The sequence below is a fragment of the Paenibacillus sp. FSL E2-8871 genome, from assembly GCF_038000345.1.
Taxonomy (GTDB): domain Bacteria; phylum Bacillota; class Bacilli; order Paenibacillales; family Paenibacillaceae; genus Paenibacillus_AQ.
Genome location: NZ_JBBOBV010000001.1, coordinates 5,709,053 through 5,939,738, shown reverse-complemented (window position 1 = coordinate 5,939,738; position 230,686 = coordinate 5,709,053). Strand labels below are relative to the sequence as shown.

202 protein-coding genes, 2 riboswitches and 1 other annotated feature (2 of these 205 cut by a window edge) are annotated in these 230,686 nt (G+C 43.6%); of the genes, 61 read left to right on the top strand and 141 right to left on the bottom strand.

All coding sequences use genetic code 11. The features are described from left to right. A protein-coding gene (locus NYE25_RS26650) for a methyl-accepting chemotaxis protein (protein ID WP_341147266.1) crosses the window boundary here: on the top strand, positions 1-551 show its end. Its footprint begins 907 nt before the window's first position; 551 of the gene's 1,458 nt are visible here — the last part of the coding sequence; the start codon falls outside the window, past its left edge; its stop codon occupies positions 549-551. 92 nt (positions 552-643) lie between these two features. Here the strand turns inward: NYE25_RS26650 and NYE25_RS26645 are convergent, their stop codons facing one another. The 11 genes from NYE25_RS26645 to NYE25_RS26595 form a co-directional block, all read right to left on the bottom strand. Beyond that, complete coding sequence (locus NYE25_RS26645; protein ID WP_341147265.1) at positions 644-2,872, bottom strand: Tex family protein; 2,229 nt, start codon at positions 2,870-2,872, stop codon at positions 644-646. A 118-nt stretch (positions 2,873-2,990) separates the two neighbouring features. Next, complete coding sequence (locus NYE25_RS26640) at positions 2,991-4,190, bottom strand: MFS transporter (RefSeq protein WP_076284029.1); 1,200 nt, start codon at positions 4,188-4,190, stop codon at positions 2,991-2,993. A 172-nt stretch (positions 4,191-4,362) separates the two neighbouring features. Beyond that, positions 4,363-4,971 (bottom strand): TetR/AcrR family transcriptional regulator, encoded by a 609-nt coding sequence (locus tag NYE25_RS26635; protein ID WP_052404177.1) that lies wholly within the window; start codon positions 4,969-4,971, stop codon positions 4,363-4,365. Between the two features lie 156 nt (positions 4,972-5,127). Continuing rightward, a complete protein-coding gene (locus tag NYE25_RS26630) occupies positions 5,128-5,478 on the bottom strand; it encodes a type II toxin-antitoxin system PemK/MazF family toxin (protein ID WP_042124727.1) in 351 nt (116 codons plus the stop codon). Between the two features lie 3 nt (positions 5,479-5,481). Beyond that, entirely contained in the window at positions 5,482-5,763 is a 282-nt protein-coding gene (locus NYE25_RS26625) for a CopG family ribbon-helix-helix protein (protein ID WP_025698676.1), read from the bottom strand. A 214-nt stretch (positions 5,764-5,977) separates the two neighbouring features. Beyond that, entirely contained in the window at positions 5,978-7,159 is a 1,182-nt protein-coding gene (alr, locus tag NYE25_RS26620; protein ID WP_076284028.1) for an alanine racemase, read from the bottom strand. A gap of 216 nt (positions 7,160-7,375) precedes the next feature. After that, entirely contained in the window at positions 7,376-8,461 is a 1,086-nt protein-coding gene (locus NYE25_RS26615) for a LolA family protein (protein WP_094872533.1), read from the bottom strand. Between the two features lie 234 nt (positions 8,462-8,695). Next, positions 8,696-8,869 (bottom strand): aspartyl-phosphate phosphatase Spo0E family protein, encoded by a 174-nt coding sequence (locus NYE25_RS26610; RefSeq protein WP_076284026.1) that lies wholly within the window; start codon positions 8,867-8,869, stop codon positions 8,696-8,698. Between the two features lie 122 nt (positions 8,870-8,991). Next, complete coding sequence (locus tag NYE25_RS26605) at positions 8,992-10,392, bottom strand: helix-turn-helix domain-containing protein (RefSeq protein ID WP_076284025.1); 1,401 nt, start codon at positions 10,390-10,392, stop codon at positions 8,992-8,994. A 256-nt stretch (positions 10,393-10,648) separates the two neighbouring features. Then, positions 10,649-11,407: a DUF3600 domain-containing protein gene (locus NYE25_RS26600; protein WP_076284024.1), complete on the bottom strand. Its 759-nt coding sequence runs from the start codon at positions 11,405-11,407 to the stop codon at positions 10,649-10,651. Continuing rightward, complete coding sequence (locus NYE25_RS26595) at positions 11,394-11,981, bottom strand: sigma-70 family RNA polymerase sigma factor (RefSeq protein WP_341147264.1); 588 nt, start codon at positions 11,979-11,981, stop codon at positions 11,394-11,396. Before NYE25_RS26595 ends, NYE25_RS26600 begins: the two co-directional genes overlap by 14 nt. Positions 11,982-12,310: 329 nt before the next feature. Between NYE25_RS26595 and NYE25_RS26590 the strand changes: the two genes are divergently transcribed. The 4 genes from NYE25_RS26590 to NYE25_RS26575 all read left to right on the top strand — a co-directional run bounded on the left by NYE25_RS26590 (position 12,311) and on the right by NYE25_RS26575 (position 15,532). Then, entirely contained in the window at positions 12,311-12,730 is a 420-nt protein-coding gene (locus tag NYE25_RS26590; protein WP_076284020.1) for a MarR family winged helix-turn-helix transcriptional regulator, read from the top strand. A 138-nt stretch (positions 12,731-12,868) separates the two neighbouring features. Beyond that, a complete protein-coding gene (locus tag NYE25_RS26585) occupies positions 12,869-13,516 on the top strand; it encodes a hypothetical protein (RefSeq protein WP_341147263.1) in 648 nt (215 codons plus the stop codon). Positions 13,517-13,619: 103 nt separating this feature from the next. Beyond that, positions 13,620-14,753, top strand: coding sequence for a copper amine oxidase N-terminal domain-containing protein (locus NYE25_RS26580; RefSeq protein ID WP_341049873.1), 1,134 nt, complete (start codon positions 13,620-13,622; stop codon positions 14,751-14,753). Beyond that, entirely contained in the window at positions 14,750-15,532 is a 783-nt protein-coding gene (locus NYE25_RS26575) for a TatD family hydrolase (protein ID WP_341147262.1), read from the top strand. The genes NYE25_RS26580 and NYE25_RS26575 overlap by 4 nt, the downstream gene beginning before the upstream one ends. Before the next feature lie 76 nt (positions 15,533-15,608). Here the strand turns inward: NYE25_RS26575 and NYE25_RS26570 are convergent, their stop codons facing one another. From NYE25_RS26570 to NYE25_RS26555, 4 genes are all read right to left on the bottom strand, one after another. Beyond that, on the bottom strand, positions 15,609-16,175 hold the full coding sequence (locus NYE25_RS26570; protein WP_341147261.1) for a histidine phosphatase family protein: 567 nt from the start codon (positions 16,173-16,175) through the stop codon (positions 15,609-15,611). 402 nt (positions 16,176-16,577) lie between these two features. Beyond that, a complete protein-coding gene (locus NYE25_RS26565) occupies positions 16,578-17,876 on the bottom strand; it encodes an MFS transporter (protein WP_341147260.1) in 1,299 nt (432 codons plus the stop codon). A gap of 81 nt (positions 17,877-17,957) precedes the next feature. After that, the gene (locus NYE25_RS26560; RefSeq protein ID WP_341147259.1) at positions 17,958-19,109 is read right to left on the bottom strand and encodes a winged helix-turn-helix domain-containing protein; all 1,152 of its coding nucleotides are present in this window, start codon (positions 19,107-19,109) and stop codon (positions 17,958-17,960) included. A 145-nt stretch (positions 19,110-19,254) separates the two neighbouring features. Further along, on the bottom strand, positions 19,255-19,932 hold the full coding sequence (locus tag NYE25_RS26555; protein ID WP_341049881.1) for a YjgB family protein: 678 nt from the start codon (positions 19,930-19,932) through the stop codon (positions 19,255-19,257). A 316-nt stretch (positions 19,933-20,248) separates the two neighbouring features. Between NYE25_RS26555 and NYE25_RS26550 the strand changes: the two genes are divergently transcribed. From NYE25_RS26550 to NYE25_RS26540, 3 genes are read left to right on the top strand one after another with little or no spacing between them, the layout of a single operon-like run. Further along, positions 20,249-20,743, top strand: coding sequence for a sigma-70 family RNA polymerase sigma factor (locus NYE25_RS26550; protein WP_445667184.1), 495 nt, complete (start codon positions 20,249-20,251; stop codon positions 20,741-20,743). Further along, positions 20,740-21,096, top strand: coding sequence for a hypothetical protein (locus tag NYE25_RS26545; protein ID WP_339245522.1), 357 nt, complete (start codon positions 20,740-20,742; stop codon positions 21,094-21,096). Before NYE25_RS26550 ends, NYE25_RS26545 begins: the two co-directional genes overlap by 4 nt. Continuing rightward, positions 21,086-23,389 (top strand): hypothetical protein, encoded by a 2,304-nt coding sequence (locus NYE25_RS26540; RefSeq protein ID WP_341147257.1) that lies wholly within the window; start codon positions 21,086-21,088, stop codon positions 23,387-23,389. Before NYE25_RS26545 ends, NYE25_RS26540 begins: the two co-directional genes overlap by 11 nt. 86 nt (positions 23,390-23,475) lie before the next feature. Here the strand turns inward: NYE25_RS26540 and NYE25_RS26535 are convergent, their stop codons facing one another. The 12 genes from NYE25_RS26535 to NYE25_RS26480 form a co-directional block, all read right to left on the bottom strand. Then, positions 23,476-24,285 carry an SDR family NAD(P)-dependent oxidoreductase gene (locus tag NYE25_RS26535; RefSeq protein ID WP_341147256.1) on the bottom strand — a complete coding sequence of 270 codons (810 nt, stop codon included), beginning with the start codon at positions 24,283-24,285 and terminating at the stop codon, positions 23,476-23,478. Positions 24,286-24,331: 46 nt separating this feature from the next. Next, positions 24,332-24,766 (bottom strand): MarR family winged helix-turn-helix transcriptional regulator, encoded by a 435-nt coding sequence (locus tag NYE25_RS26530; protein WP_042185446.1) that lies wholly within the window; start codon positions 24,764-24,766, stop codon positions 24,332-24,334. A gap of 130 nt (positions 24,767-24,896) precedes the next feature. Beyond that, on the bottom strand, positions 24,897-25,436 hold the full coding sequence (locus NYE25_RS26525) for an RDD family protein (protein WP_341147255.1): 540 nt from the start codon (positions 25,434-25,436) through the stop codon (positions 24,897-24,899). A 183-nt stretch (positions 25,437-25,619) separates the two neighbouring features. Continuing rightward, a complete protein-coding gene (locus tag NYE25_RS26520; protein WP_341147254.1) occupies positions 25,620-25,919 on the bottom strand; it encodes a hypothetical protein in 300 nt (99 codons plus the stop codon). A 153-nt stretch (positions 25,920-26,072) separates the two neighbouring features. Beyond that, on the bottom strand, positions 26,073-27,923 hold the full coding sequence (gene abc-f / locus NYE25_RS26515; protein ID WP_341147253.1) for a ribosomal protection-like ABC-F family protein: 1,851 nt from the start codon (positions 27,921-27,923) through the stop codon (positions 26,073-26,075). A 380-nt stretch (positions 27,924-28,303) separates the two neighbouring features. Next, positions 28,304-29,221, bottom strand: coding sequence for a L,D-transpeptidase family protein (locus NYE25_RS26510; protein ID WP_341147252.1), 918 nt, complete (start codon positions 29,219-29,221; stop codon positions 28,304-28,306). A 214-nt stretch (positions 29,222-29,435) separates the two neighbouring features. Next, positions 29,436-29,570: a VOC family protein gene (locus NYE25_RS26505; RefSeq protein ID WP_341127329.1), complete on the bottom strand. Its 135-nt coding sequence runs from the start codon at positions 29,568-29,570 to the stop codon at positions 29,436-29,438. Between the two features lie 149 nt (positions 29,571-29,719). Continuing rightward, entirely contained in the window at positions 29,720-30,418 is a 699-nt protein-coding gene (locus tag NYE25_RS26500; protein WP_341147251.1) for a copper homeostasis protein CutC, read from the bottom strand. 153 nt (positions 30,419-30,571) lie between these two features. Further along, a complete protein-coding gene (locus tag NYE25_RS26495; protein ID WP_341147250.1) occupies positions 30,572-31,540 on the bottom strand; it encodes a sugar phosphate isomerase/epimerase family protein in 969 nt (322 codons plus the stop codon). Further along, a complete protein-coding gene (locus tag NYE25_RS26490) occupies positions 31,541-32,272 on the bottom strand; it encodes a ThuA domain-containing protein (RefSeq protein ID WP_076284004.1) in 732 nt (243 codons plus the stop codon). It lies immediately after the preceding gene. 145 nt (positions 32,273-32,417) lie between these two features. Further along, positions 32,418-33,497, bottom strand: a complete 1,080-nt coding sequence (locus NYE25_RS26485) for a Gfo/Idh/MocA family protein (protein ID WP_042185435.1) — start codon at positions 33,495-33,497, stop codon at positions 32,418-32,420. Between the two features lie 7 nt (positions 33,498-33,504). After that, positions 33,505-34,458 carry an AraC family transcriptional regulator gene (locus NYE25_RS26480; protein ID WP_042185433.1) on the bottom strand — a complete coding sequence of 318 codons (954 nt, stop codon included), beginning with the start codon at positions 34,456-34,458 and terminating at the stop codon, positions 33,505-33,507. A gap of 392 nt (positions 34,459-34,850) precedes the next feature. On the opposite strand from NYE25_RS26480, the gene NYE25_RS26475 reads away from it, so the two are divergent. The 5 genes from NYE25_RS26475 to NYE25_RS26455 all read left to right on the top strand — a co-directional run bounded on the left by NYE25_RS26475 (position 34,851) and on the right by NYE25_RS26455 (position 40,763). Further along, positions 34,851-35,855 (top strand): LacI family DNA-binding transcriptional regulator, encoded by a 1,005-nt coding sequence (locus tag NYE25_RS26475; protein ID WP_076284001.1) that lies wholly within the window; start codon positions 34,851-34,853, stop codon positions 35,853-35,855. A 155-nt stretch (positions 35,856-36,010) separates the two neighbouring features. Further along, positions 36,011-37,270 (top strand): ABC transporter substrate-binding protein, encoded by a 1,260-nt coding sequence (locus tag NYE25_RS26470; RefSeq protein WP_076284000.1) that lies wholly within the window; start codon positions 36,011-36,013, stop codon positions 37,268-37,270. A gap of 82 nt (positions 37,271-37,352) precedes the next feature. Next, positions 37,353-38,219 (top strand): carbohydrate ABC transporter permease, encoded by an 867-nt coding sequence (locus NYE25_RS26465; RefSeq protein WP_042185429.1) that lies wholly within the window; start codon positions 37,353-37,355, stop codon positions 38,217-38,219. Next, complete coding sequence (locus tag NYE25_RS26460) at positions 38,216-39,037, top strand: carbohydrate ABC transporter permease (RefSeq protein ID WP_179085741.1); 822 nt, start codon at positions 38,216-38,218, stop codon at positions 39,035-39,037. The genes NYE25_RS26465 and NYE25_RS26460 overlap by 4 nt, the downstream gene beginning before the upstream one ends. Positions 39,038-39,074: 37 nt before the next feature. Further along, positions 39,075-40,763 carry a glycoside hydrolase family 13 protein gene (locus NYE25_RS26455; protein WP_341147249.1) on the top strand — a complete coding sequence of 563 codons (1,689 nt, stop codon included), beginning with the start codon at positions 39,075-39,077 and terminating at the stop codon, positions 40,761-40,763. A 113-nt stretch (positions 40,764-40,876) separates the two neighbouring features. Here the strand turns inward: NYE25_RS26455 and NYE25_RS26450 are convergent, their stop codons facing one another. The 3 genes from NYE25_RS26450 to NYE25_RS26440 all read right to left on the bottom strand — a co-directional run bounded on the left by NYE25_RS26450 (position 40,877) and on the right by NYE25_RS26440 (position 43,554). Then, positions 40,877-41,422 (bottom strand): GNAT family N-acetyltransferase, encoded by a 546-nt coding sequence (locus tag NYE25_RS26450; RefSeq protein ID WP_341147248.1) that lies wholly within the window; start codon positions 41,420-41,422, stop codon positions 40,877-40,879. 83 nt (positions 41,423-41,505) lie between these two features. Then, entirely contained in the window at positions 41,506-42,042 is a 537-nt protein-coding gene (locus NYE25_RS26445) for an NAD(+) diphosphatase (RefSeq protein ID WP_341147247.1), read from the bottom strand. Between the two features lie 36 nt (positions 42,043-42,078). Continuing rightward, positions 42,079-43,554 (bottom strand): amidase family protein, encoded by a 1,476-nt coding sequence (locus NYE25_RS26440; RefSeq protein ID WP_341147246.1) that lies wholly within the window; start codon positions 43,552-43,554, stop codon positions 42,079-42,081. Between the two features lie 269 nt (positions 43,555-43,823). On the opposite strand from NYE25_RS26440, the gene NYE25_RS26435 reads away from it, so the two are divergent. The 7 genes from NYE25_RS26435 (at position 43,824) to NYE25_RS26405 (ending at position 51,104) form a co-directional block, all read left to right on the top strand. Continuing rightward, the gene (locus NYE25_RS26435; protein WP_341049904.1) at positions 43,824-44,669 is read left to right on the top strand and encodes an STM4015 family protein; all 846 of its coding nucleotides are present in this window, start codon (positions 43,824-43,826) and stop codon (positions 44,667-44,669) included. Further along, positions 44,629-45,966, top strand: a complete 1,338-nt coding sequence (locus NYE25_RS26430; RefSeq protein ID WP_341147245.1) for an STM4014 family protein — start codon at positions 44,629-44,631, stop codon at positions 45,964-45,966. The genes NYE25_RS26435 and NYE25_RS26430 overlap by 41 nt, the downstream gene beginning before the upstream one ends. Continuing rightward, entirely contained in the window at positions 45,966-46,748 is a 783-nt protein-coding gene (locus NYE25_RS26425) for an STM4013/SEN3800 family hydrolase (protein ID WP_339801025.1), read from the top strand. The genes NYE25_RS26430 and NYE25_RS26425 overlap by 1 nt, the downstream gene beginning before the upstream one ends. 22 nt (positions 46,749-46,770) lie before the next feature. Then, positions 46,771-48,120, top strand: coding sequence for an STM4012 family radical SAM protein (locus tag NYE25_RS26420; protein ID WP_341147244.1), 1,350 nt, complete (start codon positions 46,771-46,773; stop codon positions 48,118-48,120). Then, the gene (locus NYE25_RS26415; protein ID WP_341147243.1) at positions 48,117-48,983 is read left to right on the top strand and encodes an STM4011 family radical SAM protein; all 867 of its coding nucleotides are present in this window, start codon (positions 48,117-48,119) and stop codon (positions 48,981-48,983) included. The genes NYE25_RS26420 and NYE25_RS26415 overlap by 4 nt, the downstream gene beginning before the upstream one ends. A gap of 157 nt (positions 48,984-49,140) precedes the next feature. After that, positions 49,141-49,869, top strand: a complete 729-nt coding sequence (locus tag NYE25_RS26410; RefSeq protein WP_076301059.1) for a glycerophosphodiester phosphodiesterase — start codon at positions 49,141-49,143, stop codon at positions 49,867-49,869. Between the two features lie 17 nt (positions 49,870-49,886). Next, on the top strand, positions 49,887-51,104 hold the full coding sequence (locus NYE25_RS26405; RefSeq protein ID WP_341147242.1) for an SLC45 family MFS transporter: 1,218 nt from the start codon (positions 49,887-49,889) through the stop codon (positions 51,102-51,104). A gap of 100 nt (positions 51,105-51,204) precedes the next feature. On the opposite strand, the gene NYE25_RS26400 is transcribed toward NYE25_RS26405, so the two are convergent. Continuing rightward, a complete protein-coding gene (locus NYE25_RS26400) occupies positions 51,205-52,023 on the bottom strand; it encodes a GGDEF domain-containing protein (protein ID WP_081382828.1) in 819 nt (272 codons plus the stop codon). A 76-nt stretch (positions 52,024-52,099) separates the two neighbouring features. Further along, complete coding sequence (locus NYE25_RS26395; protein WP_042185403.1) at positions 52,100-52,678, bottom strand: histidine phosphatase family protein; 579 nt, start codon at positions 52,676-52,678, stop codon at positions 52,100-52,102. Positions 52,679-52,853: 175 nt separating this feature from the next. On the opposite strand from NYE25_RS26395, the gene NYE25_RS26390 reads away from it, so the two are divergent. The 11 genes from NYE25_RS26390 (at position 52,854) to NYE25_RS26340 (ending at position 64,205) form a co-directional block, all read left to right on the top strand. Beyond that, the gene (locus tag NYE25_RS26390; RefSeq protein WP_076283988.1) at positions 52,854-54,011 is read left to right on the top strand and encodes a phosphodiester glycosidase family protein; all 1,158 of its coding nucleotides are present in this window, start codon (positions 52,854-52,856) and stop codon (positions 54,009-54,011) included. Positions 54,012-54,390: 379 nt separating this feature from the next. Beyond that, positions 54,391-55,089 (top strand): response regulator transcription factor, encoded by a 699-nt coding sequence (locus tag NYE25_RS26385; RefSeq protein ID WP_341049914.1) that lies wholly within the window; start codon positions 54,391-54,393, stop codon positions 55,087-55,089. Next, a complete protein-coding gene (locus NYE25_RS26380; protein ID WP_341049915.1) occupies positions 55,086-56,084 on the top strand; it encodes a sensor histidine kinase in 999 nt (332 codons plus the stop codon). Before NYE25_RS26385 ends, NYE25_RS26380 begins: the two co-directional genes overlap by 4 nt. Positions 56,085-56,304: 220 nt before the next feature. Beyond that, positions 56,305-57,075 carry an ABC transporter ATP-binding protein gene (locus tag NYE25_RS26375; protein ID WP_341049917.1) on the top strand — a complete coding sequence of 257 codons (771 nt, stop codon included), beginning with the start codon at positions 56,305-56,307 and terminating at the stop codon, positions 57,073-57,075. Then, a complete protein-coding gene (locus NYE25_RS26370) occupies positions 57,050-58,996 on the top strand; it encodes an ABC transporter permease (protein ID WP_341049919.1) in 1,947 nt (648 codons plus the stop codon). The genes NYE25_RS26375 and NYE25_RS26370 overlap by 26 nt, the downstream gene beginning before the upstream one ends. Next, the gene (locus NYE25_RS26365; protein WP_341147241.1) at positions 58,993-59,958 is read left to right on the top strand and encodes a DUF418 domain-containing protein; all 966 of its coding nucleotides are present in this window, start codon (positions 58,993-58,995) and stop codon (positions 59,956-59,958) included. The genes NYE25_RS26370 and NYE25_RS26365 overlap by 4 nt, the downstream gene beginning before the upstream one ends. Before the next feature lie 86 nt (positions 59,959-60,044). After that, a complete protein-coding gene (locus tag NYE25_RS26360) occupies positions 60,045-61,001 on the top strand; it encodes a helix-turn-helix transcriptional regulator (protein ID WP_341147240.1) in 957 nt (318 codons plus the stop codon). 101 nt (positions 61,002-61,102) lie between these two features. Further along, entirely contained in the window at positions 61,103-61,561 is a 459-nt protein-coding gene (locus tag NYE25_RS26355; RefSeq protein WP_341147239.1) for an SRPBCC domain-containing protein, read from the top strand. Between the two features lie 274 nt (positions 61,562-61,835). Then, complete coding sequence (locus NYE25_RS26350) at positions 61,836-62,090, top strand: FeoA family protein (protein WP_042185387.1); 255 nt, start codon at positions 61,836-61,838, stop codon at positions 62,088-62,090. Further along, complete coding sequence (locus NYE25_RS26345) at positions 62,087-62,818, top strand: FeoB small GTPase domain-containing protein (RefSeq protein ID WP_339800991.1); 732 nt, start codon at positions 62,087-62,089, stop codon at positions 62,816-62,818. The genes NYE25_RS26350 and NYE25_RS26345 overlap by 4 nt, the downstream gene beginning before the upstream one ends. After that, positions 62,796-64,205, top strand: coding sequence for a nucleoside recognition domain-containing protein (locus tag NYE25_RS26340; protein ID WP_341061280.1), 1,410 nt, complete (start codon positions 62,796-62,798; stop codon positions 64,203-64,205). Before NYE25_RS26345 ends, NYE25_RS26340 begins: the two co-directional genes overlap by 23 nt. Positions 64,206-64,737: 532 nt before the next feature. Here NYE25_RS26340 and NYE25_RS26335 read toward each other — a convergent pair. Both NYE25_RS26335 and NYE25_RS26330 read right to left on the bottom strand, forming a co-directional pair. Continuing rightward, positions 64,738-65,421, bottom strand: coding sequence for a hypothetical protein (locus NYE25_RS26335; RefSeq protein ID WP_149646552.1), 684 nt, complete (start codon positions 65,419-65,421; stop codon positions 64,738-64,740). A 133-nt stretch (positions 65,422-65,554) separates the two neighbouring features. After that, positions 65,555-66,964 (bottom strand): aminotransferase-like domain-containing protein, encoded by a 1,410-nt coding sequence (locus NYE25_RS26330; protein WP_341147238.1) that lies wholly within the window; start codon positions 66,962-66,964, stop codon positions 65,555-65,557. 161 nt (positions 66,965-67,125) lie between these two features. Here NYE25_RS26330 and NYE25_RS26325 point away from each other — a divergent pair, with 161 nt between their 5' ends. The 4 genes from NYE25_RS26325 (at position 67,126) to glpX (ending at position 70,713) form a co-directional block, all read left to right on the top strand. Further along, positions 67,126-68,058: a DMT family transporter gene (locus NYE25_RS26325; protein ID WP_341147237.1), complete on the top strand. Its 933-nt coding sequence runs from the start codon at positions 67,126-67,128 to the stop codon at positions 68,056-68,058. Between the two features lie 141 nt (positions 68,059-68,199). Then, positions 68,200-68,856, top strand: a complete 657-nt coding sequence (locus tag NYE25_RS26320) for a helix-turn-helix transcriptional regulator (RefSeq protein WP_149646549.1) — start codon at positions 68,200-68,202, stop codon at positions 68,854-68,856. 12 nt (positions 68,857-68,868) lie between these two features. Then, complete coding sequence (locus tag NYE25_RS26315; protein ID WP_445253183.1) at positions 68,869-69,675, top strand: pyruvate, water dikinase regulatory protein; 807 nt, start codon at positions 68,869-68,871, stop codon at positions 69,673-69,675. Positions 69,676-69,717: 42 nt separating this feature from the next. Beyond that, a complete protein-coding gene (glpX, locus tag NYE25_RS26310; protein WP_341147236.1) occupies positions 69,718-70,713 on the top strand; it encodes a class II fructose-bisphosphatase in 996 nt (331 codons plus the stop codon). 86 nt (positions 70,714-70,799) lie between these two features. Here glpX and NYE25_RS26305 read toward each other — a convergent pair whose 3' ends face one another. Continuing rightward, the gene (locus NYE25_RS26305; RefSeq protein WP_341147235.1) at positions 70,800-71,468 is read right to left on the bottom strand and encodes a general stress protein; all 669 of its coding nucleotides are present in this window, start codon (positions 71,466-71,468) and stop codon (positions 70,800-70,802) included. A 202-nt stretch (positions 71,469-71,670) separates the two neighbouring features. Here NYE25_RS26305 and NYE25_RS26300 point away from each other — a divergent pair, with 202 nt between their 5' ends. Continuing rightward, positions 71,671-72,519, top strand: a complete 849-nt coding sequence (locus NYE25_RS26300) for an AraC family transcriptional regulator (protein WP_149646546.1) — start codon at positions 71,671-71,673, stop codon at positions 72,517-72,519. A 94-nt stretch (positions 72,520-72,613) separates the two neighbouring features. Further along, positions 72,614-73,603: an aldo/keto reductase gene (locus NYE25_RS26295; RefSeq protein ID WP_371915722.1), complete on the top strand. Its 990-nt coding sequence runs from the start codon at positions 72,614-72,616 to the stop codon at positions 73,601-73,603. Between the two features lie 90 nt (positions 73,604-73,693). On the opposite strand, the gene NYE25_RS26290 is transcribed toward NYE25_RS26295, so the two are convergent. From NYE25_RS26290 to NYE25_RS26260, 7 genes are all read right to left on the bottom strand, one after another. Beyond that, entirely contained in the window at positions 73,694-76,249 is a 2,556-nt protein-coding gene (locus NYE25_RS26290) for an S-layer homology domain-containing protein (RefSeq protein WP_341147234.1), read from the bottom strand. A gap of 147 nt (positions 76,250-76,396) precedes the next feature. Beyond that, the gene (locus NYE25_RS26285; RefSeq protein WP_341147233.1) at positions 76,397-77,854 is read right to left on the bottom strand and encodes an O-antigen ligase family protein; all 1,458 of its coding nucleotides are present in this window, start codon (positions 77,852-77,854) and stop codon (positions 76,397-76,399) included. A gap of 46 nt (positions 77,855-77,900) precedes the next feature. Then, positions 77,901-78,632 carry a ZIP family metal transporter gene (locus NYE25_RS26280; RefSeq protein WP_341147232.1) on the bottom strand — a complete coding sequence of 244 codons (732 nt, stop codon included), beginning with the start codon at positions 78,630-78,632 and terminating at the stop codon, positions 77,901-77,903. A gap of 170 nt (positions 78,633-78,802) precedes the next feature. Next, positions 78,803-79,606: a phosphonate ABC transporter, permease protein PhnE gene (gene phnE / locus NYE25_RS26275; protein ID WP_341147231.1), complete on the bottom strand. Its 804-nt coding sequence runs from the start codon at positions 79,604-79,606 to the stop codon at positions 78,803-78,805. Beyond that, the gene (gene phnE, locus NYE25_RS26270; RefSeq protein ID WP_042185358.1) at positions 79,603-80,394 is read right to left on the bottom strand and encodes a phosphonate ABC transporter, permease protein PhnE; all 792 of its coding nucleotides are present in this window, start codon (positions 80,392-80,394) and stop codon (positions 79,603-79,605) included. The genes phnE (NYE25_RS26275) and phnE (NYE25_RS26270) overlap by 4 nt, the downstream gene beginning before the upstream one ends. Before the next feature lies 1 nt (position 80,395). Beyond that, positions 80,396-81,178, bottom strand: coding sequence for a phosphonate ABC transporter ATP-binding protein (gene phnC / locus NYE25_RS26265; RefSeq protein WP_076283974.1), 783 nt, complete (start codon positions 81,176-81,178; stop codon positions 80,396-80,398). Between the two features lie 130 nt (positions 81,179-81,308). Next, positions 81,309-82,286: a phosphate/phosphite/phosphonate ABC transporter substrate-binding protein gene (locus NYE25_RS26260; RefSeq protein ID WP_076283973.1), complete on the bottom strand. Its 978-nt coding sequence runs from the start codon at positions 82,284-82,286 to the stop codon at positions 81,309-81,311. A 172-nt stretch (positions 82,287-82,458) separates the two neighbouring features. On the opposite strand from NYE25_RS26260, the gene NYE25_RS26255 reads away from it, so the two are divergent. After that, a complete protein-coding gene (locus tag NYE25_RS26255) occupies positions 82,459-84,039 on the top strand; it encodes a bifunctional metallophosphatase/5'-nucleotidase (RefSeq protein WP_341147230.1) in 1,581 nt (526 codons plus the stop codon). On the opposite strand, the gene NYE25_RS26250 is transcribed toward NYE25_RS26255, so the two are convergent. From NYE25_RS26250 to NYE25_RS26240, 3 genes are all read right to left on the bottom strand, one after another. Then, positions 84,036-85,805, bottom strand: coding sequence for a M3 family oligoendopeptidase (locus NYE25_RS26250; protein WP_341147229.1), 1,770 nt, complete (start codon positions 85,803-85,805; stop codon positions 84,036-84,038). The two genes, NYE25_RS26255 and NYE25_RS26250, sit on opposite strands and share 4 nt — an antisense overlap. Positions 85,806-86,192: 387 nt before the next feature. Further along, positions 86,193-87,404 (bottom strand): MFS transporter, encoded by a 1,212-nt coding sequence (locus NYE25_RS26245; RefSeq protein WP_341147228.1) that lies wholly within the window; start codon positions 87,402-87,404, stop codon positions 86,193-86,195. 11 nt (positions 87,405-87,415) lie between these two features. Continuing rightward, on the bottom strand, positions 87,416-87,868 hold the full coding sequence (locus tag NYE25_RS26240; protein ID WP_042185346.1) for a MarR family winged helix-turn-helix transcriptional regulator: 453 nt from the start codon (positions 87,866-87,868) through the stop codon (positions 87,416-87,418). A 280-nt stretch (positions 87,869-88,148) separates the two neighbouring features. On the opposite strand from NYE25_RS26240, the gene NYE25_RS26235 reads away from it, so the two are divergent. Continuing rightward, positions 88,149-88,688: an NADPH-dependent FMN reductase gene (locus tag NYE25_RS26235; RefSeq protein ID WP_042124617.1), complete on the top strand. Its 540-nt coding sequence runs from the start codon at positions 88,149-88,151 to the stop codon at positions 88,686-88,688. Between the two features lie 197 nt (positions 88,689-88,885). Here NYE25_RS26235 and NYE25_RS26230 read toward each other — a convergent pair whose 3' ends face one another. From NYE25_RS26230 to NYE25_RS26190, 9 genes are all read right to left on the bottom strand, one after another. Beyond that, entirely contained in the window at positions 88,886-89,854 is a 969-nt protein-coding gene (locus NYE25_RS26230) for an alpha/beta hydrolase (RefSeq protein ID WP_076283969.1), read from the bottom strand. Between the two features lie 39 nt (positions 89,855-89,893). Continuing rightward, positions 89,894-90,946 carry an LLM class flavin-dependent oxidoreductase gene (locus tag NYE25_RS26225; protein ID WP_341147227.1) on the bottom strand — a complete coding sequence of 351 codons (1,053 nt, stop codon included), beginning with the start codon at positions 90,944-90,946 and terminating at the stop codon, positions 89,894-89,896. 70 nt (positions 90,947-91,016) lie between these two features. Then, positions 91,017-91,886, bottom strand: a complete 870-nt coding sequence (locus NYE25_RS26220) for an NAD(P)-dependent oxidoreductase (protein WP_076283967.1) — start codon at positions 91,884-91,886, stop codon at positions 91,017-91,019. Between the two features lie 69 nt (positions 91,887-91,955). Beyond that, positions 91,956-92,531, bottom strand: a complete 576-nt coding sequence (locus tag NYE25_RS26215) for a TetR/AcrR family transcriptional regulator (protein ID WP_341147226.1) — start codon at positions 92,529-92,531, stop codon at positions 91,956-91,958. A 165-nt stretch (positions 92,532-92,696) separates the two neighbouring features. Beyond that, positions 92,697-93,302: a flavin reductase family protein gene (locus NYE25_RS26210; RefSeq protein WP_341049961.1), complete on the bottom strand. Its 606-nt coding sequence runs from the start codon at positions 93,300-93,302 to the stop codon at positions 92,697-92,699. Between the two features lie 17 nt (positions 93,303-93,319). Further along, a complete protein-coding gene (locus NYE25_RS26205; protein WP_341049962.1) occupies positions 93,320-94,297 on the bottom strand; it encodes a ring-cleaving dioxygenase in 978 nt (325 codons plus the stop codon). A gap of 276 nt (positions 94,298-94,573) precedes the next feature. After that, positions 94,574-96,292 carry a methyl-accepting chemotaxis protein gene (locus tag NYE25_RS26200; RefSeq protein ID WP_341147225.1) on the bottom strand — a complete coding sequence of 573 codons (1,719 nt, stop codon included), beginning with the start codon at positions 96,290-96,292 and terminating at the stop codon, positions 94,574-94,576. Between the two features lie 12 nt (positions 96,293-96,304). Then, positions 96,305-98,539 carry a bifunctional diguanylate cyclase/phosphodiesterase gene (locus NYE25_RS26195; RefSeq protein WP_341147224.1) on the bottom strand — a complete coding sequence of 745 codons (2,235 nt, stop codon included), beginning with the start codon at positions 98,537-98,539 and terminating at the stop codon, positions 96,305-96,307. A 122-nt stretch (positions 98,540-98,661) separates the two neighbouring features. Further along, a riboswitch (cyclic di-GMP riboswitch) is annotated at positions 98,662-98,748 on the bottom strand. Between the two features lie 232 nt (positions 98,749-98,980). Further along, positions 98,981-100,222, bottom strand: coding sequence for a Zn-dependent hydrolase (locus NYE25_RS26190; protein ID WP_341147223.1), 1,242 nt, complete (start codon positions 100,220-100,222; stop codon positions 98,981-98,983). Positions 100,223-100,343: 121 nt separating this feature from the next. Here NYE25_RS26190 and NYE25_RS26185 point away from each other — a divergent pair, with 121 nt between their 5' ends. Continuing rightward, positions 100,344-101,216: an alpha/beta hydrolase gene (locus NYE25_RS26185; protein WP_341147222.1), complete on the top strand. Its 873-nt coding sequence runs from the start codon at positions 100,344-100,346 to the stop codon at positions 101,214-101,216. 65 nt (positions 101,217-101,281) lie between these two features. Here NYE25_RS26185 and NYE25_RS26180 read toward each other — a convergent pair whose 3' ends face one another. From NYE25_RS26180 to NYE25_RS26150, 7 genes are all read right to left on the bottom strand, one after another. After that, positions 101,282-101,734: a nucleoside deaminase gene (locus tag NYE25_RS26180; RefSeq protein WP_042124600.1), complete on the bottom strand. Its 453-nt coding sequence runs from the start codon at positions 101,732-101,734 to the stop codon at positions 101,282-101,284. A gap of 14 nt (positions 101,735-101,748) precedes the next feature. Further along, complete coding sequence (locus NYE25_RS26175) at positions 101,749-103,203, bottom strand: cytosine permease (RefSeq protein ID WP_042185326.1); 1,455 nt, start codon at positions 103,201-103,203, stop codon at positions 101,749-101,751. Between the two features lie 24 nt (positions 103,204-103,227). Next, complete coding sequence (gene arcC / locus NYE25_RS26170) at positions 103,228-104,178, bottom strand: carbamate kinase (RefSeq protein ID WP_076283959.1); 951 nt, start codon at positions 104,176-104,178, stop codon at positions 103,228-103,230. Between the two features lie 31 nt (positions 104,179-104,209). Further along, positions 104,210-105,370 carry an ankyrin repeat domain-containing protein gene (locus tag NYE25_RS26165; RefSeq protein WP_341147221.1) on the bottom strand — a complete coding sequence of 387 codons (1,161 nt, stop codon included), beginning with the start codon at positions 105,368-105,370 and terminating at the stop codon, positions 104,210-104,212. Positions 105,371-105,455: 85 nt separating this feature from the next. Beyond that, positions 105,456-106,883: a YlbE family protein gene (locus NYE25_RS26160; protein WP_234531227.1), complete on the bottom strand. Its 1,428-nt coding sequence runs from the start codon at positions 106,881-106,883 to the stop codon at positions 105,456-105,458. A 2-nt stretch (positions 106,884-106,885) separates the two neighbouring features. Then, complete coding sequence (gene fdrA, locus NYE25_RS26155) at positions 106,886-108,433, bottom strand: acyl-CoA synthetase FdrA (protein ID WP_076283956.1); 1,548 nt, start codon at positions 108,431-108,433, stop codon at positions 106,886-106,888. Positions 108,434-108,448: 15 nt separating this feature from the next. Next, positions 108,449-109,315 (bottom strand): DUF2877 domain-containing protein, encoded by an 867-nt coding sequence (locus NYE25_RS26150; RefSeq protein ID WP_341147220.1) that lies wholly within the window; start codon positions 109,313-109,315, stop codon positions 108,449-108,451. Between the two features lie 265 nt (positions 109,316-109,580). Between NYE25_RS26150 and NYE25_RS26145 the strand changes: the two genes are divergently transcribed. Continuing rightward, entirely contained in the window at positions 109,581-111,275 is a 1,695-nt protein-coding gene (locus tag NYE25_RS26145) for a PucR family transcriptional regulator (protein ID WP_341147219.1), read from the top strand. Positions 111,276-111,338: 63 nt separating this feature from the next. On the opposite strand, the gene NYE25_RS26140 is transcribed toward NYE25_RS26145, so the two are convergent. The 6 genes from NYE25_RS26140 to NYE25_RS26115 form a co-directional block, all read right to left on the bottom strand. After that, positions 111,339-112,538: a CynX/NimT family MFS transporter gene (locus NYE25_RS26140; protein WP_341147218.1), complete on the bottom strand. Its 1,200-nt coding sequence runs from the start codon at positions 112,536-112,538 to the stop codon at positions 111,339-111,341. 246 nt (positions 112,539-112,784) lie between these two features. Then, a complete protein-coding gene (gene gnpA, locus NYE25_RS26135) occupies positions 112,785-114,953 on the bottom strand; it encodes a 1,3-beta-galactosyl-N-acetylhexosamine phosphorylase (protein WP_076117996.1) in 2,169 nt (722 codons plus the stop codon). Positions 114,954-114,970: 17 nt separating this feature from the next. Continuing rightward, positions 114,971-115,138 carry a DUF6903 family protein gene (locus NYE25_RS26130; RefSeq protein WP_170880250.1) on the bottom strand — a complete coding sequence of 56 codons (168 nt, stop codon included), beginning with the start codon at positions 115,136-115,138 and terminating at the stop codon, positions 114,971-114,973. Between the two features lie 9 nt (positions 115,139-115,147). Further along, positions 115,148-116,041 (bottom strand): carbohydrate ABC transporter permease, encoded by an 894-nt coding sequence (locus NYE25_RS26125; protein ID WP_341147217.1) that lies wholly within the window; start codon positions 116,039-116,041, stop codon positions 115,148-115,150. A 12-nt stretch (positions 116,042-116,053) separates the two neighbouring features. Beyond that, positions 116,054-116,947, bottom strand: a complete 894-nt coding sequence (locus NYE25_RS26120; protein ID WP_076283951.1) for a carbohydrate ABC transporter permease — start codon at positions 116,945-116,947, stop codon at positions 116,054-116,056. A gap of 95 nt (positions 116,948-117,042) precedes the next feature. Then, positions 117,043-118,410 (bottom strand): carbohydrate ABC transporter substrate-binding protein, encoded by a 1,368-nt coding sequence (locus tag NYE25_RS26115; RefSeq protein WP_076283950.1) that lies wholly within the window; start codon positions 118,408-118,410, stop codon positions 117,043-117,045. 237 nt (positions 118,411-118,647) lie between these two features. Between NYE25_RS26115 and NYE25_RS26110 the strand changes: the two genes are divergently transcribed. Next, on the top strand, positions 118,648-119,490 hold the full coding sequence (locus tag NYE25_RS26110) for an AraC family transcriptional regulator (RefSeq protein ID WP_076283949.1): 843 nt from the start codon (positions 118,648-118,650) through the stop codon (positions 119,488-119,490). Between the two features lie 113 nt (positions 119,491-119,603). On the opposite strand, the gene NYE25_RS26105 is transcribed toward NYE25_RS26110, so the two are convergent. After that, positions 119,604-120,380 (bottom strand): DeoR/GlpR family DNA-binding transcription regulator, encoded by a 777-nt coding sequence (locus NYE25_RS26105; RefSeq protein WP_042185310.1) that lies wholly within the window; start codon positions 120,378-120,380, stop codon positions 119,604-119,606. Positions 120,381-120,435: 55 nt separating this feature from the next. Beyond that, positions 120,436-121,101: a deoxyribose-phosphate aldolase gene (gene deoC / locus NYE25_RS26100; protein ID WP_076283948.1), complete on the bottom strand. Its 666-nt coding sequence runs from the start codon at positions 121,099-121,101 to the stop codon at positions 120,436-120,438. A 563-nt stretch (positions 121,102-121,664) separates the two neighbouring features. Here deoC and NYE25_RS26095 point away from each other — a divergent pair. Continuing rightward, positions 121,665-122,054 (top strand): hypothetical protein, encoded by a 390-nt coding sequence (locus tag NYE25_RS26095; protein WP_341049997.1) that lies wholly within the window; start codon positions 121,665-121,667, stop codon positions 122,052-122,054. 122 nt (positions 122,055-122,176) lie between these two features. On the opposite strand, the gene NYE25_RS26090 is transcribed toward NYE25_RS26095, so the two are convergent. The 5 genes from NYE25_RS26090 to NYE25_RS26070 form a co-directional block, all read right to left on the bottom strand. Then, a complete protein-coding gene (locus tag NYE25_RS26090) occupies positions 122,177-123,385 on the bottom strand; it encodes an MFS transporter (RefSeq protein WP_076283946.1) in 1,209 nt (402 codons plus the stop codon). A gap of 188 nt (positions 123,386-123,573) precedes the next feature. Then, complete coding sequence (locus tag NYE25_RS26085; RefSeq protein WP_341147216.1) at positions 123,574-125,124, bottom strand: hydantoinase/oxoprolinase family protein; 1,551 nt, start codon at positions 125,122-125,124, stop codon at positions 123,574-123,576. Further along, complete coding sequence (locus tag NYE25_RS26080) at positions 125,117-126,220, bottom strand: DUF917 domain-containing protein (protein WP_341050001.1); 1,104 nt, start codon at positions 126,218-126,220, stop codon at positions 125,117-125,119. The genes NYE25_RS26085 and NYE25_RS26080 overlap by 8 nt, the downstream gene beginning before the upstream one ends. Further along, a complete protein-coding gene (locus NYE25_RS26075) occupies positions 126,217-127,485 on the bottom strand; it encodes a cytosine permease (protein WP_076283943.1) in 1,269 nt (422 codons plus the stop codon). The genes NYE25_RS26080 and NYE25_RS26075 overlap by 4 nt, the downstream gene beginning before the upstream one ends. Before the next feature lie 123 nt (positions 127,486-127,608). After that, positions 127,609-129,195 carry a PucR family transcriptional regulator gene (locus NYE25_RS26070; RefSeq protein ID WP_341147215.1) on the bottom strand — a complete coding sequence of 529 codons (1,587 nt, stop codon included), beginning with the start codon at positions 129,193-129,195 and terminating at the stop codon, positions 127,609-127,611. Between the two features lie 222 nt (positions 129,196-129,417). On the opposite strand from NYE25_RS26070, the gene NYE25_RS26065 reads away from it, so the two are divergent. Further along, a complete protein-coding gene (locus NYE25_RS26065; protein WP_341147214.1) occupies positions 129,418-130,395 on the top strand; it encodes a tRNA dihydrouridine synthase in 978 nt (325 codons plus the stop codon). 151 nt (positions 130,396-130,546) lie between these two features. Here the strand turns inward: NYE25_RS26065 and NYE25_RS26060 are convergent, their stop codons facing one another. The 5 genes from NYE25_RS26060 to NYE25_RS26040 form a co-directional block, all read right to left on the bottom strand. Continuing rightward, the gene (locus tag NYE25_RS26060; protein WP_341147213.1) at positions 130,547-131,410 is read right to left on the bottom strand and encodes a DMT family transporter; all 864 of its coding nucleotides are present in this window, start codon (positions 131,408-131,410) and stop codon (positions 130,547-130,549) included. Between the two features lie 31 nt (positions 131,411-131,441). Beyond that, complete coding sequence (locus NYE25_RS26055) at positions 131,442-132,254, bottom strand: MBL fold metallo-hydrolase (protein ID WP_341147212.1); 813 nt, start codon at positions 132,252-132,254, stop codon at positions 131,442-131,444. A 75-nt stretch (positions 132,255-132,329) separates the two neighbouring features. Then, on the bottom strand, positions 132,330-133,928 hold the full coding sequence (locus NYE25_RS26050; RefSeq protein ID WP_341147211.1) for an extracellular solute-binding protein: 1,599 nt from the start codon (positions 133,926-133,928) through the stop codon (positions 132,330-132,332). Between the two features lie 72 nt (positions 133,929-134,000). Further along, the gene (locus tag NYE25_RS26045) at positions 134,001-134,855 is read right to left on the bottom strand and encodes a carbohydrate ABC transporter permease (protein WP_341053336.1); all 855 of its coding nucleotides are present in this window, start codon (positions 134,853-134,855) and stop codon (positions 134,001-134,003) included. Positions 134,856-134,911: 56 nt separating this feature from the next. Continuing rightward, on the bottom strand, positions 134,912-135,835 hold the full coding sequence (locus NYE25_RS26040; RefSeq protein WP_341147210.1) for an ABC transporter permease: 924 nt from the start codon (positions 135,833-135,835) through the stop codon (positions 134,912-134,914). 248 nt (positions 135,836-136,083) lie between these two features. Between NYE25_RS26040 and NYE25_RS26035 the strand changes: the two genes are divergently transcribed. Together NYE25_RS26035 and NYE25_RS26030 are read left to right on the top strand one after the other, a co-directional pair. Further along, positions 136,084-138,336, top strand: a complete 2,253-nt coding sequence (locus NYE25_RS26035) for an AraC family transcriptional regulator (RefSeq protein WP_341147209.1) — start codon at positions 136,084-136,086, stop codon at positions 138,334-138,336. A gap of 70 nt (positions 138,337-138,406) precedes the next feature. Then, positions 138,407-139,390, top strand: a complete 984-nt coding sequence (locus tag NYE25_RS26030; RefSeq protein WP_341147208.1) for a tRNA dihydrouridine synthase — start codon at positions 138,407-138,409, stop codon at positions 139,388-139,390. Positions 139,391-139,459: 69 nt separating this feature from the next. Here NYE25_RS26030 and NYE25_RS26025 read toward each other — a convergent pair whose 3' ends face one another. From NYE25_RS26025 to NYE25_RS25975, 11 genes are all read right to left on the bottom strand, one after another. Then, positions 139,460-140,845, bottom strand: a complete 1,386-nt coding sequence (locus NYE25_RS26025) for a family 4 glycosyl hydrolase (protein ID WP_341147207.1) — start codon at positions 140,843-140,845, stop codon at positions 139,460-139,462. A gap of 5 nt (positions 140,846-140,850) precedes the next feature. After that, entirely contained in the window at positions 140,851-141,762 is a 912-nt protein-coding gene (locus NYE25_RS26020) for an ROK family protein (protein ID WP_341147206.1), read from the bottom strand. 14 nt (positions 141,763-141,776) lie between these two features. Further along, on the bottom strand, positions 141,777-142,499 hold the full coding sequence (locus NYE25_RS26015; RefSeq protein ID WP_341050013.1) for a 6-phosphogluconolactonase: 723 nt from the start codon (positions 142,497-142,499) through the stop codon (positions 141,777-141,779). A 20-nt stretch (positions 142,500-142,519) separates the two neighbouring features. After that, positions 142,520-143,650 (bottom strand): ROK family protein, encoded by a 1,131-nt coding sequence (locus tag NYE25_RS26010; protein WP_341147205.1) that lies wholly within the window; start codon positions 143,648-143,650, stop codon positions 142,520-142,522. A 276-nt stretch (positions 143,651-143,926) separates the two neighbouring features. Further along, positions 143,927-145,555 carry a chaperonin GroEL gene (gene groL, locus NYE25_RS26005; protein ID WP_042185277.1) on the bottom strand — a complete coding sequence of 543 codons (1,629 nt, stop codon included), beginning with the start codon at positions 145,553-145,555 and terminating at the stop codon, positions 143,927-143,929. Positions 145,556-145,633: 78 nt separating this feature from the next. Then, entirely contained in the window at positions 145,634-145,915 is a 282-nt protein-coding gene (gene groES, locus NYE25_RS26000; RefSeq protein ID WP_036676506.1) for a co-chaperone GroES, read from the bottom strand. A 438-nt stretch (positions 145,916-146,353) separates the two neighbouring features. Beyond that, positions 146,354-147,121, bottom strand: a complete 768-nt coding sequence (tatC, locus tag NYE25_RS25995) for a twin-arginine translocase subunit TatC (protein WP_042193366.1) — start codon at positions 147,119-147,121, stop codon at positions 146,354-146,356. Positions 147,122-147,271: 150 nt separating this feature from the next. Beyond that, the gene (locus NYE25_RS25990; protein WP_042185275.1) at positions 147,272-147,514 is read right to left on the bottom strand and encodes a twin-arginine translocase TatA/TatE family subunit; all 243 of its coding nucleotides are present in this window, start codon (positions 147,512-147,514) and stop codon (positions 147,272-147,274) included. Positions 147,515-147,651: 137 nt separating this feature from the next. Then, positions 147,652-148,137, bottom strand: coding sequence for a MogA/MoaB family molybdenum cofactor biosynthesis protein (locus NYE25_RS25985; RefSeq protein WP_020429419.1), 486 nt, complete (start codon positions 148,135-148,137; stop codon positions 147,652-147,654). A gap of 79 nt (positions 148,138-148,216) precedes the next feature. After that, complete coding sequence (gene moaC / locus NYE25_RS25980; protein WP_042185273.1) at positions 148,217-148,690, bottom strand: cyclic pyranopterin monophosphate synthase MoaC; 474 nt, start codon at positions 148,688-148,690, stop codon at positions 148,217-148,219. Positions 148,691-148,693: 3 nt separating this feature from the next. After that, a complete protein-coding gene (locus NYE25_RS25975; protein ID WP_341147204.1) occupies positions 148,694-149,329 on the bottom strand; it encodes a 5-formyltetrahydrofolate cyclo-ligase in 636 nt (211 codons plus the stop codon). A gap of 244 nt (positions 149,330-149,573) precedes the next feature. On the opposite strand from NYE25_RS25975, the gene abc-f (NYE25_RS25970) reads away from it, so the two are divergent. After that, positions 149,574-151,514, top strand: a complete 1,941-nt coding sequence (gene abc-f / locus NYE25_RS25970; protein ID WP_341147203.1) for a ribosomal protection-like ABC-F family protein — start codon at positions 149,574-149,576, stop codon at positions 151,512-151,514. Positions 151,515-151,920: 406 nt separating this feature from the next. On the opposite strand, the gene NYE25_RS25965 is transcribed toward abc-f (NYE25_RS25970), so the two are convergent. The 7 genes from NYE25_RS25965 to NYE25_RS25935 all read right to left on the bottom strand — a co-directional run bounded on the left by NYE25_RS25965 (position 151,921) and on the right by NYE25_RS25935 (position 157,856). Beyond that, positions 151,921-153,456, bottom strand: coding sequence for a 2-isopropylmalate synthase (locus NYE25_RS25965; RefSeq protein WP_341147202.1), 1,536 nt, complete (start codon positions 153,454-153,456; stop codon positions 151,921-151,923). A 239-nt stretch (positions 153,457-153,695) separates the two neighbouring features. After that, positions 153,696-153,977, bottom strand: a binding site (T-box leader). Positions 153,978-154,365: 388 nt separating this feature from the next. Then, entirely contained in the window at positions 154,366-155,415 is a 1,050-nt protein-coding gene (tsaD, locus tag NYE25_RS25960) for a tRNA (adenosine(37)-N6)-threonylcarbamoyltransferase complex transferase subunit TsaD (RefSeq protein ID WP_341050018.1), read from the bottom strand. Further along, entirely contained in the window at positions 155,412-155,936 is a 525-nt protein-coding gene (rimI, locus tag NYE25_RS25955; protein WP_042185263.1) for a ribosomal protein S18-alanine N-acetyltransferase, read from the bottom strand. Before rimI ends, tsaD begins: the two co-directional genes overlap by 4 nt. Then, the gene (tsaB, locus tag NYE25_RS25950) at positions 155,933-156,769 is read right to left on the bottom strand and encodes a tRNA (adenosine(37)-N6)-threonylcarbamoyltransferase complex dimerization subunit type 1 TsaB (RefSeq protein ID WP_341050020.1); all 837 of its coding nucleotides are present in this window, start codon (positions 156,767-156,769) and stop codon (positions 155,933-155,935) included. Before tsaB ends, rimI begins: the two co-directional genes overlap by 4 nt. Positions 156,770-156,774: 5 nt before the next feature. Beyond that, the gene (gene tsaE / locus NYE25_RS25945; RefSeq protein WP_042185258.1) at positions 156,775-157,257 is read right to left on the bottom strand and encodes a tRNA (adenosine(37)-N6)-threonylcarbamoyltransferase complex ATPase subunit type 1 TsaE; all 483 of its coding nucleotides are present in this window, start codon (positions 157,255-157,257) and stop codon (positions 156,775-156,777) included. A gap of 211 nt (positions 157,258-157,468) precedes the next feature. After that, the gene (locus tag NYE25_RS25940) at positions 157,469-157,654 is read right to left on the bottom strand and encodes an H-type small acid-soluble spore protein (protein WP_042193364.1); all 186 of its coding nucleotides are present in this window, start codon (positions 157,652-157,654) and stop codon (positions 157,469-157,471) included. A gap of 31 nt (positions 157,655-157,685) precedes the next feature. Next, positions 157,686-157,856: a hypothetical protein gene (locus NYE25_RS25935; protein ID WP_156113056.1), complete on the bottom strand. Its 171-nt coding sequence runs from the start codon at positions 157,854-157,856 to the stop codon at positions 157,686-157,688. A 139-nt stretch (positions 157,857-157,995) separates the two neighbouring features. On the opposite strand from NYE25_RS25935, the gene ku reads away from it, so the two are divergent. Beyond that, a complete protein-coding gene (ku, locus tag NYE25_RS25930) occupies positions 157,996-158,964 on the top strand; it encodes a non-homologous end joining protein Ku (protein WP_341147201.1) in 969 nt (322 codons plus the stop codon). A 12-nt stretch (positions 158,965-158,976) separates the two neighbouring features. Then, the gene (locus tag NYE25_RS25925; RefSeq protein ID WP_341147200.1) at positions 158,977-159,924 is read left to right on the top strand and encodes an ATP-dependent DNA ligase; all 948 of its coding nucleotides are present in this window, start codon (positions 158,977-158,979) and stop codon (positions 159,922-159,924) included. 47 nt (positions 159,925-159,971) lie between these two features. On the opposite strand, the gene NYE25_RS25920 is transcribed toward NYE25_RS25925, so the two are convergent. The 4 genes from NYE25_RS25920 to NYE25_RS25905 form a co-directional block, all read right to left on the bottom strand. Next, the gene (locus NYE25_RS25920) at positions 159,972-160,781 is read right to left on the bottom strand and encodes a hypothetical protein (RefSeq protein WP_341147199.1); all 810 of its coding nucleotides are present in this window, start codon (positions 160,779-160,781) and stop codon (positions 159,972-159,974) included. Positions 160,782-160,806: 25 nt separating this feature from the next. Then, entirely contained in the window at positions 160,807-161,622 is an 816-nt protein-coding gene (locus tag NYE25_RS25915) for a hypothetical protein (protein ID WP_341147198.1), read from the bottom strand. A 599-nt stretch (positions 161,623-162,221) separates the two neighbouring features. Further along, a complete protein-coding gene (locus NYE25_RS25910) occupies positions 162,222-163,406 on the bottom strand; it encodes a hypothetical protein (RefSeq protein WP_341147197.1) in 1,185 nt (394 codons plus the stop codon). Then, the gene (locus NYE25_RS25905) at positions 163,370-163,948 is read right to left on the bottom strand and encodes an RNA polymerase sigma factor (protein ID WP_445667154.1); all 579 of its coding nucleotides are present in this window, start codon (positions 163,946-163,948) and stop codon (positions 163,370-163,372) included. The genes NYE25_RS25910 and NYE25_RS25905 overlap by 37 nt, the downstream gene beginning before the upstream one ends. A 146-nt stretch (positions 163,949-164,094) precedes the next feature. Between NYE25_RS25905 and ligD the strand changes: the two genes are divergently transcribed. Further along, on the top strand, positions 164,095-164,979 hold the full coding sequence (gene ligD / locus NYE25_RS25900; RefSeq protein ID WP_149646489.1) for a non-homologous end-joining DNA ligase: 885 nt from the start codon (positions 164,095-164,097) through the stop codon (positions 164,977-164,979). Positions 164,980-165,216: 237 nt separating this feature from the next. On the opposite strand, the gene NYE25_RS25895 is transcribed toward ligD, so the two are convergent. After that, positions 165,217-166,056, bottom strand: a complete 840-nt coding sequence (locus NYE25_RS25895) for a YitT family protein (RefSeq protein ID WP_231573468.1) — start codon at positions 166,054-166,056, stop codon at positions 165,217-165,219. 240 nt (positions 166,057-166,296) lie between these two features. Further along, complete coding sequence (gene cls / locus NYE25_RS25890; RefSeq protein ID WP_341147196.1) at positions 166,297-167,727, bottom strand: cardiolipin synthase; 1,431 nt, start codon at positions 167,725-167,727, stop codon at positions 166,297-166,299. Positions 167,728-167,935: 208 nt separating this feature from the next. Here cls and NYE25_RS25885 point away from each other — a divergent pair, with 208 nt between their 5' ends. Together NYE25_RS25885 and NYE25_RS25880 are read left to right on the top strand one after the other, a co-directional pair. Beyond that, positions 167,936-169,054 carry a peptidoglycan DD-metalloendopeptidase family protein gene (locus NYE25_RS25885; RefSeq protein WP_341050032.1) on the top strand — a complete coding sequence of 373 codons (1,119 nt, stop codon included), beginning with the start codon at positions 167,936-167,938 and terminating at the stop codon, positions 169,052-169,054. A gap of 40 nt (positions 169,055-169,094) precedes the next feature. Then, the gene (locus NYE25_RS25880; protein ID WP_341050035.1) at positions 169,095-169,544 is read left to right on the top strand and encodes a bactofilin family protein; all 450 of its coding nucleotides are present in this window, start codon (positions 169,095-169,097) and stop codon (positions 169,542-169,544) included. A gap of 8 nt (positions 169,545-169,552) precedes the next feature. Here the strand turns inward: NYE25_RS25880 and NYE25_RS25875 are convergent, their stop codons facing one another. The 5 genes from NYE25_RS25875 to NYE25_RS25855 all read right to left on the bottom strand — a co-directional run bounded on the left by NYE25_RS25875 (position 169,553) and on the right by NYE25_RS25855 (position 179,552). Further along, positions 169,553-170,341: an ABC transporter permease gene (locus NYE25_RS25875; protein ID WP_042185240.1), complete on the bottom strand. Its 789-nt coding sequence runs from the start codon at positions 170,339-170,341 to the stop codon at positions 169,553-169,555. After that, complete coding sequence (locus NYE25_RS25870) at positions 170,334-171,245, bottom strand: ABC transporter ATP-binding protein (RefSeq protein WP_339804174.1); 912 nt, start codon at positions 171,243-171,245, stop codon at positions 170,334-170,336. Before NYE25_RS25870 ends, NYE25_RS25875 begins: the two co-directional genes overlap by 8 nt. Positions 171,246-171,459: 214 nt before the next feature. Continuing rightward, positions 171,460-176,055 (bottom strand): glutamate synthase large subunit, encoded by a 4,596-nt coding sequence (gltB, locus tag NYE25_RS25865; RefSeq protein WP_341147195.1) that lies wholly within the window; start codon positions 176,053-176,055, stop codon positions 171,460-171,462. A 363-nt stretch (positions 176,056-176,418) separates the two neighbouring features. Then, the gene (locus NYE25_RS25860) at positions 176,419-178,773 is read right to left on the bottom strand and encodes a YhgE/Pip domain-containing protein (protein WP_341147194.1); all 2,355 of its coding nucleotides are present in this window, start codon (positions 178,771-178,773) and stop codon (positions 176,419-176,421) included. 203 nt (positions 178,774-178,976) lie between these two features. Beyond that, a complete protein-coding gene (locus tag NYE25_RS25855; protein ID WP_179085738.1) occupies positions 178,977-179,552 on the bottom strand; it encodes a TetR/AcrR family transcriptional regulator in 576 nt (191 codons plus the stop codon). 267 nt (positions 179,553-179,819) lie between these two features. Here NYE25_RS25855 and NYE25_RS25850 point away from each other — a divergent pair, with 267 nt between their 5' ends. Next, positions 179,820-181,007, top strand: a complete 1,188-nt coding sequence (locus NYE25_RS25850) for an MGDG synthase family glycosyltransferase (protein WP_076299152.1) — start codon at positions 179,820-179,822, stop codon at positions 181,005-181,007. 69 nt (positions 181,008-181,076) lie between these two features. On the opposite strand, the gene NYE25_RS25845 is transcribed toward NYE25_RS25850, so the two are convergent. The 3 genes from NYE25_RS25845 to thpR form a co-directional block, all read right to left on the bottom strand. Continuing rightward, positions 181,077-181,760: a metal-dependent hydrolase gene (locus NYE25_RS25845; RefSeq protein ID WP_341147193.1), complete on the bottom strand. Its 684-nt coding sequence runs from the start codon at positions 181,758-181,760 to the stop codon at positions 181,077-181,079. Positions 181,761-181,834: 74 nt separating this feature from the next. After that, positions 181,835-182,725, bottom strand: a complete 891-nt coding sequence (locus NYE25_RS25840) for a cell wall hydrolase (RefSeq protein WP_076283914.1) — start codon at positions 182,723-182,725, stop codon at positions 181,835-181,837. A 77-nt stretch (positions 182,726-182,802) separates the two neighbouring features. Then, complete coding sequence (gene thpR / locus NYE25_RS25835) at positions 182,803-183,405, bottom strand: RNA 2',3'-cyclic phosphodiesterase (protein ID WP_339269029.1); 603 nt, start codon at positions 183,403-183,405, stop codon at positions 182,803-182,805. An 88-nt stretch (positions 183,406-183,493) separates the two neighbouring features. On the opposite strand from thpR, the gene NYE25_RS25830 reads away from it, so the two are divergent. Then, positions 183,494-184,450: a D-2-hydroxyacid dehydrogenase gene (locus NYE25_RS25830; RefSeq protein ID WP_341147192.1), complete on the top strand. Its 957-nt coding sequence runs from the start codon at positions 183,494-183,496 to the stop codon at positions 184,448-184,450. Between the two features lie 78 nt (positions 184,451-184,528). Continuing rightward, positions 184,529-184,924: a GrpB family protein gene (locus NYE25_RS25825; RefSeq protein WP_341147785.1), complete on the top strand. Its 396-nt coding sequence runs from the start codon at positions 184,529-184,531 to the stop codon at positions 184,922-184,924. 96 nt (positions 184,925-185,020) lie between these two features. On the opposite strand, the gene NYE25_RS25820 is transcribed toward NYE25_RS25825, so the two are convergent. Next, positions 185,021-189,817, bottom strand: a complete 4,797-nt coding sequence (locus NYE25_RS25820) for a glycosyl hydrolase (protein ID WP_341147191.1) — start codon at positions 189,815-189,817, stop codon at positions 185,021-185,023. A 318-nt stretch (positions 189,818-190,135) separates the two neighbouring features. Further along, positions 190,136-191,545 carry a deoxyguanosinetriphosphate triphosphohydrolase family protein gene (locus tag NYE25_RS25815; RefSeq protein ID WP_076283910.1) on the bottom strand — a complete coding sequence of 470 codons (1,410 nt, stop codon included), beginning with the start codon at positions 191,543-191,545 and terminating at the stop codon, positions 190,136-190,138. Between the two features lie 458 nt (positions 191,546-192,003). On the opposite strand from NYE25_RS25815, the gene NYE25_RS25810 reads away from it, so the two are divergent. Continuing rightward, complete coding sequence (locus NYE25_RS25810) at positions 192,004-192,753, top strand: polysaccharide deacetylase family protein (protein WP_052404165.1); 750 nt, start codon at positions 192,004-192,006, stop codon at positions 192,751-192,753. A 66-nt stretch (positions 192,754-192,819) separates the two neighbouring features. Beyond that, positions 192,820-193,791 carry a helix-turn-helix transcriptional regulator gene (locus NYE25_RS25805; protein WP_341147190.1) on the top strand — a complete coding sequence of 324 codons (972 nt, stop codon included), beginning with the start codon at positions 192,820-192,822 and terminating at the stop codon, positions 193,789-193,791. Between the two features lie 175 nt (positions 193,792-193,966). On the opposite strand, the gene modB is transcribed toward NYE25_RS25805, so the two are convergent. From modB to NYE25_RS25780, 5 genes are all read right to left on the bottom strand, one after another. Next, on the bottom strand, positions 193,967-194,629 hold the full coding sequence (gene modB / locus NYE25_RS25800) for a molybdate ABC transporter permease subunit (protein ID WP_341147189.1): 663 nt from the start codon (positions 194,627-194,629) through the stop codon (positions 193,967-193,969). Positions 194,630-194,664: 35 nt separating this feature from the next. After that, positions 194,665-195,459 carry a molybdate ABC transporter substrate-binding protein gene (gene modA / locus NYE25_RS25795; RefSeq protein ID WP_445667153.1) on the bottom strand — a complete coding sequence of 265 codons (795 nt, stop codon included), beginning with the start codon at positions 195,457-195,459 and terminating at the stop codon, positions 194,665-194,667. A gap of 231 nt (positions 195,460-195,690) precedes the next feature. Further along, positions 195,691-196,656, bottom strand: coding sequence for a helix-turn-helix transcriptional regulator (locus NYE25_RS25790; protein WP_341147187.1), 966 nt, complete (start codon positions 196,654-196,656; stop codon positions 195,691-195,693). A gap of 199 nt (positions 196,657-196,855) precedes the next feature. Further along, complete coding sequence (locus NYE25_RS25785) at positions 196,856-197,542, bottom strand: hypothetical protein (protein WP_076299145.1); 687 nt, start codon at positions 197,540-197,542, stop codon at positions 196,856-196,858. A 191-nt stretch (positions 197,543-197,733) separates the two neighbouring features. After that, complete coding sequence (locus NYE25_RS25780; protein ID WP_076283905.1) at positions 197,734-198,420, bottom strand: M50 family metallopeptidase; 687 nt, start codon at positions 198,418-198,420, stop codon at positions 197,734-197,736. Positions 198,421-198,647: 227 nt separating this feature from the next. Between NYE25_RS25780 and NYE25_RS25775 the strand changes: the two genes are divergently transcribed. Further along, on the top strand, positions 198,648-199,115 hold the full coding sequence (locus NYE25_RS25775; protein WP_042185202.1) for a hypothetical protein: 468 nt from the start codon (positions 198,648-198,650) through the stop codon (positions 199,113-199,115). 49 nt (positions 199,116-199,164) lie between these two features. Next, the gene (locus NYE25_RS25770; RefSeq protein WP_042185200.1) at positions 199,165-199,869 is read left to right on the top strand and encodes an AIM24 family protein; all 705 of its coding nucleotides are present in this window, start codon (positions 199,165-199,167) and stop codon (positions 199,867-199,869) included. 80 nt (positions 199,870-199,949) lie between these two features. On the opposite strand, the gene NYE25_RS25765 is transcribed toward NYE25_RS25770, so the two are convergent. Both NYE25_RS25765 and NYE25_RS25760 read right to left on the bottom strand, forming a co-directional pair. Beyond that, complete coding sequence (locus NYE25_RS25765) at positions 199,950-200,405, bottom strand: Dps family protein (RefSeq protein WP_042185198.1); 456 nt, start codon at positions 200,403-200,405, stop codon at positions 199,950-199,952. Positions 200,406-200,590: 185 nt separating this feature from the next. Continuing rightward, entirely contained in the window at positions 200,591-202,069 is a 1,479-nt protein-coding gene (locus tag NYE25_RS25760; RefSeq protein ID WP_076299144.1) for a potassium/proton antiporter, read from the bottom strand. Positions 202,070-202,263: 194 nt separating this feature from the next. Between NYE25_RS25760 and NYE25_RS25755 the strand changes: the two genes are divergently transcribed. Further along, positions 202,264-203,310: a GNAT family N-acetyltransferase gene (locus NYE25_RS25755; protein ID WP_341147186.1), complete on the top strand. Its 1,047-nt coding sequence runs from the start codon at positions 202,264-202,266 to the stop codon at positions 203,308-203,310. Positions 203,311-203,743: 433 nt separating this feature from the next. On the opposite strand, the gene NYE25_RS25750 is transcribed toward NYE25_RS25755, so the two are convergent. The 21 genes from NYE25_RS25750 to NYE25_RS25650 form a co-directional block, all read right to left on the bottom strand. Continuing rightward, the gene (locus tag NYE25_RS25750) at positions 203,744-206,449 is read right to left on the bottom strand and encodes a discoidin domain-containing protein (protein WP_341147185.1); all 2,706 of its coding nucleotides are present in this window, start codon (positions 206,447-206,449) and stop codon (positions 203,744-203,746) included. A 51-nt stretch (positions 206,450-206,500) separates the two neighbouring features. Next, a complete protein-coding gene (locus NYE25_RS25745; protein WP_341147184.1) occupies positions 206,501-208,021 on the bottom strand; it encodes a glycosyl hydrolase in 1,521 nt (506 codons plus the stop codon). Positions 208,022-208,174: 153 nt separating this feature from the next. Continuing rightward, positions 208,175-209,725 carry a glycosyl hydrolase gene (locus tag NYE25_RS25740; protein WP_341147183.1) on the bottom strand — a complete coding sequence of 517 codons (1,551 nt, stop codon included), beginning with the start codon at positions 209,723-209,725 and terminating at the stop codon, positions 208,175-208,177. A 12-nt stretch (positions 209,726-209,737) separates the two neighbouring features. Next, positions 209,738-209,817: riboswitch (cyclic di-GMP riboswitch) on the bottom strand. A gap of 136 nt (positions 209,818-209,953) precedes the next feature. Further along, a complete protein-coding gene (locus NYE25_RS25735; RefSeq protein WP_341050069.1) occupies positions 209,954-211,327 on the bottom strand; it encodes a sugar phosphate nucleotidyltransferase in 1,374 nt (457 codons plus the stop codon). Between the two features lie 710 nt (positions 211,328-212,037). Continuing rightward, on the bottom strand, positions 212,038-213,378 hold the full coding sequence (locus NYE25_RS25730; protein WP_339800777.1) for a UDP-glucose dehydrogenase family protein: 1,341 nt from the start codon (positions 213,376-213,378) through the stop codon (positions 212,038-212,040). A 4-nt stretch (positions 213,379-213,382) separates the two neighbouring features. Continuing rightward, positions 213,383-214,483: a glycosyltransferase gene (locus NYE25_RS25725; RefSeq protein WP_036676592.1), complete on the bottom strand. Its 1,101-nt coding sequence runs from the start codon at positions 214,481-214,483 to the stop codon at positions 213,383-213,385. A 61-nt stretch (positions 214,484-214,544) separates the two neighbouring features. Beyond that, positions 214,545-215,684 carry a glycosyltransferase family 4 protein gene (locus tag NYE25_RS25720; RefSeq protein ID WP_341147182.1) on the bottom strand — a complete coding sequence of 380 codons (1,140 nt, stop codon included), beginning with the start codon at positions 215,682-215,684 and terminating at the stop codon, positions 214,545-214,547. Beyond that, a complete protein-coding gene (locus NYE25_RS25715) occupies positions 215,684-216,871 on the bottom strand; it encodes a glycosyltransferase family 4 protein (protein WP_042185181.1) in 1,188 nt (395 codons plus the stop codon). The genes NYE25_RS25720 and NYE25_RS25715 overlap by 1 nt, the downstream gene beginning before the upstream one ends. Further along, positions 216,858-217,715, bottom strand: coding sequence for a glycosyltransferase family 2 protein (locus NYE25_RS25710; RefSeq protein WP_076283899.1), 858 nt, complete (start codon positions 217,713-217,715; stop codon positions 216,858-216,860). The genes NYE25_RS25715 and NYE25_RS25710 overlap by 14 nt, the downstream gene beginning before the upstream one ends. 26 nt (positions 217,716-217,741) lie before the next feature. Next, positions 217,742-219,127 carry an oligosaccharide flippase family protein gene (locus tag NYE25_RS25705; protein ID WP_341147181.1) on the bottom strand — a complete coding sequence of 462 codons (1,386 nt, stop codon included), beginning with the start codon at positions 219,125-219,127 and terminating at the stop codon, positions 217,742-217,744. Beyond that, positions 219,093-220,571 (bottom strand): O-antigen ligase family protein, encoded by a 1,479-nt coding sequence (locus NYE25_RS25700; RefSeq protein WP_341147180.1) that lies wholly within the window; start codon positions 220,569-220,571, stop codon positions 219,093-219,095. The genes NYE25_RS25705 and NYE25_RS25700 overlap by 35 nt, the downstream gene beginning before the upstream one ends. After that, positions 220,568-221,341, bottom strand: a complete 774-nt coding sequence (locus NYE25_RS25695) for a WecB/TagA/CpsF family glycosyltransferase (RefSeq protein WP_042124436.1) — start codon at positions 221,339-221,341, stop codon at positions 220,568-220,570. The genes NYE25_RS25700 and NYE25_RS25695 overlap by 4 nt, the downstream gene beginning before the upstream one ends. After that, entirely contained in the window at positions 221,338-222,684 is a 1,347-nt protein-coding gene (locus NYE25_RS25690; protein WP_149646462.1) for an O-antigen ligase family protein, read from the bottom strand. The genes NYE25_RS25695 and NYE25_RS25690 overlap by 4 nt, the downstream gene beginning before the upstream one ends. A gap of 9 nt (positions 222,685-222,693) precedes the next feature. Then, positions 222,694-223,629: a glycosyltransferase gene (locus NYE25_RS25685; protein WP_042185173.1), complete on the bottom strand. Its 936-nt coding sequence runs from the start codon at positions 223,627-223,629 to the stop codon at positions 222,694-222,696. 25 nt (positions 223,630-223,654) lie between these two features. Then, positions 223,655-224,347, bottom strand: coding sequence for a sugar transferase (locus NYE25_RS25680; protein WP_042124430.1), 693 nt, complete (start codon positions 224,345-224,347; stop codon positions 223,655-223,657). Positions 224,348-224,377: 30 nt separating this feature from the next. After that, entirely contained in the window at positions 224,378-225,268 is an 891-nt protein-coding gene (gene galU / locus NYE25_RS25675) for a UTP--glucose-1-phosphate uridylyltransferase GalU (RefSeq protein WP_042185171.1), read from the bottom strand. A gap of 83 nt (positions 225,269-225,351) precedes the next feature. Then, the gene (locus tag NYE25_RS25670; RefSeq protein WP_042185169.1) at positions 225,352-225,993 is read right to left on the bottom strand and encodes a CpsD/CapB family tyrosine-protein kinase; all 642 of its coding nucleotides are present in this window, start codon (positions 225,991-225,993) and stop codon (positions 225,352-225,354) included. Further along, positions 225,977-226,717, bottom strand: a complete 741-nt coding sequence (locus tag NYE25_RS25665; RefSeq protein WP_076283895.1) for a YveK family protein — start codon at positions 226,715-226,717, stop codon at positions 225,977-225,979. Before NYE25_RS25665 ends, NYE25_RS25670 begins: the two co-directional genes overlap by 17 nt. A gap of 265 nt (positions 226,718-226,982) precedes the next feature. Further along, on the bottom strand, positions 226,983-227,618 hold the full coding sequence (locus NYE25_RS25660; protein WP_042185164.1) for a response regulator: 636 nt from the start codon (positions 227,616-227,618) through the stop codon (positions 226,983-226,985). Between the two features lie 25 nt (positions 227,619-227,643). Continuing rightward, positions 227,644-229,290, bottom strand: a complete 1,647-nt coding sequence (locus tag NYE25_RS25655) for a sensor histidine kinase (RefSeq protein ID WP_341147179.1) — start codon at positions 229,288-229,290, stop codon at positions 227,644-227,646. A 317-nt stretch (positions 229,291-229,607) separates the two neighbouring features. Continuing rightward, a complete protein-coding gene (locus tag NYE25_RS25650; protein WP_341147178.1) occupies positions 229,608-230,462 on the bottom strand; it encodes an AraC family transcriptional regulator in 855 nt (284 codons plus the stop codon). Between the two features lie 84 nt (positions 230,463-230,546). On the opposite strand from NYE25_RS25650, the gene NYE25_RS25645 reads away from it, so the two are divergent. Next, positions 230,547-230,686: the beginning of a family 20 glycosylhydrolase gene (locus NYE25_RS25645; protein ID WP_341147177.1), read on the top strand. The gene runs 1,771 nt beyond the window's last position; 140 of the gene's 1,911 nt are visible here — the first part of the coding sequence; it begins with the start codon at positions 230,547-230,549; its stop codon lies beyond the right edge, outside the window.

Sequence of the window (230,686 nt, the reverse complement as noted above, 5' to 3'; positions counted from 1 at the left end):
TTGAATCGATTGTTTCCAGCATCGTAGGAATTGCTGAGCAGACGAATCTTTTGTCCTTGAATGCATCTATTGAAGCCGCACACGCTGGAGAACATGGCAAAGGCTTCGCAGTCGTATCCAATGAAATCCGAAAATTAGCACAGAGCTCCAACAATGCATCCGCAGACATTACTCAGATTCTCAGAAGCATTCAAAATAATATTGCTCAGGTTGGCGATATGGTTTCTAACGGGTTGCTAGTTGTAGAATCAGGAAGAAATTCCGCTGATGATATTGCTCGATTGTTCAAGGGCATTCGGAATAATACACACCAGGTGCTTGAACAAGCAGAAGACCTGAAGGATAGGAACGATCACATCCGGCACGCATCCACCCTTGTACTGGGCGAAGTTAATTCAGTGGCTGCAATTACCGAAGAGAATACCGCAGCTATTGAACAAGTCCTCGCTAGCGCTGAGGTCCAGCAACAACATATTTCTGAAACGGTGATCAGCATCAGCAATCTGAATGAGTTAGCTATTAAGTTAGACAATTTAACGAGATCTTCATAGATACAGCTGTTTGTTTCAATACCATTCAGTCAAAAGAAAAAGCCATCTACTCCTCACGAAGTAGATGGCTTTATTTGTTCATTTAGTTCACTTTAGCTAAGACTTCCTGCCTCAACACGCGGCGGACGCATGGTCAGGCTGACCCGGCCCTTCTTCAGGTCAACACCCATCACCCAGACGGTGACATTATCTCCTACGGAGACAACATCCATCGGGTGCTTCACAAAGCTGCCGCTGAGCTGGGATATATGCACCAGCCCATCGTTCTTGATCCCGATATCGACGAATGCGCCGAAATCGATCACGTTGCGGACGGTTCCCTGCATTTCCATGCCAGGAACCAGATCCTCGATCTTCAGCACGTCGGTGCGGAAGATCGGCAACGGCAGCTCCTCGCGCGGATCGCGGCCCGGACGCTGCAAGCTCTCCAGGATGTCGCGAAGCGTAGGCACGCCGACATCCAGCTTCACAGCCAGCTCCTCGGCATTTTGTGCCTCCAGCTGTGAAGCCACTTCTTTGCTGCCAAGCTTATTTACATCTAGGCTTAGCTCGCGGAACAAGCGATCCACCACCGGATATGACTCGGGGTGAATGGGTGTGCGATCCAAGGTGTTGTCTCCACCTGGAATCCGCAGGAAGCCGATACATTGCTCATAGGACTTCGCACCCAGACGAGGGACCTTTTGCAGCTGCTTCCGAGCCGTAAACTTACCGTTCTCTTCACGATATTTAACGATATTTTTAGCAATCGTACCGTTAACGCCAGCCACATAAGAGAGCAAGGCAGGAGATGCCGTATTTACATCCACGCCCACATGGTTAACCGCCGATTCTACGACAGCCTTAAGACTCTCTTCCAGATGCTTCTGGGAGACGTCATGCTGATACTGCCCGACGCCGATGGCTTTCGGATCGATCTTCACCAGCTCCGCCAGCGGGTCCTGCACACGGCGGGCGATAGAAGCTGCACTACGCTCTGCTACATCCAGATCCGGGAACTCCTCCTGCGCCAGCTTGGAAGCAGAATAGACACTCGCACCAGCCTCATTAACGATCAGGTAAGCCAGCTCTGGATCGCCAATTTCGGCGATCACTTCTGCCGTAAATTGCTCGGTCTCACGAGAGCCTGTCCCATTTCCGATCACAATGAGCTGAATGCCATATTTAGCGATTAGTTCTTTAAACTTAGCAGCAGCTTCAATTTTCTTGTTGTTCGGCGGCGTAGGATAGGTCACGGCTACTTCAAGCAGCTTACCAGTATCGTCTACGACGGCCAGCTTACAGCCGGTACGGTAGGCAGGGTCAACACCCAGCACACAGCGTCCCTTAACGGGCGGCTGCAGCAGCAAGCTGCGTAGATTACCAGAGAAGATCGAGATCGCTTGATTCTCGCCCCGCTCGGTCATCTCCCCACGAACCTCACGCTCCACAGAAGGAGCAATCAGACGTTTGTAGGCATCCTCAGTCACTGCCTCCAGCAGTTCCTTCACTGGGGATGGGCCTTTAATGATTTTCCGCGCAATGTAAGCATGAATTTTGTCAGTGACAACCTCAATGCCTACCTTCAGTATATTCTCCCGCTCACCGCGATTAATGGCGAGAATTCGGTGAGGTGGCATTTTGTGTACAGGCTCACGGTAGCTATAGTAGTTCTCGTATACGGATTCCTGCTCTGCATCCTTAGCTTCAGACACAAGGATACCCTGACTTGCCGTATATTGCCGAACCCAAGAGCGGATCGCAGGATCATCTGCAATGTTCTCGGCGATGATATCCAGTGCACCTTGAAGCGCTTGATCTGCGGTCTCCACTCCTTTTTCAGCATCTATATATTTCGTAGCCTCAGTTTGTGGGTCACCTTGTCTTTGCTGCTCCATCATCCAGTTTGCAAGCGGCTCTAAGCCTTTTTCCTTCGCAACACTAGCACGAGTCTTACGCTTCTGACGGAAAGGACGATACAAGTCCTCCACTTCCTGCAGCTTGACCGCATTGGTGATTTGTTCATGAAGTTCCTTGGTCAGCTTGCCCTGCTCTTCAATATTGCGGATAACGTCTTTCTTACGTTCGCCCAAATTGCGAAGATAAGCCAGGCGCTCTTCAATATCACGCAGCGCATTCTCGTCCAGCTCACCCGTCATTTCTTTCCGGTATCTGGCGATGAACGGAATCGTATTCCCCTCATCCAGCAGTCCAACCGTTGTACGCACCTGCTTCAGGCTAATGTTCAATTCCTTGGCAATCGCTACAGTAATCAATTCCTGCTCCCGCTGTGCGGCCGCCTCATCCGTAATGACTCCCGTATTGCTGTTATCTACCGTCATTAGTATCCCTCTTCCCGTACACAATCTGCTTATACAATTCTTGTTCTCATAACTAAAATAGTATCACAGATCGGCTCTGTTCCAAAGTCCAGCCTAGAGAGGAGGCAGATTGGGTGGTTTACGCGCGTTGTCCCATTCCCCTTTTTCCAGAACTAAGTGACAACATAAAACATAATGCTAGAACAAACGCCGCTGCCACATATGGAAAGTTAATACTTAGATCAAAAAGATACCCTGCAACGATAGGCCCTGCGATATTTCCAAGACTCGTATAAGCAGAGTTCATTCCTGCTACGAAGCCTTGCTGCGTTTCCCCCGCCATTTTGGATAACTGGGTGCCTACCGCTGGTCGAAGAATATCCATAGCCAAGAATACGACAAAGGTAATCGCACAAATCGCCCAGAAGCCACTTACAAACAGCGTCAACAGAATAAACATTGCAGCAGTTATAAGGCAAGTGGAGATTACCTTATTCTCGCCGAATTTATTCAGAATCCAGCCAAACGCGGATACCTGCACCACAGCACCGGCGATTGAGCCAAAGGTAATCACAAAAGCAATATCTTTAGGGGTAAAGCCAAATTTATGGTCTACAAACAATCCGAACACCGTTTCATAGTTAGCCAATCCAAAAGCCATAACAAATACAATAATTAAACCGAAAAAGTAAGGTTCACGATAAGAACGCATCAATTGCGTGAAGAAGCTCTCCTGATTATTTTTAGATAGCTTCGCTTCCATCCGTTTCTCTACAGACAGAGACTCAGGCAAGATTAAAACTGTGATTAGAGCTGCGATCCCAGCCGCACCAGCCGCACAGAAAAAGGGTACCCGCATGCCAAGCTCAGCAAGATAACCGCCAATCCCTGGACCGATAATAAATCCGGTAGTAATGGCTGCGTTAATAAGCCCCATGCCTTTCGCTCTCTCTTCAAAAGAGGTCGTGTCCGCTACATAAGCCATAACTGCTGGCATAATTAACGCAGCGCCTACACCACCGAGCAGTCTTGAAACAAACAAGAGCCAGGACACATTCGCCAGACCAAAGAGCAGCTCTGAAAAAGCAAACACGATCAGACCCGCAACGATCACTTTTTTTCGGCCAATTCTGTCGGATAACCTGCCGGCGAATGGCGATACTAATAATTGGGCAAGGGAGAATGAAGCCACTAACAGCCCAACGGTACTTCCTGTGATCCCAAGTTCATTCATGTAAGTAGGCATGATAGGGACTACAAGTCCGATCCCTGTAAAAGCAAGAAAAATATTAAGCATAACAAGTAGCATAGCGCCCCTGTTTCTAAGTAGTAATGACATTGTGTTAACCTCCGTAGTTTCTAAAGCCAAGTCTTCAAATAGTTTCCCTGTAGAGACCGACCATCCGGTCTAAATTATAGCAAAAAAAAAGTCCTTCCAATTCCGGTGCCTTTAAGAAGCTTCAGCCTTCTCGATTCCTGAATGTAAAGCTCCTTTCAAGCCCCATTATATCTTATCCCGTATATATCCCTTGTAATAACAATCGTACTGATTCCCGGTAATATTTTTTGATATCATCCGGAGTCTTTTCAGGAATAGAACATTCAGCAGCTCTTCCGATCCCTTCGAGCATACCATTTACAATAATCACATAATCCTCTAAATCACCCTTAATAAAATACCCCGTGTCCATGCCTTCCTTCAGAAGATCACGACACGCATGCGAGGCAGCCTCATATAAATGAGCAAGCCGCTTAGTGATATCCTCCGGATGAACTCTGCTTCTTGAGAATTCCTCAAGCGCCCGAATCAACGGATTCTGAAAATCATTTGCATAGTGCTCGGCTAAAGCATATAAACGCTCCTGAACACCAACAATTTCATTCTTCTTATCTTCCCACGCCTGTAACCACTGCGCGGTATCCTCTTCTACCACATATAGAAAAAGTTCATCCTTGCTCGGAAAATGATGATATAAGCTGCCCTTACTAACATTCGAGGCTACGCAAACTTCATTCATGGTTACAGCTGCATACCCCTTCTGAACAAAGAGCTGTGTGGCTTTAAGTACAATTCGTTTCTTTGTTTCTTCTCCGTCTGAACGTCCTCTGATTCTAAGCACCTCCTAAACCGACCGTACGGTCTAATACTATCAGATCATTTTGTAAAAGTGAACCCCTAATCCTTTTTTACCATGAGTTCGTAAAAATGCACATCAAAAGACGCCCGGATTCGTACCCGAGCGCCTATCTCATGGATTATCTATAACCCTGGGTGATTAAAAATCAATCAGTCCGAGGCTGATTTGCAGCGAATCATCCACCTTCTTCATAGTCTCATCATCAAGGTGGGTGATCTTGTCAGTTAAGCGTTGTTTGTCAATCGTCCTAACCTGCTCCAGCAGTATAACAGAGTCTCTGTCAAAGCCATGAGCTGCTGCGTCAATTTCCACATGCGTAGGTAATTTAGCCTTCTGGATTTGGGCCGTGATTGCGGCCACAATTACCGTCGGGCTAAAGCGATTGCCAATATCATTCTGGATTACCAGTACTGGCCTTACTCCGCCTTGCTCAGAACCTACAACCGGCGAAAGATCAGCAAAAAAAACATCGCCACGTTTAACGATCAATGTCTACACCCCGCTTACTAAGCGGCCAAGAGTGCTGTCTGCATCTTCCTCCGCGAGGAACGCCTCGCATGCCATGGTCAAGTTGATCTTAGCCATTTCCATGTAGCCGCGCTGCATGGACTCCCGGATAGAACGTTTCCTCCGTTCGCTCAAATACAGCTTCATGGCCTGCCTAATCAATTCACTCCGGTTGGAATTCTCCAATTGAACAATTCCGTCCACTTCCTGCAAGAGATGATCGGGCAAGCTGATCATGATTCTTTTGGTGTTCTGCAAATTGGCCACCTTCTCTTCCACCCCCACAAACCTTCTGCCCTTGTGTTCCAGTGTTGCAATATACAAGGAATTTTATACAAGGAATATATGCCGCCAGTATATCAAGTATGCTGCATCCCATTATAAACTAGAAATGGCGGTTCGTATAGGCTTTTAGTCATATCTCCTAAAACGATACAATTCCTTCTATTTTCTCCCTTGAATAACATCACTGTCAAGAACTTTAAGATTGTAACAGAGCATTTACTAATTTAGGAAGTGTGCCTTCACGGATATAAACGCGCGGCACCCGATGAGCCAGCATGCAAATTACCTCGTAGTGAATCGTTCCAAGATGGAGAGCCAACTCGTCTGCCGTGACCATCACGTCAGCTTGACGGCCGATGAGTACAACTTCTTCGCCTGCTTTAATTTGTTCCGCTTCTTCAGCGAAAGATTTGAGTGATACCATACACTGATCCATGCAGATTGTTCCGACGACAGGAACGCGGCGTCCACGTATTAACACCTCCGCTTTGCCAGTTAGCATGCGGGAATATCCATCTGCGTACCCCACAGGTAACGTTGCGATAATCTCCTCGCTGTCTGTGAAGTACCGAGTGCCGTAGCTGACGCCCCAATGAGAAGGCAGGCTCTTCACATATACAACCTGCGTCTTCAGCGTCATTACCGGATGTAGTTCTACCAGCTGACGGTTTACCTCAGTTGAGGGATAAAATCCGTACAAGCTGATGCCTACCCGCACCATGTTGCTGGATAAATAAGGTGAATCAATGGCCGTAGCGCTATTGCCCGTATGTATGATCGGGATCTGAATGTTCTGCTCCCGCAGCGTTTCCGCCACGCTCATGAACCGTCGATGCTGTTCCAGTGTATAGCTTTTGTCTAGTTCGTCTGCCTTGGCAAAATGGGTAAACATACCCTCCAGCTCCGCCTGCGCAACAGACTGCACTTCAGAGATAAATGCGGGTGCGTCATCTGGTAAAAGACCCAGTCGCCCCATCCCGCTATCAATCTTGATATGCACCTTCAGCCGATGTTCCGGATCTATAGGAAGCTGTCTAACAGCCTCTAATACTTCCGGTGTGAACAGTGTTACAGTTACATGGTTCTCCCAGGCAATGGCTATTCCTTCAGGAGAAGTGTAGCCAAGCACCAGTATAGGAATCAGTATTCCCGCCTGACGCAGCTCCAATGCTTCATCCAAAAAAGCCACACTAACATAATCTGCTCCGAGTCTTTCCAGTTCCCGTGTCACTTCCACTGCTCCATGGCCGTACGCATTTCCTTTGACGCATCCCATAAACTTTGTCTCTGCCGGCAAGTAGCGGCGAAAGGCTTCGTAATTGGCACGCAATTCATCCAGATTAATTTCGGCTACTGTCGGTCGATAGCTTGCTTGCACTTCAAAGTCACCTTCTTACGTTGTAGTAAAACGTCATAGCTGTAATGATCATTGTCTTAGTACTCATGGTAATGCTACAGAAGGTGGCTGTCAATGTGAGCTCAGTTATCTTTTCGCTTCAGTTCAAAGCGGCTGGAGCGCTGGCAAATATAGAAAGGCGGATACTACGTTGTAGAGGAAAGAATCCCACAAAACGCAGTATCCGCCTACTTTATATTATTTACCCGATTGTGCCTCCATAGAAGCGGCAATTTGCATCATTTCGTTAACAGGAAGATTAGCACTTGTAATTCGATATTCTATACCCTCAGACATCCAAGTCAAAGTCTGCTGCTCATCACCACTCAGAAGTCCTGCGGTAAAACCAAGATCTATCAGCGTTCCAGGAGCCAATGCTACTGCACGGTCCAATGGACGGGCTTCCATAATGGTGTATTGATAAACCCCATCATACCGGATGAGAACAGCATGATCCTTGTTCCCCTCCATTTTATGAGAGTCCTTCAACTCGACACCTGCCGGTACGTACCCCGGTTCGATGATACCAAAGTCACCCAGCTCAGCAGCGACAGGTTGCCCCTCTTGCTCCTGACCCTCAGGAACTACAACCGGATTTCCATTTTCGTCAACCTGAGCTACTGTACTTTCTGAAGCAGCACCTGTAGTCATATTCTTTTGCATATCAAAGGAATCCTTAGTGAAATCTGTATCGAATTTAAAGGTGTCAAACTTCACGTCTACAACTACCTTGGCTTCAGAATCAGAGACTTGAACCTGTTTAGGCTCATAAGTCTTTTTATCCAGCCAAATCTTCTGCCGCACAAGGGCATTGCTCTGATAATTCGCAGCTACCTCAAACACATAGTTATCTCCATCTTCCACAAATTGACGATTGTTATCCGAGACGATGCCCCGAACTAGTGTCTGATACAAATAAACCTGACCTTGATTGTCCGGCCAATCACTCTGGAAGCGGAAGCTCTTATTCATACTTGGTGTAAGTACGAACACTCCCTCATCATTACGAAGCACGATCTGCGTAATATCCTTCTGTACATTCGCCAAGCTGATCCGGTAATAAGAAGGGTTCTTGTACCATACCTCTACCTTATACTCCTGCGGCTGCTCGCCGGTGAATAGGGTCATAATGCCTGAAGCTTGGTACGTTCCCTGCTTACTCTCCAACTTGTCGGCCACATTGTTCAAATCCTTGACCACGGAAGCGGCATCCTTCTTCCCGCACCCCGTCATCACCAGGGCCACGCTCATAATGATCGCGAGTACCCATATTGTCCGGCGCATGACATCATCCCCTTAACCTGTTTTGAATGCATTGATTAGTACATGTCTATGAGGGACTTGGCCGCAATATGCAGACGGGCATGACAAGCTGGGAGTTAGATTTATTTTTTAGGAACATACAAACAAAAAAAGCCCACGCATAGCGCTGGCTTTATGTTTTATACAGAAATGTAATAACATTATGTAGGTCTTATCTTTTGAATAGAGAGAAAATTATACGATCAGTTTCTTGTTTCAACTCTCATTATCACTATGTATTGCTTTATTGTACTGATTGATTAATTCATCCAACCTCATCGACTGTCTGATCACATTTGGATGTAACAATCCACCGTATTCCCTTTCCATTAAATAAAGTTTGGCTCTAGCACCCTCTATTCTCTTTTGGATAATTTCTGGATTATTCATTACACTACCTCCTCAAATTAATATACTAGAGGTATATGTCAAATTCTATATTTTACAAATAAGTGCAGTACTATAAAGAAATGATTCTAATAAATACTAGAAGGAAGGTAATAATTACGTTACTATGCACTGCTAACAACAAAGCCATTTTTCTTTTCGTTGATTCGCTGCACCTTACTAATTAGGTTTCGGTATTCTTTTTGCGTTTCTAAAGATACCGTATGACGAAGCTCTTCGAACATTCCAACACATTTTATAATACATGATTCGCTATTGATTTTTACTGAATATTCTAAACTTTCCATTATATACTTTATACTAATCTCATATTTATTTCTTCTTATATAATAAAACGCTATCTCAGCCATCAAGTTGGTATACCTATCTTCGAAGATTTGTTGATTATAGGATCTAATCTCTAGCTGATGACGGTCTTTACAATCTGATATTTTTCCCTCAAACTGCAGAAGAATATCATCCACGTTAAATTGGTAATAATTAGCTGCTTGAAGGATTTTGAACAGACCTGAGAGGATCTCTTCCTCCCTTTGTTCAAGGTATGCCACATATTCCGGCAGCACCGTTATATCCCCTTTTAAAATTCGCAGCAAGTTAATATTAGCCCGTGCCCACTCCATACTTTGATTCATAAGCTGCAAAGCTTCTTCCGTGTCTTCCCGAATCCAGTTCATATCCATATACATGTTAACATAATGTAAAGCCCTATCATAATCTCCTAGCTCTCTATAAACTACTGAACGTAACATGTAAGAGTATTGAATATATGAGAATAGTGGTATTTCAGGTTCCTTTTGAAGCCTGCTTTTTCTGGCACGATCGTATTTAGCATGATATTGAATTGTTGCTTTATTCCCCATTTCCTTAGCCATTGCCATTACCTTGTCCCAATGTCGTAAAGCACTATATGTATTCGCCAAATCTTTCAGCGCATCAAGCTGGTCCACCTCATCAAGCCGGTTAACAAATCCTTCAAATTGCACAGCTGCTCGCAAATTAGCATCCCGATCTTCACCCAAAGCGATCGTGAATAGCCTGTATTGGCAAAGGGCCAGCCGCTCTGAATGTTGATACTTCTCACTCTCAGCCACACTCTGATATAACATCGCTGCTGCTTTGTGCTTCCCTAGCGTAAAAAAATCTTCTGCAGTATCAAATAACGAAGGCGTATAAGATAAGCTATCCATCATGATCCCAACTACCCGTGCAATACATTCCAGCTTATCCAGCTCTGCACAGCGATATAGAAATGGCCGAAGACGTCTCCAATTCGGATTGGAGTGAACAAAACACTCATCCACATACAAATCATAGTAGCAGCCTTCTTCTAATCCCATACCTTCTGTAATCCGATCTAATTGTTGCATGGCTATCGGGCGATTCCCATTGATGATATTACTGATCGTGCCTGAATTTACCTTAGACACCTCTGCGAACTGATTGATCGTTATCCCCTGCTTCTTGAGATAGTCTGCCAGTTCTGCACGAATGGTCATCTGCTTCATGATCAAAGCCACCTTCCGCCAACATAATTCATAGATAAGCAAATAGCATTTTAATAAATATATGTCTAATTATTCCAGTGGTCAAATACTTTTTTTCTATTCCTTTTCATTATGCAATTATTCGGTGATCAATGTATAGACTTTAGATTAGTAAAAGATAAAAACCACCAGAATACAAGGTGTAATAGACCTTTTCTGATGGTTTTTCTTATGATATTGCTATCGATAGTTATTCAATACATGCATTTAAATTCAACTAAGAGCTAGGTTTAATCATCATATCCAGCTTTTTAATATAAGGGTCTAGCATTTCAATTAACTTCTCTTGGTTTTGAATCTCTTCTTTCGAAAGCCGATCCATATGAACACTGCCATCTGCATCAAATACCTTAGCATCATAGCTTTGTAAGTCTATGATTAATCGTTCGATCTCCTCAAACTCTTTTTTAGTAAGCCTCTGTTCAGCTTTTTCAAGCAAGCCATTCCAGAAAGCATCACGATCTACGGATTGCACTGATTTCTTTGATGTTTTCGCTTCATTTATTTGTTCGAAATATGGTTCAAGCTTAGCCTGTAACTCTTTATATGCCTTCTGGTCCTTCACACCTAACTGTTCTAGGTGAAAGACGCCTTCAGCATCGGCCATTTGCAGATTATAAGATCCCAATTCCTCTAGTAAGGACATCAGCTTTGTGAATTCCTCTTCGTCAAAGCTTTGCTTCGCGTTTTGCAGTTTGGCTTCAAGCCTGTCATATTGTTGCTGGGTTACTCCTATCGTAGCAGCAGTTGCTGGGGATCCATACATGTTGTCTGCCAAATAATGATATCCGGCATAAGCTCCAGTAGGAATTAATAGTGCAGCCGCCATAATACTTGCCACGAGCCATTTCTTCATACGTCTTCCCCCTTGTTTGGCCACGGCCCTATTTAATATTTGCTCCTTCAGTTCCGGTGGGGCACTTATATTTCTCGCCTCTTCCTGCAGAACTGTCCGTAACTCTTCATTGAAATTCATGCAGGTCCTCCACCTTTCCCTTAAAAAGAGTATGATTGTCTGGCTTCTGACGAAGCTTCTGCAGTGCAGCGTGAATACGGGATTTCACGGTTCCGAGCGGAATACCCAGTATCGCAGCACTTTCTTCCTGTGAATATTCGTTTAAATAATGCAGAATAATCACCTGCTTCAGCTTAAATGGAAGACGATCTACACTTGCTAGCAGGCGGCGGTTAGATAACCTGTCCACAACATCACTCGTGAAATCATGCTCCAGCATTCGATCTGTTTGTTCTATTTTTTTCACCATTCGGAGATGCGTCCATCTCTTTCTTCGATAGGCATGAATTTGCCGCATGACCACTCCCATCAGCCAAGGCTTAAAGGGGCGGTTTACGTCAAATTGTTCAAGAGAACGGTGCACCTGAATGTAAATCTCCTGAACGATATCATCCACATCGGAGGTTTCGCGAACGAGGAAATGAACGGTCTGATACACATCCCGGATCGTTGCTTCATATAGCTCACCATACGCTTCACGACTGCCGGCTAGCGTAAGCGCAATGAGCTGAGAATATTCATTTGGATGTTTCATCCCTCTCAATCCCTCCTTCGGTCTTACACTATATATTGGTAAATCAAAGAGATATCGTTCGATTTATTTTAACGAATTAAACCCAGCCTTTTGAGCTGCATCAGGTTCAAGTGGTTTGACCGCCGTTATGGACCAAGCACCACGCGCTCTGGCATCACTCAAACTCTCCTTTCCAGCAAAATTTTACTTAGCTAAGTAAATTCGACTGTTAATACGCAATAATTCCAATTCCATTACAAGATACTATAAAGAAGAGAGAACCCCTTAACTTGACAAGCTTATTATAGCTTCTATATATTTTAGGAACTAAAGTAAATTGGAGCGTGGCTATGAGCACAGAGCAAGATAAACAATATGCTATCCATAAGGTTATGGAATCTATGGCAAATGTGCAGCAGAAATCCCAGTTCTTCATTGATATGATCACCAAGCAGGAGACCCTGACTCACAATCAGATCCTTCTGCTGTTCCAGCTCAGGCTTATAGGTAGCTTGAACATTACTGACATCTCCGAACGATTCATTATTACACCAGGAGCCGCTTCCTCGATGTGCGATAAGTTGGAAGATGCCGGTCTTATCGAACGTGTGCGGACGAAGGAGGATCGCAGAGTCGTCAACATTGTCCTTACAGAACAAGGGCATCAGCGGATTCTCCATATCTTTGAAGCCTTTCCTACCTCGGATTTGGATAAAATTTCAGGAACCTTAGAACAAATAAATGTGCTAATGGATAAAATGATGAACTAAAAGCTTTTGGGTTAAATATGCTGCCTGTCAGGAAACTGACGGCAGTTTTTTTATGCCCAAAATACTATATTGACTATATATTATAATGATTATATATTTTAATTATTAAAATATTTTTTTGAAAGGCGGCCCCTGTAAATGTCCAATGCTAATGATCTTTTTGAACGCCAGGAAATGATCGGTCCACCGCTGAAAGTAAGAGGTTCACTGACCCTCAAAGAAGATGTTCGTGCGGATACCATCGATGTTGTCGGCCATTTAAGTGCACAGAAGAATGTTACTACCGCTAAGTTAAAAGTATCTGGTGATTGTTCGATTGGAGGTCATTGTAGAGCCGAACAGGTTATTAATCTGGGAGGACTACGTGTTCAACACATCCAGGCAGACAGACTGCAATCGTCTGGATACTTTTCTGCAGCACAAGATGCTGCACTCGAAACCTTTTATGCCGAAGGTGCTGTGAAGATTCATAGGTTAACTGCTGAATCATCCATTGAGCTACGTTTAGGAAACAGAAGCACAATCGATGTCATAAAATCTAGCGGGACCATTACTGTTAAGCCATCTTTGAAGCTAATGAATGCGCTAATCCCCTACTTCCGGAAGCTTACCTGCAAAACGATTGAAGGGACTAGCATCATGTTATATCGAACGACAGCAGATCTCGTCTGCGGTGAAGATATTATCATCGGACCGGGTTGTTCTATTGGGGAGATCCGCTATACCAAAAGTCTAACGGTAGACCCTAAATCACAAGTTGCTCGGACCGTATTTTTAAATAAATAGCAAACGTAACAACCTTGTCTCTGCTTTGTTTACAGAAAGTGACCTACTACGCGCTGATTTAATCTATACTTAAGAGGACTGGACTTAATCCTCGGAGGTAATTATGAATAAAATCATCGTAATCGGAGCTATCACGCTCTTTTTAGCCGGATGCGGAGCATCGGCATCTATAGATATGGATACAACAATGGCAATTAACCAAACACAAACTACTGAAGCACCACTGAAGCTAATCGTTGATGGAGAAACCGTTCTTCCTTCTCTCCCACCTTTTTTCTCAGGTGATAAGGTCTATGTACCTGCAAAAGTACTCATGGAGTACTACTCATCTGAACAACAATGGGATAATGCTACGAAAACCTTAACCATCTCTGATGGAAGCAGTAAATATGTTTTGAAGCCAGGTAATGAGTATATGCAAGGTGACGGTTATCAAAATGAGCTGGGGGGACCTGCAATTCTACGAAATGGTATTTTTTATATTCCGGCAGACTCTCTAAACTCTCTCTCTGGTGCCACTGCGCAGCTGAATGCCTCGCAAAATGAAGTTTCCATTACATCAGGGGATGTTAGTACTACCGTAAGAACACCCAGCGAACCTCTCGCGATTGCTACAGAAAATGACCAAGTTAAGCTGTATACTGCCCTCAAAAATGGCGGTACCTACGAAGGATTTGTTGTAGAGGTGAACGGTAACAAGCATACGTTTAATTGGGAAGCACCAAGATTGTTAGGTTACACTCCTGAGATTCATTATGCCGATATAGATCAGGATGGGCAGGAAGAAGTTGTTGTCATACTGTGGCTAGGAACAGGTACGGGCATATCTATGCAGGAGCTTCACGTCATAAAGCCTGACCAGTGGAAAGAAATGAATATACCATCCGCGGATAAAGCTGTCTCAGCATTTGTTACCTCAAAAATCTCCAATGAAAAAGGCGATGCCTTAATTCAAATTCAGGTAAAAGGTTCCACTCCATCTATAGTTACTATGCGTTATCCGGATCGTGGCGAGGATAGCAATCTTGGCGAAAAAGCCGGGATTGGTGCTGTGACTTACTACATGGTAGAAGAAGGCAAGCTGAAAGCTGAAACCAATGTTTATATTGGATTTTTAGAGAGTATTGGCACATTAACCTTTTCCTACAAATCAGGGAATGATGGAATGGAACCTGAATCCATTCGTTTTGAGCCTCATGAGGAGTATGCCTCTTATGTGTTGGGTAAGCAGCTATGATTGATGCCCATGTACATTTAGAGCAATATGAGCCTGAGGTTTCGGAACAAATGTTGAGTGAGATTGCTAACTTGGGAATCGAAGCCCTGATTGCTGTCTCCATGAATTTAGACTCTTGCGTTCGCACTCAAAAGCTTGCCGCTACCTATCCCGGAGTGGTACGCCCAGCTTATGGTTTTCATCCAGAGCAACCCATACCGCAGAACGCTGAGTTATCCACTTTGCTGGAATGGATTGAGCGTCAAGACCGGGAGGATTTTATCGCTGTAGGTGAAATTGGACTGCCTTATTATTCGCGTGCTGAAGCACTGGAGCGCGGCGAAGCTTTTGATATGGAGCCTTACATTCAGCTTCTTGATCAGTTGCTTGAGCTTGCCGCCCGTATAGATAAACCAGTGGTCCTGCACACCGTCTATGAGGATTCGTTGATTGCCTGTGATCTATTAGAGAAACATGGTATAAAGCGTGCCCACTTCCACTGGTTCAAGGGACCCGAAGAAGCCATTGCCCGTATGATTAAGAATGGATACTATATCTCTTTCACCCCTGACATCCTTTATGAGACGGAGATTCAGGAGCTTGCCCGCCGCTATCCCCCAGAGCTTGTCATGGCGGAGACCGATGGTCCTTGGCCATTTGAAGGACCTTTTGCGGGTAGAGTCACGCATCCATCTATGATTCGAGATGTTGCTGCCGCTTGGGGAGCGCTACATGGCTACACTTCCAGCCAAGCAGAAGAGATACTAACTGCGAATACTAAGCGATTTTATAGCTTGTAAATAAACAAAAGGATGGTTCCTAGCGAATGCCAGGCCATCCTTATGAATAATCACAGCATTATCCCAATTTAGGAGTTCACAACCTTTCCACACCCACTAACGTTCCGCCTGTGAATTCCATTCTATAAATATCCGGCTTTGTGGTTTGTAGTAGAAAATCCAGATCATATTTAGCGTCAAAATAATTCATCATAAGCGTCATGACTGCACCGTGAGTGCCAATCGCAATCTTTTGCCCACTGTGTTGTTTCAGTATATCTTGCAGTACGCTAACTGATCGCTTCTGACACGCATAAATGGACTCTCCACCAACCGGAACAAAATTTGGATCAGCAAACATTGTTTCCAGTAATGGATATAGCTCCTGGTCAGGCATGATCATATTTCCATCCGAAAAATGGATTTCCCGAAGATCTTCAACACTTTCAATCTCTGCCCCTAACTCCTGCGCCAAGCCAGAAACCGTATGTATAGCCCGAAGATATGGACTTGAATAAAAGACTTCAATTCCTTCAAGACGTAATTTCTCCGTTATCTTACGGGCATCCGCCTCCCCCTTCGCTGTTAATCCACGTGTTCTCTCAGTTCCTCCGGGCAGTTTGGGTGACTCTCCATGCCTTACCATATAAATAAAAGTTGCCATTCTTTTCCCTCCTCTACCTCTACAATTTCTCGTGTTCTATCCGAACTCCTTCATAAAAAAATCCCTTACGGGCAAGAATCGATCCTAGCGAGCTAGGAAATCTCTTAATTGCACTCTATACAACTATTAAGCGTAAAAAGAGGTCTGCTGAGCAAATAAGTGTAGTTTCTGCAACTAAAAACCATCATTTCTACCCCAAAAGAGAAAAAATCAATTTATAGCTGCACTAAATACAACTAAAGTTCGCTTTGAACGATGGAACAGCATTTAATTGCAGATTCTGCAACTAAATGCTAGGTAAGCCCGCTAGGTAGTCTGTGCTACTCAAGCTTTCTAGTCTGGCTAGTTTGCCTGACCTTCACTCCCACTTTCGCAAGCTTATTTATGAATAAATCTGTAGCCTCAAGTTTCCACCACTTTAACCTTCCCCGGTTGCTCCGTTGAGCTATCACTTTTCTCTTTCTGCACAGGCCACAGCACGCGGCCAAATACTATCCCAAGCACACCTATCAAAGCGATTACGATACCAAAGTTTAAAAAGATTCGACTAGGCCCAGCAGCCTGAACCAGCATTCCACCGAGGAGTGGAGCGCCAATCATAACTCCGCTAAGAATGGTACTCTGAATACCGAACACACGCCCTGTCATGTGCGGGGGAGTTTCTTTTTGTAAACAATAATTGAAGGTAATCATAAACATTCCGTTTCCGAGACCCAGTACGAATCCTAGCAGCAATACAGGAAGGCTAGTAACGCCTGGCTGAAGCAGGCCAAGCCCTCCGACCGATACACCAATAAGTGCATAACCCGTACCTAGCTTCCAGCCGTAGCCTGTTCCCCGGTTCATTTTGTTCATGACCATGATCATCAATATTGCACCCACGCCAGTTGCCGCGACAAGCCAGCCCAGCATAGATTCCTCAGCAGGTGCGATAATTCTGAATAGACTTGTAAACTGAAAATCGATCATCTGAATAGCTAACGCACCAACTAAACCAAAGAGCATGCTGTTTAGCAGCAGTCTGCTGCGCAGCATAAAGCTCCAGCCTTCCTTCCACATCGTGCGGAGAGAAACATGCTCCTCTGGATCCCCCTTGCTCTCTGAGCTGACTTGTCCTGCTTCACTATTTTTAACAGTAAGTAGGAGCAAGTAAGAACAGCCTCTGAGACAAGCATTGATCAAAATACACCACTGTGGCGTCAACACAGACAATGCAAAACCACCCAGCAATGGCCCAGCGATTTTGGAACCCTGATTTACGATTCCATTAAGTGAAGTGGCTTGAAGCAGCTGATCCTCTCTAACCATACTGCGGGTCATCGACTGCTGGGCAGGCACATTTAACGTCGAGATAGCAGCACGCAACATCAGTAAAGGGAGTAGCCACACCATATTGGGAGCGAAAAGAACTAGTACTGTTAACAATGCCGTTAGTAGGTCACACATCCGCATTAGCTTTAGCTTATTTAGTCGGTCAGCGGCTACCCCCGCCACGGAGCCGAGCAGAATCCCAGGTAAAGCTATGGAGACTGGAATCAAAGCCAGCATTAACGGACTAGCCTGCCAGCGGTACCCTACGAGTACTTGAATCGCCAGTGCATCGAACCAATCCCCAAAAGTGGCTGTCGCATATGCGCTGTACACACGCATATACACTTTGTTTTTTAGCAGACTCGTTCCTGCTTGTGATGAAGCATTCATCGGACATTCCTCCAAGTTACGATTAAGAACAAGAACATATGAATCATGATCTTAATGTAACGGAGAATTGTCAGAGAATTATCAGAGAGCTGTCACGATATTCATAAGCACGTTTTCCAAGGATTGCTCCAAACGATGGAATCCCCGCTCTTCCTTCTCACGTTCAAATAAATCTGCATATTTCTGATGCAAAGCTGACTGGGGAGCAAACTCGTTACAATAGTGAACAATTCGGTATAACGCATATATCCGCATCGGCACGAATCCTGACATCTCTAGCACCTGAAGCGCCTCATCCAATAACTGCTCTGCTTCACGCCAAGACTTGCGCCGTAGACACCACAAGCCTCTTGCAACTTTATAACTGCCGATCTCACGCAAAAAAGGTTTCTCCTGCAAAAGCACTTCAATGTCTTTTGCCATCCGCTCCAATTCCTGATCTTTTGTCCCCATCCACAAGTGTACGAGCATTTCGGAAATGGCCGTTACAGGAATGAAGTTCTCATACCCAGGCTCTTTAATCACTTCATGCGTTAGCTTTAATCGTTCTATTGCTTTTTCCGGTTGCCCGGCAAATGTGTACAAGTCCAGAATATTAAGGATCTCCATTTCACGATGCTGGGGCGGCAAAAGAATCTTTTTCTCAAGGACTAGCTCACAGAACGCTAATTTCTTCTTCGGATCACCCAAAAATATATAACAGATCATCAAAGAATAGAAACGCTCTTCTATCTCAACTTCCTCTGTGTTCAGAAGCCATTCCAAATCTCCCTGCACAAAATGAATATAGATCGAATAGAACGGATCCATTTCATAACCCAAAACATCCTGTTGTCGCGCTAAAGTTAACATGGATCGTCCTTGGCCGTATTGATGATATTTTACGAATACCTCCCGCATCGTCTCTTGCATCTTTGCGTCATATGTAGTCGGATTGGTCATAGTTACTGAGGGTTCCCGCATCGTTAGACTATAGCCAAATCCACGAACAGTCTTAATATCCAAGCCTTGTAGCTTGCTTAGCTTTTTACGAAGGCGATAAATATGATCATCTACCGTTCGCTCTACTGGGTATTCTAGGGGCCATACCTTATCCAGCAGTTGTTCTCGACTGAACGTACGCCCTCTATTTTTGTACAAGAACTGAAAAAGCGTAAATTCTTTAGGGAATAATTCGATCGTTATCCCATCTCCGGTCACTTTATATTCACTTTCGATTAATTCCAGCTGCATGATAGAACCTCTCTTTCCCCCGAATCCGCTCATTGGTTACATTATATCAGCCCATCCAAGGCGTACTCCAGATTAAAAATAAACATACAAAAAGAGCAATCCACAGATTTCTCTGCATGATTGCTCCTTGCACCCATTGCTGGTCTTATCCAGCCATATTATTAGTGGAATCCTGTTCACTAAAAACAGAGATGTGACCTACCTTACCCGTCGAGTTTGGAATAATGAATTTCAACTGGAATTGATCATTGGCTTGATAAGTGTAGATCTTATCCTCACCGTTTACTTTGGTATCATCCGGCTTGCCCAGTGTGGACTCGATCTGTTTCAGTGTTAGCTCTTGCAGTGCAGCATCACTGGAACGAACATCGAAGATTAGGCTCCCTTTATTGAATCCGAATACGACATGTTCATCAGTGTAGGTAGCATAAATACCTTTTCCCGCTGACTCTTGTTGATCAGGTTTACCCCAATCGGCTTCTACCTCATCAATTAGTCCGGTATGAGCAGCATATTCAACACCGGGCACCTTACCCTTTTTAGCAAGCTCAAGTAATTCTTGAAGTTGTTTGTCGCTATTCTGCGGATTCGCATTGGCTGTATCTTTATTAGTCTCCGTAGGGGAAGTGGTCGCTGCTGGTGCGGTTTCCGAAGGAGTGGCTGATGGGCTAACTTCTGGTTCTGCGGTTGCTGTTACCGTTTCAGTTGGCGCCGTAGTTGGGGAAGCAGAATTAGCTTGCTCATTGTTCGAGCTGCATCCAGCTAATCCAATCATTCCTGTGAGCAAAATAGAAGCTGCTAAAAATTTAATCTGTACTGACATGATGTCATCTCCTTAGTAGGTTAGCTCAAAACCAGCTTGCAAAAAAATGAAACTGAAAATATAGACGATACTGAAATGAAAAAGTTTCATCAGCCAAGGAGGGCTTGGCTTGGTCTAAATATCATTTACCCAAATCAGCTGAACATCAATAAATTACGGGACATCATCTCGGGAGATACTCCCCCTTAGTAAAAATATTCCACACAAACGCAACCTTAATCCTCCAAGCCGCATCTTATTAGTAAAGGGAGGGGAGCTTCATCTGAATATTATAGAGAGAATCAAAGCAAAGGATGAGTCAGCTCTCCGCCTATTGATGGACGATTACGGCGATATGCTGCTCCGAACCGCTTGCTTACTGCTCAAAGATCGACAGAGTGCCGAAGAGGCGGGACAAGATACTTTTATTCAAGCCTATGCCAAAATGAATCAGTTGCAGGATCCGGAACGGTTAAAGGCTTGGCTCATTCGCATCGTAGTCAACCGCTGCCGCATGAAGCAACGGACTTGGAGCTGGCGTAATATTTTCCCCTCGGGTGGGTCAGAGCTACAAGCCAGCGATGATGCGGGCTTCACTGCCGGGGCAGAAGATCTTTTCATGGTGGAATGGCATAATGTTAGACTCGCCGAGTTCATCAGGAATCTCGATTATGTATACCGTGAATGTCTGACGTTATATTACTTTCATGAGATGAGCATCCGTGAAATTTCCGAGCAATTGAATACACCGGAGAATACGATTAAATCCCGGTTAGTTAGAGGACGGACACTCTTAAAAAAGATGTTGGAAAAGGAGGGACATTTCTTATGAATACGGGGAACACGGAGAATACGAAACGCGAAGCTATCAAGCAACAGCTAGATGAAGAACTACAACCCATACACTTCGAAGGACATGAACGCGTCCTCAAGATGACCCACCCTCCAACCTTTGGAGCTCGTCTCTTGGCTTTCTGGAATAAAGAAATCGAGATCCCTGTGAAACCTATAGGCGCGATTGGTGCCATTATTCTAGTCGTATCATTGACTCTGCATCAACCAGAGGTTAAACATCAACCACAACAAAACGTCCAGCAACATCCGAACCGTGAACTTATTGAGGCTGGAGGCAATACGTACTGGAAGGATATCTATGATCAGGCGGTGAAGAGACATGCGAATTAAGATCAAAGTCAAACATCTAGTTTCATTCGTGCTACTCCCTGCCTCCCTGCTCATTCTTCTATTTAACTTTCTGCCCTCCTCAAAGGCACAAATGGAGGAAAGCCCAGCTATTCAATCTAACCTGGCACGTACAGAACTTCTGAAAAAGCTAGAGTCTACAACTGGCAGTAAACGTATGGAGCTTATTCAAACCAATATCATTGATAAGGAGCACGGCTACGATCCCTATAGATACGACGTAAATATTGGCCCCTCTATGAGTCAGTGGAATCATGATGAACCGAGTATTTCCGGCTTGCTGTCAGAGGATAAAATCGCGTTGCTAGAGGAATACATCCTTGATGGGCCAGCGAATAATACACGTATATTTGCGGTTAAGCTGCTTGCCTACGAATATGATGCTCTTGGTCGTAGGGACGACGGAGATCAAGCGCTAAACACCGCCGCGAAACAGTTAGACAGTAATTCTAGCGTGGCAAAAGAACTGGCGCTGCTTCAAGCAGAACGTGCCCTGAATCGTGGGGATACAACAGCCGCTGAATCTATTCTTGAACAAACCACATTTCCATACGAGAATCAGAAAGATTTAGAAGCGCAAAAAGCATGGCTTACCGGGCGCCTGCTCTTCACGAAAGGCAAAGCGCAGGAAGCCCTTGCCGTAGTAACCAATGGCTTGGAGAGCTACAAAAAATACTGGCAGGATATTCATAAACAAATGAGTCTTGTCATTAGTAACTCTGATAAAGACAGCGAAGCAGCGGGCTCATCATCAAGTTCAGCACCAACGATTGGCACTTCAGAAGCCGAAATGCAGCTTGAAGCGCTAATATCTGCCATTCAGTCAGCTGTAGATATGGGAAGTACCTCAACAGCTGTCGTATCTGGAACCCTAACCCGAAGCGATGGGACACCAATCTCGCGCGCAGGTATTTTTCTCCGTGCTGAAAGCGAGGTTAATCACAGCATCACAGCTGCTGAACCGTACCGAATCGTTACCGACGATGAAGGGCGTTTCGAATTCCACGGTGTGATTCCGGGCTTCTATCAATTGCAGCTTGGACTTAGCTATGATCAGATCGACGGATGGACTTGGCCTGTACAGTATGACGATTGGATTGAAGTTAAACCGGATGATAGGTTGAATGAGAGCATTGTTCTACAACCTCTGCTTGAGCTTCAGTCTCCTATTAATCAGGAGACGATAACGGGTCAGTCTGTAGATTTCCACTGGAAGGCTGTTGAAGGTGCGGCTTACTATCGTTTAAGCGGTGGGGTCTCAATGGTGGGGAGCTCCTTCAGTTCGCAGATTCGGGACCATATCACGGACAATCAAGTCTCTATTCCAGTAGATGAACTCTATTACAATAGTGGTTTCTCCTACGGCAGTGGCGGAGAGGGCTTTGAATCGATTGATCCTCTATCTTTTCTCGTGTTCATGAATCCTGAAGCACGCTTTTCTTGGAATATCGAAGCATTTGATGCGGATGGACATCTGCTTACCCGCAGTAATGGCTACAGATTGAACGAAGACACCGTTGGTAATCTGCCCTTCTTCTATCTCAAGGAACGAGAATTAACCACAGCCGATAGACTATTGCTAAATAAGAAACCTGATCAAGCCATAGAAATTTACCAAAAGAATGTTGCAGATGATCCAGAGGATGCTCATGCCCTGCACATGCTTGTGAAGCTGATGCTCGCTAAATCCTCCCTGACGAAGGATGACTCATTAGAAGATCAGGCAATTCCGCTACTCCAAAAGCTCATACAGTTGCATCCTTATTCTAATTATGCCTTCACGTTGTCACAGTACTATTTTGACCATGCGGACTGGAAATCATATAACGAGTATTATTCCCGCTACATTGAGCTGAGTCAAACTAAGGGGGATGACTATGACCGCTCGATAAATGCTACAGCTCTCATGCATCAAGGCAAGCTAGAAGAAGCACGCGAACAATTCGCTATGGCTCTAGAGCATGATGGCAGCCATCGTTTTATTGGCAGCTATTTGGCGGCAGAATTATACGTTGGTGAGTCGCTCTCTTCTGTAATGACACTAGCTGAACATTACCCCGAACACAGCTTCGGTCATAATGGGTATCGTTGGCCGCAAATGCTTAAACAGCTCATAGCTGAACGAACGAAACAGCCTAACAACTTTGACCAAGAGCTGAAGGAAAAACTCGGATGGTATGTAAATGGTCAGACGGATGTGCTGAAGCAATGGATTGATAGCACAAAATCCTCAGCACTGAAAACCTTTATACAGGCTGTTTTAGCGGTAAGCTAACTTAGCCTAACTCACTTATACAAACAAAAATCCGGTCCCTCTCGATTAACACGAGCATGGACCGGATTTTTTAATTACGCATGATTCTATTTACCTTTAGCTTCCATCATGTAATTCTGGAAGTCCGTAATGCTCGGGTTGGACATATAGTGACCACCCTCTACTTCAATCGTTTGACCAGTAATGAATTTAGATTCATCCGATGCCAGGAACAACACTGTGTTTCCGATATCATCCGCTTCTCCATGGTAAGGCAGAGCGTTGAACTTCTGGAAAATATCCAGCACAGCTGGCGGCATATTTCTTGCAGCCGCAGGTGTTAAGATCAGGCCCGGAGCCACTCCATTGCAACGAATCTTATCTTTACCATATTGTGTGGCGATGTAACGAGTTAGGTTCACAACAGCTGCCTTAGAGGAGCCATAAGCCGTGCGCAATGAATCTCCAGCAAATGCTGACATGGAAGCTGTGTTAATGATCGAGCCCCCGCCCGCTTTAATCATATGTGGAATGGTAAACCGGCTGCCTAACAGAACACTTTTGGTGTTCACATTCATCAAGCGATCCCATTCTTCCAAATCTATGTTGACGACATCTAGGTCTTTTTGCAGATTAGTTAGACCTACATTGTTAAATAAGACTGTAATCGTGCCATACTGAGCGACTGTGAAATCAACAGCTTCCTTGATCGAATCCGCTTGGGATGCATCCAGGAAAAGACCTTTCGCCTCTCCACCTTCACTTTTAATCTTAGCTGCTGCTTCTTTGGCAGCCTCTACATTAAAATCGGCGATGACAACTTTGGCTCCTTCTCTAGCCATTAAAGTAGCGGCTGATAAGCCAATACCTGAAGCGCCTCCAGTTACTAATGCAACCTTACCTTGAACTCTTCCCATATTCATACCCCTTTATAATGTGATTAAGATTCTTAGATGACTTCATTTATGTTTCAGAGCTATCAAAGCTCGTTAACAACTTTTCATAGATTTTCAAGAATTGCTGCAGTTCTTCTTCATCGAGCTTCTGAAACATTTCAGCTCGGAGCTCCTGCCCTTTTAGCTGTGCTTCCTTCAGTACATCTCTGCCTTTGTCCGTGATAGACAGCAGTACATTTCGGCGATCATCCTCGTTATATTTGCGCTCGGCCATTTCCTGCTTAATTAAGCGATTGGCAATATTCGTCATCGCCCCCGGCGTATAACCTAGCTTCTTAGCCAAAGTAGTTTGCTTCTGGGGACCCTTTTTATTCAATTCTCCCAAGACGAGAACAGGAGATATCCCAATATTGTGGTCAAAAGCATTCATCCATCGAACAATAATTTCATTCGTGAATAATTCAACTGCATGTATGAGTCTAAAAATATCTGGGTTTTCCAAGACATCCTCCTTAGATATTCATAATTATTAGCTGCTTCGAGATATATTTTAACACTAAAATATTTAATAGTAAATTATTTAACAGTAAAATACTAAATATTAAAAAAAAGAATGCTTATAAAAGCATCCTTTAGATTGCGGATTTATCAACAACATAAGTACCAGCCATCATATCGTGAAGCGCCCGTTTACGGGGAGTAAATGCGACAAATAGATAATCCACAAGCATGATGAGGCCAAGTATTTTACTGAGGTCAGTAGCTAAAGGTGCCCATAAGTTAAGAGTGGTGGAAATCACAGTGAGATCGTAGAGGCTTACGCCAACAATCATTGAAAAAATCGTACTAATGATTCGGAAAATATTTCGAATTAGAGCTTCCTTCAACGTTGGGATATTCCCTTGCTGATTGACAATTTTCATCTTTAAAACCAGCTTCCCAGGCGTTCCGCCAAATCTAACGATCATAAAAATATCAAACACGACGAAGAAAATATACTCAAGGATGATGGGAATCTCCGAATGCAAGGATACAGCTAGTGAATTGAATATCCAGTATACAATAACCGCAGGTATCAGAATGATAAGGAGATCAAGAATAGTAGCGAGAACTCTTTTCCAAAAGCCTATGAAATCCTCCTGTTCCAAACGTTCAACTTTATAATTATCCATTTTAGGGCCTCACTCTCTATGCTTACTTTATTCATTCATCCTGATTATCCGCTCTTCAATAGTGGTTTCCAGTTCCTTATTATTCTTTAAAATCACCCGTCTATCAGAAAAATTATTCGTTAATTCAATTATTCTATGTATCGCTTCCTGATCATATCCCTGATGATTCTAATCCACATAGGCTTAGCCGAGCCCGATCGGCAGGATGATAAGTCCTAGCGATACAACCATTGTGATTCTCGTAGTGAAGATCGTTAGCTTTTGATTTTTCTGCGATTTGCACCAACCTTTAAACTGAAAATGATTCCGATACAGCATAAAAAATATCAATAAATTCCCGAGCGCCATACTCCAGTTATACACAGGCTGACCAAATATAGATTGATATATAAATCTCTCTACCCCGCCTAAAATAAACAAGGTCAACATAAGCAATACACACATTCGAAGTAATTCCAATATAAAAGAACCTAGTTTTGTCATTTCTAGAGCCTCCCCTTCAAAATTTTCTGTATGCAAAACATCCATATTCATCCAATTATACACTTTGACTGTGATGACTCCTAACGAAATATTCGAAAAAACAACCCAGCCCAAGATACCTTCTATCCTGAGCTAGGTTGTGTCGGTTCTTCCCTATGAGTGTATAGTTTTTTCCTTACCCTCTATTTCCTGAATCTGTGCCCTCAGATTAACGATTTCCGCCATTAACGCTTCATTCTCCTCCTCTGTATCCCTAGTTCCGCTCTGGATCAGTTGATTCAGACGCAGCTGCAGAAGAACGAGGTCGTCCTCATGGGCCTGTTCTTTACGGGTAAGCACTCGACTCCTGTCTTTCGAGGTGTATTCATCATAGGAACCTTGAAAAAACTTCGGTGCCTGCGTCGGTGCTAGTATTACCAAACGATTAGCTACTTTAGTGTGAAGGTACCGGTCATGTGAGACCATCACAATTCCTCCCGGATATACCCTTAGCGCTTCTTCTACTCGTTCCCTAGTGTCAATGTCCAGATAATTGGTGGGTTCATCCAGTACTAATAGGTTAGCTTTTCCAAAGTACAATTTAAGGAAAGCTACACGACATTTCTCCCCCAGACTTAAATCACCAATTCGTTTAAAGACATCCTCCCGCGAAAATAAAAAGCAGCCCAGAATCGTTCGTGCCTCCGTTTGGGTCATACCTGGCAGTTCAAGCAAACTATCCAGAATGGTGGACGACACCGCTAGATTATCGAGCTCTTGCGCAAAATAACCAACCTTTGTACGCGGATGCAGCCGCACTTCACCTTTGCTAGGTTGATGAATACCAGCAATCAGCTTCAGCAAAGAAGACTTACCGACACCATTAGGACCCAGAATAGCGAGACGATCGCCTCGACTCAATGTCAAACTGAAATTTTTCAGTACAGGCGCACTACCCTTATATGCAAAATCAATCTCGCGGAGTGACAGCAAAGTGTCCGCCATAAACGCTTCACTTTCCAGCTTCATCTTCAGCTTACTTGTCTCGCGTGGTAATTCCACACGGTTCTTATTTAAGCGTTCGAGTGCAGCTTCCTTCGCATGAAGACGAGATACGTTCTTCTTTGATTTCGCACGCAGGAAATCATGCTGTCCGGCAGCACGGTGTGCCTGTTGGAACCATTCGGAATACCTTCTGATGCTCTCCAGCAGCTTCTCCTTTTCCTGTTCCTGCTTCTTATATTGTCCCTCTAGCGTTCGCGCCTCTACCACCTTCTGCTCCCGATACTGCGTATATCCACCCGAATACCGGCGACACCCCTCTGGACTAAGCTCCAGCAACGCCGTCGCCGTTCGATCGATGAACGTACGATCATGCGAAACATAAAGCACAGTTCCGGGATAGGTATGGACCCATTGTTCCAACCACTCCATCGTTTCTCCATCTAAGTGATTCGTCGGCTCATCTAGAATCAACAGCTTCGGCTGCTGAGCTAACAATGCGGCCAATTGAACGCGTGTCTTTTGCCCACCGCTTAGCGATGGATACGGCACATTCCAAACCGAACGCTCAAGTTTGAGCTGCTTCAAGCATTTTTCCGCTTTTGCCTCCCAGTCATAACCACCAAGCTGCAAGTATTGATCGTACACTTCGGCGTATTCAGCCAATCCCGCTTCACTCTCGTCGTTCTGCTCCTGCAACCTCTGACTGAGAATTTCAAGCCTGCGCTTCAATTGGGGGAGCTCTGGCGATCCGGCGATTACGTAATCCAAGGCGGTCACTTCTTCGGATACTTCTAGCTGCTGATCCAGCACACCCCATTCCTCACGTGGCAAACCATGATAGATACTTCCCTCCTCAAAGAGGAGGCGACCGATCAGCCCCTTAAGTAATGTGGTTTTGCCGATTCCATTACGACCGAACAAGAGCACACGCTCTCCTTCTGATATCTCAAAGGACACCTTCTCGAATAACAGGGTCCCGTTCCATTCTTTACGTATATTTTTTGCTTTTATTAGGGTCATATTTCATTCCTCCGATTATATTGCAAATAAAAAACCGCAGCCAGCGGTCTGCGGTCAAATAGCGTATGATGGGGGGGGAAATATGCCATAACATGAATAGACTACGGCCGTGATCACCTGCTGTGTGCAGAGTAAACCAAACAATAGATCTATTCATATAAAAGCAACGTAAGGTTCCCGACCGACACACGTATCCCTGACCGTTATCACCCTGAACGGGTGATCCGTGACTTGTGCATATGCACTTCACAAGCTCTATGGTCTTCTTCTAGGAAACGTGTTAGTTATTCATTAGTCGGTGGTCCTCCGTCATTGTCCGAATTGGTTTGAATGAATATAGTATATACCCATTTAAGCCAGAATTAAAAGTTCAAGAATAGTTATAAAATAATCTTTACCGACTGAGACTGTGAACTCCATTGCACCTGAATACCAAATAATTCGGGCAAGATGCTCAGCGGAATCATCAATCGACCATTTTCATTACGGGACGCTGGTATCGTAAGCGTCTTTCCATTTACAACAGCCTGATCGGATAAAGGCTGATGTGCCACCGTACGATTTCCTATCGTAATTAGCAGTGCACCTGTTCCAGCTTTGCTCTGTAAAGTTCCACCTAACAAGGCTACAGATTCTCTCAGCGGAACAAATACACGGGAGTTATCCATTAAAAAAGGATCTTTTAGCTTTGTCGTGACTCCATCCAGCTCAAAAGCTCCAGCAAACATCTTACTTCCTACGGAATACCCATTTTTAGTCGCAATACTCTCCATAGCCAGTGTGCTTGTTGTAATAATGACCCTTGTATTTTTAGCTATTTTTGGGTACAGCCAGTGGATGTCATCATTATGCATTCGAATACATCCGGCGCTGACATACTTTCCTATGGAGGACTCATTATTATTGCCGTGAATCGCATATGTGGTACCATAAGTTCCGTTCACTTCTAGCCCTAGCCAGCGGTCGCCAAGTGGATTGGCCGGATCACCCCCGGGTATTTTTTCTTTGTAATAGGGTCTGTTCTTTACTTTAACTACCATTTTGAAGCTGCCTTCGGGCGTCAGTTCCTTCGACTTCCCCGTTGCGACTGGAAAGATCTTTACCAGTTTACCATCACTGAAATACGCGAGTTTGTTTGTTTTTTTGTTCACGATAATCAGATCTGATCCAGCAGCAGCTTCCGCCTTTCCCATACCTGTAAAACATGCAGCGAACAGAAGCCCAAACACAAGTATCAGCTTCACATACCGCTGTAATGAAGATTGAAACTGGCCACCCGAAAAAACGAAAAATCCCAATTTTCTCCACCTCCATATATAAAGACGAAATCATTTCAATTTTGTTGCATGCCAACCTGTACCTATTCTTTTCAACTCGTCCCCCACATTTGACGCAGAGATTGCAATACTGTAACCAAGTGAACGCACATTAAAAAAGCCGACCTTTGGATAACCAAAGATCAGCTCTATATTTTATATGCTCAGTATTTCATGATTAGACAACTAATGTTTCTTACCTGAACCAAATGCAATCACGTACCGCCCACCAATCATTCACTTCACAGCTTAACGCTGTAGCGTAAAATTCCTTGGAACGCTCCAGATTGGATACTAACCTTACTTGAACCGAGAACTGTACCTTACTCACTGTAGATCATCCTCCGATTGTCATATTTGGCTTGATCAACATTTGTAAATTTCATATTCCGATTTTATAATATCATCCAATATGAGGAAATTAAATCGAAATCAACGGACAAGCCTATCGGAGAATGAAATCAATAAGTACCGGTGAGGTTACTGCTCTTTTCTTTGATCCAAAAAGTTTCGAACAACCTGCAAGCGAAGAGGATCTATCGGCTTTAGCGCATCTCCATCTTCTCTAACGGCTGAACCGAAATGCACTCGGCGCACACCCGTTTGTTTTATAAAATCACTTAACCAATCTGCCGTTAACCCACTGCCAGCAAGAATAGATATAGATTGCTTTGAGGTAAGCTGCTCCAGCGCAGCAAGACGTTCCGCACCTTTAGGGGCTGTATTCTCGGCTCCTGATGTTAGAATGTCAGTAATTTGAGGATAACGCATCAATATTTCTAACGCCTCAAATTGATCCCTCACTTCATCAAAAGCACGATGGAATGTCACCTCCAAACCTTTTGCAGTACGAAGTAACCTTTGAAGTGACTCTTCGTCAATTGTTCCATCAGGGCGTAACATGCCCATTACGACAGATACCCCGCCGATAGATACGATATGCTGAATATCCTGCTCCATGGTTTCTATATCATCCTTATCATAATAAAAGGATCTGGCATGGGGTCTAACCATTACCCTGACCGGGATAGAGACAGCATTGCGCACTTTTTCAATAAGTCCCAGACTGGGCGTCAATCCCCCTTCACTGATCCCAGTGATCAATTCAATTCGATCAGCTCCATAACGCTCGGCCAGTACTGCATCACTTAATGTTGTAGCAATAACTTCTAGTAACATTGTTGTCTCTCCTTCATTCATCTTAGAACCTTGCTTTCTGCTATTTTCTTCATCCGCACATTATCCTAACCCACATCCATATAAACACGCAAAAAAAGATCTTGATCCTCTACAAATACTAGAGAATCAAGACCTTTCGTTCTTAAACTATCCTTACGCCCACCACATACCTTGTGGTTGATCGCGAATAAGAATGGATTGCAAATTGGTTACTGCACGATGGAAGCCTTCGTCTACCGTCATAAGAGGGTCTTCATGCTCAATGCTGACCACATAATCATAACCGTAAGTACGCAGCGCACTCATGATATCCGACCATTCAGATATGCTGTGTCCACAGCCAACGGAGCGGAAGGTCCATGCGCGGGTCTGTACATCGCCGTAAGGCTGCATATCCGTCAGGCCATACATATTAATATTGTCCTGATCCAGGTACGTGTCCTTGGCATGGAAATGATGGATCGCACCAGCTTTACCAAGAATCTTGATCGCGCCTACAGGATCGATGCCTTGCCACCACAGATGGCTCGGGTCTAGATTCGCGCCGATCGCATCACAGGTTGCTTCTCTAAGCTTCAGAATCGTGTAAGGAGTATGGCAGAGGAATCCGCCATGAAGCTCGATACCGATCTTAACGCCATGCTCCTCAGCCAACTTACCAATTTCCTTCCAGTAAGGGATCAGTTTATGCTCCCACTGCCAGGTTTTGATATCGCTGTACACGGTAGGCCAGGGTGTAACTGGCCAGTTCGGTGCTTTTGCATCGTCGCTGTCTCCCGCGGTTCCCGAGAAAGTGTTCACTACCTTAACGCCCATTAGCGAAGCTAGCTTGATCGACTTACGCAGAATTTCGTCGCCTTCACGAGCTTCTTCTTTATCCGGCGAAATCGGGTTATTATGGCAACTGAATGCACTGATCATAATGCCACGTTTCGTGAACTTCTCCAGATATTCCTTACGTGCTGATTCGCTAGCAAGCAGCTCATCTGTTGGACAGTGGGCATTTCCGGGATTGCCTCCTGAACCGATCTCTACCGCATTCAAACCAGCAGCAGCGATTTTATCAAGCATCTCTTCGAGAGTCAAACTTCCAAATACAGGATCAAATACGCCTAATTTCATTTATAATACCACCTTTTCTTTGATTGGCTCCAAAGCTTCAGAATGTCCGTAAACTGGATAATCACGCTTCGTTGGTGCACACCAGTTCACACCATTGATGATCACTCGTTGGATTTCTTTGTTGTAATAGGTTGGATAAGATTCATGACCGGGTTGGAAATAAAAGATCTTCCCGTTCCCACGACGATAGGTCGATCCGCTTGGGAACACATTGCCGCCTTCAAACCAGCCGACAAAAATTAGACTCTCTGGTGCTGGCACATCAAAATGTGCTCCGTACATTTCCTCTTGCTCCAAATCGATATATTCACCAATGCCCTCAGCAATCGGGTGACTTGGGTCCATGACCCAAAGACGCTCCTTCTCCCCTGCTTCACGCCACTTTAGATCACAGCTGGTGCCCATTAACTTCATGAATATTTTGGACATATGACCCGAATGAAGAACCACTAGCCCCATGCCTTGAAGCACTCTTTGGTGAACACGATTTACAATCTCATCACTAACTTCTTGATGGGCAACATGTCCCCACCAAATCAGTACATCTGTGTTATCCAGCACATCTTGTGTCAGTCCATGCTCCGGTTCATCCAGCGTAGCTGTCTGAGCGTCCAGTCCAGCTTCCTGAAGGAAGCTTGCCAATTGTCCGTGAATCCCTTGCGGATAGACCTTGAGAATTCTCTCTTCCTGCCGTTCATGGCGGAATTCATTCCATACCGTTACTCTGGTCACTTTGGACACACTCCTAGTTCATAGTTATCTATGTCGTTAAACTTGACTGTTTATTCAAGAAGAAACGCTGTTGTCATCCTTAGAAAATGACAAACGTTTCTCGTAGAAAAGTAAGGATTAAGTATAACGTGGAACTTATACTTTCTTACTTTTCAAAAAATACAGGCATGCCAGTTTCAGAGGATTTATAAATAGCCTCCAAGATGCGGGTAACAACGAGCGCCTGCTCTGGCTTCACTACAGGCTCGGTGTCATTGACGATGCTTTCGATCCACTGAGTAGCCTCGGTCAATGCAGGATCATCTCCCGCGCCATCATAAAAGTCAACGCCGCCGGCTTCCAAGCTGATATGCTTCTCGAATGTTTTGCCGTATTCTTCTCCGTTAATGCGCAGACCGTTCTCCATGTCCGCTCCACCTTCAGTACCGCAAAGCACAGTCTTAGCTTCACCAACATCAAGGGTATTCAGCGCCCAGCTTGCTTCGAGAACGATGCTAGCTCCATTCTCCATAGTAATGAATCCAATGGCGGAATCCTCAACTGTAAATTTCTCTGGATCCCACGGGCCCCAAGCGTTCGCGGCGTTTTTACGACCGGACAGCTTATGATAAGCGTTACCGACAACATATTTTGGTTTGTAGTTATCCATCATCCATAGAGTCAAATCGAGGGCATGAGTACCAATATCAATCAATGGACCTCCGCCTTGCGCTTCCTCGTCCAGAAACACGCCCCACGTTGGAACGGCACGACGACGGATCGCCTTAGCTTTAGCATAATAAATCTCTCCAAGACCATCATTCTCGCATACCGTATGCAGATAAGCTGAATCTGGTCTGAAACGGTTTTGGTAACCGATGGTCAGCTTCTTCCCAGTTCGTTTTGAAGCATCGATCATTGCTTGCGCTTCTGCTGTGGTCTTAGCCATCGGCTTTTCACACATTACATGCTTGCCTGCCTCCATTGCCGCAATGGAAATCTCTGCATGGGAAATGTTTGGTGTACATACATGAATTACATCTATACTTGCATCTTTAAGAAGCTCTTTATAATCTGTGTAAACCACGGAGCCCTCATCCCCAAACTCCGCTTTTGCCTTCTCAGCACGCTCTGGAACGATATCGCAAAAAGCAACCATTCGAGCACCTTCCACTTTTGATAACGCTGGCATATGTTTGCCGTTTGCAATGCCTCCGCAGCCGATAATTCCTACTGTTAATGTCATTTTTATTCTAACCTCCACTTGTTCCTGTTTTGATATCTCTATCATACAAAGCCCGGGGGCGTCTTTCTTCCTGCATTCTTGCTGTATTATTCCCGAATATTGTCTTATGGTATTTTAGGGGGGATATCCCCGTGGCATCTTTGAAAAAATGATGGAATGTCTTCACGCTGCCAAACCCGGCGGCTTCCGCCACCGCAGACATCGGCAAATCTTCATTGATTAAGATCCATTTAGCTTTGTTAAGCCGATATTCGTTTAAGAAAGCTATAAAGGTCATACCAGTATTCTTCTTGAATAGCTTGGTAAAATAATACGGACTAAAGCCCATATAGCTAGCTACCTCATTCAGCGTAATGGCTTCCTGGTAATGCTGCTCTACATAAATAAAAATCCGCTCTAATCTTTCCAGCGTTTCTCTAGACTGGTTCAGCGTATCTTCCGAGAACTTAGGCTGTTTATTGAGTGCACTCTTCGGCACTTCCCGTAAAATAACGGTCAATAGTTCAAACAATCTAGCTTTGATTAAGTAAGCGTACCCATCTCTTCGCTGCACGTCTTCCTCATAAATACTCTCAATCAGCCCTTTGATCTTCACGGCGGTTGCTTCGGGCCATTTTGAACTAGAATGCTCCATAAGCGTAAAAACCTCACGAAGCGAATAATCACTTCCGCTCAAAGCTGCGACTTCCTGAAACAGGTTAAGATCGAATTGAATTACTACCCGTTCGCTTTCAGGTGAGGCGAGAAAATAATGGACATCCCCACCGTTGATAAATTGAACCTCACCCTGCTCCATGTGAATAGGGGTATCATTTATTCCCAGATTTAGACTTCCTTTAGTTACATATATAATTTCAATTTCTTTATGCCAATGCGGATAGCACAGCGTATCTCCTCCACATAGTAAACTTCTAAAAGGAAAATGCTTATCCACATCTGGAATTTCGAGATAAATATTCATAAGCGCAGCTCCTTATCCGGTTAAACACTAAACCAACGATAAACATGTCAATCCGATTTCACGTAAGCGTTTACTGTCTAAATGTTAGTCCTCTAATATTCTTTTGTCAATTCTGGGTCTCTGTATTGTTAATATCCTGCTCCAACTACATTTCTCCCTCTTATACACCACTTTAACAGAGATTTTCTGGTAATTTAATCGGTCTCATTCTATTAAAAAATAATTACCTTTCATGGTTCTTATCATTCACATATTTTTTAAGTGGAGTTGACAAGCATACCTGTCAGGATTTATATTCAGGGTAAGCGTTTACGTAATACTTTTTAATGAATTTGATTTTCGAAGCGTAAACGTTTAATCTAAGGCTAACCGTAATCTAAGGAGTCGTATGAATGAACCCAACAATTAAAGATGTTGCACAAAAAGCGAACGTTTCCATTGCAACAGTCTCTCGCGTGCTAAACAATTTAAGTGGGTACTCCGACAAGACGAAACAAAAGGTAAATGAAGCTATCAAAGAACTCGGCTATCAACCTAACGCGATTGCTCGTGGCCTAATCAATAAGCGTACGCAGACGATTGGTGTAATGTTTCCAAGTGTTTCTGGAGCGTTCTCCTCCGATCTGCTTAAAGGCATTGAGGAATTGGCCAATGATCGCAATTATAGTGTAATGGTCTGTAATACCGACCAGGATGGTAAACGAACGTTAAAGTACTTACAACTCTTAAGGGAGAAGCAGGTCGATGGCATTATTTACTCTAGTGAGGTCTTGAAGAAAGAGTATTACGATGTGCTAGAAACCATGAAGATCCCAGTTGTGTTGGTTTCTTCCCAAACGGAATTTGCCAGTGTACCTTACGTGAAAGTAGACGATTACCAGGCTGCTTATGATGCTACCCTCTACTTAATTTCCAAAGGTCATAGCAAAATAGCCATGATCAGCGGAAATCCAAGCGATGCTATCGCTGGTGCACCCAGAGCCGAGGGATATCGTAAAGCGCTTGAAGCGAGTGGGATTCCTTTCGACAGCCGCTATCTCACCTTTGGAGACTTTCTGTATGAAAGCGGGAGCATTGCAATGGAAGCTCTCTTGGAGCAAGCCCCTGATGTCACTGCCGTCTTTGCCGCTAGTGATGAAATGGCGATTGGTGCTCTTTCCACGGTCATCAAATATGGTTTAAGTGTTCCCGACGATATATCCATTATGGGTTATGACGATCTTGGAATGGCGAAAATGATTATTCCTCCGTTAACTACAGTGCGTCAACCACTGTACGATATTGGTAAGATCGCCGTGGAGAAGCTTATTCAGATGATTGAAACAGGCGAGACTGTAGATAGCAAAATTGTCGATCACTTAATCGTGGAAAGACAAACGGTAAGATCACTTACCTGAGTCTTTTTACCCCTTTTACGTAAACGTTTACTCTCTCTATTGGTGATGCATATCTGCCGCCTATAAGTAGCAGAATATCAATTAGTTTTCATTTACGTACATGTTTAATCTCTTACATGTTCATAATACCAACAAATTATTAGGAGGATTTAATCATGAAAAAAACAATCAAACCCGTAGTGGTTAGCGTACTGGCTATGTCCGTACTTAGTGCCTGTGGTAGCAATGCGGCTGACAACAGCGCAAATAGTGGTGGAAATGCCTCCTCCGGTGAAAAGGTAAAAGTCGAGTTTTTCCAAAATAAAACCGAAGCCAAAGCCACCTTCGACAAGCTGGTTGCGAAATTCAATGAAGCCAATCCAAATATTGTTGTCACACAGGTTAACCCGCCAGATGCTGAAACCGTATTGAAAACTCGTGCAGCGAAGAAAGATATTCCTGACGTGGTAGGGATCGGAGCAACTGACACCTACAAGACGTTATCTGGCAGCGGTCTTTTTGAAGATTTCACAGGTGATCCACTCGCTGAGAATATCCAGCCAGCATATCTCCAAATGCTAAAAGACCTGACGGGTTCGGACGAACTGAATGGTCTCCCATTCTCTTCAAACGCAAGTGGTGTTATTTACAATAAAGCGATGTTCGCTGAAGCCGGTGTTACTGTTCCAACAACTTGGGATGAGTTCATGGCTGTCGCTCAAAAGTTCAAAGACAGCGGTAAAAATGCTTTTTACCTGACACTGAAGGATTCATGGACAACACTTACGCCGTTCAACTCCCTCTCCACGATCATTAAAGGGAATGATTTCTTCAAGGAGCGTGCAGCAGGCACTGTAACCTTCGCAGACAGCTTTAACGAGGTTGCTGAAAAGCTGCTTAAGCTGACGGAATACGGACAAAAAGATATTTTTGGTAAAGGTTACAATGACGGAAACACAGCATTCGCTAAAGGTGAATCCGCAATGTACCTGCAAGGCGTATGGGCGATCCCAGAAATCGTGAAAGCCAATCCATCCATTGAACTTGGCGTATTCCCATTCCCAGCAACAAATGATGCTGCCGATAACAAAGTCATTTCTGGCGTAGATACGTTGCTGACGATTTCCAAGAACACTAAACATAAAGAAGAAGCAAAGAAATTCGTAGACTTCCTGCTTCAACCTGAGAATGTTAGCCTATACATCAATGAGCAAAAAGCATTCCCAGCTGTAAAAGGTGTAACACAAGATGATCCAACGATGGATGGCTTCAAAGAAGCGTTTACCGCTGGCAACTTGGCTGACTTTGCTGACCACTACATCCCAAGTGCGATGAAAGTGGATACCATCAACCAATCCTTCTTGCAAAAGAAAGACATTAAAGCTTACCTAGAACAGCTTGATAAGGAATGGGATAAAGTAGCTAACCGGAAATAAACTGATCAGACAAACATGAACCGCGAAAGAGAACGGGGCTTCCCCTCTTCTCTTTCGCTTTTACAATGAGGAGGATTACATGATGGCCAAACGCCGAGTCGCCTTTTATCTGATGACTATACCGGCATTACTTCTTTTCTTTGCCTTCCATACCTTTCCTGCAATCCAGGGTATATATTATTCGTTCACGAACTGGGACGGCTTTAGTGACAGCTTTGATTACGTAGGATTTAAGAACTTCATTAACATTTTTCAAGATGAAAATGTGTTGAATTCATATGTGTTCACTTTTAAATATGCCATTCTAACCACTATTCTTATCAATATCATCAGCTTGTTGATTGCGCTTGGACTTAACGCCAAAATTAAAGCTAAAAACTTTTTCCGTGGCGTATACTTCTTGCCGAATATCCTCAGCGTATTGATTGTTGGTTTTATTTTTAACTACTTGTTCGCTAATGTATTCCCTATTTGGGGTGCGAAAATCGGCAGCGAATTCCTATCACAGAACATTCTCGGTAACTCCGACTGGGCTTGGATCGGTATCGTCATTGTAGCCGTTTGGCAGGGGATTGCTTATAACACGATTCTCTATCTTGCGGGTCTTCAAACCATTCCTCATGATCTTTACGAAGCTTCCAATCTGGACGGCGCTAGCCGCTGGAGAGAATTCTGGAGCATTACGTTTCCAATGCTTGCTTCCTTCTTCACCATCAATATGGTGCTCGCGATGAAGGGCGGTCTAATGGTATTCGACCAAATCGTTGCCTTGACAGGCGGGGGTCCAGGTCGTTCAACGCAATCCATTGCCCACTTAATCTACACAGGCGGCTTCCAAGGCGGAGAATTTGCCTATCAATCGGCGAACGCCGTGATTTATTTTATCGTGATTGTCGTTATCTCCGCCCTTCAGCTTAAATTTCTGCAGAAACGGGAGATGGACTTATGATCAAAAAATCAACCAACTGGCCTGTAACGATTCTTATCGCCCTAGGCTCAATACTGATCCTGTTTCCGCTGTACATGACCATTGCCATCGCACTCAAGAATCCCGAGGAAATGGCTCAATCTATCTTCTCGCTGCCAACTGGCCTGCATTTTGAGAACTTCTCCAATGCAATTAAAGCAACGAATTTCTTCAATGCATTAGGAAATAGTACTGTGATTACCATTACAACAGTCGTGTTCATATTGCTTACCAACTCCATGGTAGCCTATGCTATTGCACGTAATATGAAGCGAAGATTTTTCAAAGTGCTGTACTTCTATTTTATCAGCGCAATGTTTATCCCTTTCCAGATTATCATGCTGCCTGTGGTCAAAGTGACTACGGATCTGCACATGAACAACATTGTAGGGATTATTATTCTATACGTCGTTTATGGTCTGGCCTTTAACGTGTTTGTTTACACCGGTTATATCCGTTCCATTCCGTATGAACTAGAAGAAGCGGCTACAGTAGACGGTGCATCGACCTTCGGAACGTTCTGGAAGATTATTTTTCCGCTTCTTGCTCCTGTTAGTGCAACGATCGGTATCCTGTCTTGTCTATCCACTTGGAATGACTTTATGCTACCGCTGGTTCTGCTCGGCGATCAGGATTCCTACACACTTCCGCTGGTACAATATGTATTCCAGGGGCAGTTCAGTACAGATTTCAACTTAGCTTTCGCTTCATATTTGCTCGCATTAACCCCGATGCTCATCGTCTATTTGTTCGCACAAAAATGGATTATCAGCGGACTTACATCAGGATCCATTAAATAAAATAGTAAGATCTATATAGAGATAGGAGATTACAACCTTGGATAAAAAATGGTGGAAAGAAAGCGTAGTGTATCAAATTTACCCCCGCAGCTTTAAAGACAGTAACGGGGATGGTATTGGTGATCTGCAAGGGATTATCTCGAAACTTGATTATTTAAATCATCTTGGTGTCGACGTGGTGTGGCTGTGCCCAGTGTACCAGTCGCCTAATGACGATAACGGTTATGATATCAGTAATTATCAAAGTATTATGGATGATTTCGGAACGCTCTCCGATTGGGAGGAACTGCTTGCTGGTCTTCACAGCCGTGGCATGAAGTTGATTATGGACCTTGTGGTCAACCATTCCTCAGATGAGCATGCTTGGTTCGTAGAGTCCCGCAAATCGCAGGATAATCCTTATCGTGATTATTATATCTGGCGTCCGGGTAAAGACGGACAGCCGCCGAACGACTGGGGCTCCTTCTTCAGTGGATCAGCTTGGGAATACGATGAGAAATCGGAGGAATATTACCTCCATCTATTCTCCCGTAAACAACCCGATCTAAATTGGGATAATCCAAAGCTCCGCAAGGAAATCTACGATATGATGACCTGGTGGCTGGATAAAGGAATTGACGGATTCCGCATGGATGTAATCAACCTGATCTCCAAGGTACCGGAATTACCTAGCGTTTCTGGGGAAAGTAACGGAGAACAGCCTACGTACCACTTCGGTGGAGACTATTTCGTTAACGGTCCACGCGTACATGAGTATATGCAGGAAATGAACCGTGAGGTGCTATCTAAGTACGATATCATGACAGTGGGCGAAGCAGTTAATGTTACTCCAGAAGAAGCTTCACTGTATGTTTCCGAGGATCGTAACGAGCTGAATATGGTATTCCATTTCGAGCTCATGGACGTCGATTCCGGTCCTGGAGGTAAATGGAATGTACAACCTTGGAAGCTGGCGGACATTAAGTCCATTATTTCCAAGTGGCAAGTCGCACTCGACGGTAAGGGTTGGAACAGCTTGTATATGAACAACCATGATCAGCCGCGTATGCTATCCCGCTTTGGAGATGATAAGCTGTTCCCGAAAGAGTCTGGCAAAATGCTAGCAACACTGCTTCATACGCTCCAAGGTACACCTTACATCTATCAAGGTGAAGAAATCGGCATGACAAATGTACAATTTGCTTCCATCGATGACTACAAGGATATTGAAATTGTAAATATGTATAAGGAATACTTGGCTGCCGGACACTCGGAAGAAAAAATCATGAATTCCATTTACATCAAAGGTCGGGACAATGGCCGTACGCCGATGCAATGGAACTCGGAACCGCAGGCAGGCTTCACTACCGGCAATCCGTGGTTGGCTGTGAACCCTAACTATAAAGATATCAACGTAGAGAAGGCACTGGCTGATCCCGATTCTATTTTCCACTACTATAAGAAGCTAATTGAACTGCGTAAGCAGCATGAGATTATCGTATACGGAAACTATACAATCTTGGCCGAGGAGAATGAGCAGGTATATGCTTATCTACGTACTCTTGGAGAAGAACAGCTACTGGTTGTATTGAATTTCTTCGGAGAGCCTGCAACCTTCGAACTTCCTTCTACTGTGAAATTCCAAGCGAAGGAATTGCTTATTGCCAACTACGAAGTAAATCCAGAAGAAGAACTAAACACAATTCAGCTTCGTCCTTATGAAGCTCGTGTATATAAGCTTAAATAATAAAATCCATCCGATCTGTCAGCAAAGGTCAATGGTAGAACTATAAAAAGGAGCCCTTCGGCTCCTTTTTGTTTTATATGCTTGTAAAAACTTTAAAATTCACTTTATGTAGCTTAATCCTCAGAGTTAATAATTCCATAATGAATAAGGTCATCATATTTATTTTCTTTATAGATATGTTGCATGAATATGCCTTCCTCCACCATTCCACATTTTTGCATTACCTTCCCAGAGCCGGGATTTGAAGCAAAGTGTCTTGCAAATACTTTATGATAATGCTTTTCTGAAAAAGCAAACGCAATGATCGCTTTTGCTGCTTCAGTCGCGTATCCTTTCCCCCAATATTCCTCACCGATCCAATATCCAACTTCACCATTTCTATTTGTTTGATTATTTGTCAGACCTATAGCTCCATAAAGCTCGTTTGTACTTTTATCAGTAATCGCAAACTCATAATACATATTATTGATAAAATTCTCTTCATGAGCTTCAATCCATGATATTGCACATTCGATAGTGTAAGGATAAGGTAGAGTCAACGTACTTTTGTAGATATTATAATTATTGCAGAGGTCAGAGACACGTTTTGCATCAGATAATTCAAAGGGTCTCAGTATCAATCTTTCGGTCGTCATTGTTCTTTTCTCTTGATTAAACATTGTTTTACCTCCGCTCAAGTATCTCCTGCACCATCGGCATCGCCAAACTCATAATTCTCAGCTGAAAGCTATATACTATCATCTTACACTCTTCCTCCTACCGACACTGGATTTACCTGTACCTGATGATCTGCATGCAATTTTTCAATAATCGCCAACAGGAAGGTTTCGGCTAGACTATTCTTTTTAATGACTCTAGCGGCCTCTTCCAGAGTAAACCATTCTGCATGATCGACCTCAGCACTCACCTGACTTAAGTCCTCTGAATCTGCAACACCTATGAAGTTCAACATTAACGTATTAGAAGGTGCGAAATACAAGCTGCGCATATATTCATAAGCTACAATATCAATTCCTACCTCTTCTTTCACCTCACGAATAAGTGTGGTTTCCGCATCTTCACCTTTATTCACGTACCCTGCAAGCAATATATAATCTGGTCGGTTATACTGCTGAATCAATAGAATCTTATTCATATCCCGATTTAATACTGCTGTACTGATCGCCGTGCTAAAAATAGGGAATCTGAACGTTTCACATGCATTACAATAAGGTACCTGCCCTTCCCCATCGCTTTCTTTCATTACTAACGCCGTTCCACATTCAAGACAATATTTCAAGCTGATCTCTTCCTTCTATAATAAAGTAGTCAATACCTAATCCAGTTGCGGTGGAACACGATGCTGCGTAGCTTGTTCAAACCCATAGGCTATGGATAGGAGCGTAGGCTCACTATAGGCTTTTCCGGAAAAAACTACACCAAAGGGCCCCCGAGTAGGATCACCGTCAGCATCAATAATGCCCTGTTCTACATACCCTGCCGGAACGGTAATTAACGGATACCCCAAGCGTGCCGCAATATACATACCATCTACATCACCTGGCAGTAATAATGCATCCAAACTATATTGTTCCAGCACGTAATCTATTCCTTGCTCGAGCGCTAGCTTTCTGTATTCTTGTTTCTTTTGCTGATATTCTTCTTCGGTTAAAGTTACTTCCTCTGACCTAGTTAATGTGTCTTGCCCATATTGTAATGCGATTTCAGCATGGAGCTCATTATACGCTATCAGTTCTTGCAAAGAGTGAATCGGAACGGAATCATCTACCCCAGATAAATACGCATTGAGCCCCTTTTTAAATTCATAACAGATCACATCATTATTCCAGTTTTGTTGTTCAACGTAAAGCGTAACCGGATCTATAATCGTAGCCCCTTCATTCTTCAAAGTCTGGATACCTGCTTCCATAATTGAAAGTCGCTCTGCATCTAAATGGTTATAATAATGCCGTGGGATGCCTATTCTTGCTTGCCGTATAAAGCTTTTATCTAGAAATGGAGTATAGTCCGTAAAAGCATGCTTCTCGCTCGATAATGTTGCTTCATCCTTGTCATCTACTCCCGTTAATGCCCCCAAAATAATCGCCGCATCCGTAACCGTTTTAGCAATAGGTCCAGGAGTGTCTTGGCTAACTGAAATAGGAATCACTCCAGTACGACTGACTAATCCGACCGTTGGTTTGATCCCGACGAGTGCATGCTGGCAGGCTGGCCCAACAATTGATCCCGCGGTTTCTGTTCCGATCGATGCTGCTGCCAAATTCGCCGCAATAGCTGCTGCAGGTCCAGAACTAGATCCGCTGACAAATACGCTCCCAGGTCCATAAGGATTCAGCACTAGCCCTCCCCGGGAACTATACCCAGCTGGCATTGAACTAGACATGAAGTTAGACCACTCCGACATATTCGCCTTTCCAAGCAAAACAGCTCCTGCCGACCGAAGTTTCGCAGCTACGAAGGAATCTTTTGCCGCGAATGATCCTGCTAAAGCTATTGACCCAGCACTCGTATGCATTTTATCCGCGGTATCTATATTATCCTTCAACAATATAGGAATACCGTGTAGACTTCCCCGACTTCCTTGTTCCCTACGTTCAATATCCAGTGCTCTAGCGATGTCTTTAGCCTCTGGATTGATTTCTAAGATTGCGTTTATGTCTATATCGTACTTATGAATCCGTTCCAAATAGGCTGCTACCAAATCTTCTGAGCTGACTACGCCTGCTTCCATAGCCGCTTGCAGCTTTGCAATATCCGCTTCTATTATCCATTCCTGAATTTTGATCTTCATCAGAACAGCTCCTTCAAGTATAATCGCCTTCGGCGTCCTTATAAGGACGGTAAGCGTTTAGCGAGAAATATAAGGATAAAATATAGCGTGAAACGTATACTTTCTTATATTTCAAAATAATGTAATTCTCCCTAGCATAAACCTACCATAAATGATTAGCTCAAGGACATGACGAATTTGACTATAATTATTTAAACCTGTGATTTGACTCCCTCGGCTACAGATGATAGGGTATTTTCGAAGTTAAATTTTTCCGGGAGGGAATGCCCATGACGGAAGTAAAGCTTAGTATCGGATACGACGAATTCGAAGAAGGCCAAAGAATTGGCACTGAAATTGAGAAACTTAGTAGCAGCCCTGAAAGTTCTTCGCTGACAAGTCTAATTATCGGTGATTGGGGGCAAGCCTACGAAAATAGTTCAGAAGAAGTTGTAGAGTCACTGGTTACGCATAGTGCTAGTTTCCCTGCTTTGCGCAAGCTTTTCATAGGCGAGATGGGCTATGAGGAATGCGAGATTTCTTGGATTACCCAAAGTGATCTATCGCCGTTGCTCCCTGCTTTTCCAGAGCTACAGTCACTCACGATTCAAGGTGGGAATGAGCTGAGCCTCTCAGAACTCAAACACGACAAGCTAGAAGAACTGATTATTATAAGTGGAGGCTTAGGTAAAGCCGTTCTTGAACAGATTGCAACTAGCCAATTGCCGAATTTGCGCAAGCTGGAGCTATATCTCGGCGTAGATAACTACGGATTTGACGGCAGCCTAGCAGATCTTCTCCCTCTTATAGAAGTAGGAAAGTTCCCTAAGCTTACTTATCTAGGTTTAAAAAATAGCCAGATCCAAGATGAGATCGCAGGTGCATTAGCAAATGCTCCTATTCTGGATCAGCTAGATACGCTCGATCTATCACTCGGTACCCTAAGCGATGAGGGGGCGGAATTGCTTCTAGCCAGCGACAGAATCAAAAAATTAAAAGCATTAAACCTAAGCCATCATTATATGTCTGACGAGATGATTAGCCGCTGGAAGCAAAGTGGATTGCCTGTTGATGTTAGCGACAAGCAGGAAAGCGATGATGAGGAAGACTGGCGTTATCCTTCCATCACAGAGTGAGCCACTCATGAGGCCGATGATCGTTATCGGTATTCCCGGTGATAAACGGACTAGCGGCATCCAGCAAGCGCGTTCCGATCTTGGAATGCCCCCTGCCATTATTTTATCGTACGCTGAGTTTCTGCAAGGAAGATCGTTAGGTGATCTTATGGAAGAGCAGAAGAAACAGATATCCCGTCAGCCCTCCGTTTATAACGGAGTAGATCTCAGTGCAGCTCCCCCGCTACTGAGACTGGAATCGCCTGGCAGCAGCTTCGAGATAGAACGAGCCATTATCGCTCTGGGTGCACCGGATTCGGATGATATGGACGATTCCCTTCATCCCTTCGCCGATAGACCTGATCCGCGACCACTCCGCGTGAAGGTAGCCCGTCAATTGAAGGAAATGCAAGGTGTCCTGCATCATCCATCTCAATGGTTCCGTGGCTACTGCCGAATGCTGGCTAGACTACAGCGAGAGGCCAACACCGCGTGTCCAGGTTCGCTGTGGTTAAATGACCCTACTGACATTGCGGCCATGACCGATAAACGCCAGACACAACAGATTCTGAGCGAGGCAGGGCTTCCAATCCCTCGCCCAGTAGGCGAAGATCAGCAGCCTACGGATTATGACTCTCTCCGGGAGATGATGTTATCTCGGCGCATGCACCGGGTATTCATTAAGCTGGCCTTTGGTTCTGCCGCTTCTGGAGTGATCGCCTATCAAATCCATCCTGTGACGGGGGCCGAAATTGCCTTAACAACAGTGGGGGTCGAGGATTACATCACTCGACCACCCATTTACTATAATTCCGGTAAACTGCGACGGTACACGGATACCGTCACAATCTCGGGAATTATGAACTGGATCTACCAGCACGGTGCTTATGCTGAGCAATGGATCCCTAAAGCGGGGCTTAAGGGAAAAGCATTCGATATTCGCCAGCTAGTCGTTCTCCGCGAGGCTTGCCACGCGGTTGCCCGGGTCAGCCCTACACCAATTACGAATCTGCATTTACGCAACCAGCGGATGTCTCTTTCGGAAGCCGGTCTGTCTGAATCCGTACAGGAGCAGGTGCGGAATACCGCTGTGCAAGCACTGGCTGCTTTTCCCCGTTCCGGGGTAGCCGGAATCGATGTACTCGTCTCCGGGGGTTCACAGCAATGTTTTGTCGCGGATGTCAATCCATTTGGCGACTTGCTGTACGATGTGAAATACCGCGGCTGCAGCACCTACGAATGGGAAATGAAGGTATTGTCGGCTAGAGACTATATCACACCTCCCTCCACACCGCTTATAAAGGAAGGATTATCTTAATGGATATGAACACCATCGTCGGCACTCATGACATTCTTATGATCACACTCGATACTCTTCGTTATGATGCTGCTGTTATGGAAGAATCAAACTGCCCGAACTTGTGCGGAACCGGATCATGGGAGAAAAGACATACCCCAGGCAGCTTTACCTATGCGGCTCATCACGCCTTCTTCGGCGGTTTTTTACCTACTCCAGCCACAACGGATAAGACGGAACATATCCGAATGTTCCATTCCCGAAACACCGGAATGAAGACGCATCCCCATACCTGGCTGTTCGATACACCCGATATCGTATCTGGGCTTGCTGCCGAGGGCTACCGTACGGTTTGTATTGGGGGCGTTATTTTTTTCACCAAAAAAAATCCACTCGCTCGTGTGTTACCAAGCTATTTCCAGCACAGCTACTGGCGGATGACGTTCGGGGTCACCAATCCGCGCTCCACAGAGCATCAGGTGAATCATGCCTTGAAGCTGTTGAAGGATACTCCGGGCGAACAAAGATTGTTCATGTTCCTCAATGTCTCAGCCATCCACGGGCCGAACCATTATTTTATACCCGGTGCTAAAAAGGACTCCGTAGACAGCCAGCGCGCCGCACTCCGCTATGTGGATGGTGAACTGGGCCGGTTGTTCGATGCCTTCCGGGAACGCGGTAATCCTACCTTCTGTCTGGCGTTTTCTGATCATGGAACCGCTTTTGGCGAAGATGGCTATCAGGGGCATCGCTTGGCTCACGAGACCGTATGGAACGTCCCTTATCGGGAATTCATTTTATAAAAGGAAAGGATGGAGAACTGTTATGACGTTATCGTCCTTCTCTTTAGAAGAGCTTCACCAATGGAAAGACAATATTACTGCTAACCCTTACCGATCTTATCTGTATTCCTATCCACACAAAACAGCTTACAGGGATCTACAGCCTCCGATACCACTAGAATCCTTATGGCGAGATGAGCCTGCAGAATCTTTTTTTCTATATATGCATATCCCGTTTTGCGGTGCTCGCTGTGGATTCTGCAACCTGTTCACCCTGCCTGATAAACGCGCGAATGTTCACGCTACATACGTAGACGCGCTAGAACGTCAAGCCAAGCAGTGGGCCGCGTTCACCAAACATAAGCCGTATGCCCGTTTCGCGATTGGTGGGGGTACGCCTACATTACTGGCGGCAGATCAACTGCGCCGTTTGTTCCACATTGCCGTTGATACGATGGGACTGGATACGAGCTCAGCCTCCATCTCAGTGGAAACTTCACCGGAGACGATCAGCGAAGAGAAGCTAAATATTCTAAAAGAATATACGGTGGATCGGGTCAGCATGGGCATTCAAAGCTTTGTCGCCGCTGAATCGACGGCCATCTATCGCCCACAAAATCCGGATGAGGTGTATCGCGCACTAGAGCTGCTGGGAAAATATGATTTTCCCATTCTGAATTTGGATCTGATCTATGGTCTTCCGGGGCAGTCCGTCGACTCTTGGCTGTATTCGCTAAATCAGACGCTTAGCTATGATCCTGAGGAAATCTTTATTTATCCGCTCTACACCCGTGAGCATACCATCGTAAAGCCAGGGGATATCCAGCGCCAGGAGGATATTCGCCTAGACTGCTACAAGGCCGCTGGGCAGCTGCTTAAAGCCAGAGGTTATCGCCAATATTCCATGCGTCGTTTCGCTAAGGAAACCGCAGGAACGGATAAACGCATTCTTGACTACAGCTGTCAGGAAGAAGGAATGGTTGGGCTAGGCTGCGGAGCTAGGTCCTATACTCGCAATGTGCATTACGCTTCCCGTTATGGGGTGAGCCGTAAAGCAACCGAGAGCATTATTGCCGATTACGTCAGTGCAGATCGTTACGATACGGCAGATTACGGAATTGTGCTAAGTCTAGAAGAACAGAAGCGCCGCTTTATTCTAAAGGCGATTTTACATAGTGAAGGTCTGGGGCTTGAAGATTATAGTCTGCGCTTCGAAAGTTCACTCTGGAGTGATTATCCTGAACTGTCTAACCTGCTTCATACCGGCTTAGGGAAAGAAGAAGATGGAGTTTTACGCCTCACTACTGAAGGCATGGGCTACTCCGATTCCATCGGTGATTGGTTTATTTCAGGGGAGATACGAGAGCAGATGGAAAGGTTCGTATTGCCATGAATGCGGTCCTCTACTACCGTGGGTCTCTCACCTCCTGCAACTATGACTGCCCCTACTGTCCTTTCGGCAAAACAAGAGACAGCGCAGCCACTCTCGCGAAGGATCGACAAGGATTGGAAACCTTTGTCGAGTGGGCCTCTCTGCAAGGTACAGCGGGCCATCGGCTGTCTATCTTTTTCAATCCTTATGGCGAAGGTCTGATTCATCGCTGGTACAAAGAAGCGATGGTCTTGCTCTCCAATATGGAGCATGTGGAGAAGGTAGCGATTCAGACGAACCTTTCAGCAAATCTTGACTTCATTCATAAGCTGAATCGAAACAAGGCTGCCTTTTGGGCTACTTACCACCCCGGACAGGTGAGCGAGGATAAGTTTCTAACGCAATGCATGACTTTGTATGAGAATAATGTGCCTTTCAGTGTAGGGAGCGTTGGGATCCGCAGCGCCTTTCCTGCTATAGCCTCGCTTCGCGCAGCATTACCGGAGAGTGTATATCTATGGGTCAATGCTTATAAAGATAAACCGGATTACTATACTGCCGAGGACCTTTCCATTCTGAGCAAAATTGATCCGCATTTTGCTGTGAATGCTATGGATTACGAGAGCCTTGGTCAAACCTGCAACGCTGGAAATGAAGTCTTTTATGTACAAGGCGCTGGACTGGTGAAACGCTGCTATAAGGACAGAGGTGTCATAGGCAATCTCTACCGCGATGGCTTGGAAGGCCTATCCGCTGTAAGAGCCTGCCGAATGAAGGTATGCGATTGTTATATCGGTTATATTCATATGCCAGAGCTGAAGCTGCAAGACATCTATGGACCAGGTCTGCTGGAACGGATTCCTTATGGCGCTATGAATCATTAAAGCGAGAATTGCTGTAAGGTTAACTGCATGTTAAATTTCAAGAAATAGAGCCCTGTCAGTATTTCTAGACAGGGTTTCTTGTCTTCGTGTGGAATATCAAAAGTAGCCCTCGTCTACAGGGCGACAGCAAACACTAAGTTGGAGGGATGAATAGCTGATGAAAAACATTATTAATTTTGCGCATCGCGGCGCATCGGCAGTGTGTCCGGAAAATACTATGGCAGCGTTCCGCAAAGGTCTTGAGTTAGGTGCAACCGGGATTGAAACCGATGTACAAATGACCAAGGATGGCGGACTTGTTCTTATTCATGATGAAACCCTAAACCGTACGACAAGCGGAAGTGGCTATGTGAAGGATAAAACCCTTGCAGAGATTCTGGAAGTGGACGCGGGCTCTTGGTTCAGTCCCGAGTTCAAAGGCGAGAAACTCCCCTTGCTAGAAGATTTGTTAGATCTGCTGCAAGGTCGAGATACAGTACTGAACATCGAGTTTAAAAATGGTACTTTCTTTTACCCGGGTATGGAGGAAAAGGTTATCGCGGCTGTACGGGAGTTCAAGATGAGCGATCGCGTGATTTTTTCAAGCTTTAACCATTATTCATTAGCTCACAGTAAAACGATCGCACCTGAGATCAAGACAGGAATTCTATACGGGGAAGGTCTGTATCGTCCTTGGGATTATGCAGCTACGCTTGGCGCAAACGCACTACATGCTTATCATCAAGCAGTACTTCCTGAATTCGTCGAAGAAGCCGCTAAGCATGGCATCGCTTATCATCCTTGGACCGTTAATGATCCAGAGCGGATGAAGGCTTTAATCGAAGCTGGAGTGTCAGGTATTATTACAGATCATCCAGATGTGCTGGCTGGGCTTCTAGCTAAATAATAAGGGAGTGTGACTGTGTGAAAAAAGTCTGGTTGCTCGGATTCGGCTTTTTCAGCATCAGCATTACGTGGAGTCTGTATAACGCATTTGTACCCTTTTTTCTAGAAAAATACGTACATAGTGTGGCACTTATCAGCTTCTTGATGACGATTGATAATTACTTTGCCTTATTCCTGCAGCCTTGGATTGGCAACCGTAGTGACCGCACTACCTCGCGTTTTGGACGCAGAATGCCTTATCTTATGATTGGTATGCCTTTCGCTGCCGTGCTAACCATGCTGATTCCGTTTCATACCGGACTATTTACACTTCTGTTGTTTATGATGCTAATGAATCTGGCCATGAGCTTATACCGTTCACCAACCGTCGCCCTCATGCCGGACATTACGCCAGAAGAGCAGCGTACGAAGGCCAACGGGCTGATTAATTTCATGGGTGGGTTCGGTTCTATTCTCGCGTTTGGCGTAGGTTCTATCCTGTATAAATCAAACCCAGCGCTACCGTTTATCGTTGCTGGACTGATTACCTTATTATGTCTGTTTATCGTATCACGCTTTATTAAAGAAAATCGGGATGGCGTAAACGTACAAATGAAGCTTCCTTCAGAAGCAGCTACTGCCACCAAGCCCTCTCGTATTTCCTTTCGAAGTCAGCTTGACCGTACCACAGTATTTTTGCTAGCGGCGATTTTCTTCTGGTTCGTAGCATATCAAGGCGTTGAGACACTGTTTACCTTATATGGCAAACATCATCTCGGCCTAAGCGAACAGGCGGCCTCCTTCTCGCTCACTTTCTTCTCTTTGGCCTTCGTGCTGTTCGCCATTCCGAGCGGTTGGCTGGGCGGAAGATTCGGGAAGAAAAAAATGATCATCATCGGCGTATGCGGACTAATGACCATTTTTGCTCTCGTCGGTTTTGCAAAGGACTTATTGCTCCTTCGAGGGTTACTGTTGCTAGGTGGAGTCTTCTGGGCTTGTATTAATATCAATTCCTATCCTTATGTTGTGGCAACAGGGACAGAAGAGAGCATTGGTACACGAACAGGGATGTATTATCTCGTCTCTTCCCTTGCGGCCATCAGTTCGCCTCCACTATTGGGACTTATGATTGATCTCTTTGATTACTCGATCCTGTTCTACGTGGCGGCGATTAGTATGGCAGTTGCTCTTGTCTGCTTGTTCCTCATGAAAGGCCGCAAGGATGTGACTAACAGCATTCATTCGCCTGGCGCATAATTTCATTTCAAAGGGAATAGTTAGTCCAATAAAAATAGCGGCAGTCTAGGACCTATTGTAGAGGTCCATGGCTGCCGCTTGTATTTTACACCAACTCATTCTAATTCTTATAGACGGAGTAACGCCCCGTACCAAGCTGTTTGGCAGCGTACATCGCTGTATCTGCTTCATTTAGCAGCCTAAAATGATCCACCTTACCATGACTTATGCTGATCCCTATACTCATGGATACGAACAAGTTATGTTCGCCAAGCTGGTAACTCTTAGTCGTCTTCTCCAGAATCCGCACAGCAAGCTGCTCCGCTTCCTTCTGAGTGCTACCTTTGGCGACAATCACAAATTCATCCCCACCGACGCGGAAAATATGACGTTTTCTTTTGCTGGAGAATTGAATTAGGTTTTTACCCACTTCTTGCAGCAATAAGTCCCCCACATGATGCCCCAAGCTGTCATTGATCGATTTGAAACGATTCAGATCCAGAAACAAAACAGCAAGCTGCTCATTTACTTTGCATCGATCCCAAAAATGATCCATTCCATTCTTATTCAATAACCCCGTTAAAGCATCCTTATACGCCAGTTCTTTCAATTGCTCTCTTTCAGCCAATACTAGATTCATGCGTGTAAGTAAAAACATACATAGGGCTATCGTAAGACTATAGACCAACAGCGGTATAATAACCCCATCATCGGCCACTTCATTTCCCAGTAAGGTTTCTACACCTAGCTGGTGCATGATCCATAGGGAGGCGACGATAATGATCACGGAAAGACCGGTATGAATCGCTCTTTTTTGAGGCGTTTTAGATGAAATATCCCGGTAAAGTCTTAGCACTAAATAACCGGCCGCTGCTGCGATGAGAATGGAGAATAACGTTTGTAAGTAAATCTGGACCTCTGCCACCTTAAATTCGCACATCCTTCTGACTACAAAAATGATTAACTATCTGAGCAATTACTATATTAAAATGCTCTGAACATTATCTGAACACTAATTATATCTTCAAATGCCGTGCACAATTGTATAGTTCGCAATTCCATGTCGAATCGGATTTAATAATCCGGGTGATAGATGTATTACTCAGCAAAACAGTTACATTCAGTTCTGGAAAAAGTCTTCTAAGACTACTCCGTAAAATCGCACCATGGCTAACGACCAATATACGACTGCCCGGATGTTTCTCCGCGATATCTTCGATGGCCTGACTGCCTCTGATCTCACTGGCCTCCGGACTTTCCAGTCCCAAATCTAACTTCTTCCACTCACTTCCCCATCGTTCAACGCGATCTTGTTCCGTAGTACCTTCAATCTGCCCTGCGTTCATCTCACGGATCCCTGGTACTAAACCGGCGATCTCCATGCCAAGCCTTGTTGCAATTACCTCTGCTGTTTGTCGCGCTCTAAGCAGATCACTCGAATATAAATAGTCCCATTGTTCAGTGCTGAGCCGTTCAGCAAGAAGAACCGCCTGCTGCACACCCTCAGCATCCAATGGATTATCCGTATGCCCTTGCGCTCTGCCTTCTTTATTCCACGCGGTACTTCCATGGCGAATTAAACCTATTGTAGTCATAAAGATCTCCCTTTAGTTGTTGAGTTCTAGTACTATTCTTTTTATGGTATCTACATTCTATCAGAATCTTTCCATGGATATTTGAAAAATGAGGTTATCCATGTTTTAGAACTTGAGGTATAATAAACCTTACCGCTTTTTACATCAGCTATAGGATAAGGAGATTTTGGTTAATATGAAAAAGTTATTGTTTCCGTTCTTTCTCGCATTTCTACTATGTTTGGTTCCGGTTTACACAGTTTGTTCCTCCACTGTTGATGCTGCTCCGGTTCCGAAAAACACCGTGTATGTGACCAAGAATAATCACTCGTACATCCCGCTGCGTCTCTTAAATAATTTCACTGGTATACATGCTGAAATGAATGCTAGTGACAAACGTATAACCATTACGAACGCAGACACTAAGATTACACTTACTTTAGGACAAGCAGCTGCGCTAGTCAACGACAAGCCAGTTACACTAACCGATTCCGCTTTTAGTGATAACGGTACGGTATATATCCCTTTGTCCTTTATCAGCAAAACGTTGGGCTTTCAATTAGAGTGGAATCAGGAAGCCTCTTCTGTAACCCTTACTAATAACGGGATTTCATCAACGGTACCTGTACTGACTGGCGCACTTATCAAAGCAGATTCTTCCCCCGTTGTCAGTGCTAGTAAAACTTTCAAGGTGGGCGGAAGATCCTTCAAAGCCCAAACGGTTACGGTATCCCTACTGCATCCTAAAGTGAAGCTCGACGTTGTACTAGCAGGAAATACGGTAGGAAAAGTGGAAGACCTGAGCAGTCTAGCCAAGCGCAATAATGCCGTAGTGGCTATTAATGGTACGTTCTTTGATGCCTATACTAAAGGGGCCTACAAAGCTCCTTACGGTTACATGGTCAGTGGTGGAAAAATGCTCAAAAACAGCTCTGGAGATCGCCGCACGATTTTCACCTATGACAGCAATCACTTGGCCTCGCTTATTCCCGGACTAGAGTTTACGAACCATTTCGCTTCCGGATCTATGGAAGGGGCGCTCCAAGCCGGACCACGTCTGCTTGTGAATGGTAAGGTATCTCTTAATGTTGCGGCAGAAGGCTTCAAAGATGCCAAAATCTTAACAGGCGGCGGAGCCCGCAGCGCACTCGGCCTCACTCGCGACCATAAGCTAATTCTGCTAACTACTGGTGGAGCTACTATCCCACAGCTGGCAGAAATGATGAAGCAGGCTGGAGCGTATCAAGCCATGAATCTGGATGGCGGCGCATCGAGCGGATTATACTACAATGGCAAATATCTCACGACCCCTGGGCGTCAGATTAGCAACGCAATTGTGGTTAAATATCAATAGAATGATCTAGCCAGCGGCACGAACGAGCGTTGTGCTAGGTTCGGCTTCTACTTCTAAGAATACTTTTTTTGATGCATCTATTGCAGTTTGTGCAATAGATGCATTCTTTTTTATAGGAAAATAGGATTCTGTTGTACTTTGTACATTAGAATTCGACCCATTTGTAATAATAAGACGTTTTGGTAACCAATTGGTTGCAGAATGTGCAATAGAATCAAATTCCAATGTCTTTTTGATAGAATCTATTGTACAAAGTGCAACTATTCCTCATATTATTTTTCGGCAGCTAGACGTCCTTTTTGCATAATTTTCCTAGTCCGTGTTACTGTATAACCGTGTGAACCATTGCATTCTTATATTTGATCAAAGGAGCACAACTATGGAGACTATTCTAATCATAGAGGACGATGCTAAGCTCGCAAGCCTTCTAAGCACGTATCTATCTAAATATGAATTTCGTACGGTGATAGTAGAGGATTTCAACAGGGTACTGGAGATTTTTAATGACACCCATCCTGATCTTGTTCTGCTGGACGTCAACCTGCCTAAATACGACGGGTTTTATTGGTGTCGCCAGATTCGCACTACCTCACTCTGCCCTATTCTTTTCATATCCGCTCGGGATAGTGGAATGGATCAGGTGATGGCGCTAGAAAATGGCGGGGATGATTACATCACCAAGCCTTTTCATTATGAAGTCGTACTTGCCAAAATCCGCAGCCATTTACGCAGAGCTTACGGCTCTTACTCACAAATTCAAGAGGAACGGACGCTCCAAGCCGGAGAACTAATTCTTTATCCTGAGCGGTATGTGATTCAATATGGCGGGCAATCCAGCGAACTGACACAGAAAGAGGCGATCCTGCTCGAAGCTTTAATACTAAAGGAAGGACGTGTCGTAAACCGAGAGCGCCTGCTTGATCTTATGTGGGAAGATCAGCATTTCATTGATGACAATACATTAAATGTCTATATTACCCGTGTTCGCAAAAAGCTTAAAGACCTCGGTCTTGGTGATATTGTGGAAACCGTAAGAGGTGCTGGCTATAGGCTTAATGCTACTAAGGATGCGCCATGAAGCTATTTTGGAAAGACCAGATTTCGATAATCCTTTTCTATCTGCTTCAAATGCTGCTTGTTCCACCACTATATTGGCTGACAGGTGAGGACAGACCCCTCTCGATCATGCTCTATGGCATAGCCCTGAGCACTGTAGTTCTTCTATTATATCTCGGCTACCGATACGCTCAGCACCGGAGATTATACGCAGCCTTAAGTAATCCCAAGAATATGCTAGAGGAACATCTTGTTTCCTTAGGAGACACTCCGCTACCAGAAGCTATTCATGAGCTATTACAGCTTATTGATCGCCAGTATCAGGACCAGATCAACCAGCATGTGCGCCGGATGGATCAGCATATCGTATTCATGAACCGCTGGGTTCATCAGATGAAGACCCCACTTTCAGTCATTCAGCTTTCGCTAGAGGATGTTGAGGATGAGGCTGCTATAAGTATTCAGGAGGAATTGGAACGTCTGCGCAGAGGGCTGGAAATGGTGATTTATACTTCAAGGCTGGATCAATTTGAGGATGATTTCCAAGTGGAGCCGCTAGTTCTCAGTAAAGTGGTTAGTGAATCTGTAGCTGAGAACCGCAGGCTTTTCATCCGAAGAGGCATAAAGGTAAATATACAAATCAATCCTAACTTCACCGTATATAGTGATGCCAAATGGTTAATGTTTATGCTAACCCAAATCTTGACCAATGCTGTGAATTACACCTCCGGCACCGATAAAACCGTAACCCTTTCATCAAAGCACATCGGAACGGATTTCTTACTTAATATTACAGATCAAGGTATCGGCATTTCTCCTGAAGACCTCAAACGAGTGTTTAATCCATACTTCACCGGTGAACGTGGACGCCAATACCATGAGTCAACAGGAATGGGACTGTATCTAGTGCGAGAAATTTGCAACCGGCTAGGACATACTGTGGAGCTTCAATCTAAGCTTGGAGAAGGCACTACAGTCCAAATTACATTTCACAACAGTGACCATTTACAGAAATAAGATCGGAGGGTACTTCTAGTCATACTTAACTTATGGCTACGGAGTCCCTCTTCTTTATGTGGCCTACTCGCTTCACGTACGAACATAACCTTAAACGGGTTGTAAGATAACGTTAAGGTAAATCCATAGCAGCACATAGCCCGATCTTGTAAATTATATACATAACACGTCCCCGCTTAGGGACGGCTGAAATCACATTGTAATGGAAGGAATGAAAGGAATGAATGTTTTAGAAGTCAAAGGACTTAACAAAGTATATCCGGGCAAAGTAAAGACACAGGCCCTCACCGATATTCATCTTAGTATTGAAAGTGGCGAATTTGTTGGCATCATGGGCCCCTCAGGGAGCGGCAAAACCACTCTGCTTAACATGGTGTCTACCATCGATCAACCCTCCTCAGGTGAGGTAAATATCAATGGCAGCAACCCTTATCTTTTGAACAAAAAAGACCTTGCTCACTTTCGTCGCAGAGAACTCGGTTTTGTATTTCAAGACTTTAACCTCCTGGAGACTTTAACGGTAGCCGAAAATATCGTGCTTCCTCTAACGCTGGATAATCGCAAGCTCTCCGAAATGGAAGCCTTGCTGCAAAAGGTCGCTGCACGCTTGAACATTACGGAAATTTTGAATAAACGCACCTATGAAATATCCGGCGGACAACGGCAGCGGACAGCGATTGCCCGTGCGATTATAAGTTCGCCTTCGATCATTCTAGCAGATGAACCCACAGGGGCACTTGATTCTAATTCCTCACGAATTGTGATGGAGTCGCTAGAGGATATTAACTGCAAAGAAGGCACTACGCTAATGCTCGTGACACATGATCCGCTGGCAGCGAGCTACTGCAATCGGATTATTTTTATAAAAGATGGGAAGCTAGCAGCCGAAATTCACCGGGGAGATAACCGCCAAGCCTTCTTCCAAAAGATTATCGACACTCTTTCATTCTGGGGAGGGAATAGTCATGAACTTTCCTCAATTCGCGTTTAACAATGTGAAGCGTAATTCTCGGGCGTATTTTGCCTTTTTCTTAAGTAGTGCTTTTATGGTCATGATCTTCTTCTCTTATTCCGTCTTTATTTATCATCCTGGGGTTGCCAGTATCGAGCTAGGTACAAATTCTGCCGCTGGTATGAAAATCGCTTCTTATATTGTGTTTGTCTTTGCTTTCTTTTTCGTTCTTTACTCGATTAGTGCATTTCTGAAACTTCGTAATCTGGAGTTCGGCATACTAATGATGTTAGGTGCACGTTCAGGTCAGATCAACAAACTGATTCTTATAGAAAATATGCTGATCGGACTGCTGTCCATAGTAACAGGTATGTCTTTCGGCATGCTTTTATCCAAGTTATTTTTGCTGCTCAGCACGACCATTATGGGAATGGATCATTTACCCTTCTATTGGCCTGTAAAACCACTGATGATCACATCTATTTCTTTTATATCACTGTTTCTAGTCATCTCTATCTTCACACTCTTATTTATCCGCAAACATCAAGTCCTTGATCTGTTAAAAGGGAGTGTTAAACCTAAAAAGGAGCCCCGTGTATCATGGCTGCTATCACTCCTTGGGCTTCTGTTATTGACGGCTGGGGCACTCGCCATTCGAAAGCAATTGTCTCCAATTACGTTATTAGTTGCTGCTGTCACGGGGATCGCAGGTACCTATTTCTTTTACTCTCAGCTGTCCGTACTCGGAATACGCCTGCTTAAACTAAGCCGCAAGCGACTTTGGCGCGGAACCAACCTGTTATGGATTTCCGAGATGAGTTACAAGATCAAAGATAATGCAAGAATGCTGTTTCTTGTAACGGTTGTAACCTCGCTCGCTTGCATGGCGTCAGGATTTATTTTATCGATGAATCAAGCAAACGTAGAACTCTATAAAAATAGTCCATTCGCCATGGAGTATTCGATTTATAAACCAGGGAAAACTCCCCCTGATTTAGAACCCATTCATAATAAATTACAAAACGCCAAAGTGGAGTATACAGAGAATAAACTTGAGCTGATCTCTGCCTCCATTCAGAGTCTGGGTAAAGAAGCTACCCAAAGCATTGATTTAATATCCTGGTCCCAGTTTAATCAGTTATCTTCAAAAATGGATATGTCCGAAGTAGCTCCCTTATCTGACAAAGAAGCTGTCTTACTGCTAAACCCTCAGTTGAATTCACAGAATTACACTACTAATCAAAAGATTCTGTTGAAGGTTCAAAACGATACGGAGCTTATGCTGAAAGAGGTACAAATTCCGAAGAGCCATCCCATGGGGCAATATACAAGCTCACTCTTAATTGTAGATGACAGCTTGTACAAGAATATCTCTTCTTCAGCAGCGAAGTACACGAGATCATATGTGAAATATCTATATAAAATCCCTGCTTGGGACGGTCCACCGCCTGTGGAAACCTCACCTGAAGCCATCATCACTAAAGAACTGATCCAGTGGAGTAGGGATTCCAACAATACCAATAATCAATATATCTCCATATTAGATGCTCGAGCAGATAATTATCTAATTACCAAACAAGGTATGGCTATGCTTAGCTTTATAGGGATCTTTATCGCGCTTATCTTCTCACTTTCTTCGGCCAGCTTCCTCTTCTTCAAGCTTCATACTGAGCTGAATGCAGATAAGCAAATGTATAATGCCTTGTCTAAAATCGGTCTAAGCGTCAAAGAAATGTCTGCTTCTGCCACCAGACAAATCTCTGTGCTATTCTATATTCCGATCATTGTCGCCACCATCCAGACGCTTGTCGTAATCCGACCGGTATTGAAGCAAATTAGTATCACGAATGTAACGGTGCCTGTGCTGATTACGTCTGGAGCATTCCTTGCTGTGCAAACTATATATTTCATCATAGCGCGATCACGCTACATTCAAAGTCTCAAGAAGATGATGGTATGAAGAATATGGTGAAAAGAATCATAACACTCGATGTACTCCGTGGCTTTGCTCTAATGGGTATCATCTTCATAAACATTCGTCAGATGGTATTCGGTACGATGGAATTTAACTCGCTCGATTTGCAGATTATTCGTTTTCTTGATGTAGCAGTGGATCACCGATTTTTTGTAATATTCTCATTTTTATTCGGTGTTGGCTTTCAGTTATTCTTATCCCGGGCTGAAGCTAAAGGGGAGTCTAAGCCCTGTTTATTATTTCTGCGTAGGCTGTTCATTTTATTTCTAATCGGTCTGGTGCACCATTATTTCCAACCCGGTGAAACCTTGCTCATCTATGCAGTCATTGGACTGATTCTCCTTCCTTTTTATAAGTTAAAGTCAAGTTTTGTATTGGTTGCGGGCATTGTGGTCACCCTTGCAGGTCTCTACTTAGGCCCGATAGTGGTAACGTTTGGTATGTTTCTGCTTGGGCATTGGAGTGGTCTGATTGGATTATTTCAGAATCCATCACGGTATAAGCAAGGATTAAGGATCACACAAGTGGTTTCTCTGCTGCTAATCATTCCTATGTATTTTGCACAGCAGAGTATCATGAATAGTACGGGCGCTCTGGATGTAGCTCTCGCAGTAGGCGGGCTTCCAGTCAGTATTTTTTATGTGACAACGCTAACCCTACTCATGCGCCATGGAGTTGTACAGAAACTACTTGCGCCCCTTGCTTCTCTAGGCAGAATGGCTTTAACCAATTATTTAATGCAGACCGTTATTATTTTAATGCTATCCAATCTGCTAGATTGGCCTGGTACAGTGCATGTATCGACGCAGATGATTGCAGCGGCGGCCATACTGCTTCTACAAATCATATCTAGTACCCTTATTCTCAAACGGTTCCGGATGGGACCGGTAGAATATTTATGGCGACTCGGAACCTATGGTAGACAACGTATGCTTAAACAGCGATAAGATCATACCGAAAGGATTCTGGCTGATCTATGAGCATTTTGCTATAGTTGAACTACTAATTCCTACAGCAAGGAGGCTCAAGATTTATGTCCAAGGCCGATCATATGTTATCCATTCTTTGGATGCTTAAGCAGCGGGGAAGAACCGCCGGAGAACTAGCGGAAGCGTTAGAGATCAGTGTTCGGTCTGTGTACAGATACATCGATGCGTTATGCATCAGTGGTGTACCCGTTATTGCGGATAGCGGGCCTGGTGGCGGTTACAGCTTACCGGAACATTTTATTGAGGCTCCATTATTCTTTGACTCCGAAGAGCAGCGTGCCCTTCTACAAGCTTCTTCTTTTGCCAGGGGGACCGGATATCCTTATGTTGAAGCTCTGGACCGAGCCCTATCCAAGCTAAAAAGATACAGCAATGCCCAGCAATTAGAACAAATGGAGCGCCATGAGAATGGTATTGAGACGATCCATTCTCCTTCCCCGTCACTTAGCCATCTGATTCAAGAATTGGAATTGGGGGCAGCGAACGGATACACCCTGCAAATGGAATATCGTAAGGGTAATGGAGAAACCAAATCATCCCGTGCCATTGATCCTTACGGACTTGTACTCTGGAAGGGCCAATGGTACACCGTAGCTTACTGCCACGAGCGACATGAAATTCGTAGTTTCAGGGTGGATAGAATCATTGAACTACATCGTACAGAAGCTGTGTTCGCTCGTCCTGCTGACTTCTCTGCACGTGATTTTTTGTTAAAGAGCTTACTGCCTGCACGCAATACTGAAGAGAAACTAGTTACAGTAGTCATCGCATCCGACGAGGGAGTCTTGAATGATCTATGCAGTCATTGGTTGTTCGGACATACGCTGGTACAGCGCATGGAAGGACAAGCCCGCTTTCAAGTGGACGAAACTTCTTTACTGACTTATGCACCCTATTTCTTGTTGCCTTATGGAACCACATTACGCATCATGGAGCCTTCCTCACTAAGAGAAAAACTAGCCTCCATAGCCTCCAATTTAGCAGCTCATTATAAGACATAAATTACTTTAGGATCACTGACCGTAGTTGTCAGTGATCCTTTTGTATAGTGTAAATGAGTCTGAGGGAATAAATGAACCTATAAATCAAGGAGGAATAACGAATGAAGGAACTACACTATGAATTTTATATTGGCGGAACACCTGAGCAGGTATGGGAAACCTTAATCTCTCCGGAAGGTACGAAGCAGATTTATTACGGGAGCGTTATTCGTTCAACCTTCAAAGAAGGAGAATTACTGGAATACATCGGACCCGGTGCAGATGGAGATGAAACGCTGCATGTCTATGGGACTCTGCTGGAGTTTACTCCGCAAAAAGCATTGCGTTTCACGCATAAGGTAGGACCTTCCTATCATAAAGGACATGAAAGATATGAGTCGCGTATTTCTTGGCTGCTTGAACCAGTGGGTGGAACTACTAAGCTCACGCTTATCCATGATGAATGGCATCCTGAAGATCCTTCGTATGCAGGCAGCATCAGCGCTTGGTGGCAGGTTCTAAGTAATACCAAGACTTTAGTAGAGACTGGACGCACGCTTGATTTTGGAAGCTGGACATAACTTCACGACTAATAAAAACTTGGATTAGACTATTCCAATTAAAGACAAGCCTATAAGTAGACTCAACCTTAGCCCCTCGGCTGGAGAGCGCAAGCCTTCTTTCCGTTAGGGGCTTTTTTGCGCCTAAATTAATTTTGCCTTAGGGAAACATTCTTGTTGCAGGGACAAAGTTGTTCACATATACTAATATTGTGTCAGACCACAAGAAAAATTCCAATGCACAAAATAATAACCATAAAAATACAAATAATAATAAATGAAAGAAGGGGATCTAATGTCTGGAGCTAGTATTCCTTTATCAGAAGCGGCTAAAGGAAGCACACTGCGTATCAGCGGCATTGAAGTTCAGGGCGTGCTTAGAAGAAGATTACTGGATCTCGGGTTTGTAGTCGGTAATGCCGTTGAGGTGTTACGGCGTAGTCCCTTAGGAGATCCTATAGCTTTTCGGGTAAGCAACACGACCATTGCATTACGTAGAGAAGAAAGCTCTTTAATATTTGGAGAAGTCATCGGAGGTGTAGAAGCATGAGTCATTTCACAGTCGCTTTTGCAGGCAATCCTAACACTGGCAAAAGCACGCTTTTCAATCTGCTGACCGGCATGCGCCAGCATACAGGAAACTGGGCAGGTAAAACCGTCATTACCGCTGAAGGCGAGTTTAAGCATAAGGACCATACGTACCTCGCAGTAGATCTTCCTGGTACGTATTCGCTGTACTCGAATTCTGCTGATGAAGAAGCGGCTAGAGATTATATTATTTTTGAACAGCCCGATGTGACACTAGTTGTTCTCGACGCTACCTCGCTAGAACGAAATCTCAACCTTGCCTTGCAAGTGCTGGAGATTACCGGGCGGGCTGTAGTCTGCATCAACCTCATCGACGAAGCCCGTAAACTTGGTATCGACATCAATCTGAAACGTATTTCCAAACGTCTCGGCGTGCCTGTTGTAGCGATATCAGCTCGCAATAAAATCGGTATTGAGGCGTTATTGGATCAGGTGGAGCGAGTGGCTACAGGCGCATTCACTGCACAGCCACTGCGTATTACGTACAACGAGGAGATTGAACGAGGAATTGCAGAGCTTACACCGCTGGTAGAACAAACCATTGGCAGCAAATACCCGGCCCGCTGGATTGCATTGCGCCTGTTAGATGGTGATGACAGCCTTCTTACCTCACTTAAAGAGAATATGAAGAATAAAGAATTACCTGAAGTAAAGGAGGTCATCGGTCATGGAGTCACCGCATATCACTAAGGGATTAGATCCTCTAGATTCCTTGCTGTCCACAGCGAAAAAGCTCGCTGACGGCGGAGCGATACGGGATGAGATTGTCAGTGGTATCTATGGCGTATCCGCAGGCATCTGCGGGGATGCAGTCACCTATAGGGATAAGAAGAAGCTGAACAGCACTTATAAGCTAGATAATATCGTAACTTCAAAAATATGGGGATTCCCCATTATGCTCGCCATCCTCGGTATCGTATTCTGGATTACGATTGCCGGCGCCAACTATCCTTCAAGCTGGCTTGCTTCCTTCTTCGGCTTCATCGAAGGTTATCTCACTGCCGGATTTGAGGCGATCCATGCCCCCGCTTGGCTACACGGTGTACTTGTTCTGGGATTATATCGAGGAACCTCTTGGGTCATCAGCGTCATGCTGCCGCCAATGATGATATTTTTCCCAGTGTTTGCGCTGCTTGAGAATTTCGGGTATCTGCCGAGGGTTGCTTTTAACATGGATCGGTTGTTCAAAAAATCAGGTGGTCACGGCAAGCAAGCTTTGACCATGTCTATGGGTTTCGGCTGTAATGCCGCCGCGATCCTCTCCACACGAATCATCGAATCGCCGCGTGAACGGATGCTCGCGATTTTGACCAACAATTTCGTTCCATGTAACGGCCGCTGGCCAACATTGATTCTATTGTCTTCCTTATTCATGGCAGGAGCGGCTACGACAGGCGCATTCCGTACCCTCACCACCGCCTCCGTACTTATGGGGATGGTACTGATCGGCATCATCGTTACCCTGACGGTTTCCTGGGTCATGTCCAAAACTGCGCTACGCGGTGTTCCAACACATTACACACTAGAGCTCCCGCCCTATCGTCGTCCACAAATTTGGAAGACCATACTTATTTCCTCTAAAGATAAGTCCCTTAATGTACTTACTCGTGCCATCGTCGTTGCTGCCCCTGCCGGTATTATCACTTGGATTCTTGGCAACCTGTTTGTTGGTGGAGATTCTGTCCTGAATCATATGGCTGCATTCTTCGATCCTTTTGCACACATGCTCGGCATGGATGGCTTTATCATCATGGCGTTTATTCTTGGACTTCCTGCGAATGAAATCGTACTGCCCATTCTGCTTATGGGCTATATGTCCTCAGGTGCTATGGTCGATATCGATAGCTTGGGCAGCATCAAAGATGTCTTTTTATCACATGGCTGGACTTGGCTGACCGCACTTAATATGATGTTGTTCTCCCTGCTCCACTATCCTTGCGGCACTACACTCGTGAACATCTATAAGGAGACGAAAAGCATGAAGTGGGCTGTTCTCTCAGCAGTCATCCCACTCGGTATCGCCATTGGAGTAACCTTTGCTGTCGCTCAGCTTGCTCGGTTGTTTGGCTGGGTGTGACGTAAGCTTGTAGCATGAATTCATCTTACAGCAGCGAACTTTAACTGATTTCAACTTACATTAGCTAAATTTACTTTGTCTCACCTTACAACATCTAATGTTCACCGTATTTCACAAAATTCTGCCCTCCTTGAACTCATAATTAGGGAAATTCTCCCTCAAATTCGAACTTTATAAGCGCAAATTAAACTTTTTGCGGAAATTCTCCCTAATATATAGTCGATTATAGGAAAAATAGGGCATTTCCGCAGAATTTTAGGGAGGAATTCCCCAATTATCGATTATATAGAGTAAAATACGATTAAATCAGGGAGATTTCCCCTAATTATCGATAATATCGAGTAAACCACGACAATTTTAAGAAGGATTTCACTTACTTCGAGTTTTGATGACCCGAGCTATACTTAAGCACCAGTACCCACACCGCCCACCACCTACTTAAGGTCAGCTCAAACAAATAAGCGGTCGCCCGAACAACTCCCGAGCGACCGCTTATTTCATCACGACATAACGTGAACCTACAGTTAAAGCGTTATTTCTTACGCGTTCCACCATCTCTACGACGGTACAACACAGCGCCAACTATAGCTATCAGAACGATAATGATTCCACTGATCCCTACATTCACAAGTGGAAAAGAGTCACTCTCCGCAGCTGGTTTCCCCTCAACTTCAGTCGCCCCATTATTCCCAGTTTCGGATTTCGGCGAATGGTTTGATGTTACCTCCGGAGAAGCTGTAGGAGTACCTGCCGATATACTAGGTCCAAGCTCCTTCAGATCCTCTGATGCCGAGGCAAGCAGCTTCGTTCGGCTGCATAAACTGGCCTCTAATTTACCAGAGTCATCTTCGTCATTAGCATACGCATAGACGATATAACTTTCCCCTTCCACGAATTCAAACCCACAGCTGGCAGACGATAAAGCAGTACTCAAGGTAACTTTATTCCCCTTAATTCCTTTCCAGCTGGAATCGACTTCAAAGGTTACTTTTACTGGATCCGCAGATGAGATTATAGTCCCCTTTGGCTCCTTTTTGTCCACTACTTTCCCAGTAAAGACAGCTGAACTTGACTCCAGCGCCTCAAGTGGCTCCGCAGGTACAACACAGGAACACGCATAAGTAACGGAGGGACGCACCGTCAGTAAGGCCATAAATATTAACGTTATACTTAGGAACATCATAAGTGGACTGCGGAACTTGGTCTTAAACATCATAATAACCTCCTTCTTTACTCTACAGACGGAACAGAAGAAGAAAGTGTTACAACAATTTCCAAACAAGTTATACAAGTCTAATCTTTTCCATCCTAAATAGTCTTCATTAGTTCCTCATGTCTACTGTACCTACTCATAACCCTCGCGCAATTGCAATCATCCGCTGAATCCCCTCACGTAGCACCCCTTCGCTTGCAAAGGAGTAACTTATTCGAATCCTCGACCTCATCTCACCAAGCGGATCAAACAACTCTCCTGGCACAAAAGCAATCGACTGGGCCATACTTGAGACAAACAGTCGATCCGCCGAAAGATGGTCCGGCAGCTTCACCCATAAATTCAAGCCACCTTGCGGAGGCGTCCACTCCCACCCAGTCCCAGCCAGCTCCTCCTCTACAATCTCCTTATGCACCTGAAGTGCAATGCGTAGCTTACCGAGATGCTGTTGCAAACGTGATGACGTGTAGTAATGTAGGAATATCTTCTGGTTAAGCAGCGGAGTACCATTGTCCGCGAGTGATTTGGCCGTGATCAAGCGCTCCATAAACGGATAGCGACAAGCCACCGCACAGATCCGTAAGCCTGGGGCTACATATTTACTGAAGCTGCTAATATAGATCACCCAACCTTCGGTATCGTAAGCAAAAAAGGGCGGCGGGGGCTCCTCTTCAAAATACATATCGCGGAACGGATCATCTTCGACTAACAGACAGCGATAACGCTCGGCAAGCTCGACCAACAGTTTACGTTGCTGCGCTGGCACCGTATATCCAGTTGGGTTATGATGAGTCGGATTGATATAGAACATGCGCGGTCTATGCTTTTTCATCAGCGCTTCAACTTCCTCCAAGTCGTAGCCCATCGGAGTGATCTCCACCGGAACCAGCCTTGCCCCCTCCCGGCGAAAAATATCCATGGCCACACTGTAGGTTGGTCGCTCCACAAGCACCGTGTCCATAGGCCCGAGCACAATTCGTGCAATCAGATTGATCGCCTGCTGCGCACCTGAAGTAATAAGCAGCTCTTCCGAAGATAACTGTAGCCAATGCTTCTTCCGAAAATGACGACTTAGCGTCTCCCGTAACTCCTCATCTCCCTGAACCGAAGAGTACGTCCCCATGACCTTGGGATATAAATCGAACACTTTTTTGACATAGTCGGATAGAAAAAGATTTGGCAAAAGACCTGGATCAATCAGCGCCTGTGAGAACTGATACTTAGCAGGCATTCTCTGTATATCCGAAAGAGGATTAGTGAGCGCATAGGCAGTCACTGCTGCTCCTTTTTCTACAATAGGAACTAAGCTAACAGGCGATACGTAATAACCTGATTTATCTTTTACATAAACTTTTCCATCCTCTGTCAGCATTCTATACGCTTTGAATACTGTCAGTCGATGTACCTTTAATTCCTCCGCCAGCAGCCGTATAGAAGGAAGCTTATCATGTGCCCCCCACTCCCCTCGCTCCATGCGATTCACTAGAAATTCATATACCTGCCGAAACAAGGGATGATTATGCTCCACGTTCGCTGACTTTTTCACCTCACTGCAACTCCTCTCCGAACAACTCCTATTTACAGTATTGTACACGATTTTCGAAGTCATCTGTTCTACTCAACATCATCTGTTCTGTGTTCTCCCCTATATGATTAACGAACTGGTTCAAGGATCGCTATATACACACACTAAAGGGGACTTTCAAAATGATCTTATTCGCTTATGCACTTGTATGTCTGATCTTCGGCACGACCTTTCTAGCTATCAAAATCGGTGTGGATGCCGGTGCGCCGCCCTTCTTTTCAGCAGGCTTGCGATTTTTTGTTGCAGGCGCTGTTCTATTTCTATGGATGGTCTGGAAACGAAAAGCTAGCTTCTCCCTGCTCCTGCGTAAAGAAATGCTCTTCACCGGATCTGCGTTAACCTTTGGCACCTTTGCAGGTCTCTACTGGGCTGAACAATATGTATCTTCCGGGTTAGCAGCTGTACTCTCTGCCACGGGTCCGATCATGATTCTGTTGCTCCAAACTTCTATTCTTCGTCAAAAAGCACCTGCCATCTCACTATATGGTTGTATCATCGGGTTGGCTGGCGTACTGCTGCTCGTTCTTCCTAATCTTGTCGTTGATATTTCACCGTTATGGCTCATCGGCTGCGCAGCTGTCCTCATTGGGGAATGCTGTTACGCAGTAGGTGCGATTTATTCTAAAAAAGTAATCAACAGTATGCCTGAGGTCTCTCCAATCGCACTAAATGCAGCCCAAATGATGTATGGTGGAGTGCTGTTATTCATTCTTTCCTTAGCCACCGAAAATGTACATCCTGAGTTTCTGCTCTCTTACGAGATCGCAGGTTCACTGCTCTATCTAATCGTAATCGGCTCGATGGTCGGTCATTCGTTGTTCTACTGGCTCGTCGCTAAGACAAATCCTGTGTTTCCCTCTACCTGGCTCTATATCTCTCCACCGATTGCCGTAGGTGTTGGCTTTTTCTTTTATCATGAAGCCGTGAATTGGGTTACGATCCTCGGTGTATTCACTATCATTGCTGGGACCAGCCTAGTCAATGCTGATGCCTTGAAACAATTAATGTTAAAGCGTAGGGTCCGTACATCTGCGTCAAAAAAAATGAATATATGACGTACTATATATTGCATTTATGACCACTATTGCGTATTATATAACCAAGTTAAATTAAAACATCTATATATGACTCATATATGAAAGGAGGATTCGCTTAACGGCGCTTCTTTTCTAAAGAGGAATGCCTTTTTATCTGAAGTGGAGGGAATTGCGATCGAACTGACATCACGTCAACTAGAAATCATTGATATTGTGAACAAAAGAGCTCCGATTACCGGCGAACAGATTGCCGAATGTCTGAATTTAACACGGCCAACGATTCGCTCCGATCTCTCTGTTCTGGTTATGCTCAAATATATCGATGCTAAACCTAAAGTCGGTTACTTCCCGGGACTCAAATCATCTAATCGTCTGGGAAGCAATTATTTGTTGCAGGAGACAAAGGTAAAAGAGATTCAAAGTGTACCTATTATTATCCGTGAGACTACTACGGTTCAAGATGCCGTAGTTACGCTATTTCTACAGGATGTTGGCACCCTTATTATTTGTGACGAAGAGGGCAAGCTCACCGGTGTTGCTTCACGTAAGGATTTCCTGAAAGTAACCCTTGGCAATCCGGGTGCTGTCTCCATGCCCGTAAGCATGGTCATGACACGCCAGCCCAAAGTAGTCACAACTTCACCGGATGAGACGGTGCTTGATGCCGCACATAAAATGATTTTTCACGAGGTAGATAGTTTACCGGTAGTTGTTCCCAGCGTCACAGAAGACAATGGTACGAAACTGGATGTCATAGGACGCTTGACGAAAACTGCTATCGTAAAACTTCTCCTCGAACTAGAAGCCAAAGGATAACAGGAGGAATTCATGAGCATTGAGCAATCTTCCAACCTGATAACGATCTGCTCAGATTCTATAGGAGATACGGCGGAAGCTGTCGTGCAGGCCGTCATTCATCAATTCCAGAATCAGCAGATCACCATCAAAAGATACGGGAACATTAGAAACGAAGATGAGCTCCGGAAGCTTATGGAAGAAGCCGCACAGCATAAAGGTTTTGTCGTCTATACGCTGGTGCAGCCGGAGCTAAGAGAAATGATTAAAGAAGAGGCTGTACGGCTTGACCTTCGTATCGTCGATATTATGGGTCCAATGATGCAAGCTTTCATTGATACGTTTGACGACGCTCCTCAACAGCGACCGGGTTTATTGCACCAGCTTGATGAGAACTACTTCCGACGTATGGAGGCTATCGAATTCACAGTTGCCTGTGATGATGGCCGCGATCTCGGCGCTATGCTGAAGGCCGATATCGTTCTGCTAGGGATGTCCCGTACTTCGAAAACACCACTTAGTATCTTTTTGGCCCATCGGGGGAAAAAGGTCGTTAACTATCCGATTATTCCTGAAATTGCTCCTCCGCAAGAGCTGCTAAGCTTGCCGTCGAACCGACTGATCGGACTAACCATGAAGCCGGAGTATATGCTGAAGATTCGCTCCGAGCGGCTGAAGGCGCTTGGGTTACCGACTGGCTCCCAATATGCAAGTCTGGAGCGGATTACAGAGGAGATGGAATATGCCTCTTCTCTGTTCAATAAGCTAGGCTGTCCTGTAATCGATATTACCGACAAAGCTATAGAAGAAACCGCTGGTATTATTATGGGTTATATCTAACATTCAGATTAAAATATATGGGATGTACTGGAGGGAATTAGAATGGATCGCGAACTGGCTCTTGAGATTGTACGGGTAACTGAACTAGGTGCATTATCCTCAGCTCGCTGGATCGGGCGGGGAGATAAAAATGCGGCAGATGATGCAGCCACGACTGCCATCCGCTCCATGTTTGATTCTGTCTCCATCGACGGAACGGTCGTCATTGGTGAAGGAGAGATGGATGATGCTCCAATGCTCTATATTGGCGAGAAAGTCGGGAATCAAAAGGGTCCTTCTGTCGATGTAGCCGTCGATCCTCTGGAAGGCACTGAAGTGGTGGCCTGTGGTCTTCACAATGCCCAATCCGTGATTGCCATAGCAGATAAGGGCAGCCTGCTGCATGCTCCAGACATTTATATGGAGAAACTCGCTTGCGGTCCTGAGCTTGCCGGGAAGCTTAGTCTTGAAGACCCTGTGGAGGTCACTCTCCAGAAAGCATGCCTCTTCAGTGGCAAGTCCCTCTCCGAGCTAACTGTAATGGTACTTGACCGCAAACGGCATGAGCAGCTCATTCATAGTCTTCGAGATGCGGGTGTACGGATTAAGCTACTCGGTCACGGCGATGTGGCTGGCGCTATTGCGGCAGCCCTGCCGGATAGCGATGTCGATTTGTACATGGGCTCGGGCGGAGCACCTGAAGGCGTCCTTGCAGCTGCCGCACTGAAATGTCTTGGTGGAGAAATGCAGGGCCGTTTGCTTCCCGATGGACCTCTTGAGCAGCAGCGCTGTGTCCGTATGGGAATTTCTAATCCTACGCGAGTGTTATACATGGAGGACATGGTTGGCACAGGCGACGTACTCTTTGCCGCCACTGGCGTAACCTCAGGTGAATTTCTGAACGGTGTCCGTTTTATCGGCAAAGAGCGCGCTGAGACGCATTCGGTCATCATGCGGGCACAGAGTCGAACAATCCGCTACATCCGTAGCATTCATTTCCTGCCTGGCAAAGAAATACCGGATGGACTAACCGTTAGACAGAATGTTGCCTCTCTATAGCATTACACAAAAAAACAGGCTATCTCACCAGCTCACCCTTGGCTAGTGAAATAGTCTGTTTTTATTACTAAATAGATAATCATCTCTTATTTATTTCTAATGCGCTCACTAGCTAAGGTATCCATAGCATCCAAGGTTCCGGTAGCTTGAGCTAGATTTCTCGCCTCTTGTTGATCAGCTGCCCGGAGCGCATCACTTTCCTTTACACTACCATCATAATTTCGATTTTCAGCTGTATTCATATTCGCAATATCCTCAAAATGGTCCGCATTCAGACTATTATGCTGTACGAAGATCCGCTTCACTTCTTCCTCTTTCTGCTCGCCCTCCACATCCACCATTACAAGAATATGGCCTTCATCTACGTAGTTATCGTAACGCTTGGCTTCCTCTTCAGGAATGCCAAGTCCAATAAGACCGCCAACTAATCCACCGCTGCCTGCACCTATTGCCGCTCCAGCAAGTGTTGCCGCAAGCGGTCCGGCTGCAATGATCGGCCCGATGCCTGGAATAGCCAAAGCGCCTATCCCCATCAAGAGCCCAGTTAATCCACCCAGCAGACCACCCGTAGCTGCACCAGTAGCTATTCCTTCCGGCGCTTGGGTCCCTGATTCATCTCTAAGCGTATCCGTACTCTCTGAATTTCTCGCGATAATCGATATGTCCTCTGTTCTGCAGCCTTGACGTTTCAACTCTTCAATAGCCCTCGAAGCTTCGTATTCGGCAGCAAAGACACCCACTATTCTCTTATTCATCTCCATTACCTCCTAATGATCGAAGTTAGCTCATACGTTCAGCTTCATAGCTTACTTAACCAAACTGAGCTGGGATAAACTTCTATCACAGAATTCGCAAACCATTCCAAGTAATGTTCCCACTAAAATATGCTGTATAATAAAAGAAAGTGGGCACAATCCCCCTTAGTTAACTCTATAAAAGAAAGAGACTGAAGCATTCATGGCGATATTTAATTATAATTCTGAGCGTCCCTTCAGAGGTAATCCCGATCTGCATCTCCATTACTGGGGGCGGGAGCAGTGTCTACCTGGGCATTTTTTCGGACCTGGAGTTCGTGACGTTTACAAAATACATTTCATTCATGAGGGAACTGGAAAGGTATCTGTGGGTGAACAAACCCATATTCTGCAAGCGGGACAAGCTTTTCTTACCTACCCTCATATCGTTACTTCTTATGCAGCGGACCTGACCAATCCTTGGATCTATTCCTGGGTAGCCTTTACCGGAGAACAGGTATCATATATTTTATCCAAAACCTCCTTGACCCCTGAGCAGCCAATCTTCCCGATGGATAAACAGCTTATGCCTAATCTCTACGAACGCCTGACAGAAGGAGCCGACAATTCAGATTGTCTTGACCTGCCGCTAAAAGCGATCATGTATGAGTTTTTCTCCCTCTTGTTACAAGCGGTGCCAGCTGTTCCGGATGTACTTCCTTTACCGCGTCAAAAGAGTATTTACGTCGAGCAAAGTCTCCACTTTTTGCATACACATTATTGTGAGAACATTTCGGTGGAAATGCTGTCTTCTTCTCTCAAGCTGGATCGCAAATATTTATCTTCCTTGTTCAAACGGACCATTGGTATGCCACCGCAGCAGTATTTATTAAATTACCGAATCGCTAAAGCATGCGAGCTTCTGACAGAAACCCTTTGTACTATCGGTGAGATCTCGCGTTCTGTCGGCTATCAGGACCCCTTACTCTTTTCGCGAATGTTCAAGAAGGTGAAAGGTTGTTCTCCAAAAGAATACCGTATCCGTCATCTCGAAAATGACATTGTGCTATAAACTTCTTCCTTGCTGACATACGTTTGTCCGGGATCTTTCGCTACAATAAGGACGTAACGTAATCAGAAATAAGTCTTTTTAGGAGGAAATAATGATGTATAACGCAAGCGCTACCAGATATGACAATATGAAATATAACCGCACTGGAAAAAGCGGTCTACTCCTTCCGGCGATCTCGCTAGGACTTTGGCATAACTTTGGCGGAAACGACTTATTCGAGAATGGTCGCGCCATGGCAAGAAGAGCTTTCGATCTTGGAATCACTCATTTTGATCTCGCTAATAACTACGGTCCCCCAGCTGGCTCCGCAGAAGAAAGCTTTGGTCAAATCCTTAAGAAGGATCTTGCTCCTTATCGTGATGAAATGGTCATCTCTACTAAGGCTGGATATTATATGTGGGCCGGTCCATATGGCGAATGGGGCTCCAAGAAATATCTCGTCTCCAGTCTAGACCAAAGCTTGAAACGTATGGGCCTTGATTATGTAGATATTTTCTATCACCACCGTCCAGATCCGAATACACCACTGGAAGAGACTATGGCTGCGCTGGATCTTATTGTACGTCAAGGTAAAGCGCTGTATGTTGGGATTTCGAATTACAACCCTGAACAGACACGCGAAGCGGCACAAATTCTGCGTCGACTTGGAACGCCATGCCTGATTCATCAACCTAACTACTCCATGATGTCCCGCTGGATTGAAGATGGCTTGCAGGATGTATTAACTGAGGAGGGTATCGGATCGATTGTGTTCTCTCCACTACAAGGAGGCATTCTGACCGACCGCTATCTTAACGGAATTGCTCCTGATTCTCGCGCTGCTGGACCAAGTGTATTCCTGTCCGAAGATGCCATTACGGAAGAGAAGATCGCTAAAGTTCGCAAACTGAACGAGATTGCTGCTGCACGTGGACAAAAAATGTCTCAGCTAGCGTTGTCTTGGGTACTCCGGGGAGGTAAAGTCACTTCTGCTCTGATCGGCGCAAGTAAGGTGAGCCAGATTGAAGATGCAGTCGCTTCCTTGAATGCACCGGAGCTAAGCGCAGAAGAGCTGGAGCAAATCGAGACGATTTTGCGAGGATAATTATAGATTAAACCATAAAGACGGCCAATGAGGTCAGGCAGCTTAAGCTGCTCTGGCACTTCATTGGCCGTTTTTTTAAAACTTTTTAGATTAGAGTTTAGAAATCAATTGTACCGCTTCAGCACGGGTAGCATTCTTATGAGGCTCGAGCTTATTGCCGTTGCTTCCTTGCAAGAATCCAAGCTTCTGTGCGGCAGTAGCATAAGGCTTAGCCCACTCTGCGATATCCGAACCATCAGCAAACGGACGATCTGACTCTCCTGCATTCAAGGTCGTGTTGTTCTTGTAGACATAAGCCTTCATCAACATCACAACCATTTCCTGACGGGAAATCGTACGCTCAGGCGCAAACTTCGCCTCTGACTGGCCGCTAACAATTCCCGCTTCAGTTACTGCTGCTACTTCATCCGCATACCACTTGGAAGAAGCTACATCAGCAAACCGACTTGCTCCAGTAGCTTTCAAGTTCAATTTACGAGCAATAAAAGCTGCAAATTCAGCGCGTGTAACCTGCTGATTCGGTGAGAAGGTAGTATCGCTTGTTCCAGTTACCACCTGCTGTGCTACCATAGATTTGATCGCTTGAGATGCCCAATGTGTAGAAGGAACATCACTAAACGATTTATCATATTGCAGTACGGCATATTTGCTGAAGTGACTAATAACTACTGTTATATAGCCATTATCCAGCTGACCACCAATATATTGTAGTTCCCCTTGTTCACTCAAGTAATAGACACCCGTCAATTTCGAGTTACTACCTTCGTTCACTTTCAACTTCAGGGTAATTGGAGCATTAAACTGAGTAAGCTTTGTCTCTTTACCGTCTGTCGTAAGGAGTGACAACGTAAAGTCATAAGCTACACCAGCTACTGTAATTACAGTATTCGCTGATTTTCCTGTAATCTTGGCGATATCTTCAGCACTTATCGGAGTGAATCCTACTGAGATTCTCGCATTTTTCAATTGCTCTGCTGAAATGGAACCCTTCAGCTGTTCCAAAACCGAACCCGGAATTTGGAGTGATACATCATCTTTTGTTACAATTAGTGCATTGTCTTTATTAATTACAGCTGTTGCAACAGGTAGTAATAATTGTTTGACGTCAGTTGCAACGGAAACCGTCACCTTGTTGTTCTCACTCTTTAATACAATGTTGAGAGACTTTGTGACTCCAGCTTTGTCGACCACGCTTAAGACAGGAGCTGTAGTCGTTGTATCGGTTACGGTTGGAGTTCCACCGCCACCTCCACCAGGACTACCTGGATTACTAGGTCCACTAGGGTTACCAGAAGCCAACGGAACTGGGAAGATATAGGCTTGTAAAGAGCGATTTCCGACTTTATCTACAGCAGCAACGTTGACATGATATGTTGTGCCATTCGTTAATCCCTCAATTTTATAGCTAGTTTGATGAATGGGCTTCTCTGTAAGCAGCTTACCATCAAGCCATACCAAATATCCGTCCAAATCCGCTTCCTTATTACTTTCCCATGTTACATATAAACCACCATCGCCAGATGCTTTTAGCTCTGTAGGCTTGGCAGGAGCATATGGATCACCTATAACGATATTGTTTGCTGAGTATCTGTAGTCATAAGAATATTCATTAACATTCTTGTTATATACATCCACGTACAAATAGGCACTGAATTTGCGAGAATTCGCATCAGGCAGCTTAATCTCTTTACCGGAAGCTGACGAACTGAGTCTCAACGTATACTGTTTATCCATTTTAAGTTCTTCATCGAAAATAAAGAAGAAATAACCATCAAAATTATGAAGATAATTCACCGAAATGATAGCTCCATCATCTGCGACCAATTCAAAATCAGAAGCATTAACTTCATTTTTATCGACCGTTAATTGCGAAAACTTACCTTCTGAATAAACACCCCCGAAAGAAAGTTGTAAGCTATTCCAACCTTTTGTTGTTCCATTTTGCGAATCACCCGATAACTTCAAGGTAGCGATCTCATCACTAGGTTGAAGCGCATATCCAGCCTCTTTTCCACTAAAAAGAAATTCAGCCTCATTCATGGCTCCTGAAACACGTAAAGTACGGGGCGTGGAATAAGCAGACTCTCGGCCCAACAAATCTACTGTAGTAACCTTGAATTCTTGCATGGAATGATAAGGTAGATCGGGAATCGTAACATATGTCTCTTTAGTCGTTGCAATCAGCTTATCTTTGCTATAAACATTGTAAAATAAGATTCCTATACTGTTTGGTTTTTCCCAAGAAATATGGACATCCGCTGAGCTTTTATCAATATTAATCCATGAACCCCAAGACTGAATAATTGGAGGCAATGGTTCATCTGCAAACGAATACACATTACCCGTCACACTTGCAGCAAAATCTTTTGTATCCCCCGCCGTAACGATGGCTTTCCCTGGCTGTAGACCTGGAGCAATAGTTCCTTTAACATCAGCCCAATGTAGATTATTACTTTCGGAATGATATACCTGTCCGAGTACCGACGAAGGTACTTGATATTTCTCTCCTCCTTGATCCAGAACTAAATCAATGTCCTTCTGATCAGAGTAAATAACCCCGGAAATTTCACCTGTTGTTGCGTTATAGTACACTTTCAGCATACTAGCAGCATAGGTCAATACCGGGGCCGTTAAGGTTAGCAGCATTAGAACTGCTAGTGAAGCGCTAATTTTGCGAATGGTGTTTCGCAGATAAACTCCTCCTATTCTAAATATGTATTTGTTGGAAATACTTCCCTATATTAAGGTAGAATCTAACAAATAACAATGTATTTTTTCATATAAATCATGCTATTATCGACTATTCTCCACTTTCTTCAACATCTCTATATACCTTCTATTGTCCGGAGTCATAGAGGAGGCGATTGTGAGTTCTTCTATAGCCCTTTCTAGGTGCGCCTTGTTCCCTTCCAATTTCGCTAGATGCGAATAAAAAGCCGCTAATTGATAATGTACCTCATGAGACCACGGAAGAATTTCTTCTGCGAATTGCAAGTTTTTTTCTGCCTTACTCCAGTTGCCCTCGGAAATTGCCGATTCTCCCTTGACAAGTTGCGTATATCCAACAATCATCCAAACCAAACAGCAAGAAATGATAGTTCCGAATATCGCACAAGATACAAATAACAATCGTTTTAGTTGAAACTCCTTCTGCTTATATCCCTCCATCTCCATACTGGTCAGCAGCATAATAAACAACCCGAATACGAGAGGATATGCCAGATCAATATCGAATGCCAGATGGGCACAGAATAGTAACAATGCTAGGATTACCACAACGCCTTTTCGTCCTTGACGCGTTGCCGCATTTAACGCAGAACCAATCATAGCGATGAACACCAATACCCCGAACACTCCAGCATCCAATGCAACCTGCAAAAATTGTTGATGTACATATTTCACATACACAGACGGGTATAGAATCGCAAAACCGCCACCGCCAATACCTGCCAGCCAATGCTCTTTCCATAAATGAAAGGCATCTAACCAATAAATACGGCGTAACTCAAACTCCGAAGCATTCCAAGTCATTTCTCGGACGCTTCCACCGCTGTTCATGATCATTCCCGCAACAATCACCAGGATTAGAACGATTAGTGCTCCACCACCTAACAGCGCTGTAGGTTTGTTCTTCCTATTTATGCATACAAAGGCGATGGCCCCCATCACAACTAGGATCAGTACCGCTCTAGAGCCCGATAATAGTAATCCACATAGCTGTATTAAACATAGCAGAACATATTTTTTTTGGTTTGAGCGCATATAAGTACGCCAGCCCGCTGCCAATCCCGCCGCAACAATCACAGCAAAAACATTCGCATAACCCAGCGTCGATTCCAGCCGTCCCTCCCGAAATAAACCAAATACCAGCCCCCAAAGCGCTAACCCTGCGCCACTCCAAGCCCAAGTCGCCCAGATCTGATCACGTCGTCGCTCGGAGAGACTTGAGAACAATACAGACACGGGCAAAAGTAAAGAGACCTTGATCGCTTCCAGCACAGCCTGTTCTTGATCAACAGCACTTCCTACTGCAAGCCAATATAACAGAATGAATGCAAGTAAGAAGCCATGGATCGGTAGAAGCGTAAGCTTTCTAGCATTAAAAATATACAGGGCCGTTACTCCATAGAGCACAGCAGTCAACGCCAAAAAGGAACGGGTATAAAAATACCCCGCTCCAATAGATCCAGCAACGATAAAAATAAGTAAGGTGTAAAAAGGTAGCTTTTCAAGTTTATGTGTTGTCATCATAACTACTCTTGTTCGACAGGATTCACTGGAATCCCTTCTATCCTATTCACCCAAATATCTGCGTGATATACACCATAATTAATAATCCAAAGATAAACGAATACGTCGAAGGCCGTTCGTAACCATGACCATGACTCTCTGGAATAAGTTCCTTATAGACGATGAATAGCATAGCCCCGGCGGCAAAAGCAAGACCATAGCCCACTACATTCTGTAGGTAACTCGCCGTAAAATACCCTATAACCGCAGATACCATTTCCATAAGTCCGGTAAGCGTAACGATTCCCAATGCTTTTAACTTAGTTGTTCTAGAGTTCATCAGAAAGACTGCGAGAATCAATCCTTCAGGCATATTTTGTGCACCAATCGCTATGGCCACGGTGGGACCCAGACTCGCCTGCTCACTGGCATAACTGAATCCCGTACTAAGACCTTCTGGTATATTGTGAATGAACAACGCAATCAAAACGAGCAGCGCCTTGGAATCCATATTGGTATAGCCGGGTTTATTCTCCACATCGATATGTGGGATATTATTTTCAATTAAATCAAGCAGCAGCACCCCCGTAATCAGGCCTAAGGTTAAAGCGATAATGCCCGATTCTTTGATCGATTGTGGCATGAGTCCAAACGTGGAGGCTGACACCATAATCCCTGCAGTGAAAGCTACGAGAATGTCTTTCCATTTCTCAGATAGCTTGTTCACGAACAGGATCGGAAATGCTCCAAGAACGGTAGCCATTGCCGATACAAAGCTCCCAATAAGCGCAGATTCCAAGCCTTCAACTCCTTTGGTACAAGTTCGGATAGACCAACATATGTAACTAAAAAAAATATTATTACTTATATATAGCTTTTCCGAATAGTACGCTAATCATAAAAAGACCCCCATAGGCTCGATTCATACCCTAAGGAGGTCTTTGTCTAACATGTAGTTATGCGATTCAGTTACACCAGCTTCTTCCGAATCATGCCGGAAATCAGATCAATAATCGTAATCATCGCAATGATGCCTAGCAGGATAATTCCGACACGATCCCAATTCCGTGAACTGAGTGCGAAGATTAACGGTGTACCAATCCCACCTGCCCCAATGACACCCAGAATCGTAGCTGAGCGAACGTTAATTTCGAATCTGTATAAAGTGTAGGATAGAAAGCCTGGCAATACCTGCGGCACAACAGCAAACCATAACACCTGCATGCGGCTGGCACCAGAAGAGATTAAGGCTTCGAGTGGACCGTTATCAATATTCTCAATCTCATCCGCGAACAATTTGCCGAGCATACCGACGGAATGCAGTCCTAGAGCCAGTACGCCTGCAAATGAACCCGGCCCTACAGCCTTGATGAATAGCAAAGCCATAATGATCTCAGGGAATGTCCGTATAAAGCTTAACATCAGCTTGCCGGAGCCCGAAATTGCCTTTCCCTTGCTCATGTTGACCGCAGCCCAAAAAGCAAATGGGATACATATGAAGGTCGAGATAAAAGTCCCTAAAATTGAAATAGCTAACGTCTCAAGCAATCCCCGAAGCAGATCCTCCCCATCTGGTAAATAAACGAAGGCCCAGTCAGGTGAGAATATCCCGGCAAAAATTGCCTTAGTAATGATCCCGGCAGTTTCTTTAAATCCATTAAACGGCACTCCCGAAAAAGCCCAGATGTACACTGCCGCTAATGCTACATAAATCAGCCATCGGAAACGATTTTTACGAGGTTTGGGGACTAGGGTATTCCATGATTTACTCATATTAATTTCTCCCGCAGCTTAGTGCTTACATAATCAATAATCAAGACTACTGCTAATGTGAACAAGATGATAGTGCAAGTCTTATCGTATTCTAAAAAGCCTAATGTCACTTCATAGTAATGGCCGATTCCACCCGCGCCTACCAAACCCAAAACTGCTGCAGCACGGACATTGATCTCAAAGGCATACAGCACGTAAGACATGAAATGAGCCTGTACCTGAGGAATGACGCCGAACATAATTCGTTGAGTCTTATTCGCTCCGACTGAAGTCATTGCTTCCAAAGGTCCCTGTTCAATCGTCTCCAACGATTCATAGGTAAGCTTGGCGATCAGCCCTAGCGAAAATACCGTCAAAGCAAATATTCCCGGAAGCGCACCGAGGCCAAAAATGGCGACAAAAATAGAAGCCAGCAGTAGATCGGGAATTGTGCGGATCAAATTCAACAGCATACGTACCGGATAATGAAGCCATCGGCTTTGCGTAATATTGCTTGCACACAGCAAGGCAATGGGAACCGCCAGAATGGCACCAAACGTTGTACCGACCAATGCCATCCGGATCGTCTCCAGCATCGCATCTATAATATTGTCAAAATACCCCCAGTTTGGAGGGAACATTTCCTTAAGCAGATCCAGCATATTTGGCAGACCGGAGATCAGCTCTCCAATGGATGAATCGGTCAAGACCGCACTTCTCCACAGTAATACTACTAATATAATGGCTGTAAAATAATGCTTTATCTTCCTTGGCGGTTTGGGATGTAGCTTCTCTGCATTCACACTCATATCACATGCCTCCGCTTACAGGCTCACCTAACAACTCATCCTGATGAATCGGTCTGCCGTAAATCTCAGCAAATTTCTCATCGGTTGCCTCGGATACAGGACCATCGAAGACCACTTCTCCTGCCCGGAGCCCAATAATCCGAGTGGCATATTCTCTAGCGAGGTCGATAAAATGCAAATTGACGATGGTCGTAATCCCAAGCTCCATATTAATCTTTTTCAAATCATCCATAACCTGCTTGGTCGTCAGTGGATCCAGTGAAGCGACAGGTTCATCTGCAAGGATAATTTGCGCCTCCTGCGCAAGAACACGAGCAATAGCCACGCGCTGCTGCTGACCTCCAGATAGTTGATCTGCACGTGTGTAGGCCTTCTCAGCAATATTGACCCGATCGAGAGACTCAAAGGCTAAATCAATATCTTTCTGTGGGAATTTGCCAATTATCGTCCGTATTGTGGAATGATAGCCGACCCGCCCTGCCAATACATTACGAAGCACAGTCGTACGTTTCACCAAGTTGAAACTTTGGAAGATCATTCCGATATTTCTACGGATCATTCGGAGCTGGCTTCCCTTTGCCTTCGTGATGGATTTCCCATTTATAAGAATATCGCCTTCTGAAATATCATGAAGCCGGTTAATGGAACGTAGCAGGGTTGACTTTCCCGCACCCGAAAGACCAACAATAGCTACAAATTCTCCAGCTGGAATAGTCAGGTTAATGTTGTTTAAGCCTTTGGTTCCGTTTAGATACGTCTTGGACACATTACGAAGCTCTATCATGAAAATCATTCCTTTTTGTGTTTTCGTATATTCGTATAAAAGAGATAGCCAGGTCCGGGGGGGAATCCGGAGCTGGCTATCCTTAGTTCCTGTTATACACCAACATCGTTGTATCCTTGAACGGCCTGAACTACTCTGTTTTTACTTTATTGTTGTATTCACGAACAATGTCAAAGTTGCTATCTTGTGACTTCACATAACCTTCATGCGAGTAAATATCTTTGATAATCTCATGTCCTTCTTTGTCAGCAGCGATATCAATAAACGCCTGCTGAATCTTCTCAATCCATTCCTTATTCATATCTGAACGGACCGAAATCGTGTCGTTAGGGATTTTATCAGTAAAAGCGAGAACACGAGTATCTTCAAATACTTTCGGATAATCCTTAACGACTATATTACGAGCATCCTGGAAAATAGCTGCGGCATCTACATCACCGTTCAGTACAGCAAGTACGCCTTGGTCATGTCCCTTAACCGTGATAGCTTGTACATCCTTCAACGGATCAAGTCCTGCATCCATTAGTGTTGCAGCCGGCCATACAAAACCTGCTGAGGATGTAACGTTTTGATAAGCGATTTTTTTGCCTTTCAAATCGGCAACGGATTGGATCGCAGAATCTTTCTTAACGATAATCATAGATTTATAGAAGTCAGCCAATTCATCTGTCGGAGCACCCGTTTCATCATTTACACCAAAACGTTGAGCTTGAAGAATAACTTCAGCAGCTCCTTTTTCTTTTGCCAATACGTAAGCTGTTGGAGGAAGGAAACCTAAATCTACTTTTTTGGAAGCCATAGCTTCGATAACAGTGTTGTAATCAGTAGAGACACTTACTTCTACAGGAATACCGAGTTTATCACCCAGTAATTTTTCAAGAGGTTTCGCCTTAGCTTCGAGCGTATCCGCATTTTGAGAAGGGACAAATTGTACTGTGAGCTTCTCTGGAACATAACCCTCTGCTACAGGAGCTGCCGTTTCCTTCGGTGCATTTGCTCCATCCGTCGATCCTTGGTTTGCAGTATTGGTAGTATTGTTAGCACCACAACCACTAAGCAAAGTAATAGACATCATTAGCGGCAATACGAATTTACTTATTTTTCTCAAACGAAAGACCTCCACTGTTCTCTTTTTTTTTAGTACTTCTAGACTATAAATATTTTGTATTAAATCTAAGGCCTCTAACTATTAAATATATGTAAAATTTATTTTAATCTCTTAAAATTTCCAAATTATCTGATAGAATGAGGTCTGAACTATTATCCGTAGGAGGCTACCCATGAATAAAGACAACACCTTAACCTGCGAAATCCTCATAACAAGTGATCTACATGGGCATTTAGGGCCCATTGATTACCGCACGGGTGAGAAACGACAAAAAGGCTTAGCAACCATTGCTAGCCTTATTAAACAAGAAAGATCCCATTGTCCAGAGCTAATACTTCTCGATAACGGTGATCTTATTCAAGGTACACCGCTAGCTTATTATGCAGCCACACAGTACAGTGACGAACTAAATCCAGGCATAGCTGCATTGAATGAATTGAAATATGACGCTGCAATTATTGGTAACCATGAATTTAATTTTGGTAAGCCACTACTTAATAAAGCCATTCAGGATTCCAAATTTCCTTGGTTATCTGCTGGAATTATAGATCGCGCGACATGTAAACCTGCATTTGGTAGACCCTATATCATCAAATGGATAGACAAAAAAATCAAAGTAGCCATTCTAGGAGTTACCACACATTACATTCCCCACTGGGAGAATCCTGTCCATATAGAAGGACTTCAATTCAAGGATTCGTTAGAGACTGTAAAGCTTTGGTGTGCCACTATTAAAGAAGAAGAACAGCCCGATTTACTCGTTGTAGCTTATCATGGCGGGTTCGAGCGCGACCTCCTTAGTGGTGAACCTGTAGAGAGACTAACTGGAGAGAATCAAGCCTATGCAATGTGCACAGAGGTTGAAGGCTTAGATGTATTAATTACCGGACATCAGCATCGATTCATAGCTAGTGAGCTAAATGGTGTGACGATCATACAGCCTGGTTGTAATGGACATTCCCTCGGTAAGATTTCAGTAGTCTTTCAAAAAGAAAACGAACGTTGGAAGATTAAGAGTAAACAAGCCGAACTCCTTGCTGTAGACGACAAGACCGCTGTAGATGATACAATTCTAGAGCTTAGCAGCACGCTTGAATCAGAAACAGAAGCCTGGTTGGATGAGAGAATAGGTACAGTTATCGGTGACCTTTCTATTTCTAGTGTAGATGAATGCCGATTGGCTGACCATCCCTTTATAGAATTTATGAATAAGGTACAAATGGAGGCTACAGGTGTAGAGATCTCGACAGCAGCTTTACTCAGCAACGATTGCAAGGGCTTCAGTAACACCATTACCCGGAGAGATATTCTTTCCAACTTCATTTATCCAAACAAGCTAACTGTGCTAAGACTGACCGGACAAGATATAAAAGAGGCACTGGAACAAACCGCCAACTATTTTCAAAAGGATCTAGAGGGAAATGTAATTGTTAACCCTGCTTATGTAGAACCTAAATCGCAACATTACAATTATGATATGTGGGAAGGCATCCACTACGAGCTTCATATCAATAAACCTGTAGGCAAAAGAGTCCTCCATCTGCTGCATCGTGGGCAGCCTGTAGAGGACTCTAAGGAATATGATGTTGTTATGAACAACTATAGAGCAAGCGGCGGTGGAGATTATGAGATGTATAAGGGCAAGCCGATTGTCAAAGAAGTACTGATCGACATGTCTGAAATTGTCACGAATTACATTGAAAAACGCGGCCAAATTGAAGCTACCTGTGATCACAACTGGAGAGTTGTTTAGGTCGTACTGATGAATGCCTCAATATCGGTTTCAATCAGCATTAAAGCACCTCTCCAAAAATCAATGGAGTGTACATCAATATCCATAAACTTTGCTACATCTGCAATATTATGCTTGCTGGTAGCACTAAGGAACTGACGATACCGGGCGACGAACTCCTCGCCCTTTTTTAAATATTCTGCGTAGAGTCCTTTAGCGAATAACAGTCCGAAAGAATACGGGAAGTTCATAAATTCATAACCAGCCATAAAATATCCGGCCTTGTTCATCCACATGTAAGGATGGATCGTATCAGGATCAATGCTCTCACCGTAAGCTTCCACCATACAAGCAATCATCAATTCGTTCAGCTCTTGAACAGGAAGCGGACCCGAGGTTCTTCTCTCATATAATTTAAGCTCAAATAAATAACGGGCATAGAAGTCTACAAGATAATACCCAGCATCGGAAATACTTCTCTCCAATAGAAGCTGAGCTTCCTTCTTGGTCGAACTAGTGAGTAGTGCCTGATTTACGATCGTCTCGCAAAAGATCGAAGCCGTTTCGGCAATCGGTATCGGATAATCTGTGTTCAGCATCGTTTCTTCTCCCAGACAGGAGCTATGATATGCATGGCCGAGCTCATGGGCAAGAATACTAATATCTATAGCATTTCCAGTGAACTGTGTCATGATTCTGCTCTCGCCTATCGGAAAAATATCAATGCAGAGCCCATATCCACCCTTACCCGCTCTAGGTTCTGCATCAATCCATTGCTGATCAAAAGCCTTTTGAGCTAAATTGGCCAATTCCTCGCTAAAGGTTCCGAAGCTAGAGACAATTGTTTTTTGAGCATCTTCGTAAGAGATTTTTACACTTTCTTCGCCAATCGGTGCAAAAATATCGTAAAAAGGCAGCTTTGTGGAATGTCCCAGCAGTTCGGCTTTCTTTTGATAATAGGTATGAAAAGCTGGCAAACTCTCCTGAAGAGCGGCGAGCATTGCCGATAAAGTTTCACTGTCCATTCGCGATGCCACTAACACCTTTTCCAGAGAAGATTGATATCCACGCATGCCATAAATCGTTAGCGCCTCACCACTTATTCCATTCATGCAAGCTGCACAAACCCCAGCAATACGACTGCAAGCTTCAGCCTCGGCTTCATAAGCCGCTTTTCTTAATGTAACGTTATTCTCATAGGCCATACTCCTTAGTTCTGCAAGCGTTACTTTCTTAGTTTCCCCTTGTACTACCACATCTGCAAGTGTACTCGATACGCTCTCCATGTAGAGCCTTCCCCACGCTTTGGAACCCGTGCTCTGCATTCTGGCAATCGCAACTTCCACTTCCTCATTTAACACATAACGGGATTGCAGAAGAAGCTCCTTTAAATAAAATTGATGTTTCAGAAGATAAGTTGAGCTAACGATAAGCTCATCTATGTGTTCACAAGTGCTAATCCATCGTTTAAAACCCGCAACTACCCCAGCAATCTCTGAGCTCAAATGTTCAATATCATCAGCAAGATTCATGGCTTCCTCAGAACTGCTGTCTGCGCTAAGCGTTAACTCTGCATAGGCTAATAAACATACATATACGCTTTTATAATCGTTGTAGAGCCTTAGAAAGTCCTCGATCGCTGCGACGGAAACACCCTCAAGCTTTAGATTGCCCTCAGCCCAGGCTTTTAAATCTATAATAAGTTGACCGAGTAGCTCACGATCGCCTTTTAACTTCTCTGACTCAAAGGAAGGATATAAGCTATCCAGATTCCATGTCATATTCATTTGTGAACCTCTCCTCTACTTCTTTGGCCATCCCTGATTTCTTCATTATACCGTCCTTAGTGGATAAAATCTGTATACTACCTATGTTTTCGGGATGGTGCAAGAACATAAAAAAAAAGGACCCTGCCAACGTATGGCAGGGTCAAGGTCTATATTATAAGGGGGTTATGTGATTACTATAACCCTCTTAGCTTAAAAGAATATGAATAGTAGATAAAGATTGGCTTAATCTACAGATCTCTGTCCTCTTCATCAACAAAAAAGGACCCTGCCAACGTCCGGCAGGGTCAAGGTCTATATTTAAGGGGGTTATGTGATTACTATAACCCCCTTAGCTTAAAACGATATGAATAGTACCTAAAGATTAGCTTAATCTGAAATCATCCCTTATTGACTTAACGCTGAAGGGTTATTTCTGGCCTTAGTAATCTGAATCCCAATATAAATAATTAAAAACAGCACCATGAACCCAGCAGAATAACGATACATCATCCCATAATCGGATGCCGCCGAGATTGCCCCAAGAATAATGGCCCCACTGGCTACCCCTAAATCTGTTGAGTTATAAAACATACTGTTCGCCATGCCATACTGTACAGGTGTAGACGTCCGAAGCATCCATGCCTGTATAGTTGGCTGAATAGCTCCAAAGCCGAGTCCATAGAGCAATGCGGATATAATGAGCATGGGCATGGATGTTGTATACGAGAGCACTGTTAAGCTCGCGACGACACAAACCGCTGCTGGAATCAGAACAGCAGCCGGACCTCTTTTATCAAATAATCTGCCGGAGATAGGTCTAATAATAATGATTGTTATCGCGTTAAATAAAAAGAACAAACCCACTTGCTCTAAATGTACCGCTTCGCCGAACAAAGCGATAAAGCTAAGCAATCCACCATAAGTGATCGCGAGTAAGACATTCAGTATTGCAGGCAATACTAACTTTGTATTAAAAGGAACCTTGATTGGTTTGGATGGTGCAATGGATCGCTCAATAGGCTGTTTTTTCGGTACAGCTGGAAGTGAACGTGAGAACAATAGGACTGGAAAGGCAAGAAGCAAGGTGAATGTTCCGATCATCGCCAGTGTTCCAAACCCCGATTGCTTCATTACGTTCAAACCAATCATAGGACCAATGGACATTGCAAGACTGGTTGATAAGCCGAAATACCCGATCCCTTCGCCCATTCTTTTGCTAGGAATAATCTGTGAAACAATCGTGGGAATAATCGTGCTGGCAATCCCGAACCCAATCCCATAGCCTACCCGCATCAGCAATAGTGACCCGATTGAGTCTGCTACCACATAAAGACCGGTTATGGCGGCCGCGATGGCTAAACCAATATATAATAGTACATTGCGGCTAACCCTCCGCATCAGAAAAGCAGTCATAAAACGTGAAGCAATCGCAGTTAGCGCAAATACACTTGTAACCAAGCTGACCATAATATCTCCGGCTTGAAATTCACTTTTAACATAAGACGGAAATGAAGATAGCAGCATCTGTAAATTCATAAATAAAAATAAAGCACTAAACGTTAAAGCAATAAAAGACTTGGTCCATAGTTTCGTACGTAGTTCTTGTTGTTCTGGCATAACTTACGTTCCTACTCTCCATCATTTATTTGATCAATATGATTGTTTATTCTTAGCAGCAACCCCATGAGCAGCTCATATTCATCACTGGAAATACAGTTCATAATCTCATCTGTGACTTGATCCTCAATAGGAAAGGTCTCCTTTATCAGAGCTCTTCCTTTTTCCGTAATATAAACCTTAAAAGAACGCCGATCATTCTCCCCGGTTCTTTTATAGACCAGCCCTTTTCCCTCCAAGTGATCCAGAATTCGCGTCGTAGTTGGTTTATCCTTACCCGAACGCTTCGCGATATCCTTCTGAATCAGCCCTTCCGTTCTGTCGACTTGAAAAAGCACTGACCATTGCTCAGGTGTTATATCATATTCCTTTAGCCCATTTTGGAATAACGCGCTTAATTTACGATAGGTCGTTCCCATCATAAATCCTAACGTAAGTTCGGATTGGTTATGCTTTGTCGTCATGATCAGACCTCTTCTCATTTCATCTTCTTTTTAATAGTTGCTTAAACAATTATATTCTAGACAACTAAATTTGTAAAGGTGAGACAAAATTATAAACTAACTATTATTAAGTTGCTTGACAAAGTAAACTAAACACGGTATTATTATCTCATGTTAAAGATACTTAACTTAAAGACAACTAGAGCGTAACACGCTTAATATTATTTATTTGAAGGTTGTGTAATTCATGGGATTTCTAGACAAACTATTTGGTAGAACAAAAATCGAGGAGGAACAAACAATGTCTAAATTAAACATCGGAATCATTCTGGGAAGTACTCGTCAAGGTCGTTTAAGCCCACAAGTAGGGGAATGGGTTAAAAAGGTAGCAGATGCACGTGGAGATGCTAATTATGAGATCGTAGATATCGCGGACTTCAAACTTCCACTAATGGGAGAAGTTGATGCTACTGAACAAGCAACTGCTTGGAATACAAAGCTTGCTACGTTAGACGGTTTCGTATTTATCGTTCAAGAATACAACCACAGTATTTCCGCATCACTGAAAAATGCACTCGATTACGCGCGTGAAGCTTGGAACAACAAAGCAGCGGGTATCGTGAGTTATGGTTCTGTAGGTGGCGCTCGTGCAGCTGAGCATTTACGTGGAATCTTGGGAGAACTGTCTGTAGCAGATGTTCGTGTACATCCAGCCCTGTCCCTGTTCACTGATTTCGAGAACGGTTCTGTGTTCAAACCAGCGGATCTTCACCTGACCAATGTAAATGGCATGCTTGATCAAGTATTGGCTTGGAGCGGTGCGCTCAAGACGCTTCGTTAAGATCACCCGCTTTAATATTATGAAATACACCTCTTGGAATAGACATTGATAAACCTATGGTTTGTCCGGTCTATTCTAAGGGTGTATTTTTTGTGTGTGATGAAATGACCACCTTGTATAGAATCTTTTCTCGCATAATCGGCGAGGATTTCAATCTACAACAAGGAGCAATGATCATATGGTTTGTGCTTGCATTATTAACAGCTCTCGTTTGGGGATGGAGAGTGTTTGGGGTGAAGTGCCCGGGCCATCGCATCCATATAGCTCTGAACGGCGCGCTGACTCACTTCCGCTTCTGGAACGAATATTTCGAAAAGATGAAAACATCCGGGATACAGGTTAAATTCGATATCTACACCTGCTTGCGCAAGTCGTGTTACATATTCGATCGTCTCATCTCGGAATAGATCAAGCTGACCTACACAGGTATAGGTTGGTGGCAGTCCAGCTAAATTCTCCGCTCTCGTTGGTACCGCATAGGAAGATATCCTGCTGGCATCGTTCTCCTCGCCCAGGTACATGTTCCAAGCCGTTAAGTTGTCCGTCCGGTTCCAGATTGCACCTTCTTCCGTAATCTCATGGCTTGATGGCGTAATGTTACGGTTGTCGAGCATTGGGTACAACGGCATCTGAAAGATAATGGAGGGTCCACCTTTATCTCGTGCCATCAGCGCAAGTGCTGCTGTCAGCCCGCCGCCACCGCTTGCACCAGCAATCGCAACCCGATTCTCATCAATGCCAAGTGATTCCGCTTCCTCCGTCATCCATACTAAGCCAGCATAACAATCTTCGATTGCAGCTGGATAGGGGTGCTCGGGTGCCAGCCTATAATCAACCGACACGACAACACATCTAGCCGTCTGAACAAAGCGTTCACACAACTCGTCGTCCATATCAGGATGTCCTAACACGTATCCGCCCCCGTGAATCCACAGCATAGCTGGAAGCTTGTCAGCATTTCGCCCAGCAGGTTCATAAATTTTTACCAGTATCTCCCCTGCAACACCCGGAATTTTTCGACTGGTTGTGTTTACATGCTCTGACCTCTTCAGTGACGGAGCCGACACTAAACTTCTGCTCCACTCTAAATTCTCTTCCAATTGAAACCCTGGAAATTGTGAATATGCCTCTCTTAATTCTGGTAGTATACGTTTATCGATACTCATGAAAATCCTCCAATACAATAATGATTGCTTGTATAATTCCTATTCCTTCTCAGCTTCCCACTTGGCAATTTCCTCTCGTACTCGTGGAGCAACCTCCGTTCCGAGCAGTTCTATAGCCCGCAACACCTGCTCATGTGGCATCGTGCTTAGTGGAACATACATCATAAAGCGTGTAATACCTACATGCTTCCGTAGATGAATGATCTTCTGAGCAACTGTTTCTGGATCTCCAACGTACAATGCGCCATCAAAGCTTCGGGCCGCATCATAGCTGGAACGATCATAATACGACCATCCTCGTTCTTTGCCGAGCTTGTTCATGCCGTACTGGGTAGATGGAAAAAAGATATCTGCTGCCCGTTCCGTATCTTCTGCGACGAATCCAATCGAATGAGATCCCACCTGAAGCTGCGATACATCATGTCCAGCGCGGGCCGCCGCCTTCTTGTACAGCTCTACAAGCGGAGCAAAATTCATTGGATTCCCGCCAATGATCGCCAACATCAATGGCAGACCCAAAAGTCCTGCACGAACGGCAGAGCTTTGCGTACCTCCGCTGCCAATCCATATTGGTAAAGAGCTTTGGACGGGCCGCGGGTATACGCCCAAACTATGAATTGCTGGCCGATGGCCTCCCTTCCAAGTTACTTTCTCGGAACCCCGTATTTTCATAAGCAGTTCGATATTTTCATTGAATAGCTCCTCATAGTCATGTAAGCCATAACCAAACAACGGAAAGGATTCAACGAATGAACCCCTGCCCGCTATAATCTCGGCACGTCCATTGGAGATGCCGTCAAGCATAGCAAAATCCTGAAACACACGTACAGGATCAGCAGATGAAAGGACCGTCACAGCACTAGCCAGGCGAATCCGTTTAGTCAAGGACGCTGCAGCGGACAACACGATTGCTGGTGAAGAAGCTGCATAATCTTCACGATGATGCTCACCGATACCAAAAACATCAAGTCCCACCCGATCCGCAAGGACGATTTCTTCGACTACTTCTCGTAATCGCTGTGCATGACTCATCACAATTCCAGTCTCAATATCAGGCTTTGTTTCTACGAACGAAGTAACACCTATTTCCATGATTTATCACACCTCTTTTAATTTTTCTCCTGCACTACAACCAACAGATATTTGGGGCAACCCTATTTTTTTAAGAAGAATGCTCTAGACAACGGATTAAAGCTGTCCAATCCATCTCACCATAACCATGGGCTATTCCTTCAGATAAATGATGATGGATAAGTTGGCCCAAAGGTAGAGGAGCTTGGACGGACTGCGCTGCCTCTATAGCCAGTGCAACATCCTTCAGCCCTAGCTTCATTTTAAAACCAGCTGGTTCAAACCGCTGTTCTGTCATTATCGCCCCATAGTTCTGATATAAGGGAGATTGAAAAAGAGCATTCACCACATCCATAAAACGGGCTGGCTCTATGCCATACTTTCCTACCATCAGCTGCGTTTCTGATAAAGCTTCCAGCATAGAAGCAATTAAAAAGTTTACGCCTATTTTTACAACATTTCCTTCTTCGCTATAATCCCCAATCTCGAATATTTCCTGACCTAATTGTTCTAAAACAGGAATTAACTGTTGTCTGGCTTGCTCCGGACCTGCCAAAATGATGCGCAATTTAGCTGCTTTAGCGGCATCCGGACGCCCCAGCACTGTGGCAGACACAAAGTATTGCTTTCTCTCCGCATGCGCCGCGGATAATTTCCGAGCCAGATCTACACTGATCGTACTGGCAGATATGTGAATTCCTTTTTCTGATAATCCATTCAAAATTCCATTTGGACCCTCAACAATCTCCTCCAAAGCGGCATCGTCAGAAAGCATGGTTATGACCATATCGCTCTTTTGTGCTGCCTCCAATGGTGTCTCGGCATAATGCGCTCCCTGATCTATTAGGGGTTGCGCTTTTTCACGAGTACGATTAAAAACGATTAATTCATTACCAGCTTTCAACAAATTTTGGGCCATTGGAAAGCCCATTTTCCCAAGCCCGATAAATGATATTTTCATAAGTCTCTTCTCCGCATTAAGGATGATTTACAATAACGGAACGATCGTTCCAGAATAACCAAAAAAAATTTATATTCCTGCAATTACAAAGCTTATCATCTCTTTGGCACGCTGCTGATCTTGATCTGCTTTTGCCATAATATTTATGCTTTGATGTAAATTCAGCAATAAATAAGACCACGCTTTGACATCAGTGGTTTTATCAAGTTCGCCTGATTGTCGGCCTTTTTCCAAAAGCTCGCAAAAAGCCTGTTCTAAATTCAAAAAACTAGTCTTTATCAATTCATTTATTTTTTCATCCCGCGACTCTAGTGTTGTAGCTGCATTCGTTACAAAACACCCGCCGGGTAGGCTCGTATCGTACGCTGAAGTAATATGTTGCTCAAAAAATTGTTGAATCCCTGCTCTAACGCTTGACGCCTGTTCAAGAATGACCTGTCTATTGAAGCTAACCTTTTTGTAATGTTCCAGTGCGGCAATGTACAACGTTTGCTTGTCAGAAAAAGTATCGTAAAGACTAGATCGGCTAATGCCCATAACCTGCAGCAAGTCCGGTATGCTTGTTGCCTCATAACCCTTTTTCCAAAACAACAGCATCGCTTGATGTAGTGCTTGATCCTCGTTAAACTCTCTTATCCTTGCCATGAGTAACACCTCCCGTAATGGCAATATAACATATCTGGAACGATCAGTCCAGATAAACTTCGAGAGAAAACCTAACGTTTTGCTTTGCATAGCTGATGAACTCTAATTTGCACACAAAAAGGCCTGTTCGGTAGGCTTCATCGCTTACGAACAGGTCTTAGTTTATTATTCCGGTCTCTCAATTTCAAAAATCTCACCAATCGTAGCGTAATTAGCTCCCGCTAAACGACTTACTGCATTTAAGGCTCTAGGGTCAATCCGCCCCTCCTGATAAATCGATTCATCGATATGAAACTGAACAATTTCGCCGATGAACAAATCACTCCCAGGTTCTTCAGCTCCTAGAGGTATCGCTTGTACAAGCTTACATTCCATTCGAACCTTTGCTTCCAATACACCAGGTACAGCTATATTTTTACTTGGGACCGGTGTAAGATTGGCAAGTTCAATTTCACTTTCTGCTCTTGGCAATGAGGCAGCGGTTTGATTGATTTTTCCAACATTCTCATCATCTACAATATGCACAACAAACTGATGATTGTTATAGATATTACGGGCTGTATCTTTTAATCGTCCCGCTGGTCTTTGAATAGACAGTGAAACCATCGGAGGATTAGACGAGACGATATTAAAATAGCTAAACGGCGCACCATTCAAAATGCCATCTTCTGATTGAGTAGTGACAAAAGCAATGGGCCTAGGAATTACAGTACCAATTAATAATTTATAGTTATCGCGCTCACTATTTTGCTTCGGATCAATCGAAATCAATCTCCCCAGCTCCTTCTTCACTCTTTCACGAAATCGATCGTGCTTCTAACGGTATCAATAGGGCGTACTAACTTCTCAATTTGCTCACGTTTAGGTTCCAAGAATGGTGGCAATGAAAGCTTTTCTCCAACCGTTTCGTATTCCTCGTCTCCCATAAATCCAGGTCCATCTGTCGCAAGCTCAAACAGGATTTGTGGAGCAACACGTGTATACAGCGACTCGAAGAAATGACGATCCACATAACCTGAAGTACGGAATCCAAAGTCTTCAAAATGCTTAGTCCACTCATCAAGCATCGCACGGTCTTCTACTCGGAAAGCCGCATGGTGAACCGTACCAAAGCCTTGACGCGAATTCGGTAAGTCCTCGTTATGCTCAACAATAATTTGCGCCCCGTTTCCGCCTTCGCCGACTTCAAACAAATGATAAGCATCTTCCTGACCGATTTCTTTAAACAGCATGACTCTTTCCAACATTTCTTTAAAATAGCTGAAGTCAGCTATGCGTACAAAGATCGGTCCCAAACCAGTGATCGCAAACTCTAAAGGAATCGGTCCTTTTTGCCATGGTGTACCTGATGCGACCCCTTCATTAAATTCATCAGAGATAAGTTGATATTGCTGGTCATCAAAATCTACGAAGGATAAAGTCTTTTTGCCGAATTGCTCTTTAATTCCATTATGCTTCACATTAAGGCGATCAAAACGCTTTACCCAGTAGTCTAATGAAGCATCTGTTGGTACCCGGAAGGATGTCTTGGCGATCTCATTGGTTCCGTGTACGCCTTTAGGAATGTTAGGAAAGTCAAAGAACGTCATATCCGTTCCGGCACTGCCCTTATCATCTGCAAAAAACAAGTGATACGTTTGGATATCGTCTTGATTGACGGTTTTCTTCACTAGACGCATTCCCAATACGTAAGTGAAGAACTCGTAGTTTTTCTCTGCGCTGCTTGTGATAGCTGTTACGTGGTGAATCCCTTTTAAATTTCTCATGATTATACACTCCTAAAGTTAGTTTGATTTTGTACTATAATTCCCTAGATCAAGAAAGATTAATTGAATTATCTTAATGTTAAGATATCATTCAAAAAAAATCTCTTTCCAACATTCGATTACATGTATCTTATATATTATCTTTACATTAATTATCTTTAACTTAAGATAAATTTAACACACTCCTTTGTTGTTGTCAACAAAACACTATAAAAGATAACAGCCTTGTTCAGTATGTAAATAGACTTACTGAACAAGGCTGTTTTGTTTTGGTGCTTACTCGATCACAAATTTACCAACCGTCTCATTCATCATTTCCGCAATATTCGCCTGGTGCTCAGAAGAAGCAGCCACATCTTCAAACGCTTGTAATGTATCTGAAATGTGATTTCGAATGCCACTTACATTGTCCGCAGACTGTTGAGATACTGCGGCAACATTCGTCATCGCTTGATCTACCTCTGCCATTGATAGCTTCAGTCCGTGCATTGAAGATACCATTTCACCTGTGATCTCATGAAACATATCGGCATCATTTTTATATTGCATACTTACTTGCTCGAAACTCTCATAATCACTTATCACCGTCGAATCGATAAAATCCAGTAGCGCTTGTGATTGAAAGGACACATTCTCAAAAGCATCTTCCACTAGCAGTGTCATTTTCTGAATTTTCCCCACCGATTCCTCCGACTGTACAGCAAGTTTGCGTACTTCATTAGCAACTACAGCAAATCCTCTTCCCTCATCCCCAGCTCTTGCTGCCTCAATGGAAGCATTCAAGGACAATAGATTCGTTTGAGCTGCAATCTCCGAAATGTACCCGGCCATTTCTCTTACTTCATTAACAACTTTCCCAGCCTCGATCGCGTGCATAATGGAATTTTGTTTCTCAGCATACAAACTTGTCGCATATTGAATCGATGCTACAGCCTTTTCCTTCGCGGAAGCTGCCTGTACCAGAATTTCTTCGGAGGTATTTAGTGCTACTCCCGCCTTATTACTTAGCAGATCTGCATTGGAGATAATCTCTTGTACTGTTGCATTTACTTCTTCTGTTGTAGCACTTAAAGATTCACTTCCAGAAGCAACCTCTTGCGAGGAATTATAAATTTGATCCATTGTAGCATTTACTTCCTCAACTGTTGCAGATAATTCTTCACTAAGTGCACCTAACTCTTGTGCTGAGGAAGAAGCACTAGCTACGATGGTTTGTACTTGCTCTGCCGAATGATTAAGCGACTTCACGATTCGACCAAATTCATCTTCAGCATCAAACTTAGCTCTTTGAGTCAGATCTCCTCGACCAAACGCCTCTGAAAAGTTCAGGATAATGGTTACTGCTCGTGAGAAATATCTTCTCAAGGACAAATATGAACCGATTGAAATCAGGATAACGAGAAAAGCAACAATGATATTGACCGTAAGTCCTTTTTGAAATAGCTTCTTATTCTGAACATCTGCATTTTGGGCACTTCCTAAGTTCATTCCAACTAATTTTCCAAGGTCTTCATTTCGTTTCGTATTTAACGCTTCAAGATTTGAAGTGGTATCTTCACTAGGATCATATGTAGGTGTATTCAGCATCTTCTCAAGCATCGGAAGCTGAATTTGCCGATACTGTTTCGTTAATGATAAAACTTCAGCATAAATCTCCTTTTCGTTTGGGAGGGAACGTGTTTCTTCATACTTATTCAAGATTCCATTGTTTTCAGCTTGAAGCTCAACAACTTTCTGATAACTCTCTTGAAGTTCGCTTGGATCATGACTAGCGATCATCTTATTCGTTAAGGTTACTATTTCATGATTATTTGATTCGAATTTCCCAAGTGCATAAACTGACGTAAGATCGTTCTTATACATACTTCTAGAGTTCGCATACATATTGCTGAAATACACACTACCAACGATCGCAATGATCAGAGCACCTAACAGTAATATTGAATTAGTAACAGTAATTTTGCCTACGATAGTCCAATTTCTCATTTTCCTCATGCTTTGCACTCCCTATGTACTTTTAATTAAGCTTTCATATTCTACTACTGGCATTGGTTTCGCGAAATAGTATCCTTGTGCGATTTCACAATCTATTTGTTTCAAAAAATCAATTTGCGCCTCTGTCTCAACTCCCTCTGCCACAACTTTCATATTTAAATCCCTAGCTAGTTTGACCATACTGGCAATTACTATCTTCCCTGTCTCATCATTTGACTTACTCATCAGAAAAGCCCTGTCTAACTTAATGACATCAGCAGGGAAATATTGCAATACATTTAAGGAACTATAACCTGTCCCAAAATCATCGATAGCTATGGAAAATCCTTTACGTTTCAACTCCAACAAAATATCTCTAACAAACTCTAAATTTTGGAATACAATAGACTCGGTCAGCTCTAACTCTATCAATCTAGCAGGTACCTGGTACCTGTTAATAATATTCGTCAAATGGAGCAGGAAATCATTATGGTATAGGGTTATAAGCGATATATTCACTGAAATCGGAAGTGGCTGGATTCCTTCCTGGATCCATTTACTCAACATGATACATACTGATTTAAACACCATTAAATCTAATTTCACAATAAAGCGATTCCTCTCAAATATGGGGATAAATACTGCAGGAGATATAAGTCCCTTCTGAGGATCATTCCATCGAACCAATGCCTCAGCGCCATGAAAACTGTTCACTCGCAGATCCATTTTAGGTTGTAAATATACTATAAATTCACCATTTGTCATGGCAGCATCCATCTTTCTTACGATGTCTTGCTCTTCGTGTATCTGCAATAGCAATTGTTCGTCAAAGAAAGTGCATGAGCTCTTGTATCCACCTTTAATGGACTTACAAGCGATTCCTGCTCGGTCAATACATGTGAGGATATCGCTCTGACGATCATCTATACAGTAAATTCCACAATTAATCACTAGCCTAAAACCTTCTTCATTTCCAAACGTATAGTCGCTCATTTGTTCAGTAAGTACTTGTATACGGATGAATAATTCCGCCTTATTGTCATACGAAGTGAAAAGAATAAAACGATCACCCCCTAAGCGTCCAATGACATCCTCGTCTAATGTGTTTGCTGTTAAGCTATTAGCCACTTGAATCAAAATACTATTTCCTTCATGAAAACCGACAATTTCATTTATGTATTTAAATTGTTCAATATCAAATTGCAACACAGCAAACTTTGTATTCGGTTTCTCTTTAAGTAAATACTGAGCATCTATAACAAATTTATTCGTTCTAGAAAGATGTGTTAACTCATCCTCAAAGGCAATCCTCTCCATCTGTTTCCTAATTTTGCTCTTATTTAATAGAATGTTAACAAATATGATCAATAGTAAGACAAACATGATTACACATAATAGAAAAGTCGCCTGACTCATTTGAGACGCTTTGGCCATGATCAAATCTTTCGGTATCACGGAGAGAATATACCAGTCCTCAACCCCCTGGATGCCAGAATAACCAACCATTTTGCTATCTCCGTTAATCCAAAATATTCCTACTCCAGATTTTTTTGCGGTTATGTTCTCTTTAAAGATTTGCAGTTGTTTCTTATTTCTAGAATCAATACTTATACTTTCGAATATGTTATCAATTGTCTTATCCTCTTCGAGATTCTTCGATTGGATAATGACTTGTCCCTTTTGATCAATGATTTGAGAATAACCATGACCTTTAAAGAAGGAAACTGCAAGAGCATCATAAAGATCCTGTGTATATTTGCTGGCAGATAAAGCACCCTTCACTTCACCTTTAAACTTAAGTGGACTATTGATCGTGATAATTTCTTTATTGGAGATCTTATCTAAGAATGGATCAGAAATACTGCTAATACCCTGCAGAGCCTTTTGGAACCCTACTTCATCTGATACATCAAACATTGTCCCATCTGATGCGTAAGCTTTACCATCTGGGCTGTTGATGCTAATTCGAATAAAATTATATTTTTTATCAAAGTGATGCAGATATTTTTTGGTCTTATCCCAATCCATATAATTGATTTCCGAAATAGAATCAGCAATTCCATCTAATGAATCTAATCCACCCTGTATCATATTTCCAATCGATCTACTCGCATGTATCGTAGCTTCTGATGTAGCAGCAACCGCTTCTTGCTCATAAGAGTTAGCAGTCCATTTTATGAAATAGTAAGAGCACCCCCAAAATATCAACGTTGCCATTATGACGAGGCCTATCATTCTCCATACTCTCAGTGGTTGTGTCTGATCCATGTACTATCATCCTTTTTCCGATTTATTACGTTTTTTTATTAGAAAACGAGCAAAAAAAAAGCCGCTATCAGAATGATAACGGCTGCATATGCATCAAAAAATAAGAGCATGAAACTCCCACTGCATGCAACCGGCTGTCATATCTATAAATAGATTTAGACCCTATGGCTTTGTGTCCCTATTTTTCAATAGGTTTACCAATATTCTGTTTTACTATTTTTAGTCCTAAATACTCTATTAAAAATAGGCTACCACCAAAAGACCTATCTCCGCTGTGATTTAATTTTTTTCAATGGGAAATTTTTCACAAACCTCAATGTTAACTTTAATATAATATTTATTAATGTAAAGCAACAATTCTGCGAACAATTATAAAATTAGATACTAAAGCCCAATGTAACATTTATATATGTCACATTGGGACTTACTTCTCAACACGAATTATGTTTGTCTTACAAACGCATAACGAAGAACAGCTTCTTCTAAAATATCAATCCCCATAATGATATCATCCAAGTCTGTATATTCATTAGGATGATGACTAAGTCCATCTACAGAAGGAACAAAGATAAGCCCTACTGGGCAAAGTTTGTTCATGTTCATGGCATCATGCCCTGCACCACTGATCATCCGTTGACTCGATATCCCCTTCTCTTCACAAATGGATTCTAGAACATGAGTGATCTCATCCGATAATAGGACTGGTTCCTCGGAGATGATTTCCGTACTCGCAATTTCAAGTTGTCTGCTCTCTTGTACTGAGGCTATCGTCTGATATAAATGATCTAACACACGTTGCCTGGATGCCACTGAAGTAGATCTGATATCAATTTTAATTTCCACTTCTCCCGGAACCACGTTCATAGCGCCATTCAAGATATCTATCACCCCTAGCGTCGCAACCGTTCCAAATTCTTGTTCGAGTTTGGCTCCCTTCTCAAGCTCAAGTGCTATTTCTGAGGCACCCAGAAAAGCATCTTTTCTCATATTCATAGGTGTCGTTCCAGAGTGGGATGCCTTCCCTGATATTTGAATATGAAGCCTCACGGGTGCAGCAATTCCAGTCACAATTCCTATTCTTTTATTATTGTTTATTAAGACAGGACCTTGCTCAATATGTAATTCAAAAAACGCTTTTAATTCTTCATTCTCTCTACTCGCCTGATCAATACTGTTATAATCCAGTGCACATAGCGAAAATGCCTTTTCCATTGTAATACCGTCTTTGTCCTTCAAAGATCTATATTTCTCCTTCTGAAATAACCCTGACATTATTTTGCTGCCTACTGTTGAAATACCAAAACGCGAGGATTCTTCACAGGCAAATGAGATAATTTCAATCGGATGATCCGTTTCAATCCCTTTTTCGTTTAGACGTTTGATCACTTCCAAAGCAGCCGTTACACCTACTACCCCATCGTACTTCCCACCTTGGTATACCGTATCCAAGTGAGAGCCCATTACAACGGGTGGGAGCCCTTCTATCTTTCCATTTCTTCTAGCAATCACATTTCCGCAATGATCCATCCGAATATCTAAATTTTCAGCCTTGCACATCCGCATAAAAGCACTCGTACATGTCTGCTCTTCATTTGTATAGGCAATTCTAGTGATGCCCTTCTCACCCGAGTTATATTGATTAATATTATCAAATAAAGCCTGATATCTTCTCTTTCTATCCATGCTAATATCTCCAATCCTGGGTATTCATGATTATGGTTTCATCAAAATTCGTGAATGATATACAATAGAGGTAGTGCTAGTCTTTAAAAATTACTTACTTGATGAGGTGTAATGGGTAACTATGAAGAAGACCATTATTTTTAAAGAAAATGACTCATTTACAATTAAAGCTGATTTTTATGAAACAAATCGTCCCCAAGCCCCTGCTATTGTGTACATTCACGGAGGCGGCCTGCTTTGGGGTGATCGAGAAGATCTATCCGAGGAAATGATACAACTTTACACTAATAATGGCTTTGCGCTATTTTCGATTGACTATAGATTAGCCCCTAGGTCAACCCTATCTGACATCCTTGAAGATGTCCAAGATAGCCTTCTTTGGTTAGAAAAGGAAGGACCAAAACAATTCTCCATTGACCCCTCGAGGATCGCTGTAGTGGGAAGCTCAGCAGGTGGTTTCCTTGCACTAAGCACAGGAATGTTTACCCATAAGCCACGTGCGATTGTTTCCTTCTATGGATATGGCGATATTAGCGCTCCATGGGCACTCGAACCAAGTAAATTCTATTGTGAAAAGGATATCGTCTCCATGGAGATTGCAAAAGGTACAGTGTCCGATCAAATCATTACGAGCGCAAGCGTTGACGAGCGTTTTCTTCTCTATTTATATGCAAGACAATCCGGTCGTTGGATCGAAGAAGTGACAGGCTTGAATCCTTCTCTACATAAGGAAGAACTTCTCAAATTCTGTCCTATTCATCATGTAACTAAGGAATTTCCCCCTACATTGTTACTTCACGGAACGAACGATGTAGATGTGCCATATGAACAATCGGTATTCATGAGAGCTGCGCTAGTGAAAGAAGGAGTAGCGGCAAAGCTTATTACTATTCCAAACGGAGAGCATGTATTTGAAAAAGATTTCGATAACCCTGTTGTGCAAAAAGCTCTTCATCAGGTGATTGATTTCCTTCAGCTTCATCTTGCTGAGTAGGTCTGTAGAAGAACAGGAAAATCCGGCACTAAAATAGTGCCGGAAAATATAGGAGACCGCATGAATTATTTCTTGTTTAATTCGTGGAAATGCGTCCATAAATGATCGCAATCTTCTCTAGCTTCCACTTTAATCATATTAACAACACTCTCATCATGCCCCACAAAATATTCGCGAAGGTGAATGTCAGAGAAGCCATGCTCTTTCGCATCATCTCTTGTGCTGCAATAATGAACTTCCTTAACCCCTGACCAAATAATAGCGCCCATACACATCGGACACGGTTCACAGGTGGCATAAATTACACAATCCGATAAGTCCATCGTGTCTAGCTTTTTGCAAGCTTCTCGGATAGCTACCATTTCCGCATGTGCAGAAGGATCCGTATCTCTCATCATCGTATTGCTAACCGCTGCAATTACTTCATCGCCTCGGACAATCGTTGCACCAAACGGGCCTCCAAATTTCTTGTTCATACCCTCAATCGTTGCGTCTACAGCCAATTTCATGTAATCCATTTCAAATTCCTCCTCTAGTTTAATTGGGATGATTTTAGTGTTTTGCTAAAGATGGTGTATAGAACAAACGAAACAATTAAGCCACTAAAGAAAGCAAAATCATTCATCCTAACTAGGAAGGGGATACCCTTAAGAAATGCACCTGACATAGGAAGGATGAAGCTGACTGCTAAAACAGCCATCGCAACAGGATTGTAACCATTCTTATATTCACCATTGCTACCTGCTGGGACATAGATATTATCAAGATTTAATACTCTTTTCCGATGAATAAAGAAGCTTGAAAGCATAATACCCGCAATTGGACCAAAGATGGACCCAATAAAGCTATAGAAGTAGAATAAAGTGGTTGTACTTTCTACCAGCTTCCATGGCAAAATCAAAGTTCCAACAACGGCTGTTAAGACACCTGCAGTCTTTACAGTGAATTTTTTCGGGAAAAGAGATGACATTTGCAAGCCAGCTGGCAATAGGTTTGCAAACACTACGAAGGCGATTGCTCCTACGTTTAGCGCTAGAATCAATACAACAACCGCGAAAGTGTTTTCAATTTTATCAATGGCATGAACGATATTGAAAATCGGTTCACCAAACGCAATTTCTGTACCCGCGATTAAGGCCACACAAGTGATAGCAAAAAGAATATAAGACAAGATAAACCCTACTGGCAATCCAATCATAGCCGCTTTTGGTGATTTCGCACGATGTGTGAAGTCCGACATATTCACAACAGGACCCGCCCAGTTAGATACCAATGCACTCACGCAAGCAATAAAGACTAATGGACTTGAGCTTGGGTTCGCTGGTACATACTCTAAAATCGGACCAAACCCTCCAGCAATCTTGATCGCCCAAACAGCAGCACCAATAATAAACACATACACTACCGGGGAAGACCAGTTACCGAACTTACCTAATGTTTTCATTCCACCTAAGAACAACAGAACCGTTGCTGTCCAAAGAATCGCATAGGAGATCATTGTCGGGAATGCTAACCCGAATAGTGTGAAGCCACCGCCTAAATCCATATAATTCGGAATAAATCTAGCAAATATAACATTTAATGATTCTGCACCAACAACGGTAGTGGTTCCAAAGAATACTAATCCGGCAACAAGTCCTCGTATCAATGCCGGTATAATTGCTCCTTTTACCCCAAATGAATCACGAAGCAACATCGCGAATGGCAGCCCATATTTGGAGGCAGAATATCCGTTTAAAGCATAAAATGCGGAGACAATAATGGCCGAAAGCATAACGGCAAAGAGCACCTGTGTTGTATCCAATCCTAAGACGAAGAAGCCTGCAACTGTCATATACGACATAATATTATGAACAGCACCCATCCAAAGGGTTATATAGTTGGACATTCCCCAGTCTCTTTGCTCAGGCTTCTTGGGCAGTAATTCCTCACCGTAACCGTATGATTTGTACCTATCATAATTTTGTTCCAACTTTGCTTGATCCATATCTACACTTCCCCTCGCTTTAAATTACTTCACGATATGAGTGCCTGCCTGTTCATTGATCGCATCTTTCAAGCTTTCCGGATTCGTAATAATAACTCGCGTTCCGCTGTTCTCTAAGAAGCTTAAACTTGCCTCGATTTTAGGCAGCATACTTCCTGCTGGGAAGTGATTTTCTAGCACATATTGTTTAGTCTCATTAACCGTCATTTTGGAAAGCTCTTTTTGATTCGGCTTACCATAGTTGATGCATACTCTAGACACTCCCGTTGTAATAATTAAGGTCTCCGCATGAATTTGCTCTGCTAAAAGACTCGTTGCAAAATCCTTATCGATGACTGCATCAACACCTTTGTACGTGTTATCATCAGACTTCACGACTGCGATACCTCCACCACCTGCAGCGACAACGACAAAGCCCCCGTCGATTAATGACTTAATCGCGTCTTTCTCCACAATATCTATAGGTCTTGGGGATGGAACTACTCTACGGTATCCTCTGCCAGAGTCTTCTACAAAGCTCCATTCCGGATGTTCTCTTTTCATTTCTTCCGCTTGCTCTTTGGAAAAGAAGGATCCTACTGGTTTCGTCGGATTCTTGAAATTAGGGTCTTCTGAGCTTACTTCGACTTGTGTAATCACCGTAGCCACATTCTTGTGTATCCCTCTAACTGCAAATTCGTTAATTAAAGCTTGTTGAATTAAATAACCGATTCCACCTTGTGTATCGGCTCCACAATTCACTAGTGGAACAGGAGACATGCCGGCAATTTCATGTGCAATCTCAGATCTTCTTAGCCCAAATCCTACCTGTGGTCCATTACCGTGTGTAACGACGACATTGTAGCCCTCTTGCACCATATCAACAATATTAACGACAACTTCTTTTACTGCTTCAGATTGGTCATGAATTGAATCCAGGCCATTTTCCTTGACCAATGAGTTCCCGCCAATAGCAACGATTACAGTCTCTTTCATCTGATGCCTCCTATGTTGCAATTCTTATGCGCTAACCGAGTAACTCAAGAGATTGCTTTTTGTGTGAGTGGTATAACGGATTTGTTGGATCATTTTTAATTGCGTTCTCGATAGCCTCAATGGCCTCTTTATGCTTACCAAGCGATCTTAGACTGTTCGCCTTATGGAAGGAGAAGTCATATCTATTCGGCTGAAGCGCTAGCAACTTATCCATCTCGATAACTGCTCCTTGGTGTCGCCCAAGTTCTCTTAAATAATTGGATTTGTGGTAGCGATAGAACGTTTCATTAGGCGCCAGCTCACAGGCTTTATCATATTCCTGAAGAGCTTCCTCCGGTTTTTTCCACAGTCTTAAACAATTCGCTGTATAGAAATAAAATTCTAAATTAGTAGGTTCAATAGATAAAACGCTTTCATAGCATTGAAGTGCCTCTTCGTATCTCTTTAATTCCTGCAAGAAATAACCTTTATAATAGATGAAATCCAGGTTGTCAGCATCTACTTCCAGCGCCCTGCCTATGACAGATATAGCTTCTTCATATTGATCGTTGTTAGCGAGAGCCTTTGCCTGCTTCACATATTCATTATTTTCTTGGAAGCTTTGTTCTAGAATCTTCACGACTTTATGCTGACCGTTCTCTTCAGCACGTTGTAGGGATGAGAGCCCATCTCGATCAGGCAAATGCACATCTGCCCCTGCATGAACAAGCGCTTCAATAATGTCAGAATATAGTCTTCCGCCATTCCCCAATATGACTGCTTCAAGTAGGGCTGACCAGCCTAAGTCGTTGACATGATTCACTGGAACCCCAGCACCAATACACACTTCTACTGTTTTTAAATAGCCCTTTTCGCTCGATGGTAACAGCGCTGTACCTCCAAATCGATTCACGCTCTTCAAATCAGCTCCACCAGTAATCATGAGACGCAGGATTTCATAAAAGCCATTTGCTGCTGAGCAAATAAACGGTGAGAGTTGTGTAATATCTCTAGTGTTCACGTCACTTCCTGCTTCTATTAATCTTTTAGCAATCGCGATTTGATTGTTTTGAGTTGCCGCCATTAACGCTGTTCGCCCTGCAGCATCTTTATAATCAACACTGGCACCTTCGCCTAATAGTTTCTCAACAGAAGCCAGTTCTCCCTGTTCACTCGCCTCAATAAGTTTTGTATTCAAGGATAGACTATCCAAAATTGTTCACTCCTTCACAGCCTAGCACGAAGATGTTCGTCTAGTTCGAAATAAGAATGGTGGGCTAAGCAAGTTAGCCCTCTTCTTATTTAATATTTTCACTTAATGCAAGTAATGCTTGTTCAAATGCTTCGATTGGAGGGTTAACGATACCTGCACCAATCATTCCAATCCCCGCATCTTTATGTGCAATGGCTGTATTAATAATCGGCATAATTCCTGTTTGGATGACTTTTTGAATATCAATACCTGTTGGAATCCCTATAAAGTCAAGCATTGGAATCGTCACGTTAGGATTTTCAGTGGTTGTGATTTCCGCCATTTTTGTGGTGTAGCTGATTGCATCATCAACGGTACCCCCCACAAGCGAAACAATAGCCGGTGCAGTTGCCATAGCAAATCCGCCAATTCCATAGGTCTCCGTAATCGCACTGTCACCAATATCAAGACCAGAATCCTCAGGTTTGTAACCAGCGAACATAGGACCAATTACTTGTTGTGCAGGACCTGTAAACCACACGTTTCCAGCGATTCCACTCACGCGGATACCGAATTCCACTCCGTTACGAGCCATTGTGGTAACAATGGTACTATTCTCAATACCATGCGCAGCATCAAGGGCACATTTACAAAGCGCCATCCATGTCGGACCCGAGAAATAATCGCTGCTGCTAACGAATTCAAATACTTCTTTTTTCTGTTCAACAGTGAAATCGGTTTGGATAATATAAGGCGTTAGTGCTTGAATGAGCAGGGTTGTTCCAGCTACATTTCGGTTATGACACTCGTCCCCCATATGAAGGGCTTGTGAGAGCATTAGGCGCAAGTCAATCCCATTTGGATTAAGTTTCATCGCATCTCTTAAAATAGGACCCAATACATCTCGCATCCAAATCAAACGCTGGATAACACTCTCGTCATTGGCACCCATACGAAGGATTTTGGACATTTGTTCACTTAAATTTGTATAGGCAATATTTCCATAAGTTTTATTCTCAACAATATGCATAAACATGGAAGCCGATGTTACACCTGCCATGGAACCAACACAGTTATGTTCATGACATGGCGAGAAAATAATCTCTCCAGACTCGGCTAGTACAGCTGCTGCTTCAATATTGGGGGCAAGTCCTTCAAATACAATAGCCCCTGTTACCGCACCTTTCATCGGACCATTCATTCGTTCCCAAGTGATTGGCGGGCCAGCATGTAAAATCGTATTTTTCGTCATACCAGGAACCACATTGATCGCTTGGTCAAAGCCAATCAGTACCGGTTGCGAGTTAATAATTCGCTCAACAGCCTCTTTGTTAGCAGCTTCAATCTTATCTGTAACACTTGGGTCTTCAAGCTTATCCAGCGCAGCAATTAATTCTGGATTCCCTCTGCCTGGCGGCGTCCACTCCAAGTGAGTTACATTCGCGTTTTGTTTTAACAAATCATCTCTAAAGTTCGCAATGCCTACATTTATGACATTTAGTTTATTCGTAAAAAGTTCATTGATTTTACTCATGACTATTCTCCTTTCACAACGAATTCTCTTGCTAGTAGACCTGCGTTCTGACTGCTGCTAGCATGTGTAGCACCAGAAGCTAACAATTTATTTATTTGACCTTCAATATTTTGACTATCTAGCTCTGTTCCAAGAATGTATCCAATAATCTCTAGATGTCTTCCTTCATCTTCAGCGGCTTGCTTCGCTTCGATAATCGCTGGAAGCATTGCGCCTACAGGATCTTCGTGCGCTCCGAAGCCTAGAACAAAGTCCATCACAATAACACCGACAGAAGGATCTTTTGCTTCTTGAATAAATCTTTCAATCCGAGTGGATGGATCTATCATTGGATGTGGTTTGCCTTGTGTAAATTGGTCGTCTCCGAAGTCAATAAAGGTATGATCTTGGCTTACTCTAACATCTTTTAAGCGATATTCAGGATCTCTCTGAATGTTACTGTAGACATTATCGAATTTCTCCATAGCAATGTGCATCGCTTCATCACAGAGCGTACCGCCACTGAATAGTCCACGGATATATTTTTGCTGAGGATTTAACTTCGCACGCACTTCTTCAATAAGCGGAAGATTTAACGCACGTTTGTTAAGCTTCGATTCGTCTGCTCCAGCTAAAAGTACCGCTTTAAGTGCCGCTTCTTTTGACATTTTTGCAAAATGACCGCCAGCTTGGGTGACCTTTTCTTCATTCCCACCCACAAACCAAACCACGACTGGTTTCTTACATTGTTTAATTTGTGCAAGTACTTTCTCTTCTACACTTGGTGCTGGTGGTTTAGATACGAGAACAATAACCTTTGTTGCATCGTCCTCTTCTAACGCTTTAATTCCGGCCAGCATCATAATGCCGCCAACCTCTTCACTTAGATCTCTACCGCCTGTACCTATCAACTGTGTGATTCCACCGCCAAATTCATGAATACGAACCGTTACCTCTTGGCTACCTGTTCCTGATGCGCCAACGATCCCTATATTGCCTTTTCTCACGGCATTCGCAAAGCACAAAGCGACATTACCAATAATCGCAGTTCCACAGTCTGGCCCCATCATTAGCAAGCCTTTTTCTTGGGCTAAAGTCTTTAATTCAATTTCATCTTCAATACTTACATTGTCGCTAAACAGCATGACGTGAAGATTATTTTCAAGAGCTTTTCTTGCTTCTCTAGGAGCGTAGCTCCCATTTACGGCAATAATCGCTAAGTTAGCTTCAGGAGTACCGTTTACAGCTGAGGTAATTGTTGAGTATTTAACCTCACTCTTTCCTTTAGAGGAATCTTTCTTTTTCGTTAACAAATCATTGATGCTTTCGAAAGCACCCTCACATAGTTCTTCAGAGGCAGCCTTCACAATAATCACTAAATCACTTGTTTTGGCACTTTCTACTTCAGGGGTCATCAAGCCCACATTTCTAATGACCTCTTTATTCATTTCAGTACCCATTGCAATAATGGCTTGTTCTACGATTTCGATCTGATTCGCTTTTGTTGAGAGTGACATCAAAGATACGGAATCGATATAAGTGTTTGGTTTTACTAAAACTTGTACAGTCATATTTGTACCTCCCATTTACATGTTCATTTCCAGCCCTGCAATAATTCCTAGGGCTATATCTGTACCCGACGTGGAGCCTATAGCCAATACCCTACGTAAAGATGAGATTAATTCTTCTTCACTACCTCTAAATAAAGCCTCCATTAAATCAATAATGGACTCTCTTACCTGGCCTGCGGCTGCTTTTGCTAATGCCATATAGCTGATATCATTGGTTAAAGCTTTCGCATGTAAGACGACTTCTTCACAAAACGAATGGTGTGAAAAGTATTGATGATTCTCGATGCCCATGACGGTAAACAATCCCACCAAGAAATCATCACCGGCTGGCGTTAAGCCTGGTCCAAGGCCTATGAGCGAAGTTGCATGTGTGATTGCAGTAGAGATTCGCTTGTTTTGCAATTCCGATACAAGTAACTGCGTCCGTTCATGAAGCATTCTAGACATTTCATCGTCAAAAGGATTGCCGCTCTTGAAAGCCCTTTCAATTCTGCTGTTATTTCCGTGAAGTTTGATATATTGCTTCATGGTGGATACATTCATTATTAAGACATCAGCTTCTGAAGGATATTTAGGCAGTTTACAATTCCATCTCTTAACACCATTCATTGTGATAGACATCTTATTAGCAATTGATAAAACGGAATGATCTGAACTTACAATGTCATTCACCCTGATATCTGCTTCTTCAAAGTGTTCTAAGTCAATAATAAGTGTATTAGGAGCGTTATCGATTCCCTTACACGCAATAGTATACAAATCTCCACGATCCAAACATTGAATATTGATTGTGCGATTAAACGTGCTATGAACAAAACCATGAAACTTATGATGAATGATTCGTTGAATAAAATCGCCATCACCGGATTTCGCAAACCTCACTAGAGTCACCTCTGTTTTAATTCCTTATATTTTAAAAAAAGGTGATTGACCTCCTTTTCACTTCAACAGATGGATGAATGCATTGAATAATATGATTTGGTTACATCATACAAAGGTAACGACGAGCGTAACTACCTTACGCACTTAATATATAATATACTGGTAGGGATCGTCATCGTTTAAGCGAACCAAAAAGAGTGCATCCTATTTGTGCATGTTATACAAGCGAATGTGTTAAAAGTGTGTCTGAGGAGCGTGCCAAAAATTGCTAACTGTTAAAGACTTAATGAAGATCAAGGCTATAGAGGGAATAAAAATTGTTGCTGGAGAACAAGGCATTGATAAATCCATATCCATCGTTAACATTATTGAGAATCCTGACGCCTTTGACTGGCTTTCACCTAACGAACTACTCTTATCAACAGGCTACATTTTTAAAAATAATGCAGAACTACAAAATCGAATTATTAAGGAACTTGCGGAGCTGAACTGTTCAGGATTGGTTGTAAAAATGAAACGGTACTTTGACAAGCTTCCTCAGAACATGATTGATGAAGCCAATAAGTATGGGTTGCCCCTTTTAGAACTGCCCTTTGAATACACACTCTCTAACATGATCTCGATCATTAATGAGAAGGTTTCCGGAAGATATGATTTGCTCAATAGAAAGACTTTAGATATACATAACTTGTTCTTCAAAATCACCCTCGAAGGCGGTGGTATTGCCAAAATAACTTCCATGTTATCCGAAACGATTAGTAATCCTATTATTGTCGTAGACAAGGATTGGCGATTATTGCATCACACTGAACATGCTAAGAACAACAGTCCTCTTGAGTATTATCTTGATTTTTCAAATCGACAGCCTGTTTTTAATAAAGCATTCATCGATACTATTCCTACCAATCTAAATGAAATGAAAAAGTCTATTAAGAGGACCTATCATTCAGAAGGTGCAGAAATAAAATGTCGAGTGATTCCTGTCGCTGCTTCTAACTATATTTATGGCTATATTGTGATTTGGCAGACAGTGCAAGAGCTATCAGAATTTGATTACATTATTTTGCAGCAAGCCTCCACCATCATGGCACTCGAGCTGATCAAAGCAAAGGAAATTAGCGAACTTGAAATAAGAATTAAGCAGGACTCCATTGATGATTTACTTTCGGGGAAAATATCATCCCATGAAGCGCTGCAAACCTTATGTTATTTACATGGATTAAATCCAAGTTATATGTATTACAGTATGGTGATAAATATTGAAATGAATGAAGCAGACAAGTTTGAAGATATGATTATCGGAAAGTACAAAATGGAGTCTATTGCAAAAAAATGTGTGGACATCATTTATGACTTGTCGCATAAAGCGATTGGAGAAATAAAGTGCTTTTATAGAAATAATAGAGTCATCATTCTAGTAGGGCAAAATGAAGAAAGACCTCCTGTTGCGATTAGTGATGCCAAGTTATATGCAAATGAACTGCTTGAGGTACTTATTGATAGAACGAAGGAAACACTCCTAATAGGCATTGGTCAGCAATACAGTACAATCAGCTCGCTGCATAATAGCTTTTCTGAGGCGAACGAAATGATTAAATTGATGCAACAAAAAAACCTTCAAAACAAGGTCTCACATTTCGAAGATTATTCGGTTTACCATCTGTTGGAAGCTAATATCAAAGTCGTTGCCTTAGAAGAATTTTTTCGGAAGTGTCTAGGTAAAGTGTATGATCATGATCAATTACATGGTACAAGCTACATGTTAACTTTAGAAAATTACTTTATTAACAATCTGAATGTCACCGAAACTTCAAAGGCTATGTTTTTACACAGAAACACACTTATCTATCGCATTGAGAAAATAAAGGAAATCCTAAATCTGGACTTAAAGCATTCAGAAGAATTACTACGAATTCAAATAGCGCTAAAGATATTTAGTATTTTAAATAAAACGATTTAAAAAAACTCCCCATACAGCAGCAGGGTTCATTATTACACCTGTCTACTACATGGGGAGTCTTTTTTATACATACTTATCTCGGCCAGACAACATTCCAAACGTTGTAACTACTCCAGAGATAACGATCAGTGTGATCAGTGGAATCGTCCACACTTGGGTCATATCGTATAAATAACCGATCAATATAGGTCCTATGGCTGCAAGCATATATCCAGTGGATTGAGCCATTCCAGATAATTCTGCAGCTTGATTTCCGTTTCGGGCACGAATTCCGATATAACTTAGCGCCAATGGGAAATTCCCTCCCAAAGCGATACCAATTAAGATAATACTTAGGATCATTATGGGGTAAGATGAGCCCATCCATAGGCCACCATAACCAACAATGGAGCACATGCCTAATGCGAATGCAATCCATACTTGAGAGCGTAGTCGTCCTGCAAGAATAGGAACAAGAAAACTAACAGGTACGCCAACAATTTGTGTGAAGGATAATAACCAGCCTGCTGTACCCCTACTTATGCCATAGTTATATAAGATTTCAGGTAACCAAGACATCGTTATATAAAATAATGAAGACTGAAATCCCATGAATAGCGCTATTTTCCAAGCGAGTGGTGAACGCCAGATTTGCTTAGCACTGATCCTTACACTTTTTACTGCATTATCTTTGGCTGGATTTAATCTAATTAGAAGGATCCATACCACAATCGCTATGATTGTCGGAATTCCCCATACGATTAAGGCTCCGTCCCACCCAAGCTTCAGACCATGGGCTAGAGGAATACTAATACCTGATGCTAACGATGCGAACAATCCCATTGAAGTGGAATAGATACTTGTCATTAGACCGAACTTTTGTGGGAATTTCTCCTTCACAACTACCGGCAATAGAACATTTCCGATGGCTATACCTACTCCAATCAATAGCGTACCAACGAAAATAAAGAGTGTCATTGAAATGGAACGAATTGAAATACCGACCAAAAGAATAACCAAACCTAACAATAGCGTCTTCTCGTTGGATAAACGAGCAGCGATTCTAGGAACGAGAGACGACATAACAGCGAAGGAGATCAAAGGTATACTCATTAATAAACCTGCACTCCAGTGTGCAAGCCCTACATCCTCTTGAATAATTCCCACTAGTGGACCAACCGATGTAATAGCGGGCCGTAAATTAAAGGCTACCAGAACAATCCCCGTAATAAGTAAAATAATATATAACGAATTCTTGTTGTCTTGTGTCTGTGGTGAATGCAAAAACTAAATCTCCCCTCAAGTAATCAAAGCTACGCAAATGATCTTCAGAATGTAGCATTAGTTATAACATATAAGAAAGTAGTTTAAAAGTATAAAGTAGCAAGGAGGCGTGCCCGTTTCGCATACAAAGAGATAAAAGCGGAAGCGTTCACCTAAGCGAACACGTTAATCCTAATTAAAAGACAAAGCTGTACCAAGTAGCCATTTTCATGACTTTGGTACAGCTTCTTTGTGCTGATTTTATGTTTAGATTTCGTACCACTTGATCTCATTCGCTTCCAGCTTGAGTGAGAAGCTAGAGCCATCACCACGATAAACGACAGTTTCCTGTGGCTCATAAGTGTTGTTCACGACGCAGTATTTACCATTTTTAACATAGGCATGAACCTCAACATTATAGTTTTCACTGAACCAGCGATTTAGCTCGTGGTCGCTGTGAGTGCTCCAGAGAATTGCACGGTAAAGTAAGCGACTGTTCTCAAAACTATAAGGCAATCCACTGATGTAGACAGATCGTCCACTACCGAATTCATTCACTGCAAGTTGAACTTCTTTATCAACCTGACGAAGGACAGTGGTGCCTTCGAGAGCGAATATATTCTTCTTTCCTTCACCGAAATCGATAATCTTCTTTCCTTTATCATCTACTCCGAAGTCTTCAGTAATAAAATGATCCTGCTCTTCCCAGTTATATTTATCATAACCGAGAGTGAATCCTTTTTCTTGCTCTACACCGAGGATGCTTGCAAGCTGGAAGTACCTTCCGTTCGCTTGATGAGCTGCGGGTTCGCCCACTCCAATGAATCCTCCGCCCTCATGAACAAATTGCTTCACTGCTGTTACAATATCTGTATCCAGCCACCAATCCCCACCTGTGTAGGCCGTATCGCCATCCCCTACATTCAAAATGACATCGATTCCTTTAAGGATAGAGGGGTCATTCTTAATATCATCAAAGCTAATGAATTTGACATCAAAGGGTGCACCAGATAACGTCTCTATGATCCCTGCATAGCTATAATTTTGTTTTTGATAAAGGGCATGATGAACCATATGATTACCCCATGCACGCATTTTACCCCAGCAGTTGAGTACTGCAACGGTTTTGACACTGTACGGTGTTGTTCCGTGTACATTATCATACAAAGTACGGAATTCATCACACACACTCTCGATGTAGCTCATGAAATCCGGAAAATCCAGTGCCAGCTTCAAATATCCACCATAACCAATTCGGTCAATCGGCTTACGAAGGATCGCTCGTCTTGCTGTGACCCAGTTTACTTTGGCTTCACGTACAGGATCTCCACCCTCATAGAACGTATCCGGGAAGAAATACGGTAGGAAACGTCCCTCTGTATAATTCACACCAGGTATATCGCTAATCAGCCGAAGGGTGGAACCATTGCCTACACTACCGACAACAGCATCTACCCCAATCGATGAGAACTCTTCCATAAATGGCTCGGTACCAATCCAGTGATCACCAAGAAACATCATGGCTGTCTTTCCATATTCGTGAGTAATATCGACTAATTCCTTAGCAAGCACGGCGACCTCACGCCGCTGAAATGCCTGAAAGTCTTGGAACTCCTTGGTCGGAATGCGATAGTTATTATTATAGTAGCCCTGATCAATGATATATTCGGCTCTAAACGGATAGCCCATCTCTTGTTCAAATTGTTCAAGAATATAAGGACTAACCGATGCTGAATAACCATACCAATCCACATATTTCTCACGTGCAAGCTCATCGAAGACGAGTGTGAATTGGTGGAAGAAAGTCGTAAATCGAATGACATTGACATATGGATGTTCATCAATAAATTGACGTAGTCGTTGCATTGTGAACTCACGCGACTTCGGTTGGCGAACATCAAAGGTGATCTGAGGCTCAACATTTTCCCAACCATTCGTGACCGCATTGTACATATGAACGGGATCCCACATAATATAGGCTAGAAAACTAACCGTGTAATCGTGGAAGGGACTTGCTTGAATAATAACACTGCCCGTTTCTTCGTTATAGCTCCATTGCTCAGTCGATAGCACATCTCCTGTGGTACGATCGATAACTTCCCACCAGCGCTTGATATCGTCACGAGTATTCACTTTCAGCATATCTGGATAAAGTCCCTTCATTAAAGGGATAATTAGACTAGAGCCTTCAGCTGTATAAAAAGGCGTCATAAGATACATCTGCTGGATTTCATCCGAATTTGCTTTTGCCCATCCATTTTCTTTACGAGTGGTATAGTAAGTAGAATACACCTTAGCATCGATATCCCGTAATTCTGCGGGAAAGTCAGTACCATCGCAATCACGTACTGCATCCGCGCCCCAGCGCTTCATAACTTCTATCGTTTCAGGAATAACATCCAGATCTGTGGGTATCGTGACCCGTCCTTTGTTCATCTTTCATAACTCTCCCTTTACTTAAATTTCCGATTATAGAACCAGAGAAGACCTATTAGAAGTGCCAGCCCCAGTAGCATAATTCCGAGCCCGGGTGCACCAATATTTTTTTGCCCAATAATAACGAGTACTAGCGCGAAGATGAAGACAATCAGCATCAACAAATTGCGTAACGGATTACTCATGGTATCACCTTAACCTTTCAACCCGCCCATGGTCATGCCTTGGGTAAGCTTCTTTTGTACTAACATATAAAGAATAAGGGTTGGCAGCATGACTATTACTAGACCTGCATACATTTGTCCATATTCGACAGCTGATTTCTGAGCAGCCATGAGATTCATTAAACCAACTGGTAATGTTCGAAGTCCTGGCTTCGTCAGTAAAGTCATCGAAATGATATATTCGTTCCAGAAGGAGAGGAAATTAAACAAGATAACCGTTACAATGCTAGGTTTAGCCATTGGCATAATAACCTGCACCATCGTTCGGAAATAGCTTGCACCATCTACAGAAGCAGCTTCTTCAAATTCCCTAGGTAATGATTTAAAGTAGCCCCCCAATAGATAAATCGTGAACGGAAGCGCCATTGCAGCATAGACAAGTGCCAGAATGAATAAATTATTCAGGAGTATCGGCTGTCCAAATAAATTGCGAGCGACCTTGTCACCGTTATTGAGCATAAGGAAGATCGGAACAACAATATAATTCACATTGATAAATAATCCTGCCATAAACATCAAATTCAAGATGACGCTTCCCTTGAATTTATAACGTGCAAGCACATATGCAGCAGGTAAGGCAATGACCAGCAGAAGCGCGATCGCAATCACAGTTACGATTACGGAGTTGAACATGTAACTGCCCATCTTAGCTTTCTGCCAAGCATCCGCGAAGTTTTGTAGATAAATTCCTTTTGGAAGAGCCCAAGGATTAGCATAAAACTCTACATTCTGTTTGATGGAGGCCATAAACGCCCAAGCTACAGGGACGATGATGATAATTGCTAGTAGGATCAGCACAACATAGATGAGGACCTTATACAACTTATCGCCGGCTCCATGATGTGTGAGATTATTATTATTCAAGTTGTCCCCTCCTTAATATTCCAAATGTTCACGTCTAGTGACTGCGTTTAGGATAGCAGCTAGTGCGAATGAGAACAGGAACACAATTACACCGATTGCCATACCGTAACCATACGAAGAGTTGGTATACGCCTCTTTGTACATATAGCTCAAGAATACCTCAGTAGAACCGTCAGGCCCGCCTCCGGTCATCGCCACAACAAATAGGAAGCTCATATTGATTGTGCTGATGACGAAAAAGGTAAGGGTTGTACGGATATTTGTCCAGATTAAAGGGATCGTAATAGTGAAGAATTGATGTATCCTACTTGCACCTTCAAGGTCAGCGGATTCATATAAGCTTTCAGGGATATTTGCCATACTTGCCATATACATAACCATGTAATAACCGATAGCCTGCCAGATCATAGCGCCTGCGAGTGAGAAAATAACGATTTTCTGATCACCCAACCAAAGTGTTGGGTCTGATGTTGCTTCGCGGAATAAATTTAAGAATGCATTTAGCAGTCCGCTATTTGGATCATAAATTGCAGAGAATATTGCACTGATAACAACAACAGATAGAATGTTCGGGATGTAGAAGATAACTCGTAATACATTTTGTCCTTTTAGATTTTCTCGTGAAAGCATGGACGCGAACACTAGAGCAAAAGCAAACGTAATGATCGTAACTAAAATGATAAGTAGAAGACTGTTCTGAAACGCTTGATAAAATTTATCACTTTGAAAAAGCTTCTCGAAATTTTGCAGCCCTACAAAGGTTTTGTCATCTGTGTATCCACCCCATTTGTACGTGGACATACGGAATACATTGATTGTAGGTATAATTAGAAAAACAACGAATAGGATTATGGCGGGAGCAATACAGAAGAAAATAAAACGCCCTTGTCCTTTCTTGATTTCCATTGGTCCATCTCCTTCTTAAGGTAAAAATAATGGTGGCAGCTTCGCGCATGCCACCATTGTTCACAGATTGAATTGGTATCCAGCATTGCCTTTAATTATTTCAACGCTCCACGTAACTGATCGCTTGCTTTCGTAATCGCTTCAACCCACTGTGCTTGTGTCTTAGCCTTAGTCACAAGGGAATCCACGGTACCAAATACGGTATCCGAAATACTTACCCCTTCAACCGGATCTGTTGTAGCAAATGCCCCCATAGCTGCCTTTGCACCACCATCATAGATGCTATAGAAGAGTTTATTGTCACCTTCCAATTTGCCTGCCATACCGTTAATAGGTTGGACTGCACCTACTTTAGCAAAAATGCCTGCTGCTTCATCTGAATAAAGATAAGCAATAAATTGTTTTGCAAGATCTGCATTTTTAGCTTTCGCAGGAACCCAGATTTGTTCAAAGAAGGTGTAGGAGTATCTATCACCACCAGCTTTTACAGCTGGTAGAGCAGTGAATCCCCATTTAAATCCTTCAGCACGAGGTGCTTGACCCATTTCACCAACAACCCATGTACCGTTTGGCATGAAGATAGCTTTGTTATCAAGAATAAGCTGTTGATTCTTAGTGAAGTTGTCTTTATTTCCATTCGCCGGAACTGTTTTTTCAGTATAGGAAGCTAACTTATTAATAATATCAAATGCTTGTGTTGCTTCTGGTGTTTGCCATATTCCTTCTGTGTAATGCGTCGCTTTGGTGAAGAAATCAGGACCCCCAACTTCGTTAAGCAAAGCATAGAAGAATGAATCGAAATAACCGGTCGTTGGATAGGAGAACAATGCAATTCCATCAGCCTTAGCTTTGTCTCCTAATGCCCACATTTCATCCCAAGTCGTAGGGACCGCCCAGCCTTTCTTCTCAAGTAAGTCAGCATTGTAGAACAGACCCGTTGGGCTATAGAACATTGGCATTAGGAAGGTTTTCCCATCACCATAAGGGTTCGTAATAGTTGTATCCGTAAACCCAGGAATAAGCTTGTCCTTTACGGTAGCACTCTCACCGGGAACAGTCATTGAAAGTACGTCTGTAAGATCAGTGAGGTTATTGTCCTTAATGAAGGTTTCTGTCAAACCTTTAGGCTGACCTACGGCAAGATGGATGACGTCAGGAAAATCTCCTGATTTCATACCAGGTCCGATAACATCTTCAAGGCTTTTGTCGATCGTTGATTCAACTTTCACACCAGGGTTAGCTTTTTCGAATCCAGAAATTACCTCTTTCCATACATCAGATCCGTAAGCGGTTTCTAAAGCGGCTAGCTTAAGAGTACGAGTTTCGGCAGTCGAATTAGAGTTCTTCGATGTGTTGGTGGCATCTGTAGATGTGGAACTAGAATTACTTTCAGTATTACCACCACAGGCCGCAAGACTTAGAGACAGTGCAGCTGTAAGTGCAAGGCTAAGAACTTTTCTCATAATAACCCTCCATATTTATCTTTTTATTGATGCTGTAAACCGCATACATAGGAGCTTTCTTACTCATTCATCTTATCCGATCGTTCGAGTTTCTTTCAACAAACATGTTGCCGTTCATTTTATATATCTTGCTTTATTAGAATTTTTTTATAAATTATTGACTATTTCAATTTATTGTTATGCAGTCTAGTAATTGTGGTAAAGTAAGCTTATATCAACGCAAAGGACTGACCTTATTTGGGAAATGTACGTTATTCGCTACCTGGTAAAGGACGTGGAGAAATTCCCGCCAAGTTAATCTATGTCAGTTCCTCTATTTATGAAGGTGATTGGTACAGCATGCGTCATTCTCATAATTTTTCCGAGCTTTTTTATGTCCGAAGCGGGCGGGGAAACTTCATTGTAGAGGATGAAATCTATCCAGTGAAGCAAGACGATCTAGTTATTGTGAACCCGAATGTGGAGCATACCGAGCTATCGGTTAGTAGTGATCCACTTGAATATGTCGTGCTTGCGGTTGAGGGGATGAGCTTTGACTTTGGCGATCGAAGTGCTAGCCGTAATCATGAGATCATCAATTATCGTAATCAGAGGGATGAGTTATTCTTCTATTTCAACGCCATGCTTCGGGAAACGGAAAATAAAGATGCAAACTATGAGGCCATTTGTCAAAACTTACTAGAGGTTGTAGTCACTATATTAATGAGAAACTCTGGCCATCCATTTTCCGTCGTGGCTACTCAAAAGGCTAACAAGGTATGTAGCAGGATCAAACGTTATATTGACTCTAACTATTCAGAGGAGATTTCACTTGACTATCTGGCAGAAAAAGCACATTTCAGCAAGTATTATCTGGTGCATACCTTTGCAAAATATTATGGGATGTCACCCATCAATTATTTAATTGATGTCAGGCTTCGTGCCAGTAAGGAGTTACTAGAAACCACGGATCTCTCCATCTCTCAAATTGCGGAATCTACTGGTTTTTCTTCCCAAAGCTATTTCTCACAAAGCTTCCGCCGAAGCTGTAATCTAACTCCACGCGATTACCGACTTCAGACCAAGAGACGAGTTCAATGACGGGCGTAGAATTGTTTAATAATTCCGCGAAAAAATCCTGAAAATCCAAACAAAAAATTTATATCCCTCATGGAACAGCGCGCACCGATTGAGTATCGGCACGCGCTGTATTTCTAAGCTAGATAAAGAGAAATATTTAATTGTTTGATTTTCTCAATCCACTCTTCTGATAAACCTCTATCGGTTACAATCGCATCAAAATCATTTAACGAAGCAAAGTAAGTGGATTTAACCATATCAAACTTAGAGGAATCAATCACTAAAATTTTCTCAAGGGCACAATTAATTGCCGCATTCTTTGTGTCCACTTCACAACTGTTCGTGCAAGTAATGCCTAATTTAGCATTAACTCCAGCAGCAGAAATAAATGCTTTTGTTGTTCGTGTTCTACTTATTAAATCCAACCCTTCTCTGCTTTCAAACATTTGAAGTTCTGGACGGTAATGACCACCAATAAGAATAAAATCCTTAAATCCTTTTTTATGAATCTCAATTAATGCGTTCATAGTACAGCAAACAATTTCCACAGAATGATTTGACGGAATATGTTCGATGATTTGAGCGGTTGTTGTACCAATATCAATAAAAATAATATCGTTAGGCTCGATTAGTGAAGCTGCTAACTTACCTATATTATATTTTTCTGATGCTCGATTATTTTTTTGAGTTGTCAAATCATATTCATCTTGTTTATTCTCATTAGGGTCAGAACCATTATAAATAACCGCACCTGAAACAACTTGAACGATTTTATTTTCTTTTAGATATTTAATATCTCGGCGAACAGTCATTTCTGTGACATCAAGTTGATGTGAAAGTTCTTTGATGGATGCGCCACTTTTATTTTTTAGGATTGATACAATTGTATTTACTCTCTCTTGCTTATCCATACCGGTTCATCCTAACTACTAATAATAAAGTATAATTATCAGAATTATACCATATCTAATACCCCAATACTTCCTGCCCTTTTACAATTTTAACTATGGCACTAGTTCCTAAACGGTCTGCACCCAAATCGATAAATGCTTTAGCATCATCCAAAGAGCGAATGCCTCCAGCTGCTTTAATCTTCACATTCTGACCTATGTTCTGTGCAAACAGGCTGACATCCTCTTTAGTTGCTCCAGCTTTTGAAAATCCAGTGGATGTTTTGATATAATCAGCACCAGCTTTTGTAACAAGCTCACATACTTTCACTTTTTCCTCTTGGGTGAGCAAACAGGTTTCAACAATAACCTTTAATACTCTACTTCCACATGCATTTTTAATGGCACGTATTTCGTCGCAAACTTCCTCATAACGTCCACTTTTTAAGAAGCCCACATTGATTACCATATCAATTTCCGATGCTCCATTTGTAATTGCATCTGTTGCTTCAAATACTTTAACGGCTTGTGTACTATAACCATTCGGAAATCCGATAACTGTACATATTGCTATTTTGCCCTCTACATAATTTGCAGCTTCTCTAACATAAGCACTTGGGATGCAAACACTGGCCGTCTGGTATTTCATCGCATCATCACATAAATTCTTTATATCATCCCATGTAGCAGTAACATCAAGGAGGGTATGATCTACTTTTCCTAATATATCTTTAACGTCCATTCTGTTCACTTCTCCCTTAATAATTAATTATAAAACGTTTAAAATGTTAATATTCTAACAATTGTTATTGCACTACATGTAACTAGTTTTTCCATAGCCATTGAAGGTGAAGAACCGAGCTCTGGGTGCGTGCAACTGCAACTAATAAGTGCTCCTAATATGTATCGGTTTAAGTTGCAATTCCTCAGTTTCCGCTACAAATCAGGTTTCCCCCCAATAACTCACAGGAACAACTACTGTTCTGAATCACACTCCTCCTTCTAATAACTCCAGGATATTTCATTTGTTACATTACCAATATATATTGTTATATTAATAACATATGTTTGAATTATAACACAATTATGAATATAGTCAATTAAAGTAAAGTTGAAGCCCTTATTCGTGTCATACACCAATACATAGGCAGGAGCATAGACTTTAGGTATCTGTTAATTAGAGGTATCTAAGGAGGTTAATAAGTGGGATATTTTTACTTCAGAAATCCGTACTATGTGTGCCCATGTCGTAGTTTCCCCCCATTCCAACCAATGACTCCAGGTGGCATGCAATCAGGCGGACCCATGCCCATATATCCTGGAAGCGGCACCCAACAACCAGGAATGCAGACGCATTCTAGTGGTGGCCCAGTATTTGCATATCTAACCATCACTGATATTCAACCTTTCCTCGGAAAATGGGGGATTTTCACCTTAAGTAGTGGTCAAAAGGTTGTAGCCTATGTCAATACAGTTAATGCTGATTCAATTAGTGTGCTATTTGCAGATGGCAAAAGTGCTGTCATTGACGTAAAAATGATATCCATGGCCGAAGGGCCGTTTCCCACAATGCCAGCTACTCCTGGTAGTGGATCTGGCGGGGGACCTGGTAGTGGTTCCGGTAGTGGCTCTGGTAGCGGCCCTGGTAACTGCACTTGGAAAGAAATCCCCGGCCTTGGTTGGATTTGCATATAATAACTCACGATCCGTCTATGGAATTTTTCCTTCCGACGGATTTTTTGTGTTGTTTTACTAGATTACTAGTTGATATACGAAAAGGCCGCCGGATTATTTCCGACGACCTCTATAACTTCTCTTCAGGTTAAGTTATGATGCTGAGCAATAACCCCTTCTTGAGTTTGCTGATCCAACTTATAACATATCAAAGCAATCACACATGCTGATATCGCCAGGATGGAAGCAGCTATAGGAAGGGAGATTAATCCTCCATGCTGGGCAACCACTCCACCAATTGCGGATCCTCCTGCGATTCCCAGGTTAGACGCTACTGGATTCAACGATGCAGCTAGGTCCTTCGATCTTGGTGAATACTGCTTGGCCAAATCTATCAAATAGAGCTGGGCTGGTGCGCTAACAATACTCGACATTACGGCTAGCATCATTAGTACGATCATTCCTAGAATCGAGATCGATGCGGTCAAACTAAAGACGATATAGACCACAGCTTGGATAAGAAATACGAATCTAAGCTTACTTACCGCATTTCCGGTTGCAACCTTGCCTCCAATCCAGTTGCTGACAATCGTGGCAATCCCGTATACAAACAGTACGCCACTAACCGAGCTCTTAGGAATATTCATCACTTGCTCCAGCAATGGTGTAATGTACGTGTACATCACAAACACCGCTCCCACTGCCGTAACTGGAATGAGAAACGCAAGAATAATGCGTCCATTCGTGAGCAGTTCGATCTGATCCTTAAGTGAGCTAGGCACAGGCTTCGGTAGTTTGCGTGGAATATAGGCATAATTTAGCGCTATGGCAATTCCGGCTAATACCCCATTTAGAACAAATGCTGCAGGCCAGTTGAAATACTGCCCTACAAAAGTGCCGATCGGTACACCAAATACATTCGCAACAGCGAAACCGCTCAAAATTGTAGCGATCGCTTTGCCTCTTTTCTCCGGGTCCACCGCTTCATTCGCTACCGTAATGGCTACAGAAAGAACAAAACCACATAGTACGGCAGTAACTATTCTAGTCACTAGCAGCATACTGTAGGTTCCAGTTATAGCACTCCACAAATTCAGCAGCAGAATCAATACAAGCGATACAAGAATCGTAATCCGTTTCGGGATACGGCTGAACAAAGACATCATAATGGGTGTGCCAATGGCATAAGCGATTGCGAAACCAGATACTAACCCCCCAGCTGTCGCAAGCGTTACTCCTAGGCTCGAGGATATTTCCGAGAGTAAACCAACAATAATATACTCCGTCGTACCCAAAATAAACGCCATAAAAGTAAACGAAAAAATCAATGCGTTCTGTCGTGATGTTGTCATGGTGCTCTCCATCCTATTTATCTCTATTTTTATATGAACATACTTACTCATAATACTCATTTAGACTATATCGAGCAATCCTATTTTTCATAAAAAAAGAAGCTTCACACAAGTTCAAAGAACTCATGAGAAGCTTCTAGTTTTACATCATGGAATTATTTTGCTTCAAAGAGCTGTTCAAAAGGTCTCTAACTCATTTTACCTACAACCTTAACTCTTAATCTGGTTGCATTTTCCGGATGATAGGCAAGTGGCGTCTCTTCAACCTCAACCAATTTAATCGTAGTAGGATCGGCTCCTGCCAATACCGCTTGTTTCACCGCTTTTTCCTCAGCATCCCTTAACGACTGCTCTCGCGGCTCTCGCGAATAAATATAAATTTGTTCATACTGTCCGCTAATTTGAGAAATCGATGCACCGATGGCATTGGCAACTCCACCGTTCTCTACTTTAATAATGCTGGCTACTCCGGGAATTCCATCTGGAATAATAACACTGCCCCCGCCTACGAGTACAATCTGTACATCTTCGGAAGAAGTTTTCATCTTATCAATCGCCTTGGCTATGATCGAAGAAATTACGGATAGGACTTGTTTGGAAAATTGTTCATCAATGTGACTTACTAAACTTTTATCTCCCACGTCAGCTAACCCAAGGCGAACCGCAATATCCGTCGTAGTCAAGGTGCTTCCACCAAATACGAGTGCTTCTTCTGTGATCTTATAGCCCACGCTATCAGGCCCAACTGTAATCTTGCCATTGTCTACGCGAACAATACTTCCGCCGCCAAGTCCTACAGAGATAATGTCTGGCATTCTAAAGTTCGTGCGAATATCTCCTACTTCCACTGCTACAGAAGACTCTCTTGGAAATCCATCCTGTAAGACACCGATATCCGATGTGGTGCCACCAACATCGAGTACCATCGTATTTTTAATGTTCGCTAAATAAGAAGCTCCCCGGATGCTATTTGTTGGTCCACAGGCAATCGTAAGGATCGGAAATTGCTTAGCATATTCAATCGACATAAGTGTACCGTCATTTTGGCATAAGTACACCTCAGCGCCTTGAATCCCTTCTGCTTCTAACGCATTTTCAAAACCTGTGCTAGTGGTCTCGATGACTTTGCATAAAGCCGCATTCAGTATGGTTGCATTCTCACGTTCAATCAGGCCAACAGACCCGATCAAGGAGGAGCAAGAAACCGGATAATTTGTCCCGTATGCTTCCCAGATTAAGTCTCGAACCTTGAGCTCCTGGTCATTTTTGATGGATGAGAACACACCAATGATCGCAATAGATTCTACTTTATTTCGCCATTCTACTAGAAGCTCTTTAATCTCCTCCTCATCAAGCTCACTGAGCAACTTACCATCATATTCATACCCACCATGAACTAATGCATAGTTTCCTGATAGTTTTTCCACCATGTCTTTAGGCCAAGCCGTATATGGCAGAACAGAAGCGGTAGCAGGGAATCCTAACCGAATCACACCAACTTTGGCTAATTTCTTCCGTTCCACAATGGCATTAGTACACTGCGTTGTCCCAAGCATTGCATGTGTGATTTTCGTTTTATCAATGCTCGCTTCCTTCAATACATTACGCAGTGACGTCTCAATCCCCGTTTTTATATCCAGTGTCGTTGGGGATTTAACGCTATGAATTAATCGGTTATGCTCGTCCAAAATAATGGCATCTGTATTCGTGCCACCTACATCTATTCCAATTCTAAACATGTTTAGCCACCGCCTTACTTACCAATTCTTCAATAGGAGCATAATCGTAATCATACCCAAAGTATCTCGGTCCTACCGTTTCGATTCCTTTTTCCGTTCTCCATTTGGGATGTGCTGGCAAGCCAATGACGCGTACGCGTTTTCCATATTTCAAACTTTCTGTTGTAACAGGCAATAAAGTTTCATAATCGACTAGGCATATTAAATCCGGTGTCATGGCTATAACCTGACCATTCTTCTCGGCAAGCAAATTCTCATTTTGGAAATAAACTTTCATTTGCTCATCTTTATTTCCTTCAATGCCCTCTAGGTTCATTTCCCCTAAATTAAAGCCACCCTTGGTTTCCCGGATGACATCTGTTATTTTCCCTTGGAACAGCTCGTGACCGGATGTCAGGTTTAGAAGCTCTTCAAGCTTCACTTTTGCATCTCTGTTGTTGGAAGAAATGATCTCTCCGATCTGCTCAGATAGCGTCACGATGTTATGGACACCGCTGTTCTTAATTTGAGCCCCCGTCGTTGGATACAGACTTACCAAAGCACTAGCGCCCATCTCCACTGTAGCTGTACGGGCTAACCGTTCGGTCCATTTATTATCGATCGTCTCAAAAATACCAATGTTTCCTTTTTCATCCGAAATTGCGAGCGGCGCAGCCGAAATACCATCCAGGTTAAACGTCACCATCTGCAATTCAGGAAATGCCCTCCCCATCCCATCGCAATCAATAAGCGGTAAATTCAGCTGTGCTGCAACGACGATCGGAATCATCGAATTGACTCCGCCTGCTTCCATCGGAAACGTGCCTGTAATTTTTTCTCTGCCTAAATATTTGGCCAGCATCTGAAATACCTTAACAAACTCATCGCCTTTCGGAAATTTCTCCACTAATACAGAAGGAGCACCCATCATGGCGGAAGGAATGAAAAAGTCTTCATCCTCGATTTCATCCACAGAATAAAGTCTTACAGGTCCGTACTTTTCAATAGCCGAAAGAGCCATGAGTTTACCGATGTAAGGATCTCCTCCTCCACCTGTGCCTAAAAATGCAGCGCCTACGGCAATATGTTCAATCGATTGTTCATCTAAATATCTCATTTATTTCCCTCCAATATGACAGTTTTTGAGGCAGTAAATCGGTAGCAGACAATATATAAGACAAATGAAATGACGATACCGAGTAATGGCTGATTTGATAATTGAGGTAAGCTTGGGAAAAAGGACAGCACAACGGGCATACAAGCAATAATGGATCCGACCAGCCAAGAAAATACCCCTAGACGATTAACTCCCTCTGTTTCCTTCCAACGGTTCTTATCGCCTTTATTCATGATCCAATAGGATGCAATCATTACCCCTGCTACCGGCGGAACCATAGCTGACAAGATCGACATCACTGGCGTGAAATAATTCAAGATACCAATCACAGCGAGTACAGTCCCGATGAGTCCAGCAATCCCTACTGCCCATTTTTCTTTTTCTTTGGAAATATGCAATACATTGGTAAGCGCAAATCCACCCGAGATTGCGTTGACCATATTCGTTTTCCAAGCAGCCAGAATCAAAACAGTACCCCCAATAAAAGGCGTTGTAATATTTATAAAGACGGCCGCAATATCGCTAGTCTGGTAAGCAATCGATAAAATAGCACCCACACTAATCATCAGTACGCCAGAAGGAACAATTCCGATTAACGCTGCTTTTAATACGTCAGAACGTTTTCTTGAGAACTGAGAGTAGTCGCCTGCAATGACAGCCCCTAAGGCAAATGAGCCTATTGTTACAGCTAAGCCATCCATGAAATTCATATGCTTCTCAGGCTGGTAGCTCCAAATGTTCTGCACGGAATCCATAGTGAACACTTGAACTAAACCATATATGCAAATCACGATTAATAAAGGTACTGCAATATAACTAAGTACTCTCAGCACTTTCATTCCGTACATTGCTGAGATCACCATAACCAAACCGCTAATTAAAGAAGCAAGGGGAACTGGGACTATCACTCCATACTCCGCCAGCAGGTTCGCCAGTGCCGCCCCGCATACATTAGCCTGAATCCCGAACCAACCGAGGCAAGCAATAGCGAGAATAATGGATAAAATCGTTCGCGAGCCTTTTTTGCCAAAGACTTGGGCTGCGACTTGAACGGTTGTTTTCCCAAGATCCGTACTCTGAATCCCCTGAAGTATCATAAGGACAACGATAATGGCGTACCCTAAAAAAGCGATCAATAATGTCATAGGTAAGCTCATACCAGATATCAACGTATTCCCAACCAGGAGGCCAGGTATACTGATCACCGCTCCGGCCCATACCATCCCCAGAGTGAACCAAGACTGAGGTGCTCCGTCCTTTCTCATGTTAGTTCTCCTCCTCGAAAAGTAATTTTTCTTATTATAGAAGGAACCATGAGATTACGTCTTTTTCTAAAATAAAAAAAAATCCGTGATTTTTGTCTTATTCGACAAAAACTACGGATTATACTAGCTATGTGTGAGTCGATAAATCATGCAAGCGATATACACATCGTAAGATTCGGAGTTGACGGTTACATCATAGCCAATTAATTCACTGATCTTTCTAATACGATATTTTACTGTATTTTTATGAACAAACAGCATTTTCCCACAGTTATCAAAATTCCCCTTTGCATCTAACAAGAAGGTTATGAGTGTTTTTATCGACTCTGGATCACCTAGAATGGGGTCAATCACAGACATCCATTCTTCAAGTATTTCTTCTCCCTGTTCACTTAACTCAATAGCTTGTTTCATAGAACGCATCTCGGCTGCTGTGTACAATTTACGATGCTCATACATCAGATGGACTTTCCGTCCCACACTGTTCACCAGCCGATACATGCGTCGTACATCTTGTGTATTTCTCATTCGGGGAGCATAGACCATTTCGGAAATAAGCGGGGCTGAATTCGTCGTGTCAATATACTCCCCTGCAATTTCATACTCATTGTACTTGTAAGAGCAATTTCCCATAAGGGCTATTATACAATGATCGATAGTTTGAATGACCGCCGTTTTATAATATTTGAACAAATGCTCTTCCAGCTCTTCACGAATTTGTTTCTCTTGCGATAAATCGTGAATATATACTAACCACATCATCTGAATGGAAGAGACATCAATGTGGAGAAAATGAGCCAGTCTTCGCATTTTTTCGCTTTCATCATTAATAATTGCTTTTACCAAGGCATATTCGCTAACCTCGTTATGCTTATCCCCCCACAAATTGATCGCTACTTGTACAACCTCGCTGATTTTATCGATGGTCTTCGCAGGTAATTTTGAGTTCTCTTTAATCAAAAATAAATGCAGCGCTTCTCCGTTTTTTTGATGAATACTCTTGTATTCCACATAGCAATTTGAAACAGGCTCTGCTTGTCCTTTCGTCATATTCATCAAATAGGGGGCGTAGGTCTCAATAATATACCCCACGTTTAACGATGAATTACGGGGCCACATTACTTGATTTACGATATCTAACTGGGTGTTCGTCAGGATGACGTTCGCTTTCAGCCGATCAGACAATATTTTCAGCGTAATTTCGACGCTCCGTGAGTGTTCTGGCAAAAGGGATACTTTCTCTAACGCTTCATTTACAAAATTATCATTGATCGTCTGATTGTTCAGAACAATTGCTTCCATCACTTCATAAATCACTTCGTTGTAACGAAGTGAAAAATCATTTTCCGGCATACAAATGATGATGAAATTTTTGGACTCTGCTAATTGCAGTACCTCGTCAGCTACTTCAGGAATGATAATTCCTACATAGTATAAGATCAATCCTACTTCTCCAAGCTCGTGCAAGTACTCAATCGTTTCACACTGTTTCTCTACACTGTCCTTAATGGAGTAAAAAGAGCTGATCACTATCTCTTCCGCATACCACTCTTCTTGAATGGAATGGACAATTCGAGAAGAATAATCCGCATTTGAAACCTCTAGTACGGATAAAGAAGAAATGGTGCGGTGTAGATTATTATTTCCAGTTAGCACCTTTGCTCCTCGAAAGGAAGGAAGTTGCAGCATATTTTTTACAGTTATCCCCATATCTTCACCACTTCTACTGTATTGTTATCTCATGTTGCCATTAATAAAGCTTTATACATCTTATTTTAGCACTTCAAGCTATAAGCTATGTATATTGATTTCGCTGTATGTATTCTCCTTTCTTCTGTGCAATAAACGAAAAAAAATGATAATATGTATGTTGGGTAAAAGGTCTTTGCTATAACTTATATGTTTTTATATATCGCAACAAGAGGAGATAATATGAGTAACGAACAAAACTTTTGGCTTGATTTACCGAAGCCGTTTTTTATATTAGCACCAATGGAAGATGTCACAGATGTTGTATTTCGTCACGTCATTAGTGAAGCTGCCAAACCCGACGTGTTTTTCACAGAATTCACTAATACAGAAAGCTATTGTCACCCTGTAGGAAAAGACAGTGTACGTGGTCGATTAACGTTCACAGAAGATGAGCAACCGATTGTCGCTCATATTTGGGGTGATAAACCTATATTTTTTGAACAGATGAGTATTGATATGAAAAAACTTGGTTTTCGCGGTATTGATTTAAACATGGGATGCCCCGCACAAAACGTCGCATCCAATGGAAAAGGTGCTGGATTAATACTACATCCTGAGGTTGCAGCAGAAATTATTCAAGCAGCAAAAGCCGGTGGATTGCCGGTTAGTGTTAAAACAAGATTGGGTTACTCTGAGATTGATGAGTGGCGGGATTGGTTAACACATATATTGAAGCAAGATATTGCGAATCTTTCCATTCACCTTCGTACAAAAGAAGAAATGAGTAAAGTAGATGCACACTGGGAGCTAATCCCTGAAATAAAAAAATTACGCGATGAAATTGCTCCAAATACGTTATTAACTATAAATGGAGATATCCCGGACCGCGCAACAGGATTAAAGCTAGTTGAACAATACGGCGTTGATGGTGTCATGATTGGCCGCGGCATCTTCACCAATCCATTTGCTTTTGAAAAAGAACCTAAAGAACATAGTCCAAAGGATTTTCTCAATTTACTTCTATTACAGTTGGATCTTCACGATAAATATTCAAATGAACTCGAGCCACGTTCATTTAAACCACTTCTTCGCTTTTTCAAAATCTATGTTCGTGGATTTAGAGGCGCAGGCGAATTAAGAAACCAATTAATGGATACAAAATCAACAGATGAAGTACGTCGTTTAGTAAAAACTGTTTTAGAACAAGAATTAGAATGAGGCATATTAAACTGTGAATTGCCCCGTCAATTAGACAGTACAAAACTATCTAATGCTTAACAGAATGAAAGGCCTCTCGTATTCCTACGAGAGGCCTTTCATTTTTACCCTATACGGTCAGAAAGTAGTCCTCAATTCTAGTAAAATCAACTTACCCCCATATGGCAATGGAGATGATCCCACAGGTAATCACAGCCGACATGATAATCCTGCGCACTCCTTGCTTCTCTTTTAGTACAAGTATGCCAAGAATCGTACCTACAACCGTTCCAATTTCTCGTATTGGCGCAATTGAAGCTAGTGGAGCAAGCTTCATCGCCATCAGAAACATAAAATAAGAAGCTGGCGAGCAAATACAACCAATCAAGATCATTTTCCAGTTTTGTTGCCATTCCCTTAAAATTTGTGCACGACCGGCTCTTATAACCATGAAGAAAGCGACGATTACATAATTAATATTGGATAATTCAAGCGTTGATAGTGGAGATAATTGCTGGACAATTAGTTTGTCCATTAATGTATAGCCCGCAACACACATCCCTACTACAATTGCATAAAGAATGGATATAGAATGAGTCGTTTTCCCTTGATTTGCATGACGATTAACGATTCCACTAATAATAAAGAGCCCTACTATGATACAACAAAAGCCTATCCAGCCTACTAGAGTTAAGGAATCCCCGAATAACACAACACTTAACAAGGTCACTAGCATGACACCAGTACCTCGCATGATTGGATAGGTCTGCGATAAATCACCATAGGAATACGATTTAGAGAGGAAAATGAAGTACGACCCTTGAAATAAAGCAGATATCGCCATATAGCCAAGTGTCTCCGCATGAAGCTCAACTTGGAGCAGCTCAATAATAAAATAAGGTAATAGAGCAAGTGTACCAACAATATGAATCGACCAGAGAAATACGTATTTATTCAGACTTTTCTTTGTAAATAGGTTCCATACCGCATGGGTAATACCTGAAAATAAAACTAAAAAGAATGCCATTGAAATCATAGAAATATCCTCATTTCACTTATGCGCTAACTCATATGTCCAGTTGCATCCCATCAAATGCTACTGTAATCCTATTCGGTTCAAAAATATGAACCAAATCTTCATGCAACAGATGAGCATTATGAGAGAAATGAGTGACTACGATTCGCCCTTCTGCTTTCATAACAAAATTCTCGATTAACCATTCCCGTGTTTTTAGAGTATCTTCAACATTCATGTGAACTTCACAATTTGGGGCATTCCCAGTCGTACATTCTAGAATAGCAAGATCCAGTTTTTTTCCTTTCAACCAGTCCCAAGTCTGTTTGGGAAACCAACCGCTGTCGTGACCATAGAAAATGGCTTTTTCATCCTTTTCTATGTAATACAATAAACAAGTTTCTTTAGAATCATGATTGGCAAGCAATGGCGTAATCGTAGCTGTTTGTGTTTGTATGGTTTCAAAGGGCTTCAAGTTATGAAATTGGAAGCGATGCCTTTCCGTGGCAAGCAATTGACTACAGTGCTTAATAGGCAAATCATGACCGTATAGATGAAGTTCTTCCTCTTCATTAAATTGAGCATAACCAAGCGCACGAATCAGTAAATCTTCAGGATACAAATGATCGGAATGTGAATGTGTAAACAATAAATCGCGAACCTTATCCATATCTACAGAATCACGAATGGAATGATGTAAGGTGTCCGCCGGAAAATCAATCTTAAGTATTTCATCAATCAAGACCGAAGTGCGTGTACGAATATTTTTTCCACCACGTACTTTGGCATGCTTGCAAGTCTCGCAATGACAGAATAACGAGGGAATCCCTTCAAATGCAGCCGTTCCATGAAAAAGAACCTTCATAAATATTCCACCCTTGTTAGTAGAGAACAATAGGATTATCGTCCTATTGTTCTCTCTGAGTAACTCTAGCCTTTTTTACTGAATGTTTGAATCATCCAAATACTTTATCCACTGCTTCTTGTATTCCGCTTGAATTTTATCGAGACCCGCTTTTTTGGCCTTTTCCATAAATAACTTCAAGCCGGCTTCAACATCCTTAACCATACCATCATTCAAAGGATATAAGTATTGCTTTTCAACTTGTAGAAGGGCCGCCTTCTCTGCTTGATAAGACGTCCAATCCTCTCCGAAACCTTGGAAAATATTCGGTTTTGCTATCTTATCCATTTCATCGAACATGTCTAGCACAGCTTGATAGCTCTTATCAAACAACATGAACTCCGGATTTCTCCATGCCCATCCATTCATACCTTCTCTTGTGAATCCATTTGATTGGGCATCACCAAGCATTTTATAATATTTTCCATCTTCAATTTCAAAATTCTTGCCTTCAATACCGTATTGCGTCAGCCAATTGTAGCGTTTATCCGTGACCAATTTCTCATAGAAAGCAAGAGCTCTCTCTGGGTTTTTGCTGCTGCGTGGAATTGCAAAGCCATTATGAATCGGGTGAACGGGTGAAGAGAATCCTTTCATGTTCGGATACGGGGAATAGCCTAGCTCCCAATCCGGATGCAGTGATTTCACTTTGACAACAGCATCACCAAAGCGGTTAGGATTCTCACTTCCCAAAATTGCTGCGGCTTTACCGGCAGCGAATATATCACTACCACTATCTTTAATGTTCAGCATATTCTTCATAAAGTACCCTTTTTCTTGCCAACTCCTGAACATTTTTAAATCTTCCAAATGCTGCGGAGAGCCCCAATAGCTGGTTACGTCTCTTGGAGTGTCATACATGATGCTAAGTCCATATGGAACTTTATCGTTGGTATTCACAGTTTTAGTAGTCATTTGACGGATGGAATCTACATGACTAACCTCAGTATCCGCCAGAGGTAGCATATCCGGTTCATTCTTGCGTATGCCATCCAAATACTGCTCTAGCGTTTCGAGTGATTCCGGCTTTGGCAAATTATACTTTTTACGCAAATCTTCCCGATAGGCAATACCATCATTTACATACTCCTTCCAGATAGCTGGAACGGTGTAAATTTTCTTGTCAACCTTGACTGCTTCCCAGAAATCCTGTGGTACATATGCTTGTAGCTTAGGTGCAGCCTTCGGTATGAGATCATCTAGCGGAAGGAAAGCCCCTTTCATCGCATATGACTGGTAATTTGTCCATTCTGCCGTAAAGATCAGGTCAATCGGCTGCCCTGAGGACAATAGAAGCTTATACTTCTGGTCCCAGTCTGTCCATGTTGTGAAGTTGAATTTGACGGTTGCATTCAACTCTTCTAATGCCATTTTGTTAACTTCATCTTCAATGATCTTTAAATCCTTTGGAGCATCGCCCAACATATAGAACTGAAGCTCCACTTTCTTGGATGTGTCGATTCCAGTCACTTCTGATGTTTCTGGTGCTGGAGTACTGGTATTTGAATTCGAATTCTTTGTTGGTTCTGACGATGCCTCCTTAGTATTCGTGCTGTTACTACTGCAGCCAGCAAACAAACTTGCAGTTAATAATAAAGAAGTGCCGATTGTTAACAATTTATTTCCTTTTCTCATACTAACCCTCCCCTTAATTAAATGATCTATGTCAGCCGATCGCATCCGAGCTTCTTTCGTTTGCTTTCGGTACTAACCCTTCACCGCACCAATCGTTAATCCCTTCACAAAATATCGCTGCACAAACGGATATAGGAAAATAATTGGTCCTGTAACGACGATTGCCATTGCCATTTTGGTCGACTCTGTTGGAATGTCACGTCCTAGGGATACCCCAGTTCCAGTGGCCATTTGAGAAACGAACATCATCGTATTTATCGTGTTATACAAGTAGTATTGAAGCTGATACATGCTAACGTCATTAATGAACAAGGAAGACATGAACCAGTCATTCCAGTACGTCAGAGCAAGGAACAAACCGACAGTCGCTATGCCAGGCATCGCTAGCTTCAGCACAACACTATAGTAAATCCTGAAGTCGTTCGCGCCATCGATTTTGGCTGATTCGAATAATTCTTCCGGAACTGCAGCTTTGATAAAGTTTTTCATTAATATAATGAGAAAAGGTGTCATAAGACCAGGTAATATCAGTACGGCATAGGTATCTGCCAGCCCAAAGTACGTAGTCAGCATGATATACCAGGGTACAAGTCCCCCTCCAAACAGCGTTGTGAAATAAATGAAGAAGGACAATGGATTGCGGTACTTGAAATCTTTCCTCTGCAGAACATAACCTGCCATCGTAATGAGGAATAATCCCAACAGCGTTCCAACCACGGTTACAAAAATCGTAACACCATAAGCCTTGATTAGCTGAGTTGGGAAGATAAACACCATCTCATAGCCTTCCAGCGAGAACACTTTAGGAATCAAGTGAAAACCATCGCGAATAATGGATTCATTGGCTGTCAATGAGCCAGATATAATCAGAAGAAACGGAAACAGACAGAGCAAAGAAAAAAATGTAATGATCAGGTAAGCCACCATGCGGAAAACCCTAGAACTTAGAATGTTGTCATCCAATTTAATTCCTCCTCCCTATGTTAGAACAATGCATAATCATCATTTATTTTCTTGATGATATAATTCACTGTCATAATCATTACAAATCCGAAGATAGACTGATACAAGCCAGCTGCAGTTGCCATACCAATATCAAAATTAACTTTCAAAGACCGATAAACATAAGTATCGACAATGTCCGTAACGTCGAAGAGCACTCCATTGTTCCCGACAAGCTGATAGAACAAATCGAATTGACCTTTCATAATACTTCCGAGAGCAAATAAGAGCAGAATAATAAATGTTGACTTCAGCATTGGTATGGTAATAAACCAGATTCGCTGAACAATATTTGCGCCATCAATTTTGGCAGCTTCGTAATACTCATCGCTAATTCCCATGATGGATGCAAGATAAATGACCATAGAATAACCCAAGTTTTTCCATATATAAAATGCTGTAATCAGAAATGGCCAGAGCCATGGTGTGTTGTATATGTCTACTGGATCAAGTCCTAACGATATTAATAACTGATTAACAAAACCGGAATCAGCATTAAACATGTTGAACGCTAAAACACTAATCAGAACAAACGAAACGAAGTAGGGTAGAAACATAATGGATTGTGATAACTTTTTAAATAGCTTCCCTCGGACTTCACTTAATAGGATTGCTGCCCCTATAGATACCACGTTACCTAATATGATAAAAACCACGTTGTATCCAAGCGTATTGATTGTCAACTTCAACAGAATTCCAGATTGCGTTAAAAATTTAAAATTATCTAATCCTACAAACGGACTTCCAAATAAACCACCTGCAAAATCATAACTTGTGAATGCATAATAGATGCCGACCATTGGAGCATAAGAATTAATTAAGAAAAAAAGCAGTGTCGGTGCTATCATCAAAAACATGATCTTATTCTTATTTAATTCATATAAAAATCCTTTCTTCTTAAACATGACTGACCTCCTTCTGAAATGGAATTCCTCGTGAATCTTTCCTCCAAATCATAGAAGGAGCCGATTGGATAATATACTGAACAATGACACAGATCGCTGTAATCTCAGTACTTGTGGAGTATGAACTTTCTGTACTTTTGTGAATATTCACTACATTTAGCCTAATTTAGGCTGCTGATTTATAAATTTGATTGAAAGCTCCAGACTGATGAATTATACTCAGACCACAATGAAAGGGGTTTCAAGCAATGGTAAACCAGTGGTCTAAAGAGCATAAAAAAGTTTACAGCCGCATACTGCTTGGCTCTATTGGATGTGTTGTTATTACCCTTTTGATAACTACAACTATTCTTTATATGGACTTCACAACCATCGCACTTAAACAAGTGTATCGTTCCGATTCTAATAGTCTGAATCAGATTAAAACAGAATTATCTGTTATGACAGAGACTGTTACCTCACTGTCCTCCCAGATTTACTATGATTCCGCGGTATCTAAATTGTTGTATTATCCGGACTTAAATATTTATGATGTCATTTTTGCACAGCAACAGCTTGATAACTATCGCGCATCTTTACCATTCATTGAATCCATTTATGTATATAATGCGAAATCTAATCAGTTCTATATTAGTTCCAATAATTCACGAAGCGGAATTCAACAGAAGAACGAACTTGATGATGATGGAATTCTAGACCTTTTTAAGAATTTCAAAGAACATCGTCCCTTTCAACCGATTCCTAGAACCTATAACATCGGTTTGACTGAGTCCACTCCAGTATCAAGCTACACTTACTTATGTTATAGCGTCATTGATGATAATAACGATTTAAACACAGCTGTTGTTGTCAATATCTCGGCATCATGGTTAGGCCTGCGAATGGATCAATCGGGGGAAGAGATATCGGAGAATAACACGTTTATCATTAATCAGGATGGAATATTATTTTCCAATAATGACAAGCAAGCGATGCTAACTGATCTATCCGATAAAACCTATATACAGAAAATTATTCAGGACACTTCAGAATCGACTTATTTTCTAGACACTGTAGATGGAGTTAAATCTTTAATAACATTTACTTCACCGGATTCATTAGGTTGGAAATATGTTCGAATTACCCCTTATAGCAATATCACTCAAGAAATAAATGAAATGAGATATCGAATACTCTTTATCTGTATTGGCATTCTTCTCTTAGGATTATTGGTATCGTTAACGCTGTCCCATAGTGTTTATCGCCCGATTGACAAAGTCATACGCAAGTTCAAAACCCTGGAAACAGAAAGACGTAATCATCAGCATATTCTCAAGCAGGATTTCCTTAGAAATACAGTTTTAGGTAGAGAAACGAATAATACTGAGATGTTGCAGCAAAAATTACATTACTTCAATTCAGAGCTTATGGTTAATAATAATTCACTAATTATTTTGGTAAGGATCGATCAGTTCCCCTCAGTCCTTGAGAAATACAAAGAAGATATAAAATTGCTTAAATATGCCATAATGAACATTTGTACGGAAATTGCCTCACCGAAATTTCAAGTCGAAGCCATTGATATGGGGGATGATAGTCTTGTACTACTGCTAAACTTCCATGATCTGCTTTATTCAATGGAACGAGACTCGCTGATTGAACTGGCGGAGCTTATGCAGCTATCAATCACCAAACATTTAAAATTATCCATTACAATTACCTTTAGTCCTGTGAAGGAATCCATCGAGCAATGCATTTTAGTCTACAAGCAAGTACTTGAAGCTTCTTATCATCGACTATTCAAAGGATACGGCAGCATCCTCTTTTCGGTTGACATTATGAATTTAAAATCTAAAGAATATTTGTTTCCCGTTCACAAAGAAAAACAGTTCATTGAATCCTTAATGTCAGGAAATGTGGAGAAAGCACGTAGCATCTATATCGATATCGTAGGAGAAATATCAGAATATTCATTTACTGTTGTTCAACTTGTCATATCGCATTTAGCACTTACAGTTAATAACGTCTTGCGAACATTAAAAAAGAACAACGCAATTTTAACATTACCCGAATTCGATACAACTTTTTTACTACCCAATCATGTTGAAACCATGGAAGAAATCAATGCTCCATATTTCAAGATATTTGAAGAAATAAGTCAAAAGCTTGAAGAGAAACGAAATACAAAGCAAGAGGAACTCGTTAAAAATGTACATCATATTATTGAGCGAGATTATAGTAATTCCAACCTATGCATAAATTCAATTGCAGACGAGCTCTCGATGTCTCCAATTTATTTGAGCCGGTTATATAAGCAGTTAACAACAAACGCTTTATCAGATAAGATTAACGAACTGCGGTTGGATAAAGCTAAAGAGCTGCTGAAGACCTCTGAATACACCATTGTTGATATCGCCGAAAAAACTGGATTTACTAGTAGTTCATATTTTTATCGTTTATTTAAAAATAGTACTGGTATAACCCCGAGCGATTATAGAAAAAAGATAAAGGTCCTCCTATAATTCTGTGCATTAAACGAAAAGAAATGATACTATGTATGATGGGCAAAATGTTGTAAAAGAAGGAGAACTTATGAGTAACGAACAAAATTTTTGGCTTGATTTACCAAAGCCGTTTTTTATATTAGCACCTATGGAAGATGTCACAGATGTTGTATTTCGTCACGTGGTTAGTGCAGCTGCAAAACCCGATGTGTTCTTCACGGAATTCGCAAATACAGAATACTACTGTCACCCTAAATTAAAGGTAAAGGAAAGTGTGCTTACTCGATTAAGGTTCACGGAAGATGAACAACCGATGGTCGCTCATATTTGGGGCAATAACCCGGAGTATTTTGAACGAATGAGCATGGATATGAAAAAACTTGGTTTTCGTGGTATCGATATAAACATGGGATGCCCAGTAAAAAACGTCGCAACCAATGGAAAAGGTGCTGGATTAATTCGACATCCTGAAGTGGCAGCAGAAATTATTAAAGCGACTAAAGCTGGTGGATTGCCGGTTAGTGTTAAAACAAGATTAGGATATAGCGAAATTGATGAGTGGCGCGATTGGTTAGGAAATGTATTGAGACAAGATATTGCGAATCTGTCCATACACCTCCGTACAAAAAAAGAGATGAGCAAAGTAGATGCACACTGGGAGCTCATCCCCGAAATCAAAAAATTACGCGATGAGATCGCCCCAAATACGTTGCTAACCATTAATGGGGATATTCCTGACCGTGCAACAGGCTTAAAATTAGTAGAGCAATACGGGGTTGATGGAGTCATGATTGGCCGCGGTATTTTCAAAAATCCATATGCTTTCGAACTAGAACCTAAAGAACATAGTGTGGAGGAGCTTCTTAAGCTTCTACTTTTCCATCTAGATCTTCACGATAAATATTCAAAAGAGGTTGAACCACGTCTATTTAATCCACTTCGAAGCTTCTTCAAAATCTATATTCGTGGATTTGACGGAGCCGACGAACTAAGAAATCAATTGATGGAGACGAATGCAACCGATGAGGTACGGCAATTGGTGCAACCTTTCTTAGATAAAGAATTAGAGTAATTCGTAATAAAAATTAACGGCCTCAGTTCTGAATTTCATCAGACTGAGGCCGTTTTTATTAAAGATGTCTTACTTCCACTCCAGCTTTGGCAGTATTTCTTTTTGCAGCTCACACATTTCATCGATCATCGCACAAGCTTGATAGTAGGTTGGTGCTTGCGGATCAAGCAGGATCGCTTGCAGCAATTTTGTTCTCGACTCTTCAAGAAACGCCTCCAGCAACAGCTTATGGATTGTACCTTGAATATGGATCATTCCGATAATGGCCGTTGGCAGTTCAACCGTCATTGGCTTAAATACGATACCCTTTTTATTAACGATCGCTTTTGTTTCAACAACCATATCCTCTGGAAGTCCTTTAATAGCGCCGTGGTTTGGCATATTAACAGCATTCAGCTCGATTTCATCGTCGAAGAAGATCGCTTCAATAATTGGTATTGCGTATTCATTACTGATTTGAACCTTATCTTTATCGAATATATAAGCCTGCTCAGACCACTGCTCTTGATTCAGCGTATTCTCGAATAAGCCTTTATCCAAAGTACTGCCACTTGCACAGTATACAAATTCAGGTGTACTGGAGTCCTTCTTCCACAGCTGCTCACTCATTGGGTCGTAACGGAACTGCAAGGGTAGTCCAGCATAGAAATCTTCAGCCCATGAGATATACTCACCGCAATGGTTAGTACCTGGGTAAGGATAGTATCCGTACGTATGATACAACGTTCTGGATAATCCAATATGATCGAAATGTGCCAAACGGTTAGCTAGCTTTTCTTTCTCGTGGAATAGAGGATATAAATCTTCTCCCGTGTTCTTGTTCCATATCTTCGTGAAGAAGCCAAAGTGGTTCAATCCGCCGCCTTCAACCGCAATATCTTTACTATCCATCTCCAGAAATTCAGCTAGCTGATGAATACCCATGTCTAAACCATGGCACAAGCCCACCACTTTGATTGAAGTTAATTTGGAAATGGCTTCCACTAGCTTTGCTTCCGGATTCGTATAGTTAATTAGCCAGGCATTTGAACAGACCTTTTCCATTGTCTTTGCAATTTCCAACATCGGACCTAGATTTCTCAAAGTGTGGAACATTGATCCTGGACCGCCGTTCTCACCATATAGCTGCTTGCTGCCGTAACGCCGTGGGATATGGAAGTCTTGTGACCAGTAGTGATATCTCTCTACCTCAATCGCAACGATAGAGAAATCAGCATCTTTTAAGGCATCTTCCAAATTCGTCGTTTGCCAAATCTTCGCAGGATGAGAAAATGCCGTAAACATTTCGGTTGCATACTTATATGTTCTATTCACGTTTTCTTCTACAATGTCCATAAGCGCAATTTCGAGTTCTACTTGATTTCTCAAACGTTCTGATAACACGAGATCTTGAAGTGCTCCTAGTCCAAAGGAAACACTTCCTGCTCCGATTAACGCAACCTTCAACTTTTTCATGATCTTCAAGCTCCTTTTGTCTTTTTGTATATGTTATATCCAGCACCAATAATTCCAGCATCAGGGCCAAATTCAGTTAACACGATTTTAATGTTCTCTTTTAAATGTGGAAGGACTTTCTTTTTAGCGCTTTCTATAACTCTATCAATCAGCCACTGGTTGTGATGAATGACCGCTCCTCCGATAACAAAAATATTCGGATCAATTGTTTGCATCAAAGAAACAATTGCGTTGGAAAAGTACTCAACCCACCTGTCGATCACTTCAATCGCTTGCCGATCTCCCATATGATATCTTTCAAACAACAAACCCGACGTGGCATCAATGCCATATAAAAACTTACTTTCCGCTTCAAGAGCAATGCCGCTGCATAGGGATTCCAAAGTGCCGTTATACAACGTTGAGTGGTTTCTTTTGCTATCGGAAATAATCATGCTTCCGATCTCGCCCGCATATCCATGAGCCCCTTGAATAATTTTCTTATCAAGTATGATACCGCATCCAATTCCTGAACTAACCGTTATATAAATGGATTGATTATACGGCTTGGCAGCTCCATGATCCGATTCAAGCACTGTGATCACGTTTACATCATTCTCAAAAAACACTTCATAATTCGGAAAGAACGCCCTGATAGTTTCGATACTAACATTCTCTAGGCAAGGGATATTGGTTATATCTCGAATAAACTGTGTTTGATCATTCCAAGGAATCGGCAATACAATACCTATCTTGCTTGCTAGCTGTTCATGATCGATTTTCGCTGTCATTTCCTTGACGGTTTTGAAAATTTCATCAGCATTTTGGAAATCTCTTGTTAATGCCGACTCCTTCTGAACAAGTTCAAGGTGCTCATTCACTAATCCAACCCTTATATTTGTACCTCCAATATCAACACCAATAACGAAGTTACCCATATTACGCTCCTCAACTATGATGACTGATCCATATATTTGGCGGCTGCAGCATCTAAAAAGAAATCTATATGATCATAGCCGAGCAATTGCTGAGCAGGCAGCCGTGCGTCAGAGTTTGTGAAAATCTCCTTCACGATATCAGCTTTGCGCTCTCCAGTTATGACGACAACCACTCTTTTACTACTTGCAATCTGTTCCAAACCTAATGTAATGCCTTGCTTTAATTCAGTCTGCTCATGAAAATATTTTTGAGCGACAGTCTTTGTTGTTTCCGACAGCTCCACAACACTGCTGTAATTTAATACTGGGCTACCAGGTTCGTTTAATCCGATATGCCCATTCATACCTACGCCCATCAAGCTGAATGTAATTGGGTGTTGTTCGATAAAGTGATCAATTCGCAAGCATTCCTGCTTCATATCCGGCGATGTTCCATCAAAAAACACAATCTGTCTGCTATCCAGTGAAATCTGCGAGAACAGATCTTGATTCAACATCTGATAGCAGCTTCCTTCAGAGCTTTTGTCAATGCCAACCCACTCATCCAAGCTAACAATGTTAAGTCTCTTGATTTTCAATTGGAGGTCCGCATCATTGGAAAATTTCTGATAGCTTTTTTGTGGAGTACTCCCTGAAGCCAGGCAGAACACGGGATGCTGATCGTTAAATAAACGATCTTTCATCTCTTTGGCAATTTCGTTTGCTACTTCTTCTTCGTTATCAAAGATTCTGATCATATTGTTCACTTCCTTGTTGTTTAATCCGAAATGACGTTCATCATCTCTTGCTGGAGAATAAGTATCGCTGCTCCCATTGCTGTTGATTGATGTAAGTCACTCACAGAAATTTGTGGAGTCCACTCCGTATATTGCTCGACATAGCTTTTCGTACGATCCAATATACGTTCCGGGAACAGTGCTACCGTTTTACCGCTAATAATGACCTGATCGATATCCAGAATGCTGATTATATTTGTAATCGTTAAAGCCAGATTCTTCGAAACATAATCGATGCAAGCTTCTACGTCATTAGCTGAATTCAAATCATATGCGCTTAGCAAGTACTTAATGGCTAATCTGCTTTCCAGCCAACCGACTGATGATGGAGTCCGCTTGTATTCTGAATCAAAGCACATATACTCCAGCTCGCCTGCTCTTGCATTAACACCGCGGTGTAGCTCTTTGTTAATGATCAAGCCGCCCCCAACGCCATCACCTGCAGCAACATGAACGAGACTCGTCGGTGCTTGATCTGAGTTTTCAAGATTCCGAAATTCCGCCACAGTCGCTGCGTTCGCATCATTCTCCAGAAGAATAGGCAAATTCACTTCACGCTTGAGATTTTCAATAATAGACTCATACTCAAAATCGTTTTCTTTATTGTGATGAGTTCTCATCCGAATCGTTTTCTTTCTTATATTGATCGCGCCATCAACGCCAATACCAATCCCCAAGACAACACTATTCGTTTCCTTCGCTTTATTCTTTAAATGTTCCACAAGCTTTATAAATACCGAAGTGAACTGTTGACTATGGAACGGAATATCTGTTTCAATCGAATACGAATCTATGATCTTGCCGTGTAGATTAATAAGTAATGCCGTAATCGTATTGCCAATAATCTGTATTCCGATTGTCGTATAGCTGTTTTCATTAAATCTGTAAACCGTACGTTTTCTTCCCAAGCCGCCAGAACCTTCTCGACTTTCACCAGTGGCAGTCAATAAACCAATCTGTTCAAAAAAGGTAACTATCTTGCTTACAGTAACAAAGCTCATTGCCGTTTTTTCTGTGATCTCGACTTTCGCCAGTTCAGGATATTGAAGCAAAATATCGAAGACTATTTTTCTATTCTCATCTTTAATATCATTGGGCAAAAATGATTTCATATGTCCTCCTCGTTATATTATTAATATAATTAATAAATGAAGTTAAATAATTAATCAAAAAAATCAGGTCAGCACTGACCTCTTGAATTCATTATATATTCACTGTAGTGAACGTTCAAGTGTATTTATTTAACTTCCTTAAATTTATCTATTCTCTATCTTAATATCACCAACTAGGCATGCATTTGGTTACGCCACAAAAAGAAGCCTCTCATGAGTTCAATGAACTCACGAAAGGCTTCTAATCAATCCTATTTCAAGGCTTAATCAGCCTTATTACATCATGCCGCCCATTCCACCCATGCCGCCCATATCAGGCATACCTGGTTTTTCTGGTTCTGGCTTGTCAGCAATTACTGCTTCAGTAGTCAAGAACATAGCAGCTACGGATGCAGCATTTTGAAGCGCGGAACGAGTTACTTTAGCAGGGTCAACGATACCTGCTTCGAACATGTTCACCCACTCGCCAGTAGCAGCGTTGTAGCCGATGCCGATAGCTTCTTTTTTCAAGCGATCCACGATAACGGAACCTTCTTGACCAGCGTTAGCTGCAATGGTACGAACTGGTTCTTCGAGCGCGCGAAGCACGATGTTAACGCCTGTCTTCTCGTCGCCAGTTACATCTACAGCAGCAACAGCATTATATACGTTCACAAGAGCTGTACCACCACCAGAAACGATACCTTCTTCAACCGCAGCGCGAGTTGCGTTCAGGGCGTCTTCGATGCGAAGTTTACGCTCTTTCAATTCAGTTTCAGTTGCAGCGCCAACTTTGACAACGGCTACGCCGCCAGCCAATTTAGCCAAACGCTCTTGCAATTTTTCTTTGTCGAACTCGGAAGTTGTTTCTTCCAGTTGAGCACGAATTTGGCTTACGCGAGCATTGATGTCCGCTTTGTCGCCGCTTCCGTCTACGATTGTTGTGTTTTCTTTAGTTACGCGTACTTGACGTGCGTTACCCAGTTGTTCAATGGAAGTGCTCTTCAGATCAAGACCGAGCTTCTCAGTGATCACTTGACCACCAGTCAGGGCAGCGATATCTTGCAGCATAGCTTCGCGGCGGTCGCCAAAGCCAGGAGCTTTAACAGCGACAGCGTTGAATGTTCCACGCAGTTTGTTCACGATCAACATTGCTTGTGCTTCGCCTTCGATATCTTCAGCGATAATAACAAGCGGTCTAGCTTGTTGAACGATTTTTTCAAGCAATGGAAGGATTTCTTGAGTGCTGCTGATTTTTTTATCAGTGATCAAGATGTATGGGTTCTCCAGAACAGCTTCCATTTTGTCCGTATCAGTAATCATGTACGGGGAAATGTAACCGCGGTCGAACTGCATACCTTCTACGACTTCAAGTTCAGTAGCGAATCCACGGGATTCTTCAACAGTGATAACACCGTCTTTACCTACTTTTTCCATAGCTTCAGCAATCAATTGGCCCACTTCTTCGTCAGCAGCAGAGATAGCAGCTACTTGAGCGATAGCTTGGGAATCTTCGATTGGCTTAGCGATTTTTTGCAATTCTTCAACTGCTGCACGAACTGCTTTGTCGATCCCTTTGCGAATAACCATTGGGTTAGCGCCTGCAGTTACGTTCTTCAGACCTTCACGGATCATAGCTTGTGCCAGAACCGTTGCAGTTGTAGTACCGTCACCGGCTACATCGTTAGTCTTAGTAGCAACTTCTTTAACCAGTTGAGCACCCATGTTCTCGAATGCATCTTCAAGTTCGATTTCTTTAGCGATAGTTACACCATCGTTAGTGATAAGCGGGCTACCAAATTTCTTCTCAAGTACCACGTTGCGACCTTTTGGTCCAAGTGTAACTTTTACCGCATTTGCCAAAGCATCTACACCGCGCAACATAGAGCGGCGTGCTTCTTCACTAAATTTAATTTCTTTAGCCATTGTGTAATTACCTCCTAGAATTTTTTGTATATCACGTTACTTTAAGTAGTTTAGATTTAGCTTATAATCGACTCTCGCTTAGTCAAGAATCGCGTGAATGTCGCTTTCTTTCATAATCAAATATTCTTTACCTTCGTATTTGATTTCTGTTCCTGCATATTTAGAGAAAAGAACACGGTCGCCTTCTTTTACTTCGAGCGCTACACGTACTCCATCTTTCAAAGCTCCGCTACCTACTGCAATAATAGTTCCTTCTTGTGGCTTTTCTTTCGAGGAGTCCGGAAGCACAATCCCGAATGAAGTGGTTTCCTCCTGCTCGCTCGGTAGCACCAATACGCGTTCACCTAAAGGTTTGATCATGAAAAAATAGCCTCCTTTAAAATTATGTTATTTTGCTTCAAAACATAGTTTAGAACTTACCTGTCTTACTTCAAAATCTCTGGTGTTTATGAAAAATATCAATTGGACGCTATGAATATCTGGTCCATCTCATATTTTCCATAAGCATTAGCACTCGACAGCTTGTAGTGCTAACAACAATTTTTATGATACTCAACTTGAGCCCGGATTTCAAGTCCTTTTACACAAATTCGCATTTGTTTTCGTAAAAAATAACGTTTCACTGGTTGTCCTAGGCACACACTCTATACATTCTATCCACAGGGTGTGAAAATATGCGTATGATTTCAGTAGTCTCAACTGTACCACCTACGCCCGAACATTTCAAAAAACGGGGGTTTAAAACAAAAGAACTGTCTCTTTCGTAGAAAAATCTACTTAGTGACAGCCCTCTTATCATCATTCCTCACTCTTGGTGTACTGAGCTTCCCTTGCCGCATCCGCAGCAAGCTGTTTGCGATAGACGAAGGCGGACAGGAATACGCTGAACTCATACAACACAAGCAGTGGAATCGTCACCAGAAAGTCTGAGATGAAGTCCGGAGGAGTGATGACTACAGCAATAAAGACAAGCGTGAAATAAGCGTATCGACGCATTTTACGCAAGCGTATCGGGTTAAGAACCCTCAGTTTGGTCAGAAACATCACCAACAGCGGTAGCTCAAACAACAGCGCTAAAGGTAGCACCAGACTGAACATGAAGTTGAAATATTGCGCAATTCCGTAGGTCTCTTCCAGTCCCATACTCCGGGTGATAGAGATTGTGAACGAAAGCGCCATTGGAAATACAACATAATAAGCAAAAGAAAGACCGATTAGAAAAAGAACAAAAACATAGGGTACATAACGTAGTGTTGCACTACGCTCTTCCGGTCGTAAGCCCGGACTAATAAACGCCCACAACTGATAAGCAATAAAAGGAACTGAAATGACTAATGAAACCGCCATTGCGATCTTCATATACATTCCGATACCATCCCAGAATGAGAACGCATGCAGAACAAACCCTTGCGCTAGATCTGTACTAATTAAATAATCGTAGATTGGCTTGGCACAGAACAGCCCCCCTACCAATCCCAAAACAAATACAATCAGCACATAAATAATCCGTTTACGCAGCTCGGTGAGATGATCCACCACCGACATTTCTTCCGATTCGAGAGACATCCTGACACCATCCCATGACAAGAATAGAAACGCCACACCGACTTTATGTATAGCTGTGCCCGTTTCTGCAGAAAGCAGCAACCAAATTGAAAAAGGGACATCTCCTAAGTCTATTAGACTTGAGAGATTGCCCCATTGTTAAATCTTTTATTATTCCGGCAGGCGTTTGTCCTGAGGAATATCTGCAGCGACCGTCTGCGGGGCCGTCGGCACAGGAGCTTCGCTCTTCTTCACCGGATCACCATCACCAATGATTTCACGTGCGCCTTCTTTAAATTCACGGAAGGTTCGTCCAACTGCGCGGCCTAACTCTGGCAGTTTATTCGGTCCAAAGAGGAGCAGTGCCAGTATAACCAACAAGATAATACCCGGAGTACCAATTCCACTAAACATTATTATTCCTCCTTGTCCGTCTATCCGATCATGGTATCGATTACGATAATCTAATAATACCATAACTTATGTCACAGTTACATCCACTATCTTCTATAAATAGTTTATCCTTGTGACGTGACAAGAATATGACAATGTTATTGGCGGTATTGGCCAGTTACCATGAGTAACGCTTCAGGTAGTTGATCCATAATGGCTGCTAAATTCTCATGAACACCCTTCGGTGTGCCCGGTAAGTTGACAATCAACGTGCGTCCACGAATGCCGCATATCCCGCGGAACAGCATCACCGCACGGTTTTTTTGCATCACCGTACTTCGCATCGCCTCAGAAAGTCCAGGCACTTCCCGTTCGATTACACGCCGGGTTGCCTCTGGAGTCACATCACGTATCGCTAAATCCGTACCTCCGGTAGTCAATACCAGATCTGCTTGAAAATAATCTGTGAGTTCTATCAAAGCTGCGATAATCTCATCTTGTTCATCGGGCACGATCCGATATTCAACGATCTCGCCTCCAAGTTCCTCTTCCACCAGCTCCCGAATAACCTGGGCGCTCGTGTCTTCCCGTTCGCCCCTGGCCCCTTTATCGCTGGCCGTTAGGATTGCTGTTTTCCACGCCATAGGTTTGTCCTCCCTCTCTATGTATAATTGGCTGTACAGTGCAGCCCACTTGCTTCAGCGCATCGAACGTCAGCTCTGATCATGGTTCAAGCGCGTAATCTCCATTCTTGCCCCCACTTTTAGATACTAAGAGCGTCGGTCCGATAATCATGTCCTTCTGAAGAGCCTTGCACATGTCGTACACCGTTAGTGCTGAGGCAGAAACAGCGGTCAATGCCTCCATTTCAACTCCGGTCTTTCCGGTAGTATGGACTGTTGCTTCTATATAAAGTTCATCTTCGCTGTTATCGGAGAAGCGGATGTCAATACCGGTAAGTGGGAGCGGATGGCACATTGGAATCCAGTCAGACGTCTTCTTGGCCGCCATAATTCCAGCGATCTGCGCAACGGCAAGTACGTCTCCTTTACTGATCTTGCCTTCCTTGATGGCACTAAGCGTCTCAGTTGCCATCTTGATCTTACTCCGCGCGACAGCTGTCCGCTTCGTAATCTCCTTTTCGCTCACATCCACCATACGAGCTCTTCCCTGCTCGTTAAAATGGGTCAATTCCACGGCTCACTCTCCTTTTCGGCAGTGCACTATGCCATTTTCAGTAATCAGCATGTCCATAAAGGCATCATGCTCATCCATGGGCACTTTCGGAACCAGTTGCATACCAAAGGCTAGCCCGATCCAGACAGGGGGCTTCGCAGCGGCATACTCTTCCGTCTCCCATGACGCACGCAATCGATCATAGTATCCTCGGCCGTAACCAAGCCTGCCTCCCTGAAGATCAAAAGCCAGCCCCGGAACAAACACAACATCCGGTAGTGTAACAACTTCAATCTCTTGTGAATCTTTGCCGGATACAATAGGTTCATGGATACCATACGCCCCCGGCTCAAGCTCACTCCAAGCGTTTACCATATGGACACTCATTGCACCACTTGCCGGAATGACACGCGGCAGCAGTACCATACGCTGGTCCTTCCACGCCTGTGTAAGAAGCGCGTTGGTATCGAGTTCAGAACGGAAAGATACATAGGCCATCAGTGAGGCTATGTCTTTCGTCTTCAGCCACTCTGATGCATGCTTGCAGACCAGAAAAGACAATTCCCTTCTCTGGTCCGAGGAGAGCTCGTTTCGGGCGATGGTCTTCTCAGTTCTTAGTTGTTGCTTTGCTTTGGAGATCACCGACTCCTTGCTTGACATCGCCCGGCAACCCCCTATATTTATCCCAAGCTTATCCTTGTTTGTAAATCCAGTTTACCACTCTTCTCCCCGGTTCGCCAAGGTGGATAGGACTGTGTTTCTGGGCCAGGTCGTTATTCTCTGCTTCCGATATATCGAGCTCTCGCTTGGGAAACGCTTTTCATGTAAACTATAGAATAAGTTGTTCATACGGCTGAGGTATAAATGCCAAGGCGAAATATGCAAGGGTGGAGGTTTCATCGTTATGCTTCTTCAAGCGACAGGAATTACAAAATCATATGGTATACAGAACGTACTAGACGGCATAAGCCTTCAGGTAAATGAAAAGGAACGTGTCGGACTCGTGGGTGTTAATGGTGCCGGCAAATCAACTTTTCTGCAAATTCTGGCTGGTGAAATGTCCTATGACAGCGGTCAAATTCATAAATCAAAAGAAACTACTATCGGGTATTTAGCCCAAAATAGCGGACTTCAATCTGACAAAACCATTCATGAAGAAATGATGGCAGTTTTCGCACCGTTGATCGAAGCCGAGGCTGAGCTAAGAGAGATGGAAGTACGCATTGCCGATCCTAAGCTGGCAGAGGACCCAAAACGGTACGAAGAACTGCTCGAAAGATATGCCCGCCGATCAGATTGGTTCAAGGACCACGGTGGTTATGAAATGAATACACGAATCCGCAGTGTCCTGCACGGCATGGGCTTCGGCGAGTTCCCACCGGATACACCTATCTCCACACTTAGCGGTGGCCAGAAGACTAGACTCGCATTAGCCCGCATTTTGCTTCAGGCTCCCGATCTTCTAATGCTGGATGAGCCGACGAACCATCTGGATATCGAAACATTAACATGGCTTGAGGATTATCTTCGCAGTTATGCTGGTGGAATTCTGGTCGTATCTCATGACCGTTATTTCCTTGATCGGCTTGTAACTACTATTGTAGAGATCGAGCGTCATCAATCTCGGCGTTATACAGGCAATTACAGCCGATATGTAGATTTGAAGGCTGCCGAATATGAAGCACGGATGAAGCAGTATGAGAAACAGCAAGATGAAATCACAAGAATGGAAGATTTCGTTCAGAAAAATATTGTGCGAGCATCTACCACGAAACGTGCGCAGAGCAGACGCAAAGCGCTTGAGAAGATGGACCGTATTGATCGACCGATGGGCGATCTGAAGAAAGCCAGCTTCTCCTTCGAGCCGGACTTCATGTCTGGTAAAGAAGTGCTGCAAGTCCGTAATGTTGCGGTTGCCTTTAATGATGGTCCACCTTTGTTCAAGGACGCTTCTTTCGAACTGCGCCGGGGAGAAACTGCTGCACTCATCGGTCCCAATGGTATCGGCAAATCTACACTGCTGCAGTGTATGACCGGAACCCGCGAGCCTTCAACTGGAACTGTGAATTGGGGGACTAAGGTAAAGGTCGCTTATTATGATCAGGAACAGACCCGCCTCAATCCAAAGAACACAGTAATGGAAGAGCTATGGAGTGAATATCCAATGATTGAGGAAGCCAGAATCCGTACGATCCTTGGCAACTTCCTCTTCAGCGGTGAAGATGTTCTTAAGAAGATATCCGCGCTGAGCGGCGGCGAAAAAGCACGCGTTGCATTATCAAAGCTCATGTTGCGCGGCGCAAATATGCTCATCCTAGATGAGCCAACCAACCATTTGGATTTAGTCAGTCGTGAGGTTCTAGAATCAGCTTTAATTGATTTTGAGGGCACATTGCTCTTCATTTCTCATGACCGTTATTTTCTCAATAAAATGGCTGAACGGGTGCTTGAGCTTCATCCCGAGGGGATCGATCAATACCTTGGCAACTACGATGACTATATCGAGAAAAAACGAGAATTAGAAGAAATTGCGAAAGATGCCGCTGAATTAGCCGCCAAAAACGTCAACAAGGACGCTGCAATGCCTGAAAAAAACGCTGTTTCCTCCTTCGAAGCGGACAAGCAAGCCAAGCGTGAAGAGCGTAACCGGAAGCGGCGTATTGCTGAGCTAGAGGAAGGCATTGCCTCACTAGAAGAGTCGATCGCTTTTATAGAGAATGAAATGACTAAACCTGAAGTTTATCAGGATTATTTAGCACTTCAAGGTCATGAAGAGGATCTGAAGAACAAAAAAACTCAGCTTACCGATTTATTTAACGAATGGGAAATCCTTGCTGACGAATAATGTAAAATCCGCTTCATAAATATTTTTTCATATTTCTTATTTTGTTCATAAAGAGTTATCCACAGCTCTATGCACAGGTTTCGTGTATAACTCCCTACTAAAAAAGCCCCTTAGGGGCTTTTTTTATGCGTTAAATCGGTATTTTCGAATTACAGGAATTATTATCCACCGAATTATCCACATTATCCACAATTCACACAAGGTTTCATTGCTAACAAAAATGGTTATAAGGCCATTTTAAAAAGAGCTGACATTGCTGATTTTACGCACTTTTTACACAATTCGTAGAGAATATGTGGATAACGTTGTCCACAACTTGACAAAAGACATAACCCCACCTAAAACCTGTCATCAAAAGCTAAAAAAGAACCCGCTATCTCTAAATCAGACAGCGGGTCGATGTATATTAAACGATTTGTGTAGAGAGCAGGGCAGCGTTACAGGCTGCAATATAGGCAATCCCTGCTGCCATGATAATATCTTGATGCGTAGCTGTGCCTCTAAATTTAAGACCTTCCCACTCTACCATCACAGCCGCCTCCGCCTGGGCGTTCTCTCCACTTCCAAGTGAATGCAGCTCAAGTCCCGCAAAATCGATATCCTCTGAGATGCCTTGCCCAATAGCAGCGATAATAGCTTCAAGCGGACCATCTCCAGTACTAGTATGAGAAGTTTCCTGTCCAGACTTCAAATGGCGAACCGTAACCGCGGCCACCCGGCGCTGGGCACTGCCTGCCAATACCTGAACCTCACCCAGTTCATAGACCTGAGCTTGCTGTCCAGTTGTACTGCTCACCATTTGCAGCAACTGGTCATCGCTCACTACCTTTTGGCGATCAGCGGTCTCTTTAAAAGATTCATAAAGTGCATCCAGCTCCGCAGGCTCCAGCGTAATACCATACTTCGCCGCCCGGTCCTTTAGCGCATGTCTGCCAGAATGCTTGCCCAGAATGATCATGCTACGCGGGATACCCAGCCGCTCTGGGTCCATAATCTCATAGGTGCTTCGATCCTTCAGCAAACCATCCTGATGAATCCCTGACTCATGCTGGAAGGCATTTCTTCCGACGACTGGTTTGTTATAGGCGATTGGAAAATGCATCGCTCCGCTGATCAGCCGCGAAGTATCATACAGCCTATCAAGCACAATGCCTGTTTCTGCTCCAATCGCATCTCCGCGGGTTTCGAGCGCCATCACAAGCTCTTCCAGTGCGCAGTTCCCGGTACGCTCGCCGACTCCGTTCACAGTGACTTCGATCTGCGTCGCACCTCCATCAATTGCTGCCAGACTGTTGGCTACAGCCAGCCCCAAATCATTGTGACAGTGGGCACTGTAGCTTACCGTTTCTCCACCTCTTGCTCCTAGCCGCACACGTCGGAACATTTCCCCATATTCATGTGGCAATGCGTAACCGACCGTATCGGGCAGATTGATAATAGAAGCGCCTTCCTCAATAACAGCTTCAATCATTTCAATCAGATCATCGATTCCTGTTCGCGCAGCATCCATCGCCGTGAATTCAACGACATCAGAGAATTGACGTGCATAAGCCGTCATCTCGCGGGCTTTGGCTACGACTTCAGCTCTGCTCATACGCAATTGATGCTGCAAATGAATATCAGAAGAGGAGATGAACAGGTGGATCCGCCGGCGTTCAGCATCTTGGGTTGCCCGGACTGCCGCGTCAATATCCCCTTTAACCGCCCGTGCAAAACCGCAAATTTCCACATTTCGCACCTTACGAGAAATCGTCTGTACTGCTGCAAAATCACCAGGGCTCGATATCGGAAATCCAGGCTCCATCACATCAACACCCAGATCCGCAAGCTTATAGGCCAGCAGTATTTTTTGCTCTGGGGTTAGACTTGCACCCGGAGCCTGTTCACCATCTCGCAGAGTCGTATCGAAAATTTGTATACGTTTCTTTACTGGAATAATCATCTGAATTCCTCCTGTTTTCCTCTTATTAGATTCCTTACCCTAACCTATGCTTCAGCGCAGATCCACACGTCGACTTGTGGTCCTGCTAAATTCCCCACCCACTGCTGCCGGCAGCTGATACGAATGAATCCTCTGCACAATTTGGAATGTGCAGAAGGTTCACTCTTGGCGTCTTATATAGCGCCTGAGTCCATAACCCGAGTCGCTTCAATAAGTACGCAAAAACCCGCCGTCTCTAATAAAGAGACGGCGGGTTACCCCTCCGCGGTACCACTCTTTTTGACGCATAGGCTATTCATATAATCAAGCCGTTAAGCTGCGTCCAGCTCTTCTTCCCGGTCCATCCTGAGGGAGTCAGGATATCTGGAAAGGTCCGATAACGGGGACAGCCGTAGGCAGCGTACTCTTATTTCCGCCGCTCCGCTCCCGGGCGAGATTCAAGACTTTCGGTGACTGCGTCGCACCACCCCGCAGCTCTCTGTTCACCGTCATTCCCTACTACTCCCGTTCTTAGCGTGTATTATATACATTCTCACTACTCAAAATCCATACAAAAAAGCCTGCCATCTCATTCAAGAGACGACAGGCTGTTAACCTTCGCGGTACCACTCTTGTTGATGCTCTGTACCGGTTAAGTTACTGCCGATTCCAATTGAACATCCACTCTACGGTCCAGTATGTTAGATACTCGACCACCCTTTCACGGAGGTTACCCGTAGACGGTGTACGAACGTTCCGGCGACAATTGCCGGTAATGCTTCCACCGTTCCGCTCCCAGACGAGTTCAGGTCCCCTTCGACTGCGTCGCACCTACCCGCAGCTCTCTTATCCCAGAGTATCCTTACTACTTCCGCTCATCGCGTTTCCTTGTATAATTGAACTGATTATACTCGTTAGCTCCAAATGATGTCAATAGGCGGATACAGACCATTGTTCCAATGAGAATCCAGGGTCTGCAACCATATCCAGCGGAGTACCGCCATCATGCTGCCACTTCACGTATGCAGCAGCTCCAATCATAGCTGCATTATCCGTGCAGTATACCGGAGGTGGAATAATAAGCTCAATGCCCTCCGCTTCACAGCGTGAGATCAAAGCCGAGCGCAGGCCAGCATTAGCAGCAACACCTCCACACAGCAATAACTGCTTGGAGCTAGTAGCTTTAACAGCGCGTACCGCTTTTTCCACCAGCACCTCAACCACAGATTCTTGGAACCCGCGGGCAATGCCTGCGACATCTGGCGTGAGACCCTTCATCTTGCTCTGATTCACAACGTTCAGCACAGCCGACTTTAAGCCACTGAAGCTGAAATCATAAGAACCCGGCTCCAGCCATACTCTTGGTAACGGTACAACCTCAGTCGCCTCGCGGGCCAGACGATCCACATGAGGTCCGCCGGGATAAGGGAACCCTAGTGCCCGTGCTACTTTATCATATGCTTCGCCTACGGCATCATCACGGGTGCGCCCGATAATTCGAAACTCACCCTCCCGCTCCATATGAACCAGTTCAGTATGTCCACCGGACACCACTAGTGTCATGCATGGATACTGTAACTCTGCCACTAAACGGTTAGCATAAATATGTCCTGCAATATGATGTGTACCAATTAGCGGCTTACCCCATGCGAGTGCAAGGCTCTTGGCAGCTACTACCCCGACAAGTAAAGCCCCCACCAAACCTGGGCCTTGTGTAACCGCCACCGCCGACAACTGATCTGGTTTAACCCCTGCTGTAGCGAGTGCTTCTTCTATCACCAGTGTAATTACTTCCACATGCTTACGGGAAGCTACTTCTGGTACTACGCCGCCGAAGGCGCGATGTGTCTCAATCTGACTCGAGATGATGTTGGATAACACTTCAGAGCCATCTTTGACTACAGCGACCGACGTTTCATCACAACTCGTCTCAATAGCAAGTATTAGTACAGGCTGAGCTGCGCCCGTTTCTGTCTTCATTTCAAGTCCACGCTTCCTTCCATATTCCCATGCTCCTCATACTCTGGCAGATCCGCCCACATAATGAGCGCATCTTCGCGATTATCGGAATAATATCCTTTGCGTGTGCCAGCAGATCGAAAGCCTTTTTTACGATATAAATTCTGTGCTACCTCGTTCGATACCCGTACCTCAAGTGTAATAGACTTCATCCCCACATAAGATGCCGTCTTCATCAGCTCTTCGAGCAAACGCTCGCCCCATTTACGTCCACGATAGGCTTCGAGCAGGGCTATATTCGTCACATGCGCCTCATCCACGATGGCCCACATACCGGCATAACCGATAATATGACCTGCCAGCTCCATAACCATATATTTTGCAAAATGATTATGCGTCAGCTCGTTGCGAAAAGCTTCCTCTGTCCAAGGCATCGTGAAGGCTTCCCGTTCAATGATAAGAATGTCAGGAATATCCGTAAGCTTCATCAAACGAAAAACAAGTTCAGCCTCTTGAGCTATCATTGATTCCGCTTCCGTCATGGTTTCTTTAAGCCCCCTTCTCTGCTTAACCGCAGATTGGCCTCCGCTTCTGAGATCTGAGTATAGTTAGGGATCAAGCTATGGATATCATCTTTCTCTACCTGAAGCCGCGCTTCTCCAAGAAATCCTGTCCAGCGGCCTTCCATTTCATAAGGAACTGCAATAGAAACACCAAGATCCTTCAATGGACGAAGCGATTCCTCACTGCCATGAACGGCAGTCTCCCCAACAAACCAAAGAACAGCGGGCTTATTGCCCTCGACTGAAGCCTGTCCTAAACGTTCAGCTAAGTACTCCACCCAATCTGCCATCAGGCGGATGGCATCAGGCTCAAGACGGCTAGGAGCATTATTTCCCTCAGCTGCGAATAATCCTGTATACACCTGTCCTCGGCGCGCATCCATTAGTGGAATGATCCAATCAGGCCCGTAGCTGCTATTCTCGGTAGTTTGTTCCGACGCTTTGGTCATCACGTTATTCTTGAGGGCTGTTTGATATCCGCCCCATGCTACTGCATGTAGACTCGAAATACCGACAACTGGGACATCCCATGCCCATGCCAGCGTTTTGGCAGCGGTAACTGCGATACGCGTCCCCGTATACGATCCAGGACCCACACCAACAGAAATCCCGCCCAGCATTGCAGCAGTAGTTCCTGTTGCTTGCAGCGCCTGCTCAATGATCGGGAGTAAATGCACCGAATGATTCCGTTCTCCGGAAGCATTTATTTCATGCAGTAGTTCCCCATTCTCTGTAACTGCCACGCCTAATACTGCAGTTGATGTATCCAGCGCTAAAAGCCGCTTGCGCGGCTCTGTATTCTGATTCGTCATAATCCTTAACCCCACTTCTGGATCAGCTGCCGGCAAAGCTCACCATACGGCTCCCCGATTCCGGTCACCGTAATCATTCTTTCATCTGGCCCCACTGTTTCCATGTATATATGCATATGCCGCGGCGGCATTAAATCCGTAATAATACTGCTCCATTCCACCAAGCAGACCCCTTGCCCGTAGAAATACTCATCAAGTCCAAGCTCGTCCGCTTCCTGAAGCGAAATCCGATATACATCCATATGATATAGGGGCAGACGGCCCTCGTACTCTTTAATAATTGTAAAAGTAGGACTGTTTACGATCCCCTTTACGCCGAGATGCCGAGCGTACCCTTGCGAGAATGCTGTTTTTCCTGCGCCCAGATCGCCGTCCAAGCCGATAATCATCCCTGGCGTTGAAGCAGTAGCTAGAGCAGCTGCAAGCAACTCCGTATCCTGGAGGCTGTAAGAACGGTAAGTGAACACCGTTTCGTCTGTATTGTCCAACTACAACTACCACCTTTTAAAATATACCTGCCAAAAACCATTACTATTAATTATATCGGTATGCTCCATCCATCGCAACAACTGTCCCAATTCAATCTCCCATGCCAGTATGCCAACAATAGAAAAAGAGACCTCTACGCAAAAATAAGCATAAAGAGTCTCTTTTATAAAAGTGTAATTTAGCTTATCTCAGCTTTTTGAACAAACCTTGTTAATGATCTTGCTCTTCTAACCGTTCAACGCCTACCGTATGCGTATTCGTTGGTCGAGAGCCCACTTGAACCGTAGCCATTCCGTTCTGTGCATCCACATGCTCAATCCATACAGGTTCTCCATCCAAATGTACACTTACCGTCTCTTTAGAAGCATAAATATCCTGTGCTCGTTTGACGTCCACCACTGTTCTCCTCCTTTATTTTACCTAAATCTCACGATTCTAATGGCGAAGTTTCTTCGAGGGTTGATTCCGCATCAAGCTTCTCCGAGTCCGAGACCTGACTTGCTTCCGGTGGAGCTATAATGCTGTCCCAATCCACAACTGTCGCTGGGATATCCTGCTCGCTCAGCGCATCGATCCACTCGTTTCCACGCGGTTCCATGACTTAGTATTCTCCTCCTCAGCTTTATTAGCCTGATTTTATATTTTCCCATGCTTCACAAAAAATGCACCCGGCTAGAAAAGCCTTTCCTGCCTCATACTAACCCAAAGCAAATAACTTAGATCAGGAGGCGTTTCTCATGCATACCGTTTGGAAAGGAGCCATCAGCTTCGGGCTAGTGCATGTTCCGGTTAAAATGTTCTCCGCTACGGAAGACAAGGACATTTCTCTGCGTTATATCCATAAGGAATGCGGCAACCCACTGTCGTATGTACGTAAATGTCCGGTGTGTGACAAAGAGGTGGCTTGGGAAGAAATCGGCAAGGGTTATGAATATGAGAAAGGGAAGTTTGTTCTATTCGACAAAGAGGAACTGGATCAATTGACCGACGAAAGCAGCAAAAGCATTACCATACTCGACTTTGTTGATCTGACGGAGATCGATCCAATTTATTTTCAAAAAACCTATTACTTATCTCCGGATCAGGCTGGGACAAATGCATATCGGCTTCTTATGGAGGCCATGCGTCAAACTGGTAAAATTGGCATCGCAAAAATATCGATTCGTTCAAAAAGCAGTCTGGCTGCTATTCGTGTGCTGGAGGATTGCCTCGCCATCGAGACTATTTTTTATCCTGATGAAGTGCGACCGGTCTCGCAAGTGCCTGGCCTGCCCGAAGCAGGGACGGTGAATGATAAAGAGCTGGATATGGCCAAGCTGCTCATTTCACAGCTATCCACGCCTTTTGATCCGGCAAAATATACCGATGATTATCGCCAGCGTATGCTTGATCTAATCTCACATAAAATCGCAGGCGAGGAATTTCATATCGCTCCTGCCAAACAGGAAAGCAATGTAATTGATCTAATGGCAGCATTGCAGGCCAGTATTCAGGCTGTACAGCATATCCCTACAGATCCGGGTCCTTCATTAACAGATACTAAGAAAACAAAAACTAAAGCGGCTCCGGCTGCCAAAAGAAAAACAGCCAAGTCTAAAGCAGCAGCTGAGCCTGCCGATCAGCAAAACGAGGCTTCCGGGCCGATTCCAGTCATCGCACCAAAACCGAAACGCCGCAGCCCAAAAAGTAAAACAACCGTATCTTAGGAGGCTCTGGTGATGAAGCTTCAGCCTATTATTCCTTTTGAACCCATACTGGCTGGGCAGCTTCCAGCAGGCAACCAGTGGATCGCACAGATTAAATGGGATGGCGTTCGCATGTTGTCCTATTACGACGGAAGCACTACTCAGCTTATTAACAGACGTGGTAATTACCGTACAGCGCAATATCCAGAACTTACTGATGTATCTGCTTACTGTAAAGCTGACTCCGTTATTCTTGATGGTGAGATCATTGCACTGGGGGACGGCAAGCCCTCATTTCACGAAGTTATGCGGAGGGATAGCTTAAAGAATGGCTCCACCATTTCCGTCGTTAGGTATCAGGTTCCTGTCATTTATATGATTTTTGATATTCTGTTTTATAATGGCCAATCGACGATGGATCAGCCTTTATTCTCACGGCAGCAGCTGCTAAACGATATTCTGCTGCCGCATCCCCATGTTCAGGCCGTACCCAGTTATACCGATCCCACAGAATTATTCGCCGCTGCTCAGAGTCAGAGCTTAGAGGGAATCGTCTGTAAGGATATCAACAGCACTTATGCTCCCGGTGGAAAAGATAAACGCTGGCAGAAACGCAAAATCATTTCTGATCTTACGGCAGTAGCCGGGGGTGTAACGTTCCGAGACGGCATCGTCAATGCGCTACTTCTTGGGCTGTATGATGATAAAGGAAATTTGCATTATATCGGACATGCCGGGCCAGGAAAATTGACTGTACAGGATAAACGCGACTTAACTGCAGAGGTACAGCATTTAAAAATAGATCAAATGCCCTTTACAGCTGATCCCCAGCGAGGGAAGGGTGCTTTTTGGATAAAACCGAAGCTTGTCTTCAAAGTTCATTTTTTGGAATGGAATACCTCAGGCACTCTTCGTCAGCCAGTTACTCAAGCTATGGTAGATCTTCCTCCCGAATCATGTACTATGGAGCAAAAAGGATAAACTCTTTCCAAAGAAACGTCCTCCCGAATTTATCGAGAGGACGTTTCTTATTGCGCTGTAAGATTCGTTACAATGGTCTCCAGCTTTGCTTTTGTCTGCGCAGTATTTTTCGTATTCGTAAGCTTGTAATCAATACTTCCATCCGCACTGGACCATACAAGCTGGACTTTTAGATCTCCATGGTGAGGACCAAACACCGTGTAAACTGCTTCAACCCCGTTGATGGTCAAATTTTCATCCTGGTCACCAGGCAGCTGCGCTAAAGTAACCCCTTCCGGAAGCGTATATGCTGGAGCTGATTTTAGATTCAATCTCTCCCCATTTCGCAGATAAGTGATAGAGGTTTCTGTATCGCTCCACTTTAAGCTTTGTGAGAATACTTTTTTACCAGCAGCTTGTGCTTTAGCTTTTACCTGATCTCTGAGGGTTTTATACTCTGTACTGAAAAACTTCGGAAGCACTGGATTTAAAACGACATCCTGCAGCTTATATTCGTCTGGTAGAGCAGCGGGTATCAGGAGTGAATTCCCAGTTAATGAAGATAGCTTCTGTGCTGCTTCGTTTATAGAGCTGAATCTGTATGGCATATAGCTTACACTCAAATCTTCCTCTGGATTAGATTTTTTGTCATTAACATAGAGAGCCTTAATTTCTCCCGCTTGTAGGGGAACAGCATATTCTTTGGCAATCAAATCCTTAATCGTTGGCGATACCGGTGGTGATTTCTGCTCAACCGGAACCGTACCTTTACTTTTATTATTGCTCCCCGCAGGCACTGCGCCTGCTGTTCCACTTACCGCACTCATTAACACTATCAGGCTCAAAGCCGTGATGGCCGCACTTTTTTTAATCATCATTATAATATCCTCCCTTAACCCTTGGTTATTTGATCATGCTTTTAGCTACAGCCAACATTTCATTTGTCGTCAGCTTACTGACCCGATTGTCTGAAAGGGTATATTGTATTGCGCCTGATTTATCCAGCCACACTAGCTTAGTGTTGAAACTTGCTTCTTTAGCCGAATCGGTTGTAAGAATTACTTTCCTACCGTTGACCGTCAGTTCTTTCTTAGTTTCCGAAGCTCGTACAAAAGGCACCGCTCCTTCGGGAAGTTTGGCGGGCGGCACTCCAGTTACAATGCTAAAATTGGCTTTTCCTTTGGCATACAGCTGCATAGACAAGTTCGTCTGGCTCCAGCTGATGATCTTGCTAAACAACTGTTTGTTGGGATCACCTGCCGCCGCTGCTGCCTTTAGTTCCTGCTCTAATTGCAAATACAGCTCGGAATCGTTTGCTACAGACGGTGGATAAATGATGGCTGTCGCCAGAGCAAAGCCCTTAGGAAGTTTTCCAGGCTGTGGTGTAGCTGGACCCTTCAACGCTTTGAATTTAGCAGCAAAGGATTTGTAGTCTTTAAAAACAAATCCTTTGCCAGAGAAGCTGATCGTATCCTGAGGGTTAGAGACTTTGTCACGTACGTAGTAGGCCAAGTACGTACCTTCCTTCAATCCCGCTACCAGGGCCTGCAGTTCCTTCTGGAGCTTCTGATCGGTTTGTGCCGGAGCCTGCGCTCCTGATGCCGCCGCAATTGTAAGAGACAAGCCGGGTACATCCACACCCCCGACCACTCCTGTTCCCAACAAGGTTGCTGCCGAGAGCGCGATCAGTGTTTTTTTGAGTTCATCATTTAGCTTCAATTTCTAACATCCTCTCCTTCTAATAGGGTGAATGTAAGCTCACCCTGTTTTCAACTACACTTCTATAACACTCCAGCATGAGAAAAAGGGACTTTTTCTCACAAAAAAAGAGGCCGCCCCAAGCAAACATCATGGCTTTTGGGACAGCCTCTTTTTTTGTTCTTAACATTACAAGTGACGCGCCAAGTGATGCAATATGTGAAGCACCTATAGAGTAATTGGGGAATTTCTCCCTAAAATTCAGAGATTTCTGTTCATCGGACTTATAATTAGGGAAAACTTCCCTGAAATTTGGCCTATTCGGCAACGAATAAAGAAATTCCTATGATTATTAGGGAGGAATTCCCTGATTTCGTTCATTTAGAGCGAATATCGGTTATTTTTAGGGAGTTTTTCCCTAATTAGTTTAAAGCACGTAAATCACACATAGCACATCGCCCACCGCCCCAACCAGTAGCATAGAACACTACGGGTGGCATATCGTCACATAGCACAGTAAAATCCATTACTTTTCCTATTCCATAAAAAAAGCTGCCTCCCAAGTAGATTTCACTACTTTTGAGACAGCTTCTCATATTGTACGGATAGAACAACAGTAGCTAGCGAATAAAACTATTGGCAATCACTTGCCATTGTTCACGAGTTAAACTGTTATTCAATCCATCATTTAGACTACGAATCGTCTGGCTGGCTTCATCATACCAATACAAACGATTCTGGGAAGACCAACCTTTCGACCCTTTTTCAGTACCCGCCGCGATAAATACTGCCTCTTTCCCCGTGCCTGTCACAGACCATTTTTCGGCAGTCTGACCTTCCAAGATAGACACTTGCGTTGGATAACCCCTAAAAGCGCTCTGCATTAAGGATAGTATAATTCTTTGATCCTCCTTATGGTAGGAAACCTCAGCACTCTCTATGGCATTCACAGCGATCTTCTCTATAAATAGCTTTTGGCCTGTTTTATCGACCTTTGCTTTTTTTTGAAATTGTTCAAGCATTTCTTTATATTCCTTGTCTATCGGCCAGTAAGGAGGAGCGGCTTTAAAAGTGGCATACTCAAATTCATAACCATTAGCGAGTATGGAAGGCAGCTCGGGCCAGAAATCGCCAGTCCCTTTTAATTCTTTTACGAATTCTTGATATTTAGAATACACCGGAGAACTGAAAGCGAACTGCAATTGATTTCCATAGCCTAAACCTTTGGCTAACTTTGTAAACTCAGCATCATTCACATAATAAGCAGCCATTTCTCCAGCATTCAAGTGAGCAAGCACCTGCTCTTTATAAGTCGCTAATAAACTCAGATACTTCTCTATCGCAGGAGAGGTCGAAGGAATAGGGGTATTATAGTGCACCGTCTGTACAATAGCCTTCCCTCCGCTGTTCACTAGCGTAATAGCTCCATCCGGAGGTTGCGTGATATCAATTGTAGACTGGCTACCATGCTCCGTTAAACCTCCAAGTCCAGACAGCTGAAGGGCACCAAATCCGATCATCCCCAGCAATATAGCTGCGGAGACCCCTGAGAGAAGTCTTTTCCTAAATTTAGATGGAAGCGGGATAGTCTTCTCTTGCATCTGCATAACGGGAGCTCCCGGTTCTCCGAATGACTCCAGCTCGTCTCTGAGGTTCGTCATTTCTCCGTCCATCGTTTTCTGTTGATCATGAATTGCCATTACCCGATTCATAACTGCTGCTTTTACATCTAGTTCGTCGCAGTTCCCCAATGCGTCCATTTTCTTTATCATTTTCTCTTCAACACAGCTTCGTTGCCCCACCATTCCGTCCCCCCTTTTTGAGCATCCATCATTTTGCCAAGCTTCGTAATCGTACGCCTGTATTTCTTCTTCACAGCATCAGTATTCTTATCGAGGATCTCCGCAATCTCCGGGAAGCTCTGTTCCTCAAAGATTCGCAGAACTAACAGATTTCGTTCATCTAATTTCAATTTCAAGAGGGCAAAGGTGAGATGTTCGTTAAATATGTAACGGTCCATCAACTGTTCCGGGCTTTCTGCAGGAGGATCCGGTTGAAAAAGCGCCATAATCTTCAAATGTCTTTGGCGTTTGCGGATCAGACTGAGGCAATGATGATAGGCAATTTTATATAGCCAAGAAGAAAAGCTCGTGATAGGGCGATATGTGCCTATGTGCTGATATGCCTTCACTAGAATATCCTGTACCGCATCCTCCGCTTCCGTACGGCTCCCAAGCAGCCGGCAGCAATAGCGGTAAATCGGCTTTTGAAAAGCTTCGACGATAAGGGCATAGGACTCTACCTCGCCTGCCTGTACCCGAACGACGGTGTGTTCGATCCCGTCCAAAATCAGCAAACTCCCCTTTCACATAACCGTATAACCTTATAACTCTTATGATCATCCAAAAGGGACACTTTGGAAATATTTTTTTCATGAAAAGGAACAGACTGGCACATAATACCCTCATTCCTATAACAGAGAGGAGGTTCAGGATGCCAGCAGCCATCAAAGGCACAATTACTGTAGACGGCCAAGAGATAACCATCACCAACCCAGAGAAGCTGCTATGGCCGGATTGCGGGATTACGAAGCGGATCTATCTGGAAAAGCTCGCCGCCCTCTCTCCCTACCTGCTGCGTTATTGTCGAGATCGGCTGCTAACCGTAATACGTTATCCGCATGGTATCTCTGGAATGTCCTTTTATCAGAAAAATGCACCTGATCCTCTTCCAGCCTTTGTCCAGACCGCTGTTCACGAGAATATTAACTATATCAAGCTGCAAGGTTTACCTGAGCTGATCTGGCTGGGTAATCTGGCTGCTTTGGAGTTTCATCCTTCTTTGCATTATGTAGGTAGCGAGCTGCCTTGTGAATGGATGATTGATCTAGACCCGTCACGTGAGGTCGAGCCCCGTATCATGGAAGCAACTGCAATCGTGGGGACGGTCCTAACCTCCCTTGGTTTATCCTCTGTGCCCAAAACCTCCGGGGCTACCGGGGTGCAGATCATCGTTCCTATCGAGACTGGTGTTACTTTTGATGGATTGAGAAAAATCGGACACTTTGTGGGGCGTTATGTCACTGAAAAGCACCCCGATTTATTCACCTTGGAGCGTCTGAAGAAGAATCGGGGAGATAAAATCTATTTTGACTACCTCCAGCATTACAGTGGCAAAACATTAGCTGCACCTTATACACCACGTGCCAGGCCGCTTGCTACAGTATCCACACCATTGCTCTGGAAAGAGGTTCAGCAAAACGTATCTCCTACTGATTTTCATCTGCTCAATATTGAGGAACGCCTGCAACAGATGGGAGATCTTTTGGAAAAAGTGCCACCGCAGCCCGTCAAACAACTCATTGCTAAGCTTCCATAGGGATGGAATGCCACGAATAATGAGCCCAAAAACAGCAATAAGCCCGCAGCATCATTTCATGCTACGGGCTTATCAGGCGTCCCACTCAAGGACAGAAGGTATATTGTATAAGAATACGGCATATCGAGTCTTGTTCACCGTATTTATTGCTCCATTATTCGTAAAAATACCTTCTTTCAGTTAATAGTACTAAAGTGCCAAGCTAAAACGCCTGCGGCGTCCTTTTAGGATGGTAAGCTAATGAATTGCTTTCTTCTTGAAACGGCCACCTTTAACATCATGAATGTTACCTATTGCGATGAATGCACCAGTATCCCAATCCTCAACAATGGATTTAAGCTTAGCTTCTTCCAAACGGGTGATAACCACGAAGATCACTTTCTTATTCTCCCCGGAAAATCCGCCTTCTCCATCTAAATAAGTAACACCACGTCCAAGACGTTCCGTCAAGGCTTCACCGATATCACGGAATTTATCACTAATAATCCATACCGATTTCGACTGATCCAGACCCTCAAGTGTAATGTCAATTACCTTGAATGCAATGTAATAAGCAATTAGTGAGAACATCGCATTATTCCAACCGAACACAAATCCAGCTCCGGATAAGATGAACAGGTTGAAGAACATAACAACTTCACCTACAGAGAAGGGAAGCTTCTTGGCTACTAGAATCGCAACAATTTCTGTACCATCTAGAGATCCGCCAAAACGTACAACTAGCCCTACACCTACACCAAGAATGATCCCCCCAAAAACGGCAGCAAGCATTGGCTCAACCGTAAAAGCATTCACATGATGCAACATTGAAGTACCAATAGACATAAGCACAATTGCATATAAGGTAGATAAGGCAAAGGTCTTACCGATTTGCTTATAACCGATTAACAAGAACGGAAGGTTTAACAGCGTCAATAAAATCCCCAAAGGAATGTCGAATAGATGTGATAAAATAATGGAGATACCGGTAATCCCACCATCAATCATTTGATTCGGTACGAGGAATATCTCAAGTGCAACAGCCATCATTGCTGCCCCAATGGATAACATGATCATTCGCTGCGCGAACTTAGCCATTTTATGTGTTCCGGTCTTCTGCAGCTTGTTCTTTTCCTCTTTGGCAATCATTTGTGGACTCACATTCATAGAACTCCCCCTACAATTTAACAGTATAGTGTTGAAACATTCGGAAGTATAATTATAATCTATACTTTCTTACATTTCTTCTTATACAATTATTATATCACAAAATAAGCCCTAATAATGAATGGAACACGTTATATCCTTCGAAAAAATCAGATTTAGTCCTCTTTCCGCTCATAATAGCGGAGATAACAACTGACACAGCCCTTCACCGAGTTTGACAATTCGCCCTCTCTCCTTAAACTTTACAGGATCAATAAATTCACTGTGCTTTTGATCCTTCTCAAACCCTGTGACTAGAGGGGATATAGCATCAGGATCTAGCAGCACAGCAGTCAATTCAAAGTTAGAATAAAAGCTGCGCATATCCAGATTTGCACTCCCCACTGTAGCGAGCAGATTATCGATAATCATGATTTTGGCATGCATAAATCCTTTAGTATAGCGGTAGAATTTCACTCCAGCGTCTTGTAAATTTTCTAAATATGACAAAGAAGCATGATAGACAAGCACATTATCAGGCTTCGCCGGAATGATAATTCTTACATCCACTCCACGAAGTACTGCACTTTTCAAGGCCCGGCAGATGGCAGGATCAGGAATAAAATACGGTGAAGTAATCCAAATCCGCTGTTTAGCTGCACATAAGGCGGCAAAATACATCTCTTGAGAGGCGTCCATTGCAGCATCCGGACCACTCCCAACAATCTGCACGGCTTCTTGTGACTCACAATTATGTTTTGGGAACAGACGCGGATGGCTTGTGCTTTCGCCAGAGGCCAATCTCCAATCCTTTAAGAAGACATACTGAATATAATATACTGAGTCTCCTTCGAGACGCAGATGGGTATCACGCCAGTATCCCATTTTGAGATCCTTCCCCAAATAATCATCCCCTATATTCATTCCACCCGTGAAGCCAACGAGGCCATCTACCACCAGGATCTTCCGATGATTACGGAAATTAAAACGACGGTCTAACAGAGAACTAATCGGAGGTAAAAAAAAGTGGAACTCCACCCCAGCATTTCTCATCGTTCGAATAAACCTACGACTTAATTTATGACTGCCCAGACCATCACAAAGCAAGCGTACCTTAACGCCCTGTCGCGCCTTCCGAATCATAACATCTTGAAATTGCTCACCGATCTCATCATCACGATAAATATAAAATTCCATATGTATATGTTCTTTTGCATCTTCCATAGCTTCCAGCATAGCATCATACGCTTCTCTCGCAGATGATAATACCCTGCTCTTGTTATGACCAGTAATTGGTCCTTCTGCGATCTTAGAAAGCAAACCCAATAGACCCTTATTATTCTCAAACTGAGCGTTCCCACTCTCAGTAACATCCTTCACTACCTTAATATTGCCAGAGACATGCGAACGAATTTCACGAAATAGTGTAGTACATCTTTTGTTTGATTTTCGATTCTGTCTATAATCACGGCCCAGAAAATAATAGAATACCAGACCCAGCGGCGGACAACAGAATGAAATGAACAACCACGCCAAAGCCCTTTGCGGGCGACGAAACTCCATAAATACAATTACTGCGACCTGAATAATAAAAAGACTTAGAATTATCGCAAAAATCTTCAATTCCCTACCCCCTTCATTAATAAAACAGTTACCAATAGACTCGCTGCGACGATTCTATTACTGGTTTTGCCGTAACTCTCTTTCTTTATTCAAACAAACCGTTGTCATGTTCCTGAAAGATATGGAATACATAGAGTAGTAAGACAATTCGGGATGAGCCTAATGGAAGTAAGGTCGTTAGCTTCGTGTATCGTAAGGCGGCTGCCATATGCCGCAGAAAGGAGAAGCCATGAAGAGTCAGCCAGATCATAACCGGATTACGCTGCTCGTCGTAAGGGATGCCGGACGCCCAGTCAAACAACTCCAGATCTCCAAGCCACTTGCGTTCGCCCTACCGGCAGCAGCAGCCCTGTCCCTCTCCAGTCTGGTCACCTCTATGCATTTCCATGCCTCGCAGTCGATCTCACAACTGGAAGCTGAGGCAGCCGCACTATCACTAACCAATCTCCGCATGGAAATGAAGGTCGCTGACAAGGATAAGGATCTAATGCAGCTTCGTACTCAAGTCAGCGAGCTATCAGAAGAGGCAGATCATATTAAAGACAAGCTGAAGAGTGTAAATGCGCTGGAACAGGAGTTGCAGTCTTTGATCAACAAAAGCAAAGGCTCCGCCGCTGAAACAAAAGAATCAAAAAAGGGATCAACCGCTTCAAACTCAACCTTAGGCTTATCGAGCCGTAACGCTGTGCCAATCCCAAATGAGACATCTTTTAAAGCTACAATCACATCACAGGTAGGCGGAGAATATATCGCGTCTTATCAGAACGAATCGCTGAATCTAGTGGAGGAAACAAAAGACGATTTCGAAGAGATCCACGGTATGCTCGATGAAATGGTGGAAAGTATTACTCAAACTATCACTCTGGCGGAGCATGCGAATAACGTTCAAGCAAATCAACAGGCAAAAAAAGCTCAAGCTGAAAAAGCCAGACTAAATGCAGCGGTACTCTGGCCTACCGATTCTAGGGTCATCTCCTCAAGCTTCGGCTACCGAACAGATCCTTTCAAAGGCTTATCCGCGTTCCATTCAGGTGTCGATATTGCCGGGAACTTAGGCGATCCTGTATATGCCGCCTTAGACGGGGAGGTCGTTACCTCCGAGCAGATGGGTGCGAGAGGCAAGTATGTCGTGATCAAGCATTCGAACGGGCTTGAAACCTGGTATATGCATCTACAGGCAATGAATGTATCTGCGGGAGACAAGGTTAATAAGGGGCAGAAGATCGGCTTGCTTGGAAACACTGGTCGAAGCACAGGACCTCATCTTCATTTCCAGGTAGTGAAGCAGAATAAAACTGTGGATCCATTGGATTATGTTAAACCCTAAACGTTAATGTAAAAATATATGAAACAGGAGGAATTTATACATGTGGAATAAGCGGCAGCAGCGTGCCTCTATCAAGTCTACTGACTCTCTGATTGGGCATGGGGGTACGCTCGAGGGTAAAGTACATTGCGATACGAACCTGAGGATTGAAGGTACCTTTAGCGGAGAAATTATATGCAGTGGTATAGTCACTGTAGGTGAGGAAGGCACGGTGCGCTCCAGTATTAGAGCAGAAGAGATCGTTATCGCTGGTAAAGTATATGGAGATGTTACCGCAGACCGTAGGCTCATTATGACCGGTACTGGCGAGCTGCACGGTAATATTTCTGCAGGAGCACTCAGTATTATGGAGGGCAGCCTGCTTAATGGGTCCATCGCCATGCAAGAACAGCCCACCTCTGAACAAGCAGGTGAGCTCAAAAGTAATACGAAAAAGGACAAGACAGCAAAACGTTCCTCCAAAGCAGAAGAAACGCTTGAAGCCGGTTAATCCTATTTTTATCCAGCAACGTCCCTTTTACGGAAGACAAACCAGGAAACTGCTAAGAATATAACATAATACACTGCCAGCACAGCAATGGAGAAGCCTAGTGTAGCACCACCTGGACCAATATCAGATCCCATGTAGACCCTTAGATCCATATGAGTGAAAATTAAATATCTTGCCCATTCGAACACATCTGGATTAAGCAAAGCAGCGAAAATACCTTGGGCAAACATGATAAACATAGATAACCCTATCGCCAATCCACTTGCACGGAATACGGAAGAGATCATAAAAGCAAGCGTAACCGTCAAGAAAAGAGTGACATAGCGGCATAGGAGATCTATAAAGGAATACTCAGCAGGACTCCAAGCTGTAATCGAAGACAGTGTGTCTCCAGTTGGAGAGGCGAAGATAAACGATGAAGCTAAACCAAAAACAATCAATACTGCAGTACAAAGCAAGCTAAACAACACAATGCTAATGTATTTCGAGAGCAGGATCTGGGAACGGCTCCACGGGCGAATCAGCAGCATTTTGATGGTTCCCCAGGTAAATTCGCCCGCTACGGAGTCAGCGGCTATAACAACAACGAAGATCGTATTCAGGAAGAATACAACACTCACTATCATTTGGAAGCTGTCCCAAACGCCTAAGCGTGATGCAGGGTTATCCGTTGTGAAATACATAAGAGCCGGAAGAAACGCACTAAACACTGCTAGAATAATCAGCATAATCCATGTGCGAGCACGACTATATATCTTGATATTCTCATTATGTATCAACGCTGTAAAATTACTCAATTCCTTCACCTCCTGTAACCTCTAAGAATTGATCCTCTAGCGTACGGGCAAGTGATTTGATACTGTACACTTTAATCCCACCAGCCACTAGTCTGGCATTAAACTCAGCAATTTCTTCACGTGCCGCCTCAACTACAAGCCCGCCGCTCTTTAATGTTCCTTGTCCAATGAGTGCAAGTGCAGCTTCGGCATCGTCAACCTCAAACAATGTTTCTCCGATAGGCATTGTAACATTGCCTACCTCTTTTAGCTGTTTTACCTCAAGCAGTTGCCCATTCTGAATAATGGCTACACTGTCACACATGAGCTCCATTTCGGAAAGTAAATGGCTGGAGACAAATACGGTTGTTCCTTCTTCACGACAGAGTAGGCGCAGATAGTCACGAAGCTCACGTATGCCTTGTGGATCAAGCCCATTGGTTGGCTCATCTAGAACCAGTAGCTTAGGTCGGTTTAGTAGCGCCTGAGCTACTCCAAGTCTCTGACGCATACCTAGGGAATAAGTCTTCACTTTGTCATGAATTCTTTGACCAAGCCCGACCAGCTCCACAACCTCATCAATCCGTTGCTTACTGACTCCCGGTACCATCCGTGCAAATTGTCTAAGATTCTGATACCCGGACAGAAACTTGTACATTTCAGGATTCTCAACAATAGCCCCAACACTTGCAATAGCCTCTTTATAATTATTTTTAATACTATGACCACTAATCAGGACGTCCCCACTGCTAATGGAAATTAATCCCACCATCATTCGTATTGTTGTCGTCTTTCCTGCTCCGTTTGGTCCCAAAAACCCGAATATTTGACCCGGTGGGATATCCAGCGTTAAATTGCTCACCAGCGTCTTAGAGCCTATTTTCTTGGTAACTCCCTGCAGACGGGCAACAGGTTCAGACAGTATTTCTGTATTTGACACAGTATCACTCCCTTTCATTTACAAACAAGTTTACCATACCGTTTTTTTCAGAAAATTACAAAAAAGAAACAGTCTAACGTTCTTTAGACCGAGGATTCGTTTCGATTTGAACAAAAAGGACCTGGCCTCCCGCAAACGAAAGAGTCCAAGTCCCTTATATCACTTCATTCAATATTACCTGTTTTCAGAATGCAGGTATTTAGCCACCTACACGTGCAAGCTCGCGCATATTCGCTTCAAATGCAGCCATCAAAGCAGCCTCGCCGGTCAATCCGGTTTGCTCCACTTTGCGAATCTGCTCCATCATCCGTTTGTAATCCTTCGGAATGACACGAACAAACTTCGGCAAGCTATCTGCCCACTGATCCAATACCCGCGCTCCCGCCTTACTGTCTGTAAGCTCTACATGACGGCTAATCAGCTCGCGCAGCTCTTCGATCTCTTCTGGCTCTTCCACTCTCTCGAGAAGTACCATCTCGAGATTGCAACGGCCGATGAAGGATCTCTCTGGATCGTAAACATAAGCGATACCACCTGACATCCCTGCCGCAAAGTTACGGCCTGTTTCACCAAGAACAACCACACGGCCTCCAGTCATGTATTCACAACCGTGGTCACCCACACCTTCTACAACAACCTTCGCTCCAGAATTACGAACGGCAAAGCGTTCACCGGCGATACCGTTGATATAAGCTTCTCCAGCTGTTGCTCCGTAAAATGCAGTATTTCCGATAATGATATTGTCCTCAGCTGCAAAGGTAGCTTTTGGAGATGGTTTGATAATAATCTTACCACCCGAAAGTCCCTTACCAACGTAGTCATTGGAGTCGCCTTCCACCGTAAGTGTGATCCCCTTAGGCACGAATGCACCCAAGCTTTGACCAGCAGAACCGGTGAAATGAAGACGAATCGTATCATCAGGCAAGCCGGCTGCCCCGTATTTACGTGTCAGCTCGCTACCAAGGATGGTTCCAACGGCACGATTAACGTTCGTAATCGGTAACGATGCTTCTACAGCCGTTCCTGATTCCAGTGCAGGTGCAGCCAGATCCAGCAGTTTAGAGACATCAAGCGTCTCTTCCAGACCATGATTCTGACGTTTACTGCAGAAGCGTGTGCTTCCCTCTGGCATTTCCGGTACATGCAGCAGACTACTCAAATCTACGCCCTTCTTCTTCCAATGCTGCGAAGCTTGAGCAGCGTCTAAGCAATCTGTACGGCCAACCATCTCTTCAATCGTACGGAAGCCAAGACTCGCCATGATTTCGCGTAAATCCTGTGCCACAAAGGTCATAAAGTTAACTACATGCTGTGGATCACCCGTAAAGTTCTTACGAAGATCTGGATTTTGTGTCGCTACACCAACCGGACAAGTATCCATTTGGCAGACACGCATCATGATACAACCCACAGCTACTAACGGAGCAGTAGCGAAGCCATACTCTTCAGCACCTAGTAATACAGCTACGGCTAGATCGCGACCGCTAAGCATTTTTCCGTCTGTTTCCAGTACAACGCGGTCACGCAGATTGTTCAGCATCAACGTCTGATGCGTTTCGGCCAAGCCAAGTTCCCATGGCAGACCTGCATGACGAATGGAGTTCATCGGAGATGCACCTGTACCCCCGTCATAGCCACTTACCAGGATAATATCAGCGCGCCCTTTGGCTACGCCAGCAGCAATCGTACCTACTCCGACCTCAGAGACGAGCTTAACATTAATATTTGCACGTGGATTGGCATTCTTCAGATCGTAGATCAGCTCTGCCAAATCCTCAATCGAATAAATATCATGATGCGGCGGAGGTGAAATCAAGCCCACACCAGCTGTTGAACCACGCACTTCAGCCACCCATGGATAAACTTTACGTCCTGGAAGCTGTCCGCCTTCCCCTGGTTTAGCACCCTGAGCCATCTTAATCTGGATCTCATCAGCGTTAACAAGGTAGTTAGATGTAACTCCAAAACGTCCGGAGGCTACTTGTTTAATCGCACTGCGACGGGAATCGCCGTTGCTGTCCGGGATATAGCGGGCTGGATCTTCTCCACCCTCACCAGTATTACTCTTACCACCGATCCGGTTCATTGCAATAGCGAGGGTCTCATGCGCTTCCTTACTAATGGAACCAAAGGACATCGCACCCGTCTTGAACCGTTTCATAATGGACTCCACTGGCTCTACTTCTTCTAATGGAATCGGTTCATAAGCTGACTTGAACTGCAACAAGGAACGAATTGTCAGATGCTTCTCACTTTCACCTTGAACAAGTGCAGCATATTTCTTATACAACTTATAATCCCCACTACGCACGGAGTGCTGAAGCAGATGAATGGTCTGTGGGTTGAACAAATGATCTTCCCCATCGTTTCGCCATTGATAATCACCACCGGAATCAAGCACTTTATCATTTCCGTCTTTTTCCGTGAAAGCACGGTTATGATGGATAAGTGCCTCGGTTGCTACTTCCTCCAGACCAATACCGCCAATGCGGGAAGGTGTCCAAGTAAAGTAACGATCCACGAATTCCGAGTTCAGACCCACAGCTTCAAAGATCTGCGCGCCCCGGTAGGATTGAATAGTCGAAATCCCCATTTTGGAAAGAATCTTAACTACGCTCTTAGTCGCAGCTTTAATATAGTTCTTCACAGCCTTCTCATGCGAGATTCCCCGCAGTAAGCCTTGGCCGATCATATCATCTAAGCTTTCAAAGGCCAGATACGGATTGACTGCACTCACACCATAACCAAGCAGAAGTGCATAATGATGGACTTCACGAGGTTCACCGGATTCAAGCAAAATACTAACTTTTGTCCGTGTTCCTTGCCGGATCAGATGGTGATGCAAGCTCGATACCGCAAGTAGAGCAGGAATCGCAGCATTCTCACGGTCCACACCGCGGTCCGTCAGAATCAGAATGTTATGACCTTTAGCCATAACGCGATCAGCAGCCTCGTTCATACGATCAAGCGCGATACGCATTCCTTCTGCTCCGAGCTCAGCTGGAAAAAGAATCGGAATAGACATCGACTTGAAGCCTGCACGACGAACATGACGAATTTTAGCAAAATCTTCATTCGAAAGAATCGGTGTGTGCAGCGAGATTTGGCGACAGCTTTCTGGTTCTGGTTTAAGCAAGTTACGCTCTGGTCCAATTGTAGTCGTAGTAGAGGTAACCAGCTCTTCGCGAATAGCATCGATTGGTGGATTCGTTACCTGAGCAAACATTTGTTTGAAATAATTATATAGACGCTGCGGACGGTCTGAAAGCACAGCGAGCGGCGCATCATAACCCATGGAACCTACAGCTTCAGCGCCAGTAGATGCCATTGGTTCAAGCACCTTGCGCAAGTCCTCAAAAGTATAGCCGAACGCTTGCTGCAGCTGCTGCACATTATCATGCTTAGGATTTGGTAGCTCAGGCGCATCTGGAAGCTCTTCGAGACTAATCAAATGCTCATCCAGCCACTGGCGGTAAGGCTTCTCAGTGGCGATAGCCGATTTGACTTCCTCATCGGAGATAATACGGCCTTCCTTCGTATCCACGAGCAGCATGCGTCCAGGCTTCAGGCGGTCTTTATATAAGATGTCCTCTGCTGGAATGTCCAGTACACCCGCTTCGGAGGATAGAATAATCATGTCGTCCTTTGTTACATAATAACGAGCAGGTCGCAAGCCGTTACGGTCCAGAATAGCGCCGATTTGCACACCATCTGTAAAGCCCATTGCAGCAGGTCCGTCCCATGGCTCCATCAAAGTGCTGTGGTATTCGTAAAAAGCTTTCTTGTCGGCGTCCATACTGTCATGATTGCTCCATGGTTCAGGAACCATCATCATGGCTACTTGTGTCAAGGAGCGTCCGCTCAAATAAAGAAATTCAAAGGTATTATCGAACATTGCAGTGTCCGATCCATCCGGGTTTATAACAGGTTTGATCTTGCTCAGATCTTCGCCGAACACTTCACTCTTGAACAGCGACTGGCGGGCATGCATCCAGTTCACATTTCCGCGCAAGGTATTGATCTCACCATTGTGGATCATAAAGCGGTAGGGATGCGCACGTTCCCAGCTTGGGAAGGTATTCGTACTGAAACGGGAGTGAACTAACGCGATTGCTGATTCCAGCTCTTCGTTCTGCAAATCCAGGTAGAATTGTCCGACTTGTTCTGTAGTCAGCATGCCTTTGTACACGATCTTACGACATGACAAGCTTGGGATATAGAAGGCTTCAGCCTCTTCTACACCACCGTAGCGAATCGCAAGCTCTGCACGTTTGCGGATGACATAAAGCTTACGCTCAAAAGACAATTCGTTCGTAACCGAGGCCGAGCGACCGATAAACACTTGGCGCACAAAAGGTTTTGCAGCCTTCGCGGTTTTGCCAAGCATTTCATCATAGGTAGGTACATCACGATAGCCGAGTACTTCCTGACCTTCTTCAGCAATAATTTTGCTTAAGAGAGCCTCATGTTGAGCCCGAACTTTCTCGTTATGAGATAGAAAAATCATACCTACGCCATAATGGCCTTGTTCCGGCAAAGCGAAGCCAAGCTTCTGGGCTTCACTAGCAAAGAAACGGTGCGGAATTTGAAGCATGATACCTGCTCCGTCACCAGAGTTGGGTTCGCTACCTTGTCCGCCACGATGCTCCATATTAAAGAGCATTGTTAAAGCGTTACTAACAATATCATGGGACGGTTTGCCTTTAATATGGGCTACAAATCCCATGCCGCAAGCATCTTTTTCGAACTGGGGATCATACAGGCCCTGTTTTCCGGGCAGTTCAGTGTGTCTCATCGAACGCAACCTTTCTATTATAAAGTATGGCGTAATCTTTGGAAAATTTTTCAGATTAAAATTTTAATAATTATTCAAGCCAGATTAGTGCTATTATTTTATCACCGGGGTGACAACAGCGCAATTTAAACTTTTTTATGATGCTGATTAACATTTCTTTTTGCGACACAGCTTTAGTGGACAAAAGTTTAAAAAAACTCATCTATGTATAATTATGCATAAATGACGCATAAGAACTTATGCAATGAAAGCGTTTCAAGAATTTTCATCACCCTTGAATGTTTGCAAGAAAAAGGGTTCTATGATTTAAACTCAAAAAAAGCGTCTCCCGGAGGAGACGCTTTTTAATTACTTTTTTTCAAATTATACAGTCATAGCTTGTTCACTGTTCATTCCAGCTTCATTGTCCCGACTGCGGGTCATGAAGTAAGCGAAAGTAAGAGCAAGGAACCCAAGACCGAAGATTGCAAGAACACCTACGTCACTCCACATTGCACTGAAGTCCCCTGTAGAAATTACTGATTTAAGACCACTAACTGTGTAAGTCATAGGAAGCAGTGGGTTAAAGAATTTCATCCAGCTCGGGATCAATTCAAGTGGGAATGTTCCGGCACTAGTTGTTAATTGGAAAATAAGAATAACGATAACAACAAAACGTCCCGGTTGATCCAGCCAAGTAACAATGGATTGAACTACCCATGTGTAAACTAGACTAGTCAAGAATGTAAATAGGAAGAATAGCGGTACACTTTGTACTTCTAGTCCAAGTCCGTACAATACAACCACAGCAGCCAGCATAGACTGGATAAAGCTCATGATTGAGAACGTAAGCGTACGGCTGATAAAACGATTCATACGGCTTGCGCCTATTACAGCTGATTCACGCATTGGAATAACAATCGTAGAAATCAGAGCACCTACGAACAACCCAAGAGATAAGAAGTAAGGAGCAAATCCTGTTCCGTAGTTTGGTACATGATTTACTACTTGATCCTCAACCACAACCGGTTGTGCGAACATTTCCATCATTTTATCTGACTTATTCACGCTGCCTGTTTTTTCAGCAGCATCGCTAAGCTTAGTTGCCAGTTCTGTTGATCCAGATTTCAGATCATCCATACCATCTTTCAGCTCGCCTGCACCGTCAGCCAGTTTTTTCGAACCATCTGCTACAGCACTGATACCGGAACCTAGTTCGCCTACACCGCTTAGCAGTTTTGAGGTACCATCGCCAAGTGCTTTACCACCTTCAGCCAGCTTGCTGCCTCCAGCTGCAGCTTCTTTAAGCTTCGCACCAAATTGTTGCATCCCTGCATTCAGCTTATCGCCACCCGTTACAAGTGCAGATGCGCCTTGTGCCAGTTTTTGCTGTCCTGTCAAAAGCTGTGTGCTACCAGCATTTAATTGTTGCGCTCCATCATGCAACTGAGTTACACCAGCAGCTACCTGCTGTGAACCTGAGTGCAGTTGAGTTGCACCTTGTGCCAGTTGCTCTTGCCCACTGTGGAGTGCAGTAGCACCCTGTGCCAGCTGCTCTTGACTTTGTTGCAGTTGCTCACTACCTTGTGCAACAGCTGCACTAGCTGCTAGGAGCTTCTGTACGGCCGGATTCTGTGCCAACTCAGGACTAGCCTGTGCCAATTGCTGCAAGCCTTGAGCGACCGCTTTAGCGCCCTCAGTAACCTTTGTGCTACCTTCTGCGGAAGCCTGCAAGCCTGCCTCTAGCTTCGCGCTGCCATCCACGGAAGAGGTTAAACCTGCTTCCAGCTTCGCGCTGCCGTCAACTAAAGATTGTGTTCCTGCTTGTAATTTAGTAGTACCATCTACAGCAGACTTCGTACCTGCTTGAAGCTGTGTGGCACCTGTTACAGCTTGCTTCAAGCCGTCACTAAGCTGTTTACTGCCGGCAGCGCTTTGTGCAACGCCATCTTGAAGCTGTGTATGAGCAGCCGACAATTGTTGCAAACCGCCTGCCAAAGTGCTAGAACCCGTTTGAATTGCAGTAGCACCTGAATTTAAATCAGACACACCTTTAGTAAGTGGTTCTACACCATTTTGAAGTTTACCTGTACCATCTGTCAGTACAAGAAGATTATCTTTCAGTTTCAAGGCTCCGTCATCTAGCTTACCAGCGCCATCTGCGATCTTGGAAGCTCCATCTCCCGCCTCGCCCAATCCATCAGAAACTTCTGTAATCTGATTGAATACAGACTCCACATAAGCCTCTGTTACCTTAGCGGATACTTTAGATTTAATTTCTGATACAGCCGTTCCACCGATCTGTCCGGCCAGGAAGTTGTAGCCTTCATTTGGCTCATAAATAATTTTTGCCGGTTGTGGTTCATCATCCAAAAGCGTTGTTGCTTTAGCAGAGAAGTCTTCTGGAACAATAATCGCCATATAATAGGTATTGTCCTTCATTCCTGCTTGTGCTTCTTCTAGTGAAACAAAGTTCCATTGAAAGCCATCGGTTACCTTAAGCTCCTCAACCAGATCATCTCCGGCCTGAAGTTGTTTTCCTTCATAATTAGCACCGACGTCTTGGTTGACCACAGCAACCGGTAACTCATTCATCTTGCCATACGGATCCCAGAATGCCTTTAGGAAGAATCCGCTATACATCACCGGAATAAATAGGATGGCAATCATCGGAATCAGCACCTTTGGATTTCTCAGTGCTGCGCCAAGATCCTTGGTAAATACGGATAATGATTTCATTCTGGTTCTCTCCTTATGAGCTTATGCTCTCTTTAAAATGCTTTGTTTGCGAAATATTACGTAACACTAGGTGACCGTTTTCCCCATTCGGTCAATTCAGGGGATAAAAAAACGCCTTTCGGCTCTTCTTCAATGCCTAAAACAGCTTGGAAATTGTTAAGGGAAAGCAATCTAATCACGCCATCCCTATCCTGAATCAACGCTTACTGTGCCAGTCCTTCGGCGAGAAACAAATGAAAGTACATCTTGATCTGTTCCTTGTCCAAGGGAGTATGTGTTTTATTCAGTTCAGCAGTCAATACAATATATAGCCTGAACATGACTACAGATACGATTTTAGGATCGCAAGGTTTGATTTCTCCCTTTTCAAGGGCTTGTTGCACCTCCCGTTCTAAATATTCTAAAACTAAGTTCTCGATCTTCTCGAGCCCTTCTCCTGCCTGCGGCGTTCCGAATTCGCGACTCTCCTGGGAAAGCTTGATGAATAGCTCCTGCTCACTTCGAAATTCCAGCAGGGCATCCAGCACACGATGCAGGTTATCAAAGAAAGGTCTGTCTCGCCTGATCTCGCGATCAGCAATCATCTTCATTTCTACCATCATATCGCGCAGGATCTCATCAAACAATTGCTCTTTGTTTGTAAAAAAGGTGTAGATGGTTCCTTTCCCGACATTTGCGATCTTAGCAACCTGATCCATGGTAGTCGCCTTATAGCCGAATAATGAAAATGATTTTGCTGCGGCCTGAAGCACCTGCTGTCTTCGATCCACCACTGCCACCTGTGCCCACTTCCTTTCTCCAGAAAATATCATTACCGCTGACTATCTGACCACTTTACTAATCCGGTCAATTGGTCATTCATTACTTTAACATGTAGCTTTGCAGTTTGCAATACTTTAGAAAATCTTTTATTTTTTTATTTATTGCAGGGTTTTAACTTTCTATTTACGTCTTATTTGTATAATGTGAGTAGAGAACAGTTTTCCCTCATCTATTTAAGAAGAAATTCCGCATTTCTATTGAAAAGGAAAGTAGCAGGTGAACTTATGCGAAAGAAAAGAGTACTGCTGTTTTCGGAAGGCTTCGGTACGGGCCACACAGGAGCAGCCTATGCTCTGGCCGAAGGAATAAAGCTGCTGAATCCGGATGTCCAGTGCCGAGTCATCGAGCTAGGTAAATTTCTTAACCCGATGGTCGCCCCATGGATTCTTTCCGCTTACCGAAAAACAGTTAGCAGCCAGCCTAAGCTGGTCGGCATGATGTATAAGACACAATATCATAAATCATTGAACCCGTTGACTAAGATGGCACTTCACCGGATTTTTTATACACATGCCTCTCAAGTGATCGAACAGCTAAAGCCTGATTTGATTATTTGCACACACCCCATTCCGGCCGCTGTCATTTCCAGACTAAAGCGTCGTGGATTGGAGGTTCCGCTGTATACGTTAATTACAGATTATGATGCACATGGTAGCTGGGTAAATTCCGAGGTCAATCGATATCTCGTCTCTACCCCACGCGTCAAATCAATTCTAACAGGCCGAGGGATTGCTCCTGAGCTTGTAACGGTCACAGGCATTCCTGTGCATCCGAAGTTCTGGGAACGATCCAACAAGACGCTGCTCCGCAAGGAACTAGGTCTAGCCGATATCCCTACTGTTCTCATAATGGGTGGAGGCTGGGGACTGATGTTCGGCAAAGAGATTATGAATTCACTCACAGCCAGAATGGATAACATCCAACTCATCTTCTGTATGGGCAGTAACGAGAAGCTTATAGCCAAAATGAAGTCCAATCCAAGGCTTAATCATCCTAACGTCAGGATTCTTGGATACACCAGTGAAATCAATAAACTGATGGATGCTTCCGACCTTCTAATCACAAAGCCTGGCGGTATGACCTGTACCGAAGGTCAGGCTAAGGGAATTCCAATGCTCTTCTATAAAGCTATTCCAGGTCAGGAAGAGAAAAACTGCCAATATTTCGTAGAGCTAGGACTAGCAGAGGTACTTGACTGTGAGGTAGTGAACAAATGGTTCTCTATGATGCTTCGTGAGTATTCTGTTCTCGAAGAGCAGCGTAAACGCCGTCTAGCCCCTGATAAACATCAACCGCAAAGTTGCGCGACTACTGTTCTGCAGATGTTAGGCAACCCCGCAGACAAAACAGCTGATATCAGAGGAGCAAGATCTCAAGCCCGAGGCGAAGAGCCTGTGTGCATTACACCATAAAGAAAAGCAGGTAGCCAGGGAAATTCCCGGCTATCTGCTTTTTTTGTATAGACATGTAATCAGGATTTATTAAATTTCTATACTTTCACCAGCTTTAAGCGGGAATCCCTCTATCCCCTCTTGTCGCAGACGATCACAGAAATCCACAGCATCCTGAGCAATATCCGGAAATGTATTGTAATGAAGTGGTATGACCTTGTCCGCTTGAAGCCAGCGCGCAGCAAGGAGCGCATCGTCCGGTCCCATGGTCAGCATATCGCCAATTGGCAGAGCCGCCAAATCAATCGCAGTTCTTTCACCAATCAGACGCAGATCGCTGAATAGTGCGGTATCACCTGCATGGAATAACGTCTTCCCCTCAATCGTCAATAAAATACCTGCGGGTTGTCCAGCATAAATCCAAACGTCGCCTTCCTGAATCGATGAGGAATGAAACGCCTGAGTATATTTAACGGTAATGGCATCATAAATATGACTGCCGCCTATATTCATATGTTTAACCTTGGCACCCTTCATTCGGCAGTATTCTGCAAGCTCAAAAACTGCAAAGATCGGACAATCATTCTGTTTGGCAATTTGCACAGCATCACCTAAATGATCCGAGTGACCGTGAGTCAGCAGGACAGCATCTACAGTAATGTCATCAGGTGAAATACCGGAGTTCGGATTTCCTGACAAAAAAGGGTCAATAATAACTTTCGCTTGCTCTGTTTCTACCAGCAGCGCTGAGTGTCCGTAATAAGTGATCTTCATGACAATTCTTCCACCTCCAGGGTTATATAGTCTAGTTTACCCTATAAATAGCTGAGGTTCACAGATAAGGTCAATTATTTATAAAACGTATGATTACCAATGGTCTTCACATACTCCTGCGAATGATGTACGGTAAGATCCTGCGCAAGCTTAAGCGATAGGAAAAAATAAGTACTATCGGGAACTTCCTTCACCCCAGAGAGCGCCGCGTTCACCGCTTTAATACTATCATCATTAGGCTTGACACGTTTAAGACGCCCGTTAGCTACAGGACTGAATTGATGCTTTTGATAAATGACCTTATATATCGTGTCGGGGAAATTGGCTGACCGTAGCCTATTCAGAACAACGTTGGCAACTGCCACCTTGCCCTGGTACGGTTCACCTTCCGCCTCTGCCATTACAATTTTTTGTAGCAGAAGCAGTTCTTCTTCGGATACTGCGTAGCGCCGGGTTGCTTTACTTTGCTGCTCCTGGCTTAATAGCTCGGTCCGAGAGAAGTATAATGTTGTGAGGGGATTTTTCTGAGATGCCGAGACTGTCTTAACTACAGTCTGAGCGCTCTTTTTCGCTGTCGCTTTCTGCGCAGCTGAATTAGATTGTGCTACATCAGCCTTTACCCGAACTATGGAAGCCTGCGATGTATTTTGTGGCTTTATTTTATTCTTACTAAGCCATTCTACACTCTGCTCTGGTTTCCAAGTGGAACTAAACAGGTTAACTGTGCTGTAAAGCTTATTCGTTTGTGAAACTTTTGTAGTGCCCCTCGTCTTACTAGATTTTGATTCTTCTTGCAAATAATTAATTACCGATGCTCGGCTGGTGGATTGCAGCTTATCCATCTGCAGATTATCTATTTTCCCCTCGGCAACCTGATTAGGCTGCATTAAGCTTATGGCAGAGAAACACACTAGTATAACGCCAACAAGCAACGCGATACAGCGGTTTTGTTTAAAGATTAACATGATATTCCTCCTATTTCACGGCACATTCCTATTGTATGTAACCGAAAACGGAAGCTTTGAAAACTTAAATACCGATTTTAAAATGTAATATTTTCAATCATTTCATACATAGGAATGGCATACATTCTGGTAGCATACAACACAAAACTATCAATCGTCCAGTCTCTATGAAAGATTTTTGATCTTTTTTCATCATCCAATTTCAGTAAATTTTCCAGCAATTTATCATCAAATGAAATTTTTCCAAGGTACTTTCGAGCCACTGTGAGATGTGGTTTGTACTCCCTGGATTCGGCCGAAAAACCTAAAGGAAGTGTAGCAGTGTGTACTCTCGCAGCCAGTAAATTCAGCTCTTCTAGTTCGCCAGAAACCCCTACCCATAAAACTTTTGGAGCCTTTGGCAGACCAAATGTATTCCATTTGTCTAAGGATAGTTTGAAGGGGCTGCATTGCTCTGACATCTGCTTCAACGACATGATTAAATCCGGGATTTTCGTCTTTGGGGTGTCTCCTAAAAATTGCAGGGTAATATGATAATCCTCTGGATGAGTCCATTTTGCAAAATGAAACTTTTGAGATAGGTTAGAGCACTCTTCCGCCACAACTTGCCCAAGTTCTGAGGGTAATTTCACAGCAATAAATAATCGTTCTGAATCTTTATCCGACACGTTAGCATCCATATCAATTTCACCTTCTCCTATAGATTTGGTATCCTTATCCTATAACATTATCCATTTTCATCAAACCTTAGAGCAGGAGGAATACATCATGACTAAGTCCATAGTATGTTTACAACCACTTACAGCCGAGCAACAAGAAAGGATCAAAGCAGCAGCCCCCGGTTATACATTCATACAAGGAGACGGCAAAAATCCGGATTTACAGCTGCTAGCTGATGCTGAAATCGTAATCGGCTGGGCTAAAGGCATCGCCGATACGCTTCTTCGTCCAGATTCGCCCCTTCGCTGGGTCCAATCCTGGTCTGCTGGAATTGAGAAGCTCCCGTTAGAGCGTTTTAAGGAACGTGGAATCCTATTGACTAGTGGGAGCGGAGTGCATGCCGAGCCTATTTCTGCGGTAATCTTTGGCTTCATGCTTCTCTTCACACGTAATTTGCATACAGCTGTTCGCAATCAGATGAACCGCTACTGGAATTCTGACGGAAGTGAGAGTGAATTGTTCGGAAAGACAGCCGTTATTGTTGGAACTGGAGCCATCGGCAGCGAAACTGCCAGAATCGCTAAAGCTTTCCGGATGAAGACGATCGGAGTAAGTCGCTCAGGCAAGCCACTCGCTGATTTTGATCAAGTATATACCACTGACCATCTGCCAGAAGCTGTGAGCCAAGGCGACTTCATCATCAATATACTCCCTATCACCGATGAAACTAAGCAATTATTTAATACTGCTATCTTCTCTGCCTTTAAACAAGGCTCTTATTACATTAACGTTGGACGTGGAGCGACTACTGATACTGAGGCTCTAATCCATGCACTGAATCGCGGTCACCTTCGTGGTGCGGGATTGGATGTATTCGAAACTGAACCCCTCCCGCAGGATCATCCACTTTGGACTATGGAGCAGGTAGTCATCACTCCTCATTCTGCTGGCATAACCGATCAATACGCTAATCGAATCGTAAATATTTTTACCGAAAATATAAATTCCTATTTATCTACTGGCACTCCATCCCTAAATCTCGTTGATTATGCCCGCCAATATTAAATTTAGTATTTGATTATTAAGAACACTTGTTCTATAATAAAAAAATCCAGGAATCAAGCATAAAGAGAGGTTAGCGAAATAGATGTTACTGTCACACAATACAATGAGGAATGGAATCTTATCTTCCAAGAAGGATCTCGTAAGATTAAAGAGATCTTCGCTGATGCACTTATTGATATTCACCATATTGGCAGCACTTCTGTTCCTGGGCTAAAAGCTAAACCAATCATTGATATGATGCCTGTTGTACGAAATATCGAAGTCATTGATGACTTCAACGCGCAAATGACAGAGCTCGGTTACGAATGTATGGGCGAGTTCGGTATGAGTGGCGAGGCAGCAGAACAATACGGTAATCTAAAAGAGGATCTTGCGAATCAATTTCCGAAGGACATTGAAGCTTATATGGATGGGAAAGAAGCATTTGTCACCGAACTAGAAAGAACAGCGCTTGAATACTATTCAAATCATTAACTATAAACTGATCATACAAAATAGTCCCTGCATGTCTATTAGACAATCCTAATGGACATGCAGGGACCCTTATTTCACACCTGGATCGCAGCGCTCTTAATTAGAAGCTATAATCTCGTCAATATAAGCTGTAGCGGTTCCAGCCGTAGAAGGTGTAACAAACTGAATGCCAATGGCATCCACTTTCTTCAAATTCTCAGGCGATAGATTGGAATTGTTGCTGAGATCAATCGTGAACTCCGTGAATCCATCCTGAGCAGCTATCTTCGCACCCGAATCTACCCATACTGCATAGCCACCTAATTGAAGAAACAGCTTCGCTTGAACATCAGGCTGGTCAGAGACGATTCTAACTTTAGCAGTAAGCTTGGAGAATGAGCTCAGATCAAGTGCAGCTACTTTTGATGCTGCTATAAAAGGATCTTTATCCTCTCCATTCCATGCGAAATCAAGCTTCAAAGATTGATTACCTTCAGCATATACATCAGAAGTTACTGTGGCTGTACCAGAATTGATAGCCCAACCGTCGTTACCCGTCTCGAAGCCATAGTGAACATCCGGGACAGCTTTCTCCAGAGATACTTCCTTCAAATAAAGCTTCGCAGTTCCTCCATCATTGGAAACATCCTCAATTTTAATCCCAATCGTCTTTACAGCAGCCAAATCTACGCCCACCCCTGCTGCTGCAGTAGGCAGTGAAATAGATAAGGTCGTATAACCCTTAGAATCTACAGGCACAGGATCACCGCTGTCGCTCCATTTCCAGTCCTCACCTGTCTTGATGAATAGACGCGCTTTAGCTGCACCACTCGAGAGCTTAACCTTAGCGCTGATCGTATCCAGCCCTGTAATATTCAGTTTCTCAGGATTAATAGCAAGTTCAAAGGATTCTTTGGAGCTGCCATTTGTATCATTGCCAGTATTAATCAAATCAAATTGTACACTTGCCGCTTCTTCATTGGCATCAAATACTGGAGGTTGAGCGTTGGCAGACGAACCGTTTGTTGTAGCCCATCCTGCAATATCAGCTTCTGTAGCGAAGGCGTATAACACGCCAGGCGCATGTCCCTGCGAACCTCCATTTCCTTCTTCCGACATATCCGGAAGTGTCCCGTCATAGACCGCTTGAATATCGTCAAAGTAGAGCGAACCTTCGTGGCTCTGTCCGTCCATCGCATTCACATACAAATTAAAGCTCTGAACTTGCTTCAATCTTTCCTGTGTAAGTTCTCCGGCTTTTCCCCAGCTCATCTCCGTCAAATTCTTCAAACTTAATACTATTTTACCGTTCTTGTCTGGATTAATGACCGGATAGGCTTCGAAATATCCTCCATCAATGACAAGCTGCACCACTAGCTTAAGCGGCTCACCTTTCTCAGCGTAAGCGTTGTCTCCATCGGAAGCTACCCACATACTGAGTGCATTATAGTCGGACCAGTCCATCGAACCCAGACTTTTACCTACCCCGGTATAACCTGCATTATTAATCGTATAGTGCAGTTTCATTCCGTAATCCCCGGATGCCTTATGTTCGGAGCTTAAAGATACGCTCACATCATCTCCGCCAGCCTTAGGATATTTGGCCACCAGTGCTTCATCGCTTGAGCCATAAGATTCAAAATTATCTACCAGTGCTTTGTCAGCAACAGGTGCAGTATACGTATTATAAAGACCGATATTATCTACATAGATTGGCAATTCACCTTCCACTTCCAAACCACTGCCAACCAGAGATATCGCTAGACCAGTGGCTTCGGCTGATTTAGTAGCATTATCCAGATCAATCGAAATATCAAATTTATAATATTGTGATCCACCCACGTTAACTTTCTCAAGATCGGACAAAGATTTATAGGATGAGTCCATGCCATACTTTGTATCCCAATCTGGTGGCAACTGAATGACACTGCGTACCGCAGCATTGTTAGCCTCATTCTGAGCAGCCTCCGGAATTAACACGGAGAACTTCACACGTGTAACTTGAGACAGATCCACTCCATCCAATGCAAGATCATTCAATTGCAGCTTCAGTTCCTGCCAAGTATCCTCAGCAGACAGCCCTTCAGTAATGTTAATAACAAGCTTACCGTTAGCATCTAGTGACGCATGCTGCAAGACCGTCTTGATCGTCTCTGCGTTATTGGCGAGCCCTGACCAAGTACCATTGTTTTGGATTTGCTCCAAATCCTTGTCAGTATCAAAAGTAAGTACCTTTATTGGCGCTTCATTGATTTTTAAGAATACAGAATTAGTCTGTGCAAGTGTAGCATCTCCAGTTCCATATGCCCTCACTGTAATCTCTGCTGAACTGCCATTCAGACTAGCGTCTGGCTGCCATGAAGCGCTATAGTAACCGTCCGCACCGAGCGTCATTTCCACCTCTACTCCAGAATCACCCACAGTATAAGTCGCTTTGCTAGGCACTGCATTTAATACCTTGGCCCGAATAACGGTTACGGCATCTGTTATTGTACTGATATTATTCGGAGTTACGATGTGGAGGAAAGGTTTCTTTCCTGCCACTTCAACCTCGAGATTGTACTTATTATCATCTTTCACATCGCTCGCAAAAGCCGTGAAATCATCTTTATAGAAATTCACGAAATCAGGAAGCAACTCATGATTTGCTTTGTTAGGAACATTCTTATAAGGAACATACAAATTATTACCTTCACCAAAGTTCGCCCAAGTCAGCATATAAGATATTTTTGCCGCATCAGGGTCAGCCTTGATCGCATTCAATACTTTAGTGAACCATTCCAGCTCATTATTGCCTGTTGTTTTCATACCAGCAGCACTATAACCATACTCAGATAGGGTAACAATCTTACCTTTGTCTTGAGCAAGCTGAGAAATCATCTTAAGGTCTTTAACAAGACCACCCAGGAAAGCCTCCGAACCCGCATTCTCCTTGTTGTCATACTGATCCATTCCAAGAATATCAACAAATTGATCACCTGGATAAGTCGTTAAATATTCACTTTCATTTCCATTAAAAGATCCGTTTGGTGAGAATACATAAAGGAAGTTATGAACGCCTTTAACATCACGTAGGTATTCAACTGTATATCTGTACAGTTCCGCGTATTCACTCTTTGTCGTTGTAGCCGCACCCCACCAGAACCAACCTCCATTTTGTTCGTGGAAAGGACGGAACAGAACTGGAATCAGGTTGCCATCGTCATCCTTAAGATTGTTCGCAAAATCAGAGATGCGATCCAGATATTTATTAAACTCTCCATTCTTATCTCCGCCCGGCAAAATACGTGATACTACCGAGCGCGTTGCTCCTTTGGAATTCCCTGTATCGTTAAAGCTTCCACCCGTAACAAAATTGTACGGATGTGTACTTAGCGTTACAATACCACCCAAATCATGAGCCTGCTTCATGGCAGCAGATAATCCTAATCTACTCGCTTCATAATCTCCGCTAACTCCAGGAGGATTCTCATATCCATCTAAACTAAGGGTGTCCCAACCAAAAACCCCAGGATAATCACCAGTGGAGCTGTATACGTCAGAAATAACATTTCCGTTCTTATCCTTTCCGGCAAAAGAGACGGTAGTATCATGCTGATGACCGAACATAACTTGTTTACCGCTCATGCTATCCAGATAAGCAAATAATGATTTGGTAGCAGTCGATGCATCTACGTCAACGATATGAACCCCAGCTTCTGGTGTTGCCGTTGGAGCAGCCGTTGCTGTAGGTTCCGGAGTAGCCGTCGGTACTGGCGTTGCTGTAGGCTCTACACTAGTTCCACCTGAGCCCCCAGGCGCCGGTGTGCTTGTTCCCTGTCCTACAAGAACTCCATCCTTCACAGTGTATGTTCCTTCTACTATAGTCACTCCATTTAAGACTACAGAGGAAGCACTTACTACAAGCTTGCTAATGGTACCTTTTGTTGTAATCAACGTTCCCGTTGCACCATTACCAATCACAAGCTGATCGATTGTAGAACCTGAGCCTACTTCTATAATAGAAGCACTATCAATAGTCAGTTGAGTGATGACCGTACGATCCTCTATAACGACCCGAACTTTTCCTTCAGGACGATTCACTTTTACAACAGCCAATTTAGAATTTTTTAAATGAATCGAATGCTCGCCACCACCAGATATAAGTACATTACCTTGTACTGTTACATTCTCCAAGACACCCTCACCATCACCAATACCGGAGGTAAGATAAAGGTTGCCTGATGCAGCTACATTCTTTAGTTCAACCCCACTTTGGTTAATGACAATATTCCCATGGATATCTCCCCCAGTGAATGTACCGGCTGTGTTGTAGTAGCCGCTAACCAATCTGTCAACGATAGTGACTACCTCTGCCCTTGTAATTGGTTCGTTCGGACGAAATGTACCATCTGGATAGCCGGATAGAATTCCACTCAATGCTAGGGTAGCCTCTTTAGCGTAAGCGCTGATGGATGCTTGGTCTGTAAAGGCACTCGCTTTAGTGCCTGGCTCCAGTGAAAAAACAGAAGCAATTAATGTTGCAGCATCTTGACGAGTTACTTCAGTATCCGCTTTCGCTTTATTATCAGGAAAACCTTTGTAATAGCCAGCTTGCTTCGCTATAGATAAAGCGCTTGCATACCAAGCTTTAGCAGGGACATCCGAGAATGACATTTCCGAAAGAGTGCTAAATCCAAATAGCTTATTAATAATACTTACAAGCTCAGCACGCGTTACTTTATGATCCGGCTTAAAAGAGCCGTCCGGATAACCTTGAATAACACCATTACCCTGCCACTTCTCTACACTTTCTCCAGCCCAGTGCGCCTTGAGGTTTTCATTTGTTTTTCCGTTAGCTAGCGCAGGCACAGCCATTGTAACGAGCATTACTGCTGTAAGAAATAGAGCAAAGCTTTTTTTGAACCTCTTCATTCGTTTTACCCTCCCGTTTTGTAAAGGTTTTCATTATTACTCAAGCAGAAGATTCGACTTCTTTATCAACCTCCCCATTTATTACCAATAACAATTTAGTTATTATATTAGCACTAAAGTGGCATACAAACAATAACTTATTTATATAAATAGCTATTTTGTTATAAAAAACACTGAATATCAGGGTTAACAAGCATAAATATAGTCGAATAAATAATAACGAAATACTAACAAAATATTCCCCGTTCTATAAAAAACAAACAAAAGGCCAGTCTCCAATGGATTGGAGGCTGGCCTTAACTTAATCTTATCTTTTATCTAATCCAAGTCATAAATCGATCCGACTTTCAACCCGTATAGCTCATTGTATATTTTCTCAGCAAAGGCATCCGTCATCCCTGCGATATAATCAATCACCATATGTTCCCACGTCCAAATAGGATTCGCTTGTTTCTGATCCTTCTCAAAGCGTTGCAGCCAGTCCGATGGAATAATGGCTTTGGATGTCTGCGGATCAAGAAAAGCTCCCCATAGACGGCGCAGAATCCATTCACTACGTTTCTGAAGCCGCTGTACTCGTAAATCACGAATCATCGTGACCCAAGCGAAGCTTTTCAGCACACTTACGGTCCGTAGCATATCCTCATCTTCTTTTCCTTCCTTTATAAAGGTGACCTTCTTCCAGTCTCCATCAGGAATCACCCCAAGACTTGCGACAAAGGTGCTAACCCAATAAGCCTTAACTTCACGCCGAGTTCTGGAATAGTCGTTCTCGCAGGTTGGCATCTTTTCCATCCATACTCGAAGAAATGAACTAAGCACCTCTTCGACCTTAGCGCGGATACCTTCCTCCTCCCAACCCTTCCAGAAGAAATCCTCTAACGTTGTAATTTTCTCTACGATCAGCCGCTGAATATAAGAATCATGCATAAAGTGTTCATGCACTTCAATCTTTCCAGCCTTAATTCCATCCTCCAAATCATGTGCAGAATAAGCGATATCGTCGCAAAGGTCCATCAGCTGAGCTTCCAACGTTTTCTTACCTGCTGGTATTCCCCACTCTTTGCGAATCTCCGAAATATATGCCCATTCGTGAAGGTACATTCCCTTCTTAAGTGAGGTACCGGGAAACGGATATTTATTTATTCCGAGAAGCACTGCATCCGACAGATTTAGTCCATCAATGTTCTCACGCTTCTCCAGAAACATAATCAGCCGATAATTATGAGCATTGCCTTCAAAATGCTCATAGCGCTGCTTCATCTGCTCATGAATGAGCAGCCTATCTGCACCCGTTGCTCCAGATTGCAGGGCAGCCTCATTCGTCTTCTTTTCAATAAGCTGGTCCAGAATGTTATCCAGTACCTCTTCCCCTTTATGCCCGAAAGGAGGATGACCAAAATCATGAGCAATGGCCGCGCATTCCACAACCTCTGGATCTATTACAAGTCCTGGGTTCTCAGCTTTACTTGTCTCCACCTCTGGATAAGATCTAAGCAGACTTTTCGCTGCCTCACGTGCAATCTGAGCGACTTCAAGTGAATGAGTTAGACGCGTCCGGTAATAATCACCCGTGCCAGCCCCGAACACTTGAGATTTGCCTTGCAGCCTACGAAAAGTAGGCGAATGAATCAAGCGTGAATAATCACGCTCATAAGCAGCTCTCGACGTTTCTAGGCGGGTAATTTCCGGATATTGCCGGTGTTCTCTTTTTTCAATAAGTGTCATATTCCCACCCCTAACCAAATGTCTATATATTGAACTTCATTATAAGGCATTTTCATAACAATTTTCACATCAAAATACAACGTTATCCCAATCCCAAACTGCAATGGAAGCAATCCACCAATCTAAAAGCAATTGAAATGGAGATATTAATCTTCGTAGGCAAAAAACATCTAGGAGGAATCTACTAAATGATAATGAAGAAATTGTCCGTAGCACTTCTATCAACTTGCTTAATGCTATCCGTTGCTTCTGCGGCTTCTGGAAATGGATACATTCATTAATCTTAACATTCATTAATCTTAACATTCATTAATCTTAACATTCATCACTATAACCACTGCCAGTTGTACTGACTCATACTCGCAGGAAAAAGACTGATCATTTTTTACAAAACTGAAACTATGAATATTTTAACCCTCCAAAGGAGCATTCTAAAATAAAAAAAAACAGGTGAATTCATGAAAACTAGCAGCAAAATTATGATGACTACCCTCTCTCTCTTGTTATGCTTCACGAACTCCGCTCTAGGTAGCCCGAGCAAGAACCGCGACTACTACGAAAAAAGAGGAGACATGATTTGGGAAGTACATACTAACCAAAAAGTGATTGCATTAACGTTTGATGACGGTCCTGACCCTTCTGAAACCGATCAAATATTAAAGGTATTGAGTCAATATCATGCGAAATGCACCTTCTTTGCCATAGGAAAAAGAATTGCAGCGTATCCAGATGTGGCGAAACGAGTCATTTCCGAAGGACATGAATTAGCTAACCATACCTACAATCACGTCTATTTTAGAAAACCTATTAATAAAGCCCAGTTTGAGCGGGAGCTTAATTTAACCGAAGAAGAAATTATAAAGGTTTCTGGAAAGCATAGTGCTTTGTTTAGACCCCCGGGTGGCATGTATGACGAGACACTAGTTGATACTTCAAACAACATGGGCCTAAAGCCTATTTTGTGGTCCTGGCATCAAGATACACGTGACTGGAATCGCCCTGGTGTGCAGAGTATCGCGAACAAGGTTATTCGAAATGCACATAACGGTGATATCGTCCTGTTTCATGATCATGTGCATGGACAATCTCAAACCAGAGAAGCGCTCAAAATTATTTTGCCGGAATTAGAAAAGCAAGGTTTTCGATTTGTCACCGTTTCAGAATTAATCAAATTATCCAATACACAGCAGGCAGGTAAAGCACAATAGCCTAATTGCACAGGACTTCAAAATAAGGTAGTCTTGTCCTATTATGAAGTTCTGGAGGCTTTTGTTATGTCTGATAACATATCCTATACGACTGAGGAAATTGCCCGTTTACTGAAGATCTCGAAATTAAAAGTATATGATCTGATTAAAAAAGGGGAGCTTCCCTCCTACCGTGTAGGAAAACAGATGCGTGTGGATCAATCCGATTTAGAAGCCTACAAACAGAATGCTCGAAGTGGCATGACCCTATCGACATCGCCGCTGACTTTTGCTGGAGCAAATCTAACACAAGTTGCCACATATTCTGGCCAATTTAATAGTAAAGCTACAGGACACAGCCTCGTGATTACGGGTCAGGATATGTCACTCGATATTCTGGCCACCTATTTGGAGCGTTGCCTGCCCACTGAGCGCCCTCTTCGTTCATACGCTGGCAGTCTAGATAGTCTGATTGCCATGTATCAGGGCGAGTCTGACATCGTCAGTACGCATCTGCTCGATGGGGATACTGGAGAATATAACCTTCCCTATATTCGTAAAATCCTTGTAGGCTTCTCTTATGTTGTAGTTCGTCTGTTGACCCGAAGTGCAGGATTGTATGTTCAAAAGGGAAATCCTAGAGGTCTTCATGAATGGTCCCATCTGCAACAGGATGGACTTAAACTGATCAATAGAGAAAGAGGCGCTGGTGCACGTGTGTTATTGGATGAGCAACTCCGATTGCACGGCATTCCTGCTACAGGGCTATCTGGATATGAGCAGGAGGAGAATAGCCATTTAGCGGTCGCCGGTAAAGTGGCACGAGGGGAAGCTGATGTGGCCATCGGTACCGAGAAAGCTGCTAAGATTGTCGATGGCATTGATTTCATTCCCTTGATTCAGGAGTCTTACGATCTAGTGATGCTTAAGAAACCGGAGCATGAGCAATGGATCGCCATAGTGATTGATATTTTACGCTCGCCAGCCTTTCAAAGTGAGCTTGGGTCCATTCACGGATATGATCTCACGGAAACCGGGACGATTATTTACGAAACCTGATAGTCATAGGCTTGCTTGCTTCTTATTAAAGAGGTTTTGTTTTAACGGTGCGTTTCTAAAGAAAAAAACCTAGTCCATCCAGGTTACTCCTGGATGGGCTAGGTTTTTTTAATTTATCAAGATTTCCAATCGACATTCCCATTGAAGTCAGCGGAGCGATCTATGTCGAGCATAATTAAGTACGCCGGTTCACAAACATCAACATCACAGCAGACATAACAATAATGGAGCACACCCACATCCAAGCAAGAGTCATGTTGCCGCCATCCACCGCGACATAGATCGCTGTAGGTACAGTCTGCGTGCGGCCAGGAATATTCCCAGCTACCATGATCGTTGCGCCAAATTCTCCTAAACCGCGGGCAAAACCTAGAACATACCCAGCAGCGAGTGACCGACCTGCAAGGGGCAATGTGACATAACGCAGTACCTGCAGTTCGCTCGCTCCTTGCGCACGCGCCGCATCTTCAAGATCCGCTTCCACGCCTTCAAAGCCCGCCTTCACCGTACGGTAAACGAGAGGAAAAGCTACGACAACCGCGGCGATAACCGCAGCCCCCCATGTAAAAAGGATCGTATGCTCCGTCACTTGTTCATACCATCTGCCAATCCAGCTGCGACGACCTAAGACGACCAACAATACAAATCCGACAACTGTCGGCGGTAATACGAGAGGAAGAAGCATTACAGTCTCAACCAAGCTATAACCAGGAAATTTCCGACCTGCCATAGCCTTGGCCCCGGCCGTTGCAAGAATAAATACAATGATGCTGGTAATTACTGAAATTTTAACGGAAAGCCATACCGGGGCGAAGAAATCAGTCCAATTTATTTCCATCCTTATTCACCCCGCCTCTACTCATGATTTCTTATTTAAGGAAGCAAGAAGCCATAGCTTGCAAAAATATCACTAGCCTCTTTGCTTTGAAGATAATTGTAAAATTCTTTAGCTTCCTTCTGATTCTTCGAATCCTTCACGATACCCGCCGGATAATTAATGGCTTTGTGAACATGCGGGCCTACGGTAAGAGCGATCTTCGTCTTTTTCGAAGTCAACGCATCAGTCTTATATACAAAGCCTGCATCGACATTCCCCGTTTCGACGTAAGACAGAACCTGACGTACATCCTTCGCAAATACAAGTTTGTTGTGCAGCGTATCCCATACCTTCTTCGCAGTTAACGATTGCTGAGCATATTGGCCTGCGGGCACAGATTCAGGCTGCCCTACCGCTACCTTTTTAAAGGATTTGTCCGTAAGTTGAGTGATCGTATTTAATGTAGCTTTTGAATTCGAAGGCACGACTAGAACCAACTGATTCTTAAGCAGAACCTTATGGTCAGAGATCAGTCCAGCATCCACTAACGCATTCATCTGCTTATCCCCTGCAGAGAAGAACAGATCCGCCGGAGCACCCTGCTCAATCTGCTTCTGTAATGTGCCAGATGCAGCATAATTAAAGACCAAATCAATATCGGGATGCTTCTTCTCATAGAGAAGCGCCATTTTATCTAAGCTATCTTGCAAGCTGGCTGCAGCGGATACTATAATCTCTGTCTTCTTGGCGGCTGCCTCCACCTCCAACCCTGTGCCCGCAGATAAATTCACAACCAAAAAAATTGCTAATACACCAAAGATTCTGACTGACCATTTCTTAAACATTTCCATTCCTCCCATTTTCACATGTATATATGTAGATGCTATTCTAGCATACGTTTTTTCGATTTTCTATAGATTGAGTTGTGTTTGGATATGTTTAGTTATATATTGTTATAATTAGATAGTTAGAAATGAGTATCTTGGACTTACTCGCAAAAAAAGGATGCCACCGGCAACCATTTAAATGGTTGCTCAAGCACCCCATCTTTCGAATTGAACGAAGGTCAAATGAGCGTATCACTATTTATAGTGCGAACTCCATTTTTCCAACTGCTGCCTGATTACTTCACGATAATAGTACGGTTCAATGATTTCCGCTTCTTCTTCGAATCTCTTAATCCAGCGGACAAATCCTATATCTTGTTCCACGGCAACCTTAAAGTGAAAACATCTAGATTGACGATCCACTTTACTTGGCTTAAAAGGCAATTCATCCTTCTTAATTCCTTCCATTACCCGTTCCGAGAATTTCACTTTGAATTCTACCTGTAAACTATCCCTATCGAGTGACCATTTCTGCTTCATAAAGGCTTGCACATCAAACGCTTCCTTCGAAAAAAAACGATTTAATGGCTTCACATTAGAAAAATCGTTGATATGATATGTACGAATAACACCCTGACGATGACAAAATCCAATGAGATGAAAACGACTTTCCAGCGGGACCAGACAATAAGGATCAATGGTGATCCCTTTCTCTTCTAATGCATTCTCACTATAATTCGCTTGAATACTCTTTTGCTTTAATAAAGCCTCCAGGATCGGAGTAAGAAATGAGTGTTGTTCCATATGCGAACTGCTTCTTTCTGCCCACCCCACCCCTACTTCTCTTCTTGCACGTTCTATTGTTTCTTCTCTCTCCGCCTTACGTTTATATTCAGCGGCAACTATTTTTTCATACGCGCTTTCAAAATCTATGGGTAATGCTGGTTTTATATCTTCCATAATATAGCGTAATTGCGAAAAAGCGTTTGCTTCTTCTTCCGACCAATCCAAGGGATAGAGTGCAAAATTCCCAATAAAAGCATAACCTTTTCCATGCCCCAGGTGGGTTATGGGAATATGCATGGCGCTAAGCGCGTCCATATCCCGGTAAATCGTTCTCTCGCTGTTGCCGCAGCGTTCCGCCAATTCACGGGCTAATATCCCTGGCTTGGCTTGAACAAGTGTAATAATGCGCATCAGTCGGATTAATCGGTCTGTCATATTCAGTTCCCCTTGATTTATGGTTAAATAGACCCATTATTTTATGAAAAAAAGTAAAATTGTGATAGAACTTTTTTACTATGTTACCACATTTTATATTACAATTCTTCTTATAATTTTCCGCCGAATCCGCTGAAAAATCCAATTTATGTATAGGTCTTTTTTCGCTTATGTGCATCCTCGTGCAGTGAGTCCTATATTAAATTCCACCAACGGCTTTACTTCGTTGCTGATGCTCGAACCCGATCTGTTTATACAACATTTCAGCCTCTTTAAGCAGCAAAGGATCTCCAGAGCGTACTGCGAGTAGCAACATCTTATCCGCATGTCGATTGAGCATTTCGTGAGCTTCACTATGCTGGCCTTTACTTCGTAGTGCCTCTGCTTCTTCAACCGTTTCAGCCGTCTTCAACAATTCCAGATGCTTCTCAACATAAAAGCAGCAAGTATCGCTCAGAATGCGTGTATGATGCGCGTACTCCAGCTCAAGTACCTTCACGGGAAGTTCACGAACGCGCTCTACGGTTGGTTTTTTATACTTCCACTGTAGGGATAATGCTTCATATTTACCTGCTACAGAACTAGAAGTAGTGAACTCCAATCCTATGAATTTGCGTTGTCCTGTTTTTATTTTTCCAAGCTTAAGCAAGAGTGAATTTCCTTCTCCAGCCTCCATTTCACATCCATAACAGCGCTTAAAAGTTACATGTGGCTCAAGCCAAACTCGTAGTTCAATATCACGTGCAACCACTTTGTGGCTGCTTGGTCGGCTATTTTCTGAAGGCAAATTTCCTTTCCATTCGACAAGTAAAACAACATCGCGATTTCCACCTGCAAAAATACGATCTTGACCCCACGTAAATATAGGAGTAATACTTTCCATCATATTTTCCACCTCTTTCTTTTTTTGGGTCTTCTATTAATGTACCAATAATGGCGGACAACTCCATGTCATGGAATGTATGTTCGGTTCTATATTATCGACAAAAAAAGAGCCATTCTACATACTAAGTAGACTGACTCTCGCAAAAACAGCCCCTTTTGTCTGTTTATGACGAAAATTTTATGTTTTTAACTTTAACGACTCTGAAGTTTAGGCTGCACTCGCTCCCGCTTAAAAAATAGTCCCAGCGCCCATTTGGCGCAAAGCAGAGAAAATATAAAAAATAGGACTGCCCAAAATATGGCCGGCACCGATGTCATCCTTGCCAGGTTACTGGCATCTCCCGCGCGAGATGGGGATACAACGGCCGCATATACGAGAAATAAACTTCCCATTACAGACTCTTCCAAGGTCAAAAAAGCTAATAACAAATAATAATATTTGCTGGCCTTTTTCCACACCACCAGCATTAAAACATTCAGCGCAATAAACCCGCCTAACCACATCATTCCGAAGCTTCCCCGCACGTACATTACCAGCATAATCAATGCTACAGTAGTAGCTAAGATAAGTCCCCAATCATGCCGTCCTTTACTGTAGAGATAGAAGAGCAGCAATGCGAATAAGGAAGCAAGCACATACCCGGATAGCGACACCAGTATCGCTCTGCCTCCATCTTGAATGGCTGAATAGGTGACCCCACTATGATTCGCGTATAGTTCAATCCGCAGCACACTGCCAGACAGCAGTAAAGTCACCAGCGCATGACCAAATTCATGAATCATCGTGTCCAAATTCCGAAACAAAGATGAGAATGGAATCAACCTCGTCAAAAAAGCAGATCCGACCAAAAATAACATTGTCTTAAGCCATTTATTCATTCCGCAGCAGCCCCTTTCCGTCCAAAGTATACGATAAATAGTCCCTCTTCTCAATCATGTTGAGCACAGTCAAAATCGTTCTTTACAATGAAGTGTAACCTCACTTTAAAGAGGCAAATATTACTGACCCAAGAAGCCCTATTCACGTTTAGCGTACGCTGTCAGAAGCTGTCAAGCTGTGTTAAAATAAAAGAAATACAAGCCTAAATTGGGTGGTGATTATATAGATGAAACAACGTAAATACCGTAAATATCTACAGCTGTTATGTTCGCTCCTGCTTCTGCTGACCCTTTCCATATCTCTTCCGGCCCCAGTAGCACAAGCCAATATATTCAGTGATATCTATAATGGATTCAAAAGCTTCTCTGAGCTTCCAAATGAAGTCAATGAATTGAAAGAAGGATTTCAGCAGACAGCTGAAGAGCTACAACAGGCGAAAGATAAGCTTACGAATACCATGCAGGAAATGGAGGCCTACCGGACACAGAACGAAGCCCTGCAGGAGCAGAATCGCCAACTAACGCAGATGGTTGATGAGTTGCAAAATGACCGGACGGCACGCGAAGAATATTATCATAAAATCAAAGTGACTATTTTTACAGGGATTGGTCTAATTCTGGGGTATTTTATACTCATCCGTATTGTTCGTTTCAGCATGCTTCACCGTTCTAGAAAAGGAGACCGCCTGCGCTAATCTTGAACATTCAGTAAAGATCACGTCTACAGCATGAGGGAGATGAAATATGAACATCGATGTCCAAGATGAAAGCGACAGCGGGAGCGGACAAGCCGTAGCCTTCACCCTTGGGGAGAAGGAAGAGGTTCATGTGCTGCACCCACAACAAATTATCGCTTATCAAGGGCCTGCCACTGGACGGGCAGACAGATTTATGGATGTAAAGGGCATCTATCGCAAGCGAAAACTGATTCGTTCGGATATGTCTGGCCCTTGCCATTTTGTCGCCGCCCTTCCACCAGGTTATCGGGTAAAGATTCTGCAGCTTGATGGAAAGAGCGATTTATTGTACGACTTTAAACATCTCTTCTTCTACAGCAAGGGAGTTACGATGGATACACGAGTGCTGAGTATGAAGAATGTGCTCGTTACACGAGATATTGTGAAAGTGAAATTTACGGGTAACGGCATCATTGGCATATTAACCGAAGGTACGGTATGTGAAGCTGAGCTTCATCCTTACAATCCGCTCTATGTGGATGCAGGAAGCATTATTGCCTATCCTGAGAATGCGAAGCTGGAGCTTACCGTTTACGGCAACCATTTAGCTAGCCAGCATATGAGTTATCATTGGAAGATGACGGGCCACGGCCCTGTGTTGTTTCAGGCCGGACGCCAGAATCGCCGATTTGAAAGAGATAATAACGATGATGGAATTATTAAACGATTTCTGCGCGAAGCCGTGCCATTTGGTGGAGTATTTATTAAATAGAATGCTTCAAAAAAAAGAGCGCCATGCGTTAACAATACGCAGGCGCTCTTTGTGTATTCTATCCCTATAAGGATGTTGTCTTAGCCGATAAAGGCATTCAACATCCAAGCATGTTTCTCAATGCTGCTTCTGATGCCAATCAGCAGATCCGCAGTTGGTTGATCGCTCAATTCTTCAGCAGTAGCAATTGCATCTTGCAGTTCTTTAGCAACAGTCTTAAAGTCTCTCACAAGCTCAAGTACCATACCTTTAGCATCTTCGCCGCCGCGGGCTTCTTGTAAGTCGGACAATTCAAGATATTGCTTCATTGTGGAGGCTGGTTGTCCACCAATAGAAAGCAAACGCTCAGCCAAATCATCTGCATAACCCGCAGCTTCATTGTATAGCTCTTCAAACTTCTCATGAAGTGTGAAGAATTGAGATCCGCTAACATACCAGTGATAATGATGAAGCTTTACCCCGAGCAGGAACCAGTTCGCAGTTTGGCGGTTCAAAGCAGCTTGCAGTTCAGTATGGTTCTTTAATTGTGTTGTCATTAATAAAACCTCCTATGGTTCATTTATTATAATTGTATTTAGACTCGTTCTAAATCTATATACAATTTAACACACTCTTTCGTGTTTTGCAACTATTCTGGAGATTATATGTTGTGCCGATTCTAGCACAGCTTATGTTATGAAGCCTATTATGTGTGTCACACTTTGGTAAAAGAGTCTCTTCTCTAGATTAAAGAAACATCCTCCTCCGCGGTCTTTCCTTTCCTGCTGCGGAAGAAAGCCCTCATCTCATCACGCTTACTCTTTGGACTTAGGACATACACAGTATCCCCAGGCTCAATAACAGTACTGCCATGCGGAGTGACAATCTTTTTATTGCGGATAATTGCCGTAAATAAGATATCATCTGGTAGACCTATTTCTGAAATCTTCTGTCCAGCAATCGGCATATAAGGGTTAATTCCAATATGGTTAAACTCCGAGTCTGTCTTGCCAAGAGCAACCAGCTCCATCAGGGAAGGCTGATCTGAATCTTCTTGCCCCACAAGCTTCAATCGGGATGCTAGCGGGGAAATACTAGTTCCCTGAATCACCGCCGAGGTCAGTACGACAAAGAATACAACATTAAAGAATAGTCGTCCGTGAGGCAGATCAGCCAGCAGCGGATAAGTCGCTAACACAATCGGAACGGCTCCACGAAGTCCGGCCCAAGAAATCAAAGTCTTCTCGCGGATCGTAAATTTGGAAAAGTGCAGGCTTATAAATACACCGATTGGTCTAGCTACAACCATCAGAATGACGGATAACAAGATACCTTGCCATGCCACTTCCGCCAGCTCCTGTGGAAATACTAACAAACCAAGCAGTATGAACATAAATATTTGCATCATCCAAGCAAAGCCATGACTAAAATTCATAATGGTACGGTGATACATTAGCTCGGAATTCCCAAGCGTAAGGCCCATAACATAAACAGCCAGCAGCCCGCTGCTATGTACCCATGCTGATAAACCATAGGTCAGAACAGCAAAGCCAATCGCCATTACTGGATAAAGACCTGTAGAATCCAGGTTAATTCGATTGATACAGAAAACTGCGATCTTCCCCAGCACAAAACCCAGTACTAAGCCAATGCCCATCTCCCATATAAAAGACAACAGCAGCCCCCATATCGCCATATCCGGATGCTGTATCCATTCGATTAGCGAGACTGTCAAGAATACCGCCATTGGATCGTTGCTTCCTGATTCTGCTTCTAACGTCGAGGTCAGACGTTTATCAATGTTCTTACCGCCGAGTACCGAGAAGACTGCAGCCGCATCTGTCGATCCAACGATCGCTCCAAACAGAAAGCTTTCTGGCCATGTCACATCAAGGATCAGCTTAGCGAATACCCCTACAATGGCTGTCGTCATGATTACGCCTACCGTTGATAAGGATAATGCTGGCCGAATAACAGGTTTAATATCCTTAATATTCGTCTGCATGCCACCTTCGAATAATATGACAACCAATGCGAAGATCCCGGCCATTTGCGTTAAGGAAGCATTGTTAAAAAAAACAAATTGGCTTAGCACCATCCCCGCAGCAAGAAACAGCACTAAAGCTGGCATTCCAAATTTAGTGGAGAACTTGGTGGAAAATACGCCTACAAGCAGGAGTGCTGCCAGTAATAATATAATATTATCTGCAAGTTGGGACACCGATTATTCACTTCCCTTTCTCTTCTAGCTTTAAAATATAAGAAGCTTCCTTATTTATGTACTTTATTACCCTTTTCGATATCCTTTTGAGACATTGAATAATATAAACAAGATTGGAGATTTCATTCCCCGGGCCTTATACTTTATGTAAATGCTTTCTCCCCATCGTGTGTACATATAGGAGGTTGAATGTTATGCAATTGAGATTAATTAAACCTGCGGAGCTAGACCAAGCGGCTCTGCTCGCAGATTCTGTCTTTCGTGAACCGGGTGCCACTTCAATGAAAGAACTGTTTCCACTTATTTTCCGCCCTGGACTCAGTCATTCCTACGCGGCTATTGCCGATGACGGAACGGTTGCCGCTTTCATGGGGCTCGTACCCTCCACGATCAAGACTGGAGATGCTTTCCTGAATGTATTCTCCATAGGTGCTGTCTGCACCGATCCCGCTTTTCGGGGCCATGGACTGGCGGGCCAACTTCTACAGCTATGCCAGAGTCATGCTGCCGAGGCCGAGGCATCGCTGATTTTTGTCTCGGGTGATCGTTCGCTATACACCCGAGCAGGGTGCGTACCGTTCGGAGGTACGCAATTTGCCGAGCTGAACGCAAGCTCAGCTCAGGCACTTGCAGCCGCAGCAGGAGAAGAATGGACGCTGCGGCCAATGCAGCCGGGCGACTTCTTCGCCGTCTACCGGCTGCTCAATGAACGCGAAGCCGGACATGTATATAGTCCGGGTGAGCTGGCGCTGCTGCTAGGGACCGAGGCTTACGCGGGTGTGATGGGCTTAGCCCAGCGCACACTCGTAGCCGTTCGGGACGGCAGCATCGAGGGGTTCGCCGCGGTGGCTGTGCCCGCGGCTGCGGACGTACCAGCGCCGAACGCGGCGACGGCGGTGGAATGGGCCGGCCAGCCGAGCGCGGTAGCGGCATTGCTGGCCAAGGCGGCCTTGTGCGGCGGCGTTGGCACGCTGCAAGTGCCTGTGCCGTGGCAGGAGCGCGGCTTGCTCGCGCTCCTGCGGGACGCCGGCGCCAGCTTAAGCGGTGGCGCGAACAGCGGAACGGTCTGCATCGCAGACCGGGAAGCGCTATTGCGGCAGACCGAAGGCTGCCGCAAGGGCCTCGACTTGTCGTCCGTGCAGGACGACAAGGAGCTGATCTCGCTGCTCTTTGATCCAGCGAGTTCAGAGGATTCTGATGCCATTCCTTTACCGTATATGTCTGGACTTCGTTTCATTTAACGGATTTAAACAAGAATAAACGGAAGCCGTCCTTTTAAGGACGGCTTCCGTTTCTGCGAGAAAGAGAAAGATAATATATGCCGTGGAACATATACATTCTGATCTATGAGGATATCCCAAACTCCCCCACCTTCTGCACTCAGTCTAAGAAATTGTGATGGGGCGTTGGGGAAGGAGTTTTATGGGGAAAAACTCCCTCTATTTAGGATGATCTCCTCAAATTGCCCAGTTATGCGGAATTTCTCTCTATAATACGGAGGATTTTCTAAAAAACGGCGATATCCGCTGGAATACAGGGAGAAATTCCCTATATTCCACCTGTTCAACCCTAAAACACAAAATTTATAGGTAAAAATCCCCTATTCCATTGTAGATCTATCTCACAGTAATTTAGTATGCGCTATAAATGATTATATAAATTCAAATGATACCCTTATTCTCTGGAATACACCTGCAGCTCTTGAATGGACCAATAATTCCCGCCGGCTCCGTTCTGTACAATTTTGACATACCTCGTCTTCACTTTAGAAAAGGATATCTTAGTAAGCTCTTTCGTACCTTTACCAGACGTGAGTTTTTTCCAGTTTTGAGCATCGTCAGAAATATAGACTACATAGTCTCTTGGATAATCAAAAGGTGATAACGTGCTATCCAAATCTATTCTTTCAATTTCATGTGCTTCACCCAGATCAATCTGAAAATACTCTCCGGAAACCTGATGTTTCCCCGTATCCCAGCGCGTGCGCCGATCCCCATCGATAGCCAGACTCGGAGCTGATGCTGCCGTATTCACATTTGAGGATACCTTCCATTTAGTACGATCCAGAGGAACCAGTCCGGTTGCTGTAATCTGAACTTTATCGGACAGTAAATTAGAGCCGGATACCCTTACCGCGTAGGTATATAACGTCCCTTCACGTAAATTATGATCCGTATATTCTGTAAGCTTCACATCGGTGGCTACCACCTTCATATCCCCGCCGCTACCTTCAGCGCGAAGCAGCTCATAGCTTGCTCCTGGGGCCTCCAACCAATTTAATTTTACAGCTAAACCTTTTGTTGCTGCGGTTTTGAATCCTTTAGGGGCCGACGGCTTTACTTCAGAGGAAGGCTGCAAAATATACTGCACAGCCTCTCCTGGAGCAAGTGTCTCCGTAAAGGTTAACGTGGGAGTAGCCTTTTTACCTGTTACATAACTTCTTGCTTTTTCATAGGTATCCCCGTTTCCAAAACGTTCCCCTTCATACACCCCGTTTTTCGGCATAGTCACATTTACACTCACAGTTTGTGGAGTAGACTCAAAGTTAACGAAATTAACCAGCACCTTATTTGAGGTCGCTCCACTTCCCGCAAGAGGCTTCAATGTAGAAGTATCCACGGCCCGAACATAAACCAGCTTGTCGGCTAACACATCTTTGTTTGCAACTTGGTAAGTTAATGGAGCTCCATGCGTAGCATAAGCAAGACTGAGCCTTCTCATAATGCTGACACGTGAATCCTCGTTCTCTTCTGTATAGTAAATCTCTGTGGTTGCCGGATCATGCTCTTCTAAATTAAACCCGTATTTAAATAAACTGAAATCCTTAAAAAAAGCAGCATGCTGCACAAACATATCTGCATAACCAATATGCGCACGCATGATCCGGTCGAATACAGCCGCTGTCCGCTCCGTCGCCCCGTATTGATAGGCATCCACATGACTGTCCGAGGTACCAAATTCAGTGGTCAGCATTTTTTTACCGAGTCCATTGTCTGCGCCAGTGAAGGTCTTCAAATTCTCAGTAAAGCTTCCTCCATTACTAAAAATATAAGAGTCGCCGTAGGAGTGTCCATTGGTCAAATCCGTAACCTTCTCCAGCTCCATACGTTGCTCTGGATCACGTTCCCAGCCATCCGGATCTCCACATTCCTTCCCGGTTCCCTTCTGATTACCACAGGAATCTTCACTGTAGCTCGGCCAATACGCCCAGCCCGGAGCAACTGTTTGTAAATGGGGCGCGATTTGCTTACCCTTTTTATTCAACCAGTCCGCAATCGCCAAGTTAACTGCCTTAGAACGATTGAATAACCCTGGCTCATTATCTACCTCATAATATTGAAAATAAGGGCTATATTGTTCAAAATAATCTGTCAGCTTTTTCTCCGCATCAGCAGGCAACGATCCATCTGCCTTAAGCTTAATATCACCAGTATGCAAATACAGAGCAACCGCCTGCATGTTGTAATCCTGCAATACCTTGTAATATTCCAGCATATCTGAGCAGGATCTCCCGACATCACTGGCACAGCTGGTACGCATCACATTGCCGCTATAAGCCATCCCTAGCCATTTGATAACATAAGGCAAGTGCGTAACCGCACCTTCATCAAAGTAAAACTGCTTATTATTCACTACTGTTCCGGTCAGTGTATAGCTGCCATGAATAGGCTCGGAAATTGGAGCGTTAAGAGATTCTAAACGGAGATTATCCCAAGTCCACCAGGAATATTCGTCTTCTTTGTCACTGCAATATAAACAGCGAACCGTTTGCAGCTTCAATTCGTTCGTTCCCAGCTTCAATTGCTCCTTGGGAATGTATAATTCATAGGATTTTTGAAAGCTATATTCACTTTCTGTGCCCGATACGCCCGCAATTTGAATGATCCCTGACAATTGATGATTGGAAAACACACTCATTTGCGGCACGGATTTATAAGCATCCAGAATTCCTACGCTAAATAAGACCCCATTCTCCGGGATCTTATTTAGCTGATAAGTGATCGTTAATTCCGGCTGGGTCTTTCCATTCAAGCCTGCAGGCAAGCTCTGAAGAGCCGATGATTTGAGCGCTGAGTAAGGAACATTAAATACCTTCTTACTGCCAGAAGTGCCACTCGCAGCGAACTCAGCTGCTGAGCCATCATGTTGTCCCAGATTCCAGATCACAGTACCATCCGGTATTTCTGCTGCAACATCACTTCCTGTAGATAGTCTCGGTATATTGGCACCTACCTTATAATCGTTTGTCTTATTCGTTCCGAAAACAGAGACAGACAACAGAAACAAGACGGTTAATGCGGTGAATTTCAGTAATAACAGTAATGGTTTGTTTGCAGTTATCCTATTTTTTCTATTAGATATTCTCCTCGTTATTCCCATCCATAGGTCCTCTCTTTCTTCCGGAATGTCTAACCCTATCATTTCATTAGATTAAGGAAGGAACAATGCCCCTTGTGGAATCACCTGCTGCTTCTGGCTGGAACTCTCCCACAGCAAGCGAAGATTAGCATCTCCTTCATTCTCATAATATTCAATTTGGATATCATAAAGTGTTCCGGCTGTGAGCGGGATACTTCCTTTATGAAGGGTTGCACTTTGATTTTTCCAATTATCGATGATCAGCTTTCCGTCAATCCAGACACGGACTCCATCATCAGAGGATGCCGAAATCGTATATTTTTCACTGAATTTGGGTTTGAGCTTCCCTTTCCAGCGAACAGAAAAATGATCTTCATCTATCTCCTGTGCAGGTGACCCGCCATGCCAATTAAAATCAATCTTACGATCATCGCGGATAAGTACCGCTTCTCCCTCTAAATCAGTATTGTTATAATATTCTCCAGTCAAACCCGTTGGAGTTACCGGGATTACCGGTGCTATCGAAGGGCCTCCTGTTGTGAGAACGTAATCCTCTCTCGATACTATAAACGAGTCATTCATAAAGCTTTTAATTGACTGTAGCGTATTATTTTCTGTCAGTAATTTTCCCCAGGTCATCATATAGACCCATTTATTTTGTTTCTCAGTTAATACATCCGGGTTCGGCAGCTGCCCACTCTCCCCGATTCCGATAGGTTTACCTTCAGCAAGTGCGAGCAGATCTTCATAGTAGGACTGCTTATAATCGTTATTGTAGATATCCGCAGCCAGAACATCGAGTTTATCCGCACCGGGATAATATGCAGCATAAGGATCTGCCCATTCATTCGGCGCATTTGGATTCCACACCCACAGTAGATTATTCAGTTGATGTGTGTTTACAAAACGATCATAGACAATATTCCAAAGCGCTGAAAAATTGTCCTTTTTCCCCCACCAAAACCAACCGCCGTTCATTTCATGGTAAGGTCGCCATAAAACTGGAACTCCGGCATCACGCAGCTGTCCCAAATAGCCAGCGATCTCGTCTAGATCAGAGATTAGACTCTTATACTGAGCCGTCCCAGGCGTAACATAAGTATTAAACTTCTCTTGACTGAGACTTCTGTTTACATTGGACCACTCCGGAGAAGTCCCCGGCAAACTCTGATGGAATGTCATGGCTACAATGCCACCCTCTTGATGCCACTCCATTGCACTGTCTATAACAGCTTGTCGCTGTTCTGCGATCGTCCCTTCGGGTTGATTATTAATTGCCCCCAATTCATAACCATGTAGAACGGCATTTTGTCCCGATGTATTCTTCAGCTTATGAACCAGTTCATCTGGACTTTCTAGATAATCATGCTGGCCAGACAGGATTCCTTTGCCACGTAGATTCACCAAATTACTCAGCAGTTGCTTGGCTTCTTCAGAAGCTGATGGATTGCTTGGTATAGCCGGAGGAAGAGCGGAAGAAACACTCATAGCCTTCGGAAGACCCTTAACCTCTCCCCAAGGCAGCAAGGAAAAAATAATAAACACCGGTAATATAGTAAACAACAATCTGTTTTGCTTATAATATTTACGCAAATAAATCCTCCTTTCGGTAGCTGTACTGCCTCCACAGGTGCTAAATAAACATACCTGTTATCGGACAATCGTCTTCTGACCTAATGAGGACTATAGCTTAGTAGCTCTGCAATAACGCAGAGCCACTAAGGATCGACCTGTAATTTTCATCAATCAGGAGACATCCGGAAGATAAAGTGCACTTGCTGGAACTGTCTCTTTAGCTTGACTAGCACTTTCCCACATCAAGCGGACTCTCGCATCGCCTTCATTTTCGTAATACTCCACCTTGATATCGTATAGCTGACCAGCCTTCAGCGTTATACTACCCTTACGCTCAGTACCACTTTGCTTAGTCCAACTATCAATCACGGATTGCCCATTCACCCACACACGGATGCCATCATCTGAGGTAGTGTAAAATGTATATTGCTCATCATATAATGGCTTAATTTTACCGCTCCAACGTATGGAGAAACGATCAATCCCGAGGGCGGCATCCGGCGATCCTTGCCGCCAATTGAAATCGATAATTGCATCAGTTCTAGTAAGAGCTGCTGTTCCCGATAGCTGTATGTTGTTGTAATATTCTCCTGCAAGCCCCTTCGCAAGAGGAATGGCTGCCTCCCCCTCTTCTTCGGGAGGTGCCGGCGCTGGTGCAGCGCTAGGTGTCGGTGCCAGACCAGTATTTAATTTATCTCTGGTCAGGGTATAGTTGCTATTCATAAATGTTTTGATTGTATCTGCACTGTTATTCTCGTAAAGCATTTTTCCCCAGCTCATCATATACGTCCATTTACTTTGTGATTGCTGAAGCTTCTCCAGATTAGGCATTTCACCATTCTCCCCGATCGCAATCGGTTTGCCTGCGGCTAGACTCAACAAGCTGTCATAGTATTTTTGCTGGTAATCATTTTCGTATATATCTGCTGCCAGAATATCTACTTTATCAGCACCTGGATAAGTTAGCGCATAAGGATCTGACCAAACATTGGGAGCATTCGGACTCCATACCCATAACAAATTATTTAATTTATGAACGTTAACAAAACGGTCATACATAATATTCCAAAGTTTAGAAAAGTTATTTTTCTTCCCCCACCAGAACCAGTTCCCGTTCATTTCATGATAGGGTCTCCAAAGCACCGGAACATTGGCATCGCGCAAGCTTTTTAGGGAGACTGCCACCTTATCAAGTTCAGCGATCAGATTGTTATATTGCTTGGTACCCGGTGTAACGTAACTATCGAACTCATTCTGACTAAGTGTTTTTTTCACATTATCCCAGCCATAAGAGGTGCCCGGCAGGTTAGCATGAAAAGTCATAGCTACGATCCCGCCCGCTTTATTCCAGTTGATGGCGCTGTTCACCACATTTTGACGCTGCCAGGCCATCGTTCCTTCTGACTGACCGCTGATCGCGCCCAGTTCATAACCGTGAAGAGCGGCATATTGTCCGCTGGTTCCCTTCAGCATATTGTTAATTTCATCTGGACTTTCTAAATAGTCATGTTGACCAGCAATAATACCTTTTCCTGAGATCGAGTAAAAATAGTTAAGCAGCTTTACGGCTTCAGGTGAGGCTCCTGGGGTAACTGGCGTTCCAGAATTTGAAGCAGCTATGACAACAGACGGCGAAATTCCAACAGTAAGCGGAAGTGCAGTCAGAAACAAGACGAGTGACAGAAATGCGCCAAATAATCGATACGTACGGTAAGCTTTCAAAATAATCTCCCTTTCGGTAGCCAGGCTGCCACTCTTTCGAAGGCCCTATAGCTTTGCGTCCCTACCTTTCGATAGGTTTGCCTTTTCAATTTAAGAGAAATAATCTCTCTTACCGTAAGTATCGACGACAATTAATGATATATTTAGTGTTTTTATGACTTTTTTTGATAATTGAGTCAATTTACCTGTTTCAAGAAATTTTGGATTGGTTAAATAGATAGGTTAGACCTATGAAATGAATTGTTGTAGTTCTATATCATTCCAGTCTAAAGTAATACGAATGTTATCTTCTTCTACTAATTCAGAACCCGTTTGTACCTCTATAAACTCGACATCCGTCAAAGCAAGGATCGCGTGCTTCGTTCCTTCCGGTATACGTACCACGTCCCCAGCCTTCACATTATGTTTTTTCTCATTCAGCACAATACTTGCTTCGCCGCTGACGATTGTCCAAATTTCACTACGCTTGCGATGTAATTGATAGCTGATATTATTCCCCTCGGATATAAAAATCCGTTTGGTCAGCACTTCATTGCCTTCATCATATTTCACATAATCAATAACTTTGTAATGGCCCCAGCGGCGTTCCTCGTACATCGGTCTTTGTTCAAAGGTCTTCAGCACTTCTTTAATCCGTGGGCTCTCAGCTTTATGGGTAACTAGAATCCCATCCGGGCTAGCCGCAATGATCAGATCCTTCGCACCAATTACCGTAATCGGAATATCCAGCTCATTAATCAAGCAAGTCCCCTCAGAATCCGCCGTTACAAAACCTTTTCCTACATGCTTGCTGCTCATTTCCTCTGTCAGCGTATTCCACGTTCCAAGATCCTTCCAGAATCCATCATACGGCTGCACCACAATATGTTCTTCTTTCTCCACCACTTCATAATCAAAGCTGATGGAAGACAATAGCTTATACTGCTTCTGCAATTCTTCATATCCTAAAGGCAACCCTTTACGCTGCAAAATATCTAACAAGTACCCTAAGCGGAAGGCAAACACTCCACAATTCCACAATGCATTTTGCTCGATGAGCTGTTCTGCTTGTATACGGTCTGGTTTCTCTTGAAAGTGACTCACCTTCATAAAACCATTTCCCCCCGCCTCTTCGGTGGTAGGAATAATATATCCGTATTTCTCTGAGGCATGTTCAGGAACAACACCCATTAGGGCCAGATTTGCTCCACTTTCCAGCATGGTCCCCTCAAGCATAGCTATGGTATCAAAAAAGGATGCTTCTACATAAGGGTCAACAGGCAATATTGCTACCGTCTCCGCTGGAGAAACACCTGCCACTGAATAAAGATAGGTAGCTGTTAAGGCGATAGCCGGAAAAGTATCCCGACGCTCCGGTTCAACGATAATCGGCACATGACTTCCCAGTTGGCTTTGTATCATTTCTACTTGGCTGCGGCCGGTGGCCAGATAAGATGATTCTGCCATCCCTGCTTCCTCCAGCTGTCTCCAGACACGTTGTACCATGGATTCTGGTTCACCTTGAGGGCTTTCAAGTACCTTTAGAAATTGCTTTGAACGTGAGTCGTTGGACAACGGCCATAACCGTTTACCTGAACCGCCTGATAGAAGTACCATTTTCATAGAATGAACCCTCCTTGAATTGATATCAAAACCTATGTCTTCCGTTTGGTGGTCGTTGGAATGGATGCACTTACAAACTTTGTTAGGTATGAACCACTTCAAGGGATTTTGGACTTCCGATCGCTGTTATCCTCAGATTTCCTTATTGAACCGCTTCTAGCGGTAGAAATCCGAGGATAAAGGCGAACACTCCGTTTCTACAGTTCCAAATTCCCTTTCCGTTCTTAACCTAACCAACTACTTTTTAACACTGATCCGTGCGCACCGGGCTGTACCAGCCAGAAGCAAGCACGTTTTTCTAAAGACTCGCTTCTGCTCCGGGGGAGGCAGCAGCAACTGCAAGAACAACTGCAACTAAAAGAGCAAGACTAGTTGCCACCACGGAGACAAAGACGATGACAACTATAAGTGCTACTGCTACTGCTGTTGCGATAAACAATCAGAGTACACTAACTATATAAATTGCTTAGAAACTTAAGATAAGGGAACGAAGTGGCGGAGAAGAATTTTGGAACTGGAGGAGCGATAGCGTCCGCCTAAAAGCTTTCCGTAGGAAAGCTCACTTCGTAAGCATAAGCTTTTCCGGATTTCATCCGCTATTAAGCGGTATAAATCAAGAAATCTGGAAACAACAGCGGCTGGAAGTCCAAACATTCACCGCAGTTGCGACTGACACTTAACACAAAAATCTCAAGTTCAATATATATAGATTAAACCGCTCCAGCCACACTAGCAGAATAACCGCTCAATCCACCCATCTGCGGGCGGCCGACAGAATGATAAACGAGTCCGGTACCCTCAATTTGCTCCTTGGAATACACGTTGCGTCCATCGATCAATACCCCATTACGCATGCTTTTCGCCAGCTGATGCAGATCAATCTCCTTGAGTAGGCTCCAATCAGTCAGGAGGCATACGGCGTCGCTGCCCTCAGCCGCTTCCTCTGGCAGATTGCACCAGCGAAGCTGCGGATGATCATATTGCTGCCTGAAATTTGTAGCTGCGATTGGATCATATAGTTTGACTGTTGCCCCTTCAGCCACCAGTGCCTCAACAATCTCTCTGGCTGGAGCTTCGCGGACATCATCGGTATTAGGCTTAAAGGCAAGCCCCCATATCCCAATCGTCGAACCGCGCAGGCTGCCAAGTGATTCATGCAGCTTGGAGATGATCATAAACCGTTGTCCCTTGTTCACTTCGACTACAGATTTCAATAATTTGAATTCGTAATCGACGTTGCCCGCAATTTGAATGAGTGCATTAGTGTCTTTCGGGAAACAGGAGCCTCCATAACCGATACCAGCCTGCAGGAAGGATGACCCGATTCTTTGGTCCATACCCATTCCTTGTGCTACCTCGGTTACATCAGCTCCCACTTTTTCACAAATATTGGCAATCTCATTAATGAAGGAGATCTTCGTGGCCAAAAATGCATTTGAAGCATATTTGATCATTTCAGCACTGCGTATATCTGTTACAAATACATTTTCTGTGAAACCCTTATGAAGCTCGCGCATGGTTGGTTCCAGCTCTGGATTATCAAGACCAATGACAATTCTGTCGGGATGGAGGGTATCGCGAATCGCTGACCCTTCACGTAAAAACTCGGGAGCAGACACGATATCAAAAGAATGATGGGTAAACTTAGAGAGCATTTTGGAGATTTTCTCATTTGTCCCTACGGGAACTGTAGATTTAGTCATTATAATTTTGTGCCCGTCCATCGCTTTAGCGATTTCAGCAGCTGCACCCTCAATGTAGGTTAAGTCAGCTTCACCATTAGGCAGCGATGGCGTACCTACAGCAAGAATGATAATATCTGAATGCCGCACCGAATCCTGAAGATCTGCAGAAAAAGATAACCGTTCCTCACGAAGATTCAGTTCAATCAGTTCCTCGATTCCCGGCTCATAGATGGGCGATTCCATCTGTTTCAGTTTCTTAATCTTTTCCTCGTCCTTATCCACACAGATGACATGATGTCCGCCCAGTGCAAAGCACACGCCAGATACAAGACCCACATACCCAGTACCGATTACTGTCAGCTTCATACAATCATCCTCCTTTTAGAAAATTGACGTAGGCCTGCTCAACATACTGCTTGAACTTAACCATAAACGCCTGCTCATCGAATTTACGTGCATGCTCCATAATTTGATCGATATCCCAAGCGTAGGACTCTACCTCATAAATAGCCTTAAGCAGATCCTCCACTTCTTGATGCTGAAAGAACACACCATTTACATAAGGAATAATAGTATCCAGTGCCCCACCTGCTTGATAAGCAATTACCGGTCTTCCTGCAGCGTTCGCTTCCAGCGGTGTAATTCCAAAGTCCTCTTCTCCTGGAAAAATGAACGCTCTACACTGTGCCATCATTCCAGTCACTTGCTCATCTTCTAGCCGGCCCAGAAACGATACATTATCCTTAGCCATGCCTTCGAGACGCTTGCGATCCGGTCCATCCCCTACGATATAAAGCTTAAGACCATTACGATTGAAAGCCTCTACTGCCAGATCAATCCGCTTGTAGGAAACAAGCCGGGAGACAATTAAATAATAGTCACCAATGGTAGAAGAGCTTGTAAACCGGGCTGTATTAATCGGTGGAAATATGACATCTGCATCCCGGTGATAATAATTCTGAATCCTCGTCTTCACTACTGAAGAATTGGCTACGAACTGATTCACATTTTTGGAAGTCCGTTGGTCCCACGTTTTGAGCTGCTGCATGTATACCTTAAGCATTTTTTTGAACAGCCCGGAATTGGACTGACGTTCCATGTAGGTGTCGTAATCCCATGCGAAGCGCATAGGTGTATGGCAGTAACAAAGATGAAACGTATGTTTAGGAACCTGTATACTTTTCATAAAAGCACTGCTGGAACTCAGGACGATATCGAAACCGCGAAAGTCCAAATCACGGATGGCCATTGGATAAAGTGGCAGCACCCCTTTAAAATTGGTCTTTACCCCCGGAATCTTTTGCAGCCAGGAGGCACGGATATCCGCATCTTTGAGATTGTCAGTAAGGCGGCTTCCGTTAAAAACCGTTGTGTAGATTGGAGCCTCGGGATACATGTGATGAAAGACTTCCACCACTCTTTCCGCGCCGCCCATTTGGATTAAGTAATCATGCGCTATCGCAATTTTCATGTGAATCATCCTCAAAGTTTTATGGAGCATCATCTTCAGAATTACCGCGTCATATCATCTGTCAGGTGCCCGCCAACAAACCTTTATAGTAGTCAACGATGTCCTTGACCGTATTCTCGATAACAAAATGCTCTTTCACTCGTTTCATCCCATTGTCCGCCATCCGCCGTCTTTCCTCTGGGTGATCCAGCATCCATTTAATGGAGTCTGCCAGTATCGCCGCGTCACCAGGCTCTATCAGTAGTCCTGTCTCACCTTGAACTACAATTTCTACCGGCCCGCCTTCATTGGAGGCGATCACCGGTAATCCCGCTGCCATTCCTTCAACGATAACTTGGCCAAAAGGCTCAGGAGTTACCGAAGTGTGAATCAGTAAATCAGCAGTATTCATAAGGCCTTGAATATCATCCACATGCCCTAGCATGCTTACATTAGTAAGCTCGTCGTTTTTTATCTTTTGCAGCAATTCCTGCTTATAAGCCTCTTCTCCAAACAGAGCGTCTCCGGCCAGCCAGAACTTCACACGAGGTTCGTTCTTAAAGCTTTTTGCGGCTTCCAGCACAATATGCTGACCCTTCCAATGCGCCAATCGACCAACTAGCAATACGTTGAAATCCTTCTGGTCCCGCATGCCGATCCCATTACCAATCACTTTAGCGAATGCGGAGTATACGACCAGCGTTTTTTTCGATCGCGGCAGCTCCAAAGCATTCAGTGTAGAATGTGAATTCGCGATGACTCCATTGGGGAGCAGGCGTGACAGCAAACGAATGCCTTTGGCAACGATAGGCTTTAAATAAGGGGCCCCAATATGATCCCGGATGTGCCAGATCAATGGAACGCCCGCTATTTTTGCAGCGATGGCTCCGTATAATGCAGATTTCAAGGAATTGGTGTGCACGCAATCTACCTTCTCCGCTTTTAAGAGCGGCGCAAGCTTGCGGCCATAAGCCAACAGCTTGAAGGCTGCAGCAGGTGCTCCCAAGTTGACTGCATTTCTCCCACGACTTCTGATGCTCTCATCCAGTGGAATAATACGGACATCCATCCCTTTTTCACGTAGCCGTTCAGCCAGCGCACCATCCTCAGCCAGAATTACCAGTGGATCGATCTGTTCTCCAATATGGGTAAGGATGTTAAACAGGGCAACTTCTCCACCACTCCATTTAGCAGTGTGATCTATATAGGCCACTCTAAGCATTACGTGGTCACCTCCTCTCCTAAAGCTTGCAGGAACACGGATTCTACTTGATCCGTAACATGCTCCCAGGTATATCTCTCCAGTACATGCTCTCTACATTCATCCCGGCTCGGAAGCAGCTTTCGATTGCTAAGCATATGGATCATACCTTCAGCCATGTGGTCACTACTTGAACTCTTAAATAGTAATTCCGGCCGGAAGCCTTGCAATATTTCCTTATTGCCGCCAATCGGTGTAGCCATCACTGGCAATCCTGAAGATAAAGCTTCAACGGTAATTAAACCAAAGCCCTCCAATGCCTGTGAGGGAACCACGAACATATCCGCTGCCTGATAATAAGAGGCTAGCTCATGATCGGGAATGTAGCCTAGCAGTCTTACCTTATTGCTTAAGCCATAGTCGGCGATCTTTTCTTCCAGTTCCCCCCGCAACGGCCCTTTACCACCAATCAGCAGAATGGCATTCGGGAAACGCTCCGCAACTTGCTTCCAGGCTTCAAGCAGCTGTAGTAGTCCCATCCGATTGACCAACCGCCGGACAGTCAGCACGGTTGTTGCTCCCTCAGGTAAATTTAAGCTTCGGCGAATCGCCAATCGATTCGTAGCGGGGATAAAACGTTCCACATTAGCTGCGCCTGGAATCACAATAATTTTGTGTAGTGGCACTCCGTGCAGCTTATGGAGAATATCGCGGAACGTCTCACTAAGCACGATGAACTTATCCGCTAGTTTATAGGCTCTATGTTCAATGGATTTGGCGATGGTTGTTTTGACCCGGTGCTTAATGCCTTGACCTTCGATTTTCATTTCTTCATTCCATGGGCCATGAAAAGTCATCACTACAGGAATCCCGCGTTTCTTTGCTTCCAGGGCTGGACCAATACCATAAGGAGCAAAGTGAGTGTATAAAATATCTATACGGCCACTGCCCTCTCCCATCAGATCGGCCGCCTTACGCTGGAAAGCATCCTTACGTTTCCAGATCCCATCTTTTGGATCTCCGGCATTGTGAATAATCAATTCCTCAGGGGTAGCAGGCGTTTCTTGACTGCAAATCAGCGCATGCACCCGATTACGTGAGGAGAGTTGCTCGCAAACGGATTTGAAATACGTGTTAAGCCCACCCGGCTGTAGCGACGGCCAGCTAAGGCCAGTCGTCATAATGTTCAATCCGTCACTGTACGGCATAGCTTCTCTCTCCTTTATTCTCCTTCTCGGTCTGACTCGTCTTCGCATTGTGCTGAGTCAGCTTTCCCGATCTAATTAATTCGTAATGCTTGAAGCCGACCATGAATTCATACATGACCCAGAATACGGATACTCCGAAACCTGACATTCCCTTCTTGAACAACCCGTGTAAGAAATATTTTTGCAGGAAACGGGCTGGTGGTCTTAACAGCAGATGACTGACCCGAAATCGTTTGCCCTTGGCATACGCACTTTCAGCTTCCAAGTCAGTATACTTATTGAAACGTGCCACATGATCGTTAATACTGCGGTAACCATAATGCCAGAGGGTTCCTGTCAAACGTATGGTTCGCTCTTCAGAGACCTCGGGCATCTCGTGCACCAAGCTGTTTCGAATTCCATACGCTTTGCGGTTGTATAGGCGCACTAGATATTCGCCACGATCCAGCCATCTGCCCATAAAATCACCGATCCGGTAGATAGAATAGGCAACCGATTGATCCATAAGCCCCGGTTTCAGTTCAAGAATACTTGCGGCCAACTCGTCGCTGACCACTTCGTCAGTATCAATAAGGAAGACCCAATCATGAACCGCGCGTTCTACTCCGAATTCCCTCTGTTTCGCATATCCGGGCCATGGGTTGACGTATACACGACAATTCAAGCTTTCGGAAAGCTGAACTGTCCCGTCTTTGCTGCCTCCGTCAATCACAATCACCTCGTCGGCGAATAACCTGCAGGATTGTATGGCCTTAGATATTCGAACTTCGTCATCCTGAGCGATGATGACAGCCGATATTGGATAATTGTTTTGGCCGCCTACCACGCTTTTTACTGAATCCATGAAGGTTTCCTCCTTTGTCTTTCGCATTATCCATTCATATCCATCGGTTTCTTGCGAATGTAAGAATTCATCGTCGTCTTCATCCACTGGATGTCCTCCCGGGTAATGAGCAGCCGGGGTAGTTTAACTTTTAAGGTGTACTTTATATTGAGAACAATGAAGAAGAATCGCAGGATTGCTGATGACAGCATCGCTATCCCTGCTCCGAGTAAGCCAAACTTAGGGATGAGCAGGAACAACATTGGGATAACCAAGAGTAAGCCAAAACCTTGAAGCATCGAAACAATTTTCGGCTTCCCTAGCGCCATAAAGGCCTGCGCCAGAATGATCGTCCCCCCGCTAATAGTCACTTCAAGGAGCAACAAGCGAAACACGGTTAATGCCGCATTGAAGTCTTTGCCGTACATCAACGGAATTACTAAAGGGGCTAAGAGCATCAGGACTACTCCGCCAAGCATGGTGAAAGTCGTACTTATTCGAAAGGCTTTGAATGTTAACTCAACTGCTTGTTCTTTGGACAGCTCAGAAGCCTTAGGAAACAACACGATCGTAATTGAGCTTGAGAAAAAATTAACCATTCGTGATAGACTCACAGCCACTACATACAGCCCCAGATCAGCAGGTCTTAACAAACCGGCAATTACGATCTGATCGATATAGGTAGAGAAATTTCCAAGCAAGTCATTGCCGTAGGAACCAAGTCCGTAAGTAAACAATCTTTTTAAACTCTGAAAGGCCCCTCTCATCTTCACCTTATAGGTGCGAAGCAAGGAAAACGTCATTCCGATAAATAGCGGCGCTCCAGGAAGGAGATAGGCAACTGCAGTTGTAAAAGGATTCATCTGATCCAGCGCGATCAATATCCCGATCATCGTCAGTGTAAGCAACGGCACTAGATAGCGAATCCAATTAAACCTCTTGTATTCACCTCTGAATTGAAAAGCTGCATTGTTAATTTGAGAGATCACTATAATCGGACACAGAATCATAGACCACTGAGCAAAGGTCACGACCTCCGGACTGAAGGATTTCAGCCAATAAGGCAAGACCACGATACCAATAATCATCGCTATGACCCCAAAAATGGTACCGAGCAGCAATGCCATACGATAAAGCACTCCGGCATCATCCGGGTTTTTCTTAGCGTTATAGATTAGAGCTGATGGAATCCCAAAGCTCATGCTAAAGGCCAGAAACTGTGACCAGTTAATCATTGCCGTCTGTTCCCCACGTCCTGTCGGTCCAAGATAACGGGCGGTCAGTACACCCGTTAACATGTTAATCAGTAGGATCATGACACTGACAAACATTGTCTTCACGGCTGCCGAGCTGTTGTCCTTACTCTTCGCGAACAATCTAAAAGATGACCAGATTGTTCTAGCGGGGAGAGATTTTGCATTCAACTGCTGCATACGGTGTTCCCTTCCTTCTACTTTGTGTAATCTCCCTTGCGCTGAGGCCAAGACCGATCAGCATCCAGATTAAGTATCCCTTGAGTCCGGGAAACCCATTATCTGATACCAAACTGACTATCGCACCGGTCCAAGTAGCAAGAGCAAGTCGGGCGTATGGCTGCAATTGGTCCCTGCTGATTACTCTAGCGAATATCTGTTTGACAACTGCGCCTAAAGCTCCGAAGAAGAAAACAGCACCCAGAATACCAAAGGTAAGCAGTAAGGCGATAACTCCGTTATCCATAATTCCGTACTCTCCAAGCTCGCCGTCATTACCAAGCTTAGTCCCTTGGCCTACACTACCGATTCCCTGACCTACTGGATTGGCGGCGACCATCGGCAGCATGTTTTGCCATAAGCTTAGCCGTTCATTATAAGAGTGATCTTCCTGAACAGAAGAAAGTGTCTCTACCCGAGCAACCAGTCCTTCGGCGCCAGGCAATTTCGGCACAACCCAGAACAACGCAGCAGCCACAAAAACTAATTGGATCAAAGTTTTCCATTTCCCCTTAGAGGGAGATGTTCCAATGTACATGAGCAACATCACCAGAAGAATCAGCCATGCCGCGCGTACTAAAGTAGTCAGCAGGCAGATTACAACCAGCAGCACGCCGATCCAGCGCAATGTTCCCCGCCATTTTTTCTCCAGTATCATCGGAACTAAAGCAAACGCTAAGAAGGTTGCAGCCGGTCCGGGCGAATTCAGCGTAGAGAACACTCGAATTTCCAATGGATATGGATTTCCGATGGACATCATGTCCGCATGTTTCATCCAGAACACATCCCAAGGTGGCACCGTCAAATACTGAACAATCCCGTAAATGGCAACTAGGACAGCAATATTGGCAAAAGCGGTAAGCAATCGATCGATATCCTTTGGCCTGAACTTTGTAACGGCAAAGTACGGCAATAACAGCAGTGGCACAATATAATTTGCTAAGTCATAAACTGAGCCCATGCCATTCTTAGCCAAACCGATTAAAGCACCATAACCCAGCGCTACTGCGAACATTAACATGATCCGCGTGGAGGCTTTTTGAATATTATGAATCTCCTTCAGCAGCGGAATGATCAAGGTTACACCGGTTAACAAGGGAGCTAAACTCAGCAAGGATACAGAGTGATACACTCCTTCTGACCAGTCAGCAATGCGGCGCAGCTCTGGAGCTACGGCCCAGATTAGCAAGGTATAAGCAACCAGCATTTTCGGTCTAAGTATGGCTAACAAGAAAGCCGGGAATAGGATGGCTGAGAGAATGGCTCCCTGCAGACTGTTCGTTGAACTCAGCATCGCACTGGAGAAGCCGATGATCAGCGGAAGAGAGACACCTGCAGCAGTAGTCCCCCCTATTAATCCAGCTGTCTTGATGAACCTAAGTGATGGGGGCGTAAATACACTCATTCCAAGCCTCCTTCCTTCACCTTATCCCGCTTACGCAGTTCCTTAAGTAATAAAAGTAGAAATTGTGCATCATCCACAAGATATCTTTTCCAGAGCCGGCCCGGCTCCTGGCTAAGCCGCCAGAACCATTCGAACCCTGTTTTTTGCATGAAGCTAGGTGCTCGTTTCACTGAGCCTGACAGAAAATCAAAGGTCGCTCCCACTCCGATCGATATCGGAGCTTGATAAGAGGTATAGTGGCGATAAATCCACTTTTCTTGCTTAGGCGCTCCTACACCAACAAACACGATATCTGGCTGGCACTCTGTAAGCATTTCTATAATGCGTTCATTCTCCTCCTCATTGTGCTCGAATCCATAGGATGGAGAATAACAGCCAACCACATTTATTCCGGGATGCGCTGTTTTTAGATTCATTGCTGCCCGTTCCGCCACGCCTTCAGCTGAGCCTAAGAAGAACAGCCGGTACTTCCTTTGCTCAAAGGCGTTGCCCAATCGATTAAATAGATCCGCGCCGGATACCTTCTGCTTAAGCGGCTTGCCTAGCATTTTGGATGCCCAGATCAGTGGCATTCCGTCAGCAACAACTGCGCCTGCCTTCGAATATACCGTTTGAAATTCTTTATCCTTACGAAGCTTGATTACATGATCTACATTGCAAGTGAGGATATAAGACTGATTCCTCTCCTGAATGGTTTTATCAATGTAATCAAGCAAATCCATGAAATCATAGTTATCAAAATTGACATCGAACATATTCACTTGATTCATCGTATCACTTCTTTTTGTGGGGAATCGGTTGGCTGTGAAGATCGATACAGGCAGTTCAGGTACCAACAGAACGGAATAATAAATTGGACCGTCGACAGCGTGTTATCGGAGAATGAGTAGATTAAAAACGCTGCAATAAATAACAGATAATAAGGTTTGATCGGTGAAGCCAATGCTCTGTACACCAGAATAAACACAGCCAATAAAGAGAACATCAACAGAATAGCGCCAATATATCCCCCATCGAAGTAAAAGCGGATATACTCGTTGTGCGGAACCACAAAACCTTTGTACAATGTTCCATCATTTGCTACCGTAACCGCACCAAGCCCTCTACCAGACCAAGGAGAATCTGCAGCTTTGTTCAAGAAATACTCCCATGCCTCCGACCTTCCTGATAAATCTACAGCCGTATCTGTCTGTCTCTCAAAGGAACGTTTCTCAAAATTATCGAGCTGCCAGAAGACGGCGACCATAATCAGGAAAAATGCACCCATCAACGGAATTAGCAGATAGGTTCTGCCCTTCAAATATTGGCGGAGAATATCATAAAAGTAATAGAGAACGGTAAGTCCAAGTGCCAATATTGGCCCTCTTGTTCCTGTTCCAATCAAGATAAAGAAATTTAGAACTAACATGATATAGAAAAAGCGTGCTTGCTGCGGATTCCGCTTCACCTCTATAAATGGAATCGCTACTCCCATAAAGGCCAGCATCGCTAGATGCGCAGGAATATTAGCCCCCTGAATCCGTACAGCGCCTGTATACTCGATGTTGAGAAAATTATGAACATGCGCAAGCTGCAGCAACAAACCAACCACTACACTAACAAGGGGAAGCATACAGATAATTTTGATTTGCAGCTCAGCTACATTCTTTTTCCAATTGATTAATAAAAATACGAATGGAATGGATAGACCGATAAAAGCTTTAACTGCAATGGATGAGGTCATTTCCGGCAGCCAGATCGAAGATCCAAAGGTAATCACCAGCAGCGCTACCATTGCCCACAAGGGGTGACTCAGACGAAACCGCAAACCATTGACCAGAATACAAGGAACAAGCAGCATCACGATAACCAATTTATAAAGGGACAGTATCTCCATTCCGAACATGCTGCCATCATATAAAAAGTTAATCGATATTGCCGTCGTGATTAGAACGAAATAACTGATCAGTTCAGGCCGTGAAATCGAGATTCCCAGCAAAATAATCAGAAGCACGGCAGCTATCGCAATCATCGGCTGGTAGATGACCGCCGTTCCAAAGAACAGGGCCGACATGAGATAGAGCATCCCGTATGGCAAAACATTTAATTTGGAGCCCCACTCAAAATTTGTCATGTTAATCCCTCACCCCGCTGCGGAATGCCTCTCCCGATTGAGAATCATATGAAGCGTTCCACGAATACTCTCCAGCCTGCATTTGTTCAAAAGCCTTCTTCCTTTACTTCTTGAGAGGATCGAATCAGCCAGGATATACACGAGCTTAGCGGCTGTCTTTCCCACTAGAAGCAGCTTGCCTTTTAGTCCTTCGCTTTTCATAGCGTTAGAGATACCTTGGCTATAATAGCGCCTCATAATCCAGTCTTCCGTCAAACGGGCCGCCGGAACGAAATGGTCAACCGCCATTTCCGGATGATAGAGGATGGAATGCCCTTCTTTTTGAATCTGTCCGAATAACCAGGTCTCTTCACCGGAGAGTAGAGAATCACCCTTTCTTCCGAGATCCAGGGGAAAAAGACTGATGTCGAATACGAGCTTCCGCATCGCCATATTGGCCCCACAAGGATGAAGTTGCTTGGGATATTCCTTAATCCGGCTACCTAAATCAACAATCGTATACGGAAGCTCAAAGGGTTTAATCAACCAGTCCGGACGTTTACTTTCGAATATCGGAGCGATTTTGCCTCCCATAGCCATGACCTCCGGTTTACTCTCGAAAGTACTGACAATCGTTGTTATCCAACGCTGGCAAGGTATCGCATCATCATCGAGAAAGGCAATCAGCGGCGATTTGGAAGCCAGAATTCCTGTATTTCTAGCCGCTGAAAGCCCCTGCATAGGTTCCATCATGTAGCGGATATCCATATCAGCTCCATGCTTTCCTATAAACTTTTTGACGCAAGCTTCAGTATCATCCTTGGAACAGTTATCCACAACAATGATCTCCGCCTGCTCTAAGTGATCCAGCTTTAAAAGTGACTGAAGCGTCTTGATCAATAAAGGTGCTCTGTTGTAGGTACAGATGATAATGGAAAGCTTAGGAACGTCTCCGTATTCACGCATCGGCATTCACCTAATTTCCACATTATTAATAAGCATCTTTTGAACCGAGTAACATCAGTCCGGTTTTAGCAATGATTTTTAGATCCAGCATGGTGCTCCGAATATGGATGTAGGTTAAGTCCAGCTGTACCATTTCGTCGAAGCCGACACTGTTTCGGGCATTTACTTGCCAATATCCGGTACAACCTGGAGTAACCGTCAAACGCTGTTTGTCATATTCCGTATACTGAGCCACCTCTTCTGGCAGCGGAGGACGAGGACCGACCAGACTCATTTGACCTATCAGCACATTCCACAGCTGAGGCAGCTCATCGATGCTCGTCTTGCGCAGGAATCTCCCTATCTGTGTGATCCGCGGATCGTTCTTAATCTTGAACATGGCACCGCTCACTTCGTTATAGGCCATCAGGTTTTCTTTTAACTCTTCAGCGTTACTAACCATGGATCTGAACTTATACATCGGGAACTGCTTTTCATTCTTCCCAACCCGATTTTGCCGAAAGAACACCTTTCCTTTCGGATCCTCCAGCTTGATCAGAATCGCCACGACAACAAATAATGGCATTAACACGAGAAGACCAAGAGCGGAAAAAAAGATATCGATCATCCGTTTCATTATCAAATAGGACTCCGCTTCTTTCCTTCTCTCATCGGTATGCAGCATGTAAAGTTTCGGCAGGACCGCCTCGTAGTCTTCCGGCAGTTTTTGCATGCTCATCCTCCTCATCTAAAATTTTGCGAACTCAACTTAACTACTCAAGCTGGTTTGTCCCATTTTATTCAGCCATTCCGCCATTGCATCCATCACCGGATAGCGCAAATCTTCGCTCTGCAGTGCAAATTCAAGTGTTGTCAAAATATATCCAAGCCGCTCGCCGACATCATATCTTGTTCCGTCAAAATTATAGGCATATACCCGTTCGCTCTGATTCAGCTTCTGAATGGCATCTGTCAACTGGATCTCTCCGCCAGCGCCTTCTTCCATCAAATCGAGATACTTAAAGATCTTTGGAGTAAACACATAACGGCCCATGATCGCCAGATTAGAAGGTGCCGTACCTAGTGGCGGCTTCTCTACAAAATTGTTAACCCGATACAATTTACCGTCCTGCAAATCCGGTTCAATAATACCGTAGCGATTCGTGAATTCATCAGGAATCTCTTGAACTCCGATAACCGAGTTTTGTGTTTCTTCATATTGATCGATCAGCTGCTTAAGGCAAGGTACGGCTCCTGTGACGATATCATCGCCTAGCATGACACCGAATGGCTCATCTCCGATAAACCGTCTTGCACACCATACGGCATGCCCCAGACCCTTCGGTTCTTTCTGGCGGATATAGTGAATTTCTACCTTGGCTGAACGCTGAACCTCTTTAAGCAGATCCAGCTTTCCATCTTCCAGAAGCCTAGACTCCAGCTCAAACGCATTGTCAAAATGATCCTCAATGGCCCTTTTACCTTTACCAGTAACAATGATGATATCTTCAATACCGGAAGCAATAGCTTCCTCCACAATGTATTGAATGGTTGGTTTATTGATAATCGGAAGCATTTCTTTAGGCATGGCTTTCGTTGCAGGAAGAAAGCGCGTACCTAGTCCTGCCGCGGGTATGATTACTTTTTTTACCTTTTTCATCGCACTTTACCTCCTAAAAGTTTTGTAAGCATTAGCTTCAATGATTTGACTTCGAGCAAAACTTACTTCGAAAGCATAAACATTTACTTCGCCTGGTTCATGGCAATTCCGATTAGATTAGAGCCGGTCTGTTCAAGCAGCGTCTTCGCTTTGCGGATCGATTCCCGTTTGGACTTTCCGTATCTGGCCACCAGGATCACGCCGTCCGCTTGAGGTGCCAATATACGAGCATCACTGAAATCGACTGCCGAAGGAGAATCCAGCAGGATCAGATCGTAGTTTTCTTTTAGTTCCTCAAGCAAAGCGGTCATTTTAGGGTTGCCCAGCAAATCCGGCGGACTAACATGCGTTTTACCCGCCGGGATGACCGAAAGATTGGCCAAATTTCCGAGGACAGCGATGTTATCCGCTTCCTCTTGCCCACTTAAATAAGCCGCAAGCCCGTCACTACCCTCTACTTCAAACACTGTATGAAGACCGGGATGTCGCAGATTGCAGTCCACCACCGCTACCTTCTTGCCATCCTGGACGAAAGACACCGCTAGATTTGACAAAATCGTCGTCTTGCCTGCTCCAGCTTCTGCTGACGTAAAGAGTAGCACTTTTCCTCCGCTACCCTGCGCTATTCCAAGCTGGCGTATATATGTGCGTAGCGATCGGAACGATTCCGAGATATGCGAGGATGGATTAACGTCCGTAACCAGACTCTTATTTAGCCGCAACATAAGCACCCTCCTTCACTCTTGTGTTGCCGCCTGCTGCCTTACCCAAATCGCGTTTACGAATGGTTGCGATCGAAGCAATTACCGGTAGACCAAGGTCATATTCCGCTTCCTTTTCAGACCTTAATGTGCCGTTAAGAGTTTCCATCAGCAAAATAATTCCTAGGGCTGCCATAAGCGATACAACAAAGCTGATGATGAGATTCATCGCAAACCCGCCGTTCGAGGGCCCTGGAACATCAGTCGGATCGGCCGGTGTCAGCAAGGTCACATTGTCTACCCTCATCAGCGATGGCAATTCACGAATGAATGTCTGCGAAACCGCATTTACGATCCCGGCAGCTTTGGTGTAGTTTTCATCCTGAACATTGAGGTTGATCACCTGGCTCTTCTCTGAAGTTTTAATCTCAAGCTTCTGACTTAGTTCATCAGCCGTCAGACCAAACTCCGGGTGATTTTCTATTACGCTTTTCATGATGGTCGGTGATTTCATAATTTCCTTGTAACTCTCAATTAAATTCAGGCTAAAGCTCAAATCGTTAAGATTGTTGCTCTCGGGAGCCTTGGCAATATTGTTGACAAGCAGCTGTCCGGAAGCGGAATAGACGGGTTCAACGAAGTTTTTACTAACGTAGTAAGTCGTAGCACAGGAGATCAAAACGAACACCATGATGAGCCAAAACCTTTTTTTAATCAGGTTAATGTAATCCAGAATCGTCTTTTCCACAGTAACCCTCCTTCCGCTAAAATTACATTCTGAAAGCATTCATGAAAGTTTCAGTTGTTGCTTTAATTCTATCAATCCACACCATTCGCCACATGGCTCATATCATCACTTTCCTCTTCACTTTGGAGTAAGACGTTGTACTCCTTAAGAGGGGGGTGAGGTATACTTTAGCGCCATATTTAGGGCTAATTTAAGTTTTGACGCACAAAAAAACACGGACATCGAGTCCGTGTTTATGTACAATGCTTATAAATTAGTTCAACTTTCACTCATAAGACATTTCATATTTGGTCAATCCGACAGCATTTGCGTAAAGCGCTGCCTGTGTACGATCTGCCACCTGTAATTTCGCTAAAATCTGACTGACATGCTTTTTCACTGTAAATTCACTAATAAAAAGACGTGAGGCAATTTCTCTGTTGCAAGCGCCCTGTCCTAGTTCGATTAAGACTTCCTTCTCTTTCGGGGTCAATTCATCTGTCGGACTGCTTTCACTCATTCGCATCTTATCTTCCATCAGACCAGGATCATAATACTTTCTTCCTTTATGGACCAACTGGATAGCAAATAGTAACTCTTCTGGCAATGCCTCTTTCAGTACATATCCGTCTACCAGCACTTCCTCAGCTTTCAGAAAATCCTCTCTGCTTGCAGATGATGTCAGCAGAATAAACTTACTAACGATTCCACGAGCACGCGCTTTCTTGATGACATCAAGTCCTGATTCATCCGCTAGCTTAAGATCAATGAGTACAAGGTCAGGCTGCGTCTCCTCAATCACAAGAAGCGCTTCTTGGCCGTTCGTCGCCTCTCCAGCAAACTTCACATTCGGTTGCATCGAAATAACGGATGCCAGCCCTCTTCTAACTAGAGGATGATCATCTACAATGACGATTTTCATTAGAAACGACCTCCCGCCCTAAAGTTTATGCATTCTTTAATTCAGCTACACCCACAGGAATGGAAATCAAGATTCTCGTTCCCATATTTTCATTACTGGACAGCTGGAAGTCGCCACCTAGCGACTGCGTCAAATATTGCATATTCTTCATGCCAAGCCCACTCGCACTATCTTCGGATTCAATCCATAACAAATCAGTATCAAAACCAACACCATTATCACAAATCAATAATCGAATCCAAGTCGGCTTCAGAGACAGTTCTACATCCACTCGACTGGCAGCACCATGCCTGATGGCATTACCAGTGGCTTCGGAGATAATTCGAAAAAGCGCCTTGTGGTAAGGATAAGGGAGACTGAAATCATCTCCCGTTATTTTTAATTCAATATCAACATCATTTAATCTGGATAAGCTCTTCAAATGTGATCTTACCATACCGAGCCATGTAGGCCCGCCACTCTTCTTGGAGCTAAGACTGTAGATCGTGATCCGCAGTTCTTTAGCAACCTTTGTAGCAGAGTCATGAATAAGCTCAATTTGTTCTTCTAGCTCATGATCTGACATTCTCTTCCACGATTCCTTCAGCGAATGCGTCGCATACACAATACCAAAAAGGCTTTGGGATACACTGTCGTGCATTTCATCCGCAATCCGGTTCTGTTCGTTCGTGATGATCAACCGGTTCTCAATCACACCAAGCTCATGCCTTTCAAGAATATTCGCACTTAGCTCAGATAAGAATATCAATTGTTGAATATACCATCTGCGGCCTTCCAGCCCCTCTGTAGACTCCAGCTTGAGTCCAATCATCCCTACAAATCGGGTGCTCATCCGTACAGGCATCAGCAGGAAATCTCCTAATCCCGGAAGATTTCTAAAAATAGGCTCTCGCTGCAATCTCCATTCATGTTCATGTTTGCCCAGTTCTGAGAATAAGAACTGTTCCTCTTCCTGCTGCCAGCCGGTCTGCCTGCTCTGCGGTGCTGGTTCTCCGCTTTTCTTGGCGAACCAAAACAAAGCCTTATCTAGCTTCGTTAGCTTAACAACATAATCGGTGATCACTTGACCGATATTCATGAAATCATGTTGGCTTGAGGTTTCCACGATATGGTACAGCGATTTGATATGCTCCATCGTCTCTTTCGTGCGAGCATTCGATTCTTCACGTTGCCGCTTCATCCGATTAACGATCTGCATTATTATAACCGTAAGTACCAGTGTTAGAAACAGATTCCCATTTACAAATACAATTTCCAAAAAAGTTTTGTTCGCAGAATTGATAAAAAAATAACAGAGCACCGCAAAAATACTGATGTAACTTAAAAGCAGCGACCATCCAAAATAAATGGACAATGAGCCCGCAGCAATCAATACAGGGTTTAGCACATAGAGCCTAAAGGAACTCTCGTACCCACCGGTAAACAAGGTCAATGCAATAATTCCCACCATCTCTATACTAACAGCTAGGAAGAGAGTCTTTGGCCTGCTTCGTAACCTCCGATAAAAAAATGAGAACGTTTGTGCAAACAGAAAGAGTATGGCTATAACAAGGGATTTATAAATTACGGAAGGTCCCGTTTTATCTAGAAGATACATGAGCGATGTGAGGGACAAAGAGAAGTACCTGTAATACTCAATCAGTTTGTCTTCTGCAGTTGGTTTGATTTTCATCCCACCACCCTATTCTCCAGTTTTTTTGGAAAATGCGAGATTGTACTGTGCTCGATAAAAGCATCATACATGAGAAAAATCACAATAACAAGTTGACATCTTCCATGTTTGCGCTTCCATTTGAAAAATAGTTACAAAAAATTTATTATTTTTTTAGAAGGTTTTATACCTAAAATTTGTCATTTTATCCACTATAGTTATTAAGAACTAACGTATTTATGTAATATTAACCCATAATTTTCAACATATCTTATAAAACGACAACAATTATACAATTATAACAATTCTCATTGGGACTCTAGTAGTATGATGTCGATTTAAATGTTACTACGACAAAGCTGTGGCGCAATCCCCATATACTTTTTAAATAAACGTGAAAAATAGAATGGATCATTATAATGAAGCATGCCCGATATTTCTTTTACTTGTAATGAGGTGTTGAGAAGCAGCTTTTTGGCCTCAGCCATTTTAAGACGGTGAATATATTCATGAAGCGGATACCCGCTACTACGCCGAACAAGACGACGAAGGGTAGACATCGAGATATGATGTTTTGCCGCAATTTGCTCTAGGTCCATTTCACCATAAATGCATAAATTCAGGTCCTCCCGAATCTGACGCATATAATCTGCCTGAGCATTCCAACTTTTTTCTTCTATTATAAAAGAACACTCCAATAGCATCCTTTCAACGAGTAGTGAGGCCCGATCCGCATCTGCAGGTTCTCCACTCTCCATTCGTTGTAATACCTCTTCAAATAAGGTCGAAAGACCCATGATCGAATTCGCTTGGAACACATTCCCGCCAGAGATTAGACCCGACTCCAGCCATTCCGATACACGTGTCCCATTAAAATTAATATAATACTCATCCCAGCTCCCTCCAGGTGGTGGACCGAAATTGTAACTGTATCCTGGGCGAAAAAAGAATAAGCTACCTTCACGCACCTGCTGTTCTTTACCTGAAGTCTCCATATAGGTGCCACCACCTGATACTATGTAAACAATAGCCCAGTGTTCAAAAACTACGCCTGAACGGAATAACGTTCTTCCAGGCAAATGGCCGGCTTGTCCTACTCTAATATTTTTAAGCTTCAGCTTAGAGGACTCAACCTTCGGATCAATAATTCGTATTGGATATGGACTGATCATATAATCCATGCGCTTGGACATTATAGACATTCCCCCCTCTGTTTAGTAGTGATAAGGTTATTGTGAAGTTGATCATATTCTACATGAATAAGAGGTGTCCACGCTATGCTTAATCATTCTACACTACTGCTTCTGCCTAATCCGCGTGAATTCACATTGTCACAGGGCTCATACCGTTTCCCAATAAGCGGAAGCATTGTGCTTCCTAGTACGGGAGAGGAAAGTTCAATGCCTGCTGCACAAAA

What these genes read in the sequence shown, in the direction of transcription:
- NYE25_RS26075 (WP_076283943.1), bottom strand. Translation starts at nt 127,485, where the DNA reads ATGAGAAAGGACGGAGCACCTCAGTCTTGGTTCACTCTGGGGATGGTA.
- NYE25_RS26385 (WP_341049914.1), top strand. Translation starts at nt 54,391, where the DNA reads ATGGAGACTATTCTAATCATAGAGGACGATGCTAAGCTCGCAAGCCTT.
- deoC (WP_076283948.1), bottom strand. Translation starts at nt 121,101, where the DNA reads ATGGACGTTAAAGATATATTAGGAAAAGTAGATCATACCCTCCTTGAT.
- NYE25_RS26060 (WP_341147213.1), bottom strand. Translation starts at nt 131,410, where the DNA reads ATGATTTCAATGGCATTCTTTTTAGTTTTATTTTCAGGTATTACCCAT.
- NYE25_RS26325 (WP_341147237.1), top strand. Translation starts at nt 67,126, where the DNA reads ATGATCTTATTCGCTTATGCACTTGTATGTCTGATCTTCGGCACGACC.
- NYE25_RS26365 (WP_341147241.1), top strand. Translation starts at nt 58,993, where the DNA reads ATGAAGAATATGGTGAAAAGAATCATAACACTCGATGTACTCCGTGGC.
- NYE25_RS26010 (WP_341147205.1), bottom strand. Translation starts at nt 143,650, where the DNA reads ATGAAATCATTTTTGCCCAATGATATTAAAGATGAGAATAGAAAAATA.
- ku (WP_341147201.1), top strand. Translation starts at nt 157,996, where the DNA reads ATGCATACCGTTTGGAAAGGAGCCATCAGCTTCGGGCTAGTGCATGTT.
- NYE25_RS26175 (WP_042185326.1), bottom strand. Translation starts at nt 103,203, where the DNA reads ATGGATCAAGCAAAGTTGGAACAAAATTATGATAGGTACAAATCATAC.
- NYE25_RS25785 (WP_076299145.1), bottom strand. Translation starts at nt 197,542, where the DNA reads ATGATGGAAAGTATTACTCCTATATTTACGTGGGGTCAAGATCGTATT.
- NYE25_RS26290 (WP_341147234.1), bottom strand. Translation starts at nt 76,249, where the DNA reads ATGCTGCTAACCTTAACGGCCCCGGTATTGACCTATGCTGCTAGTATG.
- NYE25_RS26390 (WP_076283988.1), top strand. Translation starts at nt 52,854, where the DNA reads ATGAAAAAGTTATTGTTTCCGTTCTTTCTCGCATTTCTACTATGTTTG.
- NYE25_RS25695 (WP_042124436.1), bottom strand. Translation starts at nt 221,341, where the DNA reads ATGAATCAAGTGAATATGTTCGATGTCAATTTTGATAACTATGATTTC.
- NYE25_RS26465 (WP_042185429.1), top strand. Translation starts at nt 37,353, where the DNA reads ATGGCCAAACGCCGAGTCGCCTTTTATCTGATGACTATACCGGCATTA.
- NYE25_RS26050 (WP_341147211.1), bottom strand. Translation starts at nt 133,928, where the DNA reads ATGAGAAAAGGAAATAAATTGTTAACAATCGGCACTTCTTTATTATTA.
- NYE25_RS25880 (WP_341050035.1), top strand. Translation starts at nt 169,095, where the DNA reads ATGTGGAATAAGCGGCAGCAGCGTGCCTCTATCAAGTCTACTGACTCT.
- NYE25_RS26335 (WP_149646552.1), bottom strand. Translation starts at nt 65,421, where the DNA reads ATGATGTTTAAGACCAAGTTCCGCAGTCCACTTATGATGTTCCTAAGT.
- NYE25_RS25920 (WP_341147199.1), bottom strand. Translation starts at nt 160,781, where the DNA reads ATGATGATTAAAAAAAGTGCGGCCATCACGGCTTTGAGCCTGATAGTG.
- NYE25_RS25985 (WP_020429419.1), bottom strand. Translation starts at nt 148,137, where the DNA reads ATGGCGTGGAAAACAGCAATCCTAACGGCCAGCGATAAAGGGGCCAGG.
- NYE25_RS26595 (WP_341147264.1), bottom strand. Translation starts at nt 11,981, where the DNA reads ATGAAACATCCAAATGAATATTCTCAGCTCATTGCGCTTACGCTAGCC.
- NYE25_RS25910 (WP_341147197.1), bottom strand. Translation starts at nt 163,406, where the DNA reads ATGGTGGGGCAACGAAGCTGTGTTGAAGAGAAAATGATAAAGAAAATG.
- NYE25_RS26130 (WP_170880250.1), bottom strand. Translation starts at nt 115,138, where the DNA reads ATGAGTAATCCGTTACGCAATTTGTTGATGCTGATTGTCTTCATCTTC.
- NYE25_RS25850 (WP_076299152.1), top strand. Translation starts at nt 179,820, where the DNA reads ATGCGAAAGAAAAGAGTACTGCTGTTTTCGGAAGGCTTCGGTACGGGC.
- NYE25_RS26070 (WP_341147215.1), bottom strand. Translation starts at nt 129,195, where the DNA reads ATGGGGATAACTGTAAAAAATATGCTGCAACTTCCTTCCTTTCGAGGA.
- NYE25_RS26105 (WP_042185310.1), bottom strand. Translation starts at nt 120,380, where the DNA reads ATGGATAAGCAAGAGAGAGTAAATACAATTGTATCAATCCTAAAAAAT.
- NYE25_RS26585 (WP_341147263.1), top strand. Translation starts at nt 12,869, where the DNA reads ATGTCCAATGCTAATGATCTTTTTGAACGCCAGGAAATGATCGGTCCA.
- NYE25_RS26090 (WP_076283946.1), bottom strand. Translation starts at nt 123,385, where the DNA reads ATGACAACATCACGACAGAACGCATTGATTTTTTCGTTTACTTTTATG.
- NYE25_RS26520 (WP_341147254.1), bottom strand. Translation starts at nt 25,919, where the DNA reads ATGACAAAACTAGGTTCTTTTATATTGGAATTACTTCGAATGTGTGTA.
- NYE25_RS26570 (WP_341147261.1), bottom strand. Translation starts at nt 16,175, where the DNA reads ATGGCAACTTTTATTTATATGGTAAGGCATGGAGAGTCACCCAAACTG.
- NYE25_RS26340 (WP_341061280.1), top strand. Translation starts at nt 62,796, where the DNA reads ATGGAGTCACCGCATATCACTAAGGGATTAGATCCTCTAGATTCCTTG.
- NYE25_RS25725 (WP_036676592.1), bottom strand. Translation starts at nt 214,483, where the DNA reads ATGAAAATTGCGATAGCGCATGATTACTTAATCCAAATGGGCGGCGCG.
- NYE25_RS25885 (WP_341050032.1), top strand. Translation starts at nt 167,936, where the DNA reads ATGCCGCAGAAAGGAGAAGCCATGAAGAGTCAGCCAGATCATAACCGG.
- NYE25_RS25685 (WP_042185173.1), bottom strand. Translation starts at nt 223,629, where the DNA reads ATGCGTGAATACGGAGACGTTCCTAAGCTTTCCATTATCATCTGTACC.
- NYE25_RS26295 (WP_371915722.1), top strand. Translation starts at nt 72,614, where the DNA reads ATGTATAACGCAAGCGCTACCAGATATGACAATATGAAATATAACCGC.
- NYE25_RS25765 (WP_042185198.1), bottom strand. Translation starts at nt 200,405, where the DNA reads ATGACAACACAATTAAAGAACCATACTGAACTGCAAGCTGCTTTGAAC.
- NYE25_RS26350 (WP_042185387.1), top strand. Translation starts at nt 61,836, where the DNA reads ATGTCTGGAGCTAGTATTCCTTTATCAGAAGCGGCTAAAGGAAGCACA.
- NYE25_RS25845 (WP_341147193.1), bottom strand. Translation starts at nt 181,760, where the DNA reads ATGAAGATCACTTATTACGGACACTCAGCGCTGCTGGTAGAAACAGAG.
- NYE25_RS25925 (WP_341147200.1), top strand. Translation starts at nt 158,977, where the DNA reads ATGAAGCTTCAGCCTATTATTCCTTTTGAACCCATACTGGCTGGGCAG.
- galU (WP_042185171.1), bottom strand. Translation starts at nt 225,268, where the DNA reads ATGAAAAAGGTAAAAAAAGTAATCATACCCGCGGCAGGACTAGGTACG.
- NYE25_RS25735 (WP_341050069.1), bottom strand. Translation starts at nt 211,327, where the DNA reads ATGAAAATGGTACTTCTATCAGGCGGTTCAGGTAAACGGTTATGGCCG.
- NYE25_RS25700 (WP_341147180.1), bottom strand. Translation starts at nt 220,571, where the DNA reads ATGAGTGTATTTACGCCCCCATCACTTAGGTTCATCAAGACAGCTGGA.
- NYE25_RS26640 (WP_076284029.1), bottom strand. Translation starts at nt 4,190, where the DNA reads ATGTCATTACTACTTAGAAACAGGGGCGCTATGCTACTTGTTATGCTT.
- NYE25_RS26610 (WP_076284026.1), bottom strand. Translation starts at nt 8,869, where the DNA reads ATGAATAATCCAGAAATTATCCAAAAGAGAATAGAGGGTGCTAGAGCC.
- NYE25_RS26420 (WP_341147244.1), top strand. Translation starts at nt 46,771, where the DNA reads ATGACGTTATCGTCCTTCTCTTTAGAAGAGCTTCACCAATGGAAAGAC.
- NYE25_RS25730 (WP_339800777.1), bottom strand. Translation starts at nt 213,378, where the DNA reads ATGAAGCTGACAGTAATCGGTACTGGGTATGTGGGTCTTGTATCTGGC.
- NYE25_RS26535 (WP_341147256.1), bottom strand. Translation starts at nt 24,285, where the DNA reads ATGGGAAGAGTTCAAGGTAAGGTTGCATTAGTAACTGGAGGCGCTTCA.
- NYE25_RS26195 (WP_341147224.1), bottom strand. Translation starts at nt 98,539, where the DNA reads ATGGATCAGACACAACCACTGAGAGTATGGAGAATGATAGGCCTCGTC.
- NYE25_RS26045 (WP_341053336.1), bottom strand. Translation starts at nt 134,855, where the DNA reads ATGGTGGCTTACCTGATCATTACATTTTTTTCTTTGCTCTGTCTGTTT.
- phnE (WP_341147231.1), bottom strand. Translation starts at nt 79,606, where the DNA reads ATGAGTAAATCATGGAATACCCTAGTCCCCAAACCTCGTAAAAATCGT.
- NYE25_RS26575 (WP_341147262.1), top strand. Translation starts at nt 14,750, where the DNA reads ATGATTGATGCCCATGTACATTTAGAGCAATATGAGCCTGAGGTTTCG.
- glpX (WP_341147236.1), top strand. Translation starts at nt 69,718, where the DNA reads ATGGATCGCGAACTGGCTCTTGAGATTGTACGGGTAACTGAACTAGGT.
- NYE25_RS26360 (WP_341147240.1), top strand. Translation starts at nt 60,045, where the DNA reads ATGTCCAAGGCCGATCATATGTTATCCATTCTTTGGATGCTTAAGCAG.
- NYE25_RS25705 (WP_341147181.1), bottom strand. Translation starts at nt 219,127, where the DNA reads ATGCAGCAGTTGAATGCAAAATCTCTCCCCGCTAGAACAATCTGGTCA.
- NYE25_RS26400 (WP_081382828.1), bottom strand. Translation starts at nt 52,023, where the DNA reads ATGTGCGAATTTAAGGTGGCAGAGGTCCAGATTTACTTACAAACGTTA.
- tsaB (WP_341050020.1), bottom strand. Translation starts at nt 156,769, where the DNA reads ATGACGAATCAGAATACAGAGCCGCGCAAGCGGCTTTTAGCGCTGGAT.
- NYE25_RS26480 (WP_042185433.1), bottom strand. Translation starts at nt 34,458, where the DNA reads ATGAATATTTATCTCGAAATTCCAGATGTGGATAAGCATTTTCCTTTT.
- NYE25_RS25895 (WP_231573468.1), bottom strand. Translation starts at nt 166,056, where the DNA reads ATGGCTAAGTTCGCGCAGCGAATGATCATGTTATCCATTGGGGCAGCA.
- NYE25_RS26355 (WP_341147239.1), top strand. Translation starts at nt 61,103, where the DNA reads ATGAAGGAACTACACTATGAATTTTATATTGGCGGAACACCTGAGCAG.
- NYE25_RS26225 (WP_341147227.1), bottom strand. Translation starts at nt 90,946, where the DNA reads ATGGAAATAGGTGTTACTTCGTTCGTAGAAACAAAGCCTGATATTGAG.
- NYE25_RS25805 (WP_341147190.1), top strand. Translation starts at nt 192,820, where the DNA reads ATGTCTGATAACATATCCTATACGACTGAGGAAATTGCCCGTTTACTG.
- NYE25_RS26120 (WP_076283951.1), bottom strand. Translation starts at nt 116,947, where the DNA reads ATGGAAATCAAGAAAGGACAAGGGCGTTTTATTTTCTTCTGTATTGCT.
- NYE25_RS26220 (WP_076283967.1), bottom strand. Translation starts at nt 91,886, where the DNA reads ATGAAAATATCATTTATCGGGCTTGGGAAAATGGGCTTTCCAATGGCC.
- NYE25_RS26065 (WP_341147214.1), top strand. Translation starts at nt 129,418, where the DNA reads ATGAGTAACGAACAAAACTTTTGGCTTGATTTACCGAAGCCGTTTTTT.
- NYE25_RS25990 (WP_042185275.1), bottom strand. Translation starts at nt 147,514, where the DNA reads ATGTTTAGTGGAATTGGTACTCCGGGTATTATCTTGTTGGTTATACTG.
- NYE25_RS26250 (WP_341147229.1), bottom strand. Translation starts at nt 85,805, where the DNA reads ATGAATATGACATGGAATCTGGATAGCTTATATCCTTCCTTTGAGTCA.
- NYE25_RS26600 (WP_076284024.1), bottom strand. Translation starts at nt 11,407, where the DNA reads ATGAATTTCAATGAAGAGTTACGGACAGTTCTGCAGGAAGAGGCGAGA.
- abc-f (WP_341147253.1), bottom strand. Translation starts at nt 27,923, where the DNA reads ATGACCCTAATAAAAGCAAAAAATATACGTAAAGAATGGAACGGGACC.
- NYE25_RS26615 (WP_094872533.1), bottom strand. Translation starts at nt 8,461, where the DNA reads ATGCGCCGGACAATATGGGTACTCGCGATCATTATGAGCGTGGCCCTG.
- NYE25_RS25690 (WP_149646462.1), bottom strand. Translation starts at nt 222,684, where the DNA reads ATGACAAATTTTGAGTGGGGCTCCAAATTAAATGTTTTGCCATACGGG.
- NYE25_RS26545 (WP_339245522.1), top strand. Translation starts at nt 20,740, where the DNA reads ATGAATACGGGGAACACGGAGAATACGAAACGCGAAGCTATCAAGCAA.
- modA (WP_445667153.1), bottom strand. Translation starts at nt 195,459, where the DNA reads ATGGAAATGTTTAAGAAATGGTCAGTCAGAATCTTTGGTGTATTAGCA.
- NYE25_RS26410 (WP_076301059.1), top strand. Translation starts at nt 49,141, where the DNA reads ATGAAAAACATTATTAATTTTGCGCATCGCGGCGCATCGGCAGTGTGT.
- NYE25_RS25935 (WP_156113056.1), bottom strand. Translation starts at nt 157,856, where the DNA reads ATGGAACCGCGTGGAAACGAGTGGATCGATGCGCTGAGCGAGCAGGAT.
- NYE25_RS26470 (WP_076284000.1), top strand. Translation starts at nt 36,011, where the DNA reads ATGAAAAAAACAATCAAACCCGTAGTGGTTAGCGTACTGGCTATGTCC.
- NYE25_RS26375 (WP_341049917.1), top strand. Translation starts at nt 56,305, where the DNA reads ATGAATGTTTTAGAAGTCAAAGGACTTAACAAAGTATATCCGGGCAAA.
- NYE25_RS26305 (WP_341147235.1), bottom strand. Translation starts at nt 71,468, where the DNA reads ATGAATAAGAGAATAGTGGGTGTCTTTGCTGCCGAATACGAAGCTTCG.
- ligD (WP_149646489.1), top strand. Translation starts at nt 164,095, where the DNA reads ATGCCAGCAGCCATCAAAGGCACAATTACTGTAGACGGCCAAGAGATA.
- NYE25_RS26185 (WP_341147222.1), top strand. Translation starts at nt 100,344, where the DNA reads ATGAAGAAGACCATTATTTTTAAAGAAAATGACTCATTTACAATTAAA.
- groES (WP_036676506.1), bottom strand. Translation starts at nt 145,915, where the DNA reads ATGATCAAACCTTTAGGTGAACGCGTATTGGTGCTACCGAGCGAGCAG.
- NYE25_RS25840 (WP_076283914.1), bottom strand. Translation starts at nt 182,725, where the DNA reads ATGTTAATCTTTAAACAAAACCGCTGTATCGCGTTGCTTGTTGGCGTT.
- NYE25_RS26580 (WP_341049873.1), top strand. Translation starts at nt 13,620, where the DNA reads ATGAATAAAATCATCGTAATCGGAGCTATCACGCTCTTTTTAGCCGGA.
- NYE25_RS25810 (WP_052404165.1), top strand. Translation starts at nt 192,004, where the DNA reads ATGAAAACTAGCAGCAAAATTATGATGACTACCCTCTCTCTCTTGTTA.
- NYE25_RS26315 (WP_445253183.1), top strand. Translation starts at nt 68,869, where the DNA reads ATGAGCATTGAGCAATCTTCCAACCTGATAACGATCTGCTCAGATTCT.
- phnE (WP_042185358.1), bottom strand. Translation starts at nt 80,394, where the DNA reads ATGAGTGTGAATGCAGAGAAGCTACATCCCAAACCGCCAAGGAAGATA.
- NYE25_RS26495 (WP_341147250.1), bottom strand. Translation starts at nt 31,540, where the DNA reads ATGAAATTAGGCGTATTTGATCCTGTATTTGGAAGTTTGACTCTCGAA.
- NYE25_RS25860 (WP_341147194.1), bottom strand. Translation starts at nt 178,773, where the DNA reads ATGAAATCATTATCCGTATTTACCAAGGATCTTGGCGCAGCACTGAGA.
- NYE25_RS26345 (WP_339800991.1), top strand. Translation starts at nt 62,087, where the DNA reads ATGAGTCATTTCACAGTCGCTTTTGCAGGCAATCCTAACACTGGCAAA.
- NYE25_RS25770 (WP_042185200.1), top strand. Translation starts at nt 199,165, where the DNA reads ATGAACATCGATGTCCAAGATGAAAGCGACAGCGGGAGCGGACAAGCC.
- thpR (WP_339269029.1), bottom strand. Translation starts at nt 183,405, where the DNA reads ATGGATGCTAACGTGTCGGATAAAGATTCAGAACGATTATTTATTGCT.
- NYE25_RS25965 (WP_341147202.1), bottom strand. Translation starts at nt 153,456, where the DNA reads ATGATTATTCCAGTAAAGAAACGTATACAAATTTTCGATACGACTCTG.
- NYE25_RS26645 (WP_341147265.1), bottom strand. Translation starts at nt 2,872, where the DNA reads ATGACGGTAGATAACAGCAATACGGGAGTCATTACGGATGAGGCGGCC.
- NYE25_RS25755 (WP_341147186.1), top strand. Translation starts at nt 202,264, where the DNA reads ATGCAATTGAGATTAATTAAACCTGCGGAGCTAGACCAAGCGGCTCTG.
- NYE25_RS26055 (WP_341147212.1), bottom strand. Translation starts at nt 132,254, where the DNA reads ATGAAGGTTCTTTTTCATGGAACGGCTGCATTTGAAGGGATTCCCTCG.
- NYE25_RS26240 (WP_042185346.1), bottom strand. Translation starts at nt 87,868, where the DNA reads ATGACGACAAAGCATAACCAATCCGAACTTACGTTAGGATTTATGATG.
- gnpA (WP_076117996.1), bottom strand. Translation starts at nt 114,953, where the DNA reads ATGAACAAAGGACGGGTCACGATACCCACAGATCTGGATGTTATTCCT.
- NYE25_RS26245 (WP_341147228.1), bottom strand. Translation starts at nt 87,404, where the DNA reads ATGCCAGAACAACAAGAACTACGTACGAAACTATGGACCAAGTCTTTT.
- NYE25_RS25975 (WP_341147204.1), bottom strand. Translation starts at nt 149,329, where the DNA reads ATGTCAAGCAAGGAGTCGGTGATCTCCAAAGCAAAGCAACAACTAAGA.
- NYE25_RS26040 (WP_341147210.1), bottom strand. Translation starts at nt 135,835, where the DNA reads ATGTTTAAGAAGAAAGGATTTTTATATGAATTAAATAAGAATAAGATC.
- NYE25_RS26430 (WP_341147245.1), top strand. Translation starts at nt 44,629, where the DNA reads ATGATGAGGAAGACTGGCGTTATCCTTCCATCACAGAGTGAGCCACTC.
- NYE25_RS25750 (WP_341147185.1), bottom strand. Translation starts at nt 206,449, where the DNA reads ATGGGAATAACGAGGAGAATATCTAATAGAAAAAATAGGATAACTGCA.
- NYE25_RS26285 (WP_341147233.1), bottom strand. Translation starts at nt 77,854, where the DNA reads ATGATGACAACACATAAACTTGAAAAGCTACCTTTTTACACCTTACTT.
- NYE25_RS26035 (WP_341147209.1), top strand. Translation starts at nt 136,084, where the DNA reads ATGGTAAACCAGTGGTCTAAAGAGCATAAAAAAGTTTACAGCCGCATA.
- NYE25_RS26475 (WP_076284001.1), top strand. Translation starts at nt 34,851, where the DNA reads ATGAACCCAACAATTAAAGATGTTGCACAAAAAGCGAACGTTTCCATT.
- NYE25_RS26450 (WP_341147248.1), bottom strand. Translation starts at nt 41,422, where the DNA reads ATGTTTAATCAAGAGAAAAGAACAATGACGACCGAAAGATTGATACTG.
- NYE25_RS26235 (WP_042124617.1), top strand. Translation starts at nt 88,149, where the DNA reads ATGTCTAAATTAAACATCGGAATCATTCTGGGAAGTACTCGTCAAGGT.
- NYE25_RS26590 (WP_076284020.1), top strand. Translation starts at nt 12,311, where the DNA reads ATGAGCACAGAGCAAGATAAACAATATGCTATCCATAAGGTTATGGAA.
- gltB (WP_341147195.1), bottom strand. Translation starts at nt 176,055, where the DNA reads ATGAGACACACTGAACTGCCCGGAAAACAGGGCCTGTATGATCCCCAG.
- NYE25_RS26380 (WP_341049915.1), top strand. Translation starts at nt 55,086, where the DNA reads ATGAAGCTATTTTGGAAAGACCAGATTTCGATAATCCTTTTCTATCTG.
- NYE25_RS26180 (WP_042124600.1), bottom strand. Translation starts at nt 101,734, where the DNA reads ATGGATTACATGAAATTGGCTGTAGACGCAACGATTGAGGGTATGAAC.
- phnC (WP_076283974.1), bottom strand. Translation starts at nt 81,178, where the DNA reads ATGATAGAGCTTCGTAATGTGTCCAAGACGTATCTAAACGGAACCAAA.
- NYE25_RS25815 (WP_076283910.1), bottom strand. Translation starts at nt 191,545, where the DNA reads ATGACACTTATTGAAAAAAGAGAACACCGGCAATATCCGGAAATTACC.
- NYE25_RS26115 (WP_076283950.1), bottom strand. Translation starts at nt 118,410, where the DNA reads ATGAGAAAAGTTCTTAGCCTTGCACTTACAGCTGCACTGTCTCTAAGT.
- NYE25_RS26205 (WP_341049962.1), bottom strand. Translation starts at nt 94,297, where the DNA reads ATGAGAAATTTAAAAGGGATTCACCACGTAACAGCTATCACAAGCAGC.
- tatC (WP_042193366.1), bottom strand. Translation starts at nt 147,121, where the DNA reads ATGTCTCTCGAATCGGAAGAAATGTCGGTGGTGGATCATCTCACCGAG.
- NYE25_RS26215 (WP_341147226.1), bottom strand. Translation starts at nt 92,531, where the DNA reads ATGGCAAGGATAAGAGAGTTTAACGAGGATCAAGCACTACATCAAGCG.
- NYE25_RS26370 (WP_341049919.1), top strand. Translation starts at nt 57,050, where the DNA reads ATGAACTTTCCTCAATTCGCGTTTAACAATGTGAAGCGTAATTCTCGG.
- NYE25_RS26190 (WP_341147223.1), bottom strand. Translation starts at nt 100,222, where the DNA reads ATGGATAGAAAGAGAAGATATCAGGCTTTATTTGATAATATTAATCAA.
- NYE25_RS26555 (WP_341049881.1), bottom strand. Translation starts at nt 19,932, where the DNA reads ATGTCAGTACAGATTAAATTTTTAGCAGCTTCTATTTTGCTCACAGGA.
- NYE25_RS25780 (WP_076283905.1), bottom strand. Translation starts at nt 198,420, where the DNA reads ATGAATAAATGGCTTAAGACAATGTTATTTTTGGTCGGATCTGCTTTT.
- NYE25_RS26460 (WP_179085741.1), top strand. Translation starts at nt 38,216, where the DNA reads ATGATCAAAAAATCAACCAACTGGCCTGTAACGATTCTTATCGCCCTA.
- NYE25_RS26085 (WP_341147216.1), bottom strand. Translation starts at nt 125,124, where the DNA reads ATGTTTAGAATTGGAATAGATGTAGGTGGCACGAATACAGATGCCATT.
- NYE25_RS26300 (WP_149646546.1), top strand. Translation starts at nt 71,671, where the DNA reads ATGGCGATATTTAATTATAATTCTGAGCGTCCCTTCAGAGGTAATCCC.
- arcC (WP_076283959.1), bottom strand. Translation starts at nt 104,178, where the DNA reads ATGAAAGAGACTGTAATCGTTGCTATTGGCGGGAACTCATTGGTCAAG.
- abc-f (WP_341147203.1), top strand. Translation starts at nt 149,574, where the DNA reads ATGCTTCTTCAAGCGACAGGAATTACAAAATCATATGGTATACAGAAC.
- NYE25_RS25830 (WP_341147192.1), top strand. Translation starts at nt 183,494, where the DNA reads ATGACTAAGTCCATAGTATGTTTACAACCACTTACAGCCGAGCAACAA.
- NYE25_RS25710 (WP_076283899.1), bottom strand. Translation starts at nt 217,715, where the DNA reads ATGGATTCAGTAAAAAGCGTGGTAGGCGGCCAAAACAATTATCCAATA.
- NYE25_RS26500 (WP_341147251.1), bottom strand. Translation starts at nt 30,418, where the DNA reads ATGTTACTAGAAGTTATTGCTACAACATTAAGTGATGCAGTACTGGCC.
- NYE25_RS26605 (WP_076284025.1), bottom strand. Translation starts at nt 10,392, where the DNA reads ATGAAGCAGATGACCATTCGTGCAGAACTGGCAGACTATCTCAAGAAG.
- NYE25_RS25775 (WP_042185202.1), top strand. Translation starts at nt 198,648, where the DNA reads ATGAAACAACGTAAATACCGTAAATATCTACAGCTGTTATGTTCGCTC.
- NYE25_RS26395 (WP_042185403.1), bottom strand. Translation starts at nt 52,678, where the DNA reads ATGACTACAATAGGTTTAATTCGCCATGGAAGTACCGCGTGGAATAAA.
- groL (WP_042185277.1), bottom strand. Translation starts at nt 145,555, where the DNA reads ATGGCTAAAGAAATTAAATTTAGTGAAGAAGCACGCCGCTCTATGTTG.
- NYE25_RS26200 (WP_341147225.1), bottom strand. Translation starts at nt 96,292, where the DNA reads ATGAGGAAAATGAGAAATTGGACTATCGTAGGCAAAATTACTGTTACT.
- NYE25_RS25680 (WP_042124430.1), bottom strand. Translation starts at nt 224,347, where the DNA reads ATGAGCATGCAAAAACTGCCGGAAGACTACGAGGCGGTCCTGCCGAAA.
- NYE25_RS25820 (WP_341147191.1), bottom strand. Translation starts at nt 189,817, where the DNA reads ATGAAGAGGTTCAAAAAAAGCTTTGCTCTATTTCTTACAGCAGTAATG.
- NYE25_RS26095 (WP_341049997.1), top strand. Translation starts at nt 121,665, where the DNA reads ATGCCCATATATCCTGGAAGCGGCACCCAACAACCAGGAATGCAGACG.
- NYE25_RS26255 (WP_341147230.1), top strand. Translation starts at nt 82,459, where the DNA reads ATGAATAAAGACAACACCTTAACCTGCGAAATCCTCATAACAAGTGAT.
- NYE25_RS26415 (WP_341147243.1), top strand. Translation starts at nt 48,117, where the DNA reads ATGAATGCGGTCCTCTACTACCGTGGGTCTCTCACCTCCTGCAACTAT.
- NYE25_RS25715 (WP_042185181.1), bottom strand. Translation starts at nt 216,871, where the DNA reads ATGCCGTACAGTGACGGATTGAACATTATGACGACTGGCCTTAGCTGG.
- modB (WP_341147189.1), bottom strand. Translation starts at nt 194,629, where the DNA reads ATGGAAATAAATTGGACTGATTTCTTCGCCCCGGTATGGCTTTCCGTT.
- NYE25_RS26425 (WP_339801025.1), top strand. Translation starts at nt 45,966, where the DNA reads ATGGATATGAACACCATCGTCGGCACTCATGACATTCTTATGATCACA.
- NYE25_RS25670 (WP_042185169.1), bottom strand. Translation starts at nt 225,993, where the DNA reads ATGTTGCGGCTAAATAAGAGTCTGGTTACGGACGTTAATCCATCCTCG.
- NYE25_RS26440 (WP_341147246.1), bottom strand. Translation starts at nt 43,554, where the DNA reads ATGAAGATCAAAATTCAGGAATGGATAATAGAAGCGGATATTGCAAAG.
- NYE25_RS25650 (WP_341147178.1), bottom strand. Translation starts at nt 230,462, where the DNA reads ATGTCCAAGCGCATGGATTATATGATCAGTCCATATCCAATACGAATT.
- NYE25_RS26015 (WP_341050013.1), bottom strand. Translation starts at nt 142,499, where the DNA reads ATGATCAGAATCTTTGATAACGAAGAAGAAGTAGCAAACGAAATTGCC.
- rimI (WP_042185263.1), bottom strand. Translation starts at nt 155,936, where the DNA reads ATGACGGAAGCGGAATCAATGATAGCTCAAGAGGCTGAACTTGTTTTT.
- NYE25_RS26560 (WP_341147259.1), bottom strand. Translation starts at nt 19,109, where the DNA reads ATGCAGCTGGAATTAATCGAAAGTGAATATAAAGTGACCGGAGATGGG.
- NYE25_RS26565 (WP_341147260.1), bottom strand. Translation starts at nt 17,876, where the DNA reads ATGAATGCTTCATCACAAGCAGGAACGAGTCTGCTAAAAAACAAAGTG.
- NYE25_RS26540 (WP_341147257.1), top strand. Translation starts at nt 21,086, where the DNA reads ATGCGAATTAAGATCAAAGTCAAACATCTAGTTTCATTCGTGCTACTC.
- NYE25_RS26525 (WP_341147255.1), bottom strand. Translation starts at nt 25,436, where the DNA reads ATGGATAATTATAAAGTTGAACGTTTGGAACAGGAGGATTTCATAGGC.
- NYE25_RS26020 (WP_341147206.1), bottom strand. Translation starts at nt 141,762, where the DNA reads ATGGGTAACTTCGTTATTGGTGTTGATATTGGAGGTACAAATATAAGG.
- tsaD (WP_341050018.1), bottom strand. Translation starts at nt 155,415, where the DNA reads ATGAAGACAGAAACGGGCGCAGCTCAGCCTGTACTAATACTTGCTATT.
- NYE25_RS25660 (WP_042185164.1), bottom strand. Translation starts at nt 227,618, where the DNA reads ATGAAAATCGTCATTGTAGATGATCATCCTCTAGTTAGAAGAGGGCTG.
- NYE25_RS26230 (WP_076283969.1), bottom strand. Translation starts at nt 89,854, where the DNA reads ATGAGTATCGATAAACGTATACTACCAGAATTAAGAGAGGCATATTCA.
- NYE25_RS26030 (WP_341147208.1), top strand. Translation starts at nt 138,407, where the DNA reads ATGAGTAACGAACAAAATTTTTGGCTTGATTTACCAAAGCCGTTTTTT.
- NYE25_RS26160 (WP_234531227.1), bottom strand. Translation starts at nt 106,883, where the DNA reads ATGAGTAAAATCAATGAACTTTTTACGAATAAACTAAATGTCATAAAT.
- NYE25_RS25720 (WP_341147182.1), bottom strand. Translation starts at nt 215,684, where the DNA reads ATGCTTAGAGTGGCCTATATAGATCACACTGCTAAATGGAGTGGTGGA.
- NYE25_RS25790 (WP_341147187.1), bottom strand. Translation starts at nt 196,656, where the DNA reads ATGACAGACCGATTAATCCGACTGATGCGCATTATTACACTTGTTCAA.
- NYE25_RS26080 (WP_341050001.1), bottom strand. Translation starts at nt 126,220, where the DNA reads ATGAGATATTTAGATGAACAATCGATTGAACATATTGCCGTAGGCGCT.
- NYE25_RS26435 (WP_341049904.1), top strand. Translation starts at nt 43,824, where the DNA reads ATGACGGAAGTAAAGCTTAGTATCGGATACGACGAATTCGAAGAAGGC.
- NYE25_RS26485 (WP_042185435.1), bottom strand. Translation starts at nt 33,497, where the DNA reads ATGACATTAACAGTAGGAATTATCGGCTGCGGAGGCATTGCAAACGGC.
- NYE25_RS26550 (WP_445667184.1), top strand. Translation starts at nt 20,249, where the DNA reads ATGGACGATTACGGCGATATGCTGCTCCGAACCGCTTGCTTACTGCTC.
- NYE25_RS26025 (WP_341147207.1), bottom strand. Translation starts at nt 140,845, where the DNA reads ATGAAAAAGTTGAAGGTTGCGTTAATCGGAGCAGGAAGTGTTTCCTTT.
- fdrA (WP_076283956.1), bottom strand. Translation starts at nt 108,433, where the DNA reads ATGACTGTACAAGTTTTAGTAAAACCAAACACTTATATCGATTCCGTA.
- NYE25_RS25655 (WP_341147179.1), bottom strand. Translation starts at nt 229,290, where the DNA reads ATGAAAATCAAACCAACTGCAGAAGACAAACTGATTGAGTATTACAGG.